This window comes from Pedobacter sp. MC2016-05, from assembly GCF_026239735.1.
GTDB lineage: Bacteria > Bacteroidota > Bacteroidia > Sphingobacteriales > Sphingobacteriaceae > Pedobacter.
Map to the genome: position 1 here is coordinate 1 of NZ_JAPIVT010000003.1, position 230686 is coordinate 230686.

The 230686-nt window shown below is 39.1% G+C and carries 182 protein-coding genes, 2 tRNA genes and 2 pseudogenes (1 of these 186 cut by a window edge); 98 read left to right on the forward strand and 88 right to left on the reverse strand.

All coding sequences use genetic code 11. The features are described 5' to 3' along the window. Positions 1 to 142: 142 nt before the first annotated feature. The 7 genes from OQZ33_RS05265 to OQZ33_RS24445 all read left to right on the forward strand — a co-directional run bounded on the left by OQZ33_RS05265 (position 143) and on the right by OQZ33_RS24445 (position 7475). On the forward strand, positions 143 to 1300 hold the full coding sequence (locus tag OQZ33_RS05265; RefSeq protein ID WP_265798008.1) for a porin: 1158 nt from the start codon (positions 143 to 145) through the stop codon (positions 1298 to 1300). 11 nt (positions 1301 to 1311) lie between these two features. Next, a complete protein-coding gene (locus OQZ33_RS05270; protein WP_265798010.1) occupies positions 1312 to 2742 on the forward strand; it encodes an anion permease in 1431 nt (476 codons plus the stop codon). Positions 2743 to 2779: 37 nt separating this feature from the next. Further along, the gene (locus OQZ33_RS05275; protein ID WP_265798011.1) at positions 2780 to 3445 is read left to right on the forward strand and encodes a succinate dehydrogenase cytochrome b subunit; all 666 of its coding nucleotides are present in this window, start codon (positions 2780 to 2782) and stop codon (positions 3443 to 3445) included. After that, positions 3445 to 5355: a fumarate reductase/succinate dehydrogenase flavoprotein subunit gene (locus tag OQZ33_RS05280; RefSeq protein WP_265798012.1), complete on the forward strand. Its 1911-nt coding sequence runs from the start codon at positions 3445 to 3447 to the stop codon at positions 5353 to 5355. Before OQZ33_RS05275 ends, OQZ33_RS05280 begins: the two co-directional genes overlap by 1 nt. Positions 5356 to 5375: 20 nt before the next feature. After that, positions 5376 to 6122, forward strand: a complete 747-nt coding sequence (locus OQZ33_RS05285) for a succinate dehydrogenase/fumarate reductase iron-sulfur subunit (protein WP_265798013.1) — start codon at positions 5376 to 5378, stop codon at positions 6120 to 6122. Between the two features lie 535 nt (positions 6123 to 6657). Further along, entirely contained in the window at positions 6658 to 7116 is a 459-nt protein-coding gene (locus OQZ33_RS05290) for a recombinase family protein (protein WP_265798014.1), read from the forward strand. 131 nt (positions 7117 to 7247) lie between these two features. After that, on the forward strand, positions 7248 to 7475 hold the full coding sequence (locus OQZ33_RS24445; RefSeq protein WP_416338742.1) for a recombinase family protein: 228 nt from the start codon (positions 7248 to 7250) through the stop codon (positions 7473 to 7475). A gap of 19 nt (positions 7476 to 7494) precedes the next feature. Here the strand turns inward: OQZ33_RS24445 and OQZ33_RS05295 are convergent, their stop codons facing one another. The 7 genes and pseudogenes from OQZ33_RS05295 to OQZ33_RS05325 form a co-directional block, all read right to left on the reverse strand. After that, positions 7495 to 7692, reverse strand: a complete 198-nt coding sequence (locus tag OQZ33_RS05295; RefSeq protein ID WP_265798385.1) for a transposase domain-containing protein — start codon at positions 7690 to 7692, stop codon at positions 7495 to 7497. A gap of 24 nt (positions 7693 to 7716) precedes the next feature. Then, positions 7717 to 9150: pseudogene (tnpC, locus tag OQZ33_RS05300) on the reverse strand (IS66 family transposase); the annotation flags it as partial. Positions 9151 to 9200: 50 nt separating this feature from the next. After that, positions 9201 to 9440 (reverse strand): hypothetical protein, encoded by a 240-nt coding sequence (locus OQZ33_RS05305; protein ID WP_265798015.1) that lies wholly within the window; start codon positions 9438 to 9440, stop codon positions 9201 to 9203. Next, the gene (gene tnpB, locus OQZ33_RS05310) at positions 9437 to 9796 is read right to left on the reverse strand and encodes an IS66 family insertion sequence element accessory protein TnpB (RefSeq protein ID WP_265798016.1); all 360 of its coding nucleotides are present in this window, start codon (positions 9794 to 9796) and stop codon (positions 9437 to 9439) included. Before tnpB ends, OQZ33_RS05305 begins: the two co-directional genes overlap by 4 nt. Next, entirely contained in the window at positions 9793 to 10095 is a 303-nt protein-coding gene (gene tnpA, locus OQZ33_RS05315) for an IS66 family insertion sequence element accessory protein TnpA (RefSeq protein WP_265798017.1), read from the reverse strand. Before tnpA ends, tnpB begins: the two co-directional genes overlap by 4 nt. Before the next feature lie 111 nt (positions 10096 to 10206). Continuing rightward, a complete protein-coding gene (locus OQZ33_RS05320) occupies positions 10207 to 10863 on the reverse strand; it encodes a hypothetical protein (protein ID WP_265798018.1) in 657 nt (218 codons plus the stop codon). Next, positions 10864 to 11085, reverse strand: coding sequence for a hypothetical protein (locus OQZ33_RS05325; RefSeq protein ID WP_265798019.1), 222 nt, complete (start codon positions 11083 to 11085; stop codon positions 10864 to 10866). 647 nt (positions 11086 to 11732) lie between these two features. Here OQZ33_RS05325 and OQZ33_RS05330 point away from each other — a divergent pair. The 20 genes from OQZ33_RS05330 (at position 11733) to OQZ33_RS05425 (ending at position 41241) form a co-directional block, all read left to right on the forward strand. Next, positions 11733 to 12203, forward strand: coding sequence for a hypothetical protein (locus OQZ33_RS05330; protein ID WP_265798020.1), 471 nt, complete (start codon positions 11733 to 11735; stop codon positions 12201 to 12203). A gap of 417 nt (positions 12204 to 12620) precedes the next feature. Then, positions 12621 to 12851, forward strand: coding sequence for a sulfatase-like hydrolase/transferase (locus tag OQZ33_RS05335; RefSeq protein ID WP_265798021.1), 231 nt, complete (start codon positions 12621 to 12623; stop codon positions 12849 to 12851). Continuing rightward, positions 12851 to 13585, forward strand: a complete 735-nt coding sequence (locus tag OQZ33_RS05340; RefSeq protein WP_265798022.1) for a sulfatase — start codon at positions 12851 to 12853, stop codon at positions 13583 to 13585. The genes OQZ33_RS05335 and OQZ33_RS05340 overlap by 1 nt, the downstream gene beginning before the upstream one ends. A gap of 3 nt (positions 13586 to 13588) precedes the next feature. After that, on the forward strand, positions 13589 to 13897 hold the full coding sequence (locus OQZ33_RS05345; protein WP_265798023.1) for a hypothetical protein: 309 nt from the start codon (positions 13589 to 13591) through the stop codon (positions 13895 to 13897). A 535-nt stretch (positions 13898 to 14432) separates the two neighbouring features. After that, a complete protein-coding gene (locus OQZ33_RS05350) occupies positions 14433 to 16412 on the forward strand; it encodes a glycoside hydrolase family 97 protein (protein WP_265798024.1) in 1980 nt (659 codons plus the stop codon). A gap of 193 nt (positions 16413 to 16605) precedes the next feature. Continuing rightward, positions 16606 to 18351 (forward strand): M1 family metallopeptidase, encoded by a 1746-nt coding sequence (locus OQZ33_RS05355; protein WP_265798025.1) that lies wholly within the window; start codon positions 16606 to 16608, stop codon positions 18349 to 18351. 109 nt (positions 18352 to 18460) lie between these two features. After that, positions 18461 to 18676 (forward strand): hypothetical protein, encoded by a 216-nt coding sequence (locus tag OQZ33_RS05360; RefSeq protein ID WP_265798026.1) that lies wholly within the window; start codon positions 18461 to 18463, stop codon positions 18674 to 18676. Further along, complete coding sequence (locus OQZ33_RS05365; protein ID WP_265798027.1) at positions 18661 to 19182, forward strand: hypothetical protein; 522 nt, start codon at positions 18661 to 18663, stop codon at positions 19180 to 19182. The genes OQZ33_RS05360 and OQZ33_RS05365 overlap by 16 nt, the downstream gene beginning before the upstream one ends. 485 nt (positions 19183 to 19667) lie before the next feature. Next, a complete protein-coding gene (locus OQZ33_RS05370) occupies positions 19668 to 20993 on the forward strand; it encodes a M12 family metallopeptidase (RefSeq protein ID WP_265798028.1) in 1326 nt (441 codons plus the stop codon). 1215 nt (positions 20994 to 22208) lie between these two features. After that, positions 22209 to 25187, forward strand: a complete 2979-nt coding sequence (locus tag OQZ33_RS05375) for a SusC/RagA family TonB-linked outer membrane protein (protein WP_265798029.1) — start codon at positions 22209 to 22211, stop codon at positions 25185 to 25187. A gap of 12 nt (positions 25188 to 25199) precedes the next feature. Then, entirely contained in the window at positions 25200 to 26816 is a 1617-nt protein-coding gene (locus OQZ33_RS05380) for a RagB/SusD family nutrient uptake outer membrane protein (RefSeq protein WP_265798030.1), read from the forward strand. A 15-nt stretch (positions 26817 to 26831) separates the two neighbouring features. After that, a complete protein-coding gene (locus tag OQZ33_RS05385) occupies positions 26832 to 27512 on the forward strand; it encodes a hypothetical protein (RefSeq protein ID WP_265798031.1) in 681 nt (226 codons plus the stop codon). A gap of 47 nt (positions 27513 to 27559) precedes the next feature. Then, on the forward strand, positions 27560 to 28549 hold the full coding sequence (locus OQZ33_RS05390) for a DUF5007 domain-containing protein (RefSeq protein ID WP_265798032.1): 990 nt from the start codon (positions 27560 to 27562) through the stop codon (positions 28547 to 28549). 32 nt (positions 28550 to 28581) lie between these two features. Continuing rightward, positions 28582 to 31746, forward strand: coding sequence for a SusC/RagA family TonB-linked outer membrane protein (locus OQZ33_RS05395; protein WP_265798033.1), 3165 nt, complete (start codon positions 28582 to 28584; stop codon positions 31744 to 31746). Positions 31747 to 31758: 12 nt separating this feature from the next. Then, positions 31759 to 33336, forward strand: coding sequence for a RagB/SusD family nutrient uptake outer membrane protein (locus OQZ33_RS05400; protein WP_265798034.1), 1578 nt, complete (start codon positions 31759 to 31761; stop codon positions 33334 to 33336). Between the two features lie 12 nt (positions 33337 to 33348). Then, complete coding sequence (locus OQZ33_RS05405) at positions 33349 to 34056, forward strand: fasciclin domain-containing protein (protein ID WP_265798035.1); 708 nt, start codon at positions 33349 to 33351, stop codon at positions 34054 to 34056. 29 nt (positions 34057 to 34085) lie between these two features. Continuing rightward, positions 34086 to 35759 (forward strand): DUF5008 domain-containing protein, encoded by a 1674-nt coding sequence (locus OQZ33_RS05410; RefSeq protein ID WP_265798036.1) that lies wholly within the window; start codon positions 34086 to 34088, stop codon positions 35757 to 35759. Positions 35760 to 35775: 16 nt separating this feature from the next. Beyond that, positions 35776 to 37521, forward strand: a complete 1746-nt coding sequence (locus OQZ33_RS05415) for a DUF4983 domain-containing protein (RefSeq protein WP_265798037.1) — start codon at positions 35776 to 35778, stop codon at positions 37519 to 37521. A gap of 9 nt (positions 37522 to 37530) precedes the next feature. Next, the gene (locus OQZ33_RS05420; RefSeq protein ID WP_265798038.1) at positions 37531 to 39549 is read left to right on the forward strand and encodes a M60 family metallopeptidase; all 2019 of its coding nucleotides are present in this window, start codon (positions 37531 to 37533) and stop codon (positions 39547 to 39549) included. Positions 39550 to 39555: 6 nt separating this feature from the next. After that, positions 39556 to 41241 carry a LamG-like jellyroll fold domain-containing protein gene (locus OQZ33_RS05425; protein ID WP_265798039.1) on the forward strand — a complete coding sequence of 562 codons (1686 nt, stop codon included), beginning with the start codon at positions 39556 to 39558 and terminating at the stop codon, positions 41239 to 41241. Positions 41242 to 41664: 423 nt separating this feature from the next. On the opposite strand, the gene OQZ33_RS05430 is transcribed toward OQZ33_RS05425, so the two are convergent. Further along, on the reverse strand, positions 41665 to 42984 hold the full coding sequence (locus OQZ33_RS05430) for a DUF6055 domain-containing protein (RefSeq protein WP_265798040.1): 1320 nt from the start codon (positions 42982 to 42984) through the stop codon (positions 41665 to 41667). Between the two features lie 90 nt (positions 42985 to 43074). Next, a complete protein-coding gene (locus tag OQZ33_RS05435) occupies positions 43075 to 45264 on the reverse strand; it encodes an alpha-galactosidase (RefSeq protein ID WP_265798041.1) in 2190 nt (729 codons plus the stop codon). 310 nt (positions 45265 to 45574) lie between these two features. Between OQZ33_RS05435 and OQZ33_RS05440 the strand changes: the two genes are divergently transcribed. From OQZ33_RS05440 to OQZ33_RS05465, 6 genes are all read left to right on the forward strand, one after another. Next, the gene (locus OQZ33_RS05440; protein WP_265798042.1) at positions 45575 to 46816 is read left to right on the forward strand and encodes a hypothetical protein; all 1242 of its coding nucleotides are present in this window, start codon (positions 45575 to 45577) and stop codon (positions 46814 to 46816) included. 227 nt (positions 46817 to 47043) lie between these two features. Further along, positions 47044 to 49350, forward strand: coding sequence for a glycoside hydrolase family 95 protein (locus tag OQZ33_RS05445; protein ID WP_265798043.1), 2307 nt, complete (start codon positions 47044 to 47046; stop codon positions 49348 to 49350). Positions 49351 to 49604: 254 nt separating this feature from the next. Next, positions 49605 to 50807, forward strand: coding sequence for a glycoside hydrolase family 27 protein (locus tag OQZ33_RS05450; RefSeq protein WP_265798044.1), 1203 nt, complete (start codon positions 49605 to 49607; stop codon positions 50805 to 50807). A 95-nt stretch (positions 50808 to 50902) separates the two neighbouring features. Further along, the gene (locus OQZ33_RS05455; RefSeq protein WP_265798045.1) at positions 50903 to 52261 is read left to right on the forward strand and encodes a DUF5690 family protein; all 1359 of its coding nucleotides are present in this window, start codon (positions 50903 to 50905) and stop codon (positions 52259 to 52261) included. 59 nt (positions 52262 to 52320) lie between these two features. Continuing rightward, entirely contained in the window at positions 52321 to 53226 is a 906-nt protein-coding gene (locus tag OQZ33_RS05460) for an ectonucleotide pyrophosphatase/phosphodiesterase (protein ID WP_265798046.1), read from the forward strand. A gap of 493 nt (positions 53227 to 53719) precedes the next feature. Then, the gene (locus tag OQZ33_RS05465) at positions 53720 to 54289 is read left to right on the forward strand and encodes a helix-turn-helix domain-containing protein (RefSeq protein WP_265798047.1); all 570 of its coding nucleotides are present in this window, start codon (positions 53720 to 53722) and stop codon (positions 54287 to 54289) included. Positions 54290 to 54401: 112 nt separating this feature from the next. On the opposite strand, the gene OQZ33_RS05470 is transcribed toward OQZ33_RS05465, so the two are convergent. Continuing rightward, the gene (locus tag OQZ33_RS05470) at positions 54402 to 55100 is read right to left on the reverse strand and encodes a phosphonatase-like hydrolase (protein WP_265798048.1); all 699 of its coding nucleotides are present in this window, start codon (positions 55098 to 55100) and stop codon (positions 54402 to 54404) included. Between the two features lie 272 nt (positions 55101 to 55372). Here OQZ33_RS05470 and OQZ33_RS05475 point away from each other — a divergent pair, with 272 nt between their 5' ends. From OQZ33_RS05475 to OQZ33_RS05485, 3 genes are read left to right on the forward strand one after another with little or no spacing between them, the layout of a single operon-like run. Then, positions 55373 to 56458, forward strand: coding sequence for a zinc-binding dehydrogenase (locus OQZ33_RS05475; protein ID WP_265798049.1), 1086 nt, complete (start codon positions 55373 to 55375; stop codon positions 56456 to 56458). After that, complete coding sequence (locus OQZ33_RS05480) at positions 56448 to 57707, forward strand: MFS transporter (protein WP_265798050.1); 1260 nt, start codon at positions 56448 to 56450, stop codon at positions 57705 to 57707. The genes OQZ33_RS05475 and OQZ33_RS05480 overlap by 11 nt, the downstream gene beginning before the upstream one ends. Position 57708: 1 nt before the next feature. After that, positions 57709 to 58038: a hypothetical protein gene (locus tag OQZ33_RS05485; protein ID WP_265798051.1), complete on the forward strand. Its 330-nt coding sequence runs from the start codon at positions 57709 to 57711 to the stop codon at positions 58036 to 58038. Positions 58039 to 58042: 4 nt separating this feature from the next. On the opposite strand, the gene OQZ33_RS05490 is transcribed toward OQZ33_RS05485, so the two are convergent. Further along, complete coding sequence (locus OQZ33_RS05490; RefSeq protein ID WP_265798052.1) at positions 58043 to 58444, reverse strand: hypothetical protein; 402 nt, start codon at positions 58442 to 58444, stop codon at positions 58043 to 58045. Between the two features lie 254 nt (positions 58445 to 58698). Next, the gene (locus OQZ33_RS05495; protein WP_265798053.1) at positions 58699 to 60897 is read right to left on the reverse strand and encodes an alpha-N-acetylglucosaminidase; all 2199 of its coding nucleotides are present in this window, start codon (positions 60895 to 60897) and stop codon (positions 58699 to 58701) included. Between the two features lie 756 nt (positions 60898 to 61653). Here OQZ33_RS05495 and OQZ33_RS05500 point away from each other — a divergent pair. From OQZ33_RS05500 to OQZ33_RS24260, 9 genes are all read left to right on the forward strand, one after another. Further along, positions 61654 to 63006, forward strand: a complete 1353-nt coding sequence (locus OQZ33_RS05500; RefSeq protein ID WP_265798054.1) for a Gfo/Idh/MocA family protein — start codon at positions 61654 to 61656, stop codon at positions 63004 to 63006. 159 nt (positions 63007 to 63165) lie between these two features. Then, positions 63166 to 64014, forward strand: a complete 849-nt coding sequence (locus OQZ33_RS05505) for a hypothetical protein (RefSeq protein WP_265798055.1) — start codon at positions 63166 to 63168, stop codon at positions 64012 to 64014. Positions 64015 to 64218: 204 nt separating this feature from the next. Next, a complete protein-coding gene (locus tag OQZ33_RS05510) occupies positions 64219 to 64629 on the forward strand; it encodes a DUF2846 domain-containing protein (protein ID WP_265798056.1) in 411 nt (136 codons plus the stop codon). Between the two features lie 64 nt (positions 64630 to 64693). Then, a complete protein-coding gene (locus tag OQZ33_RS05515; protein ID WP_265798057.1) occupies positions 64694 to 65383 on the forward strand; it encodes a hypothetical protein in 690 nt (229 codons plus the stop codon). 173 nt (positions 65384 to 65556) lie between these two features. Further along, positions 65557 to 66993 (forward strand): sulfatase, encoded by a 1437-nt coding sequence (locus tag OQZ33_RS05520; protein WP_265798058.1) that lies wholly within the window; start codon positions 65557 to 65559, stop codon positions 66991 to 66993. Between the two features lie 30 nt (positions 66994 to 67023). Next, complete coding sequence (locus OQZ33_RS05525; RefSeq protein WP_265798059.1) at positions 67024 to 69102, forward strand: sulfatase-like hydrolase/transferase; 2079 nt, start codon at positions 67024 to 67026, stop codon at positions 69100 to 69102. 319 nt (positions 69103 to 69421) lie between these two features. Continuing rightward, complete coding sequence (locus OQZ33_RS05530; protein ID WP_265798060.1) at positions 69422 to 70507, forward strand: metallophosphoesterase; 1086 nt, start codon at positions 69422 to 69424, stop codon at positions 70505 to 70507. A gap of 456 nt (positions 70508 to 70963) precedes the next feature. Continuing rightward, complete coding sequence (locus OQZ33_RS05535; protein WP_265798061.1) at positions 70964 to 72148, forward strand: proline dehydrogenase family protein; 1185 nt, start codon at positions 70964 to 70966, stop codon at positions 72146 to 72148. 1348 nt (positions 72149 to 73496) lie between these two features. Then, entirely contained in the window at positions 73497 to 75050 is a 1554-nt protein-coding gene (locus OQZ33_RS24260; RefSeq protein WP_265798386.1) for a recombinase family protein, read from the forward strand. Here OQZ33_RS24260 and OQZ33_RS05545 read toward each other — a convergent pair. Next, positions 75007 to 75083 (reverse strand) — tRNA-Met (locus OQZ33_RS05545). The two genes, OQZ33_RS24260 and OQZ33_RS05545, sit on opposite strands and share 44 nt — an antisense overlap. 136 nt (positions 75084 to 75219) lie before the next feature. Here OQZ33_RS05545 and OQZ33_RS05550 point away from each other — a divergent pair. From OQZ33_RS05550 to OQZ33_RS05560, 3 genes are all read left to right on the forward strand, one after another. Then, entirely contained in the window at positions 75220 to 75600 is a 381-nt protein-coding gene (locus OQZ33_RS05550) for an START-like domain-containing protein (protein WP_029284154.1), read from the forward strand. A gap of 29 nt (positions 75601 to 75629) precedes the next feature. After that, complete coding sequence (locus tag OQZ33_RS05555; RefSeq protein ID WP_265798063.1) at positions 75630 to 77054, forward strand: LptF/LptG family permease; 1425 nt, start codon at positions 75630 to 75632, stop codon at positions 77052 to 77054. Positions 77055 to 77193: 139 nt separating this feature from the next. Then, the gene (locus tag OQZ33_RS05560) at positions 77194 to 78405 is read left to right on the forward strand and encodes a bifunctional 3,4-dihydroxy-2-butanone-4-phosphate synthase/GTP cyclohydrolase II (protein WP_265798064.1); all 1212 of its coding nucleotides are present in this window, start codon (positions 77194 to 77196) and stop codon (positions 78403 to 78405) included. 97 nt (positions 78406 to 78502) lie between these two features. Here the strand turns inward: OQZ33_RS05560 and OQZ33_RS05565 are convergent, their stop codons facing one another. Further along, complete coding sequence (locus OQZ33_RS05565; RefSeq protein ID WP_265798065.1) at positions 78503 to 82870, reverse strand: translocation/assembly module TamB domain-containing protein; 4368 nt, start codon at positions 82868 to 82870, stop codon at positions 78503 to 78505. Between the two features lie 152 nt (positions 82871 to 83022). On the opposite strand from OQZ33_RS05565, the gene tsaD reads away from it, so the two are divergent. Both tsaD and OQZ33_RS05575 read left to right on the forward strand, forming a co-directional pair. Beyond that, positions 83023 to 84024, forward strand: coding sequence for a tRNA (adenosine(37)-N6)-threonylcarbamoyltransferase complex transferase subunit TsaD (gene tsaD / locus OQZ33_RS05570; protein WP_265798066.1), 1002 nt, complete (start codon positions 83023 to 83025; stop codon positions 84022 to 84024). A gap of 140 nt (positions 84025 to 84164) precedes the next feature. Continuing rightward, complete coding sequence (locus OQZ33_RS05575; protein WP_056851525.1) at positions 84165 to 84362, forward strand: hypothetical protein; 198 nt, start codon at positions 84165 to 84167, stop codon at positions 84360 to 84362. 80 nt (positions 84363 to 84442) lie between these two features. On the opposite strand, the gene recA is transcribed toward OQZ33_RS05575, so the two are convergent. The 5 genes from recA to OQZ33_RS05600 all read right to left on the reverse strand — a co-directional run bounded on the left by recA (position 84443) and on the right by OQZ33_RS05600 (position 88590). Then, positions 84443 to 85456: a recombinase RecA gene (gene recA, locus OQZ33_RS05580; RefSeq protein WP_056094982.1), complete on the reverse strand. Its 1014-nt coding sequence runs from the start codon at positions 85454 to 85456 to the stop codon at positions 84443 to 84445. Positions 85457 to 85589: 133 nt separating this feature from the next. Continuing rightward, on the reverse strand, positions 85590 to 86255 hold the full coding sequence (gene nth, locus OQZ33_RS05585; protein WP_265798068.1) for an endonuclease III: 666 nt from the start codon (positions 86253 to 86255) through the stop codon (positions 85590 to 85592). A gap of 43 nt (positions 86256 to 86298) precedes the next feature. Next, the gene (locus OQZ33_RS05590; RefSeq protein ID WP_265798069.1) at positions 86299 to 87486 is read right to left on the reverse strand and encodes an MFS transporter; all 1188 of its coding nucleotides are present in this window, start codon (positions 87484 to 87486) and stop codon (positions 86299 to 86301) included. A gap of 237 nt (positions 87487 to 87723) precedes the next feature. Beyond that, positions 87724 to 87918, reverse strand: a complete 195-nt coding sequence (locus tag OQZ33_RS05595; RefSeq protein WP_056851528.1) for a hypothetical protein — start codon at positions 87916 to 87918, stop codon at positions 87724 to 87726. An 87-nt stretch (positions 87919 to 88005) separates the two neighbouring features. Next, on the reverse strand, positions 88006 to 88590 hold the full coding sequence (locus OQZ33_RS05600) for an RNA polymerase sigma factor (RefSeq protein WP_056851529.1): 585 nt from the start codon (positions 88588 to 88590) through the stop codon (positions 88006 to 88008). Between the two features lie 258 nt (positions 88591 to 88848). Here OQZ33_RS05600 and uvrA point away from each other — a divergent pair, with 258 nt between their 5' ends. Continuing rightward, entirely contained in the window at positions 88849 to 91662 is a 2814-nt protein-coding gene (uvrA, locus tag OQZ33_RS05605; protein ID WP_265798070.1) for an excinuclease ABC subunit UvrA, read from the forward strand. Between the two features lie 50 nt (positions 91663 to 91712). Beyond that, positions 91713 to 92324 carry a LysE family transporter gene (locus OQZ33_RS05610; RefSeq protein ID WP_265798071.1) on the forward strand — a complete coding sequence of 204 codons (612 nt, stop codon included), beginning with the start codon at positions 91713 to 91715 and terminating at the stop codon, positions 92322 to 92324. Between the two features lie 413 nt (positions 92325 to 92737). Here the strand turns inward: OQZ33_RS05610 and OQZ33_RS05615 are convergent, their stop codons facing one another. From OQZ33_RS05615 to OQZ33_RS05650, 8 genes are all read right to left on the reverse strand, one after another. Next, positions 92738 to 93772, reverse strand: a complete 1035-nt coding sequence (locus OQZ33_RS05615) for a DUF2157 domain-containing protein (RefSeq protein WP_265798072.1) — start codon at positions 93770 to 93772, stop codon at positions 92738 to 92740. Between the two features lie 122 nt (positions 93773 to 93894). Continuing rightward, a complete protein-coding gene (locus OQZ33_RS05620) occupies positions 93895 to 96108 on the reverse strand; it encodes a cation:proton antiporter (protein WP_265798073.1) in 2214 nt (737 codons plus the stop codon). 484 nt (positions 96109 to 96592) lie between these two features. After that, on the reverse strand, positions 96593 to 97597 hold the full coding sequence (locus OQZ33_RS05625) for a bifunctional riboflavin kinase/FAD synthetase (RefSeq protein ID WP_265798074.1): 1005 nt from the start codon (positions 97595 to 97597) through the stop codon (positions 96593 to 96595). Between the two features lie 161 nt (positions 97598 to 97758). Then, on the reverse strand, positions 97759 to 98619 hold the full coding sequence (locus OQZ33_RS05630; protein ID WP_265798075.1) for a YitT family protein: 861 nt from the start codon (positions 98617 to 98619) through the stop codon (positions 97759 to 97761). Further along, complete coding sequence (gene truB / locus OQZ33_RS05635) at positions 98616 to 99347, reverse strand: tRNA pseudouridine(55) synthase TruB (RefSeq protein ID WP_265798076.1); 732 nt, start codon at positions 99345 to 99347, stop codon at positions 98616 to 98618. Before truB ends, OQZ33_RS05630 begins: the two co-directional genes overlap by 4 nt. Positions 99348 to 99374: 27 nt before the next feature. After that, on the reverse strand, positions 99375 to 100169 hold the full coding sequence (locus tag OQZ33_RS05640) for an undecaprenyl-diphosphate phosphatase (RefSeq protein ID WP_265798077.1): 795 nt from the start codon (positions 100167 to 100169) through the stop codon (positions 99375 to 99377). Between the two features lie 78 nt (positions 100170 to 100247). After that, on the reverse strand, positions 100248 to 100478 hold the full coding sequence (locus OQZ33_RS05645; RefSeq protein WP_265798078.1) for a DUF3098 domain-containing protein: 231 nt from the start codon (positions 100476 to 100478) through the stop codon (positions 100248 to 100250). After that, on the reverse strand, positions 100478 to 101356 hold the full coding sequence (locus OQZ33_RS05650; RefSeq protein ID WP_265798079.1) for a cell division protein FtsX: 879 nt from the start codon (positions 101354 to 101356) through the stop codon (positions 100478 to 100480). Before OQZ33_RS05650 ends, OQZ33_RS05645 begins: the two co-directional genes overlap by 1 nt. A 179-nt stretch (positions 101357 to 101535) precedes the next feature. Here OQZ33_RS05650 and OQZ33_RS05655 point away from each other — a divergent pair, with 179 nt between their 5' ends. Both OQZ33_RS05655 and leuS read left to right on the forward strand, forming a co-directional pair. After that, on the forward strand, positions 101536 to 101958 hold the full coding sequence (locus OQZ33_RS05655) for a lipocalin family protein (protein WP_265798080.1): 423 nt from the start codon (positions 101536 to 101538) through the stop codon (positions 101956 to 101958). A 260-nt stretch (positions 101959 to 102218) separates the two neighbouring features. Next, a complete protein-coding gene (gene leuS, locus OQZ33_RS05660; RefSeq protein ID WP_265798081.1) occupies positions 102219 to 105005 on the forward strand; it encodes a leucine--tRNA ligase in 2787 nt (928 codons plus the stop codon). 254 nt (positions 105006 to 105259) lie between these two features. On the opposite strand, the gene OQZ33_RS05665 is transcribed toward leuS, so the two are convergent. The 3 genes from OQZ33_RS05665 to OQZ33_RS05675 all read right to left on the reverse strand — a co-directional run bounded on the left by OQZ33_RS05665 (position 105260) and on the right by OQZ33_RS05675 (position 109974). Then, positions 105260 to 106564, reverse strand: a complete 1305-nt coding sequence (locus OQZ33_RS05665; protein WP_265798082.1) for a DEAD/DEAH box helicase — start codon at positions 106562 to 106564, stop codon at positions 105260 to 105262. Positions 106565 to 106840: 276 nt separating this feature from the next. Continuing rightward, the gene (locus OQZ33_RS05670) at positions 106841 to 108175 is read right to left on the reverse strand and encodes an MFS transporter (RefSeq protein ID WP_265798083.1); all 1335 of its coding nucleotides are present in this window, start codon (positions 108173 to 108175) and stop codon (positions 106841 to 106843) included. 461 nt (positions 108176 to 108636) lie between these two features. Continuing rightward, a complete protein-coding gene (locus OQZ33_RS05675; protein WP_265798084.1) occupies positions 108637 to 109974 on the reverse strand; it encodes an APC family permease in 1338 nt (445 codons plus the stop codon). Between the two features lie 364 nt (positions 109975 to 110338). On the opposite strand from OQZ33_RS05675, the gene OQZ33_RS05680 reads away from it, so the two are divergent. From OQZ33_RS05680 to OQZ33_RS05690, 3 genes are all read left to right on the forward strand, one after another. Further along, positions 110339 to 112207 (forward strand): DNA topoisomerase IV subunit B, encoded by a 1869-nt coding sequence (locus OQZ33_RS05680; protein ID WP_265798085.1) that lies wholly within the window; start codon positions 110339 to 110341, stop codon positions 112205 to 112207. Between the two features lie 247 nt (positions 112208 to 112454). Then, positions 112455 to 112937, forward strand: a complete 483-nt coding sequence (locus tag OQZ33_RS05685; RefSeq protein ID WP_265798086.1) for a hypothetical protein — start codon at positions 112455 to 112457, stop codon at positions 112935 to 112937. Between the two features lie 62 nt (positions 112938 to 112999). Further along, a complete protein-coding gene (locus OQZ33_RS05690; RefSeq protein WP_265798087.1) occupies positions 113000 to 113137 on the forward strand; it encodes a hypothetical protein in 138 nt (45 codons plus the stop codon). A gap of 60 nt (positions 113138 to 113197) precedes the next feature. Here OQZ33_RS05690 and OQZ33_RS05695 read toward each other — a convergent pair whose 3' ends face one another. From OQZ33_RS05695 to OQZ33_RS05705, 3 genes are read right to left on the reverse strand one after another with little or no spacing between them, the layout of a single operon-like run. Next, a complete protein-coding gene (locus tag OQZ33_RS05695) occupies positions 113198 to 114229 on the reverse strand; it encodes a YihY/virulence factor BrkB family protein (protein WP_265798088.1) in 1032 nt (343 codons plus the stop codon). An 8-nt stretch (positions 114230 to 114237) separates the two neighbouring features. Beyond that, positions 114238 to 116538 carry a BamA/TamA family outer membrane protein gene (locus OQZ33_RS05700; protein WP_265798089.1) on the reverse strand — a complete coding sequence of 767 codons (2301 nt, stop codon included), beginning with the start codon at positions 116536 to 116538 and terminating at the stop codon, positions 114238 to 114240. Next, positions 116522 to 121519 carry a translocation/assembly module TamB domain-containing protein gene (locus OQZ33_RS05705; RefSeq protein ID WP_265798090.1) on the reverse strand — a complete coding sequence of 1666 codons (4998 nt, stop codon included), beginning with the start codon at positions 121517 to 121519 and terminating at the stop codon, positions 116522 to 116524. The genes OQZ33_RS05700 and OQZ33_RS05705 overlap by 17 nt, the downstream gene beginning before the upstream one ends. A gap of 147 nt (positions 121520 to 121666) precedes the next feature. Here OQZ33_RS05705 and OQZ33_RS05710 point away from each other — a divergent pair, with 147 nt between their 5' ends. The 7 genes from OQZ33_RS05710 to OQZ33_RS05740 all read left to right on the forward strand — a co-directional run bounded on the left by OQZ33_RS05710 (position 121667) and on the right by OQZ33_RS05740 (position 129318). After that, positions 121667 to 122161 carry a cytidine deaminase gene (locus tag OQZ33_RS05710; protein ID WP_265798091.1) on the forward strand — a complete coding sequence of 165 codons (495 nt, stop codon included), beginning with the start codon at positions 121667 to 121669 and terminating at the stop codon, positions 122159 to 122161. A gap of 240 nt (positions 122162 to 122401) precedes the next feature. Beyond that, entirely contained in the window at positions 122402 to 123028 is a 627-nt protein-coding gene (locus tag OQZ33_RS05715) for a cupin domain-containing protein (RefSeq protein ID WP_265798092.1), read from the forward strand. Between the two features lie 333 nt (positions 123029 to 123361). Then, the gene (locus tag OQZ33_RS05720; RefSeq protein ID WP_265798093.1) at positions 123362 to 123790 is read left to right on the forward strand and encodes an EamA family transporter; all 429 of its coding nucleotides are present in this window, start codon (positions 123362 to 123364) and stop codon (positions 123788 to 123790) included. Positions 123791 to 123950: 160 nt separating this feature from the next. Next, on the forward strand, positions 123951 to 126866 hold the full coding sequence (locus OQZ33_RS05725; RefSeq protein WP_265798094.1) for a DNA gyrase/topoisomerase IV subunit A: 2916 nt from the start codon (positions 123951 to 123953) through the stop codon (positions 126864 to 126866). A 172-nt stretch (positions 126867 to 127038) separates the two neighbouring features. Further along, positions 127039 to 127281: a hypothetical protein gene (locus tag OQZ33_RS05730; RefSeq protein ID WP_265798095.1), complete on the forward strand. Its 243-nt coding sequence runs from the start codon at positions 127039 to 127041 to the stop codon at positions 127279 to 127281. A gap of 297 nt (positions 127282 to 127578) precedes the next feature. Then, complete coding sequence (gene pnuC, locus OQZ33_RS05735; RefSeq protein ID WP_265798096.1) at positions 127579 to 128199, forward strand: nicotinamide riboside transporter PnuC; 621 nt, start codon at positions 127579 to 127581, stop codon at positions 128197 to 128199. Positions 128200 to 128229: 30 nt separating this feature from the next. Further along, a complete protein-coding gene (locus tag OQZ33_RS05740) occupies positions 128230 to 129318 on the forward strand; it encodes an acyl-CoA dehydrogenase (RefSeq protein ID WP_265798097.1) in 1089 nt (362 codons plus the stop codon). A gap of 7 nt (positions 129319 to 129325) precedes the next feature. Here OQZ33_RS05740 and OQZ33_RS05745 read toward each other — a convergent pair whose 3' ends face one another. The 7 genes from OQZ33_RS05745 to OQZ33_RS05770 form a co-directional block, all read right to left on the reverse strand. Beyond that, positions 129326 to 130732 (reverse strand): hypothetical protein, encoded by a 1407-nt coding sequence (locus OQZ33_RS05745; RefSeq protein WP_265798098.1) that lies wholly within the window; start codon positions 130730 to 130732, stop codon positions 129326 to 129328. Between the two features lie 63 nt (positions 130733 to 130795). After that, complete coding sequence (locus tag OQZ33_RS05750) at positions 130796 to 131839, reverse strand: hypothetical protein (protein WP_265798099.1); 1044 nt, start codon at positions 131837 to 131839, stop codon at positions 130796 to 130798. 100 nt (positions 131840 to 131939) lie between these two features. Beyond that, positions 131940 to 132821 (reverse strand): class I SAM-dependent methyltransferase, encoded by an 882-nt coding sequence (locus OQZ33_RS05755; RefSeq protein WP_265798100.1) that lies wholly within the window; start codon positions 132819 to 132821, stop codon positions 131940 to 131942. Positions 132822 to 132824: 3 nt separating this feature from the next. Next, a complete protein-coding gene (locus OQZ33_RS24450; protein WP_416338743.1) occupies positions 132825 to 133208 on the reverse strand; it encodes a type II toxin-antitoxin system VapC family toxin in 384 nt (127 codons plus the stop codon). Next, positions 133208 to 133453, reverse strand: coding sequence for a DUF2281 domain-containing protein (locus OQZ33_RS05760; RefSeq protein WP_265798101.1), 246 nt, complete (start codon positions 133451 to 133453; stop codon positions 133208 to 133210). Before OQZ33_RS05760 ends, OQZ33_RS24450 begins: the two co-directional genes overlap by 1 nt. A gap of 20 nt (positions 133454 to 133473) precedes the next feature. After that, positions 133474 to 134226, reverse strand: a complete 753-nt coding sequence (locus OQZ33_RS05765) for an ABC transporter ATP-binding protein (RefSeq protein WP_056851566.1) — start codon at positions 134224 to 134226, stop codon at positions 133474 to 133476. Beyond that, entirely contained in the window at positions 134226 to 134960 is a 735-nt protein-coding gene (locus OQZ33_RS05770) for an MlaE family ABC transporter permease (RefSeq protein WP_056851567.1), read from the reverse strand. The genes OQZ33_RS05765 and OQZ33_RS05770 overlap by 1 nt, the downstream gene beginning before the upstream one ends. Before the next feature lie 145 nt (positions 134961 to 135105). On the opposite strand from OQZ33_RS05770, the gene OQZ33_RS05775 reads away from it, so the two are divergent. The 6 genes from OQZ33_RS05775 to OQZ33_RS05800 all read left to right on the forward strand — a co-directional run bounded on the left by OQZ33_RS05775 (position 135106) and on the right by OQZ33_RS05800 (position 141771). Continuing rightward, the gene (locus OQZ33_RS05775; protein ID WP_265798103.1) at positions 135106 to 135795 is read left to right on the forward strand and encodes an SDR family oxidoreductase; all 690 of its coding nucleotides are present in this window, start codon (positions 135106 to 135108) and stop codon (positions 135793 to 135795) included. Between the two features lie 25 nt (positions 135796 to 135820). Further along, positions 135821 to 136513: a PspC domain-containing protein gene (locus tag OQZ33_RS05780; RefSeq protein ID WP_265798104.1), complete on the forward strand. Its 693-nt coding sequence runs from the start codon at positions 135821 to 135823 to the stop codon at positions 136511 to 136513. Between the two features lie 5 nt (positions 136514 to 136518). After that, positions 136519 to 137502 carry a LiaF transmembrane domain-containing protein gene (locus OQZ33_RS05785; protein ID WP_265798105.1) on the forward strand — a complete coding sequence of 328 codons (984 nt, stop codon included), beginning with the start codon at positions 136519 to 136521 and terminating at the stop codon, positions 137500 to 137502. A gap of 96 nt (positions 137503 to 137598) precedes the next feature. Further along, complete coding sequence (locus OQZ33_RS05790) at positions 137599 to 138201, forward strand: RDD family protein (RefSeq protein WP_265798106.1); 603 nt, start codon at positions 137599 to 137601, stop codon at positions 138199 to 138201. Between the two features lie 65 nt (positions 138202 to 138266). Further along, a complete protein-coding gene (ispG, locus tag OQZ33_RS05795; RefSeq protein ID WP_265798107.1) occupies positions 138267 to 140243 on the forward strand; it encodes a (E)-4-hydroxy-3-methylbut-2-enyl-diphosphate synthase in 1977 nt (658 codons plus the stop codon). A gap of 253 nt (positions 140244 to 140496) precedes the next feature. Then, the gene (locus OQZ33_RS05800; protein ID WP_265798108.1) at positions 140497 to 141771 is read left to right on the forward strand and encodes a mechanosensitive ion channel family protein; all 1275 of its coding nucleotides are present in this window, start codon (positions 140497 to 140499) and stop codon (positions 141769 to 141771) included. Positions 141772 to 142206: 435 nt separating this feature from the next. On the opposite strand, the gene OQZ33_RS05805 is transcribed toward OQZ33_RS05800, so the two are convergent. After that, positions 142207 to 143031, reverse strand: coding sequence for an alpha/beta hydrolase family protein (locus tag OQZ33_RS05805; protein ID WP_265798109.1), 825 nt, complete (start codon positions 143029 to 143031; stop codon positions 142207 to 142209). Positions 143032 to 143418: 387 nt separating this feature from the next. Between OQZ33_RS05805 and hemA the strand changes: the two genes are divergently transcribed. Then, positions 143419 to 144645, forward strand: a complete 1227-nt coding sequence (gene hemA / locus OQZ33_RS05810) for a glutamyl-tRNA reductase (protein ID WP_265798110.1) — start codon at positions 143419 to 143421, stop codon at positions 144643 to 144645. A gap of 42 nt (positions 144646 to 144687) precedes the next feature. On the opposite strand, the gene ilvA is transcribed toward hemA, so the two are convergent. From ilvA to atpD, 18 genes and pseudogenes are all read right to left on the reverse strand, one after another. Further along, a complete protein-coding gene (gene ilvA / locus OQZ33_RS05815) occupies positions 144688 to 145938 on the reverse strand; it encodes a threonine ammonia-lyase IlvA (RefSeq protein ID WP_265798111.1) in 1251 nt (416 codons plus the stop codon). A gap of 359 nt (positions 145939 to 146297) precedes the next feature. Beyond that, a complete protein-coding gene (locus OQZ33_RS05820) occupies positions 146298 to 147803 on the reverse strand; it encodes a 2-isopropylmalate synthase (RefSeq protein ID WP_265798113.1) in 1506 nt (501 codons plus the stop codon). Then, the gene (gene leuB, locus OQZ33_RS05825) at positions 147803 to 148903 is read right to left on the reverse strand and encodes a 3-isopropylmalate dehydrogenase (RefSeq protein ID WP_265798114.1); all 1101 of its coding nucleotides are present in this window, start codon (positions 148901 to 148903) and stop codon (positions 147803 to 147805) included. The genes OQZ33_RS05820 and leuB overlap by 1 nt, the downstream gene beginning before the upstream one ends. A gap of 44 nt (positions 148904 to 148947) precedes the next feature. Continuing rightward, the gene (locus tag OQZ33_RS05830; RefSeq protein WP_265798115.1) at positions 148948 to 150453 is read right to left on the reverse strand and encodes an ATP-binding cassette domain-containing protein; all 1506 of its coding nucleotides are present in this window, start codon (positions 150451 to 150453) and stop codon (positions 148948 to 148950) included. A gap of 166 nt (positions 150454 to 150619) precedes the next feature. Further along, positions 150620 to 151201, reverse strand: a complete 582-nt coding sequence (gene leuD, locus OQZ33_RS05835) for a 3-isopropylmalate dehydratase small subunit (protein ID WP_265798116.1) — start codon at positions 151199 to 151201, stop codon at positions 150620 to 150622. 56 nt (positions 151202 to 151257) lie between these two features. Continuing rightward, positions 151258 to 151944 (reverse strand): class I SAM-dependent methyltransferase, encoded by a 687-nt coding sequence (locus OQZ33_RS05840; protein WP_265798117.1) that lies wholly within the window; start codon positions 151942 to 151944, stop codon positions 151258 to 151260. A 57-nt stretch (positions 151945 to 152001) separates the two neighbouring features. After that, positions 152002 to 152292, reverse strand: coding sequence for an antibiotic biosynthesis monooxygenase family protein (locus OQZ33_RS05845; protein ID WP_265798118.1), 291 nt, complete (start codon positions 152290 to 152292; stop codon positions 152002 to 152004). Between the two features lie 128 nt (positions 152293 to 152420). Beyond that, the gene (gene leuC / locus OQZ33_RS05850; protein ID WP_265798119.1) at positions 152421 to 153833 is read right to left on the reverse strand and encodes a 3-isopropylmalate dehydratase large subunit; all 1413 of its coding nucleotides are present in this window, start codon (positions 153831 to 153833) and stop codon (positions 152421 to 152423) included. A gap of 56 nt (positions 153834 to 153889) precedes the next feature. After that, positions 153890 to 155371, reverse strand: coding sequence for a ketol-acid reductoisomerase (gene ilvC, locus OQZ33_RS05855; protein ID WP_265798121.1), 1482 nt, complete (start codon positions 155369 to 155371; stop codon positions 153890 to 153892). 224 nt (positions 155372 to 155595) lie between these two features. Further along, the gene (locus OQZ33_RS05860; RefSeq protein WP_265798122.1) at positions 155596 to 156072 is read right to left on the reverse strand and encodes a DinB family protein; all 477 of its coding nucleotides are present in this window, start codon (positions 156070 to 156072) and stop codon (positions 155596 to 155598) included. 72 nt (positions 156073 to 156144) lie between these two features. Continuing rightward, entirely contained in the window at positions 156145 to 156783 is a 639-nt protein-coding gene (gene ilvN / locus OQZ33_RS05865; RefSeq protein WP_056851585.1) for an acetolactate synthase small subunit, read from the reverse strand. Between the two features lie 108 nt (positions 156784 to 156891). Next, positions 156892 to 158643, reverse strand: coding sequence for a biosynthetic-type acetolactate synthase large subunit (gene ilvB, locus OQZ33_RS05870; RefSeq protein ID WP_265798123.1), 1752 nt, complete (start codon positions 158641 to 158643; stop codon positions 156892 to 156894). A 21-nt stretch (positions 158644 to 158664) separates the two neighbouring features. After that, complete coding sequence (locus OQZ33_RS05875; RefSeq protein WP_265798124.1) at positions 158665 to 159033, reverse strand: hypothetical protein; 369 nt, start codon at positions 159031 to 159033, stop codon at positions 158665 to 158667. After that, positions 159005 to 159269 (reverse strand): annotated as a pseudogene (locus OQZ33_RS05880) (ORF6N domain-containing protein). Before OQZ33_RS05880 ends, OQZ33_RS05875 begins: the two are co-directional and overlap by 29 nt. A gap of 6 nt (positions 159270 to 159275) precedes the next feature. After that, the gene (gene ilvD, locus OQZ33_RS05885) at positions 159276 to 160958 is read right to left on the reverse strand and encodes a dihydroxy-acid dehydratase (protein WP_265798126.1); all 1683 of its coding nucleotides are present in this window, start codon (positions 160956 to 160958) and stop codon (positions 159276 to 159278) included. 79 nt (positions 160959 to 161037) lie between these two features. Beyond that, positions 161038 to 161928 (reverse strand): aminotransferase class IV, encoded by an 891-nt coding sequence (locus tag OQZ33_RS05890; protein WP_265798127.1) that lies wholly within the window; start codon positions 161926 to 161928, stop codon positions 161038 to 161040. A gap of 565 nt (positions 161929 to 162493) precedes the next feature. Next, a complete protein-coding gene (atpC, locus tag OQZ33_RS05895; protein ID WP_231425138.1) occupies positions 162494 to 162739 on the reverse strand; it encodes an ATP synthase F1 subunit epsilon in 246 nt (81 codons plus the stop codon). A gap of 115 nt (positions 162740 to 162854) precedes the next feature. Next, positions 162855 to 164357: a F0F1 ATP synthase subunit beta gene (atpD, locus tag OQZ33_RS05900; protein ID WP_265798387.1), complete on the reverse strand. Its 1503-nt coding sequence runs from the start codon at positions 164355 to 164357 to the stop codon at positions 162855 to 162857. A gap of 161 nt (positions 164358 to 164518) precedes the next feature. Here atpD and OQZ33_RS05905 point away from each other — a divergent pair, with 161 nt between their 5' ends. The 5 genes from OQZ33_RS05905 (at position 164519) to obgE (ending at position 168253) form a co-directional block, all read left to right on the forward strand. Further along, positions 164519 to 165427 carry an SDR family oxidoreductase gene (locus OQZ33_RS05905; protein ID WP_265798128.1) on the forward strand — a complete coding sequence of 303 codons (909 nt, stop codon included), beginning with the start codon at positions 164519 to 164521 and terminating at the stop codon, positions 165425 to 165427. A 140-nt stretch (positions 165428 to 165567) separates the two neighbouring features. Continuing rightward, positions 165568 to 166032 (forward strand): redoxin domain-containing protein, encoded by a 465-nt coding sequence (locus OQZ33_RS05910; RefSeq protein ID WP_265798129.1) that lies wholly within the window; start codon positions 165568 to 165570, stop codon positions 166030 to 166032. 97 nt (positions 166033 to 166129) lie between these two features. Further along, positions 166130 to 166203: transfer RNA gene (locus tag OQZ33_RS05915), tRNA-Arg, on the forward strand. Between the two features lie 316 nt (positions 166204 to 166519). Continuing rightward, positions 166520 to 167089, forward strand: a complete 570-nt coding sequence (locus tag OQZ33_RS05920; protein WP_265798130.1) for an adenylate kinase — start codon at positions 166520 to 166522, stop codon at positions 167087 to 167089. 168 nt (positions 167090 to 167257) lie between these two features. Further along, positions 167258 to 168253, forward strand: a complete 996-nt coding sequence (gene obgE / locus OQZ33_RS05925; RefSeq protein ID WP_265798131.1) for a GTPase ObgE — start codon at positions 167258 to 167260, stop codon at positions 168251 to 168253. A 171-nt stretch (positions 168254 to 168424) separates the two neighbouring features. Here obgE and OQZ33_RS05930 read toward each other — a convergent pair whose 3' ends face one another. Together OQZ33_RS05930 and OQZ33_RS05935 are read right to left on the reverse strand one after the other, a co-directional pair. After that, the gene (locus tag OQZ33_RS05930) at positions 168425 to 169168 is read right to left on the reverse strand and encodes a YdcF family protein (protein ID WP_265798132.1); all 744 of its coding nucleotides are present in this window, start codon (positions 169166 to 169168) and stop codon (positions 168425 to 168427) included. Between the two features lie 47 nt (positions 169169 to 169215). Further along, a complete protein-coding gene (locus tag OQZ33_RS05935; RefSeq protein ID WP_265798133.1) occupies positions 169216 to 169581 on the reverse strand; it encodes a YtxH domain-containing protein in 366 nt (121 codons plus the stop codon). A gap of 438 nt (positions 169582 to 170019) precedes the next feature. Between OQZ33_RS05935 and OQZ33_RS05940 the strand changes: the two genes are divergently transcribed. From OQZ33_RS05940 to OQZ33_RS05955, 4 genes are all read left to right on the forward strand, one after another. Continuing rightward, positions 170020 to 170400, forward strand: coding sequence for an OsmC family protein (locus OQZ33_RS05940; protein ID WP_265798134.1), 381 nt, complete (start codon positions 170020 to 170022; stop codon positions 170398 to 170400). A 91-nt stretch (positions 170401 to 170491) separates the two neighbouring features. Next, positions 170492 to 171742: a DUF2130 domain-containing protein gene (locus OQZ33_RS05945; protein WP_265798135.1), complete on the forward strand. Its 1251-nt coding sequence runs from the start codon at positions 170492 to 170494 to the stop codon at positions 171740 to 171742. A 326-nt stretch (positions 171743 to 172068) separates the two neighbouring features. Then, positions 172069 to 174204: a glycoside hydrolase family 97 protein gene (locus OQZ33_RS05950; RefSeq protein WP_265798136.1), complete on the forward strand. Its 2136-nt coding sequence runs from the start codon at positions 172069 to 172071 to the stop codon at positions 174202 to 174204. 398 nt (positions 174205 to 174602) lie between these two features. Continuing rightward, positions 174603 to 175079 carry an acyl-CoA thioesterase gene (locus tag OQZ33_RS05955; protein ID WP_265798137.1) on the forward strand — a complete coding sequence of 159 codons (477 nt, stop codon included), beginning with the start codon at positions 174603 to 174605 and terminating at the stop codon, positions 175077 to 175079. A gap of 78 nt (positions 175080 to 175157) precedes the next feature. On the opposite strand, the gene OQZ33_RS05960 is transcribed toward OQZ33_RS05955, so the two are convergent. The 8 genes from OQZ33_RS05960 to OQZ33_RS05990 form a co-directional block, all read right to left on the reverse strand. Continuing rightward, a complete protein-coding gene (locus tag OQZ33_RS05960; RefSeq protein ID WP_265798138.1) occupies positions 175158 to 176915 on the reverse strand; it encodes an ATP-binding protein in 1758 nt (585 codons plus the stop codon). Between the two features lie 118 nt (positions 176916 to 177033). After that, a complete protein-coding gene (locus OQZ33_RS05965; protein ID WP_265798139.1) occupies positions 177034 to 178158 on the reverse strand; it encodes a sensor protein KdpD in 1125 nt (374 codons plus the stop codon). A 198-nt stretch (positions 178159 to 178356) separates the two neighbouring features. Further along, positions 178357 to 179427: a porin gene (locus OQZ33_RS05970; RefSeq protein ID WP_265798140.1), complete on the reverse strand. Its 1071-nt coding sequence runs from the start codon at positions 179425 to 179427 to the stop codon at positions 178357 to 178359. Between the two features lie 169 nt (positions 179428 to 179596). Then, positions 179597 to 180157, reverse strand: coding sequence for a potassium-transporting ATPase subunit KdpC (gene kdpC / locus OQZ33_RS05975; protein WP_265798141.1), 561 nt, complete (start codon positions 180155 to 180157; stop codon positions 179597 to 179599). A 171-nt stretch (positions 180158 to 180328) separates the two neighbouring features. Further along, complete coding sequence (kdpB, locus tag OQZ33_RS05980; protein WP_265798142.1) at positions 180329 to 182356, reverse strand: potassium-transporting ATPase subunit KdpB; 2028 nt, start codon at positions 182354 to 182356, stop codon at positions 180329 to 180331. A 124-nt stretch (positions 182357 to 182480) separates the two neighbouring features. Then, the gene (gene kdpA / locus OQZ33_RS05985) at positions 182481 to 184199 is read right to left on the reverse strand and encodes a potassium-transporting ATPase subunit KdpA (protein ID WP_265798143.1); all 1719 of its coding nucleotides are present in this window, start codon (positions 184197 to 184199) and stop codon (positions 182481 to 182483) included. A gap of 224 nt (positions 184200 to 184423) precedes the next feature. Then, a complete protein-coding gene (locus OQZ33_RS24185; protein ID WP_082468366.1) occupies positions 184424 to 184501 on the reverse strand; it encodes a potassium-transporting ATPase subunit F in 78 nt (25 codons plus the stop codon). A 334-nt stretch (positions 184502 to 184835) separates the two neighbouring features. Beyond that, entirely contained in the window at positions 184836 to 186173 is a 1338-nt protein-coding gene (locus OQZ33_RS05990; RefSeq protein ID WP_265798144.1) for a sigma-54-dependent transcriptional regulator, read from the reverse strand. 118 nt (positions 186174 to 186291) lie between these two features. On the opposite strand from OQZ33_RS05990, the gene OQZ33_RS05995 reads away from it, so the two are divergent. The 5 genes from OQZ33_RS05995 (at position 186292) to OQZ33_RS06015 (ending at position 194284) form a co-directional block, all read left to right on the forward strand. Then, positions 186292 to 188760 (forward strand): PIG-L family deacetylase, encoded by a 2469-nt coding sequence (locus OQZ33_RS05995; RefSeq protein WP_265798145.1) that lies wholly within the window; start codon positions 186292 to 186294, stop codon positions 188758 to 188760. 102 nt (positions 188761 to 188862) lie between these two features. Continuing rightward, positions 188863 to 190554, forward strand: a complete 1692-nt coding sequence (locus OQZ33_RS06000) for a sodium:solute symporter (protein WP_265798146.1) — start codon at positions 188863 to 188865, stop codon at positions 190552 to 190554. Positions 190555 to 190589: 35 nt separating this feature from the next. Continuing rightward, positions 190590 to 191111: a DUF2911 domain-containing protein gene (locus OQZ33_RS06005; RefSeq protein ID WP_265798147.1), complete on the forward strand. Its 522-nt coding sequence runs from the start codon at positions 190590 to 190592 to the stop codon at positions 191109 to 191111. Positions 191112 to 191927: 816 nt separating this feature from the next. Next, on the forward strand, positions 191928 to 194009 hold the full coding sequence (locus OQZ33_RS06010; RefSeq protein WP_265798148.1) for a glycoside hydrolase domain-containing protein: 2082 nt from the start codon (positions 191928 to 191930) through the stop codon (positions 194007 to 194009). An 83-nt stretch (positions 194010 to 194092) separates the two neighbouring features. Next, positions 194093 to 194284: a hypothetical protein gene (locus tag OQZ33_RS06015; protein ID WP_265798149.1), complete on the forward strand. Its 192-nt coding sequence runs from the start codon at positions 194093 to 194095 to the stop codon at positions 194282 to 194284. A gap of 550 nt (positions 194285 to 194834) precedes the next feature. On the opposite strand, the gene OQZ33_RS06020 is transcribed toward OQZ33_RS06015, so the two are convergent. Beyond that, on the reverse strand, positions 194835 to 197963 hold the full coding sequence (locus OQZ33_RS06020; protein ID WP_265798150.1) for a PAS domain-containing protein: 3129 nt from the start codon (positions 197961 to 197963) through the stop codon (positions 194835 to 194837). Between the two features lie 302 nt (positions 197964 to 198265). On the opposite strand from OQZ33_RS06020, the gene OQZ33_RS06025 reads away from it, so the two are divergent. Beyond that, complete coding sequence (locus tag OQZ33_RS06025; RefSeq protein ID WP_265798151.1) at positions 198266 to 200239, forward strand: PAS domain-containing sensor histidine kinase; 1974 nt, start codon at positions 198266 to 198268, stop codon at positions 200237 to 200239. A 31-nt stretch (positions 200240 to 200270) separates the two neighbouring features. Here OQZ33_RS06025 and OQZ33_RS24455 read toward each other — a convergent pair whose 3' ends face one another. Continuing rightward, complete coding sequence (locus tag OQZ33_RS24455) at positions 200271 to 200522, reverse strand: response regulator (RefSeq protein ID WP_416338745.1); 252 nt, start codon at positions 200520 to 200522, stop codon at positions 200271 to 200273. A gap of 191 nt (positions 200523 to 200713) precedes the next feature. Continuing rightward, complete coding sequence (locus OQZ33_RS06030) at positions 200714 to 201064, reverse strand: hypothetical protein (protein ID WP_265798152.1); 351 nt, start codon at positions 201062 to 201064, stop codon at positions 200714 to 200716. An 813-nt stretch (positions 201065 to 201877) separates the two neighbouring features. On the opposite strand from OQZ33_RS06030, the gene OQZ33_RS06035 reads away from it, so the two are divergent. After that, positions 201878 to 202342, forward strand: coding sequence for an NUDIX domain-containing protein (locus tag OQZ33_RS06035; RefSeq protein ID WP_265798153.1), 465 nt, complete (start codon positions 201878 to 201880; stop codon positions 202340 to 202342). Here OQZ33_RS06035 and OQZ33_RS06040 read toward each other — a convergent pair. Beyond that, positions 202331 to 203428: a DNA alkylation repair protein gene (locus OQZ33_RS06040; protein ID WP_265798154.1), complete on the reverse strand. Its 1098-nt coding sequence runs from the start codon at positions 203426 to 203428 to the stop codon at positions 202331 to 202333. The genes OQZ33_RS06035 and OQZ33_RS06040 overlap by 12 nt on opposite strands. Positions 203429 to 203588: 160 nt before the next feature. Here OQZ33_RS06040 and OQZ33_RS06045 point away from each other — a divergent pair, with 160 nt between their 5' ends. The 4 genes from OQZ33_RS06045 to OQZ33_RS06060 all read left to right on the forward strand — a co-directional run bounded on the left by OQZ33_RS06045 (position 203589) and on the right by OQZ33_RS06060 (position 208063). Beyond that, on the forward strand, positions 203589 to 204431 hold the full coding sequence (locus tag OQZ33_RS06045) for an NAD(P)-dependent oxidoreductase (RefSeq protein ID WP_265798155.1): 843 nt from the start codon (positions 203589 to 203591) through the stop codon (positions 204429 to 204431). A gap of 452 nt (positions 204432 to 204883) precedes the next feature. Next, on the forward strand, positions 204884 to 205273 hold the full coding sequence (locus OQZ33_RS06050) for a BlaI/MecI/CopY family transcriptional regulator (RefSeq protein WP_265798156.1): 390 nt from the start codon (positions 204884 to 204886) through the stop codon (positions 205271 to 205273). A gap of 28 nt (positions 205274 to 205301) precedes the next feature. Continuing rightward, complete coding sequence (locus OQZ33_RS06055; RefSeq protein ID WP_265798157.1) at positions 205302 to 207143, forward strand: M56 family metallopeptidase; 1842 nt, start codon at positions 205302 to 205304, stop codon at positions 207141 to 207143. A gap of 77 nt (positions 207144 to 207220) precedes the next feature. Then, a complete protein-coding gene (locus OQZ33_RS06060; RefSeq protein WP_265798158.1) occupies positions 207221 to 208063 on the forward strand; it encodes an alpha/beta hydrolase in 843 nt (280 codons plus the stop codon). Here OQZ33_RS06060 and OQZ33_RS06065 read toward each other — a convergent pair. From OQZ33_RS06065 to OQZ33_RS06075, 3 genes are read right to left on the reverse strand one after another with little or no spacing between them, the layout of a single operon-like run. Then, a complete protein-coding gene (locus OQZ33_RS06065) occupies positions 208060 to 209349 on the reverse strand; it encodes a gluconate:H+ symporter (RefSeq protein ID WP_265798159.1) in 1290 nt (429 codons plus the stop codon). The genes OQZ33_RS06060 and OQZ33_RS06065 overlap by 4 nt on opposite strands. A 30-nt stretch (positions 209350 to 209379) precedes the next feature. Next, positions 209380 to 209562 carry a hypothetical protein gene (locus OQZ33_RS06070; RefSeq protein ID WP_265798160.1) on the reverse strand — a complete coding sequence of 61 codons (183 nt, stop codon included), beginning with the start codon at positions 209560 to 209562 and terminating at the stop codon, positions 209380 to 209382. Between the two features lie 42 nt (positions 209563 to 209604). Then, the gene (locus OQZ33_RS06075) at positions 209605 to 210525 is read right to left on the reverse strand and encodes a diacylglycerol/lipid kinase family protein (protein WP_265798161.1); all 921 of its coding nucleotides are present in this window, start codon (positions 210523 to 210525) and stop codon (positions 209605 to 209607) included. 66 nt (positions 210526 to 210591) lie between these two features. Between OQZ33_RS06075 and surE the strand changes: the two genes are divergently transcribed. Beyond that, the gene (gene surE / locus OQZ33_RS06080) at positions 210592 to 211332 is read left to right on the forward strand and encodes a 5'/3'-nucleotidase SurE (RefSeq protein WP_265798162.1); all 741 of its coding nucleotides are present in this window, start codon (positions 210592 to 210594) and stop codon (positions 211330 to 211332) included. Positions 211333 to 211355: 23 nt separating this feature from the next. On the opposite strand, the gene OQZ33_RS06085 is transcribed toward surE, so the two are convergent. The 3 genes from OQZ33_RS06085 to OQZ33_RS06095 all read right to left on the reverse strand — a co-directional run bounded on the left by OQZ33_RS06085 (position 211356) and on the right by OQZ33_RS06095 (position 212850). Continuing rightward, on the reverse strand, positions 211356 to 211742 hold the full coding sequence (locus OQZ33_RS06085; RefSeq protein WP_265798163.1) for a lipocalin family protein: 387 nt from the start codon (positions 211740 to 211742) through the stop codon (positions 211356 to 211358). Positions 211743 to 211765: 23 nt separating this feature from the next. Beyond that, a complete protein-coding gene (locus OQZ33_RS06090; RefSeq protein ID WP_265798164.1) occupies positions 211766 to 211897 on the reverse strand; it encodes a hypothetical protein in 132 nt (43 codons plus the stop codon). Positions 211898 to 211986: 89 nt separating this feature from the next. Next, positions 211987 to 212850 (reverse strand): AraC family transcriptional regulator, encoded by an 864-nt coding sequence (locus OQZ33_RS06095; protein ID WP_265798165.1) that lies wholly within the window; start codon positions 212848 to 212850, stop codon positions 211987 to 211989. A 204-nt stretch (positions 212851 to 213054) separates the two neighbouring features. Between OQZ33_RS06095 and hxlB the strand changes: the two genes are divergently transcribed. Both hxlB and hxlA read left to right on the forward strand, forming a co-directional pair. Next, positions 213055 to 213687: a 6-phospho-3-hexuloisomerase gene (gene hxlB / locus OQZ33_RS06100; protein WP_265798166.1), complete on the forward strand. Its 633-nt coding sequence runs from the start codon at positions 213055 to 213057 to the stop codon at positions 213685 to 213687. Positions 213688 to 213716: 29 nt separating this feature from the next. Continuing rightward, a complete protein-coding gene (gene hxlA / locus OQZ33_RS06105; RefSeq protein WP_265798167.1) occupies positions 213717 to 214349 on the forward strand; it encodes a 3-hexulose-6-phosphate synthase in 633 nt (210 codons plus the stop codon). A 261-nt stretch (positions 214350 to 214610) separates the two neighbouring features. Here the strand turns inward: hxlA and OQZ33_RS06110 are convergent, their stop codons facing one another. Together OQZ33_RS06110 and OQZ33_RS06115 are read right to left on the reverse strand one after the other, a co-directional pair. After that, positions 214611 to 217160, reverse strand: a complete 2550-nt coding sequence (locus tag OQZ33_RS06110; RefSeq protein ID WP_265798168.1) for an ABC transporter permease — start codon at positions 217158 to 217160, stop codon at positions 214611 to 214613. Beyond that, complete coding sequence (locus OQZ33_RS06115; protein WP_265798169.1) at positions 217138 to 217827, reverse strand: ABC transporter ATP-binding protein; 690 nt, start codon at positions 217825 to 217827, stop codon at positions 217138 to 217140. The genes OQZ33_RS06110 and OQZ33_RS06115 overlap by 23 nt, the downstream gene beginning before the upstream one ends. Positions 217828 to 217922: 95 nt before the next feature. Between OQZ33_RS06115 and OQZ33_RS06120 the strand changes: the two genes are divergently transcribed. Next, complete coding sequence (locus OQZ33_RS06120) at positions 217923 to 218609, forward strand: arylesterase (RefSeq protein ID WP_265798170.1); 687 nt, start codon at positions 217923 to 217925, stop codon at positions 218607 to 218609. A gap of 23 nt (positions 218610 to 218632) precedes the next feature. Here the strand turns inward: OQZ33_RS06120 and OQZ33_RS06125 are convergent, their stop codons facing one another. After that, on the reverse strand, positions 218633 to 219226 hold the full coding sequence (locus OQZ33_RS06125; protein WP_265798171.1) for a dihydrofolate reductase family protein: 594 nt from the start codon (positions 219224 to 219226) through the stop codon (positions 218633 to 218635). Between the two features lie 238 nt (positions 219227 to 219464). Here OQZ33_RS06125 and OQZ33_RS06130 point away from each other — a divergent pair, with 238 nt between their 5' ends. From OQZ33_RS06130 to OQZ33_RS06140, 3 genes are read left to right on the forward strand one after another with little or no spacing between them, the layout of a single operon-like run. Beyond that, positions 219465 to 220937: an ankyrin repeat domain-containing protein gene (locus OQZ33_RS06130; RefSeq protein ID WP_265798172.1), complete on the forward strand. Its 1473-nt coding sequence runs from the start codon at positions 219465 to 219467 to the stop codon at positions 220935 to 220937. Between the two features lie 4 nt (positions 220938 to 220941). Continuing rightward, positions 220942 to 221427: a DUF2271 domain-containing protein gene (locus tag OQZ33_RS06135; protein WP_265798173.1), complete on the forward strand. Its 486-nt coding sequence runs from the start codon at positions 220942 to 220944 to the stop codon at positions 221425 to 221427. 11 nt (positions 221428 to 221438) lie between these two features. After that, positions 221439 to 223628, forward strand: coding sequence for a PepSY domain-containing protein (locus tag OQZ33_RS06140; protein WP_265798174.1), 2190 nt, complete (start codon positions 221439 to 221441; stop codon positions 223626 to 223628). A gap of 923 nt (positions 223629 to 224551) precedes the next feature. Here OQZ33_RS06140 and OQZ33_RS06145 read toward each other — a convergent pair. From OQZ33_RS06145 to OQZ33_RS06170, 6 genes are all read right to left on the reverse strand, one after another. Beyond that, entirely contained in the window at positions 224552 to 225553 is a 1002-nt protein-coding gene (locus OQZ33_RS06145; RefSeq protein ID WP_265798175.1) for an FAD:protein FMN transferase, read from the reverse strand. 66 nt (positions 225554 to 225619) lie between these two features. After that, positions 225620 to 226744 carry an alpha/beta hydrolase-fold protein gene (locus OQZ33_RS06150; protein WP_265798176.1) on the reverse strand — a complete coding sequence of 375 codons (1125 nt, stop codon included), beginning with the start codon at positions 226742 to 226744 and terminating at the stop codon, positions 225620 to 225622. A gap of 37 nt (positions 226745 to 226781) precedes the next feature. Continuing rightward, complete coding sequence (locus tag OQZ33_RS06155; RefSeq protein ID WP_265798178.1) at positions 226782 to 227141, reverse strand: hypothetical protein; 360 nt, start codon at positions 227139 to 227141, stop codon at positions 226782 to 226784. Positions 227142 to 227143: 2 nt separating this feature from the next. Beyond that, positions 227144 to 228550 (reverse strand): D-alanyl-D-alanine carboxypeptidase/D-alanyl-D-alanine-endopeptidase, encoded by a 1407-nt coding sequence (gene dacB, locus OQZ33_RS06160; protein ID WP_265798179.1) that lies wholly within the window; start codon positions 228548 to 228550, stop codon positions 227144 to 227146. 9 nt (positions 228551 to 228559) lie between these two features. Further along, entirely contained in the window at positions 228560 to 229657 is a 1098-nt protein-coding gene (locus OQZ33_RS06165; protein ID WP_322975021.1) for an ATP-binding protein, read from the reverse strand. Between the two features lie 137 nt (positions 229658 to 229794). Continuing rightward, positions 229795 to 230686, reverse strand: partial view of an aspartate-semialdehyde dehydrogenase gene (locus OQZ33_RS06170; protein WP_056851652.1) — the 3' portion only. The gene runs 98 nt beyond the window's last position; 892 of the gene's 990 nt are visible here — the last part of the coding sequence; its start codon lies beyond the right edge, outside the window — the gene reads right to left on this strand; it ends in the stop codon at positions 229795 to 229797.

Below are 230686 nucleotides of genomic sequence, written 5' to 3' on the forward strand. Positions count from 1 at the left end.
AAATTATACCTAAGTATTTGGTTTTAAGACACTTAAATATAAGGTTTTTTCTTTTGATTGACTAATTTTTTACCTCATTTATTAATCGAACTCAGGTAATTAAGTCATGAATTATAAATCTATAATGAAGCAAACTGCTTCAATGTCCATTCTGAAATCGCAAAGTTATCTATTCATTGTTTACTTTCTATTCAGTAGCGTTGCTTTTGCCCAACAAAAAGACCAGACCCGATTGAGCGATACGCTCAAAAACTATTCTGCTTATAAACGGAAGTTGACATTTGCAGGCGTATTGCAAACCAGGTATGTTCTTGCGCTGGATAAGGACATTGATATCAATGGTAAAAACTTTGATCCTGAGGCTTCCAAAGCGGTCACGAACTCTTTTCTGGTCAAACGTGCGAGAATAATGGTGAAGGGTGATATCAATGACCACTTTTCAGCCAATATTCTGGCAAACCTTGCCGAATTCAACAGCGATCCAACAAATAAGGTGCTTGAGAATGCCTATATCAAATATTCAATGAACCAGTATTTTCACATTCAAGCCGGTCAGTTTCGCCCTTTTTTTGGCATCGAAGATGTAATGGCAGTTGACATTATTCGTACGCTGGACTTCTCTAACCAATATTATGCCTTTGGTAAAAATGGCTGGCAAAGCTTTCAGACCGGGCTATCTGTTTTGGGCAACGTGGTTCCCGGAGGGAAAATCAGATATTTCGCAGGTGCTTACAATGGCAACAATAAAAATCAATCATCAGATGATAACAATACCAAGAATTTATATGCCAGAATAGAAACGGATTTGCTCAAAGACTTTACCCTTGGGCTGAATGGTGGTACAGGTAGTCTGGCAGCAAGTGGCCCGGGTAAAGCTTATGGCGCAGATGCAACAGCGAAGATTCCCTTATCACAAAAATTTGATCTGCTTTTAATGGCAGAATATAAAAAGGGCGCAAATTTTCTTGCCTATAATGCAGACAAACAAGCGCAGCGATCTGATATCAATCAATATCAGATGCAGGGCTTTTATTTTTTTCCGACCCTGCGTTATAACCATCAAAGCCGTAGGCTTCGGGCCTTAGAGTTCTCCTGCCGGTATGAATACTTTGATGAAAACTACAAGCTCGCCAGTAATCCCAGGCAAACACTCATCCCTAACTTGTCATTGATTTTTGCAGATGATTTCTACGCCGCACTCCAGGTTGGGGTCGCAATAGACCGCTTCAAAAATCAGGTGCCTTTAACGACAACTTATAACCGTAACCTGGGTTACGTTCAGCTACAGATACGCTTTTAACCTAAACAATCATGAAAGAAATTAATCTAAAATCGCTTATCATCACCGTCCTTGTCGGTGTCGCAATCTGGCTGGTGCCAGTACCTGAAGGCGTGAAGCCAAACGCATGGCATTTATTGGCCATTTTCGTGGCTACCATTGTCGGCATCATTTCCAAAGCCGCATCAATGGGTACCATGGCTATTATTGGCATTACCCTATGCGCCGCAACGCAGGTGCTTGCACCAGGCGATCCTGGTAAATCCATCTTAAACGCATTAAGCGGATTCGGAAATTCAACAATCTGGTTGATTGGCTTAGCTTTTTTTATCGCAAGGGGTTTCATCAAAACCGGCCTGGGTACAAGAATAGCCTACAGCTTTATTAAGATATTTGGCAAAAGCCCCTTGGGCCTGGCCTATGGACTGAATACCGCCGACCTGATCTTAGCGCCTGCCATTCCCAGTAATACCGCAAGGGCAGGGGGGGTAATTTTCCCGATCATGAAATCCATTGCGGTAAATATGGGCTCCATACCCGAAAAAGCAGAAACACACCGTAAAATAGGTGCTTTTTTGACTTTGAGCAGCTATAATGCCAACATGATTACTTCAGTGATGTTCCTAACTGCTACGGCAAGTAATCCCATGGCACAAAAGTTTGCACGGGATCTGGGAGTCACCATCACTTGGGGTAGCTGGGCAATTGCCGCCCTGGTTCCGGGGCTAGTCTGTTTTATCCTGGTACCCTTATTTCTATACAAAGTCTTTCCTCCTGAATTAAAGGAGACCAAGGAAGCGCCTGCGATTGCGGCGAAACAACTCCAGGAAATGGGCCCGATGACGATCAAAGAATGGCTAATGGTTGCCACCTTTATTATTCTTTTGGTACTCTGGATATTCGGAAATCTGTTTGCGATTGACGCGACCACCGGCGCCTTAATAGGTCTTTGCATCCTGCTATTGTGTGGCGTACTGACCTGGGAAGACGTTAAATCTGAAAAAGGTGCCTGGGATACCATCGTGTGGTTTTCCTCTCTGGTTATGATGGGATCATTCCTAAATTCCCTGGGTTTTATCGGATGGTTCGGCGAGCTAGTAGGAGGGCAAATGAAAAACTTAAGCTGGCAGCTTGCTTTTCCGGTGATCATTCTGGTCTACTCTTATTGCCACTATATGTTTGCCAGCGCAACCGCGCAGGTCGCGGCCATGTATTCGGTATTTCTGGCCGTAGGAATCGCGGTCGGCGTACCGGGAACAATGCTTGCTATTTTTCTTGGTGCCTGTGCATCGCTCATGGGATCGCTTACCCATTACGGCCATGGTCCGGCACCGATATTTTTCGGAAGTACTTACGTTGATTTGAAGGACTGGTGGAAGCAGGGCTTTTTTATGAGCGTACTCTTCCTGCTGGTTTGGTTTATCGTAGGCGGGATGTGGTGGAAAGTTATCGGTCTTTGGTAGCTAATCAGCATCATTTTAAAAATTGAAACATTCAACTATGAAACAAACAACATTAATTTATAAGCTGATCATGGCGCTCACGGGGCTCTTCCTCTGCTTCTTTCTGATCATCCACTTATTGGGGAATCTCCAGCTGCTTTCACCACCTGAGCTGGCGAGGGAACAATTCAACTGGTATTCTCATCTGCTATCCGGAAACATAGTCATCAAGATCATATCATATGTGCTTTATCTTTCCATTATCGCACATGCGGTTTATGCATTGATTATCACAAGAGTGAATGCAAAAGCGCAGGGCAGTAAATACATCTACGATAAACGCAGCGAGGTAAGTTCATGGAACAGCCGAAACATGGGGATATTGGGTACCATTATATTGATCTTTTTGATCATCCATTTTAAGGATTATTGGTACATCTATAAATTTGGAAACCTTCCGCTAGATGCTGATGGAAATAAAGATCTATACACCATCGTCATCACTTCCTTTCAGCAAGCCTGGTATGTCATCCTATATGAACTATCATTCATCGCTTTAGGATTCCACCTGCTTCATGGGTTTTTTAGTGCGGCCAGAACATTGGGACTATATCACCTTAGATATGCGCAGGCCATTCGCATTGTCGGATGGATTTATTCTCTGGCGATAACCCTGGGCTTTATGCTTATACCCATTTACATTTATTTTAATCTAAATTCCTAATGATAGACGCTAAAATTCCGGCAGGTAATCTTGCTGATAAATGGAGCAATTACAAAGACCGCTCTAAGCTGATCAATCCGGCCAACAGAAAAAAACTGGATATCATTGTTGTTGGAACCGGCCTGGCTGGTTCCTCATGTGCTGCAAGCCTTGCTGAACAGGGATACAACGTCAAAACCTTTTGTTTTCAGGATTCAGCCCGCAGAGCTCACTCCGTTGCAGCACAAGGCGGGGTAAATGCTGCAAAAAACTATAAAAATGATGGAGACAGCGTTTATCGCATGTTCTATGACACAATAAAAGGCGGCGACTTTCGATCACGGGAAGCAAATGTCTACCGGTTAGCAGAATGTTCAATGGCATTAATCGACCAGGCAGTTGCCCAGGGAGTACCTTTCGCCAGAGAATATGCAGGCTATTTGAGCAACCGTTCATTTGGTGGGGTTCAGGTATCCAGAACATTTTATGCCCGGGGTCAGACCGGACAACAGCTATTGATCGGCGCCTACCAGGCATTGATGCGGCAGGAATCATTGGGTAAGGTGAAAACCTATACCCGGCATGAAATGCTCGATCTGGTATTAGTCGATGGTAAGGCAAGAGGCATTATTGCCCGTAACCTGGAAACCGGCGAAATTGAACGTCACGCCGCCAATGCGGTTGTGCTGGCAACTGGAGGTTACGGTAAAGTTTACTATCTGTCAACCCTTGCCATGGGCTGCAATACCTCTGCAATCTGGAGGGCACACAAAAAAGGTGCATTAATGTCTGGCGTAAGCTGGATTCAGTTTCACCCAACCTGTCTGCCACAAATTGGTGAAACCCAGTCCAAGTTGACTTTGATGTCTGAATCGCTTCGGAATGATGGCAGGATCTGGGTGCCAAAAAAAGCATGTGATGAGCGTGTGCCAAATGAAATACCGGAGGAGGAAAGAGATTACTACCTCGAAAGACGTTATCCTACTTTTGGCAATCTTTCCCCAAGGGACATTTCCTCAAGGGCGGCCAAAGAGCGTATTGATGCCGGATGTGGTCTGGGACCAATGAAAAATGCGGTTTGCCTGGACTTTTCGAAGGCCTTAAAAGAACAGGGAAGGGACAAGATTGAAGAGAAATATGGCAACCTGTTTCGGATGTACGAAAAGATAAATGGTATTGATGCCTATAAAGAACCCATGCTGATTTCACCTGCTGCCCATTTCACCATGGGTGGTCTTTGGGTGGACTATGAGCTGATGACTTCGATTCCAGGGCTATTTGCATTGGGTGAAGCTAATTTTTCTGATCACGGAGCCAACCGCCTTGGTGCAAATTCACTCCTGCAATCCTGCGTGGACGGTTATTTCATTGCACCCTATACAATTCCAAATTATCTTTCAGCAGAATTAAAAGCAGAAAAAGTAACTACCGATCATCCTTCATTTTCCGAATCAGAGCAAATGATTAGAGAACAACTCGATAGGTTCATGAATGTGCAGGGCCAACTGTCGGCGGATCATTTTCATAAGACCCTCGGCAAGTTGCTTTATGATAAGTGCGGGCTTTCCAGAACCAGAGAAAGCCTGGAGCAGGCCATCATCGAAATCAAGGCGTTAAAGAAATCCTTTGATCATGAACTGAAAATTACTGGCGATCAACAGGTGAATTCCGAGCTTGAAAAGGCAGGGCGTGTAGCTGACTTTTTGGAGTTGGGCATATTGATGTGTAACGATGCCCTTCAGCGTGAGGAATCCTGCGGAGCACACTTTAGGGAAGAATTTCAGACCGCAGATGGTGAGGCTGTTCGTAATGACCAAGATTTCTGTTACGTCTCCGCATGGGAATGGAAGGGTGAAGATCAGCCGCCGGAGTTGCATAAAGAACCGCTTGTTTTTGAAACCGTTGAACTGACCGTCAGAAGCTATAAATAAAATCTAAAACGAATTACATTATGAAATTAAAGTTGAAAATCTGGCGTCAGGAAAATCGTGAAGCAAAAGGAAATATGATAAGCTACGACGTTGAAGGGATTTCCGAGCATATGTCCTTTTTGGAAATGCTCGACCTTTTGAATGAGCGGTTGATCACAAAAGGGGAAAGGGTGATTGAATTCGATCACGACTGCAGGGAAGGAATCTGCGGCGCCTGCGGGATGATGATTAATGGCAGGGCCCATGGACCATTAAGCGGTACTACTACTTGTCAGCTGCACATGCGAAGTTTTAAAGATGGAGAAACGCTTTACATAGAGCCGTTCAGGGCGGCCGCTTTTCCCGTTTTAAGAGATCTGAAAATTGACCGGACTGCCTTTGATCACGTCATTCAATCTGGAGGTTATGTATCGGCTTCTACCGGACAGGCGCCGGAATCCAATAGTATACTCATACCTCACGATATCACCGAAGCAGCATTTGACGCAGCAGCATGTATTGGCTGCGGCGCATGTGTCGCAACCTGTAAAAATTCGAGTGCTGCCCTGTTTACGTCAGCAAAAATTTCTCATTTGGTATTATTGCCACAGGGAAAGACTGAATCGGCTGACCGTGTGATTCAGATGGTGAACCAAATGGACGAAGAAGGTTTTGGTCATTGTTCAAATACCGATGCCTGTGAAGTAGAATGCCCTCAGGAAATTTCTACCCTTCACATTGGCCGGATGAATTATGAGTACAATAAAGCATTGCTGCTAAGAAAATAGAAAAATGATTACTGTTATTTACTTGATAGTTGCCTTTCTAGTATCTTATATGATATTGGTCATCTTGTTGGAAAAACCAGCGTAGATTGACCCCCTCTCACCGGAAATAAAATTGTTGTTAAGTTTTGCTTGCCTGACTGTTAGTAAATTGGCGGGTAGGGATCAAATCGATTGGTTTTTCCACATTTAGTGTAGAAAACACATTTAGTTGAACCCATATCGCCAATTCCATAAACCTTAAATAACTGATGATTTAAATCAAATTTAACTTCAGTCAGCACGGGTCAGCGGGTTAAGTTTTTTCAGACGCACCTGGAAAACTGCTGTAATAACAATATCAACAAGTAAATAGTCAGGCTAATAGTTGAATGATCCAGAGTTGATTGCCTCTCTTAACTGAAATGGAAATTGTTGTACAATTTGTTTTTTTGTTAGTAAAGCGTCTGGCTTTGATGCAACTTAGCGTTTCTGTTTTTGACAAACGAATATTCTTTGTATTTGATCGTTAAATAGACATACATAAATCTTGAATGTTATGAAATCTGCTTATCTGTATGTTCGCGTGAGCACCGATGAACAAAAAAGAAAAGGCTACTCATTGCCTGAACAGGAGGATCGATTGGTCAAGTATTGTGAATCTAACAAAATAGAGATACGAGGAGTTTATCAAGAAGACTTCTCCGCAAAAACATTCAATAGACCAGAATGGAAAAAATTGCTATTTATATTGAAAAAGCACAAAAATAATGGAGAAAAGAATGTTCTTTGCATTAAGGGGGATAGGTTCAGCCGTAATACGCAGCTTGCCTACGAAATGATTGAGATATTAAGGAAGTGTAACACAAAAGTAATGGCAATCGAACAACCTGTCAATCTCGAAGTTCCAGAAAATACTGTCATGCTTGCTGTCTATTTATCGGTGCCTGAGGCTGAGAATGCAAGAAGAGCATTGAATACTTCCAACGGTATGCGCAGAGCCAAGCTAATGGGGTGATACCCTTGTAGAGCGCCAATAGGTTTTGTTAACCTTACAACTATTGAGGGTAAGAAATACATCGCACCACAATACCCTGAAGCAGCAATCAAAAAAGGATATTTCGTGAGTTAGCCAAGAATAAATACAGATTGTCGGTTGTTAGAAGAATTGCCATTGATAAAGGATTTTTCTGCACATCTTCCTATTTCTCCACTGTCGTGCGTAATCCAGTTTATTGTGGCTTAATTAAAGTTGTGCAGAATGATGGTGAAAGTGAAATGGTTAAAGGCAATCATGAGGCCTTGGTTTCTATATCGACATTTTATGAAGCGCAGGACGTCATTAACACGTATCCGTCTCGTCAAGTAGGTGTTTGAAAACGATTTTATTTTGGTATTAGGCAACATTTGTGGATTCTCGAATGCCTGTAGCTGAATATATTTTCACGGCAGTAGGTTTCCAATTGGATGGTAAGAGTTCATCAATTTTTTCATTTGTAGCAAACAATAGATTGGGCAATCTTTGCAGTGCATCCTGAACGTACGCGAAGGGTTCAATATCATTGAGCGCACAAGATTCGAGAATGGAATACATGATACCGCTACGTTCCGCGGATTGATGATTACCAGCAAATAGCCAATTTTTTCTGCCGAGTGCGACGCCACGAAAGCGGTTTTCCAACAGATTATTATCGATGAGAATCCGGGGATTGGTAGCATAGTATGTAAACTTATCCCATCTCTTGAGCATATAGCGGCAGGCAGTTGCGATGAGTGATTTCGGGTTAAGTTCTTTTTCCTGCAGCTGTGCCCACTGTTTTATATTTTCGAGCATTGGCACGGAGAAGGTTGTCCTTAAACGCAGGACCTAATCAAGTTCTGCCATGTTTTCCCTGGCCATGGCCTCCACCCGGTACAGTTCACGGATCATGTCCAGGGCTGCTGTTGCACGTCTTTTATCACTGTCCATGGCCTTCGTAAAATTTCTTCTAGCGTGCGACCAGCAGCAAACATGTCTCATATTGGCCTTGTTCCTTAACACCGTGTCGTAAGCGCCATATGCATCCGTCTGAAAGACGCCATGGAAATCACCCAGAAAGGCATCCGGATATTCCGCGGCCCTTCCCTCACCATATTCCATTAACACCAGTTTTTCCAATGGCGCATGATATCCCCATAGATAACCTTGATGTTTCCCTGATTTTTTAAGTGGATCCAGTACTTTTATTGTTGTTTCGTCTCCCTGAACATAGCTTGCGTTAAGTACTTTATGTTTTATCCGGCTGTAAATAATGGCTAGCAGATTGATGGATTCCTTTACCCAGCTGCCCACTGTAGAGGTATTGACTATATTTTCTCCATAACGGTTAAGCATTTTCACCTGGCGATAATAAGGGAGGTGGTCACAAAATCGGGCAACCAGGATATAGGCTAAAAGGCCGGCTCCAGCGACTCCTTTATGAATGGGCCTTTGCGGCATGGCTGCAATGGCTACGCTTTTTGTTTTGGGATCTGCAAAACGAGTTCTGGTGATCACCCGTACAAAAAAGCTTCCGGGGCGATAATCCAGTTCCTGGGTTACCTCCGCATCTATCGGGGTCATTCCATCATGATAATCTTCAGGAAGGATCTCTACATATTCACGTGGAAGGGTTTCACTCAGTGCTTTTCTGCCGGTAGGCTTTACCAGGCGTATTGATTTTTTATTGATCTTTTCCTTAACAATGCCCAGAGGAACCATGCTTTGTTTAATCTTGGATTCTACCTGTGGCAATCCATCAAAGGGCAGCTCCGGCTGCGCGGTATCAAGGTCAAGCTGTGCGAGTGAGCCGACGTGCCGCTCTGATTTTTTCCCCCAGATCAGCTGGCGGTATTCCTCGATTGTCTGACGATCTGTAAAACGTCCATCCTCCAACTCCTGAACGCGCAGATTCAGGGTAGCAGCAAGCGCCATATACTTCCCTAAAAGATCTGTAACATGCAGAAATTCTGTTTCTGTCAGGGTGCTGAATATCGGAATTCTTTCTTGCATTAATACCTTAAAAATATGCATTTAAATACGTTAAATCAAGGTTTTTTCAGTAAAAAAAGAATTATTTAACCTTATTTTTTTTCATCCCGGTAAGCCTTTGTTTTACGAAGGGCGGCTATAACTTTTTCAGCTTCTTCGTGCTCCTTCTCAAGCGCCTTGATCTGCTCAGATCGCTGCGCTACGATTTCGACTTGTGTATGATACTCACTTACTATGGCATTGAAATCAGCCTCTGTCAGGTCTTTAAATTCAGGATATTGGTCTTTGCTATTCATGGCATAAAAATAACAAATCCATTCTGGAAAACTCAACCGTTTTGCTGATAGCGCTTGCGGTAGACCACACTTTCGAGTTTAATGCCCTGAAGGATCATTTGTAGCTTCATCCTGGTCAGGGTCACCTGTTTTTTATTTTCGTCCGTAACGGGCCGCTCAAATGTACCGGCTTCCAGTCTTTTGTGATAAATACAGAATCCATCCCCTTCCCATAAGAGAAGTTTTACCTGGTTTCGCCGTTTGTTAATGAAAATGTATACCTGATGATTCATCGGATCCTGATTCATTTCGTTTCTGACCAAGCCACATAAACCCTCAAAGGTACGCCGCATGTCTGCATTACCCATGAAGAGATAAAACTGCAAATGGCTCGCAAGCGACAACAGGCTCATGAAATCAATGCTTTCAGATACGATGGGGTGAGGGCGCCACGTAAGGTCATTCGCATGCCTGTGGGTAGGTCCAGGATAACTTCCAGCTCTGAATTATAGGCTTCGCTCACATGAACAGGAAGAAATCCGGTTAATTTAGGCTTCTCTACTTTTGGCTTTTTACCATATACCCAGTAGCGAAGACTGGTAAGTGGGACCCCGCATTGCTTACTAAAGGAACGTAGATCAAGCTTGCTGGCTTTCCACTGATCAATAAAATTAGCGCGTTCTGATAAGGTGTAATTTTTTGGCTGATTCATTTCGTTTAATCTTTCGACAAAACTAAATTATAGATAGTGTTGATTATGTACCTACTTTACAGGACGCATACCTTCAAGTGATCCTGAGAAAGTCCGTTCAGTTGAGGTAGTTTATCTTCTCCTCCTTTTAGAAGATGGTTCTTGATTCAATTCGGAAGTTATATCTTCCTGTAGTTTCGATAATCTCTCCTCTAGAAAAGGCAGGATATTTTTTATTGCCCAATTTGGCATCTGCTTTTCTTTGAAAAGAAATCTGCCCGTATGTTCAACAGAAAGGATTAAATCAGGACCTCCAATGGGTTTAACATCATACAGATATAATCTATCAAATAATTCCAAATTTGATTTTAATAATGTAAACGTGTTGTGGTACATTTGGAATATTGTTTTGTCAGAAACAAAATGTCCTCCAGCGTTAAATCTTTGGTCTGCCCTACTCCAGCATAAGTTTACATCTTCAGTGAAAAATAGATGTAACTGAATGATATTTTTTGGTTTGTAGGTAATTAGTTGCTTTAAATCCTCATATTGCCAATTGAATCCGAGATTGGTTTCGTAACCGAAATTCTTATTGGTATCTAAAACTTCAAATATTTCTTTTTTAAACTTATCACTTCCAGCTTTGTCAGGGTCGGAATTATTTTGTTCCCTATATTTTAGGTAAAAGTAGTCTTGATTAAGATATAATTCACCATTCACTAAAATGGATTCTGATGCTGAAGTTTTACCAATTCCTGGTGGTCCGGCAATCACAATTATTTCAGCCATTTAATCAATAAATTCTATTTTACCATCATTATATTCAGCTATCATTTTATTATCTGAAGCTCTTCGGTAAACCAATGGCTGATTGCGGGAAAATATGTTTTCCCTAATATTCATTTCTTGCCATTTTTTATATTCTTCTTGAAGCTCGGGGCTCATTTCCCAATAGTCCTTTTTGAACTTATCAGGCTTTTTCCCATATTGCAATTTAATTTCTGTTTCCATGTCGCTAATATTTAGATCATTTTTTAATCCCTTATGGCTAAAAAGTACATCCACTCGTAACTTAATTTTGGTCGCTCTTCAAAACTGAAAAGTAGCCTTTCAATATTCTTAGTGCGGTTAAACATTGTCAAACCAAATATAATGTAATTTGTTTGGGTAGACAAGAATCTCGGATAAAACAAATATCGAAATTGATTTGATCAAAGAAGGTTATGTTAGGCAAATCCAGAAAGTAAATTAGAGGTCAATGACCCGGAAATCTCCAACTGTTGACAAGGTGCTCAGTGATGTTGTACTAGATGATAATATAAGAATATATTGTTTCTAAAAATCCAATTAGAGAATTAAATAAGATTTTCTCATTTTCTGATCGGAAGTGATTTTAGATTAAACAAAAGACATTTGGAGTTAGGGTGTAATGTGGAAAAAGTCCTCTAAAGTGTAAAAGCCCATCTTTCGATGAGCTTTTACTCAGTAGAGTCGACCATACGTCGATCTAACTTTTATACCGACTTCGAAGACACGATTCATCGAGTGGAGGCTTATTACGAAAAGTATGGCGACTACAATTTGTATCCGTAGCATTTTTATGTAATTATAGACGTTCTTGACCTGATAATTTAAAGGATAACCCAAATCCAAACTTCATGAATGTTGCGGATGCGCAAACACTAGCAGACTGGGTTAAAAAAGGCGGTGTACTTTTTTTGCTCGCCAACGATGAGGTAAATGCTGATTTGATACATTTCAACATCCTGGCTAAAAAATTTGGTTTTGAGTTTAACAATGATTTGATTCTGCATGTAACTAATGATAAGCATTTCGCAGATGGTGCATTGAATACTGGAAAAAGCGCAGTATTCCCAACTTCAAAAAAGATCTTTATTAAAGATGCTTCATCAATCAAGATCACCACCAAAGCCAGGTCTGTTTTAAAAACGCCAAAGGGAGAAAATGTAGTGGTTGTCTCTAAATATGGAAAAGGAACCGTTCTGGCCGTTGGAGATCCGTGGTTGTATAATGAATATACAAATGGGAGGCTCCCGGTTGATTTCCAGAATGATCTAGCAGCAAATGATATTGCCAATTTTTTGATAAGTAAATCAAGAAAAAAGTAAGGGTGTTAAAACGATATGCAGCGCTAATACAATTTAGATAAAAGTTTATTCGATATGCGGGAATGGATAGAAATGTTATGATTAAAGGGATGATTCTGGCTATTTGGGTGGTGTTACTAATGGCATCCTGTAGATCTAAACCTAACTCAGTGTCAAGCATGAAAGGTATTACCCGTGAACATACTTGTTCATCAGGTCTGCCCTCCCGTTTCGGGGCACGCTCACCGGTAGCTGACACATTAACTAAGTTCAAATCAAGGCCTGCTCCTGGGGTAAGATGCATTTTAAAAAGATAGTGTAATGAAAGCAGAAGTTAGAAATAGGAAATTACCGGTTGTGATACTAACTCTTATCGCCGTTATATCAATATTTTCGGCAAAGGCTCAAACAGGCTCACGTCCGAATATACTCATCATTATGACGGACCAACAGACTGCTGACGCAATGAGTGCTGCAGGGAACAGCGATCTAAAAACTCCAGCAATGGACAGATTGGCGGAAAATGGCGTTCGCTTTACCAAAGCGTATTGCGCCCAACCGCTGTGCACGCCATCACGTACGGCTATTTTTAGTGGTAAAATGCCATTTGAAACTGGTTTCATTGGTAATTCACCAGAAAAAGATGGCCAGTGGCCCGATAGTTGCTGATGATGGGTAAGCTATTTCAGCAAGGGGGATATCAAACTGGTTATGTAGGCAAATGGCACCTGCACGTCCCAACAACTAAGGTTGTTCATGGATTTGGGTATATCGAAAATACTGATTTTTTGGATTATAACGATGGTGCAACGCCTTCATATTGCGCCAGATTTATTAAGCAAAACGCGAAGAAGCCATTTTTGCTGGTGGCGTCTTTTTTGAATCCACATGATATTTGCGAGTGGGCAAGGGGTGAGGAAATGAAGATGGATGTTCTGACCGATGCCCCACCAGCAGCGCAATGTCCAACTTTGCCGGCCAATTGGGGAGTGCCTGCAAATGAACCGAAAATTGTTCGGGATCAACAGAGGACAGTTGGGTTACGAACCTATCCATCGGTAAATTACAGCCCTGAAAAATGGCGCCAATACCGTTGGGCCTACAATCGTTTGGTCGAAAAAGTTGATAAATATATCGAGCAGGTGCTCTACACACTTAAAAAGTATGGTGTCGAAAAAAACACCATCATTATTTTTACCGCTGATCATGGAGATGGATACGCCGGACACAGTTGGAACCAAAAACAGATTTTGTACGAAGAGGCATCAAAAGTACCATTTATCATTGCAAAAATGGATGGTACGATAAATCCGCGTACTGATGATATGCTGGTATGCAACGGGATAGACATCATTCCCACCATTTGTGGGATTGCTGGCATTTCAAAACCAATTTACCTATAAGGATTGGATCTAAGTAAACGCCTGGCCGAGCCAGCCAAGAATTTGCGTGATATTTTGGTTATTGAAACAGATTTCGCCGATAACGATGTATTATTGGGTATTAGCGGCAGAGCGGTCATTACAAAGGATTTTAAGTACATTGTCTACAACAGGGGTGAGATCAGGGAACAATTGTTCGATTTGGCCAATGACCCAGGTGAGATTATCAATTTGGCGGTAGATCAAAGGTATAGAAAGAAATTATTCTCCTTACGTACGTATCTTAAAAGTTGGTGCAAACTAAACGGTGATCAATTTATGGCAAAATTGTAAACAATCGTTTAATTGCATTACTTTACTGGTTTGGATAAGTTAAAATTTCGATTTAAAATATTTGCACAATATGTTAAAAGATTTTAGCACATCCAACGATGTCTTTTTCCAAATCGATTCTTTTTTAGGCATTCAAAATACAATCTTTAGGGTATTCTCAACTGGCCTTCTTGGTCTTAATCTTGGCATTGTCAACATGATCAAAACTTAACAGAAAAAGAACTTTTATTTAATAAACAATGTTTAGTTTTGCTAAACAATTTATTCTGATTATTATTGATCAAAATTCACCATTTCAGCTATTGTATCCGGTCTTAGGGCCATTTTGACAAAAAGTACAACTGTGCACAATGCAAGTTTCACTGCAAATAAAATGATATAGATAATTATGAAGCACTTTAAAAGGAGTGCTGCTCGAAATGCAATAGAATAATAGGTGAATATTGGAATACATTCGGTGTCGAAGTTATCGCTCTAGATAACTACTGGATATGCATGATGATAATAAAGACTATGATAAAAAAAAGTATCGATAATGATTAAAATAGCTAAGTTAAAAACGATTGCAATATTGACAATATTGCTGGGTCCTTATATTTTATATGCGAAAGATTTCAAGGTAAAATCACCAAACGGCCAAAATGTTGTCATTGTAAAATGTGAAACATCAATCAGCTTTAGCATCAGTAATCGTAACGCGAATATTATCGACGTAAGTAATATAGCGTTGAACTTGGATGTTGCCCAGCTGAGCGAAAACCCAAATGTGGAATCGGTTAAATACACAAGTCATGCAGGTACCATTAATGTAGAGGTTCCTACAAAATTCAAGACCATCAAAGAAAGCTATAATCAGCTTGAATTGGAGTTTTTGAACAACATTAGCCTCGTATTTAGAGTTTATGATAATGGGGTGGCGTATCGTTTTGAAACCCGGTTGACAAATAAGGAAATTTTGGTAAATAGCGAATCTTTCTCATTTGATGTGAAAGCGGCAAGGAATACCATTTGGCCCTATGAGTTTGATAAGCAGCCCGATCCGATGCAATCGAGCTTTCAATATGGTTTTAAAGATATACCGTATCAGCAAATTGATTCAACAACTGTGGGTTTGCCAGCTTACTTTACGGCCAGTAATGGATCAAAAGTAGTTTTTACCGAATCCGATTTACTGGATTATCCAAATGTCTTCATTAAAAAGGCAGGAGCGCTGACAGGTAAATTTCCACATCCCATTTTGGAACAAAGGCAAATTAGCGATAGAAAAATTCAAATTGTCAAGGTTGCAGACTACATTGCCAAAACTGAGGGAACGAGAACCTATCCATGGCGCTTATGGATGATTGATAATGATGACGCCGGCTTGCTCACCAATAATTTGGTGTTTCAATTGGCAACACCTTCAAAAATAAAGGAGACCGGTTTTATCAAACCTGGAAAAGTTGCCTGGGACTGGTGGAACTACAATAACATCTATGGTGTCGATTTTCGTGCGGGACTGAACACAAAGACCTATAAATATTACATTGACTTTGCATCGAGGTTTGGTTTAGAATATCTTCTGATTGATGAAGGTTGGACAAGATCAACTACTGATTTAACACACACCAACCCTAACATCGACATTAGGGAAATTGTGCGATATGGGAAGGAAAAAAATGTGGATATATTGGTATGGGTACTTTGGGGAGGATTGGATAAGAAGATGGAAGAAATTTTAGACGTGTATGAAAATTGGGGCCTAAAAGGTATCAAGGTAGATTTTATGGGACGTGGAGAACAATACATAGTCAATTTTTACCAGCGCCTAGCGGAAGCTTGCGCCAAAAGGAAAATGATGGTCGATTTTCATGCTGCTTATAAACCAACTGGATTAGGTCGTACCTATCCAAACGTAATGACCTATGAAGGGGTGCAAGGCTTAGAAACCGTTAAATGGGAAAGCACCGTTACGCCATCGCACGACGTAAACTTGCCTTTTACGCGTATGATGGCCGGACCCATGGACTACACGCCTGGGGCCATGAAAAATGCAAACGAGAAAAATTTCTATCCAGTATTCACTGAGCCGATGAGCATGGGTACTCGGGCACACCAAACTGCACTTTATGTGGTTTTTGAAAGTCCCTGGATGATGATGTCCGATAGCCCATCAAATTATTTAAAGGATGTTGCCTACACCGATTATCTCTCGAGATTCCCCACTATTTGGGACGAAACTAAAGTGCTGTATGCCAATGCTGGCAAAGCTGTAATTACAGCACGACGCTTTGGGAAAAAATGGTACGTAGGTGGCATCACATACTGGAAAAAATTTGAGACTCAGATCGATTTTACCTTTTTAGGTAAGGGAAATTATGAGGCGCAAATATTAGCTGATGGAATAAATGCAGACCGTGTGGCCGAAGACTACAGAATTACCACACGAGCGGTGAACAGGACAGATAAATATGAGGTAAAGATGGCCCCTGGTGGCGGCTTCACCATCATTCTTTCACCTATGGATAATCAATAGGACGATTCCAGTAACTCTAAATCTAGCACGTTAGTAATTTGTACCGAATATAAACTATACATTGTTTAGTATTTGTTAATATCCTGACAGAATTGGTTAATTTAGCGTTAGTCTGTTCAGTTGTTCCCAATTAACTTGGGGCAATAAACTCAGCCTAGTTAACCAAAGCCTTTAAAATGACCTTATATAATTCATGACTTTACCACATCTTTACCAATTTGAACTTGGACTTTCTAGCCCCATCAAAGCCACACGCGTTAAGCTATTAACGGTTGCAATAGTCTTGATGATTTGCAATATGAAGGCAATAGCACAGACCACATTGCTCAGTCAGAAAACTAAATATACGATGGCGGATACCTTAAGGGGTTCTCTCACGAAAGAACGCACTTGGTGGGATGTACAGCGATATGAAGTTTATGTAAAGCCAGATTATAATGCATTGAGCATAGTTGGCTCCAACGAGATCAGGTACAAGGTTGTAAGACCAAATGAAGGTAACATTAAGATGCAGATAGACCTTCAGGATCCCTTGACTATTGACAGCGTGATCTATAATAATAGAATCAGGCTGGCCTTTAATAAGCAAGCAGGCGTTTGGTATCTTACAGTACCTGCTCAGCTTATCGGCGATACCAATCGTATCAAGATTTTCTACGGCGGTAAAGTGCACCGGGCAATCACTCCTCCCTGGGATGGTGGATTTATCTTCGCGAAGGATTCCTTGAACCGCCCATATATGTCTGTAGCCTGCCAGGGCTTGGGCGCCTCCATCTGGTTCCCGAATAAAGATCATCAAAGTGATGAACCAGATCTTGGCGCTTCATTGACTATGGTAGTACCTGACAGTTTGGTAGCCATTGGTAACGGGCGTCTTGTGGCCAAGATACGGAATGGAGACGGCACGGCAACCTATAAATACAATGTAAATAATCCCATAAATAACTATTGCATCATCCCCTATATCGGTAAATATGTTAATTTTAGGGAGGTTTATAGGGGTCTGAAAGGTCCGTTAGATGTCAATTACTGGGTCTTGGATTATAATCTGGCCAAGGCAAGGATATTTATGCCAGATCAGGTTCATAAAATGTTTAAGGCCTTGGAGCACTGGTTTGGACCGTATCCATTCTACGGGGACGGTTACCAATTGATCGATGCGCCACACACCGGTATGGAGCACCAATCTGCAGTTTCTTATGGCAACCGGTATGCATTCGGCTATCGGGGCAGGGATATGTCTGGGGGATATGGATGGGGTCTGAAATTTGATTTCATCATCGTTCACGAAAGCGGCCATGAGTGGTTTGGAAACAACATCACATCGAAAGATCTTGCCGATATGTGGATACATGAAAGTTTCACCAACTACAGCGAAACACTTTTCACTGAGTATTCATGGGGTAAGGTTGCAGGTAATGAATATAATTATGGTACGAGAAAATTTATCGTAAATGATGGGCCAATCATTCCCGCATATCAGGTTAATGGGCATGGAAGTGGGGATATGTATTACAAGGGAGGCAACATGATTCATTCCATCAGACATAGCATTAACAACGATAAGCTCTTTAGAGCGATGCTAATCGGGATGAATACCAAATTCAAGGGCAAGACGGTAACTGCAAAAGATATCTATAGTTACATCAACCAGCAGGCTAAATTTAATTTCGACAAGGTATTTGAGCAATATTTGACTACCACTCAAGTTCCTCAATTTGATCTCTATTTTAAAAAAAACCAACTGTTCTATCGCTATAGCAATTGCGTTAACGGATTTAATCTTCCAATTTCAATTGGCAGTAAAGATACGGCAATAAGGATTATTCCCTCCCAAAGATGGCAAAGTATTCATTTGACAAATGGACAAAGGAAGATTTTCAATCCATCTCATATAAATTTTATGTATTATCTGAATGTAAAGGAAGGTAAAGGTTAGCCTCTGGCAAGTTCAGTTCGTACTTTAGGTTTTTGACCAGCTGTATCGAAATTGCATATGTCTGCGCTGCTAACCATCATCTTAATTAAGTTGTTTTTTACCCTTGCTTATGAAATACCTTTTTGCAGCCCTGCTTTTGCTCACATTAACCGCTGATGCACAAGTTGAGGAAAAACGGTTAAGGTTAACACCATTTTTTGTGACAGATAGATCTTCCCTCAATTTTTCCATTGCAGGGAACGAGCAGGGAACCAGTCCAAATATTTACTCTGAGCTACGTTGGGAAATGTACGGCAAACTGGATATGGGTTGGCTATCGGTGTAAAATTATACAAACGACTTGCTATCGAAGCCTTATTTATCAATCTGAGTGTTAAGTCGGGTGATGTTTCCGATAAGGATTACGCAGCTAATGACCGGACAGGTGTTATCTTTGATTTTTCAGGCAGGACGGCAGGTTATGAACGCCTGGTATCCGCTAACCTAAACTATCAAATATTCTCAAATGAACATTTAGAAATTGCTGCTGGATTAATTTATCAGGCTATCTATCAAAAACGCTACCTACTGAATAATCTAGGGGCCTCGGCGACATCGGAACCCCTTTATTTTATTGCAAACCTCAATTCTTTCTACAAGAGCAATTGGCAAACACTTGGCCCGTTCCTCACATTTACCTACAAACCGATAACCGGGTTGGGCATATACGCAAAAACAAGTTTCAGTCGAGTCAATTACACGGGCAGTGCAAATTGGAATACAAAGAGACTTTCGTCCAGCCTATCAGTTATACGCACAAGGCTAATGGCTGGGCTACTAGTCCAGAGTTAGGTGCAAGTGACCAAGTCCTTGATCGATTTATGCTAACCTTTTCTGCTGGCTATCGATATCTTTTGGTAAAGGATGGGAGGGATCAGCTCTTCTTAAAGTCTGGAGTTGTCCAAAATACCATGTTAAATCAAGTTGAAGCTGAGAATATCAACTTAAAGGTAGGCATTTCTTACCTCTTTTAGCCCAAAATGCTTCCCAAACCTCCTTTTAAGAAAGCAAAAAAATAAGCATCGATATAATGAGCCCAATAACGGTGAGATTCATTTTGTAAACATTGTTTAGTATTTGTTAATATTAAGCCGTCATTGGTTAATATATGCTTTAATTAATAATACATTGCTAGCTAACTTGTATTACGAATTTCCTGTGTGTTAGCGTATATGAAAATTTGATACGGCGCATTTGAGAATGATGGGAAATGTATTAAGCCTTTGATTTAAAGGCGCTTAAGTTGAATTTAATCATTTAAACCTTATGAAAATCTAATGAAAAGATCAACCAAAACCCTATTGGTCCTAACCTTGGCCGCAGCAGTTGTTTTTAACATGACCAGTTGCAAGAAAGAAGTTAAAATCGGTGGCGAGGAAACCATTACTACCTCAAAAAAAATCGGTGATATAACCGTGCACCGGTTTGACCTTGACGGTAACACCATTTACATCAATGAAAAGGGAGGTCAATATTGGTATTCCGATGATATGCTGCTCACTCAAGAACAGTTTAATATTATTAAAAACAAAAGCAATAAGTCTTTATCCACCACAGAAAGATCCATCATCGTCAAGGACCTGGCGACACTTTGGCCAAATGCAACGGTCTACTACGACATGTCTGTATTAGGCAATGATACTGCTGCGACAATGAAAGCCATGCGGACAATTTCAAGTTATTCGCCAGTTAGGTTTGTTCAAAGAACCACACAGGCCAATTATCTAAAATTTATAACGACTGCGGGTAACTCATCTTGGGTAGGGGTGATAGGCGGCGCCCAAAATTTTTCTATCTATAATAATAATGCGTCAACGGTGATGCACGAAATGTACCACGCCTTGGATATGGAGCACGAACAGTGTCGGGTGAGTAGGGATAACGACATCATCGTACACTATGAAAATTTGGCTGAAAGCAGCTATCACAATTTCAATAAATTTACCTTATCTACCCACACTGATGTTGATGCATTCGATTTTGGTTCTATCATGCTTTATGATGCTTATTCTGGTTCCACGAATGGACAGCCGACCATCACAAAGTTGGATGGATCTACTTATCTCCGTGCCGTCAATACGATAAATCCTAGTCCAACTGATATCAAGGCGCTTAATCAGTTATATCCAGGGTTTAATTATGTTGGCTTGCCAGCAAATACCAACTACGAGATCGCAACAGTATTGGATCCAACCAAGGTTTTTAATGTTTCTGGAGGATTAACTGCAGATGGCACGCCAGTAATTATTTATACCGATCAAAACACCAATAATGCCCGATGGACCTTAACAAAAAACACGGATGGTTACTACCGTATGTCACCGGTTTCTGCTCCGACAAAGGCACTTACGGTCATTGGAAGTGGCGTTGAAAATAATACAAAGCTAGAGATAGCTACCTATACAGGTGCCTATTCCCAGCAATTCAATATTTTAAAAACAGAGGGTGGTTACACAATAGCGCCAAGGCATGTACCATCTAAGATGTTGGACATTCCCAATAGTGTCACGACCAACAGCACAAAACCGGGTATCTATAGCTATAATGGCGTAACAACCAAAAATTTCTCTTTAGGACCTATTAAGGGCTCATATCAGATTTAAAAAACTTAAATAGCAGGGGTAATCTAAGTAAATTAGGATTACTCTTGCTATCCTAATGATGATAAATCAATGCAATCTGTGCATTGATAACGGTTTTCGGAATGGCTGCTCAGTAACTTGCGGAGAAAACCGGAGTATCTCACTGTACTAGATTCGACCTTTTCTGGTCAGTTAAAATAAGCAACTTACTCATTCTAGATTGGGCATAATCCAGGGATAATCAAAGATAGATTTATCAATAGGCATACGGTTCATGTTCCTAGTAGTCCCAAGGGTCTCAATTATTTGCTAAGTCTGGAATAGCAGCTTTCGATTTTGGGTTGGTTTACATATACTTAACAAATGTTTATTGATGTGTTTATGAACAAAGTTTAGTTTTGCTAAATAAATTTGAGAAGTATATGAAGCGAAAAAACAAATTAAATCTTCCCCATAATATTCAATCGACCCGATGTCGGAAATATATAACGCCGATTTCACATCGTGAGGCATTAGCATTTCATCGGTTTGAGTTAGATAACTTACTTAAGGACATCTATATTCTAGTATGTTTTCTACTTACAAATTCTGGAAATTTCTGTGTAGGCGGTGCAAATGATCGTCCAGTTTTTATATACCAGGCCGAATAGCCTTAAAATAAAACCGATGAATAAAACACCTAGTAGTTGATGTCCTAATTTTAGCTGAATATTGTCATCCAGTTTAAAATTTAATTAAAGTTAACTTATTGTTTGTTAGCGCTTTATATATACAATTATTTTGCTGGTGATTTGTATGATAAAAGCTGCTCCTTTACCTCGTTTCCTATTTAATTTAGAATAACTAAAACAAACAATTCGGCGACTTAAATACACTAGGGATAATAAATAGACTGATAACAAAGGTGTTGTTGCTAATATCAAGTTAAAAACAGATAAAAAAATGCATAAGATTTGTTTAGTAATTATTAACTTTGTTTACAATAAAATATTGCATTGCCACAAACCTGAATTAAACTGACTAATAATTTAGGATAACCATTTATAAACAAGCCAATCAACCCAAAAACCAACAAAACATGACTAGAAAAATTTCTTCCCGACTACCGAGAACTCCAAGGTAAAAACATACTATAACTGATTCGCTAACTGGATTAACAAACCGAATTTAATAGGCTTGCCTGAAGGCATTGTGGATTCGTACGTCCAAATTTTAGTAATAATTAATTTTTAAAAAATGATAAAAATTTACATAAGCAAAGTGATGCTGTTGCTTTTATTTGTTTTTGCATCCCCATCTGTATTTGCTATTGAAAGGTTTAATGTTGCAATGGCATCAAACTTTAGTGTGCAACAGCAGGATACGGCAAAAAGAGATACGGCTAAGTATGCTAACAAAACCGATACCATAGGGCAAATGATTCGGGCGATGCAGAAATTTAAGGGTATCAGGGATACAATTGATATAAGATCTGCTAAGCTGGTTCCAAATTTATCCTTACAGCAAATGCTGAAGGGAAACCTTGCGGGGGTTTATGTTCAGGAGCCAAACGGAGAGCCGGGTACTGAGCAAAGCATGATCATACAAGGTGTATCTGGCCTACTTTTTCAACGTAAGGATGTTTATGCCCTTCAGCCAGCGATATATGTGAATGGAGTTCCTTTAATAGCTGATAATCCTTTTGCATTTGATGTACAAAAATACGATTACAATAGGATTGGCCCGGCTACAAACCACCTGGCGCAGATCAGTATGGACAATATCCAGTCAATCGTAGTCGTTAAAGATCCTTATGAATTAGCAAAACTAGGACCCAATGCCGCAAATGGTGCAATTTATATCACCACAAAGAATGCGAGGGCAGGAAAACGGGACATTAGTTTGAATTCATATTTTGGCTATGTAACTGCACCTAAAGTAAACACGGTAAATGGTGCTTACGAAAATAATTTCAGGAGTCAATTTTATCAAAAGTACAATCCAACACAGAAGTATGCCTCATATCTGAGAGATTCTACAAACGTTTCTTATTTTGGACCATCTAACTGGACAGACCTTTATCAACAAACTTCACCAATATATTCTGCCAATTTAGGGATAACTGGTGGCACTGAACGCGCGAATTTTAGGTTTTTTGGCTCTGGAACTAAAAATGCAGGAAATGCAGATGAAACAAACCTGGATCAGTATAATTTGTTTTTCGGTATCAATATGGCGCCATTTAATTGGCTTACCGTTTCTACCAGCGTTAATGCTGCTCGCTTAGACCGCGAACGCAACCGTAGTTACCGAGATCGTTTTGCGGAAACCCGATACTTACCTGATCTAAGTACTCCACCTTCGCCAAACGCCAGCAACTATTCTTCGTACTTGAACGAAGTAGAGAAAATGGTAGATAATAACCGCAATACAATTTTAAACGGCAATTTCTCCTTAGCTGCAAAAATTGGAAAGGTATCCCTCACATCCAGTTTATTATTTAATTACAATGAAGGGGTAAGAGATTATTTTGTCCCATCTACATTGATGGCCGGATCGAGCTATGTATCCAACTACTTTGGATACAGCCAGCGTATGGCCATTAATAATGTCGCTAGCTACAGGTACGAGGTTAATAAAAGTAACGCTATTGATTTTGAGCTTGGTCAAACCTTGCAGGGAGACACGCATAAATATAACTATGCCAGAGCATATAACGGACCCAATGACTATGTGAAATTGACATTTGTAGATGGAAGAGAATTTATAAACGGTGTTGCCAACCCAGGTTACCTTAATGTGTTGACGAATACCAGCTTCTATGTTTTTAGATACATCGATAAAGAACGTAGTAACTTAATGTCATTTTATGGGTCTGCAAAGTACAGTTATAAAAATTTGTTAACCCTTAGTGCATTATTGAGAAGAGACGGGGCATCAAACGGACAACCAGATAGCCGCTGGGTAACCACGCCTGCATTTAATGTCAATTGGAATTTGAAAGAGCAGTTCTTGGCGAAGTCAAGTGGCATAGATGCATTACACCTAAGTGGAGGCTGGGGCCGCACTTTGCGCATTTTTCTAGATGACCGCTTTGCAGCAGGCCCGCAATACCGCTCAGAGAATGGTTGGGAAGAAGAGCCCACCATTCCAGGATACTCACAATATCTTGGCATCAACCGTCCATACAATAGCGGGTTTATCGGCTATGGTTTACGCTTGCCTTATTCAAATCGTACCAGCATCACATTAGATGGTACGTTTATGAAATCTCGCTTGTCGGTGGCCTTAACAGCTTATAACAGGAACGATAAAGCCGGTGTACTAGGTGTTCCTGTACCGCTAGAATTGGGATACGTATCTAACTACAGATCCGGACTGGATATCAATAACAAAGGACTGGAACTTCTGGTTAACGCAAATATGTTGCAAAATAATGCTGGTTTCAGTTGGTCAACGGGATTAAATTTAAGTTATAACTGCAATAAACTAAAGGCCTTGCCAGGCGCTTTAACTGAATTGGTTTACCAAAATGACAACAAATTGGTTGTCGGTCAGTCTGTTGGTAGTTATTGGCTGTACAGTAACGTTGGTATTTACAATACTGATGCGGAAGTACCTGCAGGTAGAACCTTTAATGGCATTCCGATGAAAAAGGGAGATCCTCAATTTGTGGATTACAATGGAGACAACACCATCACATCGCAAGATAAAGTATTGACTGGAGACCGGTTACCTAATTTTATCGGTGGATGGAACAATAGCTTTAGTTACATGAATTTCGATTTAAACTTCAATTTCATTTTTGCAGCAGGCCAAAAAGCAATTAATCAATACGATGCCACCCGATACGGTTTTGTAAACAGAGAGGCAAGTAGCGATATTAATGCTGTAAGGGAAGTCTCATCTTGGCAAACTTCAACTAACGCTATTAACTATCCCATTTACGACCCATGGAGTCCGGTGAATGCCTACCGTACAGATCAAGACCTATTTTTAGAAGATGCATCATACGCAAAACTGAGGTCTGTAACACTTGGCTATGATTTCGCAAAATCATCATTATTGAAGAAATCGTTGAGAAGAGTTTACCTGTACGCCACGGCCTTGAACGTGTTTACACTAACTAAGTTCTCTGGTATAGACCCGGAGTTGATCAACTACAACGGCATCTACGATGCAGCGAACATCACCATTCCACGAACATTTGTACTTGGATTTAAACTAGATCTATAAAGATTTGCTATTATGAACAATTATAAAAATATACTTTGGCATTATAAAAACACCGTTTTAGCTACGCTCGTTGTCGTGTTAAGCACGGGTAATTTCTCTTGCAAAAAAATTGAGGATGTAGAGTCAAATAGACTCGCCTCGGAAGCCAATAACTGGAAAAAATATGAAGATGCGAGGGCCAATCTTCTTTCTGTATATGGCTTATTGCGGTCTGCAACTGTTTCTGATAATACCCATTGGCTAATGGGCGATTTAAGGCAGGGAGACTTTAAAATTACCAACCGTGCCGACCTAAAAGCCATTGTTGACGGACAATTAAATGCTCAATTTCCAGTAATCAACCGCATCACTAATTGGAGACGTTTTTATGCAGCGATTAACGCAGCTAGCTTGTTTATTGAGCGTTCGAAAGAGATTGTGGGCTTAGACCCTCGCTACACTCAAGTGCAGAACAATGTAGAAGTTGCTCAAGCACGAATGGTTAGGGCCATGGCTTATTTTTACATGGTACGTATTTGGGGCGACGTGCCCTTATTAACCACATCACACGACGGTGATTTTATTCAGGTACCACGTACCAATAAAGATATTGTTTTACAGTTCGCAACGAGTGAGCTTTTAAATGCTGCCGAGATTGTTCCCTTTGCTTACGGCGGCACCGATCCTATTTTTCCGGGAACATATTATGGGCAGAGTACCGCTGCTTGGGTGGGTACTATATTTACCAGACTGTCTGCTTATATCTTATTGGCGCATATTTCGGCTTGGCAAGGTAACTATTTAGATGCATCAAGATATTCGAAGTTTGTAATTGATAATTATCCGACTGCCAATGCTCGTTCAACGGGGGCGGCTAATATTGTGTTATTGTCAATCGATGCGTTAACGGAAAACCTTAATTATTACAGTCCGTTTGCATTCAAACGCTCGACGCTTTTAATAGGGTTTCCTTTTGAGTATGGGACGGGTTTGGCAACGGCCGATGGCCATTTGGAACAGCTTACATTAGCAGCACCCTATATTCCTAAAACCAGACCAGAGATGTTTGTGTCGAAGGATACCATTCTAAAAGCATTTACAGATCCTGGAGACTTACGTTTCAGTTTCGATACCAAAACAAATACCTACCGTAAAAATTATTTTACCAATTTTTCTTCAGAAGAGCCAGTTTTCAGTAAGATAAAGGTGGTTTACCCAAGTGCAACTTCTGGTAATACAGTATTATTTGCCTCTTCACTGGTATTTAGCCGTTTAGAAGAAATGATTTTATTATATGCCGAGGCAAATGCGGCCTTGGGCAATCTAGCTCAGGCAGTTTCAGTGCTGAACAGCTATACAGAGAACAGGGGAACAACCAAATATGATCCGTTGGTTAATGGGTCGAGCCAGATTGCGGTATTGAAGGCCATCTTCGCAGAAAGGCGCAGGGAATTAATGGGCGAAGGTTGGAGATGGTATGATTTGGTACGTTACAATCGTATCGTGAAAGCACCAGGAATCTTTATTGTGAAGAATGGACAACCATTAACCTTTAGGCAGTTTGAAGAAGCTGGAGGTATATATTGGCCTGTATCCCAGGACGTGATCAACGCCAACCCAAAAATTACACAAAACCCTTATTGGAAATAATTTTAAAGCATAGACATGAAAAGAAATTTAAATCAAATGAAGTCGTTGCTTTTTGCAGTGCTAATTTGTTCAAGCATTCTAGCTTGTAAGAAAAGCGATTCGACCTATTATGAGTACGAAAATAAAGTACAGCAGTTCAATGGAACAACGGTAGATTACATTAAAACCAAGCCCGGAACTTTTGATTCTTTATTGAAGGTTTTGGATCGAGTGCCCGAGTTGAAACAAGCCCTAACTACACAGGAACTTACAATTTTTGCACCAGTGAATGAAAACTTCGCTGTGGCACTAAAGTACCTTAATTATCAGCGTGCGATACGCAATCCCAATTTGCCAAAAATCACATTAGCAAATGCTGATGCTGCTGGATTAGATTTTATGCTGAGCAAGTATATTTTTTCGAACCGGCTAACTACTGCCAATTTTATCGAAGCTGTGGATGGCGTTACGTTGTCAAGTTTTAAAAACAATGTACCTATGCAGGTGAAAGCCTTACGTGAAAATGCCTCCGGCTATGTAGGTGGTGGCGCATTAATTTTACAGTTTAGCGATAGAAGAGGCTCAATATTTCCTGACCGCTGGATCACCACCACCACTGATGCTGTAAACATTAGTACCAGTAACGGAACGGTTAACATCCTTTCGCAATTACACAATTTCGGGTTTGATGAATTTACCACAAGACTAGATAAATAATGAAGATAAATAATTACCTAATGGGGATTAGCACAATCCTATTTTCTATGCTGGTTCTTACAGCCTGTAGAAAAAACCTACCTGATAACAGGTTATCGATATCCCCGGACAGCCAATATAATACTTACGAGTATAAACCAACACTAGGGCGAGCCAACCTATTTGCCAACAACTTTAGCTACGGCAATTCAAGTAGACCGCTAGACTTCAAGATTATAAATATGAGAACTTTCAATGGAGATCCAGCACCGGAGCTGACAAAATTCTATCCTGTTAAGGTATGGAAAACGGCTTATGATGGCGCAGAAAAATCATTGGAAGAAATTGCGGCCAAGCAAACCACAGAAAACCATCAGCTTTTTGAGGTAAGGCCCAACTCTGGAGAGTTTTTAATGTGGAAAGAAGCCAACAGTAATATGATAAAGGTTCAGCCAGATTCGGGCTATGTGTTTGATGTGGAAATGTCAAACTCTGGAGGGCGAAAATATTTTCAAAACATGAGGTTATTGCCTTTTCGCGAACGCCCTTACGAGCCATCTAATCTCGATCCGATTACTGGTCAGGCAAGATCTGTTTCGGTCAGCCCTACACAACTGTTTATTTATGGTGTGCGTGATAAGCGGCTTTTATCTTCAGCAGATGTACAGGTACTTTTCAATAAAATACCAAAGGGTACTCCAGGGTACTCTGGACACAGTTTGACCTTTCGCTTTGTGGATACCCTATTTAACACGATAGACCCCAATAAATTTGCAAAGACTGATTGGCCAAACTTGGTACACGGCTTCAATATGGTTAAGGACGCTTCGAAAGTGAAATATGAGGTGGCATATCCCGTGCCTTTAACCAATTATCCAACCAAGTACACCACTACTGATGGTAGCTCGGCGAGGGTAGTGTTCAGGTTCGATAGACAAGGTTTTGGCAATGTCCTGCAACAAAATCTGCTTGTACTAAATTACAGAATTTTCGAAGAGGGCGATTGGGAGATCATCTTCTGGTTCAAAACAGATAAACCAAATTTCGATAACGACTAATGGAAAGAAAAACGATACAAATTTCATTACTCATGAAATATTTTTACAGCCTCATTTTTTTCTTGGCATTGGTGTTAGGTAAAAATGCTTATGGCCAGCAAACCATAGCGGTAAACGGTACGGTTATAGACGGATCGTCGAAGAAAAAAGAAGGATTGCCTGGTGTAAGTATAACCCGTAATGGTAAATTCCTAGCCTCTACTGATGCTAACGGTAAATTTCGGGTAATAGTACCAGCAGATGCGGAGCTAAGCATTTCTTATGTAAGTTATACCACTCAAACCATAAAAGTTAATGCCCGTACCAGTATTACCATAACCTTAATTGAAAATACCAATGCCTTACAAGAAGTTAAGGTTACAGCAGGGTATGTTACGAAAACTCAAAAGCTAACTACAGGATCAGTTACCAAAATATCCGGAAAAGATATCCAAGGCCAGCCAGCAAGTGATGTTATTTCGCTTTTGCAAGGTAAAGTAGCGGGCTTAAATATTCAAAATAGCACGGGTGCGCCTGGCTACAGAGGTTCGGTAACTATACGTGGTATTTCTAATATCGATGTTTCCGGATCTGGAGGCTCCAGCTTTTTAACACCAACATCGCCTTTGTTCGTAATAGATGGGGTGCCTGTGGATGACAACACCAACTATTCCTATGGATTTCAACAAGCAGGCCCTGGTGTATCGCCCGTTTCTCAAATTCCGCCAGAGGATATCGAAGACATACAGGTGTTGAAAGATGCGTCTGCAACTGCATTATATGGCTCTCGTGGTGCTTATGGTGTAATTTTGATCACCACCAAGCGTGGTAATTCAAAAGTGCCTATAGTTCGCTATTCAGGTTCCACATTTGTTTCCTTGGTACCACAACTGCGTTCGACTTTAGGTGGTCGTGGCGAGCGTATGTTGCGTATCGATCAGATTTTGAGGAACGATACCGGAGCAACACGTATACATGCTTTAGATATGATTAATTCCACGCCATTTCTCGCAGACAGCTTGAATGCTTACTATAACAACTCAACAGACTGGCAGTCTTACTTTTACAAAAACACTTTGAATCAAAACCATTCAGTAAATGTTTCTGGTGGTGATGTCGCTTTTAACTACAAGGTCATCCTTGGTGCTTATGATGAAAAAGGGATACAGGCGAACACAGGTTATTCTCGTTACAATTTGAATATGAACATGACCTTTAACCCAACAACCAAGTTTAAACTGACTGCACAATTGCAAAACAGTATTCAAAAACAGCAAACGGGTAGTGGCAACGGGTTAATCAATACGGGGATCGGCACTGCCAACCAATCATCATCATTGCTTCCCGCTCCTTCGCTTTATTCTTCATCAAATGCACTATTGGCGCAGTTAACTACAGATAACGATAACAAGTTGCTCAACACTTTTGCCACCATAAACGCCGAATACGAAGTGGTGAAGAATTTGCGTTTGGCCACCTTCTTAAATTATACAAATACAACAGGTACAAAAGATAATTTTTCACCCGCGGCATTAAACGGTAACCAATCACAATATTATACCTACAATGATAGGGCAACCAAACTATACAACCGCACACAGGCCACTTACAATAAGTCGTTCCAAGATAGTGAGGGCAATGATGCACATAATTTCTTGTTGTTTACTTTTATGGAGATTAATTCCAGCTTCTTTAAGGCCGATGCCATTTTAAACCAGCGTGGTGTTAACGACCAGTTACGAGGCCCTTTAACCAATCAATTTGATTATCAGAATTCAAGAGGTGGAACGATTGATTATACCGACTTGCGCAGTGTTGCCTTTGCAGGGGCGTTTTCATACAATTATAGACAGAAATACGTATTGGACTTGAACTACCGTTTAGATGCCAATTCGCAAAATGGTGTTAATGCCGGCTATATTGCCAATCCATCCATTGGTTTGAAATGGAACTTTAATGAAGAAAAATGGTTGAAAGGTTTGAGCTGGCTAGATTTTGCCGACATTAGGTTAAGTTATGGTTCTAACATACAGCCGGTAGGGAGTATCTTCGATGCTTATGGCCAATATACGGGGGGCTTTCGTTACAATAATGCCAGCAGTGTGATCATCAATTTAGGCCGCGTGCCAAATCTTGATTTGCAGCCAACCAAAGCAACCACCTTTAACGCAGGTATGGATTTGCAGGTGTTCAAGAACAGGTTATCTTTTACCATGGACGCCTATTATAAGCAAAACGATAATATTTTTAGGTATAAAAATATATCTTCTACCAACGCATTTGGTACGGTTGCTTCTAACGAGATTAGTAACGTAAATTATGGTTTGGAATTTCAGGCCATAGTTAGACCACTGAGCAATACGAGTGCATTTAAGTGGACGTTGAATGGTAACTTAGCTATTAACAGAGAGGTACTCGCACAGCTTCCGGATGGATTAAGAGACATGATTTACTATGATACCACCAACGGTCAAGACATCTACTACCGTTTGGGTACCAACTCTTTATCAAATTACTTGTACAACACCAAAGGGGTTTACGCTACTGGTAGTCAAGTACCAGTTGATCCATTAACTGGTTTACCTTATCGCGTTGGAGGTGCTGGTTTACTAAACTTCTTTAAAGCAGGCGATCCAATTTTTACCGATTTGGATGGTAATTATGTATTAAACGAAGCTGACAAGTTAATTGCGGGTAATTCTCAACCGCTGATTACAGGTGGTTTTACCTCATTTTTACAGTGGAAAAGCTGGAGTTTAGAAGTGAATACTTCCTTCACTTTGAAAAGAGATATCCTAAACAATCCATTGGCAAGACAGCTGGCAAACTACAATTTGCCTACTACCTTAGGTGCCTTGATTCCGCTAGATCAATTAAACTATTGGCAAGCAGCAGGAGATGCGGCGCAGTACGGCAATCCATTAGATTTTGTAAGGGCCGGCATCATCAGCCCATTCAGGCTTGCACAAACCGCTTTTCAAGAAGATGGTTCTTATTTCAAATTGAATTCCATTAAAGTGTATTACAACTTTAATCCAAACTTTACCAGAAAGCTTGGCATGAGTAGGGTAAGCATAAATGCTACAGGAGCCAACCTAGGCTTCATTACGCGATATTCTGGCCCCAACCCAGAAAACGTGACCGCATTAGGTCGCGATGATTCAGGTGGTTATCCTTTACCAAAACAATTCACCCTAGGTTTAAACATAGAATTTTAAGCTGTCACAGATATGAAAATTAAAAAAGTTATAGCGCTAAGCCTATTTGCATGTATGATGCTAAGCGTAACAAGTTGCAAGAAATTTTTAAATGTAACACCTATACAAGCGCAGTCTGGTAACAATTTTTGGAAAACCAGGCAAGATGTAGAAGACTTTACCAATGGTATTTATGCTCAGTTGCGTGAAAAGGTAGCCGGTAGACCAGCTTTCTTTCGTTCTTATGATAAGATGTTTTTCCCTGCTATCGAATTACGTAACAACAACGTAACTAACGTAAGCGCGCTAGAAAGTGCAGCGGGCACTAATGTTGTTAACGCGCTTATTGCCAACAATATGAGGTTCATTGTTAGCGCCCCCGCCATTGGTGCAAATAATCATAATCCCAATTACCCTGGTATTTTGAGAGATATCATGTCATGGGATGGCTGGTACGATATTATTGCCTCATCAAACATCATGTATGCAGAAGTAGATAACGTACCTGCTAATGCCATTTCTGATGCAGATAGATTAAAGTATAAAGCAGAGGCCGTTTTCTTACGCAACTTAAGCTACATGTATATTTGTAAGTTGTTTGGAGATGCGGTTTATTACACAGAACCTTACCATACCAAATCATTGCCGAGAACCCCTCAGGTTCAAGTGTTAAACAAATGTATTGCAGATTTGAAGGCAAACTTCGAAAACCTGCCTTTGGAATATAGTGATCCCACTGCTAAAGGTATGCGCCCAACAAGGGGTGCAGCCGTTGCTTTAATGATGCATCTAAACATGTGGGCGGCAGCCTTTGATAATGGCGATAAGAAAGTTTACTATACTGCCGTTACAGAATTGGCTAAAACTTTGGATACCTACACAAATTACAGGCTTTTAACTGTTAATGAAGAAAATACAAAACTGATTTTTAAAGGGCGAAGCGACGAAAATTTGTTCAGCATATTGCAAGACAATACACTGACTGAAGGGTTTTCGATTCCGGCAACCTATTCAAATTTTGTTTCACATACCCCTATTACAGGGAAGGTGGGTAAGGTGAATAGTTCTTATGCCTATACCAAATCATTTATTGAGAAAATCTTCGTGCCAGGTGTTGCCGACAATAGGGTAACCGTATGGTTCGAGAATTACAATAGCGGTACAGGTACCTTTCAGTTTAAAAAATTCAACAATTTAGTTTCTGAAGGCAGTGGCTTAGATACCTACACCAAAAGCGATGACAGTGCCATCATTTTTAGATTGCCAGATTGCCTTCTGCTTGCTGCAGAAGCCTTTGCGGAATTAAATGACGATGAAAATGCGAAACTATATGCTAACCGTGTACGTGAAGTAGCCAATGCGCTACCACTTAATACCACGGGTGAAGATTTGAAAAAGGATATTTATTACGAGCGCTGTAGAGAATTAATTGGTGAAGGGCAGTATTCCTTTGATTTGATTCGGACAAGAAGGATTACCGATTCAGAATACACGGCTAATCCGATGACCGTGTCAAACTTCAACGCGGGTGCCTGGACCTGGCCATTAACCATTTCCACCCAAGAACGTGCAGCAAATCCTTATTTAGTAGGTAATAATTTTTGGAACTAAAAAGATTAAACAATGAAAAAATTCCTATACATCGCAGTGGTGCTGATTACTACCCTCACCAGTTGTAAGAAATATTATTTTGATACGGGCATACATGATCCGAAATATATTGGAACTACATTGCAATATTTGCAAGAAAAGAAACCATTGTTCGACACCACATTAACAGTGATTAAGTTAGCGGAGATGGAGAGCGTGTTATCCAACCCTAATGATCCCTATACTTTTTTTGCCCCAATGAGTGGTTCCATTAGAAATGCAATATATCGTTTAAACCGATCTTTGGAAACCTCTGGAAAAGATACGGTGTCACAACTTTCGCAAATTGACAAATCTGTATGGAGAAATAATTTATCACTATACATTTTCAAAGGGGCTAATCTACTTAAAGATTACCCACAACGGGATACGATTTCTTTTCAGGCATTTCCTGGCCAAGGATATAATTCTTACAGTAATCGGGTCATGAATATCGGGGTAATATTCAATGATGCAGGAGGTGTTACCTATGCAGGTTACCGTCAGTTATTTTTGGCTTACATCCCAGACTTGTCCAATCCGCAGGTTGCTTTGGCTAATGCGCCTGTTGCCACCTCCGATATTCAAACCAATACGGGTGTTATTCACGTATTGCGAAAGAACAAACACAATTTCGGATTTAATACCACCCGTTTTATAGATGAGGTTATTGCCGCTGGTATAAAACCTCCAACACCCTAAACTTTTTTAACGTTTATTTCGAAAATAACATGATGTTCAATAAGATAAAAATAATCTGCCAAACAACCTTTTTAGGCTTGTTGTTAGGTGCCACAATCGTTGGTTGCGAGAAAGCTGCGCTCCAGGACGATCCTTATGGAGGCGGGAAGAAGCCTGTGGAATTCACATTCGTGGCAAAAAATATAGATAAAGAATCAGTAAACGCTGGAGATGTGATCAGCGTAAAAGTTGCTGGCCTAGCTAAGTTTAGAGAAGATTATAAGGTGTATGTGAACGAGGCAGAAGCCGAAGTGATTAAAAATTCAACAAATGATACCACGCTGGTATTTAAGGTTCCTTTAAATGCAAGTACAGGAAGTGTTTGGGTAACCAGTATGGGACAAACTTTTTTTGGCCCGATAGTTAACGTTGGCGGGAAAATTTCATTCGATAACACTTGGAAAGTAGTGAATGGCTCAGATTATCTTCCGATTTATGATATTGAAGCACTGCCAAGTGGGCGTTATTTTTTAAGCGGGGCTTTCTTCAATTTTGAAGGCAAGGCTACAGAGAAGGTGCCCATCGGTGGTATTGCCCAGGTTGACGCCGACGGTGGTTACTTAACCACCGATGTTAATTTCGGGAAAGGGGTAGGCGGGGGCTTCAAATCAGTTTATTCTGTAGCCCGGATTAATACGGGGAGCCAAGCAGGAAAATTCATCTTGGCTGGAAGCTTTACCAGTTTTAACTCTACCCGCCCCAACAGGCAAACCTTGAGCAATATGGTGCGTTTGAATACGGTCGCCTCTCCGGGTTTGGCCACTATGGATTCGTTGGTGCTTACGGATATCGTTAATCCCAAACCAGAAGAAATCTACAAAAACGGTGATACCGTTAGCGCTTTTAATGGTGGTACAGACGGATACATTAGAAAAGCCATGGTACTGGACGAGAAAATTTATGTGGTTGGTAATTTTCAAAATTATCGGAAGATATTTTTCAGGGGTTCTAGTTATGACGAGAAAATTTATGATGTGACTAGAATGCGGCAATTGGTGCGTATGGATGTGAATGGCTCCATGGATTCGACCTATCGATTTAATCCTTCTACCAAACAAAGCCCAGCAGCTGGAAATGGCGAAATCAAAGATGCGGTTTTGCTAAATGATGGCAGCTTGATTTTAGTTGGCAGCTTTACAACCTTTGATGGAAAACCTGCCAATAGGATTGTTAAACTAAAACCTGACGGTACGATAGACGATAGCTTTAAAGTAGGCTCTGGTACTGATGGCGATATTTATTCCATCCGTTGGAATGAAAGCACCCAAAAATATGTTGTTGCTGGTTTATTTACCACATTTAATGGCAAGGCTGCGGTAGGCATTAACCTTCTAAATGCTGACGGATCAAATGTAAGTACGTTTATTCCTGAAGCAATCGCTGGTGGCATCGCCACTTTTGCAGGACAGTTAATGAATGGCAAAATCATTGTAGCTGGCTCTTTTAATAACTATGGTGGGTTTCTGCGTCAAGGTTTTATGGTTATAGAAAACACAGGCAAATTGGCCGTGGGTTATAACAATACAGGTGGTTTTCAAGGACAGATTTACGACATGATTGAAAATCGCAGTGCCAATGGAAGTAAAGTAATTTTAGTGGGCAGCATACTTCGCTTCAATTCTCGCCTGCCAAAAAACATAATGCGTTTGAATTTTGCTAACTAATTAATAAGGATTTAACATGAACAGAATTAAACTTCCAGTTAATAAACTACAAGCACTTACGTGGTTGTTTATGCTGGGCTTTATTGCTTTAACTTTTTCTTGCAATAAAGATTTCGAAAATGTGTTGCCGAAAACTTTCCCCAATGATACGGCAGGAAGAGGTTCGGGTAAAAAAGTGCTTTTAATCATTTTAGATGGTGTGAAAGGGGATGTGGTTCGCCAATTGGCACCTACCAATATCACAGCCATAAATGCCAAGGCTGCGTATAGCTTCGACGGACTTGCTGACGATCGCCGAAATGCCATCACTAACGCTGCCGGTTGGACCAACTTGATTACTGGCGTTGATTACCGGGCACATGGCGTACAGAGCGAAGATTTTGCCAATTTGAACGTGGCTAGAACACCGACCCTATTTACAAGAATAAAAGATAATGTAACCAATGCACGAACAGTGTCTATTGCATCAACTGCAATATTTAACGAAATACTGGCAACCGATGCAACCGTTAAGGTTAACGCAAACGATGATGCTGCAGTAAAAACAGCAGCTGTAGCAGAACTGGGCAATAAAAGTGCAACTGTTGTAGTCGCTCAATATCATAGTGCAGAGGTAGCAGGTGCGGCAAATGGCTATACTGCGAATACTCCAGCTTATACTAATGCCATCCAGGCGCTAGATGCCTATATAGGTAATATGCTGGATGCTATTAAAGCGAGACCCACTTATAGTTCAGAAAACTGGCTAGTGGTAATTGCCTCTAACAAAGGCGGTGCTGCAACATCAGGTGGTGGGCCTAATTCTGTTGTTTTCGAAGATCAATCTCGCAATACCTATGTGGCATTCTATAATCCGCGTTTTAACTCAACTTCTTATAACCAACCTGATCCTAACAGTTATCCTTTTGTAGGTCTAGGTGTAAGGGGTACATCAAATACTACGGCAAATGGTATGGGGGTACTTGCAGATGCAAGCGTGGGAGATTTTGGTACCAGTGGTGAATACACCGTGATGATCAAGGTGAAAAATGATGCCGCCAATAATGCAGATTATGGACACTTTTTCGGTAATATGGCAACTACCAATAAAAGGGAAGCCATACAAAGTACTGGATGGGATATGATGTGCTGGGGCAATAGTTATTACTTAAGTTTTGCTGGTTCATATTCCATTAGCGCAGGTGTAGTATTAAGAGATGCAAGATGGCACACTTTGGCGTTTAAATTATATAATACTGGCTCAACAAGGTTCGCTTCATTATTTCAAGATGGCAAAAAAATTAATACGGTAGATATCAGTGGAAAAAACTTGACAAATACTGCTGCATTGCATTTTGGACCAGGTATGGCAACTACATCAGCTAACGGTACTGATATGACGTTCAGGGATATCGCAATTTATAATGTTGCATTTAGTGACGACGATATTATCTCTTACTCCAAAAGAGATATTTCCTTACTAGCTCCAGTACCTGCAAATCTTTTGGGATGGTGGCCATTGAATGATGGAAACGGTTCAGTCGCTATAGATAAATCTGGGAAAGGCAATAATTTTAATATTACCGGAAGCTATAGCTGGGCGAATTTCTCGGAATCTACGCCGAATGTAGCAGGTGTTGTTTCAGACAGTGCTTACCGATCGGTATTCAATGGTGTTGACGCCACCTTGATGATTTACAATTGGTTAAATATTTCAGTTCCACAAAGTTGGGGTTTAATGGGGTCGCTACTGGTACCCGGTGTAACACTTCCAACCAATTAATATAAAGCCATGAAAAGACATAAGATAAAATACTTAGCATTGGCCATGATCGTTGTGGCTAGTGCTTGTAAGAAGTATGGTTACGAGGTAGCTGATGGCTACCCTGACAATAGTGGAAACGTTGCCGATGGGAAAATAGATACCACTAAACGAGATATTGACAAGACCATGTATCAACAGGCCAGGGTTTTTCCCGGTTTGGTAAGCGATAGTGAGCCTAGGGTGGGCCAAGGCAATATACCAGCGGGTAAATTTTCCCTAGACTTGAATTTCAGCAACCAGACCAAGGCTACCCTTAGGTTTAGTTATGCACCAACAGCGATGTTTAGCACCGGCTATTACGCAGCCCCTGGTGAATTGGTCAAGATTGTGGTACCACAGGGCTTGGATGGTCTGAGTGTTCAGATTGGCGTCCATACTCAGGATCTATCGGCAGTAGCCCAACCAAGGCGTTATCCAGTGGTTTTTGCCAGGCAACAGTTGTATGCTGGCGATAACTTCGTAAGAAACCTATTCGGAGGAACCATTTACATCATTGCGAGCCGCTCTTACCAGGGATCGGGCGGTATCAATTCGCCTAACCCAGTAGAATTTACTATCGCTAACGCCTGCGTAAGTCCAGATTTTATCCTTAACGATCCTAAAAAGGGTGACAATGCCGATTGGGCAGCGCGCGTGAGAGCATCCACAGTGCCTTGGTTGGAGTTGACTTCGAAGAGCGTTATCTGGACAGTTCCAAGAAGCTTTATTTTGCAGAAGATGACCTCATCTAGCGATCCATTAAATAATCCTAAAGAGTTGATGAGCCAATGGGACAAAATTTATGGCGAACATTACAATGGTTGGATGGGCCTATCAGAAAGTGCTAGTGATCCAATAGATAGAGTTCCTGCTAGTGCTTGGCGTGCAACCGTAGATATCCAAATGCCAGTGGCAGATGCCTATGGCTTAGCAGGCTTTCCATTTATGGCGCTGTATGGATTTTATGATGACGGGTGGTTGGAAACTTGGACCAGCTTAAATCAATTGGTTACCAATAAGCCAAAGCCGAATTGGGGAACCTATCACGAATTGGGACACAATACGCAGCAAGTGTATTGGTCGAATCCTGGCACAGCTAGTGAAAAATCAGATAGAATTTGGGAGTGGAGTATATTAACGGAGGCTACTTGTAATCTTTTCTCATTTAAAATTGCAAAGGCCTATGGAGTAGATTTTAAAGATTTGGGTAGAGGCGATGATTGGTTGAAAAGTGGGCTGGCTTTTGTTGTGAGAACTGGAACCAAAAATTTCGATACTGAATTTGGAACCTCAGCAGCTGGTAGTGGCCAAAGGTTGATGCCATTTGTGCAATTGCTGGAACGCTATGGCTATGGTTGGTTTACCGAACTACATAAACAGGGTAGACGTATCACGCGTCCAAATACCAACGACCAAGCCAGAAAAGATTATTTTTATGAATTTATTTGTAATTATACCAAGGTTAACTTACTGCCCTTCTTTAACGCATGGGGTATACAGGTAAGCACACCTTCGCAGGCGGTTATAAATGCGCAAAACTATCCCTTGTTAAATGAGCCACTTTGGGGTTACAATACTCTAGAATACATTGGCCCTGTTTCTGCTAGTTCAACAGAGTCAGCTCAGCCAGTAACCAATCTAACCAACGGCAATGATGCTGATTATTGGTCTTCGCAGACAACCGGTACCTTGCCAGCTAGTGCCAATTATCCTTTTAATCTGGTGTTTTATGTGGGAAGCAAAACACAAAACATCGCTAACATTAAGGGAGTTAGGATCGTTCAGCGTAATTCGGCTACAAGTTATGTTGGCCAGGTGGAAGTGCAGGTGAGTAATGATAATGTAAGTTATACTAGCGTAGGTACCATGCAGGTTCCTCAAAATGCCACCCCATATAATTTCACCTTTGCGACAGGTGCCAAACAAGCCAAATTCATGAAATTAATAGTTAAAACAGGTACAGGAACTCGCTCCATTTCATTGGCGGAAGTAAGAGCTATATATTAATCAGATATGAGAATTAATTTTAAATTATTCGTTTTAGGATTGGTAGTTTTTGCGGGTTGCAAGAAATATGATAATCCACCAGCGGTTTTCGAGGAATTGAAAAGCGATAATAAAATATCCAGGAAAGTAATTGTGATCAGTATCGATGGATTAGTGGGTGCAGATTTGCCAAATAGTGGTGCTAGCACGATATTATCACTTCAAAAAAACAGCAAGTATACCTACAATTCCTTAACCTCACCGGTAACTACTGATGCAAGCACTTGGACATCAATGCTAACTGGAGCTAGTGTTATTAGTCACAATGTAACAAAGGATAACTTTCAGCCAGACCAGGTTGGAAGTGATCCGCACTCGGGTATTAATGCCTATACAGATGTATTGAGCTTGCTCCGCGATTATAAAAACATTAGAACAGCAGTGGTTACACCTTGGCCAAATTTAAGGAATTATCTGAAAAATGCCGATTTTTTACCAGAAGTATCTACAGATGTTGCGGTTAAGGACTCGACGCTCGCCATTTTGAAAAAGTCAGAACTAGGTACGGCCATTGTCGATTTCAGAGATGTAAAGGCTGGGGGAAACAATGGTGGTTTTAATTTGACCAATATCAACTACAAAAATGCCATCGTTACTATTGATGGTTACATAAAGGAAATCATGGCTGGAATTAAATCGAGGCCAACCTATGCTAAAGAAGATTGGTTAGTAGTCCTGACCTCGAATTACGGCGGTAATGAAGCAGCATCAAAACCTGGTTTTCTTATGTTGTATCAGCCATCTTTAAAGGAGGAGATCCTGGTAAAAAGACAATATACGACACTTAACTTCAGAGAGAATGTTTCATCAGCTAGTGTTATAACAAATGCCAGTTTTGCCCGGGTAGCAAATGATAATGGTCTGTACAATATGGGTGACAAGCAGGATTTTACCGTACAAATGGATGTGAGGAATAACAAAGGAGGTTCTTACTATCCAAAGTTTTTGGGTAAAAGCACTGCTTCTAGCCCATTGACAGGTTGGTATTGGATGATATCCAACACTTCATGGAACTTGCAATTCGGAGGACAGGCGAATGGAGGGGTTAAGGTAACTGAACTTGCGATAGCCAATGGAGTCGAGGTGGGCGTATGGCACACCTTAACAATGACTGTTCGATATGAAAGTGCAACGGTGAGAACAGCTTCTGCTTATGTAGATGGTGTGTTTAAAGGTTCTACAAACATTAGCGCTGCAAAAAGCTTAAATACTGCCGAGCTGTTGCAAATTGGTGCACAATATTCTTATGCGGGTTACAGCACAGATCTGATGGCCTCCAATTTATTAATTTTTAATACCGCTTTGACCGCTTCTGAGGTCACAGCAAATGCAGGCTTAAGAGATTTGAGCAAGCACACTAGAACTAGCAGTTTAATCGGTTATTGGCCAATAGATGAAGAAATTGGAAATAAGTTATACAACAGGGCGCCGGTAGGATATAATATGGATTTAACTGGCGCATATAATTGGCTAAGTTTAAACAAAGCTGTGCCGCCTAGCGTACCGCTAATTGGCGATGGTGTATCAACGCTTCCTGGCAACACGGCTATTACTCCGGTTTTATTGTACTGGATGAATGTTAAAATTTTGCCCACTTTTAAAATAGAGGGCGATCCGATATTGAATAAGTTCGAATTAGAATTTTTAAAATAATATTTTGTTAGGTTAGTTAGGCCCCGCTGCTATGGCGGGGCTTTTTTATGGGATTGAAAGCGCCCTTTACGCTTATCTAGTGTTGCGATACAAATTTTTTGGCCTTGTGTTCGCCTTTTAAACCCAGTCAGGCAACATCTACTTTTATTAGTTAATATTTTTGTTGGTATAGGCTATCTTCTAATCGTACTTTAAACTACGAGCAACATAAAATCAGATAGCGGATTGATCCATTGCAGTGCATAAAAGAAAGCTGCCAGATTATTGCCTTATTTGATCAAATATAAGATCGGTCTTGCTAATCGATGTTAAACTTCTAATCCAACCATCAACTCTTATTTTATCAAATAATCGTGCAATGCTAGGTGCATACGCGAAACTAGAGAATTGCAAGCGTGCTGAGCTTTCGCAGCACGCCTCAAATCAATTCAAATCTTCTTTCAATACGGCAGTTCCACCAAGCTTAAATTGATAAGAAAACTGTTTTGTTTCTTTTATCGATTTCGGAAGCTTGGTGTGCACATCAGGTGCAGCCATCACCACAAGCCAAAGTTGTTCGGCTTCTTTGGGTACGAGATAGTTAAGATGCCACTTAGCTTTAGAAGAAACTTTGCTATAGCTTCTCTCACCATTTTTTTTATGGACAACAAAGCCATATCTCCAACCCATCTTGTTGACTTTTGAATTGCTATTGGTTTTGTTCATTTTGCCATCAAACTGAATACTTATTTTACTCCCTTTACTTGGAAGCTCAAGTTTAATGGCATTGTAGCCATAGTTTTCTGGTAGATATTTCGAATCAGGGCTCTCCCAGCCATTCTCATCACCTTTAATTGGGGTGCGGTTTAAATCTGCGTATTTTGATGCGATGCGTTCTATTCGCTTCAGATCAAAGGTTACCAGCTTACTACATGCCTCAAACATCTCGTCATTAAATTTCTTTTGGTTTGTCTGGGTGATACGCTCATAAGTTTGAACAGGATCTTCATCCTTTTTTACCGATGAAAGCAGTTTGCCATAAAAATCTTTCCCATGTTTTTCTGCCCAGTATTCGATCACAAAGGGAGCCCTGTATTGATTCTCTGGATGTAAAAAAGCATGAAAGGTATTTTTCAAGTAAGCTTTCAAGTGGTAATTTTCAAAGTTAAGCCAGTCTGGATAGACTTGCCATAGCAGATACTGGGCACCCATCTCATTGACTGGCCCATTGAAACTTACGCCACCATTATCACAACCGGCAAGAAATTGAAAGACATGACCAAGTTCATGCGCCAAAACACCGTAGGGCTGCTTATTTATCCTTGAGGCCGGGGACCATAAGATGCCAACCTTATCGTCAGCACCCCAACCATAGGCAGTTTGATTTTTCCCTCCGGTAATAAAAAATAATATTTTATATCGATCACTAACAGATTTACCCTTTTTAAGGACATGGAGTTCTTCGATGTAGAAATTATAATAACGCTCCAATTCGGCAAGTCCCTGCTTGATATCGAATCTTTTATTGATATCTTGGTTCTCTAGCGGTTGATCACCATACTCCTTGGCCCAATAGACTACAAAATTGGTCGATTGTGCGCTTCGTTTATTGCTGTATTCACTGCCGTTATCGGTAAAGTCATTGTTGGCTGGTACCGTAGATATTCTCGAGGGAAAATATATTTCCTTTTCCTGGGCTACAGATTTCTGGTAGTTCAAAAGCAAGGCCAATAATAAAGCAATGGAATAACGGGTTGTTCTCATGTTAGGGCAATTTTTTTTCTGTTTTTTTCAGGGATGATAGCTCGGATAATCTGAACACTCAATAAGCTTTAAGGTAGATTGATTATAGCGTTATTTTACAGCAGAGATCAAAAGTACAACGCTGGTCCTGCGATCATTAACCTCTGGATTAAAGCCAACGTTCATCAGGAAGTCGCCGGAATACGATTTGGTACTATCGATAGGAGATTTGGTCCCAGGAAAAATATTGGTCTCTGTTATGCGGTAGCGAATACTCGGATCGAGCCCTTTCATTTTGATTGGAATAGCCTGTTTGGTAGCGTTACGAGTAGCCATGAAATAATTAAATACAACAGCCTCGTCCTTGGCCTGATTGACATAACACAATGATGCTACATCATTTTCATAGGGATCCTGTAATCTATATTGATCTCCATGCCAAACTGTTGTCTTAAACCTATTATAATTCTTTATCGCATCTTGACTAAAAAGCAACTCGTTTTTGGAAAGCTCATTTACCCTTACATCATAGCCTAATTTTCCCATCATGGCAACGTCTGTCTTAAATTTCATGGACTGTTTTCCCATATCCGTAACATGATTGTCTACTGCAAGCGCTGGGAAGTAATAGGAATATTCCCATTGAATAAAAATGCGATCGTATGGATTGGTATTGTCACTGGGCCAGAACTCGGTAAAATATTTAAGAGCTGCATAATCCACTCTGGAACCTCCGCCTGCGCAAAGCATCATAGGGGTTTTGGGATATTTCTTCCTGATTCTTTCCAACACGCTATTAAGCCCACGGACGTACTCAATATAAAAATGGTCTTGGTTTTTAAGGGTCGGAGAATGGGCGTTATAGATCAAGGAATTGCAGTCCCACTTGATAAAGGCCAAATCTGGAACCTGCTTAAAAGTTTCATCAACAACATGGAATATGAAATCCTGGACCTTTTTGTTGGTCAGATCCAAAACGAGTTGGTTTCGCATGTAAAACTCCTTTCTCTCGGGTTGCCTGATAATCCAGTCGGGGTGCTGTTCATAAAGCTCGCTTTTTGGATTGACCATTTCCGGCTCTAGCCATATACCAAATTTAATGCCCTTATCCGTTGCTTCCTTACCAATTCCCGCAATGCCATTTTTGAGTTTCTGCTTATTAAAGTCCCAATCGCCCAATCCTGAACTTGCTCCATTTCTTGGGTATTTGTTGCCAAACCAGCCGTCATCTAGCAAGAAAACATCTACGCCCAGTTTTTTGGTGTCCTGCACCAGCTCATTCAATTTCTCATCATTGAAATCAAAGTAGGTGGTCTCCCAATTGTTCAACAGGGTAGAACGGTCTCCGCCTCCATCAGCCAACTGATACCTTCTTGCCCAATTATGGAGGTTTCTGCTGGCCATGGCTTTTCCGTTTTGAGAGTAGGTATAGACAAAGCGTGGGGTAACAAACCTTTCAGATGGCTTCAATGTGTAATTTGAGGAGAAGTTGTTTATTCCTGCGGTAATCCTCAGGAAATAATCGTCGAAAGTCTCAAAATCCAGCTTGAAATTACCTGACCACTCAAGGGAGCCGGCAATTACCTCTCCGGTGTCCTCTGTCGAGGGGCCGTTAAGGGAGACCATAAATGAAGAGGAGTGCAGTAGGTTGTTTCGGGTACCTAACTTAGAGTCCAATGTACGCATCCCATGTAGCAATTGCTGTTCTTCAGATCTCATTTCACGCATTGCGCTGCTATATTGGTTCTTCAGGAAAAACTTTTTCCCTGTCAAGGTCAGGCATGCCGATGCATACTTGTTAAGCGTGATGTTGCCCTTTTCATGATGCAATATTTCCGCCCATTGCTCCACAACATCCTCATTGAAATAACTTAGATAATTTAAGGCAATCTGAAAATCATACTTAGGGTCTTTTAAGGTGATTGTCGTCAACTTTCTATTTGCATCGAGTTGTCTTTCCTGCACTTCTGAGAACGCCAATACGGTAGATTTGTTACCGTCTGCATGTGTAATGCTAAGTGCCGGTTCCAAAAGGTTTGTAGATCCAGATGCAACGTAAGCTTCCCGTTTATTATATAGATCGTCTGATCCAGGCTTGAATTTGTCGAGTGCGGATATAGCGGGATATTCACTGATATCAGCAATACGTTTACCGAAATAATCTGAAACCAGTGCGTTTTCGCTGTCGGTTGATAATAAGAGTATATTGTTTTTGGTCTCTATTCTAAAATGTTTTTGTGCCATACTGGTGCTTGCAACAGTTAAAAGGTAGACGATGAATACGAGATGGGTTTTTTTCATAAGGTAGATCAGTAAGGCTTATTGGAATAATATTTCACAGAATAGGAACAAATGGAGTGTTTATTCGCTAGATTATTGGCTTATTTTTTTTTATGTTTGAATTGGTTTGCACAACTTTGGAATAATACAAATCTATCCTGTTGAAAGCAGATTTACATGCGAAGCAACATACAAAGTTTAAACAGTTTATTGTAGTGATAACAATTTGTCAGTCAGCGTAATATAGTTTATGGAGTCGAATTCTGTACAACAGATAGGTGATGGGTTTTTCAACTTGCTTGACGCATGTTGTAGGCAGATAATACAGAAGATGGGGGGGAAGCCTATCGCAGAATGGCGTACGGCAGACTACAATTCCTTGAGTAGTCAGCTTGCTCGGCAGACCAAGGTGTATATAAGCGAAAACACTTTAAAACGGATTTTCGGAAGATTAAAGACGCCCAAAAGATATTTTCCGCATAAAGCTACACGAGATGCACTTGCTCAATTTATTGGTTATCGCGACTGGCAGGAATATGAGTTGATTTTCACGGTTTCCAATACAGATAAAATTGAAGTTCAGGTGCCGCCACCGAATGCAACTCCCCCTGAGGAACCGGTTCAGGAAGAAATTCCCGAAGCGCCGAAGTTTAGGATCAGGTCGCTAATTGTGGTGCTCTTGGCAATTTTTGTGATCAGTGTCTCGCTGATCTATATCTTTAGAGAGAATTACGTAGATCCTGACCATGTTTCATTGATTTGTGAGAATCCCTTTGGTGAGGTACCCCATACTGCCGTTTTCAAGTTAAGTGCGAATAGTCCCTTAGACGAAAATGAAAAATTTGGTCTTGACTTTATGGATGAGGCAGCTGCGACTACTATTTCTGGGAAACGGGAGGTTACCCAATTTTTCAGGAACCCGGGCGTTGTGTATGTTAAGCTTTTATATAAGGGAAAGCCAATCGATACAGCTACGGTATATTTACAGACAAAAGGCTGGGTAGCCAATTCTGGTAATGACAGTTTGAGAGCCTTTCCAATTGCTGGCCTTCGCACGCTTTCTAAGGAAAATTTATTCGTTTCCGCTAACCAACTTGATTCTGCAGGGCTTGATTTGTCCAAACCTTTCCTCGTGGGCTTTAGCAATATTCATTCCAGTAAGATAAGTGGTGAGAATTTTGAGTTCACCTGTAATCTGCAGGCCGAAGCAAGCCGTCCAGGTGTTCAATGTATTGAGTCGACAATTATCATATTGGGCGAGAAAGGCCGTCATCTCGTTACGATGTATAAACCGAGTTGTGCAGCATTTTCAGAATATAATTTCTCAGAGCTCAAGGTCAATGGATCATCAAAGTATCTTGGTAATATGGGGTATGATTTTAAGGATGGGGGAGAGGTCAGGTTGAGGGTGAGGAATAAGCATGTTGAACTGTACATTGCAGGCAAGAAAGTGCTGAGCACAAGCTACAAAAATGAAATAGGAAGAGTGATGGGCGTTAAGGTGGTTTTCAATGGTATCGGGAGGGTACGTTCGCCAGAACTAGAGGACCTAAGGACCAAGGAAATATATTAAACAAAGTCTTCACCCTAAAGGTATATCCCAATACCCTTGAAATAGGGGCAATAATCTGTTTTTTATTGGATCATAAAACGCTGTATGCCAATGTTTTGGTCATACATTTTTTTGTGGTCGATTTGTACGTTGTAGAATAATGCAATCAGGCCTCACCACTTTAAATTTATCCCTCGATCTGAACCTAAAAATAGATCGCCGTTGATCCGGGTTTTTAAATATAATATATGAAAAGATACATCTACTTTTTCCTACTATTGCTTTCATTTCATTTTGCCAGCGGACAGACATTCCGGGGTCAGGCTCCGGCTCCCTCATCTGATTTGACGCTCTGGTATAGAGCGCCCGCCACCAAGTGGATGAGTGGTGGTTTGCCCATCGGTAATGGGCTGATCGGCGCAATGGTATTTGGGGGAGTTGAAAGGGAACACGTCCAGTATAATGACAAGACATTATGGAGTGGCAGTACAACAAAAAGAGGATCCTACCAAAATTTTGGGGATCTCTTTCTGGAGTTTCCAAAAGTAGAGAGGGTCGAGCAATACCGCAGGGAGCTCGACCTGCAGAATGCAGTGTCACGGGTATCTTATACCGTAAACGGAGTACACTTTATCCGTGAGTATTTTTGCAGCTACGTAGATCAGGTGATCGTCATCCGCCTGAGCGCAAGTGCAAAGGGTATGATCAATTTTACCGCCAGCATCGAGGATCCCCATCAGGATCTTAAATCTGCTCCAACCATCAAGGTCAAGGGAAATGCCATTGATCAAGTTGGAAAGCTGGATATCCTGGATTTTGCAGCGCAGCTCTCCGTAAAAAATGATGGAGGTACCATACTATCAGAAAGCGGAAAGGTCAGTGTCAAAAACGCAAATGCTGCAACCTTGATTCTCTCGATGGGTACAAATTACGACCCATTAGCCCCAGGTTACATCAGCGGGGATGCAAATTTGCTTTACGCCAAGGTTAGCCAAAGAAATAAAAAGGCAGCCCAAATGGCTTATGATAAACTTTATACCAACCATGTTAGCGATTATCATTCCCTCTTCAATAGGGTTAACTTAAATCTGGGGCAGACCAAAAGCTTACAGCCTACAGATGAGTTGCTTTCCGCTTATATGAAAGGAGAAAGCGATGCTTATCTAGAGGTTTTATATTACCAGTATGGTCGCTATCTCATGATTTCCTCAGCCCGTGGACTAGCGCTTCCATCCAACCTTCAGGGGCTTTGGAACAACTCAAGTAATCCTGCCTGGCAGGCAGACCTGCACAGTGACATCAATGTTCAGATGAATTATTGGCCGGCAGAAACTACCAATCTATCAGAATTACATCAAACTTTGACAGATTATCTCTATCATGAGGCACTGATTCAGCCATCTTGGCGAAAGGCCGCAAAAGATGATGGAACCGAAGGCTGGTCGCAATGGGTGCAAAATAACATCTTTGGCTTTGGGGATTGGGCAAAGACCCGTCCTGCCAATGCTTGGTATTGTATGCACATGTGGCAACATTACACCTATACCCTCGATAAAAGGTATCTAGCTACCAAGGCATACCCCGTGATGAAGGCTGCCTGTGATTATTGGTTGGGCAGATTGGTGGAGCGTGATGGGAAATTATTTGCACCCAAGGAGTGGTCTCCCGAAATCGGTCCATGGAATGTTGAGGGTGGTGTCGCCTATGCGCAGCAACTCATTTGGGACTTGCTCAGCAACACTATGGAGGCCAGTATAGTACTGGAAAAAGATTCAGCATACCGATCCCGATTGGCTGCAACACTCAAAAAACTTGACAATGGACTAAAGATCGGCACATGGGGTCAACTTGTGGAATGGAATGATGCCGCCATTGAGGAAAAATACTCGGGACCTAAAAACACGCATAGGCACCTGTCCCATTTAATTGCCCTCTACCCAGGAAAGCAAATATCTCCATTAATGGATACGCTTTACAGTGAAGCTGCAAAAAGGTCGCTTCTGGGGAGGGGAGATCTTTCTACCGGCTGGGCCCTGGCCTGGAGACTGGCCTGTTGGGCAAGATTACTCGATGGAAATCATGCACATCAGTTATTAAGAAATGCCTTGGTGCACATCACCTCAACCGATATCACCTATGACGAGGGCGGGGTATATGAGAATCTGCTAAATGGCCCGCCCTTTCAAATAGATGGGAATTTTGGTATAACGGCGGGAATAACAGAAATGTTCCTGCAAAGCCACCTCGGTAAATTGCAGTTATTGCCTGCAATTCCCAGCGTTTGGCCAAAAGGGGAGATTACCGGATTGAAAGCCAATGGAAATTTTACTGTAGGTATCAAATGGAACATTAATGGCGAGAGCTCGGCCAGCATTTATTCAGGCGCAGGAACAAATTGCAGGGTCTACTTTAAGGACATCAGCAAGGCAGTCGTTAGGGATAGCAAGGGCAGAAACATTGTGTTTAAATTCTTAAGCGCAAACGAGATCGAATTTTCGACCCTTAAGGATCAGAGTTACGTAATCAGTAATCTACCCTTTAAAATAGGGCAATAGTTTAAGTAATAATTGATCCCAAAGTGCTAATATGGGGTAATACAATGGTCGGTTTTTCTGGGTCAGCTGTTGTTTTTCTGGGTTTTATTGATATTAATATATTGTCTTTTAGGTGTTTATGTATTCATGTTTTTGAATACTATTTGGACGAGAGCTTAATTAACATCTTCATTGGGCTTGTTTATCTTTATAAATAGCTGCTTGATTCCTCAATATAAAGAAGAGGTATTGAGCAGCTCTATCAATCTATTTACATGAAGTTTTTAAGGACCTATTTAATTCTATTCCTCTCAGCTCATTTGGCATCTGCACAAGATACCATTCTCGCACAAAGGCCTCCCATGGGATGGATGAGCTGGAACCTGCTTTCAGATCATCCCAAAGAGAAAGATATCATGGACATGGCCGATGCAATGGTGAAGAGTGGTATGGTTGAAGCGGGCTACGACTATATTTTCTTGGATGATTGCTGGCAGGGAGGGAGGGACAGCAAGAACAACATCATTGCGGATGCTAAAAAATTTCCCTCGGGCATTAAGGCGTTAGCTGATTACCTGCATGATAAGAAGATGAAGCTTGGCATATACTCAGATGCCGCACAATTAACATGTGGCCATTATACCGGAAGCCTAAACTTTGAGGATCAGGATGCCAGGACCTTTGCCTCTTGGGGTATAGATTATCTTAAATATGATTATTGCAATGCTCCTGCTGATGTGGATTCGGCACGGGCCAGATATAAGAAGATGGCAGATGCTTTACGAAAATCTGGCAGATCAATTCTGCTGGGCGTATGTGAATGGGGCCCTCGTGAGCCATGGAAGTGGGCAGCGGAGGTTGGGGGACAAAGTTGGCGTACCACTTTTGATATAAGGGATAAATGGATTGATGTGGAGGGAAAGGGCGGTATTGGAATATACAATGTGATAGATAAAAATGCCGAACTCTCGAATTTTTCAGGTCCCGGTAAGTGGAACGATGGAGACATGTTGGTAGCTGGGTTACATGGAAAAGAAGGTCCGTCATCGGCTTACAATGCTACGGGTTGTACCAAGGAAGAATATCAAAGTCAAATGAGCTTGTACTGCATGCTCAATTCGCCATTATATGCGAGTTGCGATATCCGCGAAATGGATAATGAAACCAAGACAATTTTAACCAATCAAGAGGTGATCGCGTTAAATCAAGACCCCTTGGGTAAACAGGCACAGCGCAGGATTAAGACCGATAAACTGGATGTCTTCATACGGCCTTTGGAGAATGGTGATGTGGCTATAGCAATCTTGAACAAGATGCCTTCGCCGCAAACGGTTAACTTGGGCTTTGGAGCGTTGGGCATGGAGGGCAAATACGAAACAAGGGATTTGTGGGCGCATAGAAACTTGGGTAAGCGTTCAGGGTGGTCGGGCAAAATCCTATGCCACGAAACGAAGCTAATGAGGTTAAAGCGCATTTGAAAATCTTAAGTGTTATATCTTCGTTTGAAAAACTAATCGTGCATTCGACATTATCCCAACGATATTAAGAATTGACAAATTTTTTACAACATCAAATGTTAATTGAACCTAGACAAATTAAACTTTTCCTGCGTCAAAAGATAGCGAAGTGGCCAGACTTGACGATTGCGATTATCGGCGGACTGGCTGCCTTTGGCTGCTACACATCTATGTATGCCTTTAGAAAGGCGTTTTCTGCTGGTACATTCGATAATTCATCTTTTTTCGGTGTTGACTATAAGGTTTGTATCATCGTTGCCCAAATGCTTGGCTATACTTTCAGCAAGTTTTATGGCATAAAGTTCATTTCCCAGTATGGAAAGAACCATCGTGCCAGGTACATTCTTCTCTTGATTTTTATTGCATGGATGGCGCTTTTGGGTTTTGCGGTTATACCCGCACCCTATAACATCTCCATGCTCGTGTTGAATGGTTTTCCGCTCGGCTTGATCTGGGGACTGGTGTTCAGTTATCTGGAGGGTAGGAGAATGACTGAGCTTATGGGCGCCATTATGGCGATGAGCCTAGTCTTTGCGGCAGGATTCGTAAAGAGTATTGCTCGATACTTGATGTCAATATTTTCAGTCACCGAATTCTGGATGCCTTTTGCAACCGGTTTATTATTTGTTCTTCCGATGTTGCTTTTCGTACTTGCGCTGGAACTCCTTCCGGGACCCACCGAATCTGACAGGAAACATCGAATCGAAAGGATAGCAATGGATGGCGAACAGCGGAAAAAGTTCTTGATGGAATTCTTGCCTGGAATCTTACTTGTTTTGGTTATCTATGGCCTGCTCACCTGCATAAGGGATATTCGTGATAATTTTGAGGTTGAGATCTGGGCGGGACTGGGTATAAAGTCTAGTGTGATCTATGCCAAGACAGATTCGATAATCGCGGTAATTGTATTGGGTGTTGTTGCTATGTTGGTGCTGGTTAAAAATAATATCAGGGCATTTGTTTGGGTTCATTACATCGTCATCATTGGTTGTGCGCTCATCGGGTTGGGAACCTTGTCCTATAATCTAGGTTACCTGAAGCCGACAATATGGATGACCGTAGTTGGACTCGGGATTTATGTGGCATACATTCCTTTTCATGCTATTTTCTTTGAGCGGATGATTGCCAGTCTACACTATAAGGCAAATGTCGGGTTCCTGATTTACATCGTTGATTCTGTAGGCTATTTGGGGAGCTTTATATTGCTTATTTTTCATGAGTTGGCTGGTAAGGGCATCACATGGTCGAATTATTTTAACCAATCGCTCTTGATCACCTCACTGATTACAACTTTAGCCGCTATTCTATCACTTATCTATTTTTTGAGTAGGTTAAAAAGGGTAGTCAAAAACGAGGCTGGCAAGAAGATTGAAACAGGGGTTTCAGCAAATAAATGGGAGCTGCTATTGAAATGATCCTAAACCCTTTTCGCTCCATAAACCAATTATTTATATCCAATAATCACTTTAATTATATGAAAACCCCTATTCTTAAGATCTTATTACTATTAAGCTGTTGCTCTATTTCCGTATTCGGACAAAAGGATTCAAAAAGAGTTTTGATAATCGGCCTTGATGGCTTCAGCACAGAAGGCTTTAAAGTTGCCAAACATCCCAACATTGATCAACTTTTTGCCAATGGGGTCATCTCACTCACTACACGCCCGGTAATGCCATCGGTAACACTACCCAATTGGACGAGTCATTTAACTGGCTCGGGTCCTGAGGAACATGGGATTACTGCCAATGACTGGACCTTGCAAAAACATTTGTTGCCACCTTTGCAAACTGATAGCGATGATTACTATCCGTCCATATTCAAGGTTTTGAAAGAGGATTTACCAAAATCAAGAATTGGTTATTATTACAACTGGAAAGAGCTCATCAATCCGATAAACAAAAAATATCTTGATGAAGTGTCATTTGAAGAAAATGATCAATACAGCCAAAACTATGATAAGGCATTTAATTTCTTGTTGGAAAACAGGGTTCATCCAACCCTTGTTTTCCTGTACAGCGTGCATACCGATCATGCCGGCCATGGTTATGGTTGGATGACAGACCCATACATAAAAGCGATAGAAGAGGCAGACCTGGCAATTGGTAAGCTTCTGGATAGACTGAAATCTGCAGATTTATATAAGGGCACCCACTTCATGCTCATTACCGACCACGGGGGCATTAATAAAGGGCATGGTGGTGTTTCCAGGTCAGAGATGGAGATTCCCTGGGCAATTACAGGGCCAAAAATCAAGACCAAGGGTTTGACCAATATCTATAATTCAAACAAAAACACATCATTGGTATTGGCCAGGATATTTGGAATCAGGAAATTGCCTACGGTATGGACAGGGGAAATTCCTGAGGATATTTTCAGATAACCCGTTGTTTACCCCCCAATACGTTTGGGAAAAATTAGGATATTGAGCAAGCGCATGTTGCGATCTATCACAAGTGCTGATTGCCTAATGCGTGGGCAGAATTGCGTTCAGTACATCTTTGGGGCAGTTGCAATCCATCAAATCCGTCAGCAAGGAGTATTCACTTCTAGCTCCCTATGGAAATCAGTCGATCTTCACTGGCTATTCAATAGCCGGCAAGACTGATTGCAATACCTCTTCAAAATCAACTGATGAATAGTTAGCCTTGAGCCTGGATTGGGCTCATCTAGGCATTCCTTAGCGAAAGATATCCATCCACACCAAGATTGCCATTGGCGGAAAAGGTATGACACAAGCGCTGGGTGGCTAGCGGAATATGTCAGATATCCCTTGCTTGTGCGATCAGTAATAATTGTGGTTACTTTTTGGATTATTCTTTTGGGTACTGCTTTGTTCTCGCTATTAATGCTATTTTTACCGTTTTAGAAAAATTATGAAAGATCATGCAATTCTTCAAATCAGTCAGAAAATAAAAGAGAGTAGGAAAGCACTCAATATTACCTTACAAGAGCTTGCGGACCGAGCGGATGTGACCAAGGGACTCATCTCCCAGATAGAGAATAGCAGGACGGTACCATCCCTAATCGTATTGATTCAGATCATCAAGGCGCTGAACGTAGATATCAACACATTTTTCCGGGACATCAATTTTAATAAGGATGATCTTCCGATGTTAATTGTCAGAAAAGATGAATTAGAGACTTTTGAAAAGGAAGAGGCCGATGGGTATGCCTATCAGCGTATTTTTACTAGGGCCATAAAAAATGCCACTACAGATTTTGTTTTGCTGGAGTTGGTGCCGGGTGCTAAGCGGGACATGGTCGTAACCGAGGCCTTTGAGTTTAAGTATATCATAGAGGGTGAAGTGGTTTACCGATTTGAGAAAAATGATGTGACCCTGAAGAAAGGTGATTCCATGTTTTTTGATGGAAGGATGCCTCATGCACCCATCAACAAGAGCAAAAGTAAGGCCCTGATGCTTGTTATCTATTTCTTCGACTAGGGCTTGTCTGTAGATGCTCGTGGTTAAAATTCAATTAGCAGGATTGCGTGGGCCTTAAATCAAGATGCCGGCAATTCTGCCGGCATTTGATGAGAAGACGAGAAATAAAGAGTTATGCAGAAACCTGTTCACCAGAGATGATGTTAAGTACTTCCATTAGGTTATCAATGATAGCGTCAGGTTTTGCAGCTAAGAGTTGTTCTCTGGTATGTGCACCAGTAGTAATACCGATGCTTAGTCCGCATCCAGCATTTTTGCCCTCCTCGATATCAATACTTGAATCGCCGATCTTGACAACTGACCTGCCATCGGTTACATTGTGTATTTTCATTGCGAGCAGGATCATATCAGGCTCCGGGCGATTTTGATCTACGTCGCTGGCGGTAATTAAGGTATCGAAATCAATGCCCGCTTTCCAGCCAAGTTTATTGATGATAGATTCAGCTGTTGAGCGGTCATAACCTGTGTCCAGAATGGATAGAATGTTGTTATCCCTAAGCTTTTTGAAAAGTGCTAAGGCACCCGGCTGCGGCAAAATTTCCTCTTTCTGATAAGCAACGGTAAGGTTCTTGATAAAATTGTCGTATATGATTGAAATATCGGATTCTTCAAAATGTCCTCCGTAGGTGCGTAAAACAGATCTAATGGCCTCCCTCTTCTCTTTTCCTGCTGCAACAGCAAGGACTTGCTCAAGGCTGAAGGAATAGTTTGCTTCGTTGATGGCATTCATCAGGGTTTTGTAAACCAGGTTATCTTCATTTACAGTGGTGCCGGCCATATCAAATACGACCATTTTGATTTTTGAGTGCATTTTTCTATTGTAGGGTTAATCTTTATATCTTATGAATCTGCGAGTGATTTTATCACCAAGAACGTTCGTGTTTAACGCATGGACAAAATCGTCGAACAAATATATAGATATCAGTAATACTAAACAAAAGTTTAGCAAATATTAACATTTAAGTTAACATTTGTTTACTTTAGCTAAACATTAAATGCTCACTTTTGTCTAAACATTTTTAATTAATCAAGATTTTAATAGTATGTGCTTTTTAAGGATCAATCTCAACATCGGACTAATTTATGGATAAGGCAAAGATCATTATCTTTAATGGAGCAGGAGAGGCTCTTCAGGAGCAGGCCACGGATATCCCGGTATTGAAGGCTGGTGAAATATTGGTTAAGAACCTATATACAACAATATGTGGAAGCGATCTCCATACCTATTGCGGGCTGAGAAAGGAAGCTGTGCCGACAGTACTTGGACACGAGATTGTTGGCGAGATTCAGGAATTTAGTTCCGATCACGGTAGGAAAGATTATTTGGGTCGGACAATTGAAATCGGAGACCGCGTTACCTGGAGTATTTTTGCCTCCGATCCAGAATCTTCAAAGGCAAAGGCGGGCATGCCACAGAAAGCTGCAGGTCTATTTAAATATGGCCATGCAACGGTAACCAGTGATGATGCACTCCATGGTGGGCTAGCTTCCCACTGTATTCTGAAATATGGTACGGCAGTGCTGAAGATTGATAAAAAAGTTCCATTGAAAGTTGCGGCAACGATCAACTGTGCGGTTTCAACTGTAGCAGGGGCGGTGCGGCTGTCGGGAGGTCTACGTAATAAGAAAGTCTTGATATCAGGGGTAGGCCTGCTCGGCTTGGTTTGCGTGGCCATGTGCAAGATCAATGGAGCTTCTGAAATCCATGTTGTGGATTTAAGCGAAGAGCGTTTGGAGCAGGCATCAGTCTTTGGTGCGGATTTTAGGCACTTGCTAAACCAGGATCAATCAACTCCCAAGGATATGGATGTCGCATTTGACATGAGCGGATCTCCTGATGCGATGGAGCTCGGCCTAGCCTCCCTAACCATAGGTGGTACTGCTGTCTGGATAGGAGCGGTATTCAAGAGCCGTCCAGTTGAGGTGGACGCAGAGCAGGTAATCAGGCGTCTTATCAGTATCAAAGGCTTGCATAATTACAATTACGAGGATTTTGTTCAGGCAGTTCAATTTATAGAAGAAAATTATAGCAGATTTCCTTTTGAAAGCTTGGTATCAGTTGATTATTCGCTAGAGGAATCAGCTGCTGCATTTGAATATGCAGTAGGCAACAAGCCAATCCGTGTGGGAATCAACATCACAAAAAAAGAAATACATAATGGAGCCTAGTGCCACCAAACTCAAATGGAGAATGCTACTGGTAACAATGTTATGTTACCTTTTCTTTTATACTGGAAGGCACAACTTTGGATGGGCCGTAAAGGGTATGGTAGCCTCCCTGCATATTCCCTATAGCACCATCGGGTGGATTAGCTTTTGCATGCTCATTGGATATGCAATTGGGCAATTTATCAACGGAAATCTTGCCGACCGCCTAAGCCCAAAACTGATGGTGGTTACCGGTGCTTATCTGTCTATTGCGACAAATATTGCGATTAGTTTTTCCGGCAGTGCCATATCGATCATGATCCTGTGGGGCCTGAATGGTTTCTTCCAGTCGATGGCATGGGCACCTGGCGCCAAATTGATTAATAATTGGTGGGGAGAACATGAGCGGGGCAAAGCTTTTGGTTTTTATACCATGGCAGCAGGATTTTCCTCTGCGGTGACCTATCTCATTTCTATTGTACTCTTACAGCAAGGGATCGAATGGCGAATGTTATTTCGTTTACCAGTATTGTTACTCCTCGTTTCTGCTACCATTTTTCTATTTGTTGCAAAAAACAAACCCGATGAAGATATCCTGAATGAATCATCAACTTCAAATGATAATCACGATTGGATTGGTAGATATAGGGAAGCATTTGGCAATAAGCGCTTTCTACTCACATCTTTGTCATTTGGATTTGAGAGTATGGCCCGCTACGGCTTGATATTCTGGGTGCCGGTTCATTTTCTGGGCAAAAACTGGAAGGACAACCCTGGAAATATATGGGTTACATTTCTACTTCCAGTTGGGATGGCCATAGGCGCACTGTGCTTTGGTGTGCTGTCTGATAGTCTTTTTAAGGGCAATCGACTGCAAGCAATCGTAGTAGGCATGTTGGTAAGCGGAATGCTGTCCATATTGATTTATTTTGTTCCGACGCATCAAGTTTTGCTTAGCGGGGTACTGATGTTGTTAACTGGTTTTTTTGTGTACGGGCCACAAGCCTGCTATTGGCCCTTGAGCCCAGATATGCTGGGCAGTAGATTAACTGGCACTGGCGTGGGGATCATGAACATGTGCGGCTATCTCTTTGCGGCCATTGGGGAACCTTTTCTAGGCTATGTGATTGATCTTACTGGTAATAGCAACAATATCTTTGTTGTTACCGCTATCGCTTGCGGAGTCTCTGCTCTTGTTGCGATGATTGTTGCCAGAATGGGGCCTGCAGTGCCAGGAAATAAGCAATTAGTAAATAAGGGTATTATATAGCATGAGCTTGAAGGGAATAAACCGTGGAACTGTGGTAAGCATGATTGACCTGCTGGATCAGATCCAGCAACTTGAACAGATCGCGGGCATCAACTTAGGGGATAATCGGGAAATAAGTAAGCTTAGGGCCGAAATCCATGAAGCCTATCAAGAATACGATGGTCTGATGAAAAGTATAGCTATGCAGGTAAATGTCTTTCAAGAGATCTATTCACAGGTTCGGTGTAAGGTGATTCCTCAAAAACTAAGGGAATTAAGAAAGATGATTCCACCAGAGGATGTCGCCTACATTTTGTTAAAGGACAGTATCCTCAAGAGTCATGGGGTATAAATATCTAGGATTGTAGTTGATAGCCTCTAGAACGTAAGGCTTTTGTAAGGGAGATAATGCTGGCTGGGCCGAATAACCTCACTTTCTTCAGCTTATGACGAGGATAGTGAGCGACAAAATATTGTACCGTAACATCATCTACTGTTTTGTAGGGAATTTGCCCAAATCGGATATCTGCCTGAAGCAGAAACTTTACTGCATTTAAAACTCGAGTTCTGCCTTGTTCCCTGAGCAGATCAATAATATGGAGCTCGTCCTGCAGAGGCGCCGATTTTTCAGTTTTCCACTTCAGTGCTTCGCAGCGTTGCTGTTCCTGATATTTCCGTATGGTTTTCAATGCTGCCTGATAATCTTCCAAGCTTTTTCTTTCAACCGTAAGATCTTTGCTGCCCTCTATATTTACCATTCCCTGGTTTCGTCGTTTTTGGTTTTTTGTTTGCTCACCTGATTTAAACTATCCACATTGAACAGGCTCAGTGCCTGGTTACGGACGGCAGGTGTTACTTTTACATCTGGTGTTATACAACGCTAGTCGCTTGTACTTAGATCCCTCAATGAGATAAAAGGCTTTATATAACTATTGACACTGAATACGCACTTTCATGCGCAGTGTATTTTTTGATGAGAAGGGTGAAAGGTTAATAACCTTGGTTCTGCATACTATCCACCGTTGATGGCCGAACTGTATTTGGATACCATTGCTCTGCAAAGTTCAAAGCTGTCACCTATCGTTGTGGTTGGGAATTTTTTCCTATCCTTTACCCATCGATCCTCAAAGGCATGAATTTTATCTTTAAATACCTTATCATCAAATTGTTTATCCTGACTCATGCTCATCGACACCTCATCGAAAAACATTTCCCACCTGTGTTTGTAAAAATCGCCTGTTAGACCGGCCCATCCTCGATTTGCGTAATCATTCAGGGAACGTTGACTTCCGCCCCAGACCGTAATGAGCATCCTGGCATCCTGTTCATAATAATCTTTTTCCGCGTTGTCCTTTCCGATTTTTCGTGCATTCTCAATCCATTTACCCAACAGCATTGATGGTTGTGTAGCGAGCAGTCTGTCAACATCATCGATTAAATCAAGCATCTCCTTTTTGTTCTTGTTCATCTCGACAATGTTTTTCTGCTCGTAAGCGGCAGTGAAGTCATCCCTTAGCTTCATGAAATGATTTCCCAATACCTGCCAACCAATATTGACAGCATCATAACCAGAAGCCTGCTTTCCCTTTCCGCCCGTAACAAGTAACTGTTTCCAGGTGTTGAATAGGTTTTTATTTGCATAATTATACTTTGGGTTCGGTGTCCAGTGAACCGTTCCCTTTAATGCTGGTTTTGCATTGATGAGAATACCCTGGCCAAGTTTCGACGGGTTGTTATATACTTCTTTTACCAGGTTGTTCCATGCATTCTGGTTGTTTTTATCAGGATATCCAAGTCTTCGATCAGCCCATTTATCTGTCCAGGTTTTCACTGCCGTTGGCCCGTTACTCCATGCCTTCTCAAATACGTAATCATACATGATGGGGTTAATGTCAAAGCCTTCTAGTGTAGAGCCTATTCCGGTTAAATTGGATCCGCCATTTTTAAAGGCATTCTCCATTCGCTCTTCCACTGTTTGAAGATTCCCAACAACCATGCTGTTTCCGCCGAAATTGCCTAGATAACACCAGATGTAGGGCTGTTTAAAATAAGATTCAGTGAGTTTCCAAACTTCCGTACTTTCCCCATAATAATCTAGCAGTGTCATCTTATCCTGCGGTACTGCCCTTACGAAAGCCTTGATACGCTCATTGGTCCACTCCTTGCGCATGTAATAGAATACCCATGTCATCTGAAGCCATTCTGCTGATGGATCTACTTCCTTCATTGAACTGTAGATGACATCTGCAGCGCTGGCCAAATATTTAGGTTCCCAACTCGGAGGTGTTACCTCATTGAAGGGATCGGCCCCATAAATATGATCGCTTCCGAACTGTTTGGTTTGCTCTGTTAGGAAAGCCCTCTGTATCTGTTTGAAAAGTGGATCCAATGGATCAAGAAAATGGCTGTAATATGCTTCGCCAAATCCACCCCAGGTTCCCAAATCTGTGATCCTGGCACTGGGAAATCTTTCCTTGATTACCTTTGGAACATGGCCGGCAAAGGCTGGCAAGATCGGCTTCATATTCAGTTCACGCTCTCTAGCAACAATCTTTTTCTGTAGGGTGAGCTGATTGTCGAGCCAAGATTTTGGCAGGGGACCATCCCAGTGATCAATATTCGACATCCTGTGCCAAGGTAAAAAGGCAGGTCCTGTGAAATAACTCCTGATCTCTAGGTCGCTCAAGCCCATCTTTGACCATACCTTGTACCAGATAGCTTCCTGTCCGGTAATAGAGAGCGGCATGTTAATTCCATTTAATGCCATCCAATCTATAAGGTGCTCCCAATCTTTCCAGTTCCACCAAGGCATGGTATACCCGAAAGTGCAGTAGTTTAGAAAAAAACGGTTTTTTACCCGGGCTTCTTGCGTAATCCTTGATGGAAGAATGGGCATAACCGCTGGAAGATCAATGGCGTCATCCTTATACCAGGAAACGGAAGTATTACAATAATATTTGAGATAATGGTTGAGACCATAGGCCATTGAGTTGTAACTATTGCCGCCGATGATCAGTTTTCCATTCTTGCTCTCCAACTGGAAATAATCCTTTCCGTTTCTTTCTGCCAATTTTTCAAAAATAATCTTTTGGGAAAAAGGCTTTGCAATGCGCTTGGTAAGGTCTTCGATAGGACTTGCAGCTCTTAAGAACAGTACATTTCCAAGAAGCATAATAAATAGGCATGTTAAGGCTCTGGTAATTCTAAGCATATTATTTAAGGGACTTTATATTTTTTAGTGATTTATATTGGAAAAAAATTGAGCTGATTTGCTGTAATTTCTAGCTTTTACCTATTCTAGACGCTGACACAAGTTGCGGTAACAGGTAACTAAAATTACGAGATAACAAATTTAAATACGAGCAAATTACGTTACAAAGTTCTGTGAATTATATGTATGATCAACTTATTGATATTTAGCTGTTTAATTTCGTTATCCTTAGGTTTTGATTTCAGGAAACCAAAGGCAACAAGCCTTTGCAAGGCTCTGCTGTATCTCTTCTGAATGCGTCGAATTGTGCGTTTATCAACCAGGGGAATAACAGGTTAAAGCAGAACAGTGAGCGTCGTGGGTTTCCTCATTCAACCAGGCCCCGATCAAAACACAATTACTGTTTTTAATCGTGATAGGGTGCTAGCGAGCAATAAACATGAGAACCCCTCGATGGAAATAACCGAGATGATTACCAGCAGATATTGATAGCGTCGTTAACATGATCTGAATTTTAAAATTCTTATCCATTGTTACTTTGGTTAAATTCTAGTAGGAATTTGTTAAATATAAAATTATAAAATGTTTAGTATTTATTAAATTTGTTTAATAGTTTAGTAGCGGCTATTTGAGCATTTAAATTGAATGAGGCATTCATCAACTCATAAAACCAAAAAATCGATTTCGATACTTATTAATATCAAATCGGCTGATTAAAGAGTTTGAAGTAGATTATAACAACCAAATAAAAAATTAATGGAACGTAGAACATTTATAAAAAACAGTGCAATAACAGCCGCTGGATTCTCTATTCTGCCGAGTGGATCGGTATTTTCAAAGTCTTTGGATAACAAGGTTAGGGTCGGTTATATAGGTGTGGGGGCTAGGGGAATGAGCCATATATCAGAGGGGTGCTTAAGAGATGATGTGGAGATTGTGGCAATTTGCGATACCCAAGAATTGTCGTTAAGAATATGTAGATCCTTTATCGCAAAGAGTGGCCGGCCAGCCGCAAAGGAATATACAGGTGGAATAGATGCCTACAAGGAATTGTTGGAGAGAAAGGACATCGACGCCGTCATTATTGCAACTCCTTGGCAGTTTCATCGGGACCAAGCTGTAGATGCAATGAAATCTGGAAAGTATGTGGGTTGTGAGGTAATCGCCGGCCTGAGTATACAGGATCACTGGGATATTGTAAATACCTCCGAAAAGACGGGTATGCCCTATATGACATTGGAGAATGTGTGCTATCGCAGGGATGTTATGGCTGCATTGAACATGGTAAGGCAAGGGGTCTTTGGAGAACTGGTGCATTTGGAGGGAGGATATCAACACAATCTTAGGGATGTCTTATTCAACAATGGAAAGGATTATTTTGGAGGTGGAGTGGAATATGGACCAAATGCCAGAAGTGAGGCCCAATGGAGAACACAGTTTAACATCGATCAGGATGGTGATCTTTATCCTACACATGGCGCAGGGCCAATTATGCAATATGCAAACATCAACAGGGGAAACCGTTTTACCAATCTGGTTTCGTTCAGTTCAAAGGCGAGGGGTTTAGCTGCCTACGTCGAGGATTTATCCCCTGGGCATCCAAATGCCAAAATCAACTATAAAAATGGAGATGTCACCACCACTTTAATCAATTGCGCCAATGGAGAAACCGTATTGCTTAGTCATGATACTCATTTGCCAAGACCCTATTCCATAGGTTTCCGCGTTCAAGGTACTGATGGGATATGGATGGATGTTAGCCGATCCATATATATTGAGAAAAATTCGAAGGGCAATGATAAATGGGAGCCCGTAAAGGAATGGTTCGACAAGTATGATCATCCACTCTGGAAGAAATATGAGAAAGAAGCTGTTGGTGCGGGTCACGGAGGAATGGATTGGTTTGTATTTAATGGCTTTATTCAAGCGGTAAAACAGAAAAAACAAACACCAATTGATGTATATGATTCGGTTACCATGAGTGTGATAACGCCCCTTTCAACAAAATCATTGAAGGAAGGGAATATGCCTCAGAAATTCCCGGATTTTACCAAGGGTAAATGGAAGGAGCGCAAGAATACTTTTGCACTTGATGATAGCGGATTCTAAAAGTGTTTTTGCTAATGTAAATTTTCATTGCCTTTTTATAATTGATGTTGAATAACAGGTTATTGTGTAAGGGGGGTACTTTTAAATTTGTTTTAGAAGAATGTTTTTTGTAAGATTTACTCGTTTTTTTTAATTTTATATCAAAATCTACTTTGTGCCATGAAAAAAATCTACCTATCGCTTCTATGCATGATGATTGTCATGTGCGGTTTCTCACAAACTTCGGTCGGTACCCGACTTGATATTATCAAAAAGACAAACGGCGATGAGCTAAAGGGAAAAATAATAAGAATCACTGATACAGATGTATCTTTCGTCTATTCTGGTGAAACTGCAGAATACGTAATCAAGAAAACAGACATTGCCCAAATAACACATTCTAGTGGAAGGATTGAGGTAATATCAGAGAAGATTGCACCTGCTGAGACTCGACAAAGCGATCGGGTCTCGATGGTTGCCTCGCCCGCTGACCATCACAATAAAATTGCAATACTGCCTTTCACTTTCCTAATGGATAATCAGCCTGGTGCTGAGGCTATTGGCTTGAAAGCACAACAAGATGCATTTGGACTCCTGAGTCAGCACTCCGCGGGTTATACGATACTTGATCCCCGAAGCACAAATGCAAAATTGATTCAAGCAGGAGCAACCCGTGAGAAAATGATTGGCTTTACGATGAGCAACCTCTGCGATCTTTTAGGGGTGGAATATATTATTGACGGAACTGTTACCCAAAATAAAGGCTATCAAACCAGTTATACCTCAGGAAGTGATAACACAAAAGTAAAGCGTGATGATGCAGAGAAAGTGAAGGGTGTTTCCAGTTATGGCTCTACGAGCAGCAGTGCGGTTCAACGCTTCGATGTAAGCGTTAGCCTCCAGATATATATGGATAATAATGTAAGTATCTACAATGAAAGCCACAAAGCTTTTTTAAGCAATACTGATGGCTCCTACGGTGGCCCTCTGGAATACTTGCTAAAGAGATGTCCGCTTTATAGAAAATAACCTCGCAAATGTCATGATGATGAAAATCAAGGATTTTTCTATTCCCCTATTATCCTTATTTTTAACCTTTTCGGCTTTTGTTTAAAAGAATACAAATATATTATTGTTATCAGCTTTCGCTGCTTTCAGGATTGTCAAATTTCTGAGGATTATTGATGATTGTGATGGGCGATGTAAACTTTTTGCTTAAATAAAATCAATACTATGAAACGATTAAAGCTTATTTCTTTCTTACTGTTTTTGTTTGCGATTTCGAGTGCTTCCTTTGCGCAGGACAAGACCGGAAAAATTTATGTAATCCGCAGGACCGGCATAAACGGTTCTGCTGTAAACTTTCGAATATTCGTTGATGGTGAACTGATTTGCAAGATGAAGAATAAAACATATTCCCTGCATGATCTCAAATTGGGCGAACACACCATCACTGTGACCAGCGGTGGCCTTCCCGACAGTAGGAATAAGGTGCCGGTAAAATTTATCGTGGTTGACGGAAAGACAAATTACTTTATGATCAACAGTGGTAATGAACTCACCTGTATGGAGATTATGCAATCTACCGCAGAACCCATGATCGCACGAAGTGTGGAGGTAAGGGATTGCCTTGGGTCGAAGTAATGCCTCACCCAAGAACCTTATAATTGGATTATATACCGCTGTGAAAATCAAATCTAGGATAGATATGGGTAGGATATTTTTAAATGTGTCTTTGTTGATATTTCTGGGTTTGAATGCCGCTGCACAAAGATCAGATGTAGTGAAGGTACTGGTCCGCTATCAGATTGATTCCAATGTTCTTAACAACCGGGCGAAAGAGAGCGCTAAGTCCATGGCCTTTGATTTACGCCAGACTACTAGTTTATCAACGAGTGAAAAGATTGAGATAGCTTCCTACAATGGGGCGAGGGCGGACGGATCCAAGTGGGTACTCAAGTCCGTAAATGGAAGGCATCCATCAGATAGCGAGGTGAAAAGTTTCCTCAAAGCGCATCCAGAGCAAGTTCCCGTGGCAACCATTGATCAGGATAGTTATAAGATTCTTTCGGCAGATCATGAAAAGGTAGTTGTGGAATTCAGCTATCTTGAAAACAGCCTCACACCGGAGAATATGTTTTTGAGGGACTGTAAAGGTAGGATCTTTATCAATACCAATACTAAGCTGCTTGAAAAGCAGGAGGTACAAAATCAAGTTCCACTTAAGGTCAAGGGAATAAGGATTACTAAATTGCTCACTACATCAGTATATTTCCTTGATCAAAAATCTGGGGTCTATCTCACCAGGGAAGAAACAACCAATCTGATCGTCAAACTGCTCGTCATGACGAGTGATAGTGTAATCACTTCTGAATATTCCAATTACGGGCAGCCTTAATGCTATAGTGTTTGCCGCTATTTGGTCAATATTCTGTATTAATCCGTTAATTACTGATCGCTATCATCATTGATGTTTGCTAAATTTGTTTGCTATTTCTTTGTTGATTTCCAGATCGATACTTCACGCTTATCAAGGATTAGGACATCACTTTTACACTCTAGTCAATAGTTATGAGATATTCCCTTAAGCGTTCTCTATTCGTTCTCGTCATTTGTTCCTGTTTAAATGCCCATTCGCAAGATAAACAGCTTTTTGCCTCAAAGCCCAATATATTACTGATTTTAGCGGACGATCTTGGCTACATGGACTGTGGTTTCACCGGGAGCAGGTTTATGGAAACGCCGAATATTGATGCGCTTTCAAAACAGGGAACTGTGTTTTATAATGCCTACGCGGGTGCAGCTAACTGTGCGCCTAGCCGGGCGGCATTAATTAGCGGTCAGTATTCGCCAAGAACGGGTGTCTATGCCGTGGGAAGCACCACCCGCGGACCAGTGGAGCTGATGAGGCTCGTCCCTGTACGCAATAGCGTTTCCCTCGATCCGTCAGTTAATACCATTGCCGAAAGACTTAAGGGCCAAGGATATGCCACTGCTATTTTTGGGAAATGGCACCTCGCGGATTCGGAGGAAACTCAGCCAGCGGCACAGGGGTTCGATGTTTACACGGAAGGCCAAAAAGAGCAGTCAATAAGGGGCAGCAGTGAGGCCGCTGATCCAAAAGGAGTATCGTACCTTACCGAAGCAACCATTAAATTTATGCAGCAAACAAAAGATAAGCCCTTTTTCGCTTATCTGGCGCACAATGCGATCCATTCTAAACTAGAGGCAAAAGCCCAGACTATTGCCAGATTCAAGAAAAAAGGCTTAAGTGATAAAATGGCGGTGTATGCCGCCTGTGTATACGATTTTGATGCTAGCGTAGGGGTATTAATGGAATTCTTGAAAAAATCCGGACTGGAAAAAAATACGCTTGTGATCTTTACCAGTGACAATGGTGCTACCCAACAATCATCTCAGGAGCCTTTACGAGGAAATAAGGGATCTTATTATGAAGGTGGTATCAGAGAACCATTTATCGCCTATTGGACAGGCCATACCAAACCGGGCATGGTCATTTCCACTCCGATCATTAACCTCGACCTTTACCCAACCTTTCTGTCATTGGCTGGCGATCATAAATTCAAGGGGGATGGAGAGGACTTGATGCCCCTTTTGCTTGGTCAGAGAACAGGGACCATTAGGAAATCGATATATTGGTATTTTCCTGGTTATCTGGATAATCCAGTCATTAGGGGGCGCGATAAGGTATTCCGCACAAGGCCAATTGCTGTAGTGAGAAAAGGGGACTTTAAGCTACATCTCTACCTCGAGGAATGGATAATAGAAGGTGGTAAAGCTAAAATCAACGGAAATAATGCTGTAGAATTATACAATGTCAAAACCGATGAAGGTGAGCACCTGAATCTGGCCAGTACCAATCGGGCGAAGCGAGATGAGCTTTTGGCGGATCTTTTGAACTGGATGGAAGCAACAAAGGCGCCATTGCCTTCAAAGATCACTGCAAATAATAAGCCAGTTCAGGGAACGGTTGGGGGAGAAAATTAAATGTATTTACTACAGCAAAATCAATCGCAAATGTACCTAATTAAGCCTGTTATTTACGTACTGACATTCGTTCTACCCTTTACAGCGGGTAACGTCCTTGCTCAGCAAAAGGATAAAAGGGGCCCCAATATTCTCTTTATACTCACCGATGACCTTGGTTATGGCGATGTTGGTGTATTCTTTCAAAATAAGAGAGCAGCAGCCCAGGATAGAAGCAGCCCCTTTACCCTTACGCCAAATCTGGATGAAATGGCTGCCTCGGGGGCTACACTTTCGCAGCATTATTGTGCCGCCCCGGTTTGCGCTCCTTCAAGAGCATCTATTTTGCTTGGACAAAGTCAGGGCCATGCCAATGTTAGGGACAATCAGTTCGATAAGGCATTGGGTGATAACTACACATTGGGCAATGTAATGCAAAAAGTGGGTTATGCTACTGTAGCGATCGGCAAGTGGGGACTACAAGGGGAGAAAGAATGGCCTGCACATCCACTCAACAGGGGCTTTGATTATTTTTATGGTTATATGCGCCATGCCGATGGACACGAACATTATCCGAAAGAAGGCCTTTACAGGGGAAAGAAAGAGGTTTGGGAAAATAGGACAGAAGTAAGCCAGGATCTCGACAAATGTTATGCCGGAGATCTGTGGACCGCAAGGGCAAAAAAATGGATTATTGACCACCAACAAGGCAATGGGAAAGATCAGCCGTTTTTTATGTTTCTGGCCTACGATACTCCGCATGCTGTTTTAGAGCTTCCTGCCTCGGCATATCCAGAAGGGGGTGGCCTCAATGGCGGCTTGCAATGGTTGGGAATGCCAGGAAAAATGATCAATACCGCTAATGGAATTCCCGATAGCTATACACATCCTGATTACATTAAAGCCACCTATGATGATGACCATAATTCAGCAACACCTGAAAAGCCCTGGCCTGAGACCTATAAAAGATTTGCTACCTCAACCAGAAGGATTGATGATGAAGTGGGTGATATTTTACAGTTGTTAAAGGACCTCAGGATTGATTCAAACACAATGGTGATATTCAGCTCAGATAACGGCCCGTCTATAGAGTCTTATCTTCCATTACCGCAAGTGCGTTACGATGCCAATTTCTTCAGTAGTTTTGGGCCATTTGATGGTATAAAGAGAGATGTGTTGGATGGCGGGATGCGCATTCCGTTGATCGCCAAATGGACAGGTCATATCCCAGCTCATACCGAGGTGCATTCGCCGAGCATCTCGTATGATTGGATGCCGACTTTTCTGGATGCGGCAGGTGTAGCTGCGCCAGTGGTGGCAGATGGTGTATCCCTATTGCCATCCCTGACAGGAAAGGGGAAACAACCAGCAAGTATGATTTACTCAGAATATTTTGAAGGCGGTAAAACGCCAGCTTACCCTGAATTCGAGATCGTCAACCAAGGCCGAATCAGAAAGCAGATGCAGATGATCAGAATGGACAATATGGTGGGAATAAGGTATGCTATCAAATCCCAGGATGATAATTTCCAGATTTTCGATGTTTCCAAGGATTTTCATCAACAGTTGGATCTGGGCCAGAATAAAGGTCTCGCCATTTTACAGACCAAGATGAAAGATATGGTGCTACATGTGCGTCGCCAAGATACCGAAGCACCAAGGCCCTACGATACTGTAGCCGTACCAGCCATAGCAAATCGTAAACTGGTCAAGGGACTCTTCTGGAAAACCTATCAGTCCGCTACTCCGTGGATCCCCAATCCGAATGGGCTTAGGCTAATTGCAAGTGGGATAGATTCAGGGATGGGATTAGGCGCAATGGGTAGAGGTGCTGGAAATATGGTAACTTTCGAAGGATTTATAAAAATTCCTGCCGATGGCGAGTATGTTTTCCACCTCAGTGTTGTAGGTAAAGCATTTGTAAGGATGCATGATGCAGTATTGATCGATGAAGACTACGGATACACCTCGAAAAGTAAAAAAGTGACTAAGATCAAGCTCAGGGCAGGTCTGCATCCCATTAGGATTTATTATCAAAGGGCGGCTAGTGAAAACGGAAAAATTAATCTAGAATGGTCAGGAACCTCGTTTGCAAAACACCAGGTTCCACAATCCGTTTTTTTTCATTAACGATCTATTCCTAAAAAGGACCATGACGCTATTCATCCAATCATAACAAATTCAGTTCAGTGGAACCTTGCATGACGCGATTTGATCTTTTACCAGTAGCAATCTTTATCCTCGGGTTAAAAATCAGCCTTATTCGGTTAAATTCTGAATGGCTGCAAATGCTGGGAAATGTTTATTTTAGATGCCATTTAAATCGGGTTTGAAAAATACTTCGATTTTATATTGATTAAATCCCACCTACTGCAGTAGTGATATGATGAACAACCCATTTAGTTACAGTTATTCCTGTATTAAAACAATCTATAACAAACGGCCTGTGATGAAAAAGCTTTTATTGGCTGTCCTGATCCTGACCATCGCTATGGATTCCTCGGCACAGGTCGACCAGGACGGTCCTTACATCTGGCACACTGGCAATCATACCTTGTCATATTCCATTATGAATAACGTATTAAAAATAGATACCTTAAAACCTGACCAAGATATACATGTTGGTTTTATGGCAAATAAAGACTGGGATTTTGATCTTAAGCTGCATAAGAGTATTCAGATCCCTCCCTCTACTTATAAGGAATCTGAAAAGCTGATCGTACTTTCCGATATTGAGGGGGAGTTCGAGGCTTTCCGTGCCCTGATGATTGGAAACAATATTATCGATAAAGAATATAACTGGACCTTTGGCAAAGGGCACTTGGTGATATGCGGTGATCTGTTCGATAGGGGAAGAGATGTCATGTCCTACTTATGGCTGCTTTACAAACTCGAAGATGAAGCCTCAAAAAAGGGTGGATTCGTCCATGTACTTATCGGTAACCACGATGTGATGAATATGGCAGGCGATTTTCGCTATGTGTCGGATAAATATCCAGCTTCTGCCAAGTTGATTGGTGTTGATTATTTGAGGCTAATAGCTGCAGACACAGAGATCGGCAAATGGCTAAGAAGTAAGAATGCCATGGAAAAGATAGGAGATAAGCTGTTTTTGCATGGAGGAATATCGGGCCAGATTAATGCACTATCTTTATCACTGGACATGATCAATGATAAATGCAGAAGTTACTATGGAGTGCCAACAAAGCAGCTTGATGGCGAGAGCCGTTTATTCATGGGCGGTAGCGGACCGTTTTGGTATAGGGGATATTTTGGAAAGGAGAGGACCCCGGTTTCGACAGTCGATTCAACGCTGACAAAATTTGGTGTTAAGCATGTTGTGGTCGGACATACCATTACCGCTGATAATATTGCCGCTTACTATGGAGGAAAGGTGATCGGTGTGGATGTTGACGAGCATCATGGAAAGCACAGGGCGTTATTGTACCCAAGTAAAAACCATGTTTTTGTTGTTGATGATAAGGGAAAGAAGTATCCCTTGACAGAGGGCGCAAAAGCAGGTGAGATCAAGTAGCCTTATGGCCTCAATTAGGACTAGGTATTCCAGTCTACGTATCGCCAACACGAGCTGTAATAATTAGCTGCTCCCGTCAACTATTTTCTTATTGATAACTTTTGCATGTCCACCTAAATGAAGTGGGTTAATCTCATTAAACACAGCGGATGCCAAGCATTTTTTCCCTTGATTATCTTGGATTCATTCATGAGATCAAATTTTATTATTTATATACTTTTGTTTAGTATAAATAAACTTTTTATTGTTTTTGTTTAAGATATTCTCTATTTTTAAGGCCTGATTCCATCAGGTCTTATCGAACAGTTTTCGAATTTAATTTTATTAAAACCGTGTAATTGAGTATCCTTTTTCATATCTCTTGGATTTTTTATCGCTTGAGATAGATGTCGTTCTCCCGAGGTGGAGCTTCACATTTAATGCCTTTTACAATCAAGACTCATATAAACATTAACAATGGATTTATCCCCCAACCAACAACCAAGTTTTGACAATACCGAAGTTGCCTTCCGCCAAAAAACCAATACGGAACTAAAAAAAGCTTTTTGGCTTTTTAAGATGATTAGCAGTAATTTTCTCACCAGGGTGGGGCCGGTGATTACAAATTTCTTCTTGAATATCGGTCTTCCGATTCAGGGAGCGATAAAGGCAACCATTTTCCAGCAGTTTTGTGGTGGAGAAACGATTGCAGAATGTGATCGAGCGATTGAGCAATTGGATAAGGGAGGTGTGGGTACTATTTTAGACTACTCGGTTGAGGGTGAAGAGGAAGAGCTGGTCTTTGACGAAACCTGTGCTGAAATTATACGTACCATTAGCCGTGCGGATGGCGATACCAAAATTCCTTTAACAGTTTTCAAGATAACCGGAATTGGCCGTTTTGCTTTATTGCAGAAACTTGATGCCAAGGAGGTGTTGAATGCCGAAGAACAGGCTGAATATGAAAGGGTAAAATTGCGTTGCGAAAAAATCTGTAAAATGGCATTTGATAAAAGTGTGCCGATTATGATTGATGCGGAAGAAAGCTGGATTCAGGATACGATCGATAGCCTGGCTTTGGATATGATGCGCAAATTTAACCGTAAACGTATTATTGTATACAATACCTACCAAATGTATCGCCATGATAAATTGGCTGATTTAAGAGCCAACCACTTAACTGCTAGAGCGGATGGATTTATTTTAGGGGTTAAATTGGTACGTGGTGCTTATATGGAAAAGGAGCGTAAACGTGCTGCTGAGATGGGCTATCCATCGCCAATCCAGCCAGATAAACAGGCGTCTGACCATGATTATAATGAATCCCTATCCTATTGTGTCGAACATATCGAAGAGATTGCCATTGTTGCCGGAACACATAATGAAGATAGTAGCAGTTTATTGACCTATCTTTTGAAAGAAAGGAATATTGCCCATGGCCACCCCCATGTCTATTTTGCCCAGTTGTTGGGGATGAGTGATAATTTGAGCTTTAACCTTGCGGATTCTAACTATAATGTAGCCAAATATGTTCCTTATGGACCCATTAAGGCTGTGATGCCCTATTTGTTTAGGAGAGCACAGGAAAATACTTCAGTTGCCGGACAGACCGGACGTGAGTTAGGACTGATCGAAAAGGAATTGAAAAGAAGAAAGCTGTAATCTCACGTTGTTTTTTGGGCCACCTTGATGTGGCATTTTCTTTATATGAAAGTTTTTGCTGGTCGGCATATTTCAAATTAAATCACCAAGAGAATTTTTTGGTTGGTTTAAGTCACGAATTTAAACCAATGATTTTTTCTGATTTGGCCAATGGAGCGCTTCGTAATTTCGAGTAAACTGGTTGTTATTCGGTTACTAAAGTGCAAAAGAGGTGCGTCTTTTTTTTTATCAATGACGCACCTCGCATATGCGATATTTAGGCTGGATAAACCAGAGTGGATTGACCCCACGTCACCAATATTAAAATTGTTGTAAAGTTTTGCTTGTCACTATATTAGTGAATTGGCGAGAAGGGTTCAAACGAATTGGTTTGTTCAGTTGATGCCTATAATTGCAAAGCTATCTTCAGGTAAACTTTTAAGAATGCAAATTAAGCTCAGTTTCATTATGAAAAAAATACAGTATTACTATCGAAAGTACCAATTGGTCTAATTGACACTTTGCACATTTTTGTTTAAAACATTTGTAATGGACACTCTAAACGAAACTCAGAGAAAAAGACCAAGAACTAAACCTGGCACCTCTACTTATTATCGGCACCTCTGGGCAAATCTACGGAAGATAATCAACTCAATTAAAATACCGGAAAGCAAACTTAAAAGCTGGCGTAATACCAGACGGAAAGGAACCTAATCCCCACAAATTAGAGTTACCTACAGGAATACTTTAACCACTCGTGTGTTTGGCAAGATGTATTTTTGTATACACAAAAAAATCTTGCGCCCTTGAGGCCGGGTATTTCCTCGGAACTCGGAAATACTTAAAACACTAATAAATCATCCAAAAATTCTGCAATATGTAATTGGTAATGTATTCTAAAAAATAATAATCTAGGGTATCGTAAAGGGAGGAAGTGTTTTAACTATCATCAAGATTGGAAAGAATTTATGGAATGCTTTTACAATGGCCAGAGCTCACCTGTGGCTTGTGGACCCCACCATAGCGTAAAGCTAATTTGCTTCTATCGATAAATTTGATTTCAAAAAAATATCCGAATCACTATTGTGAAAAAAAGGTGTAAATCCAAATTGCATAATTCCAAAGTAGTACATATGGCAAAAAAAAGCACAGGATCCCGAACGTAATATACAAATGATCATTTAACGTGTAATTAATTTTAGGTTTATCCACAGCTTATGAGACATCTACCGATAGAGCGAATTACCCCTGAGAAATTAATGGAAATGTTAAAGAAAAAAGATGTAAAAATGTCTATAAATCAAGCGAAGGAAATCTTGGATTTGCTATATATTTTAGCTATTTTGGAGGTAGAGCAAGTTTTAAAAAGATGACTACAGCAGATTTATATATTAGAGTAAGTACTAATGAACAGGCTGATAAGGGCTATTCGCAACGCAACCAAGAAGAGGTTTTACAAAAATATTGTTTCGCCAGAGATATCAAAGTGAGGAAAGTTGTTTTTGAGGACCATTCCGCCAAAAGCTTCGCGCGGCCCGCATGGCAAAAATTATTGGCTGATCTAAAAAAGAAGAGAGGACAAACGGATTTGATACTTTTCACCAAATGGGACAGGTTTAGCAGAAATGCGGGGGATGCCTATCAGATGATAAAAATTTTGGCTGATCTCGGCATAGAGCCGCAGGCCATTGAGCAACCTCTTGATATCTCCATTCCTGAAAACAAAATGATGCTGGCTTTCTATCTCGCAGCTCCCGAGGTTGAGAATGATAGAAGAGCGCTCAATACTTTTCACGGAATGAGAAGAGCAAGGAAAGAAGGTCGATGGATGGGGCCGGCTCCCATAGGTTATACTAACAAAGTAACCGAAGACGGGCGAAAGTATATTTGTCCTGTAGAGCCACAAGCGTCAATAATGAAGTGGGTATATGACGAATTATCTACGGGTAAGTGGTTCATTGATCAGATCTGGAAGGCAGCATCGGATAAAGGGCTGAAGACAGGTAGAAAAAATTTTTGGCAGATAATTAGAAATCCCATTTACTGCGGTAGGATACCCATTGCGAAATATAAGGACGAGGAAGCCCATACAGTTATAGGGCAACATAAAGCGATAGTTTCGGAAAGCATCTTTTATAAAGCTATGGATGTTTTGAACGGCAGAAACAAACCAAAAAAGACTACTATATCTTCTCCTGATGCGCTTCCCTTGTGTGGCTTTCTGATATGTCCAAAGTGCAGTTACATGCTCTCAGGTAGTGCTTCAAAAGGTTACAGTAAGCACTATCAATATTACCATTGCTTTTCTAAATGTTGGGTGAGATATAATGCGGACAAAGTCAATAAGCTTTTCGTGGAGGAGTTAAAAAAATACACTATAGATCCACTGTTGCATGAGGCCTATGTTATGATTTTGAAGCAGGTTTATCAAGCTTTTGCAAGTGAAGATAATAATGAATTATCAAATGTAAAAAAACAGTTGGAGGAGTTTTATAATAGAATTTCGATGGCTAGGGACAAAATGCTCAACGATGTAATTCTTGATTTTGAGTACAGGAAAATAAAATCAGACTGTGAAAGAAATATCCTTGTTCTTGAAAATAGACTCATCGATTTATCCAGGGGAAAAGAGAATATTGGTGAACTAAACGGAAAAGCGACTGGGTTGCTCAAAAACCTTCATGAAACATATATAGAGGCAGATTCTGAAAGAAAAAGGCGATTAATTAGTTCGATCTATCCCCAAAAACTCACTTTTGATGGAACACAACATCGAACTGTTCGAGTGAATGAGGCTGTCCGCGTTCTAGGCACTTTAAAGGCCGTTTTTGAGGGCAAAAAAAAGGGGCAAACCAAACAAAAATTTGATTTGCCCACTATGGTAGCGGGGAGCAGGATCGAACTGCCGACCTCAGGGTTATGAATCCTGCGCTCTAACCATCTGAGCTACCCCGCCAGGTAAAAATATTTGCTTATATTATCAAATATTTAGGTGGTTATTTTTTGGAGTTGCAAATATAGAATAAATTACCTTTCTTTAGAAAAATAAAATAAAAAAAATACGTCCGGATATATTCTGGTAATGAATTAACATGGCAGAAAAGAAAAAATTTACACTTGAGTACGAGGTTAAATCGTCACCACGAATTTTGTATAGCTTTATAAGTGAGCCGAATGGCTTATCGCAATGGTTTGCCGATGATGTAAATTTCCGTGATCAGGTTTACACCTTCACTTGGGACGACGAACAGCTTAAAGCAAAGCTCGTTTCTATTAAAGAAAATAAATTAGTGAAGTTTAAATGGCTTGATGATGAGCCGCAGTGCTATTTCGAAATGGAAATTGTGCAAGATGAACTTACTAATGATGTTGCTCTTGCCATAACCGATTTTACTACCGATGATTTATTGGCAGAGAAAAAATTGATTTGGGATAACCAAATTGACTATTTGATTAGCGTTTTAGGTGCATAGTTTAACGCTGCATTGCTTACCTTTGTAGGGTGAAAAAAATACATCTTCTTCTTATTAAAGCATTTATTAGGCCTTTCCTTGCCACATTCTTTGTGGTAATGTTTATTCTTTTAATGTTTTTTCTATTTAAGTGGATTGATGATTTAATTGGTAAGGGCTTCGAATGGTACACCATTTTAGAACTGATGTGTTATGCTTCGGCAGCCAATGTAGCCATGGCATTGCCGCTCTCTGTACTGCTTTCTTCTATCATGACATTCGGCACGCTGGGCGAAAATTACGAACTTGTCGCCATTAAATCTGCCGGAATTTCGCTTCAAAAGGCTATGAGACCACTCTTTGTAGTGATTATTATGCTCACCATCGGCTCTTTTCTGTTTTCGAATTACATGCTTCCAAAAGCCAATTTGAAATTTAGCTCATTATTGTACGATGTTCGAAATAAAAAGTTGGCCTTCTTGATTAAGCCTGGGGTGTTCAATAATAGCATTCCTAATTATTCCATTCGTGTGGATGCAAAAGATGAGGATGGAACGCTACACGGCATCATGATTTATGATCATAAAGGTACCAACGGCATTCCAAAAGTGATCATGGCCAAGGAAGGGCAAATGAATAAAACCACTGACGGCAAATTTTTAGTTTTAGCGCTTAAGGATGGCGTTCAGTATGAAGAGCAATCTAACACCAGCGGAGCTTACAATCCCCGGCAAGTTTTATATAGGAGCAGATTTAAACAAACAGCACCTAAATTTGACTTATCATCTTTTGAAATGAACAGGACTGATCCGAATGCCTTCGGAAACAGTACCCCAATGCTAAATCTGAAAGGCATTGTTAAAAAAAGAGATTCCTTAACCAAGCAACTCGATACGCTTAACAGGCAATCAAACCGTGTGGCAAGCAATACCTTCAAACAATTTAATACCACAAGAGGGTATACGAAAGTTAACATTGCTCCTATTGTAATCGGCGAGGTCACTTTGAAATCTATTCCTAACGGAAGTAGAAAAACAGCAGTTGATAACGCATCGAACATCGTTTCTGGGATGGTTCAAAATCTTTCAAACACGGTACCAAGATATGATGATTTGATGGGGGAGATTATCTTCACCCGGATTGAATATCAACGTAAATTTACACTTGCAGCCTCTTGTATCCTGCTATTTTTTATTGGTGCCCCTCTGGGTGCTATTATCAGAAAGGGCGGAATGGGATTACCTGTGGTCATCGCTATTTCTTTCTTTTTGGTTTATCATATCATCACTACGGTGGCTGAGAAATCTGCCAGAGAAGGTAATTTAAATCCCATATTTGCCATGTGGATTGCCGTTATTGTGCTATCGCCATTGGCTGCATTTTTAACTTATAAAGCTACTGTCGATTCTGCACTGTTTGACGTAAACTATTATAAACAGTTTTTTAAAAAACTCCTTCGAATCAAACAGAAATAAGCTCAAATATCATTTACTTCCAGATGATATTTATTTCACCAAATTGGTCATTTAGATTGTACCTTTGTACCTGTAAAACATTAGTAAAATTACCTGTCTTGGGCGAAGCTAATCGAATTACCTATATGCTTTTATACAAATGCAAACAAAATTAAACACCATAGAAGAGGCGATCGCCGACATCAAAGCTGGTAAAGTGATCATCGTTGTAGATGATGAAAATCGAGAAAATGAAGGTGACTTTTTAACCGCAGCTGAAAATGCCACGCCAGAAGTGATCAACTTCATGGCAACCTATGGGCGAGGTTTAATTTGTGCTCCGCTCACCGAAGAGCGTTGTAAAGAATTAAAACTTGATTTAATGGTGGGCAAAAATACCGCCGCTTACGAAACTAATTTTACAGTATCAGTAGATTTAGTTGGTTATGGTTGTACCACAGGGATTTCTGCCAGCGACAGATCAAAAACAATGTTGGCACTTGTTAACCCTAAAACCGATCCGGAAGAATTGGGTAGGCCAGGGCATATTTTTCCTTTGATAGCTAAAGATGGTGGGGTTATTCGCCGTGCTGGTCATACTGAAGCAGCAGTAGATTTAGCCCGCCTTGCCGGGATGAAGCCTGCGGGTTTATTGGTAGAGATTCTGAAAGAAGATGGCGAAATGGCCAGACTTCCGGATTTAATGAAGATCGCCGAGCAGCATCAGTTAAAAATTATTTCGATTGAAGATTTAATCGCTTACCGTTTAAATATCGATAGTTTAATCAAGAAAGAAGTTACTATTGATTTACCTACGGCTTGGGGCGATTTTAAAATGAGTGCTTATACTCAATTGGACAATGGTGCTACACATTTGGCCATATCAAAAGGCGAATGGGGTCCTGATGAACCAATTTTGGCTCGTGTCCATAGTTCATGTGTAACTGGTGATATCTTCGGTTCTTGTAGATGCGATTGCGGACCTCAATTACACAAAGCTTTGGAAATGATCCAAATGGAAGGCAAAGGGATCGTGGTTTATATGAATCAAGAGGGCAGAGGAATTGGACTAATAAACAAACTTCGCTCTTATAATCTACAGGATGCAGGTTTTGATACCGTTGAGGCCAATATTAAACTGGGTTTCAAAGGCGATGAACGCGATTATGGGGTTGGTGCTCAAATTTTGAGATCGGAGGGCGTAACCAAAATGCGCTTAATGACTAACAACCCTACAAAAAGGGCTGGGCTAATTGGCTATGGTCTTGAAGCAGTAGAAAACATTCCCATCGAAATTGAAAGTAACGTTCACAATGAGCGCTATTTGAAAACAAAAAGAGATAAAATGGGTCATTCTATTATGAAAGGATAGGTTGATTTTTGGTTGGCAATTTTCAGTTAATAAGATTGCCAACTAATAACTTTAATTTAGCAATTAGTAGCTGCTAACAAAAAACTCCTACTGGAGCCTATCTCCGCTGATTCCCCTTACTTTGATTAATAATTGCTTCTTTATTAATTGATTTATTTGTTTTAACAGGCGATTCACTTTGCTTTCTTTTCAAGTTTTTGCGGTAAGCTCCGGTAATTTTTTGAATAAATTCTTTAAACGTATCAAACTGCTGGGTGTAAACTAAACCAAATGAGGTTACGTTTCTATTTTGATCAATACCAGGATTAGCAAAGATACTTTGGATAGTTGGTGGTTTATTGGCTACTTTACCCAACAAGCTACCATCTTTTCTTATTAAAAATAGACCTTCAACCTCGCCGCCAACGTTGCTTCTGTTAAAATCGATAATGGTAAAATCATTTAAGCTGTTTCTATCTACAATACCAGCATTGATAATTAAACGGTCGTTAAAAAGTTTAACAGATGCGCTGGCTTCACTTAATGAACGTACGTTAAGATCGACAAAGTTTAAGTTTAATGAAGAAAGCACATTATTAAATTGATTAAACACCAACTCGGTGGCCGTACTTGTGGCGGTTGAGCTCAATTGGTTTCCGATAGATTCTCCACCATTTCCTGGAGCAAAACTTCTTCTAATGATTAAACTGAAAGCTTGTAAGTTTAAATTATTTTGATCGCTAAAATAGGTTTGAAGTTCTTCTTTAATTGCTGGTTGGGCAGGAAAAAAGATATCCAGTTTAATATCTGGCTGTAGCAGCAATCCTGTTAAACCCATTTCTACTTCGGTGTTTACTCGCTGGTTAGCATTACTGCTGGCATCTCTGTTCGCAGCTTTAAACAATTCGTTCAAGTTCGCCCGTAACGCGTAAACGGCCTTTAGATTGATTTGCGCTGCGGTCGGGTTACCCGTCCATCGTATCGTACCTCCCTGCCTAATCTCAAATTTTTTATTAATCACCTCTTGAGCCGTGAAGTCAAAACTGCCCGTTTCAATAATATAATCACCAGACATTTCAAAATCACCTAAGCTATTGATGTTTAGGTTTAACTCGGCATTACCTTTGCCGCTCAAATTGCCAAGTGTGGTGTAAATATTTGCTGTTGTATTTGGGTCGATGGTAAGCTTAAATGTTAACGTTAAGCCATCGAAATTGGTGGTTTTCTTTACCACCTTACTTGAATCTCTACTGATAAAATTTATAAAATCTTTATCCGAAACCGTTTCCGAACTATTTAGTGGAAGATTGAAAACTGTACCCTTTTCAGTTTTGGCTTTTATATCAATTTTCATTTTACTCGTAGGACCAGTAAACTTAAACACCCCCGTTCCGTAGGCTTTTCCAAAATAAACTGAATTGTCTTTTGAAGTGGTGTTTAAAGCCATCAAACTGTTTGCATTTACCGTTACATTCAATGTAGGATCATCTAGGTTGTTCAGGTCTACTGTTCCTCTCGCAGTAGCTTCATGGCCCTCCAGATCAGCCAAGACAAAACCATCTGATGATTCGCCATCTAATAACACCACACTGTTTTCTATCTTTACCTCATCAGTAATAACATAGGTGGTTTTAAGGTAATTCACCATCAACTGTCCCTTATCAAAAGCTACACTGCCATTAATTTCGGGTTTATCTAATTTTCCCTTAACGGTTATGTCGGCAGAAATATCACCTTTGAGATTAGAAACAAGTTGTTTAACAAAGGGCTCCAGTATGGTCAATTTGCTGTCGTTCATTCTAACATTCAAATCAATCAGTTTCTCTTTTAAATCAACATTTCCGGTGAGTTTAAAAGTCTCTGAATCCTCGGTCATGATCCGGGTGAAGACGTTCACTTTGTTGCTTTGATTATCGAAAGATGATGTATCGGTAAGGGTTCCAATATAAATATCATTGAAGGTAAGTGAATCGATTTTGAGGTCATCGTTTACTTTTGGAGCTTTCAAAATGCCGTACAGATTAGTTGTTCCATTAACATTTCCGCTTAATTTTACTCCGAAACCTTTAGTAAAAGGATTCAGCGTTTTTAAATTAAAATCTTTAAAACCAACAGCCAGCAGATCTTTTTGATCCTCGGAAATTAAACCATCAATAGTTAATTGTTGAATTCCGTTCGTCAGATCGAAGTTACTGATCAAAGTTTTACCATTATTTAACGCAATGCGTACTTTCTCCTGAATACGCCATTCTTCGCTATTTATTTTTAAAATAGATGGTAAAATGCTTAGGCGTGCAACAGTATCCTGATTTTTAGTAAACTCTACCAAGCCGTTTAAATCCAGTTGGTTAGCCTCGTCAGAATTAGACATCTTTACGTTAAAAGAAAGACTATCATTACGCAGAATATTTGAAATATTTACATCTTTGATGAATAAACTATCATTCAGCTGAACACGGTCTGAGGTAACGATCAGCTGCAACTGTTCCTTGGTCGTATTTTCATCCAGAATAATATTATTTACCACTACGCCATTGTATTTCAATTTCCTTACAAAACCGTTTAAAGTAGCGGTATTGTTTCGCGAGTCAAAGTCTCCAATAAGCGTGGCGCCTTCCTCCATTTCTAAGCCAGGCGAAATAAACTGAGCTAGTGGCTCAAATTTCTTCACTTGCAAATTAAACTTGAATATTTGATTCTTAAATTTGAAAATATCAGCCCTAAGCGAGGGAACGTAGGTTTTGGCGATAGCTTTGTAGTAGGACACGATGGAATTTAAATCGTATTCACCGCGAATACTTGCATCTAAAATATCTGATCTGATATCCAATGTCCGATCTACTCCTGTGCCTTTTGCTATTAACTGAAGTGAATCTACATTATAAATTCCCTTCGGATTTTGCAACCTGATCTCCTGGATAAGCAAGCTGCCTTCAATATTGTTTAGGTTTGTTCCCGAAAAATTTGTGCTAAACTTTGCGTCAACCAACAACGAATCTTTTAAAAGCTTTAATGCCTTTAACCTGGCCCTGGTGATGGTGGCGTTAAAGGCAAATACTGGAAGTTTCGGATTTAAGTTTACACCTCCATCAAAGAGAAGTTTTACATTTTTATCGTTGATACTTAATTTTCCATCGAAGTTTTTCTTTTCAAAAGTTCCATCAATTTTAACGTTTCTATATCGATAATTGTTAAAGTCAATGTATTCAACATCTCCGCTAAGTTTTTCGGTTAACTCCTTCAATTCAGTACCTCTTCCTTTTACATACAATGATGAACTAATTCGGCCCAAACTCTTCTCATCTAATAAATTGCCGATATTAAAATCAAACGTTTTAACGTTACCTGTATAAGAGGGAACATCATTTTTGTCGATTTTCATATTCACATCAGAAACAATTCGTCCTAACTTCGTCTTAAATTCCCCGTAAGCAATAAAGTCGTTCTGAAAACCAGTAAAATTTCCATTGAAATTGATATTGCCGAATTTGCTTACGATAATTGGAATCATCGGTTTTTTGTTTCCTGTAATTCCAGCTAGTACTTCATCTAAATCTTTTTTATTCGTACCAGCCATTTCAATCTTTAAATCCATGAAGGTTTCTTTCCATCTCGGAAGACCTTTAAAGATAAAATCGCCTTTAATGTGCGTAGCTTTTCCTGATCGAATGGAAAGTTTCTTGGCTCTCAGGTTATTTACTAATCCAGTAATCTGGCCGTCTACATCGAGTTCAATTTTCATTGAATTTAATTCAGGAGCAAAAAAAGCAACATCTTTGGAGGAAAGATGACTTTCTTTGAAAATCGCTTTCATCCGTACGCTATCTACATAATGGTTAAAATCCCTGTAGCTTTTAAACTTCATTTGATAGTAATCGGTTAAGCGGCTATTTTCGGTTACCAGCAACAGTTTCTTTAGTTCTATCGCATTACTATCAATAGTTGTTTCAGCAGTTAAATTTTTTAGATAAAAGCCACTTTTTTCACGAAGTGTTAAATTTTTGATGTTGGTTTTAACCAGATGGTTCTTGGTGTCTAGTCCTTCAAATATTCCGCTTAATTCCCTAACGTCAACATTATCGAAATTCACATTTTTACCTTGAACAGTATCTTTCGCAGCAAAATTCTTATATCTAAAAGCGAATTTATTTAAGATCACCCGACCTATGTTGATATCATAAGGTTTACTTTTCGGTTTCTTTACAGTAGGTTTACCAGAATCGAAATAGTTAATAATGAAATCGAGATTAGAAGACTTATCTTTGAAATCCTTTAGGAAAAATTGGCCATTATTGATTTGAATGGTATTGATATCAATAATCTTCTTGTCAAACGAGAGTTGATTAATATCAACCATGAATTCTGGAGTGCTCAGCAAGGTGTCTTTTTCAAGATCCAGAACAAGCAAATCTTCCAATACAATAGATTTGAAAGGTTTGATGTAAAGGCTTTTAATTGATACCTTAGTGTTAAGCTCTTTTGACAAATATGCAGCTGCTTTTTGGGCAACGTAAGTCTGGACAGGCTTAAACTGTAGTGAAAAAATAATAAGCGCCAGCAGCAAAATTATTGATGCAATTACCCAAAGGAGTATTTTAAATAGTTTTTTAATAATTTTGCAGCTTAAAAATAAATAATTTGTCTGTTATACTTGCTATCGAATCTTCTTGCGATGACACTTCAGTCGCTATATGTAACAACGGCAAAATTACGGCCAATGTTATTGCAAACCAAACAATTCATGAAAATTATGGTGGTGTAATCCCTGAATTAGCATCTAGGGTACATCAACAAAATATTGTGCCTACTATTGAGCAAGCTTTAAAAAATGCACAGGTTACAAAACAGGACATTAGTGCTGTTGCGTTTACACAAGGTCCGGGCCTTTTAGGTTCACTTTTGGTAGGCGTTTCCTTTGCGAAATCATTCGCATTGGGCTTAAATATACCCTTAATTTCTGTCAATCATATGCATGCGCATATATTGGCGCATTTTATTGATGAGCCAAAACCCAATTTCCCATTCTTATGCCTTACCGTTTCTGGCGGGCATACACAAATTGTATTGGTGAAAGATTATTTCGATATGGAAATTGTGGGTGAAACATTGGACGATGCAGCGGGAGAGGCCTTCGATAAAACGGCTAAAATTTTGCAGTTGCCTTATCCTGGCGGTCCTTTAATTGATAAACATGCTAAAAACGGTAATCCGAAAGCGTATAAATTTGCCGAGCCACAAATAGCTGATTTAAATTTTAGTTTTAGTGGTTTCAAAACCTCCATTCTTTATTTCATCAGAAAGCAGGAGATAGAGAATCCAAATTTTATTACCGAAAATTTGAATGATATTTGTGCATCTGTTCAACATAGCATTGTTCAGATATTGTTGAACAAGCTTAAAAAAGCAGCAAAGCAATTTAATATCAATGAGATTGCAATAGCTGGTGGTGTTTCTGCAAACTCTGGATTAAGAGATGGCCTGCAGCAAACCGCTGATGAATTGGGCTGGAAGGTTTATATTCCTGCATTTCAATATTGTACTGATAATGCCGGAATGATTGCCATTGCCGGATACCAAAAGTTTTCGGTTAACGACTTTGTTGGCCAAGAGGTGTCTCCGAAAGCGAGAATGGAATTTTAATAAGATGATTACACAAATTATTTGATTACATGGATGTAGTTTTGAATAAATAAACATTTTGAGGTTGGCCCTCTATGTCTTATTCTTGAATTTTGAAAATCCTGATCTGATTATTTAACTTTACACTTTTAACTTTTTTTATGACTGGAGCATCATTAATATTTTGGATTGTTTGTGCAGTACCGCTTATTGGGCTGTTATATTATTTGATCAGAAAAGATAAAAATAAATTAAGCGGAAGTTGGGGAGTAATTATTTTAGGTGCTTTGGTAATTGCAGCCTTATTGGTAATTGTTTACGTAACAAAAGATTTTAACGCAGTTTTTAGCCAGGGCTAAAAATATTGCCACGATATCATAAAAAAGCGCTTTGCCAGATTTTGTCTAACAAAGCGCTTATTATTTCTTGAGTATCGAAATTATTTTTCTTCCAATTTATCGCCGGTTACTTCGGCTTTAATCTTAATTTCCAATTCTTCTGCTAATTCCGGGTTATCACTTAAAAGTTGCTTAACGGCATCTCTACCTTGACCCAATTTAGTATCTCCGTACGAGTACCAAGAACCTGCTTTCTTTATAATACCAAAATCAACACCTAAATCCACAATTTCGCCATTTTTCGAAATACCTTCACCAAACATTACGTCAAACTCTGCAATACGGAAAGGTGGTGCTACCTTGTTTTTAACAATCTTAACTTTAACACGGTTACCAGAAACCTCATCAGAATCTTTAATTTGGGAAATACGGCGTATATCTAAACGTACTGAAGCATAAAATTTTAACGCATTACCACCCGTAGTTGTTTCTGGGTTACCGAACATCACACCGATTTTATCACGCAATTGATTGATGAAAATACAGCAGCAGCCTGTTTTTGAAATGGTACCAGTTAACTTACGTAATGCTTGGCTCATCAAACGGGCATGCAAGCCCATTTTACTGTCACCCATTTCGCCTTCAATTTCACTTTTTGGAACCAATGCAGCAACGGAGTCAATCACGATTACATCAATTGCTCCCGAGCGAATCAGGTTATCAGCAATTTCTAATGCCTGCTCGCCGTTGTCAGGCTGAGAAATTAAAAGATTATCAGTATCTACGCCGAGTTTTTTAGCATAAAATTGGTCGAATGCATGTTCCGCATCAATAAAAGCCGCTATGCCACCTTTTTTCTGCGCTTCTGCAATGATATGGGTAGCTAATGTCGTTTTACCAGATGATTCCGGGCCATAAATTTCGATTACTCTTCCCTTCGGAATACCACCAATGCCTAAAGCAATATCTAAACTGATTGACCCCGTAGAAATAAAATCTATGGGTTCAATAGCCGTATCGCCGAGTTTCATTATGGTACCTTTACCATACGATTTTTCTAATTTATCTAAAGTAAGCTGTAAAGCTTTTAATTTGTCGGGGTTTGCGCTTGCCATTTTCTTGTGATTTGATTTCGTAAATATAATTGAATTATGAGCTAATATGCGTGTAATGTCTACAACTATTTACTAAAATATTTAGCTAAGTTAGTTTTTTTTTAGCTAATGTCAATAGTAATTATAAAATATTTTAAGCTTCGTGCTTTTCCCGCTCATTTTTCGCCGTTAGACGTTCAAAATACCTGCAAATGTAGGTAATTTCACAAACATCACATTTCGGACTTCGGGCCACGCAAACATAGCGGCCGTGAAGAATTAGCCAATGGTGCGCAATGTGTATGTCCTGTTGTGGAAGATGTTTAACCAAGTCTTTCTCTACTGCCAGAGGCGTCTTCCCGTTAGTTAATCCCAATCTGTTTGCTACACGAAAAACATGTGTATCGACAGCCATTGCCGGTGCATTATAAATTACCGATGCAATTACATTGGCAGTCTTACGTCCAACTCCTGGCATTTTTTGCAAATCATCTATTCCCGATGGAACAACATCATTAAACTCATTTACCAGAATATTGGCCATACCTACAAGATGTTTGGCTTTGTTGTTTGGATAGCTGATACTTCTGATGTAATCAAATACAATATCTGGAGTAGCTTCAGACAGTGTTTTCGCATTTGGAAATCGTTGAAAAAGGGCGGGGGTAACCATATTTACTCGCTTATCTGTGCATTGAGCCGAAAGAATTACGGCAACAAGAAGCTGATAAGGATTATTGTAATGTAGTTCGGTTTCTGCATCGGGCTGCTTTGCTGAAAAGTGCTCTACAAAAAGTTTATAACGTTCTTTCTTTAGCATGAGCAAATATAGAAATTGATCCTTTTACTCGCGAGCCAAAAGATTAATGCATCATCGCGTATTTTTCTTTCGATGAAGCAAGACCTTTTGTGGCTTTACTTTTGATCAGCCAAATGGCGAAAAATGCACCGACCAAAGCCATTGCTGCACCAACATAGGCGGGGGAGGTATAATCAAATCCGTAAACTAAAGGTAAACCGCCAAAAAAGGCGCCCAATGCATTTCCGATGTTAAAACTGGCTTGACTCGCCGAAGCGGCCAGCATTTCTGATCCCGTCGCTGATTGTATCATCAACATTTGGATTGGCGCAGCAAGTGCAAATGCAACTGCTCCTGTAATAAAAGTCATTATTAAAGCCAAGGGTTGACTAAAGGAGATATAATGTACAATGGTTAAAGTTATGGCCATAGCCAGAAGTAATGCAGCTGAGGCTTTGGCAGGAGAAAACTTATCGGCTAATATTCCGCCAATGTAATTTCCAACCAACATCCCTACGCCAGCGAGCATTAATATATACGTTACCGCATCGGCAGAAAAGCCTGCTACATCCGTCATTAAAGGGGCAATGTAACTATACCAGGTAAATAAGCCGCCAGTACCAATTGAGATCATCATGATAATAATCCATGCTTCCCTCTTCTTGAAAAAACTTAATTCAGCTTTTAAATCCCTGTTTTTAGCAGCTTCTAATGCCGGCAGCCAAAGTTTTAAGCTTAATAAGGTAACTAAACCCACCAGCACCACAACGGCAAATGAAATTCGCCAGGAAAAGTTATGGCCTATAAAAGTACCCAGCGGAACACCTAAGATATTTGCAAGGGTTAAACCCATAAACATTAACGAAACAGCCTGAGCCGCCTTACCTTTTTCTGCAATTCTACTTGCAACTACCGACCCTACACCAAAAAATGCCCCATGTGGCAATCCAGAAAGCAATCTGGCAATAAACAAAGTGTCGAAAGTTGGTGCAAAAGCCGAGAATGCATTAAAGGCAGTGAACATGATCATCAAAGCCATTAATATTTTTTTTGGTGGATATTTCCCGGCAATCATTATTAATAGGGGCGCACCAATCACTACTCCTAAGGCATAGGCAGAAATCAAATGTCCGGCTTGTGGAATGGTAACTTTTAGGTCTTTTGCGATATCTGGTAGCAGGCCCATCATCACAAACTCTGTTATGCCAATGCCTAATCCTCCTAGGGTGAGTGGTAGTAAGTTCTTATTCATACCTGTGCTTAGTGTTAAAATTACACTATGTAAAGGTAGGTGTTTTTGAGTTAATGAAATGTAAAAAAGAAAAGGGGGTTTGGAAAAGGAAAATGGGAATGGGAATCAGGAAATAGAAAGTAAGGAAATGGAAAATAGACTATAAGTTAAGTGATGAACGAATAGAAAAATTTGTTAAAATTCCTGCCTAAAAAAAAGCTGCCTTTTATGAAAGGCAGCTTTGGGCTGGTGTAAAATTTACTTCGATTTACTATATGCTAAAATCTTGTTGATGGTTTCATCTTGAGGATTTTTAGCCAGACGATCTAATTTACTTTTGATTTGATCGTAAAATAAATCGATTTCCGCGTCAGATTCAATATCAGTTTTAGGCTGAAACATACTGTGAGTTGGTAAATTTACATTGTTTTTTGATGTAGAGGTTTTTGTCATAAGCAACTAAATGTGATAAGTTTATAAACTTAACGATAGTTCAGATGCTTTATTTCGAGCCCTAAAATTTTTAATGTAACTTTTTTATTACCCTTTGTAAGTCATCTCTTTAGTTTTAAGCATTTTGCGCAGGTTGCTCAGTGCATAACGCATACGCCCAAGGGCAGTATTAATGCTTACATCTGTTAAGTCAGCTATTTCTTTAAAACTCAGATCTGCATAATGCCGCATTAAAAGCACTTCTTTTTGCTCATCAGGCAGTAAATGGATCATTTCTTTCAAATCTTTGTGGGTTTGATCGCGTAACATTTTTTCCTCTGCACTTTCGTCATAAAAGTGTAGCATATTGAATACATCCATCCCATCAGAACTCGTAATGATTGGAGTTCTTTTTTCTTTTCTGAAATAATCAATAACTAAATTATGAGCAATACGCATTACCCAAGGCAGAAACTTGCCCTCCTCATTATATCTTCCCGAACGAAGCGTATTAATTACTTTTATAAAAGCATCTTGAAAAATATCTTCAGCTAAATATTGATCTTTTACCAATAAATAGATGGAAGTATAAATTTTACTTTTATGCCTTCTTAAAAGTTCTTGTAGCCCATTCTCATCCCCTGCAATGTATAACTTTACAAGGTCTTGGTCACTGTATGATTGTAAATTCATAGGTTTACCTACACTAAATCCCGTACTGTTTGCTAAAAATTAATTTGTAGAAGTTTAATTTCTATAGCGTCTCTCCTATGTTTTTTAGATTGTGTTAGTTTGGTTCTGAGGTTGTTAATATTCAAAGAAAGTTATTTTTTTATCAAAAAACAAAAAATAAAATGTTAAAAAATAAATTAACCGCATCAGTACCTTATTTTTGTATGTTTTAAAAACCCAACAGTATTCTATGGGTTATATTTAAAATCATAACCATACATGAGCAAAAAAGAAGCCGAAAAAGATCCGCATAAAAATATTATTATAAAAGGTGCTCGTGTGCACAACCTGAAAAACATTGATGTTTCCATACCTAAAAATAAACTGGTCGTGGTTACTGGCATGTCTGGTTCGGGAAAATCTTCTCTGGCTTTCGATACTTTATACGCAGAAGGACAACGCCGATATGTAGAAAGTTTATCTTCTTATGCCCGCCAATTTATGGGTAGGATGAATAAGCCTGATGTAGATTATATTAAAGGTATTGCTCCCGCCATTGCCATTGAACAAAAGGTAATTACTTCTAATCCTCGATCTACTGTGGGTACCTCCACAGAAATATACGATTATTTGAAACTTCTTTTTTCGAGGATCGGGAAAACGATTTCCCCAATTTCAGGAAATGAAGTAAAAAAAGATTCGGTTAGTACCGTGGTTGATTATGTGAGCGCTTTGCCTGAAGATACCACTGTAACAATATTTTGTCCTTTATACCCACATAACAATCGCACGATAAAAGAAGAACTTGCTATTTTATTGCAAAAGGGTTTTTTACGGGTACTTATTGAAGATAAAATTTTAAAAATTGAATCTGTATTAGATGATGCTGATTTCAAAGATGCCGAATTAACCGATGATAAAACGGTTCAGATTTTAATTGATAGAATAGTTGCTACCCAAGAAGAAGAAACTTTAAGCCGTTTAGCCGATTCTGTTCAAACTGCTTTTTTTGAAGGTAAGGGTGATTGTGATGTCGAAGCTAATGGTAAAACCAAGCATTTCAGCGATCGCTTCGAGCTTGACGGAATGAAGTTCGAGGAGCCAACACCAAATTTTTTCTCTTTTAATAATCCTTATGGTGCATGTAAGCGCTGTGAAGGTTATGGAAATGTAATTGGTATTGATGAAGATTTGGTCATTCCTGATAAGAGCAAAAGCGTTTTTGATAATGCAATAGCGCCATGGAGAGGAGAGAAGATGAGTGTTTGGTTGCAGAACTTTATTAAAGCTTCTCCAAAATTCGATTTTCCCATACATCGTCCTTTCAGTCAGCTAACTGAGAAAGAGCAACGTTTACTGTGGACGGGCAATAAATATTTTGCTGGCCTTGATGCTTTTTTTAAGGAGCTGGAAGAACAGACCTATAAAATTCAATACCGGGTAATGTTGTCTCGCTACCGCGGAAAAACCACTTGCCCAGAATGTAAAGGATCACGTTTGCGCAAGGATGCATCTTATGTAAAGATTGCAGAAAAATCGATTATCGATGTCGTTTTAATGCCCTTAGCAAAAGCTTTAGTTTTCTTCAACGAGTTAAAATTAAACGCTACTGATGCTAAGGTAGCTAAACGTTTGCTAGCCGAAATTGATAACCGGTTTCTGTATTTAAATAATGTTGGTTTAGGTTATTTAACCTTAAATCGCTTATCAAATACCTTATCAGGAGGAGAATCGCAAAGAATTAATTTGGCAACTTCTTTGGGAAGTAGCTTAGTCGGTTCTATTTATGTTTTGGATGAGCCAAGTATTGGTTTGCATCCACGAGATACGAATAAACTGATTGAAGTATTAATTTCCCTCAGAAACGTTGGTAATACGGTTCTAGTTGTAGAACACGAAGAAGAAATGATGCGGGCTGCCGATTATATTATTGACATCGGTCCGGAGGCGGGAACCCACGGCGGTAACCTTGTTTTTAGCGGGAATTACGAAGAAATATTAAAAGATAAAAACAGTTTAACCGGACGCTATTTATCGGGGGCAGAAAAAATAGCCATCCCAGAAAAACGCCGGAAGTGGAAAGATCATATCCTTATTAAAGGTGCCAGAGAAAACAACCTTCAAAATATTGATGTTAAATTTCCTTTGGGTGTTTTCACTGCGGTTAGTGGAGTTTCAGGTTCTGGTAAAACCAGTTTGGTTAAAAAGATTTTATATCCTGCTTTGCAGAAAGCCATTGGAAATTATGCTGGCGAACAAACCGGAGCTTACGATGGGATTTTTGGTAATTATGATTTGATCAGTGCCGTAGAAATGGTTGATCAAAATCCAATTGGCCGTTCAAGCCGATCTAATCCCGTAACGTATGTAAAGGCCTGGGATGATATCCGTGCTCTATTTTCTGGTTTGGCATCGGCAAAAGCAGCTGGATTAAAGCCAGCAGCATTTTCTTTCAATGTAGAAGGTGGCCGTTGCGATGTTTGCCAGGGTGAGGGTGAGGTGAAAATCGAAATGCAGTTTATGGCAGATATTTATTTGCCATGCGAGGCTTGCGGAGGAAAACGGTTTAAGCAGCAGGTTTTGGATGTAGTTTATAAAGAGAAAAATGTTTCGGAAATCTTGGATATGACCATCGATGAGGCTGTGGATTTCTTTAAAGATGAATCTAAAATTCTTAATAAGTTAAACCCTTTGGTTGATGTTGGTTTGGGTTACGTTCATTTAGGCCAATCATCTAATACCTTATCAGGTGGTGAAGCCCAGCGGATTAAACTGGCTTCATTTCTAATTAAAGGAAATAACGCCAGCAAAACACTATTCATATTTGATGAGCCCACTACGGGTTTACACTTCCACGATATCAAAAAGCTATTAAAGGCTTTAAATACGTTGATAGAGCAGGGAAACACTATTTTGGTGATTGAGCACAATATGGATATGATTAAGTGTGCCGATTGGGTGATCGATATCGGTCCGGAAGGTGGAGATGGTGGAGGTAAAGTTGTTTTTGAGGGTATCCCTGAAGATTTGGTGAAAGAAAAGACTTCTTATACAGGAAAATATTTAGCATCGCATTTGAATTTAAATCCATAATTTCGGCAATGCTTTTTCTCACCTTTTTTATAGGCATTCTTCTCAACGCCATGGGGTATATTCCTCCTGGTAATATCAACCTCACGGTTGCGCAACTCGCCATAAATAAAGGTATGCGCCAGGTTTGGTATTTCATCCTTTCTTTCTCTTGCGTAGAGGTTTTTTTTACATTTGGAATGATGCGTTTTGCCCGCTGGGCAATGAGCGACATCAATCCTAATGAGGCCGTAAGTGAAGTAAGGTTAGGCACATTAGTAGATTGCTTTATGATTTTGATGTTTATTACCATGGGCACAATCACATGGGTAAACAGAAAAAAAGTACCTATTACCAGCAATAAAAAAGAGGACAAGCGCAGTGGTAGTGTACTTTACGGATTAATATTAGGTGTTTTAAATCCAGTACAAATTCCTTTTTGGCTATTTTTCGGCAACTATGTAATCTTGCACGAATGGATTGAGACCGATTACCTTTCGCTGATTATTTTTAGCTTAGGTTCTGGTGTGGGTTCTGCAGTAGCATTATATGTTTATGCGCATTTTGCCACTTTTATTCAGGAAAAATTTGCTCTAAGCAGTCTGATCATCAATAAATCGATAGCCATATTTTTATACGTGCTGGCCGCTTATTTGGTAATTAAACAATTAGTGGTTTTGTTATAGAGGAAACTATTTCATTGCCAAGTTAGCTGTAATGATCTTGGAGGTTCTCAGACCCCTTCAGTTTAAATTTAATTATTTAGAAATGAAAGCGCTGTTTTAATGGCGGCTTCCAGTCCCGCCAAACACTTTACTTCACTGCGTTCCGTGTTCGATTATGTCGGGTTTAAATACAACGTTGTGCATAGAACCCACCAAAATAGTTCTGAATTAAACTAAATAGCCCGGGCATAACGAAAATACTTTTGATTGCTCAAAACTTTCATCTTACTTCAACTTAAATCGAAAGATTGCCTTCTTGCGGTAGACAGGTAGTATGGGCGGGACTACTGTAACCCATGTTTCACTGTCTTTTGCGCTGCAAAATATTGAACAAGCCGTAGAATTGGTTTTTTGAGTATAACCCGTATTTATTCCTATTTCAAAAACTCAACGTTCCAAATTTTCTCGGCTTTTCTGCCGATTAACCAAAAGGATGCTGCAAGTACCGAGAAGAACAACGCTTTATGCCAGCTATCCCAGAAGTATTCGAAATAACGGGTGTAGAGGTTAATGAATAAGAAGGTGATCCCGAATTCACGGGCAATAGCATCATGATATTTTAAGCCAAATAGGGTGCTTGCTACACAGACTATTGCCGAAATTAATGCCCAATAGAATAAGCTTAATTGCCTTACCGAATACCATTCTTCTAAGCTGGCAAAATTCCCGAAAACGGATAATGCCCAAAGTGAGACAAACAAGTAAACCATTCCGGCAATGTAAGTTGCCTGAAAGAAATGTTGTGTTTTGGGCAATGCTTTCATGATGAAAGACGCTGCAGTTAGTGCCGCTCCAAATACAACGAAGCGCAAAGGATAATTCATCCCCAGAAAATAATAATTCCAACGGCTTAAATAACCAGTTTCTGTTCCAAACCAGGCGCCTAAAGAGATTAATGCGAAAACCCAGATGAGCCGCGAATGGAAAAAGTATCCCAATCCCCCATAAATGAAAACGGATATTAAGATTAAAATTGAAAAATTTCCAGAACCATTATCCATTGCTTTTCCGAAATAGGCAATGGCATTTGCTGTAAGTAATATGGCTGAAAATACGATGGCCTCATTGCTAAACTTTAAATGAGCCACTTTCTTTTTTCTTCTAAATCCTAGCAGGTAAAGCCAGGCGGCCAGACCTCCTGAAACAATTGCAATAACAATATTCGGTGTGTTGTAAACCCTTTTAAGATAGTTGAGGATGGAATTATCTATTAATAATGAACCGAGTGCGATAAACCCGCAAGCAAGGGCAACCCAAAAAGCATACTGAGCTAAACGCAACCAATCAAAATTTTTAGCCTCATAGCTTTTGCGAAGTTTGCTGCCAGTGTCTTCAGTAATTAAGCCAGTGGTTTGCCACTGTTCAATCATATCATCTAAAAATTCACTCTTTTCTCTATCAACTTTCATAGGTTAGGTTATACACGAATATAGAAAAATAAGTCCTAAGTCAATAGTCGGAAGTTTGAAGCAAAAGAAATAATATTATAACTGATCCACTGTGCTCCAAATTAACACGCTCAATTTTAGGTTTATATTACCTCCTTAATTTTCTTATTGTTCCCCACAATCCAAATGACGTCTCCGTTATCAAATATGAAATCGGATGAAGGATTTAAAATGCGTTCACTACCCCGTTCAATGCCAACAATTAATGCTTGTGCTTTTTCCCTGATGCCAGCATTTCGAATGCTTAAGCCATACACCGGTGATTCGGTATTGACAATCACCTTCTGCAGTGTCATTTCCTTATCGGGGAAAGATTTTTCTTCTTCATGATGGGGTATATCCACATCAAGGAGTGCTTTTACTGAAGCAAGCTGATCGTCAGCTCCAATTAATAATAAATTATCATTCGGGTAAAGTCTCTCATCGCGGCCAGGCGTTGGAATGTTGTTTCTACCACGTTCAATCAGGGCAATATTTACCCCGTACTTTTCCCTAATCATTAGTTCTGAAAGCGTTTTTCCAACCACATTCGATTCCGGTGATACCTTAATTTCCGTTAAGTGGGTATCCCAAGGTAAAATATCAGGCTTTTGGTTTTCTCTCGCATTCAAATTTAGCATGAAACGTTTTTCTAACTTATTGTAGAAGGATTGAAGTTTGCGTGAAAATATGACCATCATCAACACAATTAAGGCTAATGCAATTCCAGCGGCAACCCAGGTGTCGAAAAATTCATACATCAAAAAACCGACAAAAAATATTCCGAGTGCAATTCTAAATACTTCGATGGCAATCAATGGTCCACGGGTATATTTCTTGTTTAACCACAAATGAGAATAAGCGGTTTTCTGTATCCTTCTGATTGACAATGCCCATAAGAACGGAGCCATTAGAATGAACGATGCAACTAAACTAATGATGGTAGATTTTAAACCATTAACCACGTTTTTAGCGATAAATGGTTGCACATATCGCGAAGCTAAAAAGATAACCGCAATGATAATTACCGAGTGTATAATGGTGTTAAACGCATAACTGCGCAGCAGGATTTTCCAGTCGCTTAAAGTGGTAATTCCAGCTGTACTGGAACTGTACCTTGATATCCCATCAATCCATTTCTTTGGCAAAATTCTGGTTAGGAACTGATAAAAAGGTTCTGATAATTTAATGAGGTATGGTGTTGTGAACGTAGTAATCGCCGATGCTGCTACGGCGATAGGATAGAGAAAATCGCTGGTTACTTTAAGTGTGAGGCCTAAAGTGGCAATGATAAAAGAAAACTCTCCAATTTGCGCCAAACTCATTCCGGCTTGTACCGATGTTTTGAGCGGCTGACCAGATAATAAAGCGCCTAGACTTGAGCTTAAAAACTTACCTAGAATGGTAGCCATCGTTACGATAACAATTGGCAAAGCATAATCAACCAAAATTTTTGGGTCAATGAGCATGCCTACAGATACAAAAAACACCGCTGCGAATAAATCTTTAACTGATTTTGTAAGATGCTCTATTTTCTCGGCCTGTGTTGTTTCTGCTAAAATTGAGCCCATAATAAAGGCCCCTAAAGCTGGAGAAAAGCCCACTTTAACTGCAAGCAAAACCATTACTAAGCAAAGTGCCAGTGAAACCACTAGCATCGTTTCATCATTCATTAATTTTCTGGTGGCCTTTAAAAACGTTGGAATAAGAAAGATTCCACCTAAAAACCAAAGCACCAGGAAAAAGGCAAGTTTCAAAATTGAAATGAGCATTTCGCTCCCTGCAAATTGCTGACTTACTGCTAAGGTTGATAGTAAAACCAGCAATAAAATGGCCACTAAATCTTCTACAATCAACACACCGAAAACCAAACCAGCAAACTTTTTGTGCTTTACACCGAGTTCTTCAAATGCCCTAATTATAATTGTGGTTGATGAAACAGAAAGTATACCGCCTAAAAATATACTATCCATCGTTTTCCAGCCCATTAACTTGCCTGCAGAAAAACCAATAAGCAACATAAAAACAACCTCTACAACAGCAGTAATGGAAGCCGAGCCGCCAACTTTGACCAACTTCTTGAAACTGAATTCTAATCCCAAACTAAACAGCAAGAAGATTACTCCAATTTCTCCCCAAATGTTGATGCTCTTCGTATCTGTTACTGAAGGAAAAAAATCAAGGTGTGGGCCAACCAATAGCCCCGCCAGGATGTAACCTAATACTAAGGGTTGTTTTATTTTTTTAAATATGAGCGTTGTTATTCCTGCTGCGGCAAGTATTAATCCTAAATCGGCTATTAAATCTGGTAAATGCATTGATAATGATGGGAGTTAAAATAATTTTCAAGTGTATTTACACTTGAATAAATTGGACTTTCGGTTTTGACGAATTGCCAACTTACTTACCAAAACACATGTTTTGGGTAAAGCATTTTAAACGAATACCAATAATTTTGCCTGATAGTTTGTACTATTTTTTTGGAAATAAAAAAATAGAACTTCAAAAAAATAGTAGTGAAAAATAATAGCGATAATATGCCGGTGAAATTTTGATGCTGGTAATTGTTGAGGAGATCCTTTTCAATACTTTCGTTTTCCATTGCCGTTTGCTGATGGAATTTAACCTGACCATAATAAGGCTGAAAACTTGTAGGCGTGGATTTAATTACAGCATAATCTGTTTTTATTTGTGATGCTGCACTCACAAAATGATAAGGTATACAAAAGAATATGATGATGTAAAAAAGCCTCATTGCTGCTAATATAACGAATTGAGGCTTTTTTTAGAGGATTTATTTTTTTAAATTGATGCAGATGATGCAAAAAATGCGAGTGTAGCTTCTTTGTCTTGATGAAGTTGTAACGTTAATGCTTCAAGCCCGGTAAACTTTACATCGTGGCGTAGAAATTTAAGAAAATTCATTTTGATATCCTGTCCGTAAATCTCCTGGTCGAAATCAAAGATGTTAACCTCGATATTTCTGGTCATGCCATTTATGGTGGGCCGCTGGCCGATGTAAGCCATACCTTTGAAAGTCCGAAGTCTGGAGTCCGAAGTCCGGGGTCTGCATTCTGAATCTACACTTCCTTCTTCTTCAAACTCCTCACTTATTTCCACTGTCACTGCATAGATTCCATCACCAGGAATAAGTTTATAGGTTTCCTCAACAAATAGGTTTGCCGTTGGAAAGCCTATCGTTCTGCCAATTTTATCGCCTTTGATTACTCTGCCGAAAATTGAGAACGGATAACCTAAGTAATCGGCGGCTAAGCTTACATCACCAGCTAAAAGTGCCTGGCGGATTTTAGTCGAACTCACTGCAACATCGTGAATATCCTGCTCTTTAATTTCTTCTACGGTGAAGCCGAAATGGATTCCGGCAGCTTTTAAGTCGGTTAAGTTGCCAGATCGGTCTTTTCCAAAGCGATGATCGTATCCAATTATAATATGTTTGGTTCCGATGTTTTCAACTAGCGTATTTTTGATGTACTCATCAGGCGTTTGATTCGAAAAGTCTCTAGTAAAAGGGGTGATAATTAAATGATCTACACCTAAACTTCTTAAGATTTCTGCTTTCTCGTTGATGGTGTTAATCATCTTCAGATCCTGATTTTCAGGATCGATAATCATTCTTGGATGCGGAAAAAAGGTTAAAATAACACTTTCACCTTTGTCGGCTTTGGCTTTGGCAACCAATTGTTTGATGATTTTTTGATGGCCGTAATGTACCCCATCAAAAGTGCCAATGGTAACTACGGCATTATCCAGTTTTTGAAAGTCTGAAAGGTTGTGGTATATTTTCAATGGGAATGTTTTATGGTTATGGGTTTTGCATGAGGGATGGAAGCGGTATACTTTTTTGTTTGCTGATATTTGATTTTTAGGATGACAATGACAGAAAAGATTTAGCGTACAGCGCGACCCCTTGCGCAGCTTGGGGGCATGCCCGAATTATTATTTATATTTTAATGTAATGCATGGCGTTTCACTACACCGCCTTTTAAATCGGCAATTTGTTGCTGAATAACGAACGCATCTGCATCGATTTGCCTGATGGCCGATTGTAATTTGCTCATTTCTAACTTCGTTACTACGGTAAAAATAATATCGAGATCTTTCTTTTCGCCATAGCCGCCTTCGCCTTTGTAAATGGTCACACCACGCTTCATATCGTTGATAATATAGGCTTTAATTTCTTCCTGGTGCTCGGAAATAATGGTGACGCCAGTGTATTGCTCCAAACCATTCACAATAAAATCGATCGTACTTGATGCAGAAAGGTAGGTCAAAATGGCGTAAAGCGCCGTTTCGATGTTGAGGAAATAAGCGGCAAACGCAAAGATAATGATGTTTAAAATCAGGATGATATTGCCCACCGTTAAAATGCTGTTTTTACTGATGTAAAGCGCCAAAACTTCTGTACCATCAATTACGCAACCGCCTCTCATAGCCAAACCAATTCCTCCGCCTAGAAACAAACCACCAAAAAATGCAATCAATAATTTATCGTGAGTAATGGGCTGGAACGGAACAATAATCAATGCTACGGCCAATGTTGCAATGGCAATGGCTGTTTTAATGGCAAAACCTTTGCCTATTTGTTTGTAGCCTAAAATTACGAATGGAATGTTGATGATGGCAATGAGGTAAGATAAATTCCATTTGGTTAAGGTGCTTACCAATAGCGAAATACCTGTAACACCTCCATCAATAAATTCGTTTGGCATTAAAAAGCTTTTCAAACCAAAACAGGCTGAAGTTACACCAGCAACGATTAAAAAGAATTCTTTTACAAATCTGGTGTTTCGGTTTTTAATGTTGTTCATAGTTGAGGTTCGGTTTTTGGCTCTTCCTTCTTACTGCGAATATAATTAACGAGTTCTAAAACCTCAAATGAATCGGAAAGCAAAAAGTTTCCACTACGTGTGCGGGTGAGTTTTGATAAATAGGCGCCATTGTTGAGCTGTTTCCCGAAATCGGAAACGAGCGAACGTATGTATGTGCCTTTACTGCAAACAATTCTGAAATCTACTTCTGGCAGTTCGATACGGGTAATTTCAAACTCAGGGACGGTAACAAAACGTTTTCGCAATTCTACTTCTTCTCCTAATCTTGCTTTTACGTATAAACGTTCTCCATTAACTTTTACCGCTGAATGTGCTGGTGGATATTGTTCTATATCGCCAATAAACGGCTTACATGCTGCATAGATTTCATCTTCTGTAATTTTGCTAATGTCGAAAGTTTCATCAACCTCCGTTTCCATATCAAAAGAAGGGGTGGTGGCACCTAAAATCATGGTACCGGTATATTCTTTTTCTTCTGCCTGAAAGGTATCTATTTGCTTGGTTAATTTGCCGGTGCATATAATCAGCAGGCCTGTTGCTAATGGATCTAGTGTGCCTGCGTGGCCAACTTTAAGTTTTAGAGGTTTTAAAGAATTACGAATTTTGCCAACCACATCAAAGGATGTCCACTTGTATGGTTTATTAATTAGAAGCAGTTCACCTTCTGCAAAATTGAAATCTCTAAACTTTGAATTTTCTGTACTCACAAATCTTTTTTTGCGCAAAGATACAGATTAAATTATTTCTAAGTTATGGCCAGTCATTAGCAGGATGATGATGATTAAACCTGCAACAATTCTATACCAGCCAAACATTTTGAAACCGTGTTTATTTAAATACCCAATAAAACTTTTAATCGCCAGAAGTGCTACAATAAAAGCAACTACGTTACCAACAATAAGTAAATTGGTTTGCTCCTGGGTAATGGTATGACCATCCTGATAAAAATCTAAAAGTTTTTTTGCGGTGGCAGCAAACATGGTTGGAACAGCTAAAAAGAATGAAAATTCTGCCGCTACTTTTCTGCTTAATTTTTGAGTCATACCACCAATAATAGTGGCTCCAGAGCGTGAAACCCCGGGTATCATGGCGATGCACTGAAAAAATCCGATTTTTAAAGCGGTTAAATAATTAATCTCTTCTTCTTCATTAATGGTTGGTTTATCGAACCACTTATCAACAAAAAGCAAAATTATACCACCCACCAAGAGTGATATACCAACTGCCATCGGACTTTCTAAAAGTTCATCTATCTTCTTACTTAGCAAAAGGCCAAAAACAGCGGCAGGGATGAAAGCAACAACAAGTTTGACGTAGAAGTTTATTGATTTGAAAAAGCGTTTGAAGTACAAAACTACAACTGATAAGATAGCCCCCAACTGAATAGCAACAGTAAATAGTTTTACGAAAGGATCGCTGGCTATCCCCATAAATGAGGAGCCGATAATCATGTGGCCTGTGCTTGATACCGGTAAAAACTCAGTTAATCCTTCAATGACGGCAAGGATAATGGCTTGAAAATAGTTCATAGGTTTTGGGTAGTGCGGAAATGTAGAAAACGCTTAATTTATTAAGCGTTTTCGGTATGGTAGTCTGTAATGAACAAATTATTTTTTTAAAATAGCGTAAATGCCGAAGGCAAAACCAAATAACACCACTAAAGGAGCAAGTAATGTTCTTCTAAAATCGTAAATGTCGCCTGTTGTACCCATCATTAAAATGAAGCCAAGAACGACAATAGCCATACTAATTAACAATAATTGATAATTTTTTTTCGTAAAAACCAACTCGTTTTTCACATCCTTTGCAATCGGATTTGTTTTTTTCTCTAATGCCATTATCTGTAAAGGTTATAAGATTTTAAGCGTAAATATCTGCTCACTGCAAACCAGGTACTAATGCCTGTTATAAATATGCCTATAATTACTAAAGCAACAAATACAAAACCAAATTCTTTGTAGTTGTTTAAAATGATAATTTCAGGCACTTCTTTTCTGGCATATATTAAGGTAGCCAATAAAATAATGATCGCAATGAACGCTGCTATTAAACCATGTAGTGCAGCAAATAATAAGAAAGGACGTCGAATAAAATTTTTCGTTGCACCAACTAGCTGCATACTCTTAATTAAAAATCTTTGAGAATAAATAGCTAATCTTATCGTATTGTTTATCAATGCAATAGAAATTATTAAAAGTAATGCTGCAAAAGCTAAAATAATCAAGCCAATAGTATTGATATTTTTATTTACCATATCAATTAAAGAGCTTTGATAAACGACCTCTTTAACCACGGGGTTTTTTGAAATCGAGGCTTTCAACCCATCTATACTTTTGTTATTGGCATATTCTGCTTTCAAATACACATCGAAGGTTGATGTTAAAGGATTGTAGCCCAAGAAGTTTACAAAATCCTCTCCTAAATCCTGAGTAAGATTTCTGGCAGCAAGCTCCTTGTTTACATATTGGGTTTGTTTAACCGCTTTATTTGCATTCAACTCTTTTTGGAAAGCCAAAACATCCGCCTCTTTCGCACCCTCGTCTACTATGATATTTAAAACTATGTTTTCTTTAACATAGTTTGATAGGTTTTTGGCATGTACAAGTACCAACCCAAGCAGTCCGAGCATTAATAAAACCAATGCAATACTAATAATAGTAGAGATGTATACGGTTTTGGTTTTCTTAGATGCGTCACTTACTTCGAATTCTTCCATGTATTTTTCTTTTGTTTTTGCGAAAATATAAATTATACCTGACAAACACCAATATAATCATCATTAACGGTATAGGCCAATATTTAGTTTAGTTAATACCTTAAAATTTTGATGATTTTTACAGTGCGGTACGAATTTTGTTAAAAGGCCGTTATCTTAATAACCCAATTAAAATTCAAATGAAAAGACAAATTACCCTGCTCGGTTTATTTATTGTATTTATCTCTGTTCTATTTTCGTGTAAGAAAGATGACGAGTCTGTTAAAGCTCGTGTTACAGGTAGATGGAGCATAGCGAAGATAGAAGTATCTGGCTACACGGCTGCTGATGCACTGGCAGATCCAAGTAAAGTTAACGGTACAATTACAGGATTAAGTGGCGACTATATGGATTTCAAAGCAGATAATGATGATCAGGTTGAACAAAGTATTAAGGGTAACAGAACCATTGGTAATTACGTTATCGTTGATAACAGGTTAAATATCTCTTTTGCTGAAGGTAATTATTATGGCACTGTTACAGCGTTGACCACAAACCAATTGCAGTTTACTGCTAAACTTGATAAAACAAGCGTTGTTAAAATCTATTCTTTAACACGATAAAAAATCTTAAATCCCCGATTATTTGCTTGCGCCATTGGTTTTAGATCAGTGGCGCATTTTTATTTGGTGAGTTTCTTTATTCATGGTTTTTTACACTAAATAGCTTGCTTCGTATCTCTTAATCGAGAAAGTATGAAGAACGCAAGTATAAAAATCAAATCCAATGATATGTGTGTTATGTGGCAAAAAGCGATAAAAATTATGTTTCACTAAACCCCTTAATTTCCGTAATTTCGCCCTTTTAAAAATTAAAACTTGCAATGGATTACCAATTCAAAGAAATAGAAAAAAAGTGGCAGAAGTTTTGGGCCGACAATCAAACATTCAAAGCCGAAAATCATTCTGAGAAACCAAAATATTACGTGTTAGACATGTTTCCTTATCCATCGGGAGCTGGATTACATGTTGGTCATCCGCTGGGTTACATTGCATCAGATATTTTTTCGAGATATAAACGCCTTAAGGGCTTTAACGTTTTGCATCCAATGGGTTACGATTCATTTGGTTTGCCAGCAGAACAATATGCTATCCAAACTGGTCAGCACCCGGCTATTACAACGGAGGCAAATATTGCCACTTACCGTCGGCAGTTAGACCAAATTGGTTTTTCTTTTGATTGGAGCCGCGAAGTGCGTACCAGTGAGCCGTCTTATTATAAGTGGACGCAATGGATTTTCATGCAGTTATTCAATTCATGGTATAACATTGAAAATGATAGGGCAGAAGACATCACCACGTTGATTGAAAAATTCAATGCATCGGGCACAGCTGATGTTAAGGCGGTTTGCGATGAGGATGTGAAATCTTTCCTACCGAGTGATTGGGCTACTTTTACAGACGAGGAAAGTCAAGTCGAGTTGTTAAAATACCGTATGACTTACCTGAGAGAAAGCACCGTAAACTGGTGCCCGGCTTTAGGAACAGTTTTGGCAAATGATGAAGTGAAAGATGGTTTTTCTGAGCGTGGCGGATTTCCTGTTGAGCAAAAGAAAATGATGCAATGGAGCATGAGAATCACGGCTTACTCGGATAGGCTTTTGCAAGGTTTAGATACCATCGACTGGCCTGAACCGATTAAGGAAATGCAGCGCAACTGGATCGGAAAGAGCGTTGGTGCGAGTGTGAAGTTCCAGGTGGAAGGCAGCGATAGACAAATTGAAGTTTTCACCACTCGAGTAGATACTATTTTCGGCGTTTCCTATTTGGTATTGGCTCCAGAACACGAATGGGTTGCCGAACTAACTACCGAAACACAAAAACAAGGTATCGAGAATTATATTTCTCAAACCAAAAAGAAATCAGAATTAGACCGCATGGCGGATACAAAAACGGTTTCAGGTGCATTTACTGGTACTTATGTGATTAACCCGGTAAATGGCGAACGGGTTCAATTATGGATTGCCGATTACGTACTTGCCGGTTATGGAACGGGTGCGGTAATGGGTGTGCCAAGTGGCGATCAACGCGACTGGTTATTTGCAAAGCACTTCAGCTTGCCAATTATCCAGATTTTAGATGGTCAGCAGGATATTGAAATACAAGCTGACCCAACAAAAGAGGGGAAATATATCAATTCAGGTTTCATTAACGGGTTGACATATAAAGAAGCTGTTCCGTTTTTAAATAACTGGTTAGAAGTAGAAAAAGTGGGTAAGGCGAAAGTTAATTTCCGCCAGCGCGATGCGATTTTTGGTCGCCAACGTTATTGGGGAGAGCCAATTCCGGTTTACTTTAAAGATGGTTTGCCATACTTGATCCATGAAGAAGAACTGCCTTTGATCCTGCCGGAAATTGATAAATATCTACCTACAGAAACCGGAGAACCTCCTTTAGCCAGAGCGGAAGGTTGGAGCCCGAAGGAGGGGGGGCATTATGAATTAAGCACCATGCCGGGTTGGGCAGGAAGTAGCTGGTATTGGTACCGTTACATGGATGCCAACAACAATGCCGACTTCGCTTCAAAAGAAGCTATTGAATACTGGAAGGCTGTAGATTTGTACATTGGCGGTTCAGAACATGCAACAGGCCATTTACTATATAGTCGTTTCTGGAATAAGTTTTTGAAAGATCTGGGTTACACGAAAGAAGAAGAGCCTTTCAAAAAATTGATTAATCAGGGAATGATTCAGGGTAGAAGTAATTTTGTATACAGAATTAATGATGCCGATGGCAAGCCAACTAATACTTACGTTTCTGCGGGCCTTAGAAAAGAATATAAAACATCAGCATTGCATGTCGATGTTAACATCGTAGAAAATGATACGCTAGATTTAAATAAATTCAAAGCCTGGAGAGAAGAGTACGCTCATGCGGAATTTATTCTTGAAGGCGGAAAATATATTTGTGGTGTTGAAGTCGAAAAAATGTCTAAATCAAAATTCAACGTGGTTAATCCCGATGATTTGATTGAGCGTTATGGAGCCGATACCTTGCGTATGTATGAGATGTTTTTAGGTCCGCTGGAACAAAGTAAGCCCTGGAATACAAACGGCATTGAAGGCGTATTTAAGTTTTTGCGCAAATTCTGGAGATTGTTCCACAATGAAGCCTGGGAGTTTACTGTTTCTGATGCTGAACCGACCAAAGCCGAATTGAAATCACTTCATAAAATCATTAAGAAAGTTCAGGATGATATTGAGCGGTTCTCTTTCAATACATCTGTATCCAGTTTCATGATTGCGGTAAATGAGTTAACGGATTTAAAATGCAATAAGCGGAATATTTTACAGGATATGGTGATTATTTTGTCGCCTTATGCTCCACACATTTGCGAAGAACTTTGGATTCAATTGGGTAATAAAGCGGGCAGCTTGTCTCACACGGAATTCCCGATTTTCAATCCAAAACATTTAGTAGAGGATGAATTTGCATATCCGGTTTCTATCAATGGTAAAATGAAGATGAACCTGAATTTGAACTTAACATTAGCGCAGCCAGAAGTTGAAGCAATTTTATTAGCGGATGAGCACTTCCAGAAATTTTTAGATGGCAAAGCGCCTAAAAAAATCATTTTCGTAAAAGGAAAGATTATTAACGTGGTGGTTTAACTAAGAGGAAAGCTTGTTTGTAAAGTTTATATAGGAAAACCCTGAATTGATCTACTCAATTTAGGGTTTTTGTTTTTTAAGATTTCCGCCTACGCAGGAAGGACGACTGTTCATGTTAACATATTACTATTCATTGCCGTCTGGCTTTAGCCGACGGCCCAAAAAACAAACCCGAGCTGTAGTTTACAACCCGGGATTATATGTAATTCGCCAGAAAAAGCATTAGGCTTTCTGCTTTGTTCTTTCAGCTTAGACTATGCTTTAGCCTTATTTCTATTTCCGCCGAACCTGCGGTTGTTACTGGCATTACGAGGTTTGCCGCTCATGTTTCCTTCACCGCCACCTCTTTTGCCACCACCGCCACCTTTCGATTGTGCTTGTGGCTTACGTTTAACCTGATTTTTGGCCAGCATACTTTCCCAAGTTAATGGGTAAGGATGGTTATCAACAACAGGTAAAGTAATTTTAATCAGTTTCTGAATATCCAATAGATACTCATTCTCTTCTGCATCGCAGAATGAAATCGCAATACCATTTGCACCCGCACGACCAGTACGACCGATTCTATGTACATAAGATTCAGGAATATTGGGTAATTCGTAATTAAAAACGTGAGATAACTGGTCGATATCAATCCCGCGGGCAGCAATATCAGTAGCCACTAAAACGCGGATTTTTCTATCTTTGAAATCTGTTAAAGCCCTTTGACGAGCATTCTGAGATTTATTTCCGTGAATGGCAGCAGCTTTAATTCCAGCATGTGCCAAATCTTTCACAATACGATCTGCACCGTGTTTTGTACGGGTAAATACCAAAGCTGTTTCAATCGCTTTATCTTCCAACAAATGGATTAAAAGTTTCTTTTTATCGGGCTTATCTACAAAATAAATCGATTGGTTGATGGTTTCAGCGGTAGAAGATACTGGTGTAACCTCCACTTTTGTAGGACTAGATAAAATGGTATTCGCCAATTTTTGAATTTCATCAGGCATGGTAGCCGAGAAAAACAAGGTCTGGCGTTTCGCAGGTAATTTAGCCACAACCTTTTTCACATCGTGGATGAAACCCATATCCAACATACGGTCAGCCTCGTCCAAAACGAAAAGTTCAATCGTATTTAAACTAATGAAACCCTGGTTCATTAAATCCAACAAACGGCCTGGGGTAGCCACTAAAATATCAACACCTTTACGCAAAGCTTCCACCTGCGAGTGTTGGTTTACACCACCAAAAATTACCAGTCTGCGTAAATTAAGGTTGCTTCCGTAAGCTTTAAAACTTTCTTCAATTTGAATGGCAAGCTCACGCGTAGGGGTTAAAACCAAAGCTTTTATATTTTTTGTTGCTTTAGTATTAATGTGTTTCTCGTGCAATAACTGCAACATCGGGATGGCAAAAGCAGCGGTTTTACCCGTTCCGGTTTGTGCGCAACCTAATAAATCTTTTCCTTTTAATATTGTGGGTATGGACTGCTCCTGTATTGGTGTAGGTTGAGTATAACCTTCTTTCTCAAGTGCCTTTAAAATTGGCTCAATGAGGTTTAATTCTTTGAATAACATGTGTTTTTTTTCTGTAATATTTATCGAAGAAGCTAGAACAATCAATTGTTGAAGGACTAACTTGCGGAGAGAATATGCCATTCAGAATGGCAAGCCCTTATTCCTGCTTCGCTGCAAAGATAAGTAAATTAAAATGATTGAAGGAGTGAATTTCGATTGAATGACTTATTAAATGATTCATTCAGCGAAGAGCAACTAAATTTTGAATGAACGATTCGGATGGATTGACCGACTTAAGAATGGTTTATTCTATCATTCAATCATCCTCTAATTCAATCATTTTTCTTCCTTAAACCTGCTAAAGCAAATTAAAGCGATTAAACAAAGTCCAAAACCTACAATGCCATTTAAGCGTAAACCAAAATCATTTCCAGGGTCTTTGCCGTAGATGGTAAGCATGGCAAAAATGGCTATTCCAAGCGTTTGCCCTAATTTTACAAATAGGTACTTCACTGCAAAGAACATCCCTTCGTGGTTTTCACCAGTTTCTACAGTATCTTTTTGAGCAATATCAGCCAAAATGGCGTTGGGTAAAATTCCCAATGCAGCTAACGGAAAGGAAGCAGAAAGAACTAAAATATAAAGTTGAGTACGTGGCAAAAGGGGTAATTTCCCGAGAAAAAAGATAGTGACAAAGATTAAGCAAAGAACCACAAATGAAGCAAGAACAAATGGTTTTTTGCCAATTTTTGCCGATCCGAAATTAACTACCGGATAAAAAAGTAAAGAAGCCATCACCATTGCACCCATGAATTTTCCACCTTCCGATTCATCTAAGCCTAGTAAAACCGTACAGAAATACAATAATCCGCTGGAAATTATACTTAATGCCGTATAAAAAGCAAAATCTGAGATAAGATAATATTTGAAATTGCTATTTTTAAACGTGTTTTTAATCGCGGGCCAAAGTGGAATATGTGTAGGTTTAGCTAGGGAAAAATCTTTTTCGTTAATAAAGAAAACAGGCAATAACATCACCAGTCCTGATAAAATACATAAACCCCAAATGGCTATTTGTACAGCCTCGCTTCGATTTGTGATTGCAAAATGCTGTTGAACCAGATCAGCAAAATTATTGGTGCAGGCAGATAGAATAATCCCGATCACAAAGCCCACTTGCTGGTAACTGGATAATTTAACTTTTTGTCTCGGCGTATTTGTTACCTCAGCCAATAGGGCGTTATACGGAATAATGTAAGTGGTGACTGAAACGAAAAATAAACAAAGTGTTATGGTTAGCCACCAGGCATTGTGTAAACTTTCGCTTTTTTGTATTGGGTAGAAAACTAATCCACAGAAAATGATTGCCGGTATAATTGCCCATTTCATAAAGGGCATCCTTCTGCCCTTCGGGTTGGTGCTTGCGTCACTTTTAGAAGCGATAAAAGGATCGAAAACCGCATCAACTAATCTTCCTGAAGCTGCAATTATGGATAGTATGTTGAACAATCCTAAAAAAACAAGCTGCGGTACCAATGGGGGTAAGCCGGCGTTACTTGGTGGCAGATAAAAATATGGCAGCATTACAATGATGATATTGGTCATTGTGCTCCAACCAATCATACCGGCGGCGTAAGCAATTTCTTGTTTTAGCGAGAGTGTTTTATTCATTAAGTTGGTTAAACTAGATTATTTATTCGTTATCTCCCTACGCTTCAGTCGAAAACGATCTGTTTTTCTATTCACTACAATTAGGTTTGTTTGCGCAGGGTAACTTAATTATTTTGCGGTAAAACGCCAAGGAATTCGTTAATAAAGGTTTCAAAATCAAAATTTATACCCGACAGAGCAGAAGTACATTTCAGGTGCGACAACCTTAAATAAGCTTTCATTCTGAGGCACGAAGCATCCGCAGACTATGAAATACCTTCTTGCTGCAGGCAGGCAAAATTGATTTTTTGTCGATCGAAGCTCCCAGAGGAATGCCTTTGGCATAAACTCTTTGTAATATTAATTTATCAAATGAGATTGCTGCGTACCTTGCAAGGACGACCGTTCTTAACATCAATAATATTGATTTTTATGCGATAAATTAACCATCAAAATGAGATAAGTTTTAAAAACATTTTAAATTATTTCTTGTTGATCACTCTTGATATGAAATAAATCACTAAAAATCCTACAAAAATATAAATTCCATTTAATGCAGCATTTGGGTCATCGGCATAAATGCTAAATGCTACAAAAGTATAGGCAGCAATAAATATGATGGGCAAAACAGGATATAATGGAACAGTATAAATGGTTTTCTTATCCAGATTTGTAGTTCGCTTTCGAAGAATAAAAATAGTTGCTGCAGAACTTGCCATACTTATGCTTTCCAGAAAAATGGTGTAGTTTAAAATCTTATCGAATGTTTTTGCATAAAAAATGATCACCACTGCCGCTACCGTAAAGACGGTTAAGCTCCAGGTAATAACTTCTGTTTTTTTGTTCACCTTACTGAAAAAGCCTGGCAAGGCGCCTTCTTCACCCATAGCAAACATTGCCCTCGGGTTGCTTAGCAGGTTTACATTTACATAACCCATCACGGAAATAAAGATGATAACCGAAAGAATTTTGAAACCCGCTGGGCCAAATATTTTCGAAGCCAAAATTGCCGCAATACTTTCTGCGGTTTTCAGTTCTTCAAAACCGATGACTTTAACATAAACATAGTTAAGGATCAGGTAAAGTGTTACGATCATGGTTAAGCCGATGATAATAGATCGCGGAATGATTTTCTTCGCGTCTTTCACTTCGCCACCAAAATTAATGGTTTGTGCATATCCAGCGTACGAAAATGAAACTGCTATGAGGCAAAGTCCTAAAGCCTTTCCATAATTTTGCCAACTTGGTGCAGCACCATTGCTCGTTTTGAAAACGGGAGCAACGTCCTGGGTTTGTCCACCGAAAAATACCGCACAAATTAAGGTTAAGATTAAGCCGATTTTGATAACGGTTAAAATATTTTGGGTTTTCGAACTGGCTTTTAAGCCGAGCAGGTTGATGAAGTAAAACATCAAAATGGTGGAGATGGCAATAGCTACGCGATAAGTTTCATTTTGCATTTCGGCTGGTAAAACAATTTTACTTAAGTATTCTGCACCGATAATTGATATTGCAGCAACCGATGCAGCACTGGAAATAAGCACAATGCAATTGATAGCGAATGCAATTGAAGGATGATAGGCTTGCGAGAAAATTTTGTAATAGCCGCCGGTTACCGGGTAACGGGAACCGATTTCGGCGTAAGTTAATGCACCACAAAAGGCTACAAAACCACCTATAAACCAAGCCAGATAAAATAATTCGGGCATTTGTGCTTTCGCAGCCACGTTTACAGGCGTTCGGAAGATGCCCATTCCGATGACCAAACTAACCACAATCATGGATAAATCGAAGAGCGAAAGTTGCTTTTTTTGTTGCATTAAGGAGTGATAAAATAACGGGGTGAAGATAGGTAAATAGGTTGGATGGAAGATGGATGATTTGAGATGTGAAAATGGATTAAAGTGTTCACCTATTATTCAATTTTAACTCCTACATTTTAGTCGTCTCTTTTGTTGAAATTTTATTTTGCCAGCCTCGCAGAATAAATCTATTATTGTATAATAATTTTTGCTATTGGAGATTTGCGAAGTCAAACAATGTTCACTTCAAAAAAACTCAATATCAAATTATCCCTTAATACTTGTCATGTTGAATGTTAAAGCTTGCTCCGAACCATCCCTCGGTATAGCTGCTTTGCGTTTGTGCAAAGTTCAATCAATCTGGTAACAAATAACAAAATTTATGGCAGAAGTAATTTATAACGACGACAGCATTCGCTCATTAGACTGGAAAGAACACATCAGACTACGCCCCGGTATGTATATTGGTAAGCTTGGTGATGGCTCTGCGCAAGATGATGGTATTTATGTTTTGTTGAAGGAAATTGTCGATAACTCAATTGATGAGTTTGTGATGGGAACCGGAAAAACCATTGAAATTACAGTTTCTGAGCAAAAAATAAACGTCCGTGATTATGGACGTGGCATCCCGCTTGGGAAAGTTATAGATTGTGTAAGCAAGATCAATACTGGAGGAAAATACGATAGTAACGCCTTTCAAAAATCGGTTGGTTTAAATGGCGTGGGTACAAAAGCGGTGAATGCTTTATCTACCAGTTTTACTGTACAATCTTACCGTGATGGGAAAACTAAAAAAGTAGAATTTTCGAAAGGTGAAATTGTAAATGAACAACCTGTTATCGATACCACTCAGCGAAACGGTACTGCCATAACGTTTTATCCTGATGAAACCATTTTCAGAAACTACCACTACATTCCTGACTTCGTGGAGAGCATGGTTTGGAATTATGTGTTCCTTAACACGGGTTTAACCATCAATTTCAATAACCGGAAATATTTTTCAGAGAGAGGTCTTTATGATTTGCTTTCCAAATTTAATAAGCCCGAAGAAATCCGTTACCCGATTATTCATATGATTGGTAACGATATCGAAATTGCGATGACGCATGGTCAGCAATATGGGGAAGATTACCACTCATTTGTAAACGGACAACATACTACACAAGGTGGAACGCATCAGGCTGCTTTTAGGGCTGCGGTGGTAAAAACTGTCAGAGAGTTCTTCAAAAAGGAATTCGATGCTGCCGATGTTCGTTCATCAATTATTGCGGCTATTTCCGTTCGTGTGCAGGAACCGGTTTTCGAATCGCAAACTAAAACGAAGTTAGGCTCTCAAAATATGGGACCTGAAGGACCTTCAGTAGCAACATTTATCAATGATTTTGTTAAAAAAGAGCTTGATGATTATCTACACAAAAATCCAGATGTAGCCGATGCGCTCTTAAAAAGAATTAATCAATCAGAAAGAGAGCGAAAAGATATTGCCGGAATCAAAAAGCTGGCAAACGACAGAGCCAAAAAAGCCTCACTACATAATAAAAAGCTTCGCGATTGTAAGGTTCATTTCAACTCTACACATGAGAAGCGATATGAAACTACCTTATTTATCACTGAAGGAGATTCAGCATCGGGTTCGATTACTAAATCCCGGGATGTAGATTGTCAGGCCGTTTTCAGCTTGAAAGGTAAACCGCTTAACTGTTATGAGCTAACCAAAAAGGTGGTTTATGAGAATGAAGAGTTTAACCTGTTACAACATGCTTTAAATATTGAAGACGGCTTAGAAGGTTTGCATTACAACAACATCGTTATCGCTACTGATGCGGATGTGGATGGCATGCACATCAGATTGTTAATGATGACTTTCTTTCTCCAGTTTTTCCCCGATTTAGTAAAAGCAGGACATGTTTACATTTTACAAACCCCATTGTTTAGGGTTCGAAATAAAAAAGAAACCATTTATTGTTACAGTGATGAAGAGCGCCGAAATGCTATCGAAAAATTAGGAAATAAACCTGAAATAACCCGTTTTAAAGGATTAGGAGAAATTTCTCCTGATGAGTTTGGTTTGTTTATTGGCAAAGATATCAGGCTAGATCCGGTTATTTTGAAAGATCAAACCATTAAAAGTTTGCTGGAGTATTATATGGGAAAAAATACTCCCGACAGGCAGCAACACATCATTAGAAATCTGCGTGTAGAAAAAGACGAGGTACAGGAAGAACCTAAAATTATTGATGAAGTAGCATAAAATTCGGCCTTGATGTAATCGCAAAATAAATCAACGCAATCGAAACCCACTAAAAGTTCAGCAGGAAAGTATTTAATAGTCGCATTTTTAATCTTAGTCTTTTTAGGAATAACAGCAGCTTTATGTGTTAATTTCTCTAAAATACTACTCTTAAAATCGGTGAACAAAATTGCTCAGTTACAAAGTGATTTAACAAAACTAGATAGCTGTATTTTCAAAATTGTAAGATGCAGAAAATAGGTGTAGAATGTATGTTATTAGTGGGGAGAGAAGCTATTACAAGCAGTTCGTAAAAGAGATTAAGGAAATTTCCTTAATCATGGATACCATTGAGAAACAAAATAATAGAAAGAGCTTTAGTTCTGATAGATTTGATCAGCTCATTCTTCAAAAAAAGCCTCGTAACGCCCCGTTTATTCAGCTCAAAAGACTTTCTGATAGCTTAATTAACTTTTCAGTTGCGGTAGATAAAGATGTAGAAAAGATAAATCCTCAAAGCAAACTTTTTACCGCAAGGCAATTTAAAAGCATCGTAAAAATTGATACGATAAAACCAAGTGTTGCCGCACAGCCAAAAAAGAAATTTTTCGGACGAATTATTGACGCCATAAACAAAAAGGATAAAAATGGTGTCGACAGTTCTAAATTAACATTTATTAAAACCGTTATTACTGCCGATAACCTCCTCGCTCAATTTGGCATACAACAAATTATAACTCAACGCCATTAACGATTACTATTTAAAACTTTATCGTACTTGAACTTATTCAAAAAATTAGAAGCTGCGAAGACATGAATAAAAGATCCGTATCGATATTGGGTGTTACGGCAAATGTAATTCAGGAAGATCGCAAAAAGTACCTCGCTTCTGGCATGGATGCGTTAGTGCTCAAACCGTTTTTAGAGCAAGAGTTACTGGAGAAATCCTGAATTTATTCGTAAATAACAAACAAATTCTATCAAAGAAGATTTGGGAATAAAGACTAAAGACTAAAGACTTTTCTTTTCCGGTTCATCAACTGTATCTTCAGGGTGTTGGGGAGGTAGTATATCCACCTTTTTTTCTACGATAGTAATTTTTGTAAATACAGCATATTTGCTAGGTGCAATTCCGCCATCATATTTTTCGGCGTAAGCCTGGGTAAATTCTGCTCCAAAATATAAAATAATAGAGGTATAGTAGATCCAAAGCAAAATTACAATAATGGAACTTGCAGCCCCGAATGCAGAGCCTGGGTTCCCTTTTTCGATATAAATACCGATCAAATATTTACCTAAACTGAAGAGTACTGCAGTAAATAGTGCGCCAGTGATAGCCGATTTCCATTTAATGATCACATCGGGTAAAACCTTGAAAATTACCGTAAATACTGCGGTTACCGCGGCCAAAGTAATCACGTTATTCAAAATGTAGATGATTAATGCCATGGTATCATCAGCCACAGGAACAACTTTATCTATTTCAGTTTTTGATAACAATGAAATGAGTTTATCACCCAAGCCTACTACCACGCTATTTATAACTAATGAAACCAGTAATAAAAATCCCATTGAAACGATTAAAGAAAAGGAGAGTAACCTGTTGGTAATCATTTTTAGCCAGCCTTTTTTCGGGATTGCTTTTACCTTCCAGATCATATTGATACTGTCTTGAATTTCGATAAATATGGCTGTGGATCCAACAATTAACACCCCAATACCGATAATTAATCCCATCGTTGATTGGCCAGTTTTATTTGCGTTCTCAACGAAACCTTGTAACTGAAGGGTAGCATCTGGACCCACCATATCACTCACTTGCGCAAAGAACTTATTCCTGGTTTCTGTATTCATTTTATCACCGAAGAAAATGGTAGCAGCAGATAAAACGATAATGATTAGTGGGGTTAAAGAAAATATGGTATAATATGCTAAAGAAGCACTTAGTTTAGTGATTCTATCTTCAGCAAAACCCTTCCCAGCTGCTATAAAAAGATGATAAAGTGCAATAAAAAACTGTTTGATTTTTTTGATTAATCTCATTTAAAAAGTTAAAAAGGATAACCAATCCCAATATTAAAAATTAAATTCTGTCTGCGCCAATCCTTATTTCCAAATGCGATATCATCAAACACCCAACGCTGACCCTCGGCAAGATACGGTTTACGAACAGGAAATGCTACATCCAAGCGAACTACAAAAATTGAGGCATCAACACGCAATCCTGCTCCGGTACCTACCGCTAATTCGTTGAGCACATTTTTTAATTTAAATTCCGAACCTGGCCTGCCATTATTTGCCGTTCCAGGAACGCCCATATCCTCTTTGCGTAACCAAATATTTCCAGCATCGACAAATAAGGCGCCATATAGAATACTTACAATTTTAAATCTAAGCTCCGAATTCAGCATTAATTTGATGTCACCACCTTGATCAGCAAAAATAGCATCATCTGGTACTTTGTATGTTCCGGGACCTAAGGTTCTGGCCGGAAATGCCCTGATGTCGTTACTACCACCAGCAAAAAACTGTCTAACAAATGGGAGTGAGGTACTATTTCCATAGGCATAACCGTAACCTAAATTCAATCTGTTTGCCCAGGTTACATTTCTGGTCACTTTGTAGTAATCTCTTAAATCTGCTTCTAATCTCACAAATTGCGATAAAGGAACGTTAAAAATAGAACGTTTGCCTTGGTCATCTTTTGGAACAAACGTTCCCCAAACATTACCGCCAGTTTCTAGTGCACCGTAGAAAAATGTGTTATTTCTGCGGTTGGTTTCCATTTGGTTGGTATAAGTGAAGTTATAGCTACTACCAATGATAAACTGGTTTTCTAATGTAGTTCTAAGTAAAGGGTTTTCAGCAAATAATCGATCTCTTGTTGTATCAGAAGGAAATGTTGTTGAAACATAACTCACCGAAATCGGGTTAAAATTATGCTCCTTGTACTGATTTTCTTTGAAGTTATATCCAAATTCTCCTTTAAAGGCATGCAAAGTATATTCTGATCCTCTGTTCAACATCTGGTAAGATATTGAAGCGATTGTTTTAGGGATAAAGGCTGTAGTACTATTGGGCTTATAAAACGGCACAATAAATCTTGGAAAGGTTAACTTTCCCTCTGCTGTAAGAGACAGTGAATTTTTACCTAATGAAGTACCTCTAGTTTGCGTTTCAAAACCACCACTCACACTAACATCCAGTTGCTCAGCCCCCCTGAAAAGGTTTCTAGTAGTTTGCGTAACCTTTACTTCCGAACCTACGAAGTTGTTCGATTTACTAGTGCCCGTTACTGAGAAGGTAAGTGAATTTTTCTTTAGCGGTGTTAAGTAAATGTTCAAATCCAGTTCGTTATTCTTGAAGCTATCCACTGGTAAAAATTCGGCTCTAACATCTTGAAAGGCACCGATATTTACCATCCTGTTTAAGGATTGGTTATGGTCTTTGCGGTTATATGCTTCCCCTTTTTGAAAGAAAACCAATCGGTCGAATAATCTGGGCTTGAAGGTATTGCGGTCATCGTAAATATTAAAATCATGATACTCCAAAGGCTTCAATTTACGCAGTATACTATCTCTGCGGAGCGAGTAATTCGGATAAATTTTAATGTTTTTTATGGTATAGGGTTTCAAAGCCGCGTCTGGAGCAATATCTTTAACCTTAACCGTAACATCTACCAGGTTTTTACCTAGCGTGCTATCTACCTGCATAATCAAATAATCAGGACTGAAATAGAAGTATCCACTCTCTTTTAAGTCGTTATCAATTCTGATTCGCTCGTTTTTATAAACATCCAAATCATAAAAATCTCCGACTTTTAATAGCGTTTTATCTTTATTGGCATTAATGATTTTAGTTAACACGCCAGAATCAGGAGGGAAAGTGATTTTGTTAATTTTATACCTCTCGCCAGTAACAGCAGTATAAACTGCCTTTCCTTTTTTATCTTTAACCACGGTGTCGCCTGTTACCGCTGCTTGTAAATAGCCTTCACTTAATAAATAGCTAGTCAATACATCGTTATTGTATTTCAATTTAACTTCACTCAAAAGCACAGGCGGCTCACCTTTTTTCCTGATCCAGTTTCTCAAACCTTTAGGCTTTTTAGGTTCACCAGCAAAGTTGTAGATAGCCAGTTTGAGTTTGTTATTCGGGCGGGGCCGGGTTTTACTTTTTAAATCAGTCTTTACTTGTTTCTCATCATCAATTTTTCCTGATGAATCTGGGTTGATGATCACATCTGCTCCCGTATATAAAATTTGTCCAGGTTTTAAGGATTTCGTACTACTGCAACCTGCATAAACTAAACAGGCCAATACAAATAAAATAGGTCTAGTTAGTTTTCTCATTTTGTGCTTTCTGTTCAATGTTTCTTGTTCTTCTATTGCGTTTTTTCTGGAAAATTTCTCTGAATTTGTTGTAATCAACTACTAACGTAAAACCTAATCCGGTTTCAATAATCTGACCTTGTACAATTACATCGTTTTGGTTACGTCTGTAGGCTCTTAAACGGTACCTTCCATCGGCAGATAAGGCATATTCTACGTTTACATTACCCGCAATATCGGTAGATTTTTCTCCTGGTGCTTGCGGTCCTTCCAATGCAAATGAACTTCCGACGGTAACGGTTAACCTATCGTTCAATAGTTTCTTAGATAAACCAATTTCCAAGTCCGTTTTTTGTTGCATAGATCCGGTAGAATAATCTTCTGATGAATTTACACCGAAGTTCAAATCAACGCCTTGAATTAAATCTGAGGTTAAATTATTTAATTGTTCTGTTAATAGTTTACTCACGCTTGATCGGGCAAGTGTAGAAACACCACCGCCACCGCCAGACAAGCTTTGGAAAGGATTGTTTGCAATAAATCGGTTGAGTGCCAATAATGCAAAAACCTGTTTATTTAGTTCGCTTTCATCACGATTAACGTTTTGAAGTCGGGTATAAGACAAACTCCCAATTTCTGTAGCTCTTTCATTTTCAGGCAAATCGATTCTGAATGAAATAGTAGGTTTTAATAACTCACCTTTCATCATTAAATAAACTTGAAATGGAATTTTGGTTTTGGCCTGTACTAAATCTGGCTGGTTAAGCAAATCAATAGGAGCAGCATTAACTTCATACATTGCCGTTAAATTGGCATTAGCAGAAGTGGGCTCACCTGTCCAGACGATCGTACTGCCTTTCACAATTCGGAATTCCTTTTTACCTAATGGCCCAACAGATAAATTGTAAGAACCATCCACCACTTCGTAACGTCCGGTTAAACTTATTTTTCCGCTTGGATCCATGGTTGCATTCAAGTCAGCATCTCCCTTAATGTTAAGTGCATCCCCATTTGAGGGGTCAACAACTACATTTAGTTCTGCTTCTGGATCTATTTTCACTGCAGCAACTAAATTTATTCCCTTTACTGGCGATTTGCTGATGCTATCTATCTTAAGTGCTTTTTGACCGTTAAAAGGGGGTGCATCGGCGTCAATAAATTGAACAATTCCATCCTGATCAATGATTGATGGATCACTCGAAGGTAAAGCAAAGAAGAACTTAGTGCCTTTATTTACCGTGATATTCATGTTTACATCTGGCTGGTTTAAATCGCCACGAACTTTAATGTCGCTGGTTAAATAAACCGTACCATAAATCATCTCATTATCGGCAGCAGTAGAATTAATTGCCCGGAAATTATTCATTCTGATATCCAAACCGAAGCGATAATTTTTATAATCTGTCGTTAAAACCTTTCCATTAATAGTTGCTTTCTGGTTCAAAGAATCAATTAATGTAAAGTTATTAAAGGCAATCCCCTCGTTAGTAAAAGATATCTTCTCGTTCGGCAAACGGAAGTATGAATTTACATAAGCCACATTTATTCCAGCGTTATTAAAGGTTAAATCGCCTAATATTTTTGGCGCAGTTAATGCCCCCTTAACTGCTAACGCCCCAGTTAATGTACCCGTTCCATTTTTCAGCTGCCCTTGAGATAAACTCTCGATATTTTTCATCTCGATTTTATCGATATTCACGGTTAAATCCAAAGCGCTTTGAGGGGCGGTGTAATAAAATCCATTCACTCTTAAATCGTGAACACCAGTTAAAGCCACATTAATTTCAAAGGCATTTTGTGTATTGTTATTAGCAGCCACACGCAAAGTACCAAGCTGGTCTTTTTGATAACGTAACTGATCTATCGTTAAGTTGGCTTCAAACTTGGGGGTCGATGCCAAATCTTTCACATTCGCAGTTCCGTTTAAACGGCCGCCAACTAAAGTAGTATCCGTTTCTGCGAATTTGGTTAGCGTTTCCAATTGAAAATCTTTAAACTCAACACTCAAAGGTGCATTTGGCTGGGTGGGATTGCTATTTATTGATAGCGACTGACCGCTATTGCTAATTGCAAACTGATTGACTAATATTCCGGATTGACCGAATTGAATAAAATTATCTTGTGATACGACCCACTTTTGATAATCCAATAACAGTTTCTGCGGGTCCAGTGTAAATTTAAAATCTTTGTTTATGGATTGAAAATTACCGCCAATTACATATTTATCTTTCAATTGTCTATCACGAAGGAAGATATTAACACCTAATAAGTTGTTTAGTGCTTCACCACTTATTTCGGTGTTGAACAAGGCAATGGAAGGACTTTGCAAACTCTTCACCGTTAGTGCATAATCGAGTTTGTTGTTTTCGTTATTAATGTTAATTGAAGTAGTATCAATTTTAAAATCTCCATAAACTACTTGCGGGAAATTTCCTTTAATCTGTATACTATCTTTTTCGGTATCAATTAAACCATAAAACTGCGATTGCTTGAAAACAGTCAGCTCTGGAACAAACTGTTTCAGTAATTTCGAATCGTAAATTTGAACAGCGAACCGCATTCTTTGATCAGGAATTTTGGTTACCTGCCCAAAAGAATAATATTTGTTGATTTCGTTAATGAATGCACTACCAATTTTTGTCAGCTCATACTTCCCATCAATTTTTGCCGATATAATTTCCGACTTCAACGAAAGTTCATTTTCTGTAGCTGTCGACTTTGCCCGAACTGAAATGGTATCAACATTAATTCTTTGCGCATCTTTAGCCAACTGCAAGCCTGTAATATCTACCGAACCATTTAAATAATCTGCATCGGCAGTTTTTAAATCAACTTTTATTAAACCAGCAGCGCTTAACAACGTCGGACTAAAGTTAAGGGCCTGAAGATTTAACTGTTTTAAGTTCAAATCAGCTTTTACGGCAGGGTATTTCCCCGCAAGGTTGGCTTTGGCATCCAGAAGGAAATTTACGTTGCTATCTGGCATGTTACCTTTAATGGTAACGTTCTGATTAGCATAAGTTCCTGCCAGATTTAAGTTTCGGTAAGTATATTTATTGTAGTAGGCACTTAGTACCCTTGCGTTGAATTTGGCATTTATTTTTTTAGGATCAAGCCCCGTTCCCACCACGTTAGCTTTAACCGTTATTCGCCCTAATTTAGGCTGCATTTTTAGCAAGCGACCAACATTAAAATTGTTCAAAGAAACATCAGCTTTATAATTCTCTCTCCCGTTTGGTCCGCTCATCGCTGCGGTTAAAATTGCACCTCCCATATCGGTTTGAATGTTCATGTTGGTCTTAAAGTCCGTCATCGAACCTTTAAATTTACCATTGGCATTTATCACATTTGGCAATTCGATTGTAGATGGAAGCGATTTTCTTGGAACGGCAACTAAAATATCACTCTTCGTAACGTAGAGCTTTTTAATATTCAAATCAAGGAAAGTTTTATTAATGTCGGGCAAACCTTTAGCAGTTCCGCTAATATCGATTTGTGTATTTTTTAATCCTGTAATTTGCAAGCGAGGAATGTTAAGGTTATTTAAATAGCCATTCACATCTGCATTTATTTTTATTTTTTCATTGCGGTAATTCGCTGGGATGGCATCACTAAAATAACCCGCATCTTTTAGTCCGATGGTTGTATTTTTTAAGCTTAATGCTAATTTCACTCTTTCAGGATGTTTGGTTAAATCATCCATCGAAGTAAAATTTAATTCCGTAGCATTTTCAATGGTGGTATTTGGTGTTTTTAAAACAAAGTTGCTTAGCTTTATTTGCTTGTCGTTGTAAACAGCGTTTCCTTTTAACTCATTCAACGCAAAACCACTTTTCTCCTCTAGCGAACCATTTTTAACATTGGCCTTAATGCCCTCGGTACCGTAACTTACATCGCCGGCGCCAAAATTTAAACCAGTAATTTTTAAATGATTAAAATCCATTCCCTTAGGCGCAGCTTTTGCACCTAAGTTGTCAAATTGCACATTATTGTCAGCCAGGCTAATATTTTTAATCATCAAGCCCAGCGCCGATTTTTCAGCAACAACGGTGTCTTCAACCTTTTTTAAGTCGTTACCTGGAGCAGGTTTAAAAGCAAAGAGGATATTCGATTTATTTAACTTAGCATCTTCTACCGAATATTTACTATTCGTTAAATCAACTTTCAGGTTAATCAGGCCCAATTCCTTAACATCCGCTACTGCCTTCGTAGTAGAAATCTGATCGTCGTAATTTACTTTCACATTGTTGAAAGCAAAGTTCTCTACCTCAATCAATGGCAGTTTTCCCGTTTCTTTCTGGCTGCTATCTACACTATTGGTAACATGTTGGACCAGTTCTACCAAAGGTTTTTGCTGTAAATATCTAAGCGAGGTATTATTCAACGCCAAATCTCTAATCACGTAATGCTGACCAGCTAAATCGAAAGTTTTCAGTTTTGCCTTAAATGCGCCAAGGTAAATTTTAGCATCATTACCCGCCACATCATCGCGATAATTAATGCCTATATCTTCAAAAGAAACCTTATCGACAGAAAACTTCATGGTGGATGTGGTATCCTTATCCACCTTTTCCTCCGGCTTCTTTTGATCGCTCATAAAAGCATCAACTAAAAAAGAAAAGTTGAAAGTAGTGTCTGGCGCAATTCTTTTAACGTTAGCCCGTATGTTTTTTAGCTCAACACTGTTAATCTCAACAGTATTGTCCATTAACTTAAATAAACTAATATCAACGGCTAATTTTTCAGCATATAACAAAGTATCACCTTTTAAGTCTTCGATATAAAACTTGTTTAGCACAACATCTTTGGGTAATGCGATTTTAATACTTTCAAGGCTAACTTCAGTCTTTGTTTTCGTTTTAAGGTAATCAATAGCTTTTCCCTTAACAAAATTTTGCACTGCAGGGATGTTGAGCGAGAGCGCAATCGCGACCACCAAAATGATGATTGATGCAATTACCCAAAGCAAAATTTTTAAACTTTTACGTACGTATTTATTCAAAGCGAATGTGTTTGGTGGTTGTTAAATGCCAAAAGCGTGCCATTAAAATTAAATTTAAGACAGTTATTTGTAATTACTACAAAAATTAAACTAAATTGTTCGCCCGCTATAAAAATTTAACAATAGCTATTTATTAAAGCATTAAAAATGAAATTATTAAATCTTAATATAACCTTCGAACAGTACAATGGGGTTAGCGAATTAAAGGAGCAAGACGCAGCACTTTGTGAAAATGCAGAGAAAGCGTTGGCAAGTTCCTATTCTCCCTATTCAAAATTTCGGGTAGGAACCGCTATCCGTCTGGCTTCTGGTGAAATAATACTCGGAAGCAACCAGGAAAATCTGGCCTATCCTTCTGGTTTGTGTGCCGAACGTGTTGCACTCTTTTCCATTGGCTCGGCCTATCCAAATTCGCTGATCGAAAGTATAGCCATTACAGCGCAAACCGATGCCTTTGAAATTTTGAAGCCCGTGACCTCTTGCGGTGGTTGTTTGCAGGTAATGGCCGAGTTTGAAAGAAAGCAAGCATCGCCAATTGAAGTGATCTTTTACTGTTTAAACGGCGAAGTTTTAAAAGTGCCCAGTGTTCAAAGTTTATTGCCATTTTCATTTGTAGAAGATCGCTTAGGGGCTAAAGCTTAAAATATTTGGAAATGGGCAGTTCTGTAATGCTTCGGAATTTTAGCCCTGCTATCGCTACAAGTCCTCGCTTTTATAAAAGCAGAAAATGCTTTTATTTGCTGCGGGCTTTTCGCTTTATCAGGTTTATAATTTTCGGCTGATGTTTTTTGGTTGGGTTTTAAGTCCCATCTGTAATATTATTCTTTAAAAAAATGCTTTTTATTTCTTGATATTCAATAAATTAGAAAAAAAATCATAAGTATGGAGAATGAACAGAACAATATTTTAACTCGGAGAAGGTTGTTACAATTGCTTGCAATATCTTCAATTGGTTCAGCTGCACTGCCTTCTCAAGCTTTTGCCGATATTAAATCGCCAAGCGATATTTTTGAAGATATTAAGAAACCTATTTTCGTACCTGAAAATACTGGTAAAAAAGGTAAAATCGGTGATGGAGACATCAGTTTTAAACTTAATAAAAGCCAAACCGATGGCCAAGTTGGCATAACTGAATCCACATTACCTGTTGGTTATTTGGGCGCCCCGCCACATTATCATAAAACTTTCGATGAAATTTGTAGAGTGACACAAGGCGTTTTAACCATCATGGTAGGCAATGAGTTGTTCGAGGTAAAAGCTGGTGATTGGCATTTACGTCCACGAGGAATTGTTCATAGTTTTTGGAACACAGGCAAAGAAACCGTAAAGTTTATAGAATTGTACAGCCCAGCTGGCCACGAAGCATATATGAGCGATTTGGCTGACTTGTTTATTAACAATCAACGACCAAAGCCTGGTGATTTGGACCGACTGGCGAAAAAATATGATATCACTTTTGATTGGCCAAGGTTAAAAGAGATCATGGATAAATATAAAGTTCATTTGTAATAAAAGAGCGAGAAAGGTTTATTTCAAAGTCACATCCAAATAAACCGAGTGGCGGCCATAAGAATCGTAAAATGGTTTAAAAGTAACACCTGAAAAAACTGATGAATTTACGGCCCAAGCTTATATTCGGATCACAAAGCCGGTTAAAATTCCAGGAGTACACAGTTATGAGTTAATAGGAGATTATAAACAGGAGCGTGGCGCAACGCAGGTTAAACTTTCCACTTCCAATGTGGTGCAAGTCATTTTCAACTAAATGATAAAGTTTTACATATTGTTTTTTGTTACAATCTATTTTGAATTTTTGCTGTTAAGCTATAAACAAAAATAACTATGTGGGTTTTATGGGCTATGCTTGCAGCGATATCAGCTGCATTAGTAATTGTACTAACTAAGGCGGGATTAAAAAATGTAGATTCCAGTTTGGCTTTTGCCATTCAAGCCGTCTTGATTTTACTCATTACCTGGGGAGTAGTGTTTTACCAGGGCAATTTTAGCGATTGGAAGGGAATCGAAAAAAATGCATGGATATTTCTGCTTTCGGCAGGGGTTTTTACATCATTGTCAACTTTGTTTTCTTATAAAGCGTTATCAATGGGCCCAGCATCTTATGTGGCTACTATTGAAAGAACCTCTTTGGTGATTGCTATTGTTTTATCAATCATCTTTTTGAAAGAAAAAATCTCCTGGCAAATTGTAGTTGGCGGCACGGTGATGATTGCCGGTGCGGTACTCATCGCTTTATCAGATTCTACTGAGTAATCTTCAAACAATTTACCGAGTTTTTTTACAGGTTTTGATATACTTCTAACCTAATTACAGCCTGCCTTGCCGATATTTCCGGTACTTAAATGTGAATAACCTGTTTTTACACTGTGCAATCATTTTTATTATATTTACGGCTGCCAATTTCTGTAGATAAATGAGTGAAGAATCAGATCAAAACCTAAATCCAAACGAAGAGCATAAACACACCATTACACCAATTAACGGTTTGTACGAAAATTGGTTCCTCGATTACGCATCTTATGTAATTTTGGACAGGGCAGTTCCCCATATTCATGATGGATTAAAGCCTGTTCAACGTCGTATTATGCACTCGCTTAAGGAAATGGACGATGGACGTTTCAATAAAGCAGCGAATGTAATTGGTAACACGATGAAATATCACCCTCACGGGGATGCTTCTATCGGCGATGCGATGGTGCAGATTGGACAGAAAGATTTGCTAATTGACATGCAGGGTAACTGGGGTGACCCCATTACTGGCGATAGTGCTGCGGCACCGAGATATATTGAAGCCCGGTTATCTAAGTTCGCCAATGAAGTTGTTTTCAATCCTGATACTACGGAATGGCAGTTAAGTTATGATGGACGTAACAACGAACCGATTACTTTACCGGTAAAATTTCCGTTGTTATTGGCACAAGGGGCAGAAGGTATTGCAGTTGGTTTGGCTACAAAGGTGATGCCTCACAATTTTATCGAATTGTTAGATGCCTCCATTGATGCGCTGAAAGGCGTTCGGCCTAATATTTTGCCCGACTTTTTTACGGGTGGAATGGCCGATTTTTCAAACTACAATGAAGGTCAGCGGGGTGGAAAAATCCGTGTTCGTGCTAAAATTACAGAAAAGGATAAAAAGACCCTGGTTATAACGGAAGTTCCCTATAGTACCACTACCAGTTCCATCATTGATAGTATTTTGGCCGCCAATGATAAGGGTAAAATAAAAATCAAGAAGATTGAGGACAGTACAGCGGCTCATGTAGAAATTATTGTGCATTTAGCACCCGGTATTTCTCCGGATGTGACCATCGATGCACTTTATGCTTTTACCGCTTGTGAAGTTTCCATTTCCCCAAATACTTGTATTATTCAGGATGATAAACCACACTTTATGAGTGTGAATGATATCTTAATTGAAAATACAAAGCATACTAAAAGTTTATTGAAAAAAGAATTGGAGATTCGCCTGCACGAGTTACAGGAGAAAATTTTCTTCAGTTCGCTTTTAAAAATATTTATTCAGGAGGGAATGTATAAAAATCCTGAATATGAAAATTCGGCCAACTTTGATACCGTAGTTGAAGTTTTACACTTGCTTTTTGATCCTTTTAAGCCATCGCTTTATCGCGAAATATTGCCTGAGGATTTTAAGAAATTGATCGATAAACCGATGAGTAGCATCACCCGGTTTGATGTGAAAAAGGCCGACGAGCAGATGAAAAACCTGGAGGATGAAATCAAAGTAGTTAAAAATCACTTGAAACATCTAACCGATTATGCCATCGCCTGGTTTCAGAAACTAAAAGATAAGTATAGCAAAGGTAGAGAACGAAAAACCGAAATCCGTTTATTTGATAGGGTAGAGGCATCAAAAGTGGCTTTGGCAAATGTTAAGTTGTATATGAACCGCGAAGACGGTTTCATTGGAACCGGTTTGCGTAAAGATGAATTTATTGCCGATTGCTCTGATATTGATGAAGTAATTGTTTTCCGTGAGGATGGAAAATGCATGATTACCAAGGTTGCCGATAAAACTTTTGTTGGCAAGGGAATTATTCATGCACAGGTTTTTAAGAAAAACGACGAGCGGACAATTTACAACATGATTTATAAAGATGGTTCTTCAGGAACCGCTTACATCAAACGTTTCGCAGTTGTCGGGGTTACCCGTGATAAGGAATATGATTTAACTAAGGGTTCGAAAGGTTCGAAGGTTTTATATTTCACAGCTAATCCAAATGGTGAGGCAGAAGTGGTTAACGTTGCCTTAAAGCCGCATTCAAAGTTACGTAAACTACAATTTGATCAAGATTTTGCAGAAGTTGCTATCAAAGGTCGTGGTTCGCAAGGAAATATCATTTCTAAATATCCGGTCAAGAAAATCATTCTGAAAAGCAAAGGGGTATCTACTTTATCGGGATTAAAAATTTGGTATGATGATTTGCTGAAGCGTTTAAATGTTGATGGACGAGGGAAGTATCTAGGCGAATTTGATGGCGATGACAGAATTTTACAGGTTCATAAAGATGGATATTACGAGCTAAGCTCTTTTGAACTCAGTAATCACTTTGATGATGGACTAATTCTGATTGAGAAGTTTGATGCCGAAAAGATATTTGCTGCTGTTCATTTTGAAGGAAAAGCACAAAATTATTTCATCAAACGCTTCAATTTTGAATTACAGACGAATGGTAAAAAGGTAGTTTTTATTAGCGAAGAACCAAAATCGAATTTATTATTTCTCACGTCAAATCCTGCCGCTAAAGTAGTGGTTGATGTACTGAAAGGCAAGACACAAATTCCGGAAACACTTGACTTAACATTGGCCGAACTGATTGATGTAAAAGGTTTGAAAGCCAATGGAAATCGTCTATCACCTCACGATGTTCGAAAGGTAATTTTAGAAGATCCTGAAATTGAAGCGGAAGAAGCTAATGAAAATGAGGGTAGTGGAGAAGATAAAACTTCGGTTGAAGAGGATACTGTGGAGATAAAAGAAGGTAACGAGGAAGCGGCTCCAGAAAACGTAGTGCCTAATAAAGCTGACCAGTCTACACAGGAAAAGTCAAAGCCTAAATTTGAACGTAAGCCTGATGTGATGGCTGAAAAGACAAGCGTGACGGAAAATCCACAGGCTGAAGAAGCAGTCGATGAAGCCCAAGCTGTTGAAAAACCAGTTAAGGATCCTAAAGCAGATGCGGTTAAAAATCAGCCAGCTACAGAATCGGAGAAATCAAAAGAAGAAAAGCCTGTTAAGAAAGTTGATTTCGAAATCACCAATCCAGATGATATAGAAATTGATGAAAAAGGACAGTTGGGATTATTTTAAAAGCTTGATGAAATATGAGAGTTTTTTTATTTTTATTATTTATTTCTTTTTCAACTGTTGTATTTGCTCAAGATAGAGTCGCGGAAAAAACAATTCAAAAGTTTCTGATAGATTTTAATTCAGCGAAGTACGATGATATTTACGGGACCTTTTCTAGTGATTCAAATTGAAAATGACAAAAGAAGAAACCACTAAATATCTAAGTAGAATTCATGATATGATTGATGGTTTCAAGTCCGCAGAGTTTAAATTTATGCAGGATAGAAATTTTTACTATCTTTTTTCTTGTAAAGATAAAAATATCAATGCTGATTTCCTTTGTAGTATAAATCTTGATGGTAAATTCGACTACCTAACGTTTAAAAGAATTGGCGGATCAGGTAATCCTCCGATAGTTGGCAAGCTAAAACAATAATATCTTTCAATTACTTATCTTCTAAATATAAAAACTATATTTGCGCTACTCAAAGGGGTGCTTTTTGTTTTGCAATTTCTTTTGCAATCAAAAGGCTGAGATTACACCCATTTTAAGTGAAAAGTCAACAGTGAAAAGTGTGAGGAACTTTCAACTTTGAACACTAAACTTTCAACTTAAATGCACCTGATTCGGATAATGCCGACGGAGGGAAGAGGTTAAATTTATCTTACTGTTTCGCCCTGAAAGCAGTTTTCAATTATTTTTTATTAGTCGGAAGACATAAAATTATTGTTAATGAATTTTCAAGAGTGGTTCAGGCTTTTTCAGGAGCAAATTTTACATACCTCGTTAATCGAATGGCTTGCCGTAGGCTTTGGCGTTTCAGAAGTGTTGCTGGCCAAGAAAAACAACATTTGGCTTTATCCTACAGGTATTGTTTCTATTTTATTATCCATGTATCTACTTTTAAATGTAAAGCTATATGCAGAAATGTGCCTTAGTATTTACTATTTAATCATGAGCGTTTACGGTTGGATCATCTGGAAGAAACGCAAAGTTGAAGGGGCAAACCAAGTGGCCTGGAGCACTAACAATCAATTGCTCATAGCAGTTATGATTTCGGTAGTTGGCTTTTTTATTTTCTATTTCGTACTGCGAAACCATACCGACTCAGATGTGCCACTTCTCGATGCATTTGTATCAAGCACAGCCTGGGCAGGAATGTGGCTTTTGGCCAAACGTAAAATTGAAAACTGGATCTTTCTAAATGTGTCCAACCTTGTAGCTGTTCCGCTTCTGTTTCATAAAAAGTTGCCTTTAATGGCTTGCTTAACTATTTTCTTGTTTGTAGTTGCCATTTTCGGTTTTATCGATTGGAAGAAGATTATAGGTAAAAGAAGCCTTCGAACCATTTAACATATCAACCCCATATTGAATCGGAATTCCATGGAAAATACATCAACACAAACCTGGCAGGGAAAGGTACAGGCATTTGCGGCACCATCTGAAGAAATGGGCAAGCTGCACCCGGAGATTTTAGAACTTGCCTATCAGGAAAATTGGTTTAAACTTTTTGTACCCAAGATTTATGGTGGTGCCGGTAAAAAGCTTCCCGAAATATTAAGGTTAGAGGAAGAACTTGCTGAAGCCGATGGAAGCTTAGGCTGGACCATCACTTTGTGTGCCGGAGCAGCCTGGTTCGCGGGTTTTTTAAATCCTAAACTGGCTTCGGAAATATTTGCAGACCGAGAAGTTTGTTTTGCTGGAAGCGGTGCAGTTGGTGGTACTGCGGTTAAAACAAATAATGGTTACCTGATAAACGGCCACTGGAAATATGCAAGCGGTGCTTTGCATGCTACTATATTTACCGCCAATTGTGTACTAAAAAATCCAGATGAAAGCGACGTTCTGGATGAGAAGGGAAATCCGGTTATTAAATCATTTATTCTTAAGCGGGATGAAGTAGAAATTTTAGCAGGGTGGTCTTACTTTGGGTTAATTGCTACTGGAAGCCATGCCTTTGAGGTAAAAGATTTGGTAGTACCAACCAATAGAACTTTTACCATTAATAGTAATATCGAAGTGGCTGATGAAGGTTTTGACTATCCTTTTCTGCAGCTTGCAGAAACTACTTTGGCTGTAAATAGCTTAGGTATGGCAAAACATTTTATTGCACTTGTAGAAGAAGCTTTTAAATCGCGGTCGGGGTTGAAGAGATACAATGAACAACAGATTTTGTTCTTCCAGTCAGAGTTGCGAAAATGTAAAGAAGAGATTGCAGATTTACGCAGCCGATTCTATAATGCCTTCGATCAATCCTGGGACCAATTGATTACATCAGGAAAAATTGAAGAAAATTTACTTTCAGAAGTGAGTTTGATAAGCAGGAAACTCGCTCATGCTTGCCGACGAGCGAGTGATACCTTATTTCCATATTGCGGATTAGAAGCTGCAAAGAAAGAAAGCGTAATTAATAGGGTTTGGCGAGATATCCATACAGCTAGCCAACATGCCTTATTAACTTTTATAGATTAGCAATTGATTACAATGTTCTTGCTTTAATTTTTTTCAGCTCTAGTTCAAAGTTAGTAGTTGAGATCTGCTCCTTCTTGGCTTTCTCGATAGCTATTTCTTGCGTTTTAATTGCTTCTTCAAAGTAACCAATTCGATATAGAATATGAGCTAACGTATCGTAATATCCCGAAATTGGATTTAATTCTATTGAACGCCGACTCCAGAGCATGGCCTTCGTTAAATAATTGATATTTTTAGTTCCAATTTCGTAAAACTTCCAGGCTGCATTGTTTAGTTCATTTGCGTAGTTATTACCTGAAGAACTTATAGATACGATAGATGATGTCACCGTTTTAATGCCGGGAAGTTTCATTAGACTATCCATTTTCTCTTTTGAAACCATCTTCTTTGCGCCCAATTGAAGCGATTGATTTTTTGAATTAACTGTATGGTTTCGCTGTTCAATTTTTTTAATGCTATCTGCACCGATATTCATATAATGATTGTCGTAGAAATATGCCGCCGTTCGCAGGTATGAAGCAGTATCTTTTACTGTACTGTAATACCAGAGCATTTGGTTATTATACGACTTATCGGCTCCACGGTAATCTCTAGACCAAGTTGACCGGGCAAAATTTGCACCTGCCATCGCTTTGTTCAGATTCTTATCTTTCGCCGCCGCAATCATCGTATTTGATATTATTGCATTGTTGAAGGCTACCCTTTTATATTGTGGTTCTGTTTTGTATATGCTATCTATAAGCTTTCGGTTTGTATAGGCAAGCCTGTATGCGGTGCCATCTGCATAGGGTCCGGCCTCTAGAATATAAACAACATTATCATAATTGTTAAAATCACTGATTTTCAAATTACCAACATATTGCTCTATTAAGTCTGCATTGTTCGTAATGCCGATTTTCTTGCGGGCATCAATTAACTTCTTTAATGTTACAGCGTCTCCCTTCTGTTGAGCATCTTTCTCCAGGTCTGAAATTGACTTTTCTTTAAAAGCAGCTTTTGCCCTTTCAACCATTGAAAAATATCTGTTTTTGTCTGTAGAGCTTGCAGATTCACTAAAAAATATTTCTCTGTTCGATCGAAGAAAGATATACGCAGGAAATTGTTTAATATTGCCCGAACGCATGATAGACCGCACGCTGGTATCTGCCATCGTAGTGGTAAATACTACAAAGTTTTCTTCAATTTTTGATATCACCTCTTTGTCATCTAAAGCAGATGTGAAATCTACTTTGGCATTCTCAGGGAGTTTTTTCAAATGCTCAATAGTAGGAGTGTTAATAATCAGGAATACCGGCTTTCCGCTTTTTGCAGCTGTTGAGAACGCGGCGGTCAATGATTTGGCAGATTTAAGTTTTTGCGAAAAGCTGGCCAATGAAGAAATTAGAAATGCAGTAATAATTAAGATGGATTTCATGAAGAGCGCAATTGGATGATTGAAAAAAAAAAGCCCGCAACATTTGGCTGCGGGTTTAAAATATTATTGATACTGGATATATATCGGTTTTGGTGTGAGTTTTAGCAACTCCTCTGGTGTCATCAATCTGTTAGGTGCTTTCTTCAAATCATTTTTATAGAATAATTTGAAACCTGTAAACTGAACGGGTTCGCTTTGAATAAAATGTCTGTATGTACCTTTTTTCAATTCTGGTTCGCCCCAACCATCCATGTGCATTACAACCTGTACCTCTGGGCGTAATTTAATGTTTTTGGAGTTGGTTACCATTTTTTTGGTAAAACGGTGTAATACAAAAACCTTTGGAGGCAGGTTATATTTCTTAACCAAATCTGCTAAGTAACCTGTTACATAATTGATGTCAGCTGCATCATAAGTACCTATCTTTTTACCTGGAAGTGATCCATCTTTCATGGAGAATTCAGGGTCGATACCTAAGTGTACATAGGGTAGTTGTAAATATTTTTCGATGTGAGGTAATTCTGCCTTAATGGTACTTAATGCCACCTGAAGATCTAAAAATACGATCGTATTGGGTTGCATCTTTGAAATTTTCAAAACCGAATCAATCTGTTTATTACCCATGCGGTTGATGTATTTTCCATCTTTACCTGGGGTACCGCTTGCTACTGCTGCGATGTAATGTAAACCTGGCTGAACTGGAGTAGTTGGATCTGCTTTCTCCCATTTTTTAACTTCGGTATTTAAGCGTTGCCACATCTCTTTAGGAGCATATTCGCCTAAAGCACCCATTTTTTTTGAGTGCAGATTACCATAATAAACCACAATACGTTTAAATGGCAATATTGCTCCAGCTAGTGGTGTAGGTTGGTTTTTAACCGGCCACCTGCCTGTGGTATCACCGTTAGCCAATTTTTTATCTAAAGAGTCATATAGTTTTCTATCAACAGGTTTCATCATATTTACTGTTGAATCTGTTTTCTTTTTAGAAGTGTCGGCACTTGAGCCATTGCCGCCGCCATTTTTGCCATCTGCTGTACAGTTAGCAAATAAGGTTACTGTAGCAAGCCCGAGCATTAAAGTACCTGCTAATTGAGGAAGTTTCATAGATATTTATTATAGTATTAAAGTGTAGACAGTTTTTCCGAATCTGTTTTGCATGAAAGTAGGATGGAAAACCGGTAGTTTAAAATAAAGTAATTAACATTTACACATTGCAGAATTTGCCAAATACACCTAAGGGTAATTTAACGCCTGCTGTAGCTTGTAAATATAATTCTCCGGTTTCTAAATTCTTAACGCCAGGGAATGAGGTGCGAATTAAATTTTCTACAATAACGGAAGAAAATCCTAAAGAGTAAGTATTCAAAATTAAAAAATGTTCTTTTTCATCCAAAAGCTGAACAACGTCTTGCATCATTTCTTGAATATGATCTTCCAATTTCCATTTTTCGCCATTTGGTCCATGACCGTAAGCTGGTGGATCGAGGATAATCCCGTTGTATTTTTTTCCTCTTTTGAATTCTTTTTTAACGAATTTCAAAGCATCCTCCACCATCCAGCGGGTGTTTTTTAATCCAGAAAGTTCTTGGTTTTCATTGGCCCAGGTAACTACTTGTTTAATCGAATCAACGTGAGTGGTTTCTGCACCGGCCGCGTTTGCAATAAGTGAAGCTGCACCTGTATAAGCGAAAAGGTTTAATACCTTAGGCTGCGGTGTTTTAAATTTTTTGATGGATGATGAGATAAAATCCCAGTTTACAGCCTGCTCTGGGAAAACACCAACGTGTTTAAATGAAGTTAAGCCTAAACGTAGTTTAATGGCAACTTCGTTATTTTTATATTCGACATGCCAACGGTCTGGAATCGATTGGGTTTTCTTAACCCATTCTCCTGACGTTGCCGAGCGACCTCTAAAAGTAATGTTAGCTGTTTTTTTCCACTCTTGCTCTGATAACGTTTTTTTCCAAACTGCCTGCGGTTCAGGGCGAATTAATATTGCAGTACCAAAACGTTCTAATTTTTCAAAATCCCCGCAATCAATCAGTTCATAATCTTTCCAATGGGTGGGGGCTAATAATTGTATCATGTATTAAAATAACTTTAAATTTGGATAATTTCTGATGTATTGATCATCAGTTATCAATGTTAAATTATCTGCAATAGCTTGCGAAATAATCATTCTATCAAAAGGATCTTTGTGAACGAATGGTAATGATAAATATACTTCGAAGTTTATTTTACTTAGTTGAAGTATCTTTATACCAAAATTGTCTAGTAAAATGTAAATGGATTTTAGATCATCTTTGAGCCTAAGTTTTCCAATGTTCATCTTAATTGTAATTTCCCAAATACTCACAATGCTGATAAACTTTTCTGTCTGTTTATCATTTAGAATTTCAATGATCTCTTCACTTATTGAGGATTCTCCATTTATAAAGAATAAGAATATATGAGTATCAAGCAAGAAACGCATTACATGTAATCTTTAAATTCATCCAACGGTTTGTTAAAATCATCAGATATATAAAGAATAGTTCCCTTTGCTGCTCCATATAAACTTTTTGGTTCTTCAACCACATTATTATTTTCTTCAGATGCTTTGAAGAAATTTTTAGCGTGCTTAGCTTTCAAAAAATCAATAAAATCTTCTACCTCATTTACCATGCCTTCTGGTAAGGTTTCTAATTTTTTAATGATATTTTGTGTAGCCGTAGTCATAGCCAAATATAAGGATTTTCTTAAAACTTGTCTTTTGCAGCTTTCATGAAGCGACTTGCAAATACAAAATCATTAAGTTCTTTAATTTCTGTGTGGGCAATTTCCTTGTTGCTGCCTTCCCAAAATTTCTTTCCTTCGTGTAAAAATAAAATGTAATCTCCAATACCCATTACCGAGTTCATATCGTGGGTAACCACAATGGTTGTAGTTTTAAACTCTTCAGTAAGTTCTTGGATTAGTTCATCAATAACGATAGATGTTTTTGGATCTAAACCGGAGTTTGGCTCATCACAGAATAAGTATTTCGGGTTCATCGAAATGGCCCGGGCAATACCCACACGCTTTTTCATCCCGCCAGAAAGCTCCGCAGGGAAAAGTTTGTTTTTACCTGCCAGGTTTACGCGTTCCAAACAGAAGTTTACACGCTCTATCTTTTCTTTGCGGGTTTGATCAGTAAACATGTTTAAAGGAAACATGATGTTATCCTCCACCGTCATACTATCAAATAAAGCCGATCCTTGGAAGAGCATTCCAATTTCTTTACGAACTTCAATGCGTTGCTCATAAGTCATTGGCGTAAAATCACGCCCATCGTATAAAACAGAACCCGAATCTGGCTGGTGCAAGCCAACCATACATTTCAAGAGCGTTGTTTTTCCAGATCCAGAGCCTCCAATAATTAAATTGGTTACTCCTTCTTCAAATTTTCCTGAAATGCCTTTTAAAACATCGTTCCCAGAGAATGATTTGTATATATCTTTAACTTCAATCATTACAATAACAGTTGAGTAACCAAATAATCGCAAACAAGAATAGAAATACAGCTAATAACAACCGCTCTTGTACTTGCCTGTGAAACCTCTAAAGCACCACCACGAACATAGAAACCTTCATAAGCCGGTACCGAGGTAATGATGAAACCAAAAACAAAAGCCTTAACTAATGCCACAACGATAGTGTAAGGATTAAAATCTGTTGTAATCCCTTGGATATATTCGGATGGGGTTACTGCTCCGGAAATTGATCCACCAATGTAACCACCAGAAATACTTAAAAACATGGAAATGATAACCAACATGGGAACCATTGTTATTCCAGAAATAATTTTTGGAAGAATGAGGTAACCAGGTGCATTAATTCCCATAATTTCCAGTGCATCAATTTGTTCAGTAACACGCATCGAACCAATTTCTGATGAGATGGCAGAACCTATTTTACCTGCTAAAACAATAGCGCTAATGGTTGGGCTCAACTCTAGAATACTCGAATCACGGTTTACCGATCCAATAATGGTTTTAGGAATAAAATCACTTACCAACTGGAAAGCAATTTGTAAAGTCATTACAGCGCCAATAAACGTAGAAATGATGGCAATTAAACCCAAAGAACCCACGCCAACATAATCCATTTGTTTAGCGATTTCTTTGAGATATATTTTCAGTTTTTCCGGCTTTCTGAATACAGACTTGAGTAGCAGGATGTATCTGCCGAAATTGGTAAAATTCATTCCGTATGTATTGCTTAATTTAAATGATCATTTTATATTACTACAAAGAAACGATAAAAAAGTTGGAGCGCTTTGATAATTGCGAAAATATTCGTGGTTTAGAATATAAATATGGTTTTTTGTCAACAAAAATTAATTAATAACTATGAAAGCGGTAATAACAGGAGCAACAAAAGGAATTGGTAGAGCAATTGCAATTAGACTCTGGAAAGAAGGTTATCATTTGGCGCTGGTAGCTCGGGGTTTGGAAGAACTTACCGCATTACGAGATGAATTATTTCTCACTGGGAGAACAGTTTTAGTATACGCGGTAGACTGCGCAGATAGAGATGCAGTTTATCAATTTTTAAATGATGTAGAAAACGATTTTGGTTTCGCAGATGTGTTGGTTAATAATGTTGGTGCTTTTTTACCAGGAAGTATGTTGGATGAAGCCGATGAAGCTTTCGAAAAACAACAAGCCCTTAATGTGAATGCGGCTTATTATATGAGTAAATTTTTTGGAAAAAAAATGCGTACAGCTCAACGTGGGCATATATTCAATATTTGTTCGATAGCAAGTAAAGCCCCTGTAGAAAATGGTGGAAGTTATAGTGTAACAAAAGCAGCGATGTTAAGTCTTAACAATGTATTGCGGCAAGAGTTAGCTCCTCACAATGTTAAAGTAACTGCTTTTTTGCCGGGTTCAACAAAAACCTCATCCTGGGAGGGGACGACTATTCCGGATGAAAAATTTGTACAGCCCGAAGATATTGCAGAAACTTTATTTACCATTTTGAATTTAAGTAAAGGGGTAAATGTTGATGAGGTTTTGATTACTCCGCTGAATTTTTAAACACACACACAAAATGAACAGCGTTATGGAAAAGAAGCTTTTTAGAAACGAACACGATAAGATGATTGCCGGTGTAGCTTCTGGACTTGCAGATTACATGCAGGTAGAGGTTACCATAGTGAGGCTATTATTTGTGCTATCAACCATTTTTATGGCTGGAGCCGGCTTAATTGCTTATATCGTGATGTGGATTATCGTGCCGGTTAACAATGACCCATCGCTAAAATTCACAAAATTTAATGATTATTTTAATAAAAATAATCCAAATACACCGCCATTTGGAAATGCAAATCCTTTTGGAGGAACTACCAATACTGGAAATACAAACTGGTCTCAACCGATAAACGAAACGGAGAAAAAGCCATTTGAAACGCAGCCAGACTTTGGTAAAATGAGCAAGCCGAATGATGCTGGAAGAACCGTGGCTGGTTTACTCCTTTTGGTAATTGGTTGCATATTTTTGATGCGGGAGCTTGACTTTATTCCCGAATGGTTTACCATTCGCAACCTCTTCAAGTTTATGTGGCCGCTTATTTTTATAGCTTTAGGAATTGGCATTATTGCGAAATCAAAAAGAAAAAATGAGTGGGCAACATTTCAAAATCAACAAGCTCAGGAGGAAGAAAAAAAGGCTGCCGATTTTACTGAAACTACAGTGGTAGAAGAGGAACCCAAAAACGACAACAATTCTACATCAACTACTCACCCTCAAGCATAAGCATTATGAAAATAGATAGATTAATTTGGGGTATTTTACTGCTTTTTATTGGTGGTGTACTTCTACTAGAAAACTTTGGTGTTATTGATTTTTACTGGCGTAGCATTTGGGGCTTTTGGCCAGTGTTTTTAATCATTGCTGGTTTAAACATATTATTCAACAGAAACAATTCGCAAACCGGTAGCATCATTTCGGTTGGAGTTTTAGTTGTGGCATTGGCATTTTTATTTTATAAAGGCCAACAAGAACCTAGTCAAAGTGGTTGGTGGGGCCATAAGTTTAAGAAAGATATCGATATTACTATCGATGATAGCGACAATGACAACGATGATGAAAGTGACCATAGCGATACTGCATTTAATAGCTTGAAGTTGGCGGAGCCTTTTGTTGCAGGGGAAAACGCTAAGAAAACCGTTTTAAATATTTCCGGTGGTGGAATTTCGTTCAACCTTGACGGCGAAACATCTGAACTGATTAATGCTCAGGTTAAAAAAAGACATGGTAATTTCTCTCTGAAGAAATTAATTACCGATTCGGCAACTGTGCTTACTTTTAGTATGGACAACAGAAAAAGCAAATGGAAATTTGGCGAAAATGGTAACGATGTAGATTTTAAATTGAACAAAGCTGCCAATTGGGATATTCTAATGAAGCTTGGTGCTGGTGAAGCCAATTTCGATTTCGCCGATTACAAAGTTCGTACTTTCCGCTTTGATGGTGGTGCAGCAGCGCTGGATATTAAATTCGGCGATTTACTTCCCATTACTGATGTAATTGTAAAATCGGGCGTGGCCGATGTGAAAATTAAAGTACCAACAAACTCTGGTTGCCGCATTAAAACAAAAACAGGCTTATCTGCCAAAGATTTTGATGGCTTTGAAAAACTTAGCGATGGCGTTTATGAAACCTCAAACTATAAAACATCAACCAAAAAGATTTTTATCAATTTAGACGGTGGATTAAGTAGCTTTGAAGTGTCAAGGTATTAGAAAGCTCAAAGAATAAAGCGAAGAGCGGGATGCTGTTCGCAAATAAAATATTTATCATACAAAGCCCTCCCTTCTGGGGAGGGTTGGGAGGGGCTTATGGAATACACAGTTGTAATTAATGGAAAACCTCAAGGCCCATATAGTTTAGCTGAACTTAAAAATTTAGATATTAAACCCAATACATTCATTCGCAAACCAGGAATGGATGACTATAAAGAAGCTCACGCGATGGAAGAATTGCGTGAGCTTTTAGGTTTTAAGTATCAAAAGACAGCGCCTCAATATTTTGCCGCTTTCGATCAGCGATTGTTGGCTTCGGTGATTGACCATTTCATCATCTTTGGATTTTACTCGGTTATCATTTTAGTTAGCTTTGTTTTTATCCAAGGGAAAGATGCCCGTATAATGGCATTTTTGATTCCATTTCCATCAATTTTTATCATCAAGCTTATTTATGGGAGTGTTGCCGAATCTTCTGCTTCACAAGCTACAATCGGGAAAAAATTACTCAACATTAAGGTAACCGATCTCGAAGGATCACGGATTTCATTTGGTAGATCTTTAGCCAGAAATTTCTCCAAAATCCTTTCTGTAGTGCCAGTTTTTTTTGGTTATTTGTACAGCTTCCTAAACAAAAAAAACCAGTGCTGGCATGATATAGCAGCCGATGCACTGGTGATTAAAGACAGGTTGATATAGAATAAAAGTCATTCTCTCCTTCAAAATTCTCTCATTCAAATTTCTATCTATATCTTTGCAATCACATGGAAAATTTATCGGTAAAGCATGATTTAGAAGGCGGTTATTGCAACAGTTTAACCACTTATTCGAGGTTTTTAACTCGTGAAGTAAAAATCGGTGACATCGCTTTGGGGGGTCACAACCCCATTCGAATACAATCTATGACCACTACCGATACCATGGATACCATCGGAACGGCTGAACAAACCATACGCATGGTAGAATCGGGTTGCGAATACGTTCGAATTACCGCTCCAAGTATTAAAGAGGCCGAAAATTTAGCCAATATCAAAAAGGAGTTGCGGTTCCGTGGATATGATGTTCCGCTAATTGCTGATATCCATTTCACGCCGAATGCTGCAGAAATGGCTGCAAGAATTGTGGAAAAGGTGCGTGTAAACCCTGGTAATTACGCCGATAAAAAGAAATTTGAAAATTTAGAGTATACTCAAGATGCTTATACAGCAGAGCTGGAAAGAATCAACAAAAAATTCATTCCGTTAATAAAAATCTGCAAAGAGTACGGAACAGCAATGCGTATTGGTACCAATCATGGATCGCTTTCTGATCGAATTATGAGTCATTATGGTGATACGCCACGAGGCATGGTAGAATCTGCAATGGAGTTCATCCGAATGTGCGAGGCGGAAAATTATTACAATCTGGTTATTTCCATGAAAGCCAGCAATACACAAGTAATGGTTCAGGCCTACCGTTTGTTAGTTGAAACCATGGCGAAAGAAGGCATGAATTATCCGTTACACTTAGGTGTTACCGAGGCGGGCGATGGCGAAGACGGTCGGATCAAATCAGCTGTAGGAATTGGAACTTTACTAGAAGATGGTTTAGGCGATACCATCCGCGTTTCATTAACCGAAGATCCTGAATTTGAAGCACCGGTTGCTAAAGCATTGGCAGATCGATATGTGAAAAGGAGTTTGAAGCATGGAGATCGGAGTCTTCAGTTTTCTGGGAAACTCCCAATTAAAAACGCCCAACTCCAAACTTATTCACCCTATGCCTATTCTCGCAGAGTTACTGAACCCGTACAGCATATTGGTGGTCACCACCATCCGGTAGTCATGATCGATGTGTCGGATGAAAATTTAAAAGACCCTTATTTTTTAAATGCTGTGGGCTATAACTATAGCGCAGGATTAGATAAGTACAACTTAACAGATCAAGCTTGTGATTTGGTTTTTTTGGGAGATAACCTGCCCTCATTTTCGTTCCCCGGCAACTTAAAACAAATTTATAACCATAAAACATGGTTGGCTTTAAGAGACAAACACAACTGCCATCCTGTATTTTCTTTAGATGAATTTAATGCCTCCACCATAAAGGATGAGCATTTAAACTTTGTAGAGATTGATGCGACGCAGTTTAATCACTTATCGTTGCGTCAATTAGTAAATGTTGTTTTTATATTAAATACTTCGGCTCAACACGGCATGGCCGAACAACGAGCTTTCTTTGTTGCGCTGCAAGAAAAAAATCTACAAATTCCGGTAATTATTAAGAGAACTTACAAAGATTTGGATGCAGATAATTTGCAATTGTATGCAGCTACTGATTTAGGCGCTTTATTTACCGATGGGTTTGGCGACGGAATCTGGATTGACGCCGCAGGACAAAATTTAGCATTATTAAATGCGACCAGCTTTGGCATTTTGCAGGCAACCAGAACAAGAATTAGTAAAACTGAATATATTTCTTGTCCGAGTTGTGGAAGAACACTTTTCGATTTACAGGAAACCACTCAATTAATCCGATCACGTACTGACCATTTAAAAGGTTTAAAAATTGGGATCATGGGTTGCATTGTAAACGGTCCAGGTGAAATGGCTGATGCCGATTATGGTTATGTAGGAACGGGTCCTGATAAAATTACCTTGTATCGTGGACAAGAAGTAGTTAAGAAAAATGTAAATACAGCCTTTGCATTAGATGAATTGATCGACATTATCAAAGGCGACGGGAATTGGATAGAAAAGGTTTAAAAATGTTCTAGATATCATGGTCTGTGCCCTAAGAGGTCACTATAATCCATTGAATTTCTGTCGGCGAGGACACAGACCGAGGTATAGGGTTAGCGTCGTCACAGGCCACTATAATCCATTCAATTTCTGTCTATGAGGACACAGGCCGAGGGGTTAAAGTTATATACCGTCCGCAAATTCATGGTCTGTGTCCTCACAGATCATTACTAAAGCGATTCCAAAACTATAATCAATAAATCCCTAAATTACCGCTATGCGCATCCCTGAATTTCAAATTATTTTTGGTGAACTTAGAAACTGGCTTTCTAGTAGAGGATTAACTGGTAGCGAACTCATTTATTCGTATTTTTTCATCGGGTTAGTTGGCGTTACGCTATTTCTTTTCGTGACCATATTTTTAACACGTCAAGTTTTTATTGCAGTGGTAAAAAGTGCTAAAACAAAATCTAATTGGCAGATTGCACTTTTCGAATTTAGAGTATTTAGGGCTTTTGCACTAATTTTTGGTGCCTACATTATTTATAACGCTGTGCCTTTTGTCTTTGTTGATTTTAAGGTTTGGTTGTTCTACGCCTCAATCTTTGCAAAAATATATATTGTTTTAGCGGTGATGTTTGCAGTAAATGCATTCTTAAACGCGTTGGTTTCCATCATGGAAGCCTCTAAAAAATATGCTGATAAACCGATTAGAAGTTATAAGCAAGTAGCAAAAATTGTTTTCTATATCGTAGGGTTTGTACTGATCTTATCGATTATTTTAAATCAATCTCCATTGTATATTTTCGGAGGTTTTGGTGCAGTAACAGCGGTTTTTATTCTGGTTTTCCGCGATCCGATTTTAGGTTTTGTGGCTTCTGTGCAAATGAGTGCCATTGATTTAGTACGGGTAGGCGATTGGATTACCGTCGAAAAATACGGTGCCGATGGCGAAGTAACCGAAATTAACCTAACGACTATAAAAGTTCGAAATTGGGATAAAACTGTAACGATAGTACCAAGTTATGCCATTGTAAGTGAGTCTTTCAAGAACTGGCGGGCTATGGAAGAAAGCGAAGGGCGGAGAATTAAGAGACATATCAACATTAAAATTTCCAGCATTAAATTTTGCGATGATGAGTTGATTGGCCGTTTAAAAAGCATCGATTTCCTAAAAGATTATTTGAGAGAAACGCAGTTGCAAATCGAAACTTTCAATGCGGAGAATACCGTAAATCCGAATAATCTGGTCAACGGACGGCACATGACAAACATAGGAACCTTTAGGGTTTATGCGGAGAAATATTTGGAGAGCAATCCACACATCAATACTGATTTAACCTTCATGGTTAGGCAATTACAGGCCACAGAGAATGGTTTACCCATCGAAATTTATGTGTTTTCGAAAGAGAAAGGACTAAAGAAATTTGAAGAAGTTGCTGCCGATATTTTCGATCATTTACTTGCTGCGGTTCCTTATTTCGATTTGGAAATTTTTCAAAGCCCGAGTGGAAGCGACATGCGAGGCTTTGTAGGAAGAGGGAATGATTAAAATTTGCTAATTGCTTCTTTTACCTCTCGTGATGCTGTGGGTTAATTTATTTCATAAAAATCAATATAATTGACGTTTTTATAGCGGGGTGTTTATTTGTCTTAGCCAGACGGGCTTCTTTCTTTTGGCACCAAAGGAAACAAAAGTGCCGGCAGAAAATTTTTGTTTTAAAGTTTCTGCCAAGGCTTGAACAGTACAGCCCCAAAATTGTTAGGCCGGTTTAAAGTAGAACGGAGAAATAGTACTTTGGCCTTACAAACTGCAAAAACAAGTCAAGCTTAAGGCTTACCCATAGCTACTTAACAAATAACGTCATGCTGAATTTATTTCAGCATCTTCTTTGCTATTAAGATCCTGAAATAAATTCAGCATGACGACCGCTCAATAAGAATTTAAATATTTAAGCGATTAAACTTAAGGCAGTCGTAATATTAATTATTCCCCCAAAAATGTTAGAACCTTCTCACAAACTTTAAATAAAAGCGGAGGCAAAGTCTCATGCTCATAAGGATGGGAAGCGCCATAAACGTGGTTAGCTCCTTCAATCTTGACCAGCCTGCTATTTGGGTTCGCATCAGCCAACTTTTGCCCATTCTCAAATGGAACATTCACATCATCATCGCCCTGAACAATTAACCATGGGATATTAACGCGTTTCGCTGCATCTAAAATGTTTAAGGTTTCAGCATGTTCTTCAAAATCTTCGAGCAAAGTAACATTTAGTGGCATTTGCTCCTTCGTTCGGGCGTTAACTACGTAAATTTTACCTATTTTTTTCCAGTCGGCTTCCTGCTCTTTTTTCCAAAGACTGTCAAAACTTGAAATCGCACTCCAGGTAATTAGCTTTTGTATTCTTAAATCGTTTGCTGCCTCGATAATCGCCAGTCCGCCGCCTCTGCTGTGCCCAATCATATTTACTTCCGTTTCCTTTCCATACGCTTTCTCAATGTAATCAAGCACGGTATTAACATCAAATAGCTCCTTCGAAAAAGTGTTGCTGCCAAAGGTTTCCAGGTCGGTTACATCTTTTGGCTGATCAGTTGTTACACCACTATGCGATAGATTAAATTTAATATAGCGATAACCGTTTGCTGCAAAATAGCGGGCAACAAGGTTATGGGCACCCCAGTCTTTAAAACCTTTAAAGCCATGAACAAAAAGTACGATAGGCGTGTTGGGGTTTTTATCGTCGAAAGTAATGTCGCCAAAAATTAATTTTCCATCTGAACCACTAAGGCTAAACTCATTTTGTATAATCATCGTTTAAGGTATTGGTACAATTTATAAACCTACAAATTATGATTTTGTTGTATTTTAATCCGAGTATCAATTATAAGGGCTTACCATCCCTGTTTTCGGCGGAAAGTTCCTGATGGGATGGGTTGGGTTTTATTGTTGAGCAGCAACCTGAGTGGTCTAAACTGATTGAACGAAAAGCCGCAATTTTTCATTGTGCTTGCAGGGAAATCAGGACCAACATTAAAATGAAAAACTGTTCTTGCTTTTCAAAAAGCGATTTGAAGATTTTGTCAACAGAATGCGCCTATTTAAAACCGTTCTAAATTGATGTAAATTACAGATTAATGACGTTCGCAACCGCTAACCGTGTTACTTTTGTTTCCCGATAATAGTTAATAACGGAAGCACTTGGAATATTTAAAAGTAATAGCTTTTACGCATCACCACATCGACCTAAAATCTTTAGGGAAATTGGTTATTTGTGATCAAAGTTTAGATAGCAGGTTGAAGAATATTCAAACAGAACTTCCGGTTAGTGAGATATTTTATATTGGTACATGTAATCGTGTAGAGTTTGTTTTTCTTACCAAAGAGAAAACTAATAAGGAATTTGTTACCCGGTTTTTAACCGTTTTGGATATGGGCTTACCTCCTGAATTTATGGAGCGTTTTCTGGATAACGTAACGGTTTACGAGAACGAAGAAGCTTTTAATCATTTGTTAAGAACATCTTGCTCTTTAGAGAGTTTGGTTGTTGGCGAAAAGGAAATTCTTGCTCAAATACGTAAAGCTTATGAAAACTGCCGTGATGCAGGCTTTACAGGCGACTACATGCGCATGATTATGGATAGGGTGGTGAAGACGGCTAAAGAGGTTTATACGCATACTAATATTTCAAAAAACCCTGTTTCGGTGGTTTCTTTGGCTTATCGTAAGCTTAAAGAATTAAATATGTGTGGCAATTCGAGGGTGCTGATTATTGGCGCTGGCGAAACCAATCAGAATATTGCCAAATACCTTAACAAACATAAATATTCTAACTTTTCTATTTTTAACCGTACGCTTTCTAAAGCTGAAACTTTGGCTGCGGAATTAAACGGTAAAGCTTATCCGTTAAGCGATTTAGAAAATTTTACAGCTGGTTTCGATGTGATTATTACCTGCACAGGTTCTACAGAGGCTATTATTGATGAAGAACTTTATGCTAAGTTGCTTAATGGCGATACTGGCAAGAAGGTGATCGTTGATTTAGCGATCCCGAATGATGTTGCGCCTGCAGTAATACATGATAACCTTGTTCATTACATTGAGGTTGAATCTTTAAAAGAGGTTGCCCGCAAAAATATTCAAGAACGTTACAACGAATTGGTTCATGCGGAAGATATCATTAACAACAACATCACCGAATTTTTTACTGTTTTAAAGCAACGCCGCATTGAGCTGGCTATGCAAGAAGTTCCAAGGAAGATTAAGGAAATTAAAAATACAGCTTTAAATGGCGTGTTTGCCTATGAAATCAGCCAGATGGATGAAGCTTCTCGTGAGGTTTTAGAACGGGTGATGAACTACATGGAGAAGAAATGTATCAGTGTTCCGATGATTATGGCCAAAGAAATTTTGGTTAAAGAATCATAATGTAACTGCTCTAAAATATCATCTTTCAGAGCAGTTAATCTTTTAAACCAGATACTCGAACAAAGTTTGATCCTGGTTTAATTCTATAATCTCAAATTTGAAATCTTTCATACGTTGCAATAAACTTGCATAATCATCTTTGTCGGTTAATTCGATACCCACTAAAGCTGGCCCATTTTCTTTATTTGTTTTTTTGATAAACTCAAAACGGGTAATATCATCATGTGGACCTAAAACCTCGTTTACAAACAATTTTAAAGCACCCGGACGCTGTGGGAAACGAACAATAAAATAATGTTTCAAGCCCTCAAACAGTAAAGATTTTTCTTTGATCTCCTGCATGCGCTCGATGTCGTTATTGCCACCGCTAATTACACAAACGATATTTTTTCCTACAATCTGATCTTTCACTTGCTCCAGCGCTGCTACCGAAAGCGCCCCAGCAGGTTCTACCACAATTGCATCTTCGTTATAAAGTTTTAAAATGGTGGTACAAATTTGTCCTTCGGGGATTAAATAAGTGGAACTCAGTAACTCTTTGCAATAGTTATAGGTAATCCAGCCCATTCGTTTTACTGCTGCACCATCAACAAAACGCTCAATGTTTTCAACGGTTATTGGACCACCATTTTTAAGCGCCTCACTTAACGAAGGGGCGCCCATGGGTTCGACACCGAAAATTTTAACATCGGGCTTTACAGTCTGTAAATAGGCACTTACGCCCGAAGCTAAACCGCCTCCACCAACCGGAACCACAATGGCATCAAGCTCAGGTAAATCCTGAAAGATTTCCATAGCAACGGTGGCTTGCCCTTCGATCACTTTTTCATCATCAAAAGGAGGAATGAAGGTTGATGATTTTTCTTCGCAATAAGCGAGTGCTTCCTTCAGGCAATCATCAAAAGTATCGCCTACTAAAACAATTTCAATATTATCGCCACCAAACATATTTACCTGCTTGATTTTTTGCTTTGGCGTTATCTCGGGCATAAAAATTACGCCTTTAATACCTAGTTTTTTGCAGGAATAAGCAACACCTTGTGCATGGTTTCCGGCACTTGCGCAAACAATGCCGTTTTGCAAGGCATCAGGATTTAAAGTGCTGATTTTATTGTAAGCACCACGCAGTTTATACGAACGTACAATTTGTAAATCTTCTCTTTTAAGGTAAATCTTGGCATTATATCTTAAAGATAAACCTTCGTTTAGCTCGAGAGGAGTGCGCTTTACCACACCTTTTAAGGTATGGTATGCGCTTTCAAAATCAAAAGTATTTTTTATGGTGTCGTTCATTTGTTTATTATGTATTAGTGAGAATCAACGCGTTACTCACACTTATTTTTTGAAAAAGCAGGTTCAGTGTTTTTTCAGTTGTTGCAGCGCTGCCATTTTTGGCTGTACGGCAGGCGTTGCAATTTTTTAGGGAACTATTTGTAAAAGGAAGTAAAAAACCACCCCCGACTCCTCCTTGAAAATAAGGAGGGGAGCTTCTCTCAAAAATGATTTAATCCTGTTCTTTTCTCTATTTATTATTGCAAGGCACTAAGCAATCTTACTACTCAAGATTATTCCCCTCGCTTTAAGATTGCTTCGTACCTCGCAATGACGATTCTATTTATGGTTTCAGCTTAATCTTTTAGCTTTAACCTTGCTTACAAAAACTTATTTATTGCGTCTAAATATGCATTTGCCGAAGCTTTTACAATATCTGTGCTAAAACCAAAGCCTACGAAGGATTTGCCATTATAATCTACTTTCATATTCACTTTACTCACGTCGTCGCTTCCACCATGCATGGCTTGTATCGTAAATTCTTTAAGTGTAATATCTTTATCAATTAAGCTTGATATCGCATTAATGGTCGCATCTACTGGTCCATTTCCTTCTGCCTTCGCTTCTTTCTCTTCGTTATTATACTGAAGCTTAATCGTAGCCGTTGGGTTTACCAAATCGCCACAAACCACCTGAAGCAAGTTTAATTTATAACCGTTAAGGTATGACGGTGTTTCTCCATCACTCATTAAAAAAAGTAAATCGTCGTCGGTAATGTCTTTCTTTTCATCGGCCAAAACTAAAAAACGCTCGTAAACATCATCGATGTTAATTTTATCAATGTCGTAGTCTAAACGCTCTAAATGGTGCTTTAATGCATGGCGACCACTTCTTGCAGTTAATATAATGTCAGCACTATTTAAGCCCACATCTTCAGGATTGATGATTTCATAGTTTTCACGATGTTTTAAAAATCCATCCTGATGAATACCAGAACTGTGTGCAAAGGCATTTTTACCAACAATTGCTTTATTTGGCTGTACTGGCATGTGCATCATTCGGCTTACCATGCCACTAATTTCGGTAAAATGCTTGCTATTGATGCCTGTATGTAAACCCAAACTATGGGTTTTTAAAATCATCGAAACTTCTTCAAGGGCGGTGTTTCCTGCTCTCTCACCGATACCGTTTATAGTACATTCGATTTGACGGGCACCGTTTACTACGCCAGCAATACTGTTTGCTGTTGCCAAACCTAAATCGTTATGGCAATGTACAGAGATAATGGCCTGGTCGATATTTTTTACGTTTTCTTTAAGGTAAAGAATTTTAGAACCGTATTGATCAGGCATGCAATAGCCATTTGTATCGGGTATGTTAACAACCGTTGCACCAGCAGCAATTACTGCCTCAATCATTTGAGCCAAGAATTCATTATCCGCTCTTCCGGCATCTTCTGCATAAAATTCAACATCCTCTACAAATTTCTTTGCATATTTCACGGCCTCAACTGCTCTTTCTAAAATCTTCTCGCGGGTGCTATTAAATTTGTATTTAATGTGCATATCAGAAGATCCAATTCCAGTATGAATACGTGGATATTTTGCATATTGTAAAGACTCTGCCGCAACATCTATATCCCCTTTTATTGCACGTGTTAGCGCACAAATGGTCGGGTTTTTTATTGCTTTTGATAATTCCACAACGCTCTGGAAATCGCCAGGACTGGATATTGGAAAACCTGCCTCAATTACATCAACGCCAAGTAATTCCAAAGCTTTAGCGATTTCGATTTTTTGGTTGGTATCTAACTGGCAACCTGGAACCTGTTCTCCATCACGTAAGGTGGTGTCGAAAATATATACTTTATTGGGATCGTGTATCATTATGCTTGGGGGGTTGTAGTTGATTTTTGTGATAAGAATTTTAATACCAATTTACCCATCTCGGCGGTGCCTAAAACTTTAAATCGGTTGGTGGTTTGGTCGGCAATATCATGTGTTCTGAAACCTTCTTTTAAGACTTCGTCAACGGTATCAACCAATAATTTGGCTTCTTCTTTTAATCCGAAACCAATTTCGAGCATTAGCGCTGCCGATAGGATAGAGGCCAGTGGATTTGCCAAATCTTTTCCTGTAATATCGTGTGCCGAACCGTGAATTGGCTCGAAGAAACCTGTGCTTTCGCCAACAGATGCAGAAGCCAGCATACCCATCGAGCCCGCAATTTGAGAAGCTTCATCCGTTAAGATATCGCCAAATAAATTTGCCGTTAACACCACATCAAATTTCTTCGGGTTTTTTATCAGTTGCATGGCCGCGTTATCGATAAACATGTGCTCCGTTTCCACATCAGGATATTGTTTTGCAATTTCCTGAACCGTTTCACGCCATAAGCGAGAACTTTCCAATACGTTAGCCTTATCTACCGAACATAATCTTTTGTTGCGTTGTTGCGCAGCCTGATAAGCTTTATGTGCAATACGCTCCACTTCGTAACGGTGGTAAATCATTAAATCAGAAGCTGTATTTCTATCTTCAGAACGAGATTTTTCGCCGAAATAAACGTCGCCAGTTAACTCGCGGAAGAATAATATATCAGTTCCTCTTAAAATTTCAGGTTTAATGCTCGATGCCTGAAGAAGTTCATCAAATAATAATATTGGGCGGAGGTTTGCAAATAACCCAAGTTCCTTACGGATTTTTAACAAACCTTGTTCTGGCCTTACTTTTAGGCTTGGGTCGTTATCATATTTGGCATGGCCGATGGCTCCAAAAAGGATAGCATCGCTTTTTCTGGCTTTTTCTAAAGTCTCATCTGGCAGTGGTTCGCCAGTAACTTCAATCGCTGCATGTCCCATTAAAGCCTCATCGAACACAAATTCATGTCCAAAGATTTCAGCAATTTTTTCTAATGCTGCTTTTCCCCATGTGGTAACTTCGGGTCCAATACCGTCTCCAGGTATTACTAAAATGTTCTTCTTCATTGTATTGTATATTGCCGTCATTGCGAGTTACGAAGCAATCTCAGTTAGATAGTACGGTGCAAAAGGTTGCTTCCTACCTCGTCATGACGAGTTTTGGTGTTTAAACTTTCGACGACTTTTACTTCGCCGTTTTCTAATAATATTCTTTTTTCTATGCAGGTTGCCAGCTGCGATTCAAAATGGCCAACATATATCATCGTCATGCCGTTATTGCACAACTCATCAATAAATTGATTAAAAAGCTTTGTTTGCTGCTGGTCTAAGCCCTGACATGGTTCATCCAGAATCAATAATTCGGGATTTTTGATGATGGTTCTTGCCAGCAAAACCAAGCGTTGCTTTCCTAATGGAAGCGAGCCTAATAGCTCGTTCTTATTTTCGCTTAGCCCAAAATATGCTATCAGTTCATTTACCTGCTCACTTTTTGAGTAGGGCAATTGCTGAAATAAGCCAACGGTATCATAAAAACCGGAAGCAATACTTTGCCAAACGGTTGAGGTAGCATCAAAATACCAATGAAACTCAGGAGAGATTAAACCGATATGTTGTTTAATGTCCCAAATACTTTCGCCACTTCCTCGTCGGTTACCAAACAAATAAAGCTCGTTGGCATACGATTGCGGATGATCACCATTTATAAGGCTCAATAAAGTTGATTTGCCCGATCCGTTATGGCCTTGCAGTAACCATTTTTCTCCAGCATTAACTTCCCAATTGATGTTTTTTAAAACCTGTTTTTCGCCATAGCTGATGTTAACATCTACCATTTTTACAATATTCTTCGAAGAATATTTAGGTGATTCCTTAAGGAAATCAGGAATTTCTCTTGTATGTTTTTTTTCAGAAGCTGATGTTATAAGTCTTGAATCTGAAACTAAAATTTGACCGTTTATTATTTCCGCAAAACGATTAATAGCGCTTGGCAATTCCGAATCGTTGGAAATTAAAATCAATTGAACACCATTCGTTGAAACTTCATCTAATAAAAGATTGAGGTTTTTACGAGATGCGGCATCCAAGCCTGTATAAGGTTGGTCGATAATTAACAACTGCGGCTTCAACCATAAAGCTTTAACCAGTTGCAATTTTTTATGTTCGCCGCTTGATAACTCAATCAATTGAGAACTGGCAAATGTTGTAAAGTGTAGTGCTTCTAATATCGGTTCTACGTGATCAAAATGTAGATAGTTCTCCTTGCCAAAATCAACTAATTCCGCATGGACAGTTAAGGTATCTTTAGCCTGCTGACTGGTATAGCGCTGTTGATAATAGAAGTTTGCAACGCCTTCCAGGTTTTTAAACTGATACCAGCTTTCTACAAATAAAGCCTCTGCTGGTAAATGGCTATCATTATTAAAATTAATTCTTACCTCGCCAGCTGCACTTTGCAGGCCTGATATAATTTTTGCTAAAGATGTTTTTCCGCTTCCACTCGTGCCACCTAATGCCCAGTTTTCACCACGATAAATAGTCCAGTTCAAATCCTTTAACACCGATTTTTGTTGGTGTTTTAAGGTTAGGTTTTGAATGTTGACTATGCTTTCTTTCATGGTTATTAATTGCTGCGGATTGATTACACAGATTGATTGATTACACTGATTCTTACTGTCGTCATTGCGAGTACGAAGCAATCTTAATGCGATGGTTTGAAGAACCTAGCAATAGTTGTAGGATTGCTTCGTATCTTGCAATGATAATTGTCTTAGCTTTTCGATATTAATTTTTCTCAAATTCCTCAATCAAATCTTTTTGAGCCAAGATGAAATCGATATCATCGTAGCCATTAATTAAACACGATTTTTTGTATGGGTTAATCTCAAAAGATTCCTGTGCTCCTGTTTCTACAATGGTTACCGTTTGGTTTTCCAGATCAACTTCTAATGGCGATTTTGGATTTTTATCCACAGCCCAAAAAATTTGGGCCAGGAAATCTTCGCTAACCTGAATAGGTAGCAAGCCATTGTTTAATGCATTGCCTTTAAAGATATCTGCAAAGAAACTACTGATTACGACATCAAAACCTGCATCTTGAATAGCCCAGGCTGCATGCTCACGACTGCTACCACAACCAAAGTTTTTTCCGGCAACTAAAACCTGACCGCTATAAGTTGGGTCATTCAGCACAAAATCGGCTTTAGGTTGATTATCGTTTTCATAACGCCAGTCGCGGAACAGGTTTTCGCCAAAACCATCACGTGTGGTCGCTTTTAGAAACCTTGCCGGAATAATCTGGTCGGTATCAATGTTCTCTATGTTTAAAGGCACTACTGCCGATGTTAATTTTATGAATTTTTTCATTTTACAAGTATCAAGTTGCGAGTTTCAGGTTTCAGGAACCGTTATATCGCCTTTTTTTATTTATTTGCAGCAAATACTACAAAATTGTAATATTGATAATAGCAATTCGCATTTTGTAACCCCGCATTTTCCAGCCATTCTAACTGCGGTTTTAAAGGCGCCATAATATCAACCTTAATTCGCTCAAATGCACTTTGTTTCTCTTCATCCGTTAAGTTAGGACTTTGCTCCACATGATTCTTCCAATTTTCAGTATATATCTTTTCTGCTATTTGAGTTTCGCCTAAAACCTGATCAGCGTTGATAAACCAACCTCCAGGTTTGAGCGTTTTTGCAATTCTGCCGAACAACTGTTGTTTCAATTCATTTGGTAAATGGTGTATTGCCAGTCCTGAAACCACTAATTCATAATGATTTTCTGGTAAATCCATAGTGGAGAAATCGGCATTTAAAAAACTAATGTTTTCATTTCCCTCGAAACGCTCCTCAGCTTTTTTAAGCGTCTCTTTAGAAATATCAACCAAAGTGATTTTTGCATTTGGGTATTTCTCATGAAAGAACGCACTCATCAACCCTGTTCCTGCACCAATATCCAAGATGTTTTTAATTCTTGAAACATTTTCAGACAGCGATAAAGCGGTACCATAAAAATCATCAAAACAAGGTATAAGGAAACGCCTTTGCCTATCGTATTTTTCGGATACTGCATTAAATTGGTTCTGTATTTCTTGTAATGTTTCCATTTTTGTTTGTCTTTGGTTACGGGTTATTTGCTTTACCGTAAATCATTTACATTTAAGCTATCTCACCTCAGCATAATGTTCAACAGTTGGAAAAGGATCATAAAAATGGTGCAGTAGCTTTTTCCAGTCTTGGTATTCTGCAGAACCTCTAAAACCTTCGGTATGTGCTTTTAATGTTTCCCAGTTTACCAGCAAAATATATTTGTCAGTTTCTTCCAAACACTTTTTCAGTTGATGTGAAATGTAACCTTCCATGGAGGAAATGATTTTTTGAGCTTCGTTGAAAGCTTTTTCAAAATCAGCTGATAAGCCAGCTTTTACATTTAATATCGCAACTTCTAAAATCATTTTTTCTTAGCTTTTCGTCATTGCGAGGTACGAAGCAATCTCAGTTGGAAAATAGATTGATTCGTGCCTCGCAATGACGAGTGTTTTAGGGATTTTGTTCTTACGTTAAACCTTAAACCTTCCGCCTTTTAACCTTCTACCGGTTCAAGCATTTCTCTAACATCTGTAATCACGCCAGTTACGGCAGCCGCAGCAGCTGTTAGCGGACTGGCTAGTAATGTTCTGGCATTTTGTCCTTGTCTACCTTCAAAATTTCTGTTTGATGTAGAAACGCAATATTTTCCAGCTGGAATTTTATCTTCATTCATTCCTAAACAAGCACTGCAACCTGGCTCACGCAATTGAAAACCTGCGGCCTCGAAAATTTTATCTAAACCTTCATTTTTCGCTTGTTGCTCTACTTGCTTCGAACCCGGAACAATCCAAACCGTAACATTATCCGCTTTGCGTTTATCTTTTACAAAATCTGCCACTTCGCGTAAATCTTCAATACGAGAATTGGTACAGCTGCCAATGAAAACATAATCAACCGGTTTTCCGATCAAAGCGGCATCATCATCAAAGCCCATATAATCCAAAGCTTTTTGATAAGAAAGTTTTTCTTTATCAGGTTGTGCGTTAGTCGCCGGAATATGCTCCTGGATTCCCATTCCCATTCCTGGGTTGGTTCCATAAGTAATCATCGGTGCGATATCTACGGCATTAAATGTTAAAACGCTATCGAATTTCGCATCAGCATCGCTATACAAAGTTTTCCAATACGCTAAAGCTTTATCCCACTCTTCGCCTGCAGGCGCAAACTCTCTTCCTTTAATATAATCGAACGTGGTTTGGTCAGGAGCAATTAAACCACCTCTCGCACCCATTTCGATACTCATGTTGCAGATTGTCATTCGGGCTTCCATGCTCAAAGCTTCAATTGCCGAACCGGCATACTCAATGAAATAACCCGTTCCGCCAGCTGCAGAAATTTGAGAGATGATGTAAAGGATGATGTCTTTTGCACCAACACCTTTGCCCAATTCCCCGTTAACCTCAATTTTCATGGTTTTAGGTTTCGACTGCAATAAACATTGCGTTGCAAAAACCTGCTCCACTTGCGAGGTTCCGATACCAAAAGCAATGGCTCCGAAAGCACCATGTGTTGAAGTGTGACTATCGCCGCATACCATCGTTTTCCCTGGTAAGGTAATGCCCAATTCCGGACCGATTACGTGAACAATGCCTTGAAAAGGATGACCTAAACCATAAAGCTCAATTCCAAATTCTGCACAATTTTTGGTCAGCATATCCACCTGATAGCGAGAAAGCTCTTCTTTAATTGGCTGTAATTGGTTCAAAGTCGGCACGTTATGGTCGGCAGTAGCCACCGTTTGCTGCGGACGAAGAACTGGTAATCCTCTCTTGCGCAAACCATCAAAAGCCTGCGGAGAAGTTACCTCGTGTATTAAGTGTGTATCAATGTATAAAATATCAGGAAAGCCTTCTTCGCTTTTTACAACGTGTGCATCCCAAATTTTTTCTACTAATGTTTTTGACATTTTGTTATTTTTTGTAAACCTTATAGGTTTTAAAAACCTATAAGGTTTGAGTTCTATTATGCAGTTTTAATTGCTTTCATGGCAGTCATCGCTTTACGCAATGTAGCGCCAACTTGTTCTACTTCGTGTGAGCGAATTGCCTCGTTAACATCGATTAATTTTCTGTTATCTACAGCGCCATCTTTACCCTCGTTAAAGTTTTTACCCACTAAGTCAGTGTCAACTTTAGTCATGAAGTCAGCTAATAATGGTTTACAAGCCTGGTCGAATAAGTAACAACCATATTCAGCTGTATCAGAAATTACGCGGTTCATTTCGAATAATTTTTTACGGGCAATGGTGTTAGCAATAAGCGGCGTTTCGTGTAACGACTCATAATAAGCTGATTCTGGTTTAATACCCGCCTGCACCATTGTTTCAAAAGCCAACTCAACCCCTGCACGAACGAAAGCAACCATTAATAAATAATTGTCGAAGTATTCTTGCTCACCGATTTTAACATCGCCAGCAGGCGTTTTTTCGAAAGCAGTTTCACCTGTTTCAGCTCTCCATTTCAATAAATTTTTATCACCAGCAGCCCAATCTTCCATCATCGTGCGGCTAAATTCGCCACTCATAATATCATCCTGGTGCTTTTGGAATAATGGGCGCATAATGTCTTTTAATTCTTCAGAAATTTCAAAAGCTTTGATTTTAGCAACATTGCTTAATCTATCCATCATTGCAGTAATTCCACCTTGTTTTAAGGCTTCAGTAATTACTTCCACACCATATTGAACCAATTTAGAAGCATAACCAGCATCAATTCCCTTTTCTACCATTTTATCGAACGATAGGATAGAACCAGTTTGCAATAAACCACAAAGAATAGTTTGCTCGCCCATCAAATCAGATTTAACTTCGGCCACAAAAGATGATTTTAAAACCCCAGCTCTGTGGCCACCTGTACCAACAGCATAAGCTTTTGCCTGTGCCAATCCTTTACCTTGTGGATCGTTTTCTGGATGAACAGCAATTAAAGTTGGCACACCAAAACCACGAACATATTCCGCTCTAACTTCGCTACCCGGACATTTTGGAGCCACCATAATAACCGTTAAATCTTTACGGATTTGCATGCCTTCTTCCACAATATTGAAACCGTGAGAGTAAGATAACGTTGCACCTTCCTTCATTAAAGGCATAATTGCATTTACAACGGCAGTATGTTGTTTATCTGGCGTAAGGTTAATTACCACATCGGCAGTTGGAATTAAATCTTCGTAAGTACCAACTTTGAAGTTGTTTTCGGTTGCATTTTTCCATGAATCTCTTTTGCCTTCAATCGCCTCTTTGCGCAACGTGTAACTTACATCTAAACCACTATCTCTTAAATTTAAACCTTGATTTAAGCCTTGAGCGCCGCAGCCTACAATCACTAGTTTTTTGCCTTTCAAAGCGCTAACGCCATCTAAAAACTCGTTGCTATCCATGAAATCGCAAACACCTAGCTGGTTTAATTTTTCTCTTAGAGGTAATGTGTTAAAATAATTTGACATCGTTTTTGTTATTTATTTTATGGTTCTATTTTCTATTAATATTATTGTCAAGTCCGTGTCTTCACGAACAGTTGTTTCTTTTCGGGACGATTTACCGATATGTTATGTGCGGTCGTCATTGCGAGGAACGAAGTAATCCTATAACTAAAGCGAGATCTTTAATCTATCGCATTAAGACTGCTTCGTTCCTCGCAAAAACGAGTGTGTTAGCTTTCGTCTTTTCGCTAAACCCTAAACCCTTCTACGCCTTTCTTCAGTGCCCAAGCATATCCATAATGCACATTATCGTGCCCTATAGTGGTAACCAGCACTTCTTTTATACTTTTCATCTCTGCTCCATAGGTGGAAGTTGAAAAAGGCGTGATGTTTGCAAAAACGCCATTTGCATAATCTTCTTTTATCTCTTCAACGCTATCAAGTGCTAAAGCTTTTAATTCCTCAACTTCTTCCATAGTTACAGTGTATGTCGGCCGAGTGTCTTTCTTATAGAATTCGTTAAAGTTTACCGAGTTTGTATCTGCTAAAACCCCGGTGCGTACATAACAAAGCGTTTGTGTACTTACCACAATGTGCCCGAAATTCCAAACAATATTGTTGTTGTAACCTTCAGGAATTTTATTCAATTGCTCAATCGTCAAGCCATCTATTAACTGAATAAAGGCTTTGCGTGAGGTAATTATAAAATCAAATATTTCGTTCATTTTTTCTATTGTTTTAGGTTTTAAGTTATACGTTTTACGTCCTGAACTTATAACTTCTAACGTCGTATTCATCTACATTGTAAATATCTTCTCGCCTTTATCTAAGAACTCATTTTCTACCAGTTCTTCCCCGGGTTCAAAGGCCTCAAATTCTTTCAGTTTCTCGTGGAAACCAGCGCTATCTTTAATAATCGCAACCCTTGCAGAACGTACAAACTCAATCAGTTCGTAAGGCTCAAGTGCTTTCACTAACGCATCGGTTTCTTCTCTGTGGCCAGTTACGGCAAAAACGGTATAATCTTTACGGATTACCACGGCGCTTGCTCCATATTGTCTAAGCAAACGTTCTACGGTTACTTTCTCCGCAATTTCATCTGTAGATACTTTGTACAGCGCCAGTTCCTGCCAGATAATTTCTTCATTGGTATTGAAGTAGACTTTCAGAACTTCAATTTGCTTTTCAATTTGACGGGCAAGTTTCCGAACCACTTCATAACTTTCTGTAATGACGATGTTGAAACGGTGGATGCCATCGATTTCGGAAGCAGAACTATTTAAACTTTCGATATTGATTTTTCTTTTCGAGAAGATAATCGCAATCCTGTTTAATAAACCAATGCGATTTTCAGCATACACGGTAATGGTGTATTCTTGCTTCCCGTCGATATCGGCTTTATCTATTGTATGTTGTATTGTATTTTCAGTACTCATGATAATTTCTTTTTTACCTTGTCGTCATTTCGACCTTGCGGAGAAATCTTTGTTCAAAGTTCTCTCCATTTCGCTGCGCTCCAGTCGAGATGAGGATCAGATTTAATCTTATTTCAACCTAATTTCACTTACGCTCATTCCTTGTGGAACCATTGGGAAAACATTATTTTCTCTTCCAACCATCACTTCTAAAAGGTAAGATCCTTCGTGATTGATCATCGTTTCCAAAGCTTTTCTTAAGGTGGCACGTTCATCAACTTTATCGGCTTCGATATAATATGCTTTAGCCAGGGCCACAAAATCAGGACTCGTAATGTTTACAAAAGAGTATCGTTTATCGTGGAATAATTGTTGCCATTGGCGAACCATCCCTAAGAAGCGATTATTCAAAATCAAAATTTTTACTGCCGCACCGAACTGCATAATGGTTCCCAGTTCCTGGGGCGTCATTTGGAAACCTCCATCACCGATAATTGCGATTACCGTTTTATCTGGCGCACCATATTTTGCACCAATTGCTGCCGGCAAGCCGAAGCCCATGGTGCCCAAACCACCAGAAGTGATATTGCTACGGGTATTATTAAATTTGGCATAACGGCAGGCAACCATTTGGTGTTGACCAACATCGGTTACGATTATAGCATCGCCGCCGCAGATTTCATTGATATTACGCAATACTTCGCCCATCGTCATTTCATCACTTGTTGGATGAAGCTCTGGCGTGATTACCTGGTCTATTTCTTGCTGATTATAATCTTTGAATTTCGCCAACCATTCTTCGTGTTTGCTTTCATTAACCAGATTGGTTAATAGGGGTAGGGTTTCTTTACAATCGCCCCAAACGCCTACTTCTGCCTTTACATTTTTATCAATTTCAGCAGGGTCGATATCGAAATGAATTACCTTTGCCTGTTTGGCATATTTATCTAAACGACCAGTTACGCGGTCATCGAAACGCATTCCAATCGCAATTAATACATCACATTCATTGGTCAAAACATTCGGACCGTAATTGCCATGCATCCCTAGCATCCCAACATTTAATGGGTGTGAAGTTGGAATTGCGCCATCACCCATGATTGTCCAGGCAGCTGGGATGCCAGATTTCTCAATAAACGCTTTGAACTCTGCTTCCGCTTTGCCTAAAATAACGCCCTGTCCGAATAATACAAATGGTTTTTTTGCTGCATTAATTAATGCTGCCGCTTGCTCAATATATTCAACCCTAACTTTTGGTTTTGGGCGATAAGAGCGGATATGATTACATTTTACATATTCAGGAAATTCCTCAACCTGTAATTGTGCGTTCTTAGTAATGTCAATTAAAACTGGTCCTGGTCTGCCGCTTTTTGCGATATAAAATGCTTTAGCCAAAACCTCCGGGATCTCTTTAGCATCGGTAACCTGATAATTCCATTTAGTAACGGGGGTTGTAATGTTAATCACATCCGTTTCCTGAAAAGCATCGGTTCCCAATAAATGTGCAAAAACCTGCCCTGTGATACAAACCAAAGGAGTACTATCAATTTGAGCATCGGCCAAACCAGTAACTAAATTAGTTGCGCCTGGACCACTTGTTGCAAAACAAACCCCAACTTTTCCACTTGTTCTGGCAAAACCTTGTGCAGCATGAATACCACCTTGCTCATGGCGAACTAAAATATGCTCTAGTTTGTCGGCGTAATCGTAAAGTGCATCGTAAATTGGCATGATAGCCCCGCCTGGATAGCCGAAAATGGTGGTTACGCCCTCCTCAATTAATCCATTCAACAAAACCTGTGAGCCTGTTCCTTTGAATAAAGTTTTTGAAGCTTCTGCTTTCGCCTCGGTTTGTTGTATCGTATCTTGTGCAGTTTCCATAATTATGTTTTTACGGTTCTATTATTTTTTAATTTTAAACCCAATCCGCTCCCTATCTTTCCATTTTAATTGAGCAATTTTTTCGTCGAGCATGTTAACCATTGCATCGTAGAGTTCGTTTAATTGAACATCATGCTCTCCAAGTCGCTCTTTAATTTTAAGTAGCTGTTCATTAATATTGCTTTGTTTTAGCAAAATTTTGCGAACATCTACAAATGCTCTCATAATGGCAATGTTCATATTAATCGCCCTTTCGCTTCTCAAAACGCCACTAAGCATGGCTACACCTTGCTCTGTAAAGCGTATGGTAAGTTCCCCCGGTGTTTTTGGGAACCGGTCACAATTTGTGACCAGTTCAGTATCACAATCTGTGAGGACGGAGTAATTCATTTGAGGTTTCAATTTGAAACCTCAAATTTTCCCATTCTTCTATTGTTAATTGGAACATAAAATCTTCCGGGAAGCGTTGTTTGTTGATTCAAAACCTTTGTTTCAACTTCATAAAGCAAAGCCAAATCGAAATCTAGCATTACTCTTTCACCCCGAATCGTATAAATTCTACTTTGAATGCTTTTAATAATCTGCATATCTTTAAGTTTAATATTATTTTCTAGTCGGGATGACATCAAAATTTAATATTCATCAGTTACACAACCGCTTGCTGCATCTGATACTGTTTTAGCATATTTATATAAAACACCTTTTGTCACTTTCAACGCTGGTTGAACGTATCTGTTTCTTCTCTCGGCGATCACCTCGTCACTTACCTGCAAACTAATTATATTATTAACGGCGTCGATTAAGATTGGATCATTATCCTCAACCAGACCAATTAAACCTCCTTTATAAGATTCTGGCGTGATATGCCCCACTACAAAGCCGTGTGTTCCACCAGAAAAGCGCCCATCGGTAATTAAAGCGACCGACTTACCTAAACCTGCACCGATAATGGCCGATGTTGGCTTTAACATTTCAGGCATACCTGGAGCACCAACTGGGCCAGAGTTTTTAATTACAATTACATCACCCGGTTGAACACGACCGCTAGAAATACCAGCAATTAAATCATGCTCGCCATCAAAAACACGTGCCGGACCTTCAAATTTCTCTCCCTCCTTACCAGAGATTTTTGCCACTGAACCTTTCTCCGCTAAATTTCCATAAAGAATCTGTAGATGACCTGTTGGTTTGATTGGTTCGCTTAATTTCTGAATGATTTTTTGATCGTAATCCATAATTGATTTCACATCACCCAGGTTTTCAGCCATTGTTTTTCCAGTTACGGTTAGGCAATCGCCATGCAATAAGCCTTCATTCAATAAGAATTTCAACACTGCAGGAATACCACCGTACTGGTGTAAATCTTGCATCAGGTATTTTCCACTTGGTTTAAAATCAGCTAAAACCGGAGTTACATCGCTCATTCTCTGGAAATCATCCTGTGTAATTTCAACTCCGATAGCTTTACCCATTGCAATAAAATGTAGTACTGCATTGGTGCTTCCTCCTAAAATAATGATCGAACGGATGGCATTTTCAAATGCTTTCCTCGTCATAATATCAGATGGTTTGATATCTTTTTCTAATAATATCTTGATGTATTTTCCAGCATCTAAACATTCTTGTTTTTTCTCCGGACTAATTGCCGGGTTTGAAGAGGAGTAAGGCAAACTCATACCTAAAGCTTCGATAGCTGATGCCATGGTGTTTGCGGTGTACATTCCTCCACATGCACCCGCACCCGGGCAAGTATGTTTTATAATTCCCTGATAATCTTCTTCAGATAAATTACCACAGATTTTTTGTCCTAATGCTTCAAATGCTGAAACTATATTTAATTCTTCGCCTTTATAATGGCCTGGAGCAATCGTTCCTCCGTAAACCATAATTGATGGACGATCTAAACGAGCCATAGCCATGATTGCTCCCGGCATGTTTTTGTCACAGCCTGGAATGGAGATAATTCCATCATAATATTGTCCACCACAAATGGTTTCGATACTGTCAGCAATTACATCGCGGCTTACCAATGAGTAACGCATCCCATCTGTTCCGTTACTCATTCCATCACTTACGCCAATGGTATTAAAAACCAAGCCCACTAAATCATTTTTCCAGACCCCAGTTTTAACGTCTTTTGCAAGATCGTTCAGGTGCATGTTGCAGGTGTTGCCATCGTAACCCATACTTGCAATTCCGACTTGTGCCTTTGCCATATCTGCATCGGTTAATCCGATTCCATATAACATAGCTTGTGCAGCAGGTTGCGTTGGGTCTTGTGTAAATGTTTTACTGTACTTGTTTAATTCGCTCATTGTTTAGTAATTGTTGGTAATGTTGTAATGTTGTAATGTTTTGGAATCCGTCTAGATACTCGATAATAACTACTTGATACTAAATGATCACTTCGTAGTTTACTTTTTCCAGTACAAGGTTTCTATAAGCTCTTTGTATAGTATAACCGATAGATTCTCTCCAGAGAGTGCGGAAAACGATATCGTCAATAGAGGCAATACCTGCAATTTCGGTAGCAGTCCCACATAGGAAGGCACTATCTGCATTTTTCAAATCTTCAACGGTTAATTTTTTCTCGATGCATTCGATATCTAACACGCTACAAAGTTCTTTAACCGTTGCCCGGGTAATGCCTGGTAAAATATTACCCAACGATGGAGTGTATAATTTTCCATCTTTCTCTAGGAAAATGTTCGCACCAGAAGATTCTGCAACAAATCCATGCATATCTAAAAGTAGCGCATCGTCATAGCCCTTAATGTTGGCCGCAGTAGTTGCCAAAATGGAGTTTACATAGTTTCCACTTAACTTAGCCTCCATCGGAGTCGATTTCGGGTTTGGTCTTTCGTAATCGGAGACGGTGAGCTTTAAAAGTTTATTTCCTGAATAAGCTTCCCAATCCCAGGCGCAGATCAGTATCGAAACACCACTTGGTCCATTCAATTTCATGTTTGGATGGCAAAAAACCAACGGCCGGATATAGGCATCCTTTAACTTATTTAAAGTAAGAAGCTTGTAGGTTTCTTTAATTAATTCTTGTTTATCCCATGGGAAGGGAATATTGGCCAACTGGCAAGAGCGCTCTAAACGGTCAAAATGGGCAGCGGCTTTGAAAATCCGATTTCCATTGTGTGTTTTATATGCTCTGATACCTTCAAACGCGGCATAACCGTAGTGTAACGACTGGCCATAAAGGTCGGTGCCACTATCTACAGCTTTTTCGAACCTTCCATCAAGATAAATAATCGTATTAGAATTGTAGTACTTCATAATACTGCGTTTTGTTATTTAAAAAAAGCGTCCTGTTTGTATCAGGACGCTTTAGGTATATTTAGTTTTTTAAATCTATTTAAAAGCTGCCCGTCTTCTTTCCTAAAATTAGGAGTAGGAGGTTTAGAATAATGATAAATAACAACACAATATTTCCGCCCGCATTTGCGGTGCTGATTTTGAAAAGCTTGCTGTTTTGAATTGTCATTATTTTCTGATGCTTTATAAATACCAATTTAGTTTTTGGTTCATTAATATGCAAGAGAAATCAGAAAAAAGTTAAATAAGAATAATATTTTTAAATTTTATGTTTGAACAGAATGTTATTCGTTATCGAAGTGGAATTAGTGATTTAATGCCGTTGGTGGTATACCGAATATCAAAACGGTATACGGTATGTTTGTTATGCTTGCATTGTAAAATTTACTATTTTCTTCCTAAATGTGACTTATGGTTGGAAAAATGTTCAAATTCTAAGAGTTAACTATAACAAAAAAGCCTTCCCGAAATTAATCGGAAAGGCTTTCTCTAATGATGCTAAAATAAATTCAGCACTAATTTTTATCTAAGCAATACCTTCAGCCAAAACAACAATTTTGTTGTGGATGGCTTCAACAACACCGCCTTTGATGAAAAAACGTTGCTCATCGGCTTTGCCAGCTTTGATAATAACTTCTCCATCTTCTAAAGTTGAGATGATTGCCGCATGGTCTTTCAAAATCTGAAAAGAACCTAAAGTACCCGGAACGGTAACTGCTGTTACCTCACCTTCGAAAACTTTTTTATCTGGAGTTAATATTTCTAAATTCATTTCTTTAGTAGTTAGTATTTAGTAACTAGTAATTAAACTAGTTCGCTAAATAAATTATTGAGGTAGTACTTAGGCTAGAGACCGTATCTTTATACTAAGTACTAACTACTATATACTAATTAGCTTCTGCCAATAACTTCTTACCTTTTTCAATAGCATCTTCAATGCTACCAACTAAGTTAAATGCAGCTTCTGGATATTCATCAACTTCACCATCCATAATCATGTTGAAACCTTTGATGGTATCTTTAATATCAACCAACACACCTTTTAAGCCGGTAAATTGTTCCGCTACGTGGAAAGGTTGAGATAAGAAACGTTGCACACGACGAGCTCTTGATACCACTAATTTATCTTCTTCAGATAATTCGTCCATACCTAAAATCGCAATGATATCTTGTAATTCTTTATAACGTTGTAAAGTTTCTTTCACACGTTGTGCAGTGTTGTAGTGCTCATCACCTAAAACAGCAGGAGAAAGGATACGTGAAGTAGAATCTAATGGATCTACTGCTGGATAAATACCAAGCTCAGCAATTTTACGAGAAAGTACTGTAGTTGCATCTAAGTGGGCAAATGTTGTTGCCGGTGCAGGGTCAGTTAAATCATCCGCAGGTACATATACCGCTTGTACTGATGTAATTGAACCACGTTTAGTTGAAGTAATACGCTCTTGCATTAAACCCATTTCAGTTGCCAATGTTGGTTGGTAACCTACTGCAGATGGCATACGGCCTAATAAAGCCGATACCTCAGAACCTGCCTGAGTGAAACGGAAGATGTTATCAACGAAGAAAAGGATGTCTTTTCCTGCGCCTTCACCATCACCATCGCGGAAATATTCTGCAACTGTTAATCCTGATAATGCTACACGAGCACGTGCACCAGGAGGCTCGTTCATTTGACCGAAAACTAATGTTGCTTTAGATTCTTTTAATTTTTCAGTATCAACCGCTTTCAAATCCCATCCACCTTTTTCCATGGAGTGTAAGAAATCGTCACCGTAGTTGATTACGCCTGATTCGATAAATTCACGTAATAAATCGTTACCCTCACGAGTACGCTCACCAACACCTGCGAATACTGATAAACCAGCATAAGCTTTAGCGATGTTGTTTACCAACTCCATAATTAATACCGTTTTACCTACACCAGCACCACCGAACAAACCAATTTTACCACCTTTTGCATAAGGCTCTAATAAATCGATTACTTTGATACCTGTGAAAAGTACCTCAGTTTCAGTTGATAAATCTTCGAACTTAGGAGGAGTAGCATGGATCGGACGACCGTCAGTTTTATCTACAGCAGTAATACCGTCAATCGCATCACCTACTACGTTAAATAAACGACCTTTAATTTGATCGCCCACTGGCATTTTAATCGCTGAACCAGTATCAAGTACCTTCATTCCACGGACTAAACCATCAGTAGAATCCATAGAGATTGCACGTACGCGATCTTCGCCTAAATGCTGTTGAACTTCTAAAACAATTTTTTGTCCATTTTCTTTTGTTATCTCTAACGCATCGAAAATTTTAGGTAGATGGGCATCATCAGCAAAGCTAACGTCAACCACTGGGCCGATAATTTGTGCTATTTTTCCTAAGTTAGGCATATCTGTTGTGAGTAAATTTATTACAGTCAATGAATTAAAGCTGTTTGTAAGGGCTCCAATTCGGTTGGCAAAGTTAAGTTATTATTAGTAAATTTTAAATATATATTACAAATTTTTCTTAGGCGATTTTAATGGGTAGTTTAGCGGTATAAAATCAATCGATGAAAACAATTTTAACTACCGGCAGCAACGGACTCTTAGGTCAGAAATTAACAGAAAAAATTTTGGCAGAGGGTAGGGTAAAGTTGGTGGCCACATCAAAAGGTATAAACCGTTATCCAGTTAAAGCCGGCTATGGATATGCAGAAATGGATATTCTCAATCTGCAACAGGTCAGAGAAGTTATAGATAAATATCAACCAGACGCCATCATTCATACTGCAGCAATGACCAATGTAGATACCGCTGAAGCGGATAAAGGGATGTGTTATCAATTAAATGTAGTAGCGGTTCAAAATCTTTTATCGCTATGCGAAGAAAAAAATATCCAATTGATTCATTTAAGTACAGATTTTGTTTTTGACGGGGAAGAAGGACCATATAAAGAAGATGATCCGGTTAACCCCGTGAGTTATTATGGCGAATCGAAAGTTTGGGCTGAAGAAATAATTAAGAAATCGACAGCAGATTGGGTAGTTATGAGAACGATTTTGGTTTATGGCATTACCAACGATATGAGCAGAAGTAATATTGTCTTGTGGGCAAAAGGGGCTTTGGAGAAAGGTTTGCCAATAAAAGTTGTAAATGATCAATGGCGAATGCCAACATTAGCTGAAGATTTGGCCGAAGCTTGTTTGTTAGCCGTTGAAAAAAATGCAAAGGGAATATATCATGTATCTGGCAAAGATTACATGAGCATTGCAGATTTAGTGCGAAAAGTTGCCGATTATTGGGCATTGGATCAATCGATTATTTCAGAGGTAAGTTCTGTCGGTTTAAACCAAACGGCGAGGAGACCGATGAAAACCGGTTTTGTATTAGATAAAGCGATAAACGATTTGGATTACCGGCCGCATAGTTTTGAGGAAGGTTTGAAGATCGTGGTTGAGCAGATGACAAGTAGGAAATAGGAAATGGAAAACGGGGAAATGAAATTAGGAAATAGACAAATCCGTAAGCTCTTTCTTTTCGAACTTTGTACCGCAATTTATCAGTTAGCCAATTTATTCCAGCAATTCAAACAGTTAAACAATTAAACAATAATAAATATATGTCATTACACGTAGGCGATCAGGCCCCAGATTTTAAATTATACAGCTCAGATTTAGCAGAAGTTTCTTTATCTGCATTCAAAGGAAAAAAAGTAATCATACACTTCTTCCCGATGGCTTTTACGGGTACGTGTACCGAACAACTTTGTACAATGAGAGACAATTTCAGCTTTTACGAAGGTATCGATGCCCAAGTATTAGGAATTTCTGTAGATTCTCCGTTTTCTTTGGCCAAATTCAAGGAAGTTCAAAATTATCAGTTCCCGTTATTATCTGACTTTAATAAGGAAGTATCTGAATCGTTTGGCGCTATCTACCCAGAATTTGTGTTCGGTTTAAAGGGCGTTTCTAAAAGAGCAGCTTTTGTAATAGATGAGGAAGGAAAAATAGTTTACGCTGAAGTTTTAGAAGATGCAAAAGATTTGCCTGATTTTAAGGCAATTGATGATGCTTTGAAAGCTTAATATTATGTAACGCTAAGTTTATTTGAGATTTTTTTTCAAAATTATTTTGAATTTAAATCTCAAATCTTACCTTTGCAGTCCGTTAACAAACGAAAATGCATTTGTAGCTCAATTGGATAGAGCATCTCACTACGGATGAGAAGGTTTGGGGTTCGAATCCCTACAAGTGCACTTAAAGAGGATCTCGAAATGAGATCCTCTTTTTTTATGTTCAATTTTTTATTAAGAACCAGTCTTGTTTTGAGAATTGCATAAAATTCTGCTAGAAATTCTGCAAAGATTCCCTAAATCATAAGATTCTTTGCAAAATAATTTAGATAGGTTTCAAATTGCCTCGTTTTTCAAATAAATTCTTAATTATAAAACTCATCCAAATTAATAATTATATATTTGCAGCCTTGAAAGGCAGCGCTTTGTGCGATTTTCATGATTAGTTGATGTCTTGTTGTCAAGACTGTTTATTTTAAAGACAACCTAAACCACGTTAATGCTTAATTTAGTTCTCTTTGGCCCTCCAGGGGCGGGTAAAGGCACCCAATCTGAAAAGCTGATTGCAAAATATCAGTTGGTACATGTTTCAACAGGCGATCTTTTTAGAGCACACGTTAAAGGTGAAACAGAATTAGGAAGAAAAGTTAGTCAATTATTAGCAGATGGAGAGTTAGTTCCTGATGCAATTACAATTGCCATGCTTGAAGAAGAAGTAGACAAAAATCCTGATGCAAAAGGTTTCGTGTTTGATGGTTTTCCTCGTACCGTTCCTCAAGCAATAGAACTCGATTTGTTTTTAGAACGTAAAGGAAGCAAGATTGCTGGAGTTATTGCTTTAGATGTTGATCAGGCGGAACTTACCAAACGCATAGCTGAACGTCATAAAACAAGTGGCCGACCGGATGATGACGCGGAAAAGTTAAAAAAGCGGATCTCAGAATACTTTGAAAAAACAATCCATGTTTTGCCTTATTATGAAGAGCAAGGAAAGTTGAAAAAAGTAAACGGCATTGGAGAAATTGGAAATGTATACAATGATCTCTGTGCAGTAATTGATCAATTTTAAAGGATAAAAATATAAATTTTAACATCCGCAAAAATAACAGTTGTTGTTTTTTGCGGATGTTTGTTTTTTAGCGATTTTTGTAAATCAGATTCGTTAATACAAAAAAATACAACAAGAGTTCATCGATTTTTTTAATCTAAAATCGTCAATCTAAAATCTAAAATCAATATGTCACAGGGTTCGAATTTCGTAGATTATGTAAAAATTTGCTGCCGTTCTGGTAAAGGAGGAGCTGGTTCAGCACATTTACATCGTGATATTTTGACTTCTATGGGCGGGCCTGATGGAGGTGATGGTGGTCGTGGCGGCCACATCATTGTGAAAGGCAGCGTTCATATCTGGACATTATTACACCTCAAATATCGTAAGCATATCATTGCCCAGGATGGTGGTGCAGGCGGAAGTTCACACAAATTCGGCAAGCAAGGCCAAGATGAAATCCTGGAAGTTCCTTTGGGAACAATTGCTAAAGATGCTGAAACCGGAGAGGTTCTTTTTGAAATTACTAAGGATGGTGAAACTAAAATTTTAACTGCTGGCGGTCGTGGCGGTTTAGGAAATGCACATTTCAAAAACGCAGTTCAGCAAACCCCACGTTTTGCACAACCAGGTGAGCCGGGAAAAGAGGTTTGGAATATCCTTGAACTGAAAGTTTTAGCAGATGTAGGATTAGTTGGGTTTCCAAACGCTGGAAAATCTACCTTGTTATCCGTGGTTTCGGCTGCTAAACCAGAAATTGCAGATTATCCGTTTACCACAATTGTTCCTAATTTGGGTATTGTAAGTTACCGCGGAGGCAAATCTTTCGTCATGGCCGATATTCCGGGAATTATCGAAGGCGCTTCAAAAGGTAAAGGTTTAGGCTACCGTTTCTTACGTCACATTGAACGTAATTCGGTGTTGTTATTTATGATTCCTGCAGATACCAGCAGAACCATCAAAGAAGAATATGAGATTTTAAAAAGTGAGCTTCAATCTTATAATCCTGAACTTATGCAAAAACCGCATGTTTTGGCCATAACGAAATCCGATATGTTGGATGAAGAACTGATGGCAGAAATGAAACAGGATTTGCCAGATATACCGTCGATTTTTATCTCTTCAGTGGCACAAAAAAACTTATTGGAGCTAAAAGATATGCTTGTAAAAGCGATTGAAAGCTAAGGTTGAGAGTTGAGAGTTGAGAGTTGAGAGTTGAGAGTTGAGAGTTGAGAGTTGAGGGAATTTGGGGCATACAAGTTACATTGTTTAGTTCGCAACCTGTCCATTTAAATTATTTTTTGGGTACTTCAGTATTTTAAAACGATAAGTTTCAATATCATATTAATATCAAGCCTAAATTCTAAGCCGGTCTACTAAACATCCAACCCATTCTTTCAAACTGAATTGCCAGTAGCTTAGCGCATCTGCGTTGGGCATGTAATAGTCTGATATATCATATTTTTCCTTACCGATGTAATCTGTTGGGTAATAAGCCAATTGCTTATCGAAAGCTTTATCAAAAATCATTTTTGAACGCGGAAGATGCCATGCACTGGTGATTACCAAAACGGTTGCGTCCCGTTTATTTTTGTTGATCAGTTCTACACTATATTTTGCATTTTCAATCGTATTCTTGCTTCTATTCTCTATTAAAACGCATGAGTCTGGTATCCCAATTTGCTTTAAATATTTCGCTACATAATCGGCTTCAATAGATTCTTTGCCAATCAGTTTTCCGGAACCACCACTAATCAGGATTTTTTTGATTACACCCGTTTTAAATAAATAAATAGTTTGAATAAGCCGATCTCCACGCTCATTTGCGGCAAGCTTTCCACGTTGGGTAGATTTAGAGAAACCACCTAGTAGTATTCCGATATCATACTTTTGATATTTAGGATAAGTGGGTTCATAAATATTGTATATTTTTCCGATTAAAAAACTGTTCGAAAAAACAACGAGCAGTGAGGCCGCCAGTATAAAAAGTATCGTCCTCCGCCGCTCTTTTCGCGTAAAAATTGCAAATAATAATACTGCGAAAACCCAAATGATGGGTTGCAGAAGAAAAAGTAATAATTTTGAAAAAATAAAAATCATAAAGCAAAATAACCTTTCAAAACTAAGGTTATTTTGCCAATTGTACGTTATCCCTGGCCATCCTGAACTTGCCCATTATCATGAGAATGTTCTAGAATTTCCTTGATATCTGATTTGGGTTTTTTGGTTACCGTATGTTTATAATGTGGCACTTCATGTTCTACAATATCGTTTTCTATTGCTTCTACACCAAAAACCTTTTCCTTTAACAAGTTATATTTATCCTGAAATCCGTAGCGTAAATTTTTTGCGCCACTGGCAATTTTACCTCTTGTTCCTGAACCACTATCTGGTGCAAATAAAATACTTACTATTGCCCCTGCAGCTAAGCCAGCCACCAATGCCAACGCAACCTGAGCGTTATTGGTCGATTTGTGGGCAACATATTTTCCGATTAACTTTCTGTATTTCATAATTATGAGCTTTTAAATTCAACAAACGCTAAGTTAATAATGTTTCATATTTTTTGTTTTGGAAAGCAATTACACCAGCATTTGGTTTAAATCGATCCTGCTCTCGCTTCTGCTCCGATAAAAAATCGGGAGCATTTCGCTAAGATCGGGTTTAAGTGGCAACAGCTGTGCAGCTAGGTAAAAACCTATCGTTTGTTAAATTACATATTAGAGAAAGAGTAATAAAATTGCAGGAACAGGGTTATTTTTATGGGACCGGCTAGCGTTTATAAACCTAAGGGACAGAGCGAGCACGCAGTGTTAACCTTCGGGGTTAACAACGAAGTAAAGCAAATGGCAGGACTACAGACCGCCAGAAGTTGATTACCCTTCATTTTCTAATAATTATAGCGCTATGTTTAAAATAAAACGTAATATTTGAAATCAAATACATTTTAAATGGTAAAAGCCACAATAAACAAAGCTCATTATGCCTGTTCGGTAACAAACGGATCTCACGAAGTGATTGTAGATGAGCCGATAGAACTAGGCGGAACACACAAAGGATTTGCTCCTAAAGATTTGCTAATGGCGTCGCTTGCTTCTTGCGTGGCCATTACTTTGCGCATGTATGTAGATAGAAAGGGTTGGGCTGTAGATAAAATTGAGGTTGAAGTTAATATGGGCATTGAAAATGCAGAAGATGTTTTTCTGGAGGAAATAACGTGTACTGGCAATTTATCGGAAGATCAGAAACAAAGGCTTGAAGTTATTGCTTCCAAGTGCCCGGTAAGCAAAATATTGACTGTTGGGCATGAGGTACGCTCAAAAGTGCTTTAACGGTAACGGTGCAAAACTCGTTTCCCACAATGCTAAAAAGTCTTAATATCTTTGTAGCACTTCAGTTTTTTCTGAAGTAAAAAAATTATATATGGCCACCGAAATTAAATGTCCGAACTGTGCCCATGTTTTTCCGATGGAAGAAGCAATGGCCGAAGATTATAAGAAAGAGCTGCGTGAGAAAATGGTCACTTTTACTAAACAAAAAGATGAAGAATTTCAGCGTAAGCTTGCCACAATAGAAAATGAAAAGCAACTGCAGCAAAAGGCTTTTGATGCAAAACTGGTTGAAGAGAAAAACAAACTCAAGGGCGATTTAGAAGAGAATTTACGTAAAAGTATTGCTTCGGATTATGAGACTAAACTTCAGATGTTGGAAGGTTCTGCAAAGGACAATGCCGAAAAATTAAGACTGGCACGGGAAAAGGAACTTCAGTTTCTGAAACGTGAGGAAAGCTTAAAAATTAAGGAAGAGGAGATGGAATTGGCTTTCCAACGCAAAATGCAGGAGCAACGCAATGAGTTGGTAGAGCAAATCCGCAAGCAGGAAGCCGAAAAAAACAGCATCAAAGATACCGAACATCAGCTTCGCTTAAAAGAGTTGGAGAAACAACTGGATGATCAGAAAAAGCTGGCCGAAGAAATGAAACGTAAGGCCGAGCAGGGCAGCATGCAGCTGCAAGGCGAAGTGCAAGAGTTGATTTTAGAAGAATTGTTGCGCAGTAATTTTCCTTTTGATTTGATTGAAGAAGTTGGGAAGGGCGTTCGTGGTGCCGATTGTGTGCAGGTGGTGCGCAACAATTTCGGACAGGAATGCGGGAAAATTATTTATGAAAGCAAGCGTACAAAAGATTTTGGTGGCGACTGGATTGAAAAGCTGAAGAAAGATATGCGAAGCATGGGCGTTGATGTGGCGGTGATTGTAAGTCAGTGTTACCCAAAAGGTATGGATTGCTTTGGACAAAAAGACGGGGTTTGGATTTGCTCTTTTGAAGAAGTAAATGCAGTGGCTTATGTGCTGCGTGATGGAATTTTACGTTTGTCGAGCGCTATGAAATCGCAGGAAAATCGCGGTGACAAAATGCACATGCTTTACGATTACCTCACCGGAGCTGAATTTTCAGAGCAATGGAAAGCCATTCGCGAAGGTTTTATGAGTATGAAGTTGTCTATCCAACGCGAACGCGATGCCATGGAACGTTTGTGGAAAGCCCGCGAAAAGCAACTCGAAAAAGTATTGTTAAATGCAACGCACATTCGTGGTTCAATTGAAGGAATCGCCGGCAGCGATAGTATTCAGTTAAGTTTAACCGATGATGATGAAACATTGCTGTTGGATTAAAATAAGAGCTTGTCATGCTGAATACAGTGAAGAATCTCATGGTCTGGAATGCTGGTCCCAAAAATTTAGTTACAGAAATTAGTGGGTTAATTTTATATAGTGCTGTTCGTTACGGATTCTTCACTGCGTTCAGAATGACAGCAAAATAAATACAAAAACTGCTAACGTAGATTCAGCCAAACGAGATGGCTAAGCGAACTGCTTTAAGTCGGTCGTCACGTCATCCCGATTGAAGCGCAGCGGAATGAAGAGACCTTTAGAAATTTCTCCGAAAGGTAGAAATGACGAAACCAAATAAAAGAATTACAAAAATTAAATTATATAAAGTGAATAAAAACCTAACCCACAAATCCCTTAGCCCTTATAAACTTCTGGTATTCATTTGCATTTTTCTTTTTTCCGGGAACGTTTCCGGACAGGAATTAAAATCGCCGGATGCAAACTTAGTAGCCAGTTTTTTATTGACTGACAGCGGCGTACCAACCTACAGCCTAAAGTATAAAGGTAAAGAAGTAATCAAAACCAGTAAACTAGGTTTAGAACTAAAAGACGGTAAATCATTTTTAAATGGTTTTACCATTACCGATTCTAAAGCCAGTACCTTCAACGAAACCTGGAAACCTGTCTGGGGAGAAGTGAAAGAAATTGTAAATCATTACAACGAACTGGCTATAACATTAACACAGAAAGAAACGAACCGTTTCATCATCATCCGGTTGCGCTTATTTAATGATGGTTTAGGATTTAGATATGAGTTTCCGGAGCAAAAAAATCTTGATTATTTCGTAATCAAAGAAGAAAGAACGCAATTCGCCTTAGCAGGAGATCACAAAGCATTTTGGTTGCCTGGCGATTATGATACGCAAGAATACAGTACGGTAACTTCAAACTTATCAGAAGTTCGCAGCAAAATGAAGGCTGCGGTAACACCAAATGCATCTCAAACTACTTTTTCACCAACGGGCTTACAAACGCCTTTGATGATGAAGAGCAAAGACGGTTTGTACATCAATATTCATGAGGCAGCGTTAATCAACTATTCATTAATGTCGTTGAATCTCGACGATAAAAATATGGTTTTGGAATCATGGTTAACGCCAGATGCGGTAGGGGATAAGGGTTATCTGCAAGCGCCGTGTTTATCACCATGGAGAACCATCATCGTAGGCGATAAAGCAGGTGATATCTTGACATCTAAATTAACCTACAACCTTAACGAACCAACAAAATTTAAAGAAGTTTCATGGATTAAGCCCACAAAATATGTTGGCGTTTGGTGGGAAATGATCACCGGAAAAAGTACCTGGGCTTATAATAATTTAACCAGTGTAAAACTTGGCGTAACCGATTATGCTAAAACAAAACCAAATGGTAAACATGCTGCAAACACCGCTCATGTAAAAGAATACATCGATTTCGCTGCGAAAAATGGCTTGGATGCGGTATTGGTTGAAGGCTGGAACGAAGGATGGGAAGATTGGTTTGGGAAAACAAAAGATTATGTTTTCGATTTCGTAACTCCTTACCCTGATTTTGATGTGAAAGAATTGCATCGCTATGCAGCAAGCAAAGGCATCAAAATGATAATGCACCACGAAACTTCTTCTTCTGTTCGTAACTATGAAAGACACATTGATACTGCTTATAAGTTTATGAAAGCCAATGGGTACGATGCAGTAAAGAGTGGTTATGTAGGCAATATGATTCCTCGTGGCGAACATCATTACGGGCAGTGGTTAAACAATCATTATTTGTATGCCATACAAAAGGCAGCTGAATATAAAATTATGGTAAATGCACATGAGGCCGTTCGGCCGACTGGTTTGGCCCGTACTTACCCAAATTTAATTGGTAATGAATCTGCTAGAGGAACAGAATATGAGGCATTTGGTGGTAACAATGCAGACCACACTACAATTTTGCCATTTACTCGTTTAATCGGCGGTCCGATGGATTACACACCTGGCATTTTCGAAACGAAGGTGAGTGCTTATAATCCAGAAAATAATTCATTTGTTCACAGCACACTTGCCCGTCAGCTTGCACTTTATGTTACCATGTATAGTCCGCTGCAAATGGCGGCCGACTTGCCTGAAACTTATAACAAATACATGGATGCTTTCCAGTTTATTAAAGATGTGGCGGTTGATTGGGATGATAGCAAAGTTTTGGAAGCCGAACCAGGAGATTATATTACCTTCGCCCGTAAAGCCAAAGGCAAAAACAATTGGTTTGTGGGTCGCACCAATGATGAAATTGCCCGTACGTCGAGAATAGATTTCAGCTTTTTAGATGCCGGTAAAAAATATATCGCAACCATTTATGCTGATGCGAAAGGTGCGCATTACGAAACTAATCCTAAAGCTTACACCATTCGTAAAATGGAGGTGACCAATAAAACAAAATTAACGCTGAATTGTGCGCCGGGTGGTGGTTATGCAATCAGCATCATGGCGAAGTAAGTTTGACTGCGAAGAACGTTAGGTCTTTCAGTGATTTTATTCAGTTCAAGTCGTTCCAAGTGGAACGACTTTTTTAATGGTGTTTTTTGAAAAATACGCCCGCAGATTAAAATGATTTCCTCTGTGATTTATGATAGGTTTTTCGTCCTTGCTAGGTACGAAGCAATCTTAAAGCGAAAAGTTTAATAGCTTCCATACCAGGATTGCTTCGTGCCTCAGCAATGACGACCGTTCTTAAAGCCATTATATTGATTTTTATGAAGTAGATTAATCCTCACCGAAACATGCATCGGAGCAATAATAGTTAAGTTTTAATCTAAAAAATCCAAATTTCTTTCTTTGCGTTTTCACTTTTTGTACTTTGCGGTTGATAACTTAATCTACGCAAACTCACAATTATGGCCAGAACCAAAAATCACATCGAACTACAGTTTTTAAGCGAACCATCTGATGTAAATTATGGTGGCAAAGTTCATGGCGGTATGATGATGAAATGGATTGACCAGGCGGCATTTGCCTGTGCTTTGCAATGGAGCGAATCTTACTGCGTAACGGTTTATGTAGGCGGCATCCGATTTTTCCATCCCGTACATATCGGGCATCTGGTAAAAATGGAAGCGAGAATTATTTACACCGGTAAAACCAGTATGCACATCGCTGTAGATGCTTATTCAAAACCTGTGGGTAAAGCCGATTTTGTCAAAAACACACACTGTATCATTGTTTTTGTGGCGGTAAATGATGAGGGCCAGCCGCAACCAATCCCAGCATTTAAACCAAAAACTGAAAAGGAAATTGCTATGCATGGCTATGCTATAAAATTAATGGAGTTAAGAAAAAGCATTGATAAAGAAATGGAACCTTATATTGTTTAGCCAATTTAGTGTTCAAATAACAATGGACAACTGTTCGAATCCCTTCGGCCCCATTTATTGATTACATTTCTTTATTTCTTAGTTACTTGTAGCGATAGAAGCTACACTTGGCAACACAAAACTAAACTTACTGCCTTCGCCAAGCGCACTTTCTATCCATATTTTTCCGTCTTCTGCTTCGATAAAATCTTTTGATATGGCTAAACCCAATCCAGAACCAGATTTGTTTTGCCCATCAGTAGGTACTTGGAAATAGCGGTCGAATAATCGTTTTTGATATTTCTCTTCAATTCCTTTTCCATAGTCTTTTACCGAGAATTGAACAAATTTGTCTTTTTGAAAAACATCTATCACAACCTTCGATTTTTCTGAACTATAACGCAAGGCATTTGATAAAAAGTTTACTAAAACCCAAGCCGTTTTTTGAATATCGGCATTCACCTTTGGTAGATTTTCAGCACAGTTGAGTTCGAGTTGAATTAGTTTCTGTTCAGCCTGAAACTTTACGGCATCTAATGCATAGTTTACAATTTCCTTTGGCTCGGTTAGGGCAAATGTTAACTTCAAATTTCCGGTTTCTACCTGCGATAAATCCAGTAATTCACCGGTGATTTTTAGAAGCCTGTCACTATCTTCCTTAATATGGTTGAGTAGCTGATTCTGTTCCTCATTTACCGAACCTACCCGATGATCGTTAAGCAGTTTCAAACTCATTTTAATGGAAGATAACGGAGTTTTCAACTCATGCGAAACCGTAGCAATGAAATTTGTTTTGGCTTCATCAAGTTCCTTAAATTGAGTAATATTTTTTAACACATAAACACTCCCTGCAGATTTTGACGATGCGGTGAGTGCCTTTTCATCCTGCTCATCATAATTTGGGATCACGATTTCGCGGTTTTCCAAAAGGAAGTAAGATTCCTTTTCATCGGCATATATTTTAAGGGTTTTATCCTCCGTTTCGGGTTGGGTAATTCTTTTGAACAATTCATTCTTTTTAACCAGTTCGGTGATGTTCTGCCCGATAACTTTCTCCTCATCAACACTCATCAGCTTTGCTGCCAAATGATTTAAAAATAACACTTCGCCTTTTTCATTTAAGCCAATAATGGCATCTTGCATTTGAGCAATAATGGCTTCAATTCTGGATTTTTCCGACTTTATTTTGGAGAGATTACTATTTTCCCACTCGTTCAATTTCTTTACCATGACGTTAAACGCATCTGCAAGTTCTGTAAATTCGTCTTGATTATTGAAATGCAAACGTTGCTTGTAGTTTTTCCTGCTGATTTGTTTAATGGCATCGCTAAATTCTGCCAACGGATTAGCCACAAAGCCAGGGAAATTAACAATGAAAGTAAATAGAATCAAAAAACTTAAGCCCGCTGCAATGGAAATATACATATTTGCATTTGCCGACGTTTTGTTTGCCAGTTCATTTTTGTCGTAGATGGCTTTCATATTTATTTCTTCGATACTTTGCAGTGCAGATCGTAAGGTTTTCAAATCGATTTTTCCGGTAGGTTGCTGCAATTTCTTGTAAGCTAAAGCCAGGTTTTGATAAGCGACTTTTTCACCATTCTCGGTGATATTTTGGCCCTCGTTTTTTAAGTTATCTTCAAATATTTGCGCTTGTCTTTTCGATAAAGGAAATACTCCTTCATCCAAAATAGTTCGCATTGCAGCAACATATTTTAAGGATTTGTAATTGTCTTTCAGGATTACTTTTGATTTATCTGAAAGCTCGTTTAGAAAAAACAATGCAATTAATCCGAAGGATAAAACAATTATAAAGAGGAACCCAAATCCGAGACGAAGCTTGGTTTTAATTTTCATGATGGTTTAATTTGTTAACCGCAAAGCTCGCCAAGTTTTCCGCAAAGAAGCGCAAAGTTAATTGTCCTAGTCTTTGTGTTCTTTGCGCCTTTTCTTTGTGTGCTTTGCGGTTAGATTTTTAAGAAAGTATAACCAAATCAATTTCTTTGGCGGCTAAATTACGCAACAGCTGATTAAAAATTGCCGTTCGCATGATTACCTGGAAAATATTTAAATGTGGCTTTCCAATACAAATGGTGGTGATTTCTTTTTCTGTGGCCATGTTAATAATGGTTTGGGTAATTTGATTGCTTTTTGTTTTCACCACTTCGGCACCTAGTTCTGTAGCGAGTTTAAAATGGTTAATGAGATGGCGTTGTTTATCAAGCTTGATTTTATCAAAGCTTTCTGCATCACTTTGTACGTAGAGTACCATCCAAGGAGAGTGGTAGTAGGAAGCAAGCCTTGCTGTTTTTCGAATAACCACACCAGCAGTTTCCGAATTAGAAGAGATGCAGGCTAAAAACTTTTCCGACCTCAATTTAACTGATTTTGGTATTTCGGTTTTAATTTTCCGCTCCACCTGATGAACTACTTCCTTTAAGGCCAGCTCTCTCAACTGCAAAATTTTATCTGACTGAAAAAAATTCGACAAAGCCTGTTCGATTTTACTTTTGTCGTAAATTTTGCCTTCTTTTAAACGCGTAACCAATTCATCAGCCGTTAAATCAATATTCACAATCTCATCAGCAATTTCCAAAATTTTATCGGGAATACGTTCCGTTACGCCGATGCCCGTGATGCGTTCGATTTCTTCATTGATACTCTCGAGATGCTGAATATTAACCGCCGAAATAACACTGATGCCAGCTTCCAGCAAATCGAAAACGTCTTGCCAACGTTTGCCGTTTTTACTTCCCCCGGCGTTGGTGTGTGCCAGTTCATCAACCACAACAATTTCAGGGTGCCGATTCAAAATTCCCTGCAAATCCATCTCCTCAATTTCTTTTCCCCGGTAAAAAATTTTCTTCCTGGCAATTAGGGGCAAATCATTTATCAAGGCTTCCGTTTCTGCCCGCCGGTGCGTTTCCACATAGCCAATGCAAACATCGATGCCGTTGCGTAAAAGCGCATGGCTTTCCTGCAGCATTCGATAGGTTTTGCCTACACCGGCACTCATCCCAATATAAATCTTGAGTTTGCCCCTTCTCGATTTTTGTATGAGTTCGAAAAAATGTTTAACCGAATCGTCTTTTTCTTGCATTGATATTTTACTTTTTGTCATTCTGAGGAACGAAGAATCTGCAACTAATGAGCACTACTCTAACTTTCTCTTTCCCATGATCTGTGTCCCCACACACCATTACTTGTTTGTTAGCGTTTCGGTCTGTGAGGACAGAGACCGAGGCGTTAGATTGGCGCCGAAATATTCTGTAATTTTAGTGCTCCCGTGGCAGTATTTTTAAAATGAAACAGCAATACTTGCTGTTAATGTTGTATTGACATTAACGGAATTGTTTTCTCTTGCAAAAATTTTGTCCTTGCTGTCATAGGTTTTACCTTCCAATCTGACTACCGCATTTGGAATTGGCGAATAATCTACGTTTAAAGAATAACCTTTCGTTTTAAATCCATTTGTTGTTCCTGTAGATATGAAAATGCCATTTTTGTCTTCGTAATATTCAAACCGACCGGCTACTGCCCATTTTTCTGCAAATTTGTATTGCGCAATAACTACCGGAGAAAATACCTCATTTTTGCTGTGATTGTCTTTTGATTGCTGTTGAGTACCACAATCCAAACCGAGTGTTAGTCCGAATTTATCGCTGAGCTGGAAGATACCATAAATGTTGTGGTAGAAACGGTTTACGCGAACGGAATCTGCGCCCTCTGTTCCCAGGTAATTGCTATAGTTTACCGTAATTTTTGTCGTTGGTTTCCAGGTTAACTGCAAGCCACCCGCAGGTTTATTGTTTCCATTTTGGCGGGTGATTCTTTGCCATCCATTCAGGTAGAGTAGTGTGGCCGTCAATTTTCCATCTTTTGTTCCATAGGTGATTTTAGCTCCAGATTCATAATAAGGTGTGTTTTCCGAAGAAATATTTCTGGTTAAAACCCAGCAGTCTTTCGAAACGGCGCTTTCGAATCCGATGTGTGAGGAAAATATCCCTGCGTCAATCCATAGATTTTCTGTTTTTGAAAGTTTTACGCCAGCGTTAGCTTCAAAAATATTTTTAAGTACGCCAGGCTCTGCGGCTAAATTCGCATTGGTGTAGGTACCGGCCATCAGCGCTAAATTCGCCCTGATTGAACTGCTTTCGTAAGCTGCTTTGATAAAACCCAGGTTTAAATTCACTTCATTCGCCCGGTTGTGCGAGTAAATGAAAGCGGGTCTGTTATGGTCGGCTGGTTTGTTAAAATCGTAACCATAGTAAGTTTCTAGGTAACCAGAGAACTTTACTTTGGGTTCATCTTGTGCTAAAGTAGTTAGAGATGCTGTTAATGTTGCGATAAGGGTGATTAATTTTTTCATTTTGATTAAGTGATTGCTGATTTTCCTTCGGGATGATTACACGGATTTAAGGATTACACAGATTTTTTACACGGTCGTCATTGCGAGGCACGAAGCAATCCTACAACGAAAGTTATAAAGCAGCGAGTGCATTAAGATTGCTTCGTGCCTTGCAATGACGGCATTCTTGTTACAAGTTATCTAATGCCAAATTCAGTTTCAAAACATTTACTGATGATGGACCGAATAATCCAAATAAAGGTTGTAGGGTGTTCATAGCCACTAATTCCTTCACTTTTTGTTGACTGATATTTCTAGCTTTGGCTACTCTTGCTATCTGAATTTCTGCACCTTGCTCGGAGATATTTGGGTCTAAACCACTGCCCGATGCCGTAACCATATCAGCAGGAATATTTGATTTTTGTAAGCCAGGATTATATTTCAAAAGGGTATCAACTCTGGATTGAACTTCTTTTAAATAATCAGGATTGGATGGTCCTTTGTTTGAGCCGGCCGAGCCTGCAGCATTGTAATTAACAGCCGATGGTCTGCCCCAGAAGTATTCGGGTTTGGTAAAAGATTGGCCCAATAATTCGTAGCCGATTGTTTTGCCATTTTTTACAATTTTCTCGCCCCCGCCGTTTCCTGCGGCAAGTTTTCCAGCTATAGCAATGCTGATGGGGTAGATGATGCATAATAATACGATTAAAACTAAGGTTAAGCGTAGCGATTGTATGATGTATTTTTTCATTTTATTTAAATTTTAAGAGAAATAAGTAGTTGTTGATATTGGGAAATGGGTAATAGTGAATAGAGAATAGATTTTAATTTTTTAATGAAATGGATTTTGGAAATAGGAAATAGGTATTAGTAAACGGGCTAATTGACATTATTTATTGAATCTATTCTCTATTCCTCATTTTTAAACAAATAAGCCAATTACTAAATCAATTAATTTGATGCCGATAAACGGAGCGACAATACCTCCGATGCCATAGATAAATAAGTTTCTGCGGAGCAAAGCCGTAGCGCCAATTGGCTTGTAAGCCACGCCTTTAAGCGCCAGTGGAATTAGTATCGGAATGATAATCGCATTGAAAATCACTGCCGACATAATCGCACTTTCGGGTGTGTGCAAGCCCATAATGTTTAAACTTTGCAAGGCAGGAATGGATGCAATAAATAAGGCAGGAACAATAGCGAAATACTTAGCCACATCGTTTGCGATAGAGAAAGTAGTCAGCGTGCCACGGGTAATTAACAGCTGTTTTCCAATTTCTACAATTTCAATTAATTTGGTTGGATCATTGTCCAAATCTACCATGTTACCAGCTTCTTTAGCAGCTTGTGTTCCGCTATTCATGGCCACACCAACATCTGCCTGCGCAAGTGCAGGCGCATCATTGGTACCGTCGCCCATCATTGCAACAAGTTTGCCTAAGGCCTGCTCGTCTTTAATGTAGTTCATTTTATCCTCTGGTTTTGCTTCTGCGATAAAATCGTCTACACCTGCTTTTTCGGCGATGTATTTAGCAGTTAATGGATTATCGCCCGTTACCATTACTGTTTTAACACCCATTTTGCGTAAACGCTCAAACCGTTCGCTAATGCCTGGTTTAATGATATCCTGCAATTCGATTACGCCTAAAGCTTTTTCATTTTCAGAAACCACTAGTGGCGTTCCGCCGTTGGTTGCAATGCTTTTTACATGGTCTGCAAGATCCGAAGGAAAAATATTTCCTGCTTTTTCAACAATATTCCTAATAGAATCGAACGCACCTTTTCTAATCCTTCTTCCGTCGGCAGTATCTAATCCGCTGGAGCGTGTTTCGGCTGTAAACTTAATAAATGTTGAACCTGCTGGTGTGCCTGAATTTTTAAAGCCCTGCTCGTTTGCCAACTCAATAATTGATTTTCCTTCTGGTGTTTCATCAGCCAAAGAACTTAAAACACATGCATCGGTAAAATCTTTAATCACTACGCCGGCAGTTGGGTAGAAGTTGGTTGCTTTGCGATTTCCGATGGTGATCGTTCCGGTTTTATCCAATAATAGAACATCAATATCGCCAGCCGTTTCCACCGCTTTACCTGATTTGGTAATCACGTTTGCTCTTAAAGCTCTGTCCATTCCGGCAATGCCGATGGCTGATAATAAGCCGCCAATAGTAGTGGGGATTAAGCAAACGAAAAGTGAAATTAAAGCTGCAATGGTAATCGGTGTATTTGCGTAATCGGCAAATGGTTTTAACGTTACACAAACGATGATGAACACTAAGGTAAAACTGGCCAGTAAAATGGTTAACGCGATTTCATTTGGAGTTTTCTGGCGGGACGCACCTTCTACCAAAGCAATCATTTTATCTAAAAAACTTTCGCCTGGAGCTGTACTCACCTGAACTTTTATTTCATCAGATAACACTTTGGTTCCGCCGGTCACTGAAGATTTATCGCCACCTGATTCACGAATTACCGGGGCAGATTCTCCGGTAATGGCCGACTCATCAATGGTAGCAATGCCTTCGATAATTTCGCCATCGGTTGGAATCGTGTCACCCGTTTCGCAAACAAAAACATCGCCTTTTTTTAATTGATTTGACGAACGAATTTCAATCGTTCCGTTAGCTAAAAGTACTTTTGCTGGCGTTTCTTCGCGTGTTTTACGTAAGGTATCGGCCTGGGCTTTTCCTCTTGCTTCGGCAATCGCCTCTGCGAAATTGGCAAACAAAACGGTTAACAGAAGTACCAGGAAGATGAAAAAATTATATAGAAAGGAGCCTTGTCCGCTGTGGTTAAAAGAATAGACCGTAACGTAGGCCATCACGAGTGTGCCTACCTCCACGGTAAACATCACCGGGTTGCGAACCATTAATCTGGGATCTAGTTTGATGAAAGATTGTTTCAATGCAGTTTGCACTAAAGCAGGTTCGAACAATTTATTATTGGGTTTCATTTTGAGTTTTAATTAAGTGATTTCACAGATTAAAATGATTTCACAGATTCTTATCATGTAATTTGTCATGCTGAGCTTGTCGAAGCACCGAATCATTTCGACAGGCTAAATGTGACAACTATATCTATTTGAGCATTGAAAAATATTCTGCTAACGGTCCTAGGGCCAGTGCTGGAAAGTAAGACAATGCATTGAGCACTAAAATCACCGCAAAAGTCATTAAGGCAAAGGTTTTTGTATCGGTTTTTAATGTTCCGGCAGATTCAGGAATGAACTTTTTAGCGCCAAGCAAACCTGCAATTGCAACCGGACCAATAATGGGTAAGAAACGACCCAGAAAAATAATAACTCCGGTAAGTAGGTTCCAGAATACATTATTATCGCCTAAACCTTCAAAGCCAGAGCCATTGTTGGCGTTAGCGGAAGTAACCTCGTACAACATTTCGGAGAAACCATGGAAGCCTGGATTATTTAACCAGTTTTTCGGCTGTGTTGCCCAACCTGCATCGGCATAATTGGCAAACACGTAACTCGAAATCGCCGTGCCAGCGAGGATCAAAAACGGACTTAATAAAGTGATGATCGCCGCAATTTTGATTTCTCTGGCTTCCACCTTGTGACCTAAAAATTCTGGCGTTCTGCCCACCATTAATCCTGAAATAAAAACTGCGATTATTAAATAGATAAAATAGTTTAGCAAGCCAACGCCACAACCACCATACAAGCCGTTAATCATCATGGCCAGCAATTGCCATAAACCTGTTAGCGGCATCGTGCTATCATGCATGCCATTAACCGAACCTGTAGAAATTACGGTAGTTAATGTGCTCCAGTATGCAGTTGCGGCAGGTCCGAAACGAACCTCTTTGCCCTCCATTGCACCTGTAGTTTGTGCAATTCCCATTTTGGTTAGCGCTGGGTTTCCACCAAGTTCCGAGTTCAGGGTTGGAATCATCAGCATAAATAAACCGATGGTCATCACGCCGAAAATTGTCCAGCCTAGTTTTTTTCTTCTGATGAAATAGCCGAAAGCGATAACCATGGCAATTGGAATAATTACCTGGGCAATCATTTCGACCATATTGGTTAAATAACTTGGGTTTTCGAATGGGTGGGCAGAATTTGCACCGAAATACCCACCGCCATTCGTTCCCAAATGTTTTATGGCAATCATTTGCGCCGCTGGTCCACGAGAAGCATTTATGGTATCACCTTGTACAGAAAGGAATTGATCTTTAGCATCGTAACTGGCCGGGGTTCCGTTAAAGGTTAAAATTAGCGCAATAACAATGGATAAAGGCAGCAGTAATCTGGTAATTGCCTTTACGAAAAACTCCCAAAAATTACCAAGTAAGGTGGTTGTTTTATCTCTAAAAGCTTTAAATAATACAACAGCCGCGGCAATACCGGTAGCGGCACTTACAAACTGAAGAAACATCAGTACAAATTGTTGAGTGAGATAGCTGACGCCACTTTCGCCTGAGTAATGTTGAAGGTTACAGTTAGCTACGAAGCTAATAATGGTATTGAAAGCTAAATCTGGCGTCATACCAGGGTTACCATCAGGATTAAATGGTAGCTTATTTTGAAATATCAGCATTAAAAAACCGTAAACCAACCACAAGATATTTATGGTTAGTAAAGCTTTTAGCTGTTGTTTCCAGTTCATTTGCTCTTTAATATTGATGCCGGATAATTTGTAGATTCCATTTTCGAGCGGCTTTAAAAAGTCTGTCCAAACTTTTTCTCCTGCAAAAACCTTCGCCAAATATTTCCCCAAAGGGATGGCGATAATTAAGGTTAAGAGGAATGTGGCGATGATGCCAATTAATTCAGTGTTCATTTTTTTTGTTTTTGGAGAATAGGAAATTAGGAATGGCGATGTGGGCAATAGGAAATAGGTATTTGGAAATAGGCAATCATTTCCTATTTCGTATTCTCCCTTGCCTGGGGTATTTGAAAGTAGACTATCATTCTATTTTCTATTTCCCATTGCCTAGAATATCTGTAAATAGGCTATTTTTTATTTCCGATTCTCCATTCCCCCGCTATCCATATTCTCTGTTTTTAAAATTTTTCGGGTTTAATCAAAACGTAAATCATATAGATAAATACGGCGATTGCGATGATGAATAGTGCTAACATGGCTTTAAATTTTTTCGAACCAATCAATTGATTTGTAAGTTGCCCAACAGAGCAGAAGGATTACGAGTAATAGGATAATTGTCATAACTTATTGTTTTATGAAATGCCTATTGCCAACTCTTATGCCGATGAGTATGAAAAAATTTTAGTTTGCTGATTGTTAGTTGTTTATGTGTTTTAGTGTAGTTTTAAACATAAAAAAACCCTTCCATTTTGGAAGAGTTTTTTTCGTTTCGGAGTGATCTCTCAAAAACTGCTGAAGCAAAATTTAAAAGTAATTTGTTGCTTTCAGCTCAAAAAAAATCAAATTGCCGCTTAAGATGAAGCAATGATCTTACAATTCTCCAATGCCATATTCTTCAATTTTTCGGTACAGTGTGGTTAAGCCAATCCCCAACAATCTCGAGGTTTCTGTTTTGTTCCCTTTGGTGTGGATCAATACCTTTTGGATGTGCTGTTTTTCTATTTGATTTAAGTTAAATTTATTTTCCTGAGGGGTATATTCAAAAAAATCAGGTGGAAGTGCTGCAATGTTTAGTTGTGTTCCATCAGAAAGAATGACCATTCTTTCAATTACATTTTTTAGTTCGCGAATATTTCCTTTCCAACTATACTGCTGAAAAGCATTTAATATATTGTCGGTCATTTTCAATTCTGGCCGGTTAACTTTGATCGAAAATTCGCTCAGGTAATGCGCTGCCAAAGCAGGTATGTCGGCTTTTCTTTCTCTTAGTGGTGGTAGCGTTATTGTAAAAACAGAAAGTCGGTAATAAAGGTCAGCTCTGAATTTACCTTCTGCTGCCTCAACTTTTAAATCTTTATTTGTTGCCGCAAGCACACGCACATTCACCTGCTGCGTTAAAGTATCGCCCACTTTAATAAAACTTTGGTTTTCCAGCACCCGAAGAAGTTTAGCCTGTAAATCGAGATTCATTTCGCCAATTTCATCGAGAAACAAAGTACCGCCATTCGCTTCTTCCAATAAGCCCTTTTTATCTTTATTTGCTCCTGTAAATGCACCAGCCTTATACCCGAAAAGTTCACTTTCCAGCAATTCTGGAGAAAAACCACTACAATTCAACGCAATAAAAGGCTTCGCAGCTCTTGGACTTTCCTGATGAATAGACTGGGCAAAAACTTCTTTTCCTGTTCCTGTTTCGCCCAAAAGTAAAACGGTAGTATCTGTTTTACTTACCCGCTTTGCTAGATCAATGGCCTCTTTTAATGCTTTTGATTGGCCGATAATTGTTGCGAAACTATGCTTCGAATTTACCTTCTTATCAAGTTCAAAAATACGTTGCTGAAGGTTAGCCTTTTCCATTGCCCTATAAAGCAACGGAATGATTTTTTCGTTGTCATCTCCCTTTACAAGATAATCGAAAGCGCCGTTTTTTATGGCTAAAACACCATCAGCAATGGTGCCATATGCTGTAAGATTAATCACTTCGGTATAAGGCTTCAGCGATTTTATATCTTTTACCAACGCTACGCCATTTACATCCGGCAACTTCACATCACTGATAACTATGCTTACATCATTGTTTTTTAAAAGATTTAAGCCTTCTTTACCGGTATTCGCCTGAAGGGTTTTAAAGCCTTCCAGCTCAATAATTCTTGAAAGCAGGCTGCAGATTTTCTTTTCATCATCAATGATGAGGACGATGCCGTTCATAGGTGTAATTTATGGTGCAATATTAAGGATTAATAATTAGTCTTTATTTGTACCTTTTTCATTTCTACTACGCTAAATAAAACCATTTTAAGCATCTTTGTCTCACAAAGCAAATTCTATGTTTAAAAAGCTAACCCTGGTATTCATTTCCTGTTTCATCTTTTTTTTCTCTTTCGCTCAACAAATTAGGCCAGCAAAGTCATCTGAAATTTTTCGTGAAATTAAAACACTTCGGCATATTCCAAAGGTTCTTTACCTCGCGGCACATCCCGATGATGAAAATACCGGTTTGTTATCATGGCTAATAAATGAACAAGATGTAGAAACTGCGTATTTGTCATTAACCAGAGGTGATGGAGGGCAGAATTTATTAGGTACCCAACAGGGTGCTGCTTTGGGATTAATCAGAACGCATGAGTTGTTGGAGGCCCGGAAACTGGACGGGGCACAACAGTTTTTTACCCGGGCAATTGATTTTGGCTTCTCTAAAAATACCGATGATACTTTTAAACAGTGGGATGCGGATAGCATTACCGCAGATGTAGTTTGGGTAATCAGAAAATTCAGACCCGATGTAATTATTTGTCGTTTTCCACCAACTGCGGCTGCAGGACATGGGCAACATGCGGCATCTGCGGTGGTTGCCGAAAAGGCATTTAAAGCAGCTGCAGATAAAACCATGTTTCCAAACCAGTTGAAGTATGTTGATGTTTGGCAACCGAAAAGATTGCTTTGGAACACTTTTCGTTTTGGTTTGGTAAATACAACCTCCGAAAATCAATTGAAAGTTACGGTAGGGCAATTCGATCCACAACTCGGAATGGGTTATGGCGAACTTGCTGGTTTAAGCCGAAGTTTACATAAAAGCCAGGGAGCGGGAACGCAATCTGTAGCCGGCGTCAGGACAGAATATTTTACCCATGTTATGGGCGTCCAGGCAAGAGAAAGTCTTTTTGATAAAATTCCGCTTAATTGGTCTGAAAAAGGAATTGATAACATTGATGAGTTGATTGATATTATCCTGTTATCTTTCGATTATAATCATCCAGATAAAAGTCTACATGGGTTGTTAATGTTACGTCAGAGAATTTCTGAAATTCAGGATGCGAGCTTGAAGAAGGATAAACTGAATGACATAGACCACATTATTTTAAGCTGTACTGGTTTTATGGGCGAAGTGGTAACTAATCAGGCAGAGGCTATTGCAGGCAACAGCTACAATTTCAGCTTAAATGTAATTTCGAGAGGGGCTCCACCAGTAATTCTTGAACAAGTTAATTGGATCACTCAAACTGATGTATTAAATAAAAGGATTTCTGGAGATTCGCTGATCAACATCCAGCGTAAAATTCAAATCCCTTTAAATGCGGCGCTTACAGAACCTTACTGGTTAGAAAAGCCGGCGAAAAATGCAGCAACATTTAGCGTGCCCAATGATACCTTGATCGGTTTGCCAGAGCTTGCATCGCCATTAAATGTTTCGGTTGTTTTAAAAATCGGAACCGAAAAGTTTACGGTTAAACTTCCACTGTCATATAAAAAACTCGACCCGGTAAAGGGTGATGTGGTAGAGCAGTTGAGGATTATTCCGGCAATGGATTTAAGTTTTGCCGAACCGGTTTATTTCGCAAAAGAGAAGGAAGATTTGAAAGTAACCCTTCGCTTAAAGGCCAACAAATACATCAATTACGGTAAAGTGATTTTTAGAGTAGAAAATGCAACTATAGCCACTTTTACTGGTATCAATTTACCAGAGAATACCATTACCATTAAAGATTTTATACTGCCTGCTGGCGATCTGGCGAGAATAAAAACTGCTCAAAATAAGCTTGAAGTAGTTTTTTCTTCAGAAAATAGTGAGTTTACAACAGGCCAGGTGCTGATTCAGTATCCACATTTGCCATCATTGCAATACTTTGTTCCAGCCACAACCTGGTTATTAAAAGGCGACGTAAAAGTGTTGGCAAAAAAGGTGGGCTATATCCAAGGTGCAGGAGATTTAATTCCTGAGTTTTTGCGCCAGGCTGGTTTGCAGGTTGATGTTTTAACCGAAGCCGATATTTTAAATCCAAGCAAGTTGGCGTCTTATGATGCCGTAGTAACAGGTGTAAGGGTAATCAACACAGATAAACGGATTAAAAATTGGCAGGTGGCGCTTAAAAGCTATGTAGAAAATGGTGGAACAATCGTGATGCAATACAACACCACTCAAGATATGGCTTTGCAAGATTTTGGCATATATCCATTCAGCATTAGCAGTAAAAGGGTTACAGACGAAAATGCTGCTGTTAAATTTTTTAATCCAAATCATAAACTGTTAAGTTATCCAAATAAAATTACCGCAGAAGATTTTAATGGTTGGGTACAGGAACGAGGCGCTTATTTCCCAGATAAATGGGATGATAAATACGAGACACTTTTCGAAATGAATGATACTGGAGAAGAGCCGTTAAAAGGATCTACATTGTATGCAAAATACGGTAAAGGCCAGTTTATTTACACACCACTTGCATTTTTCAGGCAATTGCCTGCAGGAAATATAGGTGCTGCAAGGTTGTTTTTCAACTTTATATCAGCAGGGAAGTAGGATGAAAAACCAGCTCAAGAATTGGAATACATGGTACGTTTTGCTTGCATTAGCGCTGGTTTTCCAAATTGTATTTTATTACCTGTTTACTAGATTTTGGGCATGAGTAATATCGATTGGTTAGTACTCATCTTTACTCTGCTGGCTGTTGTTGCTTACGGTGTTTTTATCGGCAGGGGGCAAAAAAGTAATGCCTCATACTTAAAAGCCGACAACCAAATGCCTTGGTACATTGTGCTTATAGGCATTATGGCTACCCAAGCCAGTGCCATTACCTTTCTTTCTGCACCCGGGCAAGCCTATACGGATGGCATGCGTTTCGTTCAGTATTATTTTGGTTTGCCATTGGCGATGATCGTCATCTGCATTACCTTCATTCCGATATTTCAGCGACTAAATGTTTATACCGCATATGAATATCTGGAGCAACGTTTCGATAAAAAAACGAGGGTTTTAACCTCGCTGTTATTTTTGTTTTCCAGGGGATTATCAACCGGAATCAGCATCTATGCGCCGAGTATCATTCTATCAAGTGTTTTAAACTGGAATATTTATTTAACCAATGTTTTAACCGGTGGAATCCTATTAATTTACACCTACGTTGGTGGTGCAAAAGCAATCGCCCATACCCAAAAGCTTCAGTTCCTGATCATTCTGGGTACGATGGCATTTGCCGGGTATTTATTGGTTCAAAACATGCCTAATGGCGTTGGTTTCGGCGATGCGCTTTATCTTGCTGGTAAATCCGGAAAGCTGAATGTGATCACTACCGATTTCGACTGGAAAGATAAATACAACATCTGGAGCGGTTTGATCGGTGGATTTTTTCTTGCACTTTCTTATTTCGGTACCGATCAAAGTCAGGTGGGCCGCTACATTACTGCCAAAGATAATACCAATGCCAAAATGGGTTTGCTGTTAAATGGTTTAGTTAAAATTCCCATGCAGTTTGCCATTCTTTTAATCGGTGCATTACTGTTTGCTTTCTTCTCACTAAAACCAGCGCCGATTTATTTCAATGAACGCTCGTATCAATATTTAAAAGAAACACAACCACAGCAGGCTGCCGTTTTCGAGGGCGAACATCAGCTGCTTGAAGAAAAGTTTAATGCCCAGTCGAAGGCTATTTTAGCTCAGCGAGAAAAAAACTCTCCAGAATTAAATGCTTCGATTGCGAATTTTAAAGAAACCCAAAAAGATGTTAAAGATTTGCACAGTAGGGTAGAGGTGGCCATTAATAAAGCAAATTTTAATGCCGAGAAAACGGATACCAATTATATTTTTCTGTATTTCGTTAAAAATACTTTGCCAGTGGGTATGATTGGGTTATTGTTTGCCGTTATCTTTTTAGCCAGCTGGGGCTCTATTTCAGCGGCCTTAAATTCATTGGCCGCCTGTTCATTAAAAGATGTGCATCTAGTGTTCAGTAAGCGAGCCATGGACGATGCTACGGAGCTAAAGTACAGTAGGTTACATACTTTGGGTTGGGGGATATTTTCTATTGCGGTAGCCATGTTTGCCACACAAATGGGTTCACTTATTGAGGCGGTAAACGTTCTTGGTTCTCTTTTCTATGGTCCTATTCTCGGTATTTTCCTGGTTGCTTTTTATTTCAAGAAAATTAACGGATCAATTGTTTTTATCTCAGCTATCCTGGCTGAAATTGTGGTTGTCGGCGTTTATGAATTTGATGTGGTATCATTCCTTTGGTTAAACGTAGTCGGTGCCGCTGCAGTAATAATTTTTTCGACTTTAGGATTATTATTTTATCGTCGCAAAGCATTAGATTCGTAAACTCAAAACAACAAAAACAAATAAATAATATTACTATGAAAACGATGATTAAATCTGTTGCATTGCTTTTTACCGCAATAACGATTTCAGTAAGTGCAATGGCGCAAGATGCCGCTCAGCCAAAACCAAGTCCTGCGGCTACTGCAACAGGAAAGGTTAAAGGTGCTACCATCACTATCGCTTATAGCAGCCCTGCTGTTAAAGGACGTAAAATTTGGGGAGGTTTAGAAGCTTACGATAAAGTATGGCGTGCAGGTGCCAATGAGGCGACCACTTTTACCACTGATAAAGATATTATGGTTGAAGGTAAAACACTTGCTGCTGGAAAATATAGCTTCTTTTTAATTCCAAAAGAAAGCGGTACCTGGACAGCAATTTTTAATAAAGAACCAAAGCAATGGGGTGCATATAAATACGAAGAGGCAAAAGATGCTTTACGTGTTGAGGTGAAAACCAAACCTTTAAAAGCTACTCAAGAGCGTTTAATTTATAAAATCACTAAAACTGGTTTTTCTTTAGATTGGGATAAAATATCTGTTCCGGTAACGATCAAGTAAGCAGCTAAACAAATTTTTATAAGCCATTTCGGAAACACCGGAATGGCTTTTTTTTTTGGGGTGCGCCGGGCATGGCAATCGACTATAGGGTTAGAGTCCCGAACACGCTTAGCAGTAGGAGTGTTAGCTTAAGACAAGGGTGTCGTGGATGACTGCTAATCTGAAGGAAGTCCGAGGCAAATATGGGGCTTACGAACAGAAACTGTATACGAGGCGGATTTAGTCCGGGTGATGTTGCCCAACAAACAGAAGCCCAATACTGCACGGGGACTATTACGTAAATACAGAGGCCACATCCATAGGAAGTAGATTGTCTTACCCCGGGAGATCTGAATGAGTTCTGTCGAGTGTAAGCGCGATTACAGGAGAGGAAACATTTAGCGGGAACGTTCAATGGCTCACTCAGAAGTCAGCAGCGGTAATAGTACTGCGTTTTAGGGTGCAGGAAGGACCAAATGTTGAAATGGCAAAGGAAACAGGAAGTTTATGGTAGAGCGTTCACAGCGGAACCACATTAGCGAACTGCTTATATGAGGGTAGGACGGAATCCGAGAGTAAAATATAAGAGGAGCTGAGCCGAGCCGTGCAACCAATGGGCACAATGCCTGGCAATAGGTGAATATCATCGCTTGTCAAGAGATACTGTTTCAACAAACCGATGTATACCGAACGGTACGTACAGGTGTGAGAGAGGACAGATAGGGAACTAATCCCTATCTTCCCACTCGATTCAAGAAATAGCCTTTGTAAAGAAAGTATAACATAACCTGTACTTCATGCTAAAATGCTATTTTAGGCCGATTTTACATCCCCCATATGAAACTTGCACTTAATATTATCGCTACTGTTTTTCTTTTCCATTTGAATGTTCTGGCACAAAAGAAAGCCGTTCCTTTTTCCATCAAAACGCAACGGCCGGTTGATTTAGTGAACGTTTTTTTGGGCTCTTCAGGAGATCATGGGCAAATGTCGCCAGCGGCATCTTATCCGTTTAGCATGTTGAGCATTGGCCCTCAAACCTATCCGAAAACCCATACCGGTTACGAGTACCTGGCTAAAAAGTTTGAAGGATTTACACACAATCGTTTTGAAGGAGTAGGCTGCCAGGGCTCGGGTGGAAATATTTTTATCAAACCATTTTTAGGAAAAGAGCCGATGCAATCTACGCTTATCAAATCAACTGAAAACGCTAGTCCGGGATATTATAGGGTAGGTTTTGAAAATAAAATCGATGCCAGCTTCGCTGTTGCAGGTAATGCAGGCAAGCATGTTTATCATTATCCGAAAGGAGAAAAAGGAATTTATCTCGATTTAGGCTACGCTTTTAATGGTGCTTTTGTAACGGAAGAACATGTTGTAGATGGGAATGCTGTTTCGGGCTGGATAGAATCAAAAACGACATGTGGCGTAGGTAAATACCGGATTTACTATTATCTGGAAATTACGAGCAAGGTGAACTGGGAAAAACTATCAGAACATAAATTAGTTGCCAGACTAGATGTTGCAGCTACTTCAGCAGAAATTAATGTGGCACTTTCTTCTGTTAGTGTCGAATCGGCAAAATCGGCCATTTTAGATCAAACTCTGGAAGCCATTAAAAATAAAAGTACTGCGGAATGGAACAAAAATCTGGCTAAAATTGAGGTGAGTGGCGATCTGGAAAATGCGAAGCTTTTTTATTCGCTTCTTTACCGTACTATGCAATCTCCCTATGTTATTTCTGATCAGGATGGACAATACCGAAATACCAAGGCTGAACTTCGAAAAGACAAAGAGATAAGATACAACGGCTGGGCTATTTGGGATAATTACCGCACACAATTGCCGCTGCTTTCCATCATTACTCCGGATCGCTATGCCGGAATGGTTACTTCAATCGCTGATCTGTACGACTCAGGAAAGAAAGATTACGCAGGTCAAACCGAACCATCAAATACTGTTCGCAGTGAACATGCAATTGTGGTTTTACTTGATGCCTATCGCAAAGGCTATCTTGTGGATTTCGCCGGTATTGCCGATTCTCTGGAGAAAGAGGTTAAGGGATTAGATTACAAATCGCCTGATAAGGCACTGGAATCGAGCTATGACAATTGGGCTTTGGCAGAAATTTTTACGATTTTAAAGCAGCCCCAAAAGGCAGCGATTTATAAAAATAAAGCACTCGAATATAGAACCTATTGGAACAAGGATTTTAAAGATATGAGTAAACGGGATGTTGACCAAATGCAGGCAAGAGGTTTGTATCAAGGTACCATTTGGCAATACAGATGGTTTGTTCCTTACGATTTTAAAGGGTTGATAGCACTTGATGGGGGAGAGGAAGCCTACATTGCCAAGCTGGACGAATTTTTTGCTAGAGATTTGTATAACCATGCCAATGAGCCCGATTTACAGGTACCGCTGATGTATAACATAACCAGGCAAGGATATAAATCGCAATATTGGATGCACCGACTTGCCGCCGATACCGTCATTCAAAATTATTTCAATGATAATAGTAGGGGGATTGGAAGTTATATTGGTAAAATCTATAAGAATCAACCTGAAGCTTATTTACGGACTATGGATGATGATGCAGGGGCGATGAGCGCATGGTATATTTTTACAGCAAGCGGATTCTCTCCTGCTTGCGTAGGCTGGCCGGTTTACTATCTCAACGTACCGCTATTTCCATCAGTTACCTTCCACTTGCCGAAGGCAAAAACATTTAGGGTAGAGGTAGCGAATTTCAGCCCGAACAATAAATATATTAGACAGGTGTTTCTTAATGGCAAGCCCTTTAATAGAAATTATATTACGCAGGAAGATATTAAACAAGGTGGCGTATTAAGGATTGTTTCTTCTGCTGATCCTGTTAAAGTTTCGAGCACTGAAAACTGGATTTCAAGCATGGAATAAAATGATCGAAAATTTTCAATTTTAAATGAATTCGAAAAACAAATCATTCTCAGGCCTGTTTTAATAGTATAACTAGATACGACATGGCACCTTTAAAATTAAGCGAAGAACAAAATGCTACTTTAGGCAACAAAGCCCTAACAGAAAATACAAGCGATCAACCATTAGAACTTCATCCAGAGGCATACAAAGTGAAGGGGCCCTCTCCTGAAAAAATGAGTACGGTATCAGCTTCACTTAGGACATACGCAAACGGCCTTTATGGGTTGTTATAACAAATGCAAAAATTTAAATGCCCTTATTCACAAGATAAGGGCATTTGTTTTGGAAGATATTTAAAATAGTACCTCGAGTTTAAATATATAAAGTTACTTTCTGTCTCCATCAATGATGGTATTTCAATCATTAATACAAATCTGTGTGGTAGAGGTAATTAAAATTGTTAAGAGCGTCAAAACAATTGAGAAATTCATCCCATTTGGTAGATAAAATTCATACCATCTCCAGAATACTAGTCGATATTTGTTAGTTCTATTATCTCCTAAGAGACTATCCCTATTATGATTGAAAATATGCGTGCGATTAAGGTTGCAACTTGTCCAACCTGACCAAGGCGTAGGAATCATGAAACCTACCGCACCCCTTGAACCTATCAGTTTAAAATATTTTAAAATTTATCCTTGTGAAACGATATAAATGTGATCGATGCTTCAATAGGTTTTCATGCCATTTACAATACGAAATAAAATAATTTAGGGAATGGGTGCGCTTAATGCTGTTGAGATAATTGACCGCTTCCTAGTTTAAAATCTTAACAGAATCGTACTATAATGGTAAGCTAAAATAGAATATAGATCCTTTGCCTACTTCACTCTCCAGCCAAATTTTACCATGATGCCGTTTAATAATTTCGGCACAAAGGTAAAGTCCGATTCCAAAACCAGATACCGTTTGTGGCTGGTTGGTAACCCGGTAATATCTTTCAAAAAGATTGCCCTGATCTTCAGTCAAAATTCCAATCCCTTCATCGCTCACAGCAACCACAGCTGAGCCATTTTTAACCTCACACGATACAGTAATATTGCTTGCCGTTGGCGAGTATTTTAAAGCATTGGAGATGAAATTATTGATGACTTGCCCGATTTTTTCGCGATCTGCCGTAATCCATATCTGTTCGGTTGTAAAAGTAAACTGATGGCTGTTAATCACCACATTAAATTCTTCTTCAATTTCTTGCAGTAAAATGGAAAGATCAAAATATTCTGCTTCAATATGGATTTTTCCTGATTCCAGTCTAGAAACATTTAAAAAGCTATTGATCATATTGACCATTTTTTTCGACTGATTGTTCGCTTTTTCCAATACATTAAGCGCAAAGGCATCGCCACTTTGATCAGCCTTACTTTGCAACAATTGAATGTATGCCGTAAGTGAAGTAAGCGGCGTTTTTAATTCGTGACTAACCATGCCGATGAAATCGTTTTTTCGTTGCTCATCAGCCTTCACTTCTGTGATATCGGATACAATACCAACCAATTTGGTGGCTTTACCGTCGTTATCGTATCTTCCCTTTCCGTGTGCACTAACCCAATGTACAGATCCATCTGGCCAACCTACTTCATATTCGGCCTGATAAACCTGTTGATGTTTAACTGCCTCATTAATGAGCTGAGGAATGCGGTCCCGATAAGCTGGAAGCATGGCTTGAAGTAAATCAGAATAAGTAAATTTCTGGTCTAAAGGCCAGCCATAACAAATCTTAAACCGATCATTACAAACCATATCACCTGTTGCTAAATCTATCTCAGTAGAACCCAGTGCACCAGCCTCGATGGCAATATTTAAACGGTTGTTAACCTCAATCACTTCCTTCTTAGCATTAACCTGCTCAGTTACTTCGGTTACAATTTGTAAAATCCCGTCAATTTTATCCTCGTCTCCTTTAATGGGCTGATAAATACTATTGAAATACCTTTCTTCAGGCACCCCATTTTTTAGAATATACATCTTATTCTCCACGCCGAAATACGGTTTGTTGGTTACTAAAACATCATTTAAAATTCTGATTAGCGGTTCGTTAGCTCGTTCCGGCAATATTTCCACCAAGCGCTTTCCATCAACAGATTCTGTTTTCCCCCAAATTTCCAGCATCTTCTCATTTGCGCTATCGATTATAAATTCGTTGGTTTTAAACAGATTGATAGCTACCGGAGCCTGCTGGATAAGGGTGCGGAATTTCTGTTCACTTCTGGCAAGATTATCGAGTAGGGCGGCCATCTTCTCGGTAGAATTTACTTGCTCTGTAACATCAAGTAAAACACCGCTCAGCCTGATGGCTTCTTGCTGTTCATTAAAAAGTACCTTACCTTTTGCCCTCACAATTCGCCCCCGTGCTTGCTCGGTAGTTTGAATGGTGTAAGTAGTGTCATAGTAGCCTCCTGAATCAAATTTTAATGCAGTTTGGATGGCGTCAATAACCCTTTGTCTGTCGGTTATGTGAATAACGTCAGTAGCTTTATTCAATTCGATTTCATCTTCCGGCTGTAAGCCAAACCATGTTTTTGTAAGTGCATTACCCGTAAAACCACCGGTTGAAGGATTTAAATCAAATGTTCCTAAACCAGCTGCATCAATAGCGAGTTCCAACTCATCCTGACTAACTTTAAGTTTTTCATAAATGGATGAGAGTTGATCATTAAATCGTGCCTGTTCTTCATTTGATGCGGTGAGCTCCTCATTAATGGCCACCATCTCTTCGTTTATAGCCGCCAGTTCTTCATTGAGTTCTTGTTTTTCCTGAGCCGCAGCTTCCAGTGCTTGCTTGGCCAAAACCACATCGGTAACATCAGCCGCCGTATTCATTACGCCATAAATTTCCCCCGCCTCATTACGTAGTGCTGTAAAAATATAATTGAAGTAAAAAACCTGAGCTACCCCATTTACAATTAACACCAAACGTTGGTTTCTCGCTTCGAAAAATTTCCCTGTCGTAAATACTTGGTCCAGCTGTCCGAAAACCGCCTGATTATCTAGTTCAGGTAAAATATCGGCATAACGTTTTCCAATTACATTGCTGCCTTTTCCCCAAACCCCAATAATGGATGCATTGGCAAAAGTGATTGTCATTTCTTTACCAGTGTAAACACCGATAGGGAAAGGAGCATTTTCTATAATGCTTCTGGTACGAAACTCACTTTCTGCTAAATTGGCCAGGGTTTGTTCGAGTTTTGATGAACTATCGAATAACAGTTGATTGCTTTGAATAAGCTCTTCATTTGTTGCCGCTAACTCCTCATTTGATGCCCGGATTTCTTCGTTTGAAGCCTCAAGTTCCTGGTTTAGATAGGCAATTGTAGTAATCCTCTCGGTTACTTTGCGCTCCAGTACCTCACTCAATAACCTGAAATTTTCCTTGCTCTGCTGAAGTTCTTCATTAGTTGTACTTAACTCTTCCATGGAAGCGGCGAGCGCCTCATTTGTCGAAGCCAGCTCAATGTTCAATTCTTGTTCGTGAGCCAGGGCTTTCTCTTTTGCTTCGCTCGCAGCCGCAATATTTCTAACCCTGTTTATTTCCGTCACATCGGTTGTGGTATGTAGGATATATTCTGTTTCACCAACTTGATTTTTAACTGCCTGATAGCTGAAATCGAAGCAGAATGGCTGTAGCTGTCCATTTACTAAAAGTTCTGCAGGGGTATTTTTGCTTTGGTAGGTCTGGCCGCTTTTCCAAACTTCTTTCAGGATGCTAATAAACGGTTGCCCAACAATTTCAGGCAATGCTTCTGCAATTGTTTTTCCGATAACAGAGCGATCTTTTCCCCATAGGGATATCATTGCATCGTTAGCAAAATGAATATAAATATCTTCAGTTGAATAAATGGCCGTAGCATTAGGCACTTTCGATAGGATCTCTAATAACTTTGTATCGGTAAACCGGGTCGGCGAAGGATTCATCTAAGTTTCTATTTATGTCGGATTAAAGGTTCTATAGCCTATTATTAACGGAATAGCTTTAATTTGGTTTGGTAAAATTTGAGTTTTTTCAGGTGATATGCTGATCGGTTTTGGGTTCATCAAAAAATGAATAGCCTTATTGTCAATCATTTCGGTAGATGAACGATTCAGACAGATAGGTACATCATTTTTTTATCCATTATGAGATTGATTGTGAAACAGGGCTGTGCAAAAAAAAAACTACAAAGCTGTTAGCTCTGCATATCCTTTACATAGGGCAATTTTTCTATCTTTGGTATTCCATGAATATCGAAGAACAATCATCCCGGGAGGATTTTAGTGGAGAGCTAATCATCCAGGCACTTGGATGCTCGCCAGAGGCAACAGCCATATATACCGATGAGGATATGATCATCCGTTTTGCAAATGAAGGAATGCTGGAGGTTTGGGGAAAGAATGCTTCAGTAATCGGAAAGCCGCTGATGAAAGCGCTTCCTGAGCTGGAAGGTCAACCTTTCCTCGGTCTGCTTCAACAGGTGTGGCGCTCTGGTCAAACTTATTCCGTAAGCGATGCACCAGTTAATGTGATCAAAAACGGAATTTCTACGACTGATTATTATGATTATGAGTATAAAGCACTTTTAAACAAGGAGGGCAGAACCTGGTGTATCCTAAATACCGCCCGGAAAGTGAGTTCGAGACGGGAATATCTGGAGCGGATTCAGAGAAAGGAAGAAAAAGAACAATCACTAATGGAGGAGATGGCGGCTACCATGGAAGAGCTGAGTTCCACCAACGAAGACCTGAACACCTCGCTGAAGCTGCTTGGGGAGAGTCGTGAACATATCAGAACAATCATTGAACAGGCACCAGTAGGAATCGCGATGCTGCAGGGGCCGGAACATATCATAGAGATTGCCAACCCAGCCATTTTAAAAATCTGGGGACGTTCACTTCCAGAAGTTGAGGGGCTTCCGCATGAAAAGGCCCGACCAGAACTTATCGGCCAGCCGGTTAACAGGTGGCTTAACGAGGTATTTACGACAGGGCAGCGACGAATAAACAATGAATTTACCGTCAGATTAAGAGACCATGACGGCTTGCGTGAAGCTATCGTTAATTCAATTTATCAACCCGTATTCTCCTCCGATGGATTAGTGAGTGGCGTATTGGTGATTCTGGAAGAAATTACACAACTGGTGCTTGATCGCCGTGCCAGTGAGAAAGATCAACAGATGCTTTTGCTGGCCGTAGAGGCAGGAGATCTTGCCACATTTTTTTATGAGCCGAAAACAAATCTTTTTTCTGGCAATGCCTTATTAAAGTCGTGGTTTGGACTTCCTGAAGCCCAAACCATCGATCTGAGCGTCGCATTTTCCAGTATTTTGGATGAAGATAGGGCCAGGGTTGAAGAGGCCATCATGGAATCGTTGAGCGCTACCTCAAACGGGAATTATTTTATTGAATACCGCATCTATAATCTCGAGGATCCAAACGGAAGACTTGTACAGGCCCGTGGTAAAGTGTTTTACGATAATAATGGAAATGTGATTAGTTTAAACGGAACCTTGCGTGATATTACCGAACAAAAAAAGGATGAGCAAAGGAAAGATGACTTCATGGCCATGGTCAGTCATGAACTGAAAACGCCGCTTACCTCTCTTAATGCTTATCAGCAGCTCATGCAGCGTAATGCCATGCTTTCCGGAGATCAGAAGCTGGAAGGCATACTCGAAAAGTCACTCCGCCAGGTTCGCAACATGACGTCCATGATCAATGGCTTTCTCAATATTTCTCGACTGGATTCTGGCAAAATGCTGTTGGCACAATCTTATTTTGATCTTAAAGCATTGTTTTATGAACTCGAAGACGAAGTTCATTCCACTGTACATACCCACAGAATTGTTTTTGAAAAGAACGAAAGCGTTGACCTTTATGCCGACAGAGACAAGATTTCACAGGTTATTCATAACCTCATCGGCAATGCCGTGAAATATTCACCAATTGGTAGCGAAATCAATATTTCCTACTCTAAACCTGAGAACGGAAAAGTCGCGATTGTGGTGAAGGACGATGGGATGGGGATTGATGAGCAAGACCAGCAACAAATTTTTGAACGCTATTACCGGATAAAAAGTCCAAACATGGGATCAATTGCAGGTTTTGGAATCGGCCTTTATCTCTGCAAGGAAATTATCGAGCTTCATAAAGGAGAGATAAAACTCGAAAGTAGGGAAGGAGCAGGAGCGACATTTATAGTTGAGCTTCCAGTCTAGTTTTTTGTATCAAGATAGGACTTAGCTCTTTTTAATTTAAAATGAGTTCCTTGATATTGAGCAAAAGGGGGCTGCTTTCAAATGGCTTTCCAATAATACCATCTGCCAGACATTCGATTTCGGAAATATCCTGGTAACTCAACCCTGTTAATAACAGTATAGGGATGTGGGCAGTTGCATCGTTGTTTTTAAGCTCATCGCAAATGGTTCTTCCGTCGCCATCTCCAAGGGCGATATCCAGAATAATTAAATCAGGGCGAAACTCCTCATTAAGCTTATCAATTGATTGATGCGGGAGGGTTAAATGCGGATCGACCCATCAAGGATTATATTTGAGGCATTTAAATCTGGCAAATTTGTATCTAATATCTTTATTTCACTTTCATCTCCCCATGTGTGGTTCTTTTGCGCAATAGTAATGTCCACTCCTATAGTATTCTTTCCATCAAATGCTACTGCATCACTATAATGTATTTAATCTTGTTGGTCTGCATAGTACGCTCTCAGAAAGTAACGCTTTCCCTTAGAAAAGCCAGCTATTACGGTATAGTTAAAGGCAGTTTGCGGTTTAGCCGTAACATAGCTAAAGGCAGATATTTTAACAGGATTTTCAGTGTCACTCCATACAAAACCGGTTTCTAATAAGTCACTGTTTGCAAGATCTGAAATAGATGCATTAAATAGGAAGCCTTTATTGGTATCATTGATAGATACGCTTATGATTGGGTCGGGAATCGGATTTTTTTTGCACCTGTTGAAAAACAAAAAAGTAAAGCTAGCACAATATGCGAGTAATAGAGGGAGCGCATTCGGATTAATTTTCATTAAAATTAACAAAATAATCACGCAATAAAATGGTTATTAAAATTAAATCGACTTCTCCACAAATAGTTACTCGGTATTCATGGAGAAAATTGATAGTGCTTTACATTATATTGGTCAAAAGATTACCACTTGGAATAGCGTGTATAGCACTAAGGTATTGCCACACCTAACATTCGTGAATGTTGGTGAGACTACCCTGATCAAAAACTCTCGCTTGTATTTTATAAGAAAGATTTGTATCTCTTAAAAATTAAGCCTGAAAAAATGTTCGGTGGAAAAAAGATTTGTGTTAGCGGCAAGGTTATCCGGCACGAAATTAAGCCACAAATAGTTGTTAGATCATTAAGTCAGACCGAATTAAATAAGTAACTTCCATATAGGAAAATCACTTGGAGTTGGAAGGTTTTAGTATGGCTTTTTTTTGAGAAAATGAAATGTCCCCTTTTTTGTCGGGTGTGGGCAAATAGCAATTCTTTTCTTTTTTTAACGCATTAGATATAGAAATAGCTCCAACCAAATTTATTGAGTAGGTGTTTTCTAATTTCATTAACTTCTTTTTCCTCGTTTTAGATAATCTGTAGCATTAAGCAAGTACGATAAAGCATAACTTAACTTTGGCTTTTTCAATAGTAATTCCCAGGGATCCTTTATTTGTGCTATGGTACGAAATCAAATTGCTTCTATAGCCTATTGCAATAAGAAATTGCGGGTCATCCAATTCATCAAGTTTGAAATTGTAGAATTTCAACAATTTTGTTGCTTATTGTGAACAATATTATAGTTACTTTGAGTGTGATTAAAACTAAGTTTAGGATGAGAATTAGCGCTGGGTTACTACTTTTTAGAAAAAATAATAACGAATTGGAATTTTTTCTAGTTCACCCAGGTGGCCCATTTTATACCAAAAAGAATGAAGGTGTTTGGTCTGTGCCAAAAGGAGAACTGGATGGTGATGAAGAGCCATTAAAAGCTGCTGTAAGAGAATTTCAAGAGGAGACTGGAAGGAGCGTAACCGGTAACTTTATCCCTCTAAACCCTATTATCCAAAAAGGAGGGAAAAAGGTGCTTTGCTGGGCAGTAGAAGGTGATTTTGATCCCTCCACGCTAGTGAGTAATACCTTCGAGATGAAATGGCCGCCAAAATCTGGCAAAATGCAGGATTTTGTTGAAGTAGATCGTGGCGATTGGTTTAACTATCAAAAGGCCTGCGTAGCCATTAAAGATCGGCAGATTCCGTTACTTGACGAATTGCGAGACCTATTAAAATTAAGCGAGTAACTCGAAAGGGAGTATTTCCTTTTCAGCGCCATTGATGATCATTGCAATTTGATGCTCTCCTAAATGAAATTTTCTAGTGGTAATTAACATAAACTTTTGGTTGCGATGAACGCTTATTTTAGCGCCGGAAGAATACATGCGTTCCGAAATTTTGAATACTTTTTTTGTGTTCTGTCCATTTTGTTTTTTATAGTAAATGGCATATTCCAACCTCACTTTCTTTTCCATTTTATTCACATTTTTAATGGTAAAAGCGAAAGAGAGGCTTTCGCCAATTTTAACTTCAGGACTGATGAGTCGAAAATCTTGTATAATAATCCCCTTATCGTCTAAGCCATAATGTTGCAAAATTTCTGCATGTCCTTGTTTTAAGAGGGTTCGGCTACCGTGTTTAATAATGGCGTCTGTTTCTGGGCTTAACCCTGCCCAGCTTTGCGCAACCTTTATGACCACATCAGGATGATCTTTGGCAATATCATTTAAGCTATTTGCCACGCTTCTCCTTACATACTCTGATGAATCCTGTTTTAGGTTATTCAAAATTGGTAAAATTGAAGTTGGATCTTTTTTTAGAAAAGGAATCGCCATTGCCCAAGGGAGTCTTGGTCGGCTACCCTCGCTGGCCAATCGACGTACTTTAAAGCTTGAGTGTGATGACCATTTCAGCATCTTTTCTATCATTCGTTGTTCGTACCTTAAAATAAATGGGCGAACAGCAAATTCGCAACTTACAAATTGAGTAACAAATTCAAGTGCCTCCATCGATTCTTCAAAATAATCAATTCCATAGGTTTCTAAATAATCGGGCAAAAACATAAAAGCCAATCCATCTTCTCCAATTCCGGCAATTCGCAATTGCTCAATTGTTTTTTTTAATAGCAAAATAGTTGCGAGATAATCATCAGGCATGAACTGTTTTAATACCCTTGTAGTATGTTTCATTCGCTCTTTCAGTTCTTTAGATTCAAAATCTGAAACGTAAATATTTTTGATAAATTGAGCTTTGTCGAAATTAGGAATGGAAACGGTTAAAGCGTTGCCTAATCTATCGTAAAAGGCTGGAGAGTATAAATCTTTGAGTAACATATCATTTTGGTTAAGCAAATTTAAGCTTTGGGTAATACGGATTATTGAAATGTTTTAAACAATCGGCTTCTATTTCATCCATAAATCAAATCATTTTTATAAAATTAATTATTGAGCCATTTATTTGGCAAATTTGATAATCACTTAAAAATAAAATAATATGAAGATAGGATGGATAGGTTTGGGTAATATGGGAATTCCGATGGCAACACAACTCATTGATGCAGCTTATCAGGTTGCAGTTTATAATCGGAGTAAGGGAAAAGAAAGTGAATTGCAAAAAATGGGTGCAACTATTGCTGATACGCCACAAGCACTTTTAGAAAAAGCAGATGTTTTAATCGTAATGGTTTCTGATGATCAGGCGATTGAACAAATTTTTGAAGGTGAAAATGGTTTACTTTCATCAGATGCAAAAGGTAAAATCATCATCAATATGAGTACTGTTTCTCCTGGTATCTCTAAACAGATGAGTTATAAATGCAAATTAAAAGGTAGTGATTATCTCGATGCTCCAGTTTCGGGTAGCGTTAGGCAGGCAGAAACCGGGCAGCTGGTTATTATGGCGGGCGGCGAAGAAGAGGTTTTCGAAAAGGCCAAGCCTGTATTTGAAAAATTAGGTAAATTGACCTTGCGTGTTGGAGAAGTAGGAGCGGGAAATCAGGCTAAACTGGCAATTAATTCTTTGCTTGCGTTATATACACAAGGTTTAGCCGAAACCGTTTTATTTGCCAATCAAAATGGAATTAAAACCGATGATCTTTTACATCTCATTAACAACGCCGCCATCGGTAATATTTTTACTAAAATAAAGGGCGATGCCATTCTTGCTGAAAATTATAAACCAGCATTTGCTTTGAAACACATTGTTAAGGATTTAAGATTGGCAAAAGCCGAAGGTATCTCTTCGCCGTTGGCGCAAGCTGCCTTAAAAACTTTTGAGAGCGCAGAGGCTGAATATGGACAGGAGGATTTAATTGCCGTAATCAAAGCTTTAAAATAGAAATTCCGCTTCAGAATCATCAGCAAGTTATTCCTTAATCATGCATTTCATGATACATTGTTCGCTTAATTTGAAGAACAATATTGCGCCTGAATGGGGATTTTACACTTATTGTCGCTTTAGGATTCCCGCCTTCGCGGGAATGACGGCAAGAGTAGTAAGACTAGTAGCGGCGTTTAATGTGCTTTTACATTTACACCAAATATGAAAGTTCGTCGGCCTACCATTGACGTTTTTAACTTTTTGTTTTTGAGAAATAGATTTTTCCATCGATTGAAGCAATCTCATTTGTGGTATTGTTTTATTAATGAGATCGCTTAGTACCTCTCAATAATAACCGTTCTTAACGTCATTAATATTGATTTTTATAAATTAATTAACCCTCGTTTAACAAAAGAATTAAAAAATAAGGTAATATTTGAATCGTACGAAAAATATCGTACCTTTGATTCATGAAGAATAATCAAGCTGATCATAATTTGCCAGAACCAACCAAAGCTGAACTAGAAATTCTGCAGGTGCTTTGGGAGTTCGGTCCCTCTACCGTTCGCGTTGTAAACGAAAAACTGAACGAGAATAGGGAGGTAAACTATACGTCAACGTTGAAACAGATGCAAATTTTAACCGAAAAGGGAATTTTAAAACGTGATGAAAGCCAAATGAAGCACATTTATATTCCTGTGGAGGCCGAAGAAAAAACTAAAGTTCAACTGCTCGATCGTTTTGTAAACACTTTGTACAAAGGCTCTGCATCGCAATTAATGATGCAGCTTTTAGGCAATGAAAAAACTTCAAAAGAAGAAATTGAAGAGATTAGGCGGCTATTGGAGGGTATGGAATAAATATTAAAAATTCTAAAGAACCACAATTATGAATTTTAAACATTTTGATTTTTTGCCCGAAAAATGGTTAAACGCATTGGGCACCATGTTATTCCACTCTTTATGGATGGGCGTAATGCTGGCCATAATTGCAGGGGGAATTATGTTTGTCGCCCGAAAGGCAAGTGCAAAGCTTCGTTACAATTTGCTTACTGGCTGTTTATTACTATTTGTTCTCGCCATTTGCGTTACTTTTTCTCTGGAACTAAGCCATCAACCGGCTAATCCGAATGCTAAACAAACCACTGGATTGGCCATTCATTTAGTCCAATCGAGCCAAAGCCAGTTTATAGCTGCTATTCAGTTTGATTTATTTGCGAACCTAAATAAGGTTTTGAGCATCTGGAATTCATATGCTTATCAAATTGTATTGCTTTGGTTCTTAATTATTTGTGGTAAAAGTGTGCAGTTAGTTGTGGGTTTAAGCAGCATTTATCGCTTAAGAAACAACCAAACTTATGCGGCTGGCAAAACCTGGGATGAACATTTGAACTTGCTATCCCGTAAACTTGGTTTAAATCAAGAGGTAAAAATGTTGCAATCGGGAATTGTGAAAGTGCCCTTGGTAGTCGGTCATTTGAAACCACTCATTTTAATTCCCTTAGGGTTATTAAATGGGTTGAGCACTGTGGAGGTTGAGGCCATTTTGGCACATGAACTGGCACACGTAAAGCGTAGGGATTATCTGGTGAACTTGTTACAGAGTGCTATCGAAATTGTATTCTTCTTCAATCCAGCGGTATTGTGGGTATCGCAACTGATTAAAACCGAACGCGAACATTGTTGCGATGATTTGGCCATTGCATGTGTAAACGACAGGAAAAACTATGTTAAGGCCTTAATTTTTTGCCAGGAGTTTAAGCAGCGTGCACCTGCTTATGCAATGGGCATAAATGGTAAAAACGGTAGCCTGCTGCATAGGGCAAGCAGGATGTTATTTAACACCAATTCAACATTAAACAAAATGGAAAAGACAATATTAACCATCGCATTGGTTTCCACTGTGATTTTTACTGCAGCCTTTAAAAATGTAGGCAAAGCAGCATCAATAAGTAGCACAACTATTTATAACTCAATTCTAGCGGTGCAGGATACTGCGAAGAAAAATAAGTCTGCCGAGCGGTTGGAAAAGGAAATTGAGCAGAAAATAAAAGCTGCAGAAAAGAAGGCAACAGAAAAAAATAAGCCGGCAAAAAAATCATCTGGTAAACAGGATCAGGCTGATTATGAAGAGATTGCTAGACAAGCAAATCGCGATGCCAAACAGGCGGTAATTGATGCTGAGGTAGCAAAGAAAGATGCAGCTCAAGCGGTAATCGATGCCAGGGTTGCTGACGAAGATTCTAAACAAGCCATCATTGATGCCAGACAAGCAGCAAAAGATTCTAGAAACTTTCAAAAACCAGCAAAGATGGGTAGTGTGCAGAGAGCTCCGAAGCCGCCTAAAACACCGAGAATAAATAATGCACCTGTTCCATCAGCGCCACCAGCACCGCCTTTGCCTCGATTAAATGCTGCTCCTCCAGCCCCCCCTACACCGCCAACTCCAACAAAAGTGAGTGGCAGCTTAACAGTTAATGAAGGGAATACTGTGAGTGTGCATGTTGAGAATGGAAAAAACAATTCCAATAGAATCACCACTCAGTTATTGAACGATGGATTAATTTCCAATACCACAAAACTTTCATTTTCGCTGGATAAAAATAACCTGATTGTGAACGGCGTAAAACAAAGTAAAAGTCTTCACACTCAATACAAATCAAAATTTTTGGAAAGTGATAGCCATTCGTTAAGTTATGTGGTAAACGTAACAAAGACTACGAAAAAATAAATCTGTTAGCTGCCGCATAAGTGATTTTGCTTTATGATGAAAATGTTCTACTTTCAGTCGAAAATCATCTTTCAGATATGAGAAAAGGAATATTCAATTGCCTTGCAACAATTATAGTTTTACTATCATCGCAGTTAAGTTTTGCAGCAACTGTTGATACGGTGCTTACCCACAGTAACGTGATGAATAAGGACATCAAGGCGGTCGTTGTGAAACCTCAGAATTATGAAGCTTCATCAAAACGATTTCCGGTTTTATATTTATTACACGGTGCTGGGGGTAAGTATTCTGATTGGCTATTGAACACCAAAGACAAAGAAGCTGTTAAAAAACTAGCAGACAACTTTGGAATGATGGTTGTTTGTCCGGATGGAGGAGTAACCAGCTGGTATTTCGATAGTCCGGTCGACCCTTCCTATCAATACGAAACTTATGTTTCAAAAGAATTGGTCGAATTTGTTGATCGGAAATATCGTTCTATTGCAGATAGAAATGGGCGGGCAATAACAGGTTTAAGTATGGGCGGTCATGGCGGTTTATACCTTGCTTTTCGGCACCAGGATATTTATGGTGCCTGTGGAAGTATGAGCGGAGGAGTCGACATCAGAGCTTTTCCTGAAAACTGGAATATTGCAAAAAGGCTTGGCCCTTACAACCAGTTTCCCGATCGCTGGGAAGCCAATACCGTAATTAATTTAACACATCTTTTAAGTCCAAATAAACTAGCGATTATATTTGATGTGGGCCGGAACGATTTTTTCTATGATGTTAATGTGGCGCTGCATGATAAACTAACGGCCCGCAACATTCCTCACGATTTTACAGTAAGGCCCGGAGCTCACAATTTTGAGTATTGGGAGAATGCAGTTGCTTACCAAATGATGTATTTCAGTAAGTTTTTTAATAAAGAAAATAACTAAAAGTTTAACTGGTTTAAAGCTAAAACCCCAATCAGGCCTAAAATAGATACGATACTTTCCATCATGGTCCAGGTGCTGAAAGTTTCTTTCAAGGTGAGGTTAAAATATTCCTTAAACATCCAAAAACCCGTATCGTTTACGTGAGAGAACATTAAACTCCCTGCGCCAACTGAAAGTACCATTAACTCTGGAGGCGCATTTGGGCCAATTAACGGCAAAACCATTCCGGAAGCGGTAAGTGCGGCTACAGTTGCCGAACCCAGTGTAACCCGAAGTGCTGCGGTAATTAGCCAGGCTAAAATTAATGGCGAAAGACTCAGGTTCGCAGTTAGATTTTTAACGGTTTCGCCCATGCCACTATCAATTAAGATTTGTTTAAAGGCACCACCAGCAGCAATAATTAAAATGATCATCGCGATGCTTTTAACACCTTCGGCGCAAGATTCCATTGCTTTCTCAATACTGTTCTGTTGGAGAAATAAGGTAATCAATACAGAAATTAATAAAGCCGCCGTTGGATCTGCAAGGAAAACAAAGAAGGTTTTCCCAACGTAAGGAAAGTTTATACTGCTTCCAACGGTTCCGGCAACGATTAAAAAAACCGGGAGCAGTGCAGTAATAAAACTTCTGGCAGCCGAAGGTAAATTTTTCCCTTCTTCGATGACTAAAGTGGATAGGATTGGCTGATCTTTTTTGATGATTAATCGCGGAAAGAGAACACCCGCAACTGCGGCAATTGGCAAGGTTAAAATTAAGCCGTAAATAAGGGTTTTGCCTATATCGGCATGGAAAATTCCTGCTAATGCAACCGGACCAGGATGTGGTGGTAAAAAGCCATGTGTTACCGAAAGAGCGGTAGCCATTGGTAAGCCGATGTATAACTTGGAAAGACCTGTAGCAGCGGATATTGCGAAAACCAAAGGGATAAGTACTACAAAACCGGCATTGTAAAACAATGGGATGCCGACCATGAGTCCGGTAATTAATACCGCCCATTGAATATTGTTTTTGCCAAAAGCCTTAATCAGAATAAACACAATCCTTTGTGCGGAACCGCTATCCTCAATTAATTTTCCCATCATAGCACCAAGGGCAAGTACCATTACCATGCTGCCCAGCGTACTGCCGACACCGCTGGTAATCGAACTCATTACTTTTGCAGCAGGCATACCCAGGAACAAACCAGTCAAAATAGCAACTGCCAATAAGGCAATCATCGGGTTAATCTTTTTCAAGATCAATACAAAGAGAACCAAAATTCCGAGTAGCAGAATGAGTATTGACATGGTTGTTGTTTAAGGGAATATCTTGGAAACTTACTTTTTTACAACGATTGTTCTTCCCGTGACGAGATAAAATTCGTAAATTTTATATAAACCGTCGTCGTCTATCCCGATGCTTTCCACCAGGCCGGTTTTACTAAAGGTATCGGTTACCATATCGCCAATTTTAACATCCCGGAGTACATCATCAGGCGTTTCACTGTTTAATCTGATCATGTAGTAAATGTATTATTTAAACAATAAATACGGATAGAAAATTTACTTTAACTCCTCTTTATTCACAATTACTTCTAAAAGACTGTGCAATAATGAAATTTTTAAGTTGATTTCCTTACCCTCATTTTTAGTTTCATCATCAATATGAATGTCTGATCCTTTCCAAGTAATGTTTAGTTTTTTGGTTTGAATGGGCTTGATTGGGAAGGTAGTTTTTTTGCCATCAATAATGTCCTGAATGTATTTCTCCATTACCTTTCGCTTTTCTACAGAAACAATAATAACATCAAAGAAACCATCACCAGGATCAGCGTTTTCACTAAGTTTTAAGTTTGGCCCTAATCTGGAAATATTCATCACTTCTACCATCAAACAATCTTTTTCAATTACTTGATCATCAATTTCTATCCTGCAAGCAATTGCCGGGTATGATTGCGATATTTTCAGTAAGGTATCCAGCGCAAGTTCAAATTCATCCTTGGCCGATTTAATATGATCGGTATTGGTCTTCTCTAAAGTTTCAATGAGTTTAGGAAAAAGTCCGAAGCCAACAGCTTCTATAAAGTAAGCTGCTTTTTCTAAACCTAACACCTGGCCCACATCAAAATTCAGAAGTTTATACGAATCCCAGGTAGAAATATTTTTTCTTACATCTTCAGTGATTCCCAATGATGTAGCAATATTGTTGGCTGTACCGAAAGGAAGCAAGGCAATGGGCCTTTTAGATTTTAACTTTTTACTTAACAGATTCATAATCGTTTTGCGAATCGTACCATCGCCGCCGGCTATCGCAATAAACTCGGTTTCTGGTACTATATCTTTTAAGGATTTACTGTTAGAGGCCACATAAGAGCACTCATAGCCATACGATTTCATGATCTTTACAATCTCTTTTTTAGAATGTTTCCCATCTCCAGCGGTTGGATTATGAACCAAACGAACCAATTTATCTGCCTTTTTCATAATGATTGGAACAATATCGCTGTCAATTAGGTTTTAAAGTATAGCACATAATTTTAACTATTGATCATGAATATTCTCATCACAAACGACGACGGTATCTATAGTCCGGGGATTGCAGCTTTAGCAAAAATTGCGCAGCGCTTCGGCACAGTAAGGATTGTAGCTCCCGATGTAGAACAATCATCAATGGGGCATGCCATTACACACTCGCGGCCCTTATCCATCAAATCATCACCAATAACATTCGAAAACGTTGATGCCTTTCGTGTAAATGGAACTCCTGCCGATTGTGTTGCTTTGGGCCTGCACATGTTTCCTGATACAAATGTGGTGCTATCGGGGATTAATATGGGCCCAAATTTGGGTAACTCCATGTGGCATTCGGGTACTTTAGCCGCCGCTAAGCAAGCAGTACTTTTAGGTATTAAAGGAATTGCGTTAAGTACGCCAGTTGGTAAAACTGAACCTGATTTTATTGAAATTGATCCTTTTGTAGAGCAAACACTTCAAATTCTGTTGCAAAACGATGATTTGAGGCTTTACAATGTAAATTTCCCGCCAAAACCGGTAGATATTAAATGGACCAGGCAATCTGTCAGACTTTATGATGGACAAGTGGTTCCAGGTGAAGATCCGATGGGTAGAAAGCATTTCTGGATTACGGTAACGCCTCTTGAGCCAGCTGATGAAAACACAGATCGCTGGGCTGTAGAGCATGATTTTGTATCCATCACGCCTTTACGGTTGGATTTAACCAACGAAGGCGAACTATCTGGTAAATTAGATGTTATTGAGGTAAACCACTAAGAACGGGCATGATTGATAGTCGACTATTGATCATGCTTTGTCCAAACTAAATCTGCAGTTTGATAACCTAAACCCTGTGCTTTTTTCAAATAAGCTTGTTTGATGTTTTCGGGAATCGTTTTAGTCCGCGATAAAAGCCAAAGGTAATCCAAGTTATTTCCTACAACTAAAGCATATTGGTAATCTTTATCGATTTCAATTACATTGTAGCCTGCATAAAATGGGCCGAAGAAGGAAACTTTTAATCTTGCTTCATCATTTTCGTTTACAAATTTAGCTTTCCCTATACTTTCCTTCCACTCTTTTTTAATGTAGTTGTAGCCTTTATTATCAACTTTAATCGTGCCATCATCATTAAGCGAATAGGTTGCCGTTACATTATTTAAATCTTTTTCAAACTTAAAATCCATTCTGGCAATTTCGTACCACCTACCTAAATATTTATCTTTTGAAAAGGTTTAACGGCCTTAGCGCCTGGCGGAATAGAAACACTGCAACTTGCATAACTAATAATGATCACGCCTAAAGTGGCTAGTAATATTGCATTTCTTAGCTTAGTGTTCATGTGTATCTTTTTAGATTAATTGAACAGCTGTTTAGCAAAAAGGTTTTTTGATAGACCGATATTTAACATAATGATAACCTAACGCTGAACTAAATCAAAGTGTTAAATTTCGATTCGATATGGTTTTTAGCTTGTTTTTGAAATTCTTCGGGGGTTTGGTTGGTTTGTTTTTTGAAAAATCTGCTAAAATAAGGCCGATCGGAAAAGCCAAGATCATAAGATATTTCTTTAATGGTAAGTTCGCTATGGATGATTTTCCTTTTCGCTTCCAAAATAATACGGTCATGAATAATTTGCATGCCTGTTTTGTTCAGCTTATCTTTCAAAATTTGATTTAAGCGCTTCGAACTAATTCCAATTTTACCAGCGTAAAAATCTGTGTTCCTAATTTGTTGATAATTGCTCTCCAGCAACATCAAAAATTCATAAACTCTTTTCTGGTTGATATCCTGGCTGGTAAAATCGTGCTCTTTGACTTGTACTAATTTTAAAATAAAAACTTTAAGTAATGCCTTTATGATGATTAAGTTATTTTCTGGTTTTTGATATTCATTCTCTATCAGGCTATAAATGGAGGCTAACTCCTTCGCGGTTTCTCCATCAAGCCTAAGGCAGGAAAATTCTCCTTGAACATTGAATATTTTAAACAGATCTAACAAAAATTCTTTATCCTCTCCCTCAAGCACAGATCGTTTGAAAGATATCAATTCGCCATTCTTCCCTGCTTTGTTAAGTTGATGAACTCGATAGGGTGGGATAAGATAAATCCAGTCGCCCTTGCTGTCAATTTCCGAATGAGGCGATAAGGCATGTAAAGCATTCTCATTCTTCAACCATACGATTTCGAAAAATTCTTTGCGGCTTGGATCGTTAAGGTAGCTCGGTGGGCAGTTATTTAAATTTCTAATGTAAATAACTGATTTTTCCAGATTGAAATCGCTTGCTGTGTTCATCACCATCAAAGTTAAACACTTAATTTCTTTGCAGTTGGACAATATGATAATTAAGGAGGAATATTCGGAAACTTTATAGTTATGGTTGAGTATATATGACTTTTAAACGATTAAATTTCCTGATTGTCCCATAATAGTGGCTGATAGTATAACCATATACGCAGCTGTCAAATCTACCTTTGACCAACGAATTAATCATTGTGTATGGAAGTTAAGACATTAATGGAAGAGATGGAAAAAGATAAAACGGTATTGGATACGGTAGATAATCAGCAGCTGGTATGGAGTTTACAAACCAATTTGAACCAGATTATAGAAGAGAATTCAAATCTAGCTAAACGGCTGGAGCTTGAGCAAATCATCCCTTTTATTTATCAGATTCAACAGGCCAATCATATCTTCATTACTGCGGCTGGTCGTTCGGGTTTTGCAATGCGAGCAGCAGCCATGCGCCTGATGCACTTGGGTTTTAGCGTTTATTATGTCGGAGATACCACTACGCCCGCCATCAAAAAAGGCGATTTATTGATAGCTGCGTCAGGATCAGGCACGACTGAAACGATTGTCAGATCAGCAGAAAAATCGATTCAAGCAGGGGCGAAGCTGGTGGCCATAACTACAAACGCAACATCGAAATTGGCCGAGCTGGCAACTCATCCCGTAATTGTTCCTGCAGCAGAAAAGCAGGATCATAGCAAGAAAATTTCCAGCCAGTATGCAGGCAGTCTTTTCGAGCAATTTATTCTATTGCTTAACGATGCTATTTTCCAATCGCTTTGGAAATTAAGCAATAAGCCTGCAGAGGTGCTTTGGAAGAACCATTCAAATTTAGAATAAAATCATATTTATCATTTATAAAACAAATCATGGCAAAATTACAAGTAGCAATCGATTTATTAACAACAGAAGAGGCATTGGCTTTAGCGGCGAAAGTTGCACCCTATGTCGATATTATAGAGTTGGGTACACCCTTAATCAAAAATATTGGATCAAGCGTAATCACTGCGATGAAAAATGCCCATCCAGATAAACTGGTTTTTGCTGATCTGAAAACTGCTGATGCAGGAGAACTGGAAGCTGATATCGCTTTTAAAGCTGGAGCTGATTTAGTAACCGTAATGGGCGCAGCTGGTAATGCAACTATTATAGGCGCAGTAAAAGCTGCAAAAGCACATGGAAAGAGTGTTGTTGTAGACACCATCGGCTATCCTGATAGAGTGAAAAGAGCACAGGAAGTAACGGAACTTGGTGTAGAATTTGTAGAACTACATGCTGGTTTAGACGAGCAGTGGACAGCCGGTTATTCTATTCAGGTTTTAATTGATGAGGCGACCAGAGTGGGCGTTCCAGTTTCAATTGCTGGTGGTGTAAACATTAAAAACGTAACAGCAGTAGTTAAAGCTGGCGTAAAGGTGGTGGTTGCAGGTGCTGCTATCTATGGTGCTGAAGATCCTGCTGCTGCAGCAAAAGCACTTCGTGAAGCAATTGATGCTGCTTAATTTCTACAGTTAATCGTACTCAATTTAGAGGTTGGCAAAATACCAACCTCTTTTTGCATATTTGAATATCACTTTACTTTTTAGATATGCTGTTTTTCCTCGTACCTTTTTATTTTGCTCTGTTTATTGCATGGTTAATCTATGCTGGGTTGATTAAAAAAAACTTGAAAAAACATATACAAGTCGTATATGTCGGTAGTGTCTTCAGTATTATCTGGATAATTGTATTTGCAATATCCCTGTATCTATAAGTTCCTTTGATTATCCTTCTGTTCTTAATATCTTAAGCGGTGGTTGATTTAAAATGCTTCTTGTGCTTAACACCCCAGTAATTACCACAATAAAAACAACTGATCCGAAAAGTCCTAATGTTGCCCAAAAGGGAGGAATGAAAAAAGCCTCAAAGCTGAATTTAGCTAAAGCCCAACTTCCGCCGATAGCCAGAATTAAACCAGCCCCCGCTGCAAAGGCTCCTAAAAAGAAATATTCAATAGCGTTTATGGCTAAAATCTGCTTTCTGCTTGCGCCAAGCGTTCTTAATAAAATACTTTCTTTTAATCTTTGATTTTTGCTTGTAAGTACCGCTGATACCAAAACAATCCAGCCAGTTACCATGCTAAAACCTGCCATAAACTGGATAACAAATCCGATCTTATTGAGAATTTCATCCAGCAATTTTAAAATTAGATCTAAATCAATTACCGATACATTCGGGAAGTTTTTAACCACTTCACCCTGAAATTTAGCCGATAGTTCACTTGTAGGTACGCGGGTCATGAGTACATGGAACTGTGGCGCTTCCTCTAGTACCCCAGCAGGGAAAACAACCCTGAAATTGGTTTGCATCCGACTCCAATTTACCTCCCTTAAGCTTCTCACAACCGTTGGGATCATCATTCCCTGTACGTTGAAGAGAATTTTATCATCTAAACCCACATTAATTTGATCAGCGTATCGCTGATCCAGAGATATATAAATGGTTTCTTTAGGCTTCACTTTACCAACCCAATTGCCCTTAACAATTTTCTCGGCCGCGGTTAAGCTATCTTGATAAGTCGCCCTGATTTCATTCCGGTATGCCCTTCGATTATTGGTATCTGCACTGGCTTTTTTTCCGTTGATTTCTTCAATCCGCATCGTAACCACGGGTACTTGGTTCATCAATGGCAATTTAAAGGCTTGAGTTAAGCTATCGATTCTCTCTTTTTGTGTTTTCTGGATATCGAACATCACCATGTTAGGTTGATTACTGCCAGATGAAAGCGTAACCCGACTCATTAAAATTCCCTGAACAAAAAACAACGTACCGATAAAAGCAGTGGATAAGCCAATAGAAACGGTAAGCATTAAGGTTTGGTTATTAGGTCGGTATAAATTAGCAAAACCTTGTCGCCATAAGTAATTCGATGATTTTGGAAGTAGCGTTTTCACTAAAAACATTAATAACCTGGAAAGGATAATCAGCAAAATAAAGGCAACGCCAATGCTTACCGTAAAAGCCAAAGTTTGTACCCAGGTTTTCATTTGCAAATGGGTAAAACCGACCACAAATGCAGCCATTAACAAATAAACCAACCAGTTTAAAAGGTCACTTTTGCTACGTGTTTTTTCGAAAGATAAACGGATAGCATTGAGCGGGGATATTTTCCTGACTGATAGGAGTGAAGGCAAAGCAAACAACACTGAAATAATTAATCCAAGCATTAGGCCTTGACCAACCGCAGACCAGGAGATCTGCATTGTAATTTCAACGGGAAGAAAATCTTTTAATACCAATGGTAATAAAAATTGAATCCCAGTACCTAGAATAACACCGGTGGTAGCGGCAATTAAGCCAATAAAAAATATTTGGATAAGATAAATGAAAAATGCGTGTCGCGATTTTAGCCCCAAACAGCGCAAAGTGGCAATGGCGCTCAGTTTTTCCTGAATATATACATGAATGGCGCTTCCAACACCTACGCAACCAAGTAACAATGCGATAAAACCTGAAAGCGCAAGAAAGCGATTTACATCTTTGAAAGATCGGCCGGTTTGTTCTTTCCGAGATTCAACTGTATCGGCATCAAAACCTTCCCTCTCGAGTTTAACCTCATTCTTTTTTACCCATTCATCCACACCCGATGGATCATCGTAACGGAAATAAAATTTATTATTAATTCTACTGCCCGTTTTTATCAAATTGGTTTTTTCTAAATACATTAACGGCAAATAGACGATTGGTGCTACGCTTGCCGCAATCCCATTCTGTCCAGGCGCTTTAATTAATGATCCTAAAATTTTAAATTTTAAATCGCCAATTTGAACAGAGTCGCCAACTTTAGTGTTAAACTGCATCATCAGTGTTTGATCTACTAAAGCCGTTCTATCTTCTTGAAAATGTTTTGCCGCACTTGCCGGCTGGGTTTCAATTGATCCATAATAAGGATAATTCCCTTCCAAGGCTTTCATTTGAACCAACCTGCTGCCACCGCCGTTTTCAAAATAGATCATCGAAGCGAAAGTTTTTTCCTGGGATTGTTCATCGCCTAAACTATCGATAACCTTCTGCATCGCCTTACTTACTCCTTTTCTACTGTCGAGCACTAAGTCGGCACCAGTGAGTTCTTTTGCTTGAGCATCAATATCGCGTTGCAAATTATCTTTAAAGGAATACACCGCAACCAAAGCAGCGATCCCTAAAACAATGGAGGAGATAAACAATAACAGCCTTGATCGGTTTTTTCGGCTGTCTCGCCAGGCCATTTTGAAAAGCCATAAAAAACTGATGCTTTGTTTGGGGATATGATTAGGCATAAGTTGAGTTTTCATCAGAAATAATTACTCCACCTTTAATTTTTATGGTTCTGCTGGTTCGGGCGGCAAGTTCTAAATCGTGGGTTACAATTACCAAAGTTGTACCAAAATCTTTATTCAGATCAAAAAGCAATTTAATTACCTTTTCGCTGGTCTCTGCATCGAGGTTGCCGGTAGGTTCATCAGCAAAAAGAATTGCAGGTTTATTAGAAAAAGCCCTGGCCAGCGATACACGTTGCTGTTCTCCACCCGATAATTGAATAGGATAGTGGTGCGAACGATCGGCCAAACCTACTTTTTCAAGTAGTTCCATGGCTTGGGCTTTAATATTTTTAGCGCCTCTCAATTCCATAGGCACCATTACATTTTCTAATGCCGTTAATGTTGGCAAAAGCTGGAAATTTTGGAAAATAAAACCTACATATTGGTTTCGAATGGCAGCTCGTTCATCTTCATTTAGCTTTTCGAGCGCAATACCATTTAGTTCAACGGTTCCGCTACTCGCCCGGTCTAGTCCGGCACATAAACCTAAAAGTGTAGTCTTGCCGCTTCCGGAAGGTCCAGTAATGGCAACTGTTGAACCTGCATCGATAGAGAAATTAATCTGATCTAATACAGTAAGGTCTCTTCCAGCGTTTTTATAAATTTTACTTACTTTTCGAATGTTTAAAATATTTTCCAAATTTTTGAATTAAAGTTTTGTACCTATGCTTTACCAAACATAACCCCGGCATTTCCTGTTAAGATAGTGGTTTTTACTTAGAGAAAAAATTAGATATGATGTTACGAAAACGCTTTATTGGTTTATTTGTTTTGGCTATCCTATTCGCTTCCTGCGGAAATAATAACCGTACCGGAAATGAAGAAAAAACTTTAGATTCGGCTGACCAAAAGCAAGTGGCAAGCGCTAGTCAAAAGAAAACCATCCTTTTTTTCGGCACCAGTTTAACTGCTGGATATGGTCTTGACCCAACTGAGGCTTTTCCTGCGTTGATTCAGAATAGAATCGACTCTTTGAATTTACCTTATACCGTAATTAATGGCGGGTTGAGTGGAGAAACATCCGCAGGAGGAAAAGGTAGGATAGATTGGTTGTTGAAACAGCCCATTGATATATTTGTGTTGGAATTGGGTGCCAATGATGGTTTAAGAGGGTTGCCTGTAAAACAAACCACTAAAAATCTTCAGGATATTATTGATGCCGTTAAAGCGAAGTATCCAAATGTTAAAATGGTGTTAGCCGGTATGCAAATGCCACCAAGTATGGGCGCCAGATACGCAAATGATTTCAAAAATATATTTCCCGATTTAGCCAAGAAAAATAATATGGCGCTTATTCCTTTTTTGTTAGATAAAGTCGGTGGAATCCCAAAATTAAATCAGGAGGACGGAATTCACCCAACGGCAGAAGGAGACAAGATTTTAGCTGAAAACGTTTGGGTGGTGTTGAAACCGCTTTTGTAGTGAAAACCCAGATGTCAACATTGTTAATCTGAAACAGTTCCAGTTTTAACTTCGCCAAATCTTTTATACTTGGCAAATATCACCCCTTTTTTGCTGGTAACACTTTCTATTAATTGAAATGAAGCCGCGATTGCTTCATCATTAAATAGTCGTTTACCCTTACCTAATATAACCGGATGGACCATCATAATAAATTCATCAACCAAGTTGTGCGCTAACAATAATTGAACAAGTTTACTGCTCCCCCAAATCTTTATATCGCCACTATTAGTGTTTTTAAGCTGTTTGATATCTTCCAGATTGGTAAGGAAAGTGGTGTTTTTCCAAGTGGATTGTTTTAAGGTTGATGACAAAACATATTTGTTGACATCGTTAATTCCTGGCCAACCTTGTTCTCGCTCTGGCCAATAGCCAGCAAAAATATCAAAGGTTTTTCGGCCCAAAAGAATATCAGACGCTTCCATATTCTTTTGCATTTCTGTGCCAGAGATCTCATCGTTGAAAGGTGCAACCCAACCTCCATGTTTAAATCCTCCGGCATTGTCTTCGTTAGGACCGCCTGGCGCCTGCATTACTCCATCTAACGAAATCATGGATAAAACAATAATTTTTCTCATTATCAAGTGTTTATAAAAGTCTTATTACAAATTTTTAGCCAGAATTTTAGGAATAGAAAAGCTAGTTTCCATTTTTCAATAGGAGAAACCACATCATAAAACCTTTCACTAATTATAATTAATTTAAATAAATAGAGCTGAAATGCATTATTTAGAATGATTCTTGGTAACTTAGCCCGAAATTCTTTTGCCCTGCAAAGCGCTATCGAATTTGTTAATCAAACTATTAAGCTTAGAAATGAAAAAAATCCTAATTGCTGTTCTTGCGATGGCATCGTTTACTGCACAGGCTCAGAAAAATACTTTTTTTGATCAGTCTTTTTGGAAAGGAAATACAGACTTAGCAACAATTAAGGCAGAAATTGCAAAAGGCAGTAACCCTTCACAATTAAACCCAATGTCGTTTGATGCTACTGTGTTGGCTATTAACAATAATGCGCCAACGGAAACGATTTTATACCTTTTATCGCAACCTGGTAATGATGTGAATAAAATTACGCATGATAGCAGAACGTATCTGTTCTGGGCAGCGTCTCGAGGAAATGTGGCAGTGATGGAACACCTGTTAAAAAATGGTGCTAAAGTTAATCTTCAGGATAGTCATGGCGCCACTCCATTAACCTTTGCAGCAGGCGGCGGCCAGGCTGATACTAAAGTTTACGATCTTTTAATTGCAAACGGTGCAGATGTAAAAACCAATTTGAATCATGATGGTGCAAATGCTTTATTAATCGGAATCGCCAATGATAAAAACTTTGCTTTAACGGATTATTTTGTAGGCAAAGGATTAAGCTTAAACAGTACCGATGCTGCTGGCAACACCGCTTTTAACTATGTGGCAAGAAGTGGTAACATCGAGTTGATGAACAAATTGATTGCAAAAGGCGTAAAATATAACGACAATGCGTTTATTATGGCCGCACAAGGCGGGCGAGGAAGTTCAAACGGTATAGCCGTTTTTCAATATTTGGAAAGCCTTAAATTAAAGCCAACTGTTATCGGAAGCAATGGAGAAAATGCTTTATCGTATGTAGCTCGTAAACCGAAGCAAGAAGAAGTAATCAACTATTTCCTATCAAAAGGAGTGGATGTGAATGCAGCAGATAAAGAAGGCAACACTGCCTTTATGGCTGCCGCCGGAGGGAATAGAGATTTAGCTACCTTGGAGTTATTAGCCAAAAATGTAAAAAACGTTAATCAGGTAAATGCAAAAGGTGTATCTGCATTGGCAATGGCAGTTCGTGGTAATTCTGCAGAGGCAGTTATTCTTCTATTGAGCAAAGGTGCTGATATTAACGGTGCCGATAAAGATGGAAATAACCTGGCTTATTATCTTTTCCAATCTTATGGACCTCGTGGTATGGAAGACTTTAATGCTAAACTAAAAGTATTAACTGATAAAGGTCTTAATCTTGCTGCCGTGCAGCCAAATGGCAATACTTTGTATCATTTAGCGGTTGCGAAAAACGATTTGGCTTTAGCAAAACTGGTTGCCGATTACAAAGTAGACGTAAACGTAAAAAATAAAGAAGGTTACACTGCTTTACACAAAGCAGCAATGACAGCTAAAGATACCGAGCTTTTGAAATATTTAATTTCTGTAGGTGCGAAAAAAGATGTAGCAACAGAGTTTAAAGAAACCCCGTACGATTTAGCCACTGAAAACGAATTTTTAACTAAAAATAAATTATCAATCGACTTTTTGAAATAATAAAATGAATAACATATATAGACTGTGTCTCGCTTTTACTTTAATTCTATTCGTACCTAAATTATCATCGGCACAAAAAACTACAAAATACAAATGTATGGTTCAAATGACCAACTACACAGGTGAAGGTGCTTATATCGCGGTATCACTAATCAATGCAAAAGGCGCTTACGAAAAAACACTTTATGTGATGGGATCAGATAAGAAATGGTATCCTGACCTAAAAGAATGGCATAAAGCTTATAAAAGTAAGCCGACAAATATCAGTGCTGTTACCGGCGCATCGGTAACGGGTGGCGATAGAAGTGTAACTACTTTTGATATTGAAACCGCCAAAATCAACAAAGGTTACAAGTTGCGTTTCGAAACTGCTGTTGAAGACAATAAATACTATGTTAAAGATGCTGAAATTCCCTTAACTACTGAAGGTTTGGCCGCTAAAACTGAAGGAACGGGTTACATTAGGTACGTGCGCCTAAGCCCTAACTAAAAGCTTATTCAATGACAATTTCGTTATGGAGATACAGCCATCTTGCTTTAGCTGTATCTTCTTTTCTTTTTATTGCACTTGCCTCTGTTACAGGTATCATCCTATCATTTAAGCCTGTTGCTGAAAAGATTCAGCCTTATAAATCAAAAGATTTCTATAGGCTTAATGTTGCCCAGCTCATCCCGACATTGCAAAAATCCTATACGGATATTGCTGACGTAACCATTGATGCCAATCAATTTGTAAAAGTAAATGGCACAGACTCGAATGAGGAGTCTGGAAACTTTTATGTCGATCCTAAAACTGGCAAATCATTTGGTAAAGTAGCCAAAGAGAATGAATTTTTTAGGTGGACCACTACTTTACATAGGTCGTTATTTCTACATGAGTTGGGGAGGCTATTTGTTGGTATTACCGCCTTTCTGTTATTTCTTATTGCAACATCTGGTACAGTTTTGATTATTCAGCGCCAACGCAGCCTAAAGAAATTTTTCGGAAAGATTGTTAAAGATGGATTTGCACAATATTATCATGTTGTTTTAGGGCGATTACTGTTAATTCCAATCATCATCATTTCGCTATCTGGTACCTACCTTTCATTACAACGATTTGGAATTATTAAGGAAGAAAAAATAACGTACAAAATTGATTTCGATGCATTGAAAACTAATCCTGCCAAATCGGTTAGCGATTTTGAGGTTTTCAAAAATATCCCATTAAGCGATTTACAATCAATAGAGTTTCCCTTTTCTGAAGATGTAGAGGATTACTTTACGCTTAAACTTAGCGACCGGGAAATTACCGTGAATCAAATCACCGGAGAAATTATTACCCAACAACCTTACTCCAAAGCCACCATTTTTAATAACCTCAGTATGGATTTACATACGGGTAGGGGAAGTGCCATTTGGGCGATTTTTTTAGCCATTGCATCGGCAAATATCTTGTTTTTTATTTATTCGGGTTTTGTAATTTGGTGGAAACGCAGCCGTAATGGTATCAAAAACAAATACAAGTTCGATCAGGCAGAATATATTTTACTGGTTGGCTCTGAAAACGGCAGTACCTTTCGTTTTGCCAATGCCATTCAACAACAGCTTTTAAAGAATGGGAAAAGTGCCTTCATGGCCGAACTTAATGATTACAATGTTTATCCAAAAGCCGAGCATATTTTAATTTTTGCGGCAACTTATGGTCAGGGAGATGCACCGACAAATGCGTCGAAGTTTAAATCGCTCCTCAAAAAGCATAAACAATTATCAATTGTCGATTTTTCGGTAGTTGCCTTTGGTTCTCAAGCCTACCCTGATTTTTGCAAGTTTGGTTACGAAGTTAACAATGCTTTAGCGCATGAAGATTGGGCAAAACCCTTGCTCGAAATCCATACCGTAAACGATCGGTCGCCAGAGGATTTTATGCGATGGGCAAACTTATGGGCACAGACTTCTCATATCGAGCTAAGTGCTCTTGATAAATTGCTTGCCCCAAAACCTGCGAAAACGCAGGAGTTTCAAGTAGTAGATAAAACAGTTTCAAGCCATGAGGATACTTCATTCATTATCCGCTTAAAGCCTCTTAAAAAAACTAAATTTACTTCTGGTGATTTATTAGCTGTTTACCCGGCAAACGATCATCGAGAACGTTTATATTCCATTGGTAAAATGGATAAAGATGTTCAGTTAAGCGTTAAACTTCATCAAGGAGGTTTAGGCTCGGGTTTTTTGCACGATCTTAAAATCGATGAGAAATTCAGGGCTGCGGTTGTTAAGAATACACATTTTCATTTTCCTGCTAAAGCAAAAACGGTAATCATGGTTTCAAACGGAACGGGTATAGCGCCGTTTTTAGGTATGATAGATCAGCAAGGAAGAGTGCAGGATATTCATCTGTACTGTGGTTTTAGAAACAAAGCGTCGTTTACACTTTACGAAAATGCGATCAATAAAGAAGCCAATTTGCTCACTTCGCTACATGTAGCCTATTCTAGAGAGGGAGAAAAACAATATGTTAAAGATCTTCTTTTAAAAGACCAGTCGGTTGTTTGCCAAACATTAAGAGATAACGGAGTGATTATGCTTTGTGGGTCTTTAAGTATGCAGAAAGATGTGATCGAGTTGTTGGATCAATTATGTCAGCAAGACCAGCAAAAAAGTATCAGTTACTATCAATCGCGAGGTCAGATTTTAATGGATTGTTATTAGTCTGGAGTTCGATTAATATTTCTAGAAAGCATTGGTTAGCAGCGCTTCTGTGATTGAGGTACAGCTTGTCAAGACCGTTCGGTAAAGCAACCTATTTAGGTAAGAAAGATTGCTTCACTCGCAAAAGTCCGTGTTCGCAATGGCGTATTGGGCTGTGTGAAATGGGTTTTGGCGGAGGGTTTTTTGGCATACGCTATAGCCGCCCAAAGCTCCCTCTCCTCAAGGAGAGGGCGGGGGTGAGGTAAAATGAAAGCATTAGTTGGGCAAATATTTTAGCACCCCTCTCCAGAAGACAGGGTTTTAAGATTTAGTGATTTAAACCCTTTTAGCTGCCTCTTTCTTATTTTTCTTAAGCAAATTGTGGCAGGATTTACGGCGTAAATGGTAAGATTGCCGCAGTGGTGAAAAACTCCTCCGCAATGACGATCGTTCTTGAAAAATGCGAACAGCTATTGTAAAAGGCATTTTAATCTCTAACGCCTATGTCTGTGTCCTCACAGACCGAAACGCCAACAAACATGTAATGGCCTGTAGGGACACAGACCATGGGGAAAACCTCATACAAGTTTGGGTTTGCAATGACGATCTTTCTTGTAAAATGCGCACAGCTATTGTAAAAGGCATTTTAATCTCTAATGCCTCGGTCTGTGTCCTCACAGACCGAAACACTAACAAATCAGTAATGGTCTGTGGGGACACAGACAATGGGAGAAAAGTCCTCAATATAGGTTAATGAAATAAATTAACCCTCAGCTAGGCTCCGAAAAAATGCGAAAGCCTAATGATTTCCAGATGTCTTAATTTATATTCCCTTCAAACGCCTGGTTCTGTGTCCTCACATACCGAAACACTAATTTTTATGAAATGAATTAACCCTCAGCTAATCTCCGCAAAAATGCGGAAAACCTGGTTACTTCCAATGCCTATATTCCCTTCTTCCACTTCTTAAGCAATTTCTCACTGATATTTTCGGAATGATAAACCTTTCCATCATCACCGAACATTATACAACTGTAATTCGGATAGGCTTTGATCAGTTTGAGTGCTTTATCTTTCCCTAGAACCATCATCGAGGTACTAAAACCATTGGCAAATTCAGCATCGGGTCCAAACACGGTTACGCTCGTTAAACCTGTGGCTGGGTAGCCTGTAACAGGATTGATGATATGAGAATAGCGTTTTCCATCTAACACCACAAATTTTTCATAGCTTCCTGAGGTGACCACGGCAGCACTTTTTAGTGGCACTACCGCGAAAAGACTGTCTTTATTAAATGGATTGGTAATTCCTATTACCCAATGTTTTGCTTTAGGTGGTTTCCCCCAGGTACTCATGTCGCCAGATCCATTTACAATGCCTGCCTTTATCCCTTTCGCAAGCATCATATTTCTACATCGATCTGCAGCGTAGCCTTCACCCAATGCTCCAAAACCAATTTTCATCCCTTTTAATTTTAAAAAGATTGTCGAATTTAAACTATCAAGAATAATGTTTTCATAACCTACTTTTTCAACCGATTTTTTTACAGTTTCATCATCAGGCATGACTGTCATCGATCCATCAAATTTCCAAATCCTATCCATGGCTGCAAAACTAATATCAAATGCACCGTTTGTTATTTTTGAAAGGTTAAGCGCTCTTTTGGTGAGATCAAAAACTTCCTTGTCAACTTCTACAGGTTTTATTCCCGCATTTCTATTTACTTTCGAAATTTGTGTTTCTGGTTTCCAGTCTGAAATTAAGTATTCAATGCGGCTGATTTCTGCGATCACACTATCAATGTTTTGTGTGGCGGTTAGGGCATCTTTAGCTACAATCGTAATTTCGAACTTACTACCCATCAACAAGGTGGTTCGTTTCTTTAATACTTGCGCTGATGCTGTAAATTGGAAGAGGACCAAGAAAATGATAAAGCTGCTTTTCAATGATATGATATTTAAATAGTAAAGAGTTACTGAAAATTAGAAAGCTATAATATCTGATCTGAACTATTATTTTGCTATGAATTGATAAAAAGGGACAAACTCACGATGCCAAAACCATTCGGTATGCTTTCCATCTTCTTTCTCCAAAAAAACAATATTATGATTCTTTTCTTCGGAGTTCAAGATATCATACATCTTTTTCGTGTTCTGAACCATCGTAGCTCCTTCTTTATCTCCAGCAACAAAAAATATCTTCTTGCCTTTTAAGCCATTCAATTTAGTAGTCACTTCTGTATAAATTTGCGGGGCTAACCAAAACGCCGGACTAAAAACTCCAGCCGAACCAAATGTTTTTGGATACCGTGCAATGGCGTACATGGAAATTAAGCCACCCATTGAGCTGCCGGCTATTGAAGTGTTTGCAAAATCTTTCAGTGTTCGGTAGTTCGAGTCGATGTGAGGCTTTAATGTTTCCACTAAAAAGGAAACATATTCTTTTCCTTCGCCTTTGCCGTATTGACTGTCGTAAGGATTGTATTCTTTTAGCCTATCCTTGCCCCCATGATCTATTCCTACAACGATCATTTCTTTTGATCCTTCACGAATTAGGCTGTCCATGATCGAATCAACTGCCCATTCATCGGCTCTTGGCGGATTGGCATGAAATAAATTCTGACCGTCCTGCATATAAATTACAGGATAACGCTTGTTAGACTTAGAATAGCCTTTAGGCAAATAGATCCAAATCTGGCGATGTTTATTCAACTGTGGCATGTAAAAAGCAGAATCGACAAGATGAACATGGTCGCCAAAATGGTATTTTTCTTTAACCTGCTTAAAATTATCCGACCAATTTGCAATCTCTATATCCATTACAGTATCAACATTCAAATTTAAAATTCTGTTTGCTACTGATGTGCCATTTTTTTGGCATTCAGTTTTATCCCAGCTTCCTCGGGTAATTTTAAACTCATGATTTCCTTTTGGCAAATTTAACTCGATTACATAAGTAAGACTACCTTTTTCCTTTAAAATGGAAGCTTCACTTTTTGGATTCCAGTCGTTAAAACTGCCAGCAATGAAGAGCGTATGTTGTGTTTTCTGAGGAACACTAACATTTAGCAATACCTTAACCTGTGCGATTGAAGTGACCGGTAAGAGCAGAATAATGATGAATAGCCTTCCAGTCATAATAAGTTTGGTGGTGTAATCAATTGAAAACTAAAATTTAAAGATTGGCGAAAACGAAGTTTAACCTGGCCAATTCAGTTTTAACTTGATTCATCCCTATTAAACCACCCGACATACCGCTAGTTTGCTGAAAAATATTAACCACTAGTTCATTTTTTTCCGCAGGTGTCATGCTCACGCTGAATTTAAAATATTTTACAAACGCTCCCAGCAAAATGCGTTGTATTCTGCTGCCTTTCTCTAAAATTAAATTACCAAAACCTTGGTCTTGTACTTTATATCCTTGTTGTTCTAAATGGTAAACAATTGTTTTCGTCATTTCCTCAACAGAGATATTTCCGTACAAATTTGAGATCAATCCATCTACAGTTTGAAGGTTTTTGATAAAATAGGGCATAATTATTTTAGTTGGTTTAAAACATTGAAAAGTTTTTTGTTAATTCCACTTCCACTGTAGTTGTTGATATTAATCACAATTACATATTTATTTCCGGCAGTATCGGTATGATAGCCTGCAAAAGCAGAAACATCATTTATTGTTCCACTTTTTATTTTCATGCCATTGTATTCTGGTAAACCTTTATGAAAATCGGTAAACCAGCTTTCTTTTTGAATCTGGAATAGAATGTTGGCCATTGCCGAGGTAGTTACTCTATCGCCAGGAGAAAGTCCGCTACCATCGATGATGTTCAAAGCTGTTTTATCGATTCCTTTTGCTGCCCAATAATTAATTTCTGTTTCTGCACCTTTGGCGGTTGTCGCTGGCTTTCCTGATTTTACGGCAATTGTTTTCAGCAAAGTTTCGCCGTATAAATTGATGCTTTTCTTTAAAAACCAATAACTGATTTCGCTCAACGCTGGTGAACTAATGGTGCTTATTTTTTGGCTTAGAGAGGAAATAGGCTGATTATTTAAAGCGAGGAGCCTTGCTGTTGTAGCGTCCAAACTTGTTGAAATTCCCAATTTCTTCAAGGTGTCCTGTAACCGATAAGCACAATCAAAGGCGGGATCAGGTGTGGCAACAGAGATACCGGATTTGCCAATACCCATTCCCCAACTACCACGTAAATAAGCTACATTGCTGTATGGCGGCAGAAAGGCATAACTTCGATCACCAGTTCCAGAAGCACCGGTTTTCAACTCATTTACCAACTTAATATAGGGCGTTTCAGGTACAGTTTTTATTACTTTAGCTTCATCAGCTGTGCTAGCGCCCGGACGTAAATGAATGTCGAACTGATTTTCTCTCCAGGATAAACCTGAAGTGCCTGCGCCGTAATAGTTTCCTATATCTTGCCAAACCCAGCCTTCTGGCGTAGTTTGTGTTCCGAAAACTCTATCATCACCAATAATCGAACCTTCAATTTTTTTAATTCCTGCAGCTTTGACAGCAGCAACCCATTGTGTTAAAACTGCATTTTCTTTATTTTGATAACGCCAGGAGCCAAGCGTGGGATCGCCACTTCCTATAATCACAAGATTTCCTTTTAAAGTGCCATCACTTGTGATGTTTCCAGTGTAGGCTAAGGTAGTTTGAAATTGGAAGTCTTTGCCTAAAATACTAAAAGCGGTGGCTGCGGTAATCGTTTTCAATGTTGATGCAGTAGCCAAACCAATTTGCTCATTCTTTGCAAACAGTGTTTTGCCGCTATTAGCATCTAACACACAGATTGATAGGATGGCATGTTTCGCCTGCTCATCTGCTAATAAATTATTGAAAGCTTTTTCGAGGTTTTGAATTTTGTTTTGGGCAAAAGATTGAAAAGATAGCGCAATTAAGATTATGGTTAGTTTAAATATCTTCATTGTAAATATTTACATTAAAAAGCTCGAATAGTTTTTTTTATTAATAACAGCTGTTGTGTTTATAAAATAAGCATCTGTAAAAGTAGTTGGAAATTTAACTTTTTTGTTTTCGTTCCATTTAATTTCCATTGCATTGATACCTCCGTCAACTTCTTCAATCAAATCTATTTCTTGTTGCTGAAAACTTCTCCAGAAATAATATTTAGCAAATTTTCTTTTGTTGTTGTTCCTTTTTATGTATTCTGATATAATATAATTTTCAAATAGTGCTCCTGTATCCTGTCTTAATCCCAATGGGCTAAAATTTTGGATTATAGCATTTCGGATTCCATTATCATAAAAATATATTTTTCTGCTCTTTTTTATCTCGTTTGGAAGATTTTTGCTGAAAGCTGTAAGCTTAAAAATTATAAAGCATTGTTCTAACAAATCGATATACTTTTCTACCGTTTGTTTATCTGCATCGATAATTTGCCCAAGTTCTTGGTAAGAAACTTCATTTCCCATCTGTAAAGCCAACGCCTGAACCAATTTTTCTAACTGTAGCGGTTTTCGGATGCTGGTTAATGATAAAATATCCTTAAATAAATAGTTGTTTGTTAAATTCAATAACAGTTCTTTTTCTTCACCAGGATAGTTGATGGCATCAGGATAACTGCCATAAATCAATCTCTTTTCCAAGGCCTGTTCTTCAGCTAATAAATTTTTGTTATTCGCCAATTCTGATATTGAAAAAGAGAAGAGGTTGTACTCAAATTTCCTGCCTGTAAGCGGTTCTTTTATTCCCGTAGCTAGTTCCAATGAAGACGAACCCGTTACCAGTAACTGTATATCAATGAAATTATCAACTATTATTTTTAAAGTCAATCCAATCCCACCTACTCTTTGTGCCTCATCAATAAAAATTATTTTATTATTCCCGATAATCGATTTAAGTCTTTCAAAGCTTGTGTTTTCTAGTGTATTACGAACTTCGGCCTCATCGCAATTTAAAAAAATAGATGGTAATCCAGTTTCTTTAACTAATTCTTTTAATAAGGTTGTTTTACCTACTTGCCTTGCACCAGTTAAAATAATGGCTTTTCCTTTAAAAAACTTTGATTTAATAACTGAATTACGATAACTTTTTCTTTTAAAAAAGCGATGTGTTTATTCACATCGCTTTTTATATAGTTGTTATGCTGAACTTATTCCAGCACCTTATAAATAAGACTTTGAAACAAGTTCAAGGAAGGAGTTTATTTTTAAACTAATTCTTTTTGAATTAAGTACTCTGCAATTTGAACTGCGTTGGTTGCAGCACCTTTGCGCAAATTATCTGCAACAATCCAAAGGTTTAAAGCTTTCGGCGCTGATTCATCTCTACGAATACGACCAACAAAAACCTCATCTTTCTCATGTGCATCTTTTGGCATTGGGTATTTTAAGTTTGCTACATCATCAACAACGATAATACCAGGTGATTTTTCTAAAATACTACGCACTTCAGCTAAATCGAAATCGTTTTCAAATTCGATGTTAACCGATTCTGAGTGACCGCCCATTACCGGAATACGAACAGTTGTCGCCGTAACTTTAATGTTGTTATCGCTCATGATTTTATTGGTTTCCTTCACCATTTTCATTTCTTCTTTGGTATAACCATTCTCCATGAAAACGTCGATATGAGGAAGCACATTTAAATCGATTTCATAAGGATAAGCTTTCGGGCCGTCAATGCCTTTGCGCTCATTCATTAATTGTTCAACAGCTTTAACGCCCGTTCCGGTAACCGATTGATATGTAGAAACCACCACACGTTTAATTTTGTATTTATCGTGCAATGGTTTTAAAACCACTACCATTTGAATGGTAGAACAGTTTGGATTAGCAATAATTTTATTGTCGATAGAAAGCTCGTGCGCATTAACCTCCGGAACGATTAATTTAACCGCAGGGTCCATTCTCCATGCCGAAGAGTTATCGATAACGGTTGTTCCAGCTTCTTTGAAACGAGGTGCATGCTCTAATGAAGTATTACCTCCGGCAGAGAAAAGAGCGATATCTGGTCTCATGCCAATTGCAGTGTCCATGCTAACGATTGGGAACTTCTTACCCTTAAAAGTAATCTCCTTACCAACACTCTTTTCTGATGCC

Excerpts from the sequence above, each read along its gene's own strand:
- OQZ33_RS05265 (WP_265798008.1), top strand. The coding sequence starts at position 143 with ATGTCCATTCTGAAATCGCAAAGTTATCTATTCATTGTTTACTTTCTA.
- OQZ33_RS05270 (WP_265798010.1), top strand. The coding sequence starts at position 1,312 with ATGAAAGAAATTAATCTAAAATCGCTTATCATCACCGTCCTTGTCGGT.
- OQZ33_RS05275 (WP_265798011.1), top strand. The coding sequence starts at position 2,780 with ATGAAACAAACAACATTAATTTATAAGCTGATCATGGCGCTCACGGGG.
- OQZ33_RS05280 (WP_265798012.1), top strand. The coding sequence starts at position 3,445 with ATGATAGACGCTAAAATTCCGGCAGGTAATCTTGCTGATAAATGGAGC.
- OQZ33_RS05285 (WP_265798013.1), top strand. The coding sequence starts at position 5,376 with ATGAAATTAAAGTTGAAAATCTGGCGTCAGGAAAATCGTGAAGCAAAA.
- OQZ33_RS05290 (WP_265798014.1), top strand. The coding sequence starts at position 6,658 with ATGAAATCTGCTTATCTGTATGTTCGCGTGAGCACCGATGAACAAAAA.
- OQZ33_RS05295 (WP_265798385.1), bottom strand. The coding sequence starts at position 7,692 with ATGTATTCCATTCTCGAATCTTGTGCGCTCAATGATATTGAACCCTTC.
- tnpB (WP_265798016.1), bottom strand. The coding sequence starts at position 9,796 with ATGAGCCTGTTGTCGCTTGCGAGCCATTTGCAGTTTTATCTCTTCATG.
- tnpA (WP_265798017.1), bottom strand. The coding sequence starts at position 10,095 with ATGAATCAGCCAAAAAATTACACCTTATCAGAACGCGCTAATTTTATT.
- OQZ33_RS05320 (WP_265798018.1), bottom strand. The coding sequence starts at position 10,863 with ATGGCTGAAATAATTGTGATTGCCGGACCACCAGGAATTGGTAAAACT.
- OQZ33_RS05325 (WP_265798019.1), bottom strand. The coding sequence starts at position 11,085 with ATGGAAACAGAAATTAAATTGCAATATGGGAAAAAGCCTGATAAGTTC.
- OQZ33_RS05330 (WP_265798020.1), top strand. The coding sequence starts at position 11,733 with ATGAATGTTGCGGATGCGCAAACACTAGCAGACTGGGTTAAAAAAGGC.
- OQZ33_RS05335 (WP_265798021.1), top strand. The coding sequence starts at position 12,621 with ATGACGGACCAACAGACTGCTGACGCAATGAGTGCTGCAGGGAACAGC.
- OQZ33_RS05340 (WP_265798022.1), top strand. The coding sequence starts at position 12,851 with ATGATGGGTAAGCTATTTCAGCAAGGGGGATATCAAACTGGTTATGTA.
- OQZ33_RS05350 (WP_265798024.1), top strand. The coding sequence starts at position 14,433 with ATGATTAAAATAGCTAAGTTAAAAACGATTGCAATATTGACAATATTG.
- OQZ33_RS05355 (WP_265798025.1), top strand. The coding sequence starts at position 16,606 with ATGACTTTACCACATCTTTACCAATTTGAACTTGGACTTTCTAGCCCC.
- OQZ33_RS05360 (WP_265798026.1), top strand. The coding sequence starts at position 18,461 with ATGAAATACCTTTTTGCAGCCCTGCTTTTGCTCACATTAACCGCTGAT.
- OQZ33_RS05370 (WP_265798028.1), top strand. The coding sequence starts at position 19,668 with ATGAAAAGATCAACCAAAACCCTATTGGTCCTAACCTTGGCCGCAGCA.
- OQZ33_RS05375 (WP_265798029.1), top strand. The coding sequence starts at position 22,209 with ATGATAAAAATTTACATAAGCAAAGTGATGCTGTTGCTTTTATTTGTT.
- OQZ33_RS05380 (WP_265798030.1), top strand. The coding sequence starts at position 25,200 with ATGAACAATTATAAAAATATACTTTGGCATTATAAAAACACCGTTTTA.
- OQZ33_RS05385 (WP_265798031.1), top strand. The coding sequence starts at position 26,832 with ATGAAAAGAAATTTAAATCAAATGAAGTCGTTGCTTTTTGCAGTGCTA.
- OQZ33_RS05390 (WP_265798032.1), top strand. The coding sequence starts at position 27,560 with ATGCTGGTTCTTACAGCCTGTAGAAAAAACCTACCTGATAACAGGTTA.
- OQZ33_RS05395 (WP_265798033.1), top strand. The coding sequence starts at position 28,582 with ATGAAATATTTTTACAGCCTCATTTTTTTCTTGGCATTGGTGTTAGGT.
- OQZ33_RS05400 (WP_265798034.1), top strand. The coding sequence starts at position 31,759 with ATGAAAATTAAAAAAGTTATAGCGCTAAGCCTATTTGCATGTATGATG.
- OQZ33_RS05405 (WP_265798035.1), top strand. The coding sequence starts at position 33,349 with ATGAAAAAATTCCTATACATCGCAGTGGTGCTGATTACTACCCTCACC.
- OQZ33_RS05410 (WP_265798036.1), top strand. The coding sequence starts at position 34,086 with ATGATGTTCAATAAGATAAAAATAATCTGCCAAACAACCTTTTTAGGC.
- OQZ33_RS05415 (WP_265798037.1), top strand. The coding sequence starts at position 35,776 with ATGAACAGAATTAAACTTCCAGTTAATAAACTACAAGCACTTACGTGG.
- OQZ33_RS05420 (WP_265798038.1), top strand. The coding sequence starts at position 37,531 with ATGAAAAGACATAAGATAAAATACTTAGCATTGGCCATGATCGTTGTG.
- OQZ33_RS05425 (WP_265798039.1), top strand. The coding sequence starts at position 39,556 with ATGAGAATTAATTTTAAATTATTCGTTTTAGGATTGGTAGTTTTTGCG.
- OQZ33_RS05430 (WP_265798040.1), bottom strand. The coding sequence starts at position 42,984 with ATGAGAACAACCCGTTATTCCATTGCTTTATTATTGGCCTTGCTTTTG.
- OQZ33_RS05435 (WP_265798041.1), bottom strand. The coding sequence starts at position 45,264 with ATGAAAAAAACCCATCTCGTATTCATCGTCTACCTTTTAACTGTTGCA.
- OQZ33_RS05440 (WP_265798042.1), top strand. The coding sequence starts at position 45,575 with ATGGGGGGGAAGCCTATCGCAGAATGGCGTACGGCAGACTACAATTCC.
- OQZ33_RS05445 (WP_265798043.1), top strand. The coding sequence starts at position 47,044 with ATGAAAAGATACATCTACTTTTTCCTACTATTGCTTTCATTTCATTTT.
- OQZ33_RS05450 (WP_265798044.1), top strand. The coding sequence starts at position 49,605 with ATGAAGTTTTTAAGGACCTATTTAATTCTATTCCTCTCAGCTCATTTG.
- OQZ33_RS05455 (WP_265798045.1), top strand. The coding sequence starts at position 50,903 with ATGTTAATTGAACCTAGACAAATTAAACTTTTCCTGCGTCAAAAGATA.
- OQZ33_RS05460 (WP_265798046.1), top strand. The coding sequence starts at position 52,321 with ATGAAAACCCCTATTCTTAAGATCTTATTACTATTAAGCTGTTGCTCT.
- OQZ33_RS05465 (WP_265798047.1), top strand. The coding sequence starts at position 53,720 with ATGAAAGATCATGCAATTCTTCAAATCAGTCAGAAAATAAAAGAGAGT.
- OQZ33_RS05470 (WP_265798048.1), bottom strand. The coding sequence starts at position 55,100 with ATGCACTCAAAAATCAAAATGGTCGTATTTGATATGGCCGGCACCACT.
- OQZ33_RS05475 (WP_265798049.1), top strand. The coding sequence starts at position 55,373 with ATGGATAAGGCAAAGATCATTATCTTTAATGGAGCAGGAGAGGCTCTT.
- OQZ33_RS05480 (WP_265798050.1), top strand. The coding sequence starts at position 56,448 with ATGGAGCCTAGTGCCACCAAACTCAAATGGAGAATGCTACTGGTAACA.
- OQZ33_RS05485 (WP_265798051.1), top strand. The coding sequence starts at position 57,709 with ATGAGCTTGAAGGGAATAAACCGTGGAACTGTGGTAAGCATGATTGAC.
- OQZ33_RS05490 (WP_265798052.1), bottom strand. The coding sequence starts at position 58,444 with ATGGTAAATATAGAGGGCAGCAAAGATCTTACGGTTGAAAGAAAAAGC.
- OQZ33_RS05495 (WP_265798053.1), bottom strand. The coding sequence starts at position 60,897 with ATGCTTAGAATTACCAGAGCCTTAACATGCCTATTTATTATGCTTCTT.
- OQZ33_RS05500 (WP_265798054.1), top strand. The coding sequence starts at position 61,654 with ATGGAACGTAGAACATTTATAAAAAACAGTGCAATAACAGCCGCTGGA.
- OQZ33_RS05505 (WP_265798055.1), top strand. The coding sequence starts at position 63,166 with ATGAAAAAAATCTACCTATCGCTTCTATGCATGATGATTGTCATGTGC.
- OQZ33_RS05510 (WP_265798056.1), top strand. The coding sequence starts at position 64,219 with ATGAAACGATTAAAGCTTATTTCTTTCTTACTGTTTTTGTTTGCGATT.
- OQZ33_RS05515 (WP_265798057.1), top strand. The coding sequence starts at position 64,694 with ATGGGTAGGATATTTTTAAATGTGTCTTTGTTGATATTTCTGGGTTTG.
- OQZ33_RS05520 (WP_265798058.1), top strand. The coding sequence starts at position 65,557 with ATGAGATATTCCCTTAAGCGTTCTCTATTCGTTCTCGTCATTTGTTCC.
- OQZ33_RS05525 (WP_265798059.1), top strand. The coding sequence starts at position 67,024 with ATGTACCTAATTAAGCCTGTTATTTACGTACTGACATTCGTTCTACCC.
- OQZ33_RS05530 (WP_265798060.1), top strand. The coding sequence starts at position 69,422 with ATGAAAAAGCTTTTATTGGCTGTCCTGATCCTGACCATCGCTATGGAT.
- OQZ33_RS05535 (WP_265798061.1), top strand. The coding sequence starts at position 70,964 with ATGGATTTATCCCCCAACCAACAACCAAGTTTTGACAATACCGAAGTT.
- OQZ33_RS24260 (WP_265798386.1), top strand. The coding sequence starts at position 73,497 with ATGACTACAGCAGATTTATATATTAGAGTAAGTACTAATGAACAGGCT.
- OQZ33_RS05550 (WP_029284154.1), top strand. The coding sequence starts at position 75,220 with ATGGCAGAAAAGAAAAAATTTACACTTGAGTACGAGGTTAAATCGTCA.
- OQZ33_RS05560 (WP_265798064.1), top strand. The coding sequence starts at position 77,194 with ATGCAAACAAAATTAAACACCATAGAAGAGGCGATCGCCGACATCAAA.
- OQZ33_RS05575 (WP_056851525.1), top strand. The coding sequence starts at position 84,165 with ATGACTGGAGCATCATTAATATTTTGGATTGTTTGTGCAGTACCGCTT.
- recA (WP_056094982.1), bottom strand. The coding sequence starts at position 85,456 with ATGGCAAGCGCAAACCCCGACAAATTAAAAGCTTTACAGCTTACTTTA.
- nth (WP_265798068.1), bottom strand. The coding sequence starts at position 86,255 with ATGCTAAAGAAAGAACGTTATAAACTTTTTGTAGAGCACTTTTCAGCA.
- OQZ33_RS05590 (WP_265798069.1), bottom strand. The coding sequence starts at position 87,486 with ATGAATAAGAACTTACTACCACTCACCCTAGGAGGATTAGGCATTGGC.
- OQZ33_RS05595 (WP_056851528.1), bottom strand. The coding sequence starts at position 87,918 with ATGACAAAAACCTCTACATCAAAAAACAATGTAAATTTACCAACTCAC.
- OQZ33_RS05600 (WP_056851529.1), bottom strand. The coding sequence starts at position 88,590 with ATGAATTTACAATCATACAGTGACCAAGACCTTGTAAAGTTATACATT.
- uvrA (WP_265798070.1), top strand. The coding sequence starts at position 88,849 with ATGAGCAAAAAAGAAGCCGAAAAAGATCCGCATAAAAATATTATTATA.
- OQZ33_RS05610 (WP_265798071.1), top strand. The coding sequence starts at position 91,713 with ATGGGGTATATTCCTCCTGGTAATATCAACCTCACGGTTGCGCAACTC.
- OQZ33_RS05615 (WP_265798072.1), bottom strand. The coding sequence starts at position 93,772 with ATGAAAGTTGATAGAGAAAAGAGTGAATTTTTAGATGATATGATTGAA.
- OQZ33_RS05620 (WP_265798073.1), bottom strand. The coding sequence starts at position 96,108 with ATGCATTTACCAGATTTAATAGCCGATTTAGGATTAATACTTGCCGCA.
- OQZ33_RS05630 (WP_265798075.1), bottom strand. The coding sequence starts at position 98,619 with ATGAACAACATTAAAAACCGAAACACCAGATTTGTAAAAGAATTCTTT.
- OQZ33_RS05640 (WP_265798077.1), bottom strand. The coding sequence starts at position 100,169 with ATGAACTATTTTCAAGCCATTATCCTTGCCGTCATTGAAGGATTAACT.
- OQZ33_RS05645 (WP_265798078.1), bottom strand. The coding sequence starts at position 100,478 with ATGGCATTAGAGAAAAAAACAAATCCGATTGCAAAGGATGTGAAAAAC.
- OQZ33_RS05650 (WP_265798079.1), bottom strand. The coding sequence starts at position 101,356 with ATGGAAGAATTCGAAGTAAGTGACGCATCTAAGAAAACCAAAACCGTA.
- OQZ33_RS05655 (WP_265798080.1), top strand. The coding sequence starts at position 101,536 with ATGAAAAGACAAATTACCCTGCTCGGTTTATTTATTGTATTTATCTCT.
- leuS (WP_265798081.1), top strand. The coding sequence starts at position 102,219 with ATGGATTACCAATTCAAAGAAATAGAAAAAAAGTGGCAGAAGTTTTGG.
- OQZ33_RS05665 (WP_265798082.1), bottom strand. The coding sequence starts at position 106,564 with ATGTTATTCAAAGAATTAAACCTCATTGAGCCAATTTTAAAGGCACTT.
- OQZ33_RS05670 (WP_265798083.1), bottom strand. The coding sequence starts at position 108,175 with ATGAATAAAACACTCTCGCTAAAACAAGAAATTGCTTACGCCGCCGGT.
- OQZ33_RS05675 (WP_265798084.1), bottom strand. The coding sequence starts at position 109,974 with ATGCAACAAAAAAAGCAACTTTCGCTCTTCGATTTATCCATGATTGTG.
- OQZ33_RS05680 (WP_265798085.1), top strand. The coding sequence starts at position 110,339 with ATGGCAGAAGTAATTTATAACGACGACAGCATTCGCTCATTAGACTGG.
- OQZ33_RS05685 (WP_265798086.1), top strand. The coding sequence starts at position 112,455 with ATGTATGTTATTAGTGGGGAGAGAAGCTATTACAAGCAGTTCGTAAAA.
- OQZ33_RS05690 (WP_265798087.1), top strand. The coding sequence starts at position 113,000 with ATGAATAAAAGATCCGTATCGATATTGGGTGTTACGGCAAATGTAATT.
- OQZ33_RS05695 (WP_265798088.1), bottom strand. The coding sequence starts at position 114,229 with ATGAGATTAATCAAAAAAATCAAACAGTTTTTTATTGCACTTTATCAT.
- OQZ33_RS05700 (WP_265798089.1), bottom strand. The coding sequence starts at position 116,538 with ATGAGAAAACTAACTAGACCTATTTTATTTGTATTGGCCTGTTTAGTT.
- OQZ33_RS05710 (WP_265798091.1), top strand. The coding sequence starts at position 121,667 with ATGAAATTATTAAATCTTAATATAACCTTCGAACAGTACAATGGGGTT.
- OQZ33_RS05715 (WP_265798092.1), top strand. The coding sequence starts at position 122,402 with ATGGAGAATGAACAGAACAATATTTTAACTCGGAGAAGGTTGTTACAA.
- OQZ33_RS05720 (WP_265798093.1), top strand. The coding sequence starts at position 123,362 with ATGTGGGTTTTATGGGCTATGCTTGCAGCGATATCAGCTGCATTAGTA.
- OQZ33_RS05725 (WP_265798094.1), top strand. The coding sequence starts at position 123,951 with ATGAGTGAAGAATCAGATCAAAACCTAAATCCAAACGAAGAGCATAAA.
- OQZ33_RS05730 (WP_265798095.1), top strand. The coding sequence starts at position 127,039 with ATGACAAAAGAAGAAACCACTAAATATCTAAGTAGAATTCATGATATG.
- pnuC (WP_265798096.1), top strand. The coding sequence starts at position 127,579 with ATGAATTTTCAAGAGTGGTTCAGGCTTTTTCAGGAGCAAATTTTACAT.
- OQZ33_RS05740 (WP_265798097.1), top strand. The coding sequence starts at position 128,230 with ATGGAAAATACATCAACACAAACCTGGCAGGGAAAGGTACAGGCATTT.
- OQZ33_RS05745 (WP_265798098.1), bottom strand. The coding sequence starts at position 130,732 with ATGAAATCCATCTTAATTATTACTGCATTTCTAATTTCTTCATTGGCC.
- OQZ33_RS05750 (WP_265798099.1), bottom strand. The coding sequence starts at position 131,839 with ATGAAACTTCCTCAATTAGCAGGTACTTTAATGCTCGGGCTTGCTACA.
- OQZ33_RS05755 (WP_265798100.1), bottom strand. The coding sequence starts at position 132,821 with ATGATACAATTATTAGCCCCCACCCATTGGAAAGATTATGAACTGATT.
- OQZ33_RS24450 (WP_416338743.1), bottom strand. The coding sequence starts at position 133,208 with ATGCGTTTCTTGCTTGATACTCATATATTCTTATTCTTTATAAATGGA.
- OQZ33_RS05760 (WP_265798101.1), bottom strand. The coding sequence starts at position 133,453 with ATGACTACGGCTACACAAAATATCATTAAAAAATTAGAAACCTTACCA.
- OQZ33_RS05765 (WP_056851566.1), bottom strand. The coding sequence starts at position 134,226 with ATGATTGAAGTTAAAGATATATACAAATCATTCTCTGGGAACGATGTT.
- OQZ33_RS05770 (WP_056851567.1), bottom strand. The coding sequence starts at position 134,960 with ATGAATTTTACCAATTTCGGCAGATACATCCTGCTACTCAAGTCTGTA.
- OQZ33_RS05775 (WP_265798103.1), top strand. The coding sequence starts at position 135,106 with ATGAAAGCGGTAATAACAGGAGCAACAAAAGGAATTGGTAGAGCAATT.
- OQZ33_RS05780 (WP_265798104.1), top strand. The coding sequence starts at position 135,821 with ATGGAAAAGAAGCTTTTTAGAAACGAACACGATAAGATGATTGCCGGT.
- OQZ33_RS05785 (WP_265798105.1), top strand. The coding sequence starts at position 136,519 with ATGAAAATAGATAGATTAATTTGGGGTATTTTACTGCTTTTTATTGGT.
- OQZ33_RS05790 (WP_265798106.1), top strand. The coding sequence starts at position 137,599 with ATGGAATACACAGTTGTAATTAATGGAAAACCTCAAGGCCCATATAGT.
- ispG (WP_265798107.1), top strand. The coding sequence starts at position 138,267 with ATGGAAAATTTATCGGTAAAGCATGATTTAGAAGGCGGTTATTGCAAC.
- OQZ33_RS05800 (WP_265798108.1), top strand. The coding sequence starts at position 140,497 with ATGCGCATCCCTGAATTTCAAATTATTTTTGGTGAACTTAGAAACTGG.
- OQZ33_RS05805 (WP_265798109.1), bottom strand. The coding sequence starts at position 143,031 with ATGATTATACAAAATGAGTTTAGCCTTAGTGGTTCAGATGGAAAATTA.
- ilvA (WP_265798111.1), bottom strand. The coding sequence starts at position 145,938 with ATGAACGACACCATAAAAAATACTTTTGATTTTGAAAGCGCATACCAT.
- OQZ33_RS05820 (WP_265798113.1), bottom strand. The coding sequence starts at position 147,803 with ATGATACACGATCCCAATAAAGTATATATTTTCGACACCACCTTACGT.
- leuB (WP_265798114.1), bottom strand. The coding sequence starts at position 148,903 with ATGAAGAAGAACATTTTAGTAATACCTGGAGACGGTATTGGACCCGAA.
- OQZ33_RS05830 (WP_265798115.1), bottom strand. The coding sequence starts at position 150,453 with ATGAAAGAAAGCATAGTCAACATTCAAAACCTAACCTTAAAACACCAA.
- leuD (WP_265798116.1), bottom strand. The coding sequence starts at position 151,201 with ATGAAAAAATTCATAAAATTAACATCGGCAGTAGTGCCTTTAAACATA.
- OQZ33_RS05840 (WP_265798117.1), bottom strand. The coding sequence starts at position 151,944 with ATGGAAACATTACAAGAAATACAGAACCAATTTAATGCAGTATCCGAA.
- OQZ33_RS05845 (WP_265798118.1), bottom strand. The coding sequence starts at position 152,292 with ATGATTTTAGAAGTTGCGATATTAAATGTAAAAGCTGGCTTATCAGCT.
- leuC (WP_265798119.1), bottom strand. The coding sequence starts at position 153,833 with ATGTCAAAAACATTAGTAGAAAAAATTTGGGATGCACACGTTGTAAAA.
- ilvC (WP_265798121.1), bottom strand. The coding sequence starts at position 155,371 with ATGTCAAATTATTTTAACACATTACCTCTAAGAGAAAAATTAAACCAG.
- OQZ33_RS05860 (WP_265798122.1), bottom strand. The coding sequence starts at position 156,072 with ATGAACGAAATATTTGATTTTATAATTACCTCACGCAAAGCCTTTATT.
- ilvN (WP_056851585.1), bottom strand. The coding sequence starts at position 156,783 with ATGAGTACTGAAAATACAATACAACATACAATAGATAAAGCCGATATC.
- ilvB (WP_265798123.1), bottom strand. The coding sequence starts at position 158,643 with ATGGAAACTGCACAAGATACGATACAACAAACCGAGGCGAAAGCAGAA.
- OQZ33_RS05875 (WP_265798124.1), bottom strand. The coding sequence starts at position 159,033 with ATGAATTACTCCGTCCTCACAGATTGTGATACTGAACTGGTCACAAAT.
- ilvD (WP_265798126.1), bottom strand. The coding sequence starts at position 160,958 with ATGAGCGAATTAAACAAGTACAGTAAAACATTTACACAAGACCCAACG.
- OQZ33_RS05890 (WP_265798127.1), bottom strand. The coding sequence starts at position 161,928 with ATGAAGTACTACAATTCTAATACGATTATTTATCTTGATGGAAGGTTC.
- atpC (WP_231425138.1), bottom strand. The coding sequence starts at position 162,739 with ATGAATTTAGAAATATTAACTCCAGATAAAAAAGTTTTCGAAGGTGAG.
- atpD (WP_265798387.1), bottom strand. The coding sequence starts at position 164,357 with ATGCCTAACTTAGGAAAAATAGCACAAATTATCGGCCCAGTGGTTGAC.
- OQZ33_RS05905 (WP_265798128.1), top strand. The coding sequence starts at position 164,519 with ATGAAAACAATTTTAACTACCGGCAGCAACGGACTCTTAGGTCAGAAA.
- OQZ33_RS05910 (WP_265798129.1), top strand. The coding sequence starts at position 165,568 with ATGTCATTACACGTAGGCGATCAGGCCCCAGATTTTAAATTATACAGC.
- OQZ33_RS05920 (WP_265798130.1), top strand. The coding sequence starts at position 166,520 with ATGCTTAATTTAGTTCTCTTTGGCCCTCCAGGGGCGGGTAAAGGCACC.
- obgE (WP_265798131.1), top strand. The coding sequence starts at position 167,258 with ATGTCACAGGGTTCGAATTTCGTAGATTATGTAAAAATTTGCTGCCGT.
- OQZ33_RS05930 (WP_265798132.1), bottom strand. The coding sequence starts at position 169,168 with ATGATTTTTATTTTTTCAAAATTATTACTTTTTCTTCTGCAACCCATC.
- OQZ33_RS05935 (WP_265798133.1), bottom strand. The coding sequence starts at position 169,581 with ATGAAATACAGAAAGTTAATCGGAAAATATGTTGCCCACAAATCGACC.
- OQZ33_RS05940 (WP_265798134.1), top strand. The coding sequence starts at position 170,020 with ATGGTAAAAGCCACAATAAACAAAGCTCATTATGCCTGTTCGGTAACA.
- OQZ33_RS05945 (WP_265798135.1), top strand. The coding sequence starts at position 170,492 with ATGGCCACCGAAATTAAATGTCCGAACTGTGCCCATGTTTTTCCGATG.
- OQZ33_RS05955 (WP_265798137.1), top strand. The coding sequence starts at position 174,603 with ATGGCCAGAACCAAAAATCACATCGAACTACAGTTTTTAAGCGAACCA.
- OQZ33_RS05960 (WP_265798138.1), bottom strand. The coding sequence starts at position 176,915 with ATGAAAATTAAAACCAAGCTTCGTCTCGGATTTGGGTTCCTCTTTATA.
- OQZ33_RS05965 (WP_265798139.1), bottom strand. The coding sequence starts at position 178,158 with ATGCAAGAAAAAGACGATTCGGTTAAACATTTTTTCGAACTCATACAA.
- OQZ33_RS05970 (WP_265798140.1), bottom strand. The coding sequence starts at position 179,427 with ATGAAAAAATTAATCACCCTTATCGCAACATTAACAGCATCTCTAACT.
- kdpC (WP_265798141.1), bottom strand. The coding sequence starts at position 180,157 with ATGAAAAAATACATCATACAATCGCTACGCTTAACCTTAGTTTTAATC.
- kdpB (WP_265798142.1), bottom strand. The coding sequence starts at position 182,356 with ATGAAACCCAATAATAAATTGTTCGAACCTGCTTTAGTGCAAACTGCA.
- kdpA (WP_265798143.1), bottom strand. The coding sequence starts at position 184,199 with ATGAACACTGAATTAATTGGCATCATCGCCACATTCCTCTTAACCTTA.
- OQZ33_RS24185 (WP_082468366.1), bottom strand. The coding sequence starts at position 184,501 with ATGTTAGCACTATTCATCATCGCAATCGCCGTATTTATCTATATGATT.
- OQZ33_RS05990 (WP_265798144.1), bottom strand. The coding sequence starts at position 186,173 with ATGAACGGCATCGTCCTCATCATTGATGATGAAAAGAAAATCTGCAGC.
- OQZ33_RS05995 (WP_265798145.1), top strand. The coding sequence starts at position 186,292 with ATGTTTAAAAAGCTAACCCTGGTATTCATTTCCTGTTTCATCTTTTTT.
- OQZ33_RS06000 (WP_265798146.1), top strand. The coding sequence starts at position 188,863 with ATGAGTAATATCGATTGGTTAGTACTCATCTTTACTCTGCTGGCTGTT.
- OQZ33_RS06005 (WP_265798147.1), top strand. The coding sequence starts at position 190,590 with ATGAAAACGATGATTAAATCTGTTGCATTGCTTTTTACCGCAATAACG.
- OQZ33_RS06010 (WP_265798148.1), top strand. The coding sequence starts at position 191,928 with ATGAAACTTGCACTTAATATTATCGCTACTGTTTTTCTTTTCCATTTG.
- OQZ33_RS06015 (WP_265798149.1), top strand. The coding sequence starts at position 194,093 with ATGGCACCTTTAAAATTAAGCGAAGAACAAAATGCTACTTTAGGCAAC.
- OQZ33_RS06020 (WP_265798150.1), bottom strand. The coding sequence starts at position 197,963 with ATGAATCCTTCGCCGACCCGGTTTACCGATACAAAGTTATTAGAGATC.
- OQZ33_RS06025 (WP_265798151.1), top strand. The coding sequence starts at position 198,266 with ATGAATATCGAAGAACAATCATCCCGGGAGGATTTTAGTGGAGAGCTA.
- OQZ33_RS06030 (WP_265798152.1), bottom strand. The coding sequence starts at position 201,064 with ATGAAAATTAATCCGAATGCGCTCCCTCTATTACTCGCATATTGTGCT.
- OQZ33_RS06035 (WP_265798153.1), top strand. The coding sequence starts at position 201,878 with ATGAGAATTAGCGCTGGGTTACTACTTTTTAGAAAAAATAATAACGAA.
- OQZ33_RS06040 (WP_265798154.1), bottom strand. The coding sequence starts at position 203,428 with ATGTTACTCAAAGATTTATACTCTCCAGCCTTTTACGATAGATTAGGC.
- OQZ33_RS06045 (WP_265798155.1), top strand. The coding sequence starts at position 203,589 with ATGAAGATAGGATGGATAGGTTTGGGTAATATGGGAATTCCGATGGCA.
- OQZ33_RS06050 (WP_265798156.1), top strand. The coding sequence starts at position 204,884 with ATGAAGAATAATCAAGCTGATCATAATTTGCCAGAACCAACCAAAGCT.
- OQZ33_RS06055 (WP_265798157.1), top strand. The coding sequence starts at position 205,302 with ATGAATTTTAAACATTTTGATTTTTTGCCCGAAAAATGGTTAAACGCA.
- OQZ33_RS06060 (WP_265798158.1), top strand. The coding sequence starts at position 207,221 with ATGAGAAAAGGAATATTCAATTGCCTTGCAACAATTATAGTTTTACTA.
- OQZ33_RS06065 (WP_265798159.1), bottom strand. The coding sequence starts at position 209,349 with ATGTCAATACTCATTCTGCTACTCGGAATTTTGGTTCTCTTTGTATTG.
- OQZ33_RS06070 (WP_265798160.1), bottom strand. The coding sequence starts at position 209,562 with ATGATCAGATTAAACAGTGAAACGCCTGATGATGTACTCCGGGATGTT.
- OQZ33_RS06075 (WP_265798161.1), bottom strand. The coding sequence starts at position 210,525 with ATGAAAAAGGCAGATAAATTGGTTCGTTTGGTTCATAATCCAACCGCT.
- surE (WP_265798162.1), top strand. The coding sequence starts at position 210,592 with ATGAATATTCTCATCACAAACGACGACGGTATCTATAGTCCGGGGATT.
- OQZ33_RS06085 (WP_265798163.1), bottom strand. The coding sequence starts at position 211,742 with ATGGATTTTAAGTTTGAAAAAGATTTAAATAATGTAACGGCAACCTAT.
- OQZ33_RS06090 (WP_265798164.1), bottom strand. The coding sequence starts at position 211,897 with ATGAACACTAAGCTAAGAAATGCAATATTACTAGCCACTTTAGGCGTG.
- OQZ33_RS06095 (WP_265798165.1), bottom strand. The coding sequence starts at position 212,850 with ATGAACACAGCAAGCGATTTCAATCTGGAAAAATCAGTTATTTACATT.
- hxlB (WP_265798166.1), top strand. The coding sequence starts at position 213,055 with ATGGAAGTTAAGACATTAATGGAAGAGATGGAAAAAGATAAAACGGTA.
- hxlA (WP_265798167.1), top strand. The coding sequence starts at position 213,717 with ATGGCAAAATTACAAGTAGCAATCGATTTATTAACAACAGAAGAGGCA.
- OQZ33_RS06110 (WP_265798168.1), bottom strand. The coding sequence starts at position 217,160 with ATGAAAACTCAACTTATGCCTAATCATATCCCCAAACAAAGCATCAGT.
- OQZ33_RS06120 (WP_265798170.1), top strand. The coding sequence starts at position 217,923 with ATGATGTTACGAAAACGCTTTATTGGTTTATTTGTTTTGGCTATCCTA.
- OQZ33_RS06125 (WP_265798171.1), bottom strand. The coding sequence starts at position 219,226 with ATGAGAAAAATTATTGTTTTATCCATGATTTCGTTAGATGGAGTAATG.
- OQZ33_RS06130 (WP_265798172.1), top strand. The coding sequence starts at position 219,465 with ATGAAAAAAATCCTAATTGCTGTTCTTGCGATGGCATCGTTTACTGCA.
- OQZ33_RS06135 (WP_265798173.1), top strand. The coding sequence starts at position 220,942 with ATGAATAACATATATAGACTGTGTCTCGCTTTTACTTTAATTCTATTC.
- OQZ33_RS06140 (WP_265798174.1), top strand. The coding sequence starts at position 221,439 with ATGACAATTTCGTTATGGAGATACAGCCATCTTGCTTTAGCTGTATCT.
- OQZ33_RS06150 (WP_265798176.1), bottom strand. The coding sequence starts at position 226,744 with ATGACTGGAAGGCTATTCATCATTATTCTGCTCTTACCGGTCACTTCA.
- OQZ33_RS06155 (WP_265798178.1), bottom strand. The coding sequence starts at position 227,141 with ATGCCCTATTTTATCAAAAACCTTCAAACTGTAGATGGATTGATCTCA.
- dacB (WP_265798179.1), bottom strand. The coding sequence starts at position 228,550 with ATGAAGATATTTAAACTAACCATAATCTTAATTGCGCTATCTTTTCAA.